181 protein-coding genes, 3 tRNA genes and 1 riboswitch are annotated in these 227,142 nt (G+C 68.6%); of the genes, 124 read left to right on the forward strand and 60 right to left on the reverse strand.

The window, feature by feature from the left end:
• Positions 1 to 217: hypothetical protein (locus ACX80I_RS13640; protein ID WP_459345662.1), on the reverse strand; the 217-nt coding region annotated here is incomplete at its 3' end.
• Between ACX80I_RS13640 and ACX80I_RS13645 the strand changes: the two genes are divergently transcribed.
• Entirely contained in the window at positions 216 to 770 is a 555-nt protein-coding gene (locus ACX80I_RS13645; RefSeq protein ID WP_459345663.1) for a hypothetical protein, read from the forward strand. The genes ACX80I_RS13640 and ACX80I_RS13645 overlap by 2 nt on opposite strands.
• Here the strand turns inward: ACX80I_RS13645 and ACX80I_RS13650 are convergent.
• Genes ACX80I_RS13650 through ACX80I_RS13660 form a run of 3 tightly spaced genes read right to left on the reverse strand, consistent with a single transcriptional unit; the run spans position 767 to position 5,800 of the window.
• Positions 767 to 3,193 carry a transglutaminase TgpA family protein gene (locus ACX80I_RS13650; RefSeq protein ID WP_459345664.1) on the reverse strand — a complete coding sequence of 809 codons (2,427 nt, stop codon included), beginning with the start codon at positions 3,191 to 3,193 and terminating at the stop codon, positions 767 to 769. The genes ACX80I_RS13645 and ACX80I_RS13650 overlap by 4 nt on opposite strands.
• Positions 3,190 to 4,734 carry a DUF58 domain-containing protein gene (locus tag ACX80I_RS13655; protein ID WP_459345665.1) on the reverse strand — a complete coding sequence of 515 codons (1,545 nt, stop codon included), beginning with the start codon at positions 4,732 to 4,734 and terminating at the stop codon, positions 3,190 to 3,192. Before ACX80I_RS13655 ends, ACX80I_RS13650 begins: the two co-directional genes overlap by 4 nt.
• Before the next feature lie 40 nt (positions 4,735 to 4,774).
• Entirely contained in the window at positions 4,775 to 5,800 is a 1,026-nt protein-coding gene (locus tag ACX80I_RS13660) for an AAA family ATPase (protein ID WP_459345666.1), read from the reverse strand.
• 184 nt (positions 5,801 to 5,984) lie between these two features.
• Here ACX80I_RS13660 and ACX80I_RS13665 point away from each other — a divergent pair, with 184 nt between their 5' ends.
• From ACX80I_RS13665 to ACX80I_RS13705, 9 genes are all read left to right on the forward strand, one after another.
• The gene (locus ACX80I_RS13665; RefSeq protein WP_459345667.1) at positions 5,985 to 6,944 is read left to right on the forward strand and encodes a TatD family hydrolase; all 960 of its coding nucleotides are present in this window, start codon (positions 5,985 to 5,987) and stop codon (positions 6,942 to 6,944) included.
• A 396-nt stretch (positions 6,945 to 7,340) separates the two neighbouring features.
• The gene (gene rsmA / locus ACX80I_RS13670) at positions 7,341 to 8,234 is read left to right on the forward strand and encodes a 16S rRNA (adenine(1518)-N(6)/adenine(1519)-N(6))-dimethyltransferase RsmA (protein ID WP_459345668.1); all 894 of its coding nucleotides are present in this window, start codon (positions 7,341 to 7,343) and stop codon (positions 8,232 to 8,234) included.
• A 23-nt stretch (positions 8,235 to 8,257) separates the two neighbouring features.
• Positions 8,258 to 9,229 carry a 4-(cytidine 5'-diphospho)-2-C-methyl-D-erythritol kinase gene (locus tag ACX80I_RS13675; protein WP_459345669.1) on the forward strand — a complete coding sequence of 324 codons (972 nt, stop codon included), beginning with the start codon at positions 8,258 to 8,260 and terminating at the stop codon, positions 9,227 to 9,229.
• Between the two features lie 29 nt (positions 9,230 to 9,258).
• Positions 9,259 to 11,073, forward strand: a complete 1,815-nt coding sequence (locus ACX80I_RS13680; protein WP_459345670.1) for an ABC-F family ATP-binding cassette domain-containing protein — start codon at positions 9,259 to 9,261, stop codon at positions 11,071 to 11,073.
• Positions 11,074 to 11,078: 5 nt separating this feature from the next.
• On the forward strand, positions 11,079 to 12,200 hold the full coding sequence (locus ACX80I_RS13685) for a glycoside hydrolase family 26 protein (protein WP_459345671.1): 1,122 nt from the start codon (positions 11,079 to 11,081) through the stop codon (positions 12,198 to 12,200).
• Between the two features lie 550 nt (positions 12,201 to 12,750).
• A complete protein-coding gene (locus ACX80I_RS13690; protein ID WP_459345672.1) occupies positions 12,751 to 14,118 on the forward strand; it encodes a glycosyltransferase in 1,368 nt (455 codons plus the stop codon).
• Positions 14,115 to 15,956, forward strand: coding sequence for a right-handed parallel beta-helix repeat-containing protein (locus ACX80I_RS13695; RefSeq protein WP_459345673.1), 1,842 nt, complete (start codon positions 14,115 to 14,117; stop codon positions 15,954 to 15,956). Before ACX80I_RS13690 ends, ACX80I_RS13695 begins: the two co-directional genes overlap by 4 nt.
• The gene (locus ACX80I_RS13700) at positions 15,953 to 17,026 is read left to right on the forward strand and encodes a right-handed parallel beta-helix repeat-containing protein (RefSeq protein ID WP_459345674.1); all 1,074 of its coding nucleotides are present in this window, start codon (positions 15,953 to 15,955) and stop codon (positions 17,024 to 17,026) included. The genes ACX80I_RS13695 and ACX80I_RS13700 overlap by 4 nt, the downstream gene beginning before the upstream one ends.
• A 77-nt stretch (positions 17,027 to 17,103) precedes the next feature.
• Positions 17,104 to 18,513: a UDP-glucose dehydrogenase family protein gene (locus ACX80I_RS13705; protein WP_459345675.1), complete on the forward strand. Its 1,410-nt coding sequence runs from the start codon at positions 17,104 to 17,106 to the stop codon at positions 18,511 to 18,513.
• Positions 18,514 to 18,581: 68 nt separating this feature from the next.
• Here ACX80I_RS13705 and ACX80I_RS13710 read toward each other — a convergent pair whose 3' ends face one another.
• Positions 18,582 to 19,862 carry a right-handed parallel beta-helix repeat-containing protein gene (locus ACX80I_RS13710; RefSeq protein WP_459345676.1) on the reverse strand — a complete coding sequence of 427 codons (1,281 nt, stop codon included), beginning with the start codon at positions 19,860 to 19,862 and terminating at the stop codon, positions 18,582 to 18,584.
• Positions 19,863 to 20,264: 402 nt separating this feature from the next.
• Here ACX80I_RS13710 and ACX80I_RS13715 point away from each other — a divergent pair.
• Positions 20,265 to 20,336 (forward strand) — tRNA-Gln (locus ACX80I_RS13715).
• Between the two features lie 30 nt (positions 20,337 to 20,366).
• On the opposite strand, the gene ACX80I_RS13720 is transcribed toward ACX80I_RS13715, so the two are convergent.
• From ACX80I_RS13720 to ACX80I_RS13735, 4 genes are all read right to left on the reverse strand, one after another.
• Positions 20,367 to 21,512 carry a glycoside hydrolase family 53 protein gene (locus ACX80I_RS13720; protein WP_459345677.1) on the reverse strand — a complete coding sequence of 382 codons (1,146 nt, stop codon included), beginning with the start codon at positions 21,510 to 21,512 and terminating at the stop codon, positions 20,367 to 20,369.
• Positions 21,509 to 23,350 carry a glycosyltransferase family 2 protein gene (locus ACX80I_RS13725; RefSeq protein ID WP_459345678.1) on the reverse strand — a complete coding sequence of 614 codons (1,842 nt, stop codon included), beginning with the start codon at positions 23,348 to 23,350 and terminating at the stop codon, positions 21,509 to 21,511. The genes ACX80I_RS13720 and ACX80I_RS13725 overlap by 4 nt, the downstream gene beginning before the upstream one ends.
• Complete coding sequence (galE, locus tag ACX80I_RS13730; protein WP_459345679.1) at positions 23,347 to 24,384, reverse strand: UDP-glucose 4-epimerase GalE; 1,038 nt, start codon at positions 24,382 to 24,384, stop codon at positions 23,347 to 23,349. Before galE ends, ACX80I_RS13725 begins: the two co-directional genes overlap by 4 nt.
• Positions 24,385 to 24,497: 113 nt before the next feature.
• On the reverse strand, positions 24,498 to 25,622 hold the full coding sequence (locus ACX80I_RS13735; protein WP_459345680.1) for a UDP-glucuronic acid decarboxylase family protein: 1,125 nt from the start codon (positions 25,620 to 25,622) through the stop codon (positions 24,498 to 24,500).
• Positions 25,623 to 25,898: 276 nt separating this feature from the next.
• Here ACX80I_RS13735 and glmU point away from each other — a divergent pair, with 276 nt between their 5' ends.
• The 4 genes from glmU (at position 25,899) to ACX80I_RS13755 (ending at position 33,940) form a co-directional block, all read left to right on the forward strand.
• Positions 25,899 to 27,335, forward strand: coding sequence for a bifunctional UDP-N-acetylglucosamine diphosphorylase/glucosamine-1-phosphate N-acetyltransferase GlmU (gene glmU, locus ACX80I_RS13740; protein WP_459345681.1), 1,437 nt, complete (start codon positions 25,899 to 25,901; stop codon positions 27,333 to 27,335).
• A complete protein-coding gene (locus ACX80I_RS13745) occupies positions 27,332 to 28,312 on the forward strand; it encodes a ribose-phosphate diphosphokinase (RefSeq protein WP_459345682.1) in 981 nt (326 codons plus the stop codon). The genes glmU and ACX80I_RS13745 overlap by 4 nt, the downstream gene beginning before the upstream one ends.
• Before the next feature lie 289 nt (positions 28,313 to 28,601).
• Complete coding sequence (locus ACX80I_RS13750) at positions 28,602 to 31,256, forward strand: LuxR C-terminal-related transcriptional regulator (protein WP_459345683.1); 2,655 nt, start codon at positions 28,602 to 28,604, stop codon at positions 31,254 to 31,256.
• A complete protein-coding gene (locus ACX80I_RS13755; RefSeq protein WP_459345684.1) occupies positions 31,253 to 33,940 on the forward strand; it encodes a helix-turn-helix transcriptional regulator in 2,688 nt (895 codons plus the stop codon). Before ACX80I_RS13750 ends, ACX80I_RS13755 begins: the two co-directional genes overlap by 4 nt.
• A gap of 396 nt (positions 33,941 to 34,336) precedes the next feature.
• On the opposite strand, the gene ACX80I_RS13760 is transcribed toward ACX80I_RS13755, so the two are convergent.
• The 5 genes from ACX80I_RS13760 to ACX80I_RS13780 all read right to left on the reverse strand — a co-directional run bounded on the left by ACX80I_RS13760 (position 34,337) and on the right by ACX80I_RS13780 (position 40,882).
• Positions 34,337 to 34,669 (reverse strand): LPXTG cell wall anchor domain-containing protein, encoded by a 333-nt coding sequence (locus tag ACX80I_RS13760; RefSeq protein WP_459345685.1) that lies wholly within the window; start codon positions 34,667 to 34,669, stop codon positions 34,337 to 34,339.
• Between the two features lie 412 nt (positions 34,670 to 35,081).
• Positions 35,082 to 35,726: an LPXTG cell wall anchor domain-containing protein gene (locus tag ACX80I_RS13765; protein WP_459345686.1), complete on the reverse strand. Its 645-nt coding sequence runs from the start codon at positions 35,724 to 35,726 to the stop codon at positions 35,082 to 35,084.
• 248 nt (positions 35,727 to 35,974) lie between these two features.
• Positions 35,975 to 37,867: a DUF4012 domain-containing protein gene (locus ACX80I_RS13770; RefSeq protein ID WP_459345687.1), complete on the reverse strand. Its 1,893-nt coding sequence runs from the start codon at positions 37,865 to 37,867 to the stop codon at positions 35,975 to 35,977.
• 52 nt (positions 37,868 to 37,919) lie between these two features.
• Positions 37,920 to 39,332 (reverse strand): sugar transferase, encoded by a 1,413-nt coding sequence (locus tag ACX80I_RS13775; RefSeq protein ID WP_459345824.1) that lies wholly within the window; start codon positions 39,330 to 39,332, stop codon positions 37,920 to 37,922.
• Positions 39,333 to 39,391: 59 nt separating this feature from the next.
• The gene (locus ACX80I_RS13780; RefSeq protein WP_459345688.1) at positions 39,392 to 40,882 is read right to left on the reverse strand and encodes a tyrosine-protein kinase domain-containing protein; all 1,491 of its coding nucleotides are present in this window, start codon (positions 40,880 to 40,882) and stop codon (positions 39,392 to 39,394) included.
• 250 nt (positions 40,883 to 41,132) lie between these two features.
• Here ACX80I_RS13780 and ACX80I_RS13785 point away from each other — a divergent pair, with 250 nt between their 5' ends.
• From ACX80I_RS13785 to ACX80I_RS13800, 4 genes are all read left to right on the forward strand, one after another.
• A complete protein-coding gene (locus ACX80I_RS13785) occupies positions 41,133 to 42,407 on the forward strand; it encodes an oligosaccharide flippase family protein (protein ID WP_459345689.1) in 1,275 nt (424 codons plus the stop codon).
• Between the two features lie 20 nt (positions 42,408 to 42,427).
• Positions 42,428 to 43,393, forward strand: coding sequence for a glycosyltransferase family 2 protein (locus ACX80I_RS13790; RefSeq protein WP_459345690.1), 966 nt, complete (start codon positions 42,428 to 42,430; stop codon positions 43,391 to 43,393).
• Positions 43,394 to 43,460: 67 nt separating this feature from the next.
• A complete protein-coding gene (locus tag ACX80I_RS13795; protein WP_459345825.1) occupies positions 43,461 to 44,552 on the forward strand; it encodes a glycosyltransferase in 1,092 nt (363 codons plus the stop codon).
• 6 nt (positions 44,553 to 44,558) lie between these two features.
• Entirely contained in the window at positions 44,559 to 45,905 is a 1,347-nt protein-coding gene (locus ACX80I_RS13800; protein WP_459345691.1) for an O-antigen ligase family protein, read from the forward strand.
• A gap of 669 nt (positions 45,906 to 46,574) precedes the next feature.
• Here the strand turns inward: ACX80I_RS13800 and ACX80I_RS13805 are convergent.
• From ACX80I_RS13805 to ACX80I_RS13815, 3 genes are all read right to left on the reverse strand, one after another.
• Positions 46,575 to 47,153, reverse strand: coding sequence for an arsenate reductase/protein-tyrosine-phosphatase family protein (locus ACX80I_RS13805; protein WP_459345692.1), 579 nt, complete (start codon positions 47,151 to 47,153; stop codon positions 46,575 to 46,577).
• A 3-nt stretch (positions 47,154 to 47,156) separates the two neighbouring features.
• Positions 47,157 to 48,470, reverse strand: a complete 1,314-nt coding sequence (locus ACX80I_RS13810) for a UDP-glucose dehydrogenase family protein (protein ID WP_459345693.1) — start codon at positions 48,468 to 48,470, stop codon at positions 47,157 to 47,159.
• Between the two features lie 103 nt (positions 48,471 to 48,573).
• Positions 48,574 to 48,984, reverse strand: coding sequence for a VanZ family protein (locus ACX80I_RS13815; RefSeq protein WP_459345694.1), 411 nt, complete (start codon positions 48,982 to 48,984; stop codon positions 48,574 to 48,576).
• Positions 48,985 to 49,306: 322 nt separating this feature from the next.
• Between ACX80I_RS13815 and ACX80I_RS13820 the strand changes: the two genes are divergently transcribed.
• Both ACX80I_RS13820 and pth read left to right on the forward strand, forming a co-directional pair.
• The gene (locus ACX80I_RS13820; protein ID WP_459345695.1) at positions 49,307 to 49,957 is read left to right on the forward strand and encodes a 50S ribosomal protein L25/general stress protein Ctc; all 651 of its coding nucleotides are present in this window, start codon (positions 49,307 to 49,309) and stop codon (positions 49,955 to 49,957) included.
• 14 nt (positions 49,958 to 49,971) lie between these two features.
• On the forward strand, positions 49,972 to 50,553 hold the full coding sequence (gene pth / locus ACX80I_RS13825; protein WP_459345696.1) for an aminoacyl-tRNA hydrolase: 582 nt from the start codon (positions 49,972 to 49,974) through the stop codon (positions 50,551 to 50,553).
• A 61-nt stretch (positions 50,554 to 50,614) separates the two neighbouring features.
• On the opposite strand, the gene ACX80I_RS13830 is transcribed toward pth, so the two are convergent.
• The 5 genes from ACX80I_RS13830 to ACX80I_RS13850 form a co-directional block, all read right to left on the reverse strand.
• The gene (locus ACX80I_RS13830; RefSeq protein ID WP_459345697.1) at positions 50,615 to 52,090 is read right to left on the reverse strand and encodes a hypothetical protein; all 1,476 of its coding nucleotides are present in this window, start codon (positions 52,088 to 52,090) and stop codon (positions 50,615 to 50,617) included.
• 329 nt (positions 52,091 to 52,419) lie between these two features.
• Positions 52,420 to 53,658, reverse strand: a complete 1,239-nt coding sequence (locus tag ACX80I_RS13835) for a carbohydrate-binding domain-containing protein (protein ID WP_459345698.1) — start codon at positions 53,656 to 53,658, stop codon at positions 52,420 to 52,422.
• A 163-nt stretch (positions 53,659 to 53,821) separates the two neighbouring features.
• Positions 53,822 to 55,135 (reverse strand): UDP-glucose dehydrogenase family protein, encoded by a 1,314-nt coding sequence (locus ACX80I_RS13840; protein ID WP_459345699.1) that lies wholly within the window; start codon positions 55,133 to 55,135, stop codon positions 53,822 to 53,824.
• A 40-nt stretch (positions 55,136 to 55,175) separates the two neighbouring features.
• Positions 55,176 to 56,717: a sugar transferase gene (locus ACX80I_RS13845; RefSeq protein WP_459345700.1), complete on the reverse strand. Its 1,542-nt coding sequence runs from the start codon at positions 56,715 to 56,717 to the stop codon at positions 55,176 to 55,178.
• 177 nt (positions 56,718 to 56,894) lie between these two features.
• On the reverse strand, positions 56,895 to 58,433 hold the full coding sequence (locus ACX80I_RS13850; protein WP_459345701.1) for a tyrosine-protein kinase domain-containing protein: 1,539 nt from the start codon (positions 58,431 to 58,433) through the stop codon (positions 56,895 to 56,897).
• A 792-nt stretch (positions 58,434 to 59,225) separates the two neighbouring features.
• Between ACX80I_RS13850 and ACX80I_RS13855 the strand changes: the two genes are divergently transcribed.
• Genes ACX80I_RS13855 through ACX80I_RS13875 form a run of 5 tightly spaced genes read left to right on the forward strand, consistent with a single transcriptional unit; the run spans position 59,226 to position 65,062 of the window.
• Complete coding sequence (locus ACX80I_RS13855; protein WP_459345702.1) at positions 59,226 to 60,920, forward strand: WecB/TagA/CpsF family glycosyltransferase; 1,695 nt, start codon at positions 59,226 to 59,228, stop codon at positions 60,918 to 60,920.
• Entirely contained in the window at positions 60,917 to 61,861 is a 945-nt protein-coding gene (locus ACX80I_RS13860; RefSeq protein WP_459345703.1) for an NAD-dependent epimerase/dehydratase family protein, read from the forward strand. The genes ACX80I_RS13855 and ACX80I_RS13860 overlap by 4 nt, the downstream gene beginning before the upstream one ends.
• Before the next feature lie 54 nt (positions 61,862 to 61,915).
• Positions 61,916 to 62,818 carry a glycosyltransferase family 2 protein gene (locus ACX80I_RS13865; protein ID WP_459345704.1) on the forward strand — a complete coding sequence of 301 codons (903 nt, stop codon included), beginning with the start codon at positions 61,916 to 61,918 and terminating at the stop codon, positions 62,816 to 62,818.
• Positions 62,808 to 64,199, forward strand: coding sequence for an O-antigen ligase family protein (locus ACX80I_RS13870; protein WP_459345705.1), 1,392 nt, complete (start codon positions 62,808 to 62,810; stop codon positions 64,197 to 64,199). The genes ACX80I_RS13865 and ACX80I_RS13870 overlap by 11 nt, the downstream gene beginning before the upstream one ends.
• Positions 64,196 to 65,062: a glycosyltransferase family 2 protein gene (locus tag ACX80I_RS13875; protein WP_459345706.1), complete on the forward strand. Its 867-nt coding sequence runs from the start codon at positions 64,196 to 64,198 to the stop codon at positions 65,060 to 65,062. The genes ACX80I_RS13870 and ACX80I_RS13875 overlap by 4 nt, the downstream gene beginning before the upstream one ends.
• A gap of 340 nt (positions 65,063 to 65,402) precedes the next feature.
• Here ACX80I_RS13875 and ACX80I_RS13880 read toward each other — a convergent pair whose 3' ends face one another.
• Positions 65,403 to 66,638 carry an oligosaccharide flippase family protein gene (locus ACX80I_RS13880; RefSeq protein WP_459345707.1) on the reverse strand — a complete coding sequence of 412 codons (1,236 nt, stop codon included), beginning with the start codon at positions 66,636 to 66,638 and terminating at the stop codon, positions 65,403 to 65,405.
• A gap of 455 nt (positions 66,639 to 67,093) precedes the next feature.
• On the opposite strand from ACX80I_RS13880, the gene ACX80I_RS13885 reads away from it, so the two are divergent.
• The 6 genes from ACX80I_RS13885 (at position 67,094) to sufU (ending at position 86,110) form a co-directional block, all read left to right on the forward strand.
• Entirely contained in the window at positions 67,094 to 76,549 is a 9,456-nt protein-coding gene (locus tag ACX80I_RS13885) for a malectin domain-containing carbohydrate-binding protein (protein WP_459345708.1), read from the forward strand.
• 47 nt (positions 76,550 to 76,596) lie between these two features.
• A complete protein-coding gene (locus tag ACX80I_RS13890; RefSeq protein ID WP_459345709.1) occupies positions 76,597 to 78,675 on the forward strand; it encodes a malectin domain-containing carbohydrate-binding protein in 2,079 nt (692 codons plus the stop codon).
• Positions 78,676 to 78,877: 202 nt separating this feature from the next.
• Positions 78,878 to 81,562 carry an AAA family ATPase gene (locus ACX80I_RS13895; RefSeq protein ID WP_459345710.1) on the forward strand — a complete coding sequence of 895 codons (2,685 nt, stop codon included), beginning with the start codon at positions 78,878 to 78,880 and terminating at the stop codon, positions 81,560 to 81,562.
• On the forward strand, positions 81,562 to 84,219 hold the full coding sequence (locus ACX80I_RS13900) for an AAA family ATPase (protein ID WP_459345711.1): 2,658 nt from the start codon (positions 81,562 to 81,564) through the stop codon (positions 84,217 to 84,219). Before ACX80I_RS13895 ends, ACX80I_RS13900 begins: the two co-directional genes overlap by 1 nt.
• Before the next feature lie 122 nt (positions 84,220 to 84,341).
• Entirely contained in the window at positions 84,342 to 85,661 is a 1,320-nt protein-coding gene (locus ACX80I_RS13905; protein ID WP_459345712.1) for a cysteine desulfurase, read from the forward strand.
• Complete coding sequence (gene sufU / locus ACX80I_RS13910) at positions 85,658 to 86,110, forward strand: Fe-S cluster assembly sulfur transfer protein SufU (RefSeq protein ID WP_459345713.1); 453 nt, start codon at positions 85,658 to 85,660, stop codon at positions 86,108 to 86,110. The genes ACX80I_RS13905 and sufU overlap by 4 nt, the downstream gene beginning before the upstream one ends.
• 50 nt (positions 86,111 to 86,160) lie before the next feature.
• Here sufU and ACX80I_RS13915 read toward each other — a convergent pair whose 3' ends face one another.
• The 4 genes from ACX80I_RS13915 to ACX80I_RS13930 are packed head-to-tail and all read right to left on the reverse strand — an operon-like array spanning position 86,161 to position 90,023.
• Positions 86,161 to 87,834 (reverse strand): sensor histidine kinase, encoded by a 1,674-nt coding sequence (locus ACX80I_RS13915; protein ID WP_459345714.1) that lies wholly within the window; start codon positions 87,832 to 87,834, stop codon positions 86,161 to 86,163.
• A gap of 10 nt (positions 87,835 to 87,844) precedes the next feature.
• The gene (gene nhaA, locus ACX80I_RS13920) at positions 87,845 to 89,206 is read right to left on the reverse strand and encodes a Na+/H+ antiporter NhaA (RefSeq protein WP_459345715.1); all 1,362 of its coding nucleotides are present in this window, start codon (positions 89,204 to 89,206) and stop codon (positions 87,845 to 87,847) included.
• Positions 89,207 to 89,254: 48 nt separating this feature from the next.
• Positions 89,255 to 89,476, reverse strand: coding sequence for an SCO4848 family membrane protein (locus tag ACX80I_RS13925; protein ID WP_459345716.1), 222 nt, complete (start codon positions 89,474 to 89,476; stop codon positions 89,255 to 89,257).
• Between the two features lie 49 nt (positions 89,477 to 89,525).
• Positions 89,526 to 90,023 carry a DUF2505 domain-containing protein gene (locus tag ACX80I_RS13930; protein WP_459345717.1) on the reverse strand — a complete coding sequence of 166 codons (498 nt, stop codon included), beginning with the start codon at positions 90,021 to 90,023 and terminating at the stop codon, positions 89,526 to 89,528.
• Positions 90,024 to 90,273: 250 nt separating this feature from the next.
• Here ACX80I_RS13930 and mfd point away from each other — a divergent pair, with 250 nt between their 5' ends.
• Positions 90,274 to 93,861: a transcription-repair coupling factor gene (gene mfd / locus ACX80I_RS13935; protein ID WP_459345718.1), complete on the forward strand. Its 3,588-nt coding sequence runs from the start codon at positions 90,274 to 90,276 to the stop codon at positions 93,859 to 93,861.
• A gap of 98 nt (positions 93,862 to 93,959) precedes the next feature.
• Here the strand turns inward: mfd and ACX80I_RS13940 are convergent, their stop codons facing one another.
• The 4 genes from ACX80I_RS13940 to ACX80I_RS13955 form a co-directional block, all read right to left on the reverse strand.
• A complete protein-coding gene (locus ACX80I_RS13940; protein WP_459345719.1) occupies positions 93,960 to 94,271 on the reverse strand; it encodes a hypothetical protein in 312 nt (103 codons plus the stop codon).
• Positions 94,272 to 94,308: 37 nt separating this feature from the next.
• On the reverse strand, positions 94,309 to 94,998 hold the full coding sequence (deoC, locus tag ACX80I_RS13945) for a deoxyribose-phosphate aldolase (protein ID WP_459345720.1): 690 nt from the start codon (positions 94,996 to 94,998) through the stop codon (positions 94,309 to 94,311).
• 55 nt (positions 94,999 to 95,053) lie between these two features.
• On the reverse strand, positions 95,054 to 96,805 hold the full coding sequence (locus ACX80I_RS13950) for a phospho-sugar mutase (RefSeq protein ID WP_459345721.1): 1,752 nt from the start codon (positions 96,803 to 96,805) through the stop codon (positions 95,054 to 95,056).
• An 85-nt stretch (positions 96,806 to 96,890) separates the two neighbouring features.
• Positions 96,891 to 97,691: a purine-nucleoside phosphorylase gene (locus tag ACX80I_RS13955; protein ID WP_459345722.1), complete on the reverse strand. Its 801-nt coding sequence runs from the start codon at positions 97,689 to 97,691 to the stop codon at positions 96,891 to 96,893.
• Positions 97,692 to 97,810: 119 nt separating this feature from the next.
• On the opposite strand from ACX80I_RS13955, the gene ACX80I_RS13960 reads away from it, so the two are divergent.
• The 4 genes from ACX80I_RS13960 to ACX80I_RS13975 all read left to right on the forward strand — a co-directional run bounded on the left by ACX80I_RS13960 (position 97,811) and on the right by ACX80I_RS13975 (position 103,070).
• Positions 97,811 to 99,211 carry an NAD(P)H-quinone dehydrogenase gene (locus tag ACX80I_RS13960; protein WP_459345723.1) on the forward strand — a complete coding sequence of 467 codons (1,401 nt, stop codon included), beginning with the start codon at positions 97,811 to 97,813 and terminating at the stop codon, positions 99,209 to 99,211.
• Positions 99,212 to 99,391: 180 nt separating this feature from the next.
• Entirely contained in the window at positions 99,392 to 100,804 is a 1,413-nt protein-coding gene (locus tag ACX80I_RS13965; protein WP_459345724.1) for an MFS transporter, read from the forward strand.
• Positions 100,805 to 100,995: 191 nt separating this feature from the next.
• A complete protein-coding gene (locus ACX80I_RS13970) occupies positions 100,996 to 102,378 on the forward strand; it encodes a serine/threonine-protein kinase (RefSeq protein WP_459345826.1) in 1,383 nt (460 codons plus the stop codon).
• Complete coding sequence (locus ACX80I_RS13975) at positions 102,375 to 103,070, forward strand: hypothetical protein (protein ID WP_459345725.1); 696 nt, start codon at positions 102,375 to 102,377, stop codon at positions 103,068 to 103,070. The genes ACX80I_RS13970 and ACX80I_RS13975 overlap by 4 nt, the downstream gene beginning before the upstream one ends.
• A gap of 33 nt (positions 103,071 to 103,103) precedes the next feature.
• On the opposite strand, the gene ACX80I_RS13980 is transcribed toward ACX80I_RS13975, so the two are convergent.
• From ACX80I_RS13980 to ACX80I_RS13995, 4 genes are all read right to left on the reverse strand, one after another.
• The gene (locus ACX80I_RS13980; RefSeq protein ID WP_459345726.1) at positions 103,104 to 104,930 is read right to left on the reverse strand and encodes an acetyl/propionyl/methylcrotonyl-CoA carboxylase subunit alpha; all 1,827 of its coding nucleotides are present in this window, start codon (positions 104,928 to 104,930) and stop codon (positions 103,104 to 103,106) included.
• Between the two features lie 108 nt (positions 104,931 to 105,038).
• The gene (locus ACX80I_RS13985; protein ID WP_459345727.1) at positions 105,039 to 105,671 is read right to left on the reverse strand and encodes a Maf family protein; all 633 of its coding nucleotides are present in this window, start codon (positions 105,669 to 105,671) and stop codon (positions 105,039 to 105,041) included.
• Positions 105,672 to 105,774: 103 nt separating this feature from the next.
• Positions 105,775 to 106,317: an AMIN-like domain-containing (lipo)protein gene (locus ACX80I_RS13990; RefSeq protein WP_459345827.1), complete on the reverse strand. Its 543-nt coding sequence runs from the start codon at positions 106,315 to 106,317 to the stop codon at positions 105,775 to 105,777.
• Between the two features lie 220 nt (positions 106,318 to 106,537).
• The gene (locus ACX80I_RS13995; RefSeq protein ID WP_459345728.1) at positions 106,538 to 108,253 is read right to left on the reverse strand and encodes a DUF885 domain-containing protein; all 1,716 of its coding nucleotides are present in this window, start codon (positions 108,251 to 108,253) and stop codon (positions 106,538 to 106,540) included.
• Between the two features lie 175 nt (positions 108,254 to 108,428).
• On the opposite strand from ACX80I_RS13995, the gene ACX80I_RS14000 reads away from it, so the two are divergent.
• Positions 108,429 to 109,703, forward strand: a complete 1,275-nt coding sequence (locus ACX80I_RS14000) for a serpin family protein (protein WP_459345729.1) — start codon at positions 108,429 to 108,431, stop codon at positions 109,701 to 109,703.
• Between the two features lie 26 nt (positions 109,704 to 109,729).
• Here the strand turns inward: ACX80I_RS14000 and ACX80I_RS14005 are convergent, their stop codons facing one another.
• From ACX80I_RS14005 to ACX80I_RS14015, 3 genes are all read right to left on the reverse strand, one after another.
• Positions 109,730 to 110,014 carry a YegP family protein gene (locus ACX80I_RS14005; RefSeq protein WP_459345828.1) on the reverse strand — a complete coding sequence of 95 codons (285 nt, stop codon included), beginning with the start codon at positions 110,012 to 110,014 and terminating at the stop codon, positions 109,730 to 109,732.
• Between the two features lie 152 nt (positions 110,015 to 110,166).
• Positions 110,167 to 110,406 (reverse strand): acyl-CoA carboxylase subunit epsilon, encoded by a 240-nt coding sequence (locus ACX80I_RS14010; RefSeq protein ID WP_459345730.1) that lies wholly within the window; start codon positions 110,404 to 110,406, stop codon positions 110,167 to 110,169.
• The gene (locus tag ACX80I_RS14015) at positions 110,403 to 111,986 is read right to left on the reverse strand and encodes an acyl-CoA carboxylase subunit beta (protein WP_459345829.1); all 1,584 of its coding nucleotides are present in this window, start codon (positions 111,984 to 111,986) and stop codon (positions 110,403 to 110,405) included. The genes ACX80I_RS14010 and ACX80I_RS14015 overlap by 4 nt, the downstream gene beginning before the upstream one ends.
• Before the next feature lie 259 nt (positions 111,987 to 112,245).
• Here ACX80I_RS14015 and ACX80I_RS14020 point away from each other — a divergent pair, with 259 nt between their 5' ends.
• From ACX80I_RS14020 to ACX80I_RS14110, 19 genes are all read left to right on the forward strand, one after another.
• A complete protein-coding gene (locus tag ACX80I_RS14020; RefSeq protein WP_459345731.1) occupies positions 112,246 to 113,124 on the forward strand; it encodes an SDR family oxidoreductase in 879 nt (292 codons plus the stop codon).
• Positions 113,125 to 113,193: 69 nt separating this feature from the next.
• Positions 113,194 to 114,072 carry a biotin--[acetyl-CoA-carboxylase] ligase gene (locus tag ACX80I_RS14025; protein WP_459345732.1) on the forward strand — a complete coding sequence of 293 codons (879 nt, stop codon included), beginning with the start codon at positions 113,194 to 113,196 and terminating at the stop codon, positions 114,070 to 114,072.
• A 3-nt stretch (positions 114,073 to 114,075) separates the two neighbouring features.
• Complete coding sequence (locus ACX80I_RS14030; RefSeq protein ID WP_459345733.1) at positions 114,076 to 114,672, forward strand: PH domain-containing protein; 597 nt, start codon at positions 114,076 to 114,078, stop codon at positions 114,670 to 114,672.
• Positions 114,669 to 116,006, forward strand: a complete 1,338-nt coding sequence (locus ACX80I_RS14035; RefSeq protein ID WP_459345734.1) for an adenylate/guanylate cyclase domain-containing protein — start codon at positions 114,669 to 114,671, stop codon at positions 116,004 to 116,006. Before ACX80I_RS14030 ends, ACX80I_RS14035 begins: the two co-directional genes overlap by 4 nt.
• Positions 116,007 to 116,069: 63 nt before the next feature.
• A complete protein-coding gene (locus tag ACX80I_RS14040) occupies positions 116,070 to 117,062 on the forward strand; it encodes a PP2C family protein-serine/threonine phosphatase (RefSeq protein WP_459345735.1) in 993 nt (330 codons plus the stop codon).
• Positions 117,063 to 117,177: 115 nt separating this feature from the next.
• A complete protein-coding gene (gene ligA, locus ACX80I_RS14045) occupies positions 117,178 to 119,514 on the forward strand; it encodes an NAD-dependent DNA ligase LigA (protein ID WP_459345736.1) in 2,337 nt (778 codons plus the stop codon).
• Positions 119,515 to 119,546: 32 nt separating this feature from the next.
• Positions 119,547 to 120,419 (forward strand): inositol monophosphatase family protein, encoded by an 873-nt coding sequence (locus ACX80I_RS14050; protein ID WP_459345830.1) that lies wholly within the window; start codon positions 119,547 to 119,549, stop codon positions 120,417 to 120,419.
• Positions 120,416 to 120,943 (forward strand): DUF2087 domain-containing protein, encoded by a 528-nt coding sequence (locus tag ACX80I_RS14055; RefSeq protein ID WP_459345737.1) that lies wholly within the window; start codon positions 120,416 to 120,418, stop codon positions 120,941 to 120,943. Before ACX80I_RS14050 ends, ACX80I_RS14055 begins: the two co-directional genes overlap by 4 nt.
• A gap of 40 nt (positions 120,944 to 120,983) precedes the next feature.
• On the forward strand, positions 120,984 to 121,517 hold the full coding sequence (locus ACX80I_RS14060; protein WP_459345738.1) for a GNAT family N-acetyltransferase: 534 nt from the start codon (positions 120,984 to 120,986) through the stop codon (positions 121,515 to 121,517).
• Positions 121,518 to 121,630: 113 nt separating this feature from the next.
• Positions 121,631 to 121,927 (forward strand): Asp-tRNA(Asn)/Glu-tRNA(Gln) amidotransferase subunit GatC, encoded by a 297-nt coding sequence (gatC, locus tag ACX80I_RS14065; protein WP_087072057.1) that lies wholly within the window; start codon positions 121,631 to 121,633, stop codon positions 121,925 to 121,927.
• A 3-nt stretch (positions 121,928 to 121,930) separates the two neighbouring features.
• A complete protein-coding gene (gene gatA / locus ACX80I_RS14070) occupies positions 121,931 to 123,436 on the forward strand; it encodes an Asp-tRNA(Asn)/Glu-tRNA(Gln) amidotransferase subunit GatA (protein ID WP_459345739.1) in 1,506 nt (501 codons plus the stop codon).
• The gene (gene gatB / locus ACX80I_RS14075; RefSeq protein WP_459345740.1) at positions 123,436 to 124,950 is read left to right on the forward strand and encodes an Asp-tRNA(Asn)/Glu-tRNA(Gln) amidotransferase subunit GatB; all 1,515 of its coding nucleotides are present in this window, start codon (positions 123,436 to 123,438) and stop codon (positions 124,948 to 124,950) included. Before gatA ends, gatB begins: the two co-directional genes overlap by 1 nt.
• Positions 124,951 to 124,975: 25 nt before the next feature.
• A complete protein-coding gene (locus ACX80I_RS14080) occupies positions 124,976 to 125,875 on the forward strand; it encodes an aminoglycoside phosphotransferase family protein (RefSeq protein WP_459345741.1) in 900 nt (299 codons plus the stop codon).
• 268 nt (positions 125,876 to 126,143) lie between these two features.
• Entirely contained in the window at positions 126,144 to 127,187 is a 1,044-nt protein-coding gene (tdh, locus tag ACX80I_RS14085) for an L-threonine 3-dehydrogenase, zinc-binding type (RefSeq protein WP_459345742.1), read from the forward strand.
• A gap of 15 nt (positions 127,188 to 127,202) precedes the next feature.
• Positions 127,203 to 128,498, forward strand: coding sequence for a glycine C-acetyltransferase (gene kbl / locus ACX80I_RS14090; protein WP_459345743.1), 1,296 nt, complete (start codon positions 127,203 to 127,205; stop codon positions 128,496 to 128,498).
• 9 nt (positions 128,499 to 128,507) lie between these two features.
• Positions 128,508 to 129,605 carry an NAD(P)/FAD-dependent oxidoreductase gene (locus tag ACX80I_RS14095; protein ID WP_459345744.1) on the forward strand — a complete coding sequence of 366 codons (1,098 nt, stop codon included), beginning with the start codon at positions 128,508 to 128,510 and terminating at the stop codon, positions 129,603 to 129,605.
• Positions 129,606 to 129,745: 140 nt separating this feature from the next.
• Entirely contained in the window at positions 129,746 to 130,720 is a 975-nt protein-coding gene (locus ACX80I_RS14100; protein WP_459345745.1) for a cation diffusion facilitator family transporter, read from the forward strand.
• 24 nt (positions 130,721 to 130,744) lie between these two features.
• On the forward strand, positions 130,745 to 131,227 hold the full coding sequence (locus ACX80I_RS14105) for a cation:proton antiporter regulatory subunit (RefSeq protein WP_087072065.1): 483 nt from the start codon (positions 130,745 to 130,747) through the stop codon (positions 131,225 to 131,227).
• Between the two features lie 7 nt (positions 131,228 to 131,234).
• Positions 131,235 to 132,434, forward strand: a complete 1,200-nt coding sequence (locus ACX80I_RS14110; protein ID WP_459345746.1) for a cation:proton antiporter — start codon at positions 131,235 to 131,237, stop codon at positions 132,432 to 132,434.
• Positions 132,435 to 132,479: 45 nt separating this feature from the next.
• On the opposite strand, the gene ACX80I_RS14115 is transcribed toward ACX80I_RS14110, so the two are convergent.
• From ACX80I_RS14115 to hutH, 3 genes are all read right to left on the reverse strand, one after another.
• A complete protein-coding gene (locus ACX80I_RS14115) occupies positions 132,480 to 133,232 on the reverse strand; it encodes a SpoIIAA family protein (RefSeq protein WP_459345747.1) in 753 nt (250 codons plus the stop codon).
• Positions 133,233 to 133,328: 96 nt separating this feature from the next.
• Positions 133,329 to 134,174 carry a siderophore-interacting protein gene (locus ACX80I_RS14120; protein WP_459345748.1) on the reverse strand — a complete coding sequence of 282 codons (846 nt, stop codon included), beginning with the start codon at positions 134,172 to 134,174 and terminating at the stop codon, positions 133,329 to 133,331.
• Between the two features lie 49 nt (positions 134,175 to 134,223).
• Positions 134,224 to 135,846: a histidine ammonia-lyase gene (hutH, locus tag ACX80I_RS14125; RefSeq protein WP_459345749.1), complete on the reverse strand. Its 1,623-nt coding sequence runs from the start codon at positions 135,844 to 135,846 to the stop codon at positions 134,224 to 134,226.
• 62 nt (positions 135,847 to 135,908) lie between these two features.
• On the opposite strand from hutH, the gene ACX80I_RS14130 reads away from it, so the two are divergent.
• The 7 genes from ACX80I_RS14130 (at position 135,909) to ACX80I_RS14160 (ending at position 143,511) form a co-directional block, all read left to right on the forward strand.
• Positions 135,909 to 136,589 (forward strand): IclR family transcriptional regulator, encoded by a 681-nt coding sequence (locus tag ACX80I_RS14130; RefSeq protein WP_459345750.1) that lies wholly within the window; start codon positions 135,909 to 135,911, stop codon positions 136,587 to 136,589.
• The gene (gene hutU / locus ACX80I_RS14135) at positions 136,586 to 138,265 is read left to right on the forward strand and encodes a urocanate hydratase (RefSeq protein WP_459345751.1); all 1,680 of its coding nucleotides are present in this window, start codon (positions 136,586 to 136,588) and stop codon (positions 138,263 to 138,265) included. The genes ACX80I_RS14130 and hutU overlap by 4 nt, the downstream gene beginning before the upstream one ends.
• A gap of 31 nt (positions 138,266 to 138,296) precedes the next feature.
• Positions 138,297 to 139,514, forward strand: coding sequence for an allantoate amidohydrolase (locus ACX80I_RS14140; protein WP_459345752.1), 1,218 nt, complete (start codon positions 138,297 to 138,299; stop codon positions 139,512 to 139,514).
• Entirely contained in the window at positions 139,511 to 140,989 is a 1,479-nt protein-coding gene (locus ACX80I_RS14145) for a formimidoylglutamate deiminase (protein WP_459345753.1), read from the forward strand. Before ACX80I_RS14140 ends, ACX80I_RS14145 begins: the two co-directional genes overlap by 4 nt.
• Entirely contained in the window at positions 140,977 to 142,191 is a 1,215-nt protein-coding gene (gene hutI / locus ACX80I_RS14150; protein ID WP_459345754.1) for an imidazolonepropionase, read from the forward strand. Before ACX80I_RS14145 ends, hutI begins: the two co-directional genes overlap by 13 nt.
• A 57-nt stretch (positions 142,192 to 142,248) precedes the next feature.
• Positions 142,249 to 143,046: a CPBP family intramembrane glutamic endopeptidase gene (locus ACX80I_RS14155; protein WP_459345755.1), complete on the forward strand. Its 798-nt coding sequence runs from the start codon at positions 142,249 to 142,251 to the stop codon at positions 143,044 to 143,046.
• A gap of 177 nt (positions 143,047 to 143,223) precedes the next feature.
• On the forward strand, positions 143,224 to 143,511 hold the full coding sequence (locus ACX80I_RS14160) for a DUF1540 domain-containing protein (protein ID WP_087072076.1): 288 nt from the start codon (positions 143,224 to 143,226) through the stop codon (positions 143,509 to 143,511).
• Between the two features lie 79 nt (positions 143,512 to 143,590).
• On the opposite strand, the gene ACX80I_RS14165 is transcribed toward ACX80I_RS14160, so the two are convergent.
• A complete protein-coding gene (locus tag ACX80I_RS14165) occupies positions 143,591 to 144,232 on the reverse strand; it encodes a VOC family protein (RefSeq protein WP_459345756.1) in 642 nt (213 codons plus the stop codon).
• Positions 144,233 to 144,386: 154 nt separating this feature from the next.
• Positions 144,387 to 144,503, forward strand: a riboswitch (SAM riboswitch).
• Between the two features lie 81 nt (positions 144,504 to 144,584).
• On the opposite strand from ACX80I_RS14165, the gene ACX80I_RS14170 reads away from it, so the two are divergent.
• The 3 genes from ACX80I_RS14170 to ACX80I_RS14180 all read left to right on the forward strand — a co-directional run bounded on the left by ACX80I_RS14170 (position 144,585) and on the right by ACX80I_RS14180 (position 147,422).
• Positions 144,585 to 145,904, forward strand: coding sequence for a bifunctional o-acetylhomoserine/o-acetylserine sulfhydrylase (locus ACX80I_RS14170; RefSeq protein ID WP_459345757.1), 1,320 nt, complete (start codon positions 144,585 to 144,587; stop codon positions 145,902 to 145,904).
• Between the two features lie 6 nt (positions 145,905 to 145,910).
• Positions 145,911 to 147,053, forward strand: coding sequence for a homoserine O-acetyltransferase MetX (gene metX, locus ACX80I_RS14175; RefSeq protein WP_459345758.1), 1,143 nt, complete (start codon positions 145,911 to 145,913; stop codon positions 147,051 to 147,053).
• A 126-nt stretch (positions 147,054 to 147,179) separates the two neighbouring features.
• Complete coding sequence (locus tag ACX80I_RS14180; protein WP_301229893.1) at positions 147,180 to 147,422, forward strand: hypothetical protein; 243 nt, start codon at positions 147,180 to 147,182, stop codon at positions 147,420 to 147,422.
• 186 nt (positions 147,423 to 147,608) lie between these two features.
• On the opposite strand, the gene ACX80I_RS14185 is transcribed toward ACX80I_RS14180, so the two are convergent.
• Positions 147,609 to 148,427 carry an SGNH/GDSL hydrolase family protein gene (locus ACX80I_RS14185; protein ID WP_459345831.1) on the reverse strand — a complete coding sequence of 273 codons (819 nt, stop codon included), beginning with the start codon at positions 148,425 to 148,427 and terminating at the stop codon, positions 147,609 to 147,611.
• Positions 148,428 to 148,568: 141 nt separating this feature from the next.
• Between ACX80I_RS14185 and ACX80I_RS14190 the strand changes: the two genes are divergently transcribed.
• Positions 148,569 to 149,249: an alpha/beta hydrolase gene (locus ACX80I_RS14190; RefSeq protein WP_459345759.1), complete on the forward strand. Its 681-nt coding sequence runs from the start codon at positions 148,569 to 148,571 to the stop codon at positions 149,247 to 149,249.
• Positions 149,250 to 149,340: 91 nt separating this feature from the next.
• Here the strand turns inward: ACX80I_RS14190 and ACX80I_RS14195 are convergent, their stop codons facing one another.
• Complete coding sequence (locus ACX80I_RS14195; RefSeq protein WP_459345760.1) at positions 149,341 to 149,568, reverse strand: RNA-binding S4 domain-containing protein; 228 nt, start codon at positions 149,566 to 149,568, stop codon at positions 149,341 to 149,343.
• Between the two features lie 66 nt (positions 149,569 to 149,634).
• Between ACX80I_RS14195 and ACX80I_RS14200 the strand changes: the two genes are divergently transcribed.
• The 3 genes from ACX80I_RS14200 to ACX80I_RS14210 all read left to right on the forward strand — a co-directional run bounded on the left by ACX80I_RS14200 (position 149,635) and on the right by ACX80I_RS14210 (position 153,077).
• Positions 149,635 to 150,597 (forward strand): DMT family transporter, encoded by a 963-nt coding sequence (locus ACX80I_RS14200; protein WP_459345761.1) that lies wholly within the window; start codon positions 149,635 to 149,637, stop codon positions 150,595 to 150,597.
• Positions 150,598 to 150,777: 180 nt separating this feature from the next.
• The gene (locus tag ACX80I_RS14205) at positions 150,778 to 152,166 is read left to right on the forward strand and encodes a glycine--tRNA ligase (RefSeq protein WP_459345762.1); all 1,389 of its coding nucleotides are present in this window, start codon (positions 150,778 to 150,780) and stop codon (positions 152,164 to 152,166) included.
• Positions 152,166 to 153,077 (forward strand): GNAT family N-acetyltransferase, encoded by a 912-nt coding sequence (locus ACX80I_RS14210; protein WP_459345763.1) that lies wholly within the window; start codon positions 152,166 to 152,168, stop codon positions 153,075 to 153,077. Before ACX80I_RS14205 ends, ACX80I_RS14210 begins: the two co-directional genes overlap by 1 nt.
• A 44-nt stretch (positions 153,078 to 153,121) precedes the next feature.
• Here the strand turns inward: ACX80I_RS14210 and ACX80I_RS14215 are convergent, their stop codons facing one another.
• Together ACX80I_RS14215 and ACX80I_RS14220 are read right to left on the reverse strand one after the other, a co-directional pair.
• Positions 153,122 to 153,937, reverse strand: coding sequence for a lysophospholipid acyltransferase family protein (locus ACX80I_RS14215; RefSeq protein WP_459345764.1), 816 nt, complete (start codon positions 153,935 to 153,937; stop codon positions 153,122 to 153,124).
• Between the two features lie 208 nt (positions 153,938 to 154,145).
• Positions 154,146 to 154,877, reverse strand: coding sequence for an alpha/beta fold hydrolase (locus ACX80I_RS14220; RefSeq protein WP_459345765.1), 732 nt, complete (start codon positions 154,875 to 154,877; stop codon positions 154,146 to 154,148).
• A gap of 312 nt (positions 154,878 to 155,189) precedes the next feature.
• Between ACX80I_RS14220 and ACX80I_RS14225 the strand changes: the two genes are divergently transcribed.
• The 6 genes from ACX80I_RS14225 to ACX80I_RS14250 all read left to right on the forward strand — a co-directional run bounded on the left by ACX80I_RS14225 (position 155,190) and on the right by ACX80I_RS14250 (position 163,105).
• Complete coding sequence (locus ACX80I_RS14225; RefSeq protein WP_459345766.1) at positions 155,190 to 156,545, forward strand: YibE/F family protein; 1,356 nt, start codon at positions 155,190 to 155,192, stop codon at positions 156,543 to 156,545.
• Positions 156,546 to 156,631: 86 nt separating this feature from the next.
• Positions 156,632 to 157,888 (forward strand): tRNA dihydrouridine synthase DusB, encoded by a 1,257-nt coding sequence (gene dusB, locus ACX80I_RS14230; protein WP_459345767.1) that lies wholly within the window; start codon positions 156,632 to 156,634, stop codon positions 157,886 to 157,888.
• Between the two features lie 95 nt (positions 157,889 to 157,983).
• A complete protein-coding gene (locus ACX80I_RS14235; protein WP_459345768.1) occupies positions 157,984 to 159,267 on the forward strand; it encodes a deoxyguanosinetriphosphate triphosphohydrolase in 1,284 nt (427 codons plus the stop codon).
• 64 nt (positions 159,268 to 159,331) lie between these two features.
• Entirely contained in the window at positions 159,332 to 161,275 is a 1,944-nt protein-coding gene (gene dnaG, locus ACX80I_RS14240; protein ID WP_459345769.1) for a DNA primase, read from the forward strand.
• A 54-nt stretch (positions 161,276 to 161,329) separates the two neighbouring features.
• Positions 161,330 to 161,402: transfer RNA gene (locus tag ACX80I_RS14245), tRNA-Asn, on the forward strand.
• A 203-nt stretch (positions 161,403 to 161,605) separates the two neighbouring features.
• Complete coding sequence (locus ACX80I_RS14250; protein ID WP_459345770.1) at positions 161,606 to 163,105, forward strand: SDR family oxidoreductase; 1,500 nt, start codon at positions 161,606 to 161,608, stop codon at positions 163,103 to 163,105.
• 21 nt (positions 163,106 to 163,126) lie between these two features.
• Here ACX80I_RS14250 and ACX80I_RS14255 read toward each other — a convergent pair whose 3' ends face one another.
• The gene (locus tag ACX80I_RS14255; protein ID WP_459345771.1) at positions 163,127 to 164,356 is read right to left on the reverse strand and encodes a multidrug effflux MFS transporter; all 1,230 of its coding nucleotides are present in this window, start codon (positions 164,354 to 164,356) and stop codon (positions 163,127 to 163,129) included.
• Positions 164,357 to 164,648: 292 nt separating this feature from the next.
• Here ACX80I_RS14255 and ACX80I_RS14260 point away from each other — a divergent pair, with 292 nt between their 5' ends.
• The 7 genes from ACX80I_RS14260 (at position 164,649) to ACX80I_RS14290 (ending at position 171,520) form a co-directional block, all read left to right on the forward strand.
• Complete coding sequence (locus ACX80I_RS14260; RefSeq protein ID WP_459345772.1) at positions 164,649 to 166,082, forward strand: sugar porter family MFS transporter; 1,434 nt, start codon at positions 164,649 to 164,651, stop codon at positions 166,080 to 166,082.
• Between the two features lie 149 nt (positions 166,083 to 166,231).
• Positions 166,232 to 167,038 (forward strand): phage holin family protein, encoded by an 807-nt coding sequence (locus ACX80I_RS14265; RefSeq protein WP_459345773.1) that lies wholly within the window; start codon positions 166,232 to 166,234, stop codon positions 167,036 to 167,038.
• A gap of 105 nt (positions 167,039 to 167,143) precedes the next feature.
• Positions 167,144 to 167,770, forward strand: coding sequence for a CDP-alcohol phosphatidyltransferase family protein (locus tag ACX80I_RS14270; protein WP_459345774.1), 627 nt, complete (start codon positions 167,144 to 167,146; stop codon positions 167,768 to 167,770).
• On the forward strand, positions 167,758 to 168,633 hold the full coding sequence (locus tag ACX80I_RS14275) for a DMT family transporter (RefSeq protein ID WP_459345775.1): 876 nt from the start codon (positions 167,758 to 167,760) through the stop codon (positions 168,631 to 168,633). The genes ACX80I_RS14270 and ACX80I_RS14275 overlap by 13 nt, the downstream gene beginning before the upstream one ends.
• A gap of 50 nt (positions 168,634 to 168,683) precedes the next feature.
• On the forward strand, positions 168,684 to 169,976 hold the full coding sequence (locus ACX80I_RS14280; protein WP_459345776.1) for a glycosyltransferase: 1,293 nt from the start codon (positions 168,684 to 168,686) through the stop codon (positions 169,974 to 169,976).
• 64 nt (positions 169,977 to 170,040) lie between these two features.
• Positions 170,041 to 170,114 (forward strand) — tRNA-Ile (locus tag ACX80I_RS14285).
• 215 nt (positions 170,115 to 170,329) lie between these two features.
• Positions 170,330 to 171,520: an acyl-CoA dehydrogenase family protein gene (locus ACX80I_RS14290; RefSeq protein ID WP_459345777.1), complete on the forward strand. Its 1,191-nt coding sequence runs from the start codon at positions 170,330 to 170,332 to the stop codon at positions 171,518 to 171,520.
• Here the strand turns inward: ACX80I_RS14290 and ACX80I_RS14295 are convergent.
• Complete coding sequence (locus ACX80I_RS14295) at positions 171,517 to 172,206, reverse strand: M23 family metallopeptidase (protein WP_459345778.1); 690 nt, start codon at positions 172,204 to 172,206, stop codon at positions 171,517 to 171,519. The two genes, ACX80I_RS14290 and ACX80I_RS14295, sit on opposite strands and share 4 nt — an antisense overlap.
• Positions 172,207 to 172,620: 414 nt before the next feature.
• Here ACX80I_RS14295 and rpsB point away from each other — a divergent pair, with 414 nt between their 5' ends.
• The 6 genes from rpsB (at position 172,621) to ACX80I_RS14325 (ending at position 177,906) form a co-directional block, all read left to right on the forward strand.
• Entirely contained in the window at positions 172,621 to 173,541 is a 921-nt protein-coding gene (rpsB, locus tag ACX80I_RS14300; RefSeq protein WP_459345779.1) for a 30S ribosomal protein S2, read from the forward strand.
• Positions 173,542 to 173,676: 135 nt separating this feature from the next.
• Complete coding sequence (tsf, locus tag ACX80I_RS14305; protein ID WP_459345780.1) at positions 173,677 to 174,513, forward strand: translation elongation factor Ts; 837 nt, start codon at positions 173,677 to 173,679, stop codon at positions 174,511 to 174,513.
• 175 nt (positions 174,514 to 174,688) lie between these two features.
• Complete coding sequence (gene pyrH, locus ACX80I_RS14310) at positions 174,689 to 175,429, forward strand: UMP kinase (RefSeq protein ID WP_459345781.1); 741 nt, start codon at positions 174,689 to 174,691, stop codon at positions 175,427 to 175,429.
• Between the two features lie 144 nt (positions 175,430 to 175,573).
• On the forward strand, positions 175,574 to 176,131 hold the full coding sequence (gene frr, locus ACX80I_RS14315) for a ribosome recycling factor (RefSeq protein WP_301229937.1): 558 nt from the start codon (positions 175,574 to 175,576) through the stop codon (positions 176,129 to 176,131).
• A complete protein-coding gene (locus tag ACX80I_RS14320) occupies positions 176,131 to 177,252 on the forward strand; it encodes a phosphatidate cytidylyltransferase (RefSeq protein ID WP_459345782.1) in 1,122 nt (373 codons plus the stop codon). The genes frr and ACX80I_RS14320 overlap by 1 nt, the downstream gene beginning before the upstream one ends.
• A 78-nt stretch (positions 177,253 to 177,330) precedes the next feature.
• The gene (locus tag ACX80I_RS14325) at positions 177,331 to 177,906 is read left to right on the forward strand and encodes a DivIVA domain-containing protein (protein ID WP_459345783.1); all 576 of its coding nucleotides are present in this window, start codon (positions 177,331 to 177,333) and stop codon (positions 177,904 to 177,906) included.
• 40 nt (positions 177,907 to 177,946) lie between these two features.
• On the opposite strand, the gene ACX80I_RS14330 is transcribed toward ACX80I_RS14325, so the two are convergent.
• The 4 genes from ACX80I_RS14330 to ACX80I_RS14345 are packed head-to-tail and all read right to left on the reverse strand — an operon-like array spanning position 177,947 to position 181,801.
• The gene (locus ACX80I_RS14330) at positions 177,947 to 179,413 is read right to left on the reverse strand and encodes a sodium/solute symporter (RefSeq protein ID WP_459345832.1); all 1,467 of its coding nucleotides are present in this window, start codon (positions 179,411 to 179,413) and stop codon (positions 177,947 to 177,949) included.
• A gap of 25 nt (positions 179,414 to 179,438) precedes the next feature.
• Positions 179,439 to 179,822: a DUF485 domain-containing protein gene (locus ACX80I_RS14335; RefSeq protein WP_459345784.1), complete on the reverse strand. Its 384-nt coding sequence runs from the start codon at positions 179,820 to 179,822 to the stop codon at positions 179,439 to 179,441.
• Between the two features lie 52 nt (positions 179,823 to 179,874).
• Positions 179,875 to 180,594: a LytR/AlgR family response regulator transcription factor gene (locus tag ACX80I_RS14340; protein ID WP_459345785.1), complete on the reverse strand. Its 720-nt coding sequence runs from the start codon at positions 180,592 to 180,594 to the stop codon at positions 179,875 to 179,877.
• Positions 180,595 to 180,613: 19 nt separating this feature from the next.
• Complete coding sequence (locus tag ACX80I_RS14345; RefSeq protein ID WP_459345786.1) at positions 180,614 to 181,801, reverse strand: sensor histidine kinase; 1,188 nt, start codon at positions 181,799 to 181,801, stop codon at positions 180,614 to 180,616.
• Between the two features lie 295 nt (positions 181,802 to 182,096).
• On the opposite strand from ACX80I_RS14345, the gene ACX80I_RS14350 reads away from it, so the two are divergent.
• Positions 182,097 to 182,480, forward strand: coding sequence for a DUF485 domain-containing protein (locus tag ACX80I_RS14350; RefSeq protein WP_459345787.1), 384 nt, complete (start codon positions 182,097 to 182,099; stop codon positions 182,478 to 182,480).
• Positions 182,477 to 184,114, forward strand: coding sequence for a monocarboxylic acid transporter (locus ACX80I_RS14355; protein WP_459345788.1), 1,638 nt, complete (start codon positions 182,477 to 182,479; stop codon positions 184,112 to 184,114). Before ACX80I_RS14350 ends, ACX80I_RS14355 begins: the two co-directional genes overlap by 4 nt.
• A gap of 75 nt (positions 184,115 to 184,189) precedes the next feature.
• Here the strand turns inward: ACX80I_RS14355 and ACX80I_RS14360 are convergent, their stop codons facing one another.
• Entirely contained in the window at positions 184,190 to 184,765 is a 576-nt protein-coding gene (locus ACX80I_RS14360; RefSeq protein WP_459345789.1) for a TetR family transcriptional regulator, read from the reverse strand.
• Between the two features lie 111 nt (positions 184,766 to 184,876).
• Here ACX80I_RS14360 and ACX80I_RS14365 point away from each other — a divergent pair, with 111 nt between their 5' ends.
• Positions 184,877 to 186,907 carry a glycoside hydrolase family 3 protein gene (locus tag ACX80I_RS14365; protein ID WP_459345790.1) on the forward strand — a complete coding sequence of 677 codons (2,031 nt, stop codon included), beginning with the start codon at positions 184,877 to 184,879 and terminating at the stop codon, positions 186,905 to 186,907.
• 25 nt (positions 186,908 to 186,932) lie between these two features.
• Here ACX80I_RS14365 and ACX80I_RS14370 read toward each other — a convergent pair whose 3' ends face one another.
• On the reverse strand, positions 186,933 to 187,409 hold the full coding sequence (locus ACX80I_RS14370) for an Lrp/AsnC family transcriptional regulator (RefSeq protein WP_459345791.1): 477 nt from the start codon (positions 187,407 to 187,409) through the stop codon (positions 186,933 to 186,935).
• A gap of 182 nt (positions 187,410 to 187,591) precedes the next feature.
• Between ACX80I_RS14370 and pdhA the strand changes: the two genes are divergently transcribed.
• From pdhA to ACX80I_RS14385, 3 genes are read left to right on the forward strand one after another with little or no spacing between them, the layout of a single operon-like run.
• Positions 187,592 to 188,782, forward strand: coding sequence for a pyruvate dehydrogenase (acetyl-transferring) E1 component subunit alpha (gene pdhA / locus ACX80I_RS14375; RefSeq protein ID WP_459345792.1), 1,191 nt, complete (start codon positions 187,592 to 187,594; stop codon positions 188,780 to 188,782).
• Positions 188,782 to 189,804: an alpha-ketoacid dehydrogenase subunit beta gene (locus ACX80I_RS14380; protein ID WP_459345793.1), complete on the forward strand. Its 1,023-nt coding sequence runs from the start codon at positions 188,782 to 188,784 to the stop codon at positions 189,802 to 189,804. The genes pdhA and ACX80I_RS14380 overlap by 1 nt, the downstream gene beginning before the upstream one ends.
• Complete coding sequence (locus ACX80I_RS14385; RefSeq protein ID WP_459345794.1) at positions 189,801 to 191,669, forward strand: dihydrolipoamide acetyltransferase family protein; 1,869 nt, start codon at positions 189,801 to 189,803, stop codon at positions 191,667 to 191,669. The genes ACX80I_RS14380 and ACX80I_RS14385 overlap by 4 nt, the downstream gene beginning before the upstream one ends.
• Before the next feature lie 101 nt (positions 191,670 to 191,770).
• On the opposite strand, the gene ACX80I_RS14390 is transcribed toward ACX80I_RS14385, so the two are convergent.
• On the reverse strand, positions 191,771 to 192,238 hold the full coding sequence (locus ACX80I_RS14390; protein WP_459345795.1) for a GNAT family N-acetyltransferase: 468 nt from the start codon (positions 192,236 to 192,238) through the stop codon (positions 191,771 to 191,773).
• 124 nt (positions 192,239 to 192,362) lie between these two features.
• Entirely contained in the window at positions 192,363 to 192,974 is a 612-nt protein-coding gene (locus ACX80I_RS14395; protein WP_459345796.1) for a TetR/AcrR family transcriptional regulator, read from the reverse strand.
• A gap of 120 nt (positions 192,975 to 193,094) precedes the next feature.
• On the opposite strand from ACX80I_RS14395, the gene ACX80I_RS14400 reads away from it, so the two are divergent.
• From ACX80I_RS14400 to ACX80I_RS14430, 7 genes are read left to right on the forward strand one after another with little or no spacing between them, the layout of a single operon-like run.
• Positions 193,095 to 194,717 carry a carboxyl transferase domain-containing protein gene (locus ACX80I_RS14400; RefSeq protein ID WP_459345797.1) on the forward strand — a complete coding sequence of 541 codons (1,623 nt, stop codon included), beginning with the start codon at positions 193,095 to 193,097 and terminating at the stop codon, positions 194,715 to 194,717.
• Between the two features lie 4 nt (positions 194,718 to 194,721).
• A complete protein-coding gene (locus ACX80I_RS14405; protein WP_459345798.1) occupies positions 194,722 to 196,809 on the forward strand; it encodes an acetyl/propionyl/methylcrotonyl-CoA carboxylase subunit alpha in 2,088 nt (695 codons plus the stop codon).
• Positions 196,806 to 198,002 carry an acyl-CoA dehydrogenase family protein gene (locus tag ACX80I_RS14410; protein WP_459345799.1) on the forward strand — a complete coding sequence of 399 codons (1,197 nt, stop codon included), beginning with the start codon at positions 196,806 to 196,808 and terminating at the stop codon, positions 198,000 to 198,002. The genes ACX80I_RS14405 and ACX80I_RS14410 overlap by 4 nt, the downstream gene beginning before the upstream one ends.
• A 26-nt stretch (positions 198,003 to 198,028) precedes the next feature.
• On the forward strand, positions 198,029 to 198,802 hold the full coding sequence (locus tag ACX80I_RS14415; protein ID WP_459345800.1) for a CoA transferase subunit A: 774 nt from the start codon (positions 198,029 to 198,031) through the stop codon (positions 198,800 to 198,802).
• A gap of 2 nt (positions 198,803 to 198,804) precedes the next feature.
• On the forward strand, positions 198,805 to 199,464 hold the full coding sequence (locus tag ACX80I_RS14420) for a CoA transferase subunit B (protein ID WP_459345801.1): 660 nt from the start codon (positions 198,805 to 198,807) through the stop codon (positions 199,462 to 199,464).
• A complete protein-coding gene (locus tag ACX80I_RS14425) occupies positions 199,461 to 199,970 on the forward strand; it encodes a MaoC family dehydratase (RefSeq protein WP_459345802.1) in 510 nt (169 codons plus the stop codon). Before ACX80I_RS14420 ends, ACX80I_RS14425 begins: the two co-directional genes overlap by 4 nt.
• Positions 199,967 to 200,791, forward strand: a complete 825-nt coding sequence (locus tag ACX80I_RS14430) for an HpcH/HpaI aldolase/citrate lyase family protein (protein ID WP_459345803.1) — start codon at positions 199,967 to 199,969, stop codon at positions 200,789 to 200,791. The genes ACX80I_RS14425 and ACX80I_RS14430 overlap by 4 nt, the downstream gene beginning before the upstream one ends.
• Positions 200,792 to 201,010: 219 nt before the next feature.
• Here ACX80I_RS14430 and ACX80I_RS14435 read toward each other — a convergent pair whose 3' ends face one another.
• On the reverse strand, positions 201,011 to 201,496 hold the full coding sequence (locus ACX80I_RS14435; protein WP_459345833.1) for an HNH endonuclease signature motif containing protein: 486 nt from the start codon (positions 201,494 to 201,496) through the stop codon (positions 201,011 to 201,013).
• 69 nt (positions 201,497 to 201,565) lie between these two features.
• Between ACX80I_RS14435 and dxr the strand changes: the two genes are divergently transcribed.
• From dxr to ACX80I_RS14480, 9 genes are all read left to right on the forward strand, one after another.
• Positions 201,566 to 202,852 (forward strand): 1-deoxy-D-xylulose-5-phosphate reductoisomerase, encoded by a 1,287-nt coding sequence (gene dxr / locus ACX80I_RS14440; protein ID WP_459345804.1) that lies wholly within the window; start codon positions 201,566 to 201,568, stop codon positions 202,850 to 202,852.
• Complete coding sequence (locus ACX80I_RS14445; protein ID WP_459345805.1) at positions 202,849 to 204,192, forward strand: M50 family metallopeptidase; 1,344 nt, start codon at positions 202,849 to 202,851, stop codon at positions 204,190 to 204,192. The genes dxr and ACX80I_RS14445 overlap by 4 nt, the downstream gene beginning before the upstream one ends.
• 39 nt (positions 204,193 to 204,231) lie before the next feature.
• On the forward strand, positions 204,232 to 204,852 hold the full coding sequence (locus tag ACX80I_RS14450) for a MarR family transcriptional regulator (protein ID WP_459345806.1): 621 nt from the start codon (positions 204,232 to 204,234) through the stop codon (positions 204,850 to 204,852).
• A 345-nt stretch (positions 204,853 to 205,197) separates the two neighbouring features.
• Positions 205,198 to 205,647 (forward strand): hypothetical protein, encoded by a 450-nt coding sequence (locus ACX80I_RS14455; protein ID WP_459345807.1) that lies wholly within the window; start codon positions 205,198 to 205,200, stop codon positions 205,645 to 205,647.
• A gap of 9 nt (positions 205,648 to 205,656) precedes the next feature.
• Entirely contained in the window at positions 205,657 to 205,947 is a 291-nt protein-coding gene (locus ACX80I_RS14460; protein WP_459345808.1) for a YciI family protein, read from the forward strand.
• A gap of 99 nt (positions 205,948 to 206,046) precedes the next feature.
• The gene (ispG, locus tag ACX80I_RS14465) at positions 206,047 to 207,213 is read left to right on the forward strand and encodes a flavodoxin-dependent (E)-4-hydroxy-3-methylbut-2-enyl-diphosphate synthase (RefSeq protein ID WP_087072205.1); all 1,167 of its coding nucleotides are present in this window, start codon (positions 206,047 to 206,049) and stop codon (positions 207,211 to 207,213) included.
• Positions 207,167 to 208,069: a GNAT family N-acetyltransferase gene (locus tag ACX80I_RS14470; protein WP_459345809.1), complete on the forward strand. Its 903-nt coding sequence runs from the start codon at positions 207,167 to 207,169 to the stop codon at positions 208,067 to 208,069. Before ispG ends, ACX80I_RS14470 begins: the two co-directional genes overlap by 47 nt.
• Before the next feature lie 125 nt (positions 208,070 to 208,194).
• Positions 208,195 to 209,994, forward strand: coding sequence for a proline--tRNA ligase (locus ACX80I_RS14475; RefSeq protein WP_459345810.1), 1,800 nt, complete (start codon positions 208,195 to 208,197; stop codon positions 209,992 to 209,994).
• Between the two features lie 6 nt (positions 209,995 to 210,000).
• Positions 210,001 to 210,816 carry a sulfite exporter TauE/SafE family protein gene (locus tag ACX80I_RS14480; protein WP_459345811.1) on the forward strand — a complete coding sequence of 272 codons (816 nt, stop codon included), beginning with the start codon at positions 210,001 to 210,003 and terminating at the stop codon, positions 210,814 to 210,816.
• An 18-nt stretch (positions 210,817 to 210,834) separates the two neighbouring features.
• Here the strand turns inward: ACX80I_RS14480 and ACX80I_RS14485 are convergent, their stop codons facing one another.
• Positions 210,835 to 211,857 carry an aminoglycoside phosphotransferase family protein gene (locus ACX80I_RS14485; protein WP_459345812.1) on the reverse strand — a complete coding sequence of 341 codons (1,023 nt, stop codon included), beginning with the start codon at positions 211,855 to 211,857 and terminating at the stop codon, positions 210,835 to 210,837.
• Positions 211,850 to 213,271 carry a DUF4439 domain-containing protein gene (locus ACX80I_RS14490; RefSeq protein ID WP_459345813.1) on the reverse strand — a complete coding sequence of 474 codons (1,422 nt, stop codon included), beginning with the start codon at positions 213,269 to 213,271 and terminating at the stop codon, positions 211,850 to 211,852. The genes ACX80I_RS14485 and ACX80I_RS14490 overlap by 8 nt, the downstream gene beginning before the upstream one ends.
• Positions 213,272 to 213,358: 87 nt before the next feature.
• Between ACX80I_RS14490 and rimP the strand changes: the two genes are divergently transcribed.
• The 5 genes from rimP to rbfA all read left to right on the forward strand — a co-directional run bounded on the left by rimP (position 213,359) and on the right by rbfA (position 219,102).
• Positions 213,359 to 213,988 (forward strand): ribosome maturation factor RimP, encoded by a 630-nt coding sequence (gene rimP / locus ACX80I_RS14495; protein ID WP_459345814.1) that lies wholly within the window; start codon positions 213,359 to 213,361, stop codon positions 213,986 to 213,988.
• Positions 213,989 to 213,998: 10 nt separating this feature from the next.
• Complete coding sequence (gene nusA, locus ACX80I_RS14500; protein ID WP_459345815.1) at positions 213,999 to 214,988, forward strand: transcription termination factor NusA; 990 nt, start codon at positions 213,999 to 214,001, stop codon at positions 214,986 to 214,988.
• Positions 214,989 to 215,024: 36 nt separating this feature from the next.
• Positions 215,025 to 215,462, forward strand: coding sequence for a YlxR family protein (locus ACX80I_RS14505; RefSeq protein WP_459345816.1), 438 nt, complete (start codon positions 215,025 to 215,027; stop codon positions 215,460 to 215,462).
• Between the two features lie 124 nt (positions 215,463 to 215,586).
• On the forward strand, positions 215,587 to 218,553 hold the full coding sequence (gene infB / locus ACX80I_RS14510) for a translation initiation factor IF-2 (RefSeq protein ID WP_459345817.1): 2,967 nt from the start codon (positions 215,587 to 215,589) through the stop codon (positions 218,551 to 218,553).
• A gap of 111 nt (positions 218,554 to 218,664) precedes the next feature.
• Entirely contained in the window at positions 218,665 to 219,102 is a 438-nt protein-coding gene (gene rbfA / locus ACX80I_RS14515; RefSeq protein ID WP_087072133.1) for a 30S ribosome-binding factor RbfA, read from the forward strand.
• Between the two features lie 84 nt (positions 219,103 to 219,186).
• Here the strand turns inward: rbfA and ACX80I_RS14520 are convergent, their stop codons facing one another.
• The gene (locus ACX80I_RS14520; RefSeq protein ID WP_459345818.1) at positions 219,187 to 220,362 is read right to left on the reverse strand and encodes a pyridoxal phosphate-dependent aminotransferase; all 1,176 of its coding nucleotides are present in this window, start codon (positions 220,360 to 220,362) and stop codon (positions 219,187 to 219,189) included.
• 68 nt (positions 220,363 to 220,430) lie between these two features.
• On the opposite strand from ACX80I_RS14520, the gene truB reads away from it, so the two are divergent.
• The 7 genes from truB (at position 220,431) to ACX80I_RS14555 (ending at position 227,043) form a co-directional block, all read left to right on the forward strand.
• Positions 220,431 to 221,333, forward strand: coding sequence for a tRNA pseudouridine(55) synthase TruB (truB, locus tag ACX80I_RS14525; RefSeq protein ID WP_459345819.1), 903 nt, complete (start codon positions 220,431 to 220,433; stop codon positions 221,331 to 221,333).
• Between the two features lie 2 nt (positions 221,334 to 221,335).
• Positions 221,336 to 221,704, forward strand: coding sequence for a hypothetical protein (locus tag ACX80I_RS14530; protein WP_459345820.1), 369 nt, complete (start codon positions 221,336 to 221,338; stop codon positions 221,702 to 221,704).
• Positions 221,701 to 222,180, forward strand: coding sequence for a hypothetical protein (locus ACX80I_RS14535; protein ID WP_459345821.1), 480 nt, complete (start codon positions 221,701 to 221,703; stop codon positions 222,178 to 222,180). Before ACX80I_RS14530 ends, ACX80I_RS14535 begins: the two co-directional genes overlap by 4 nt.
• Positions 222,181 to 222,250: 70 nt before the next feature.
• Complete coding sequence (locus tag ACX80I_RS14540) at positions 222,251 to 222,910, forward strand: DUF4345 domain-containing protein (RefSeq protein WP_459345822.1); 660 nt, start codon at positions 222,251 to 222,253, stop codon at positions 222,908 to 222,910.
• 146 nt (positions 222,911 to 223,056) lie between these two features.
• A complete protein-coding gene (locus tag ACX80I_RS14545; protein WP_459345823.1) occupies positions 223,057 to 224,052 on the forward strand; it encodes a bifunctional riboflavin kinase/FAD synthetase in 996 nt (331 codons plus the stop codon).
• A 103-nt stretch (positions 224,053 to 224,155) separates the two neighbouring features.
• Entirely contained in the window at positions 224,156 to 224,425 is a 270-nt protein-coding gene (gene rpsO, locus ACX80I_RS14550) for a 30S ribosomal protein S15 (RefSeq protein ID WP_301230023.1), read from the forward strand.
• Positions 224,426 to 224,778: 353 nt separating this feature from the next.
• Positions 224,779 to 227,043, forward strand: coding sequence for a polyribonucleotide nucleotidyltransferase (locus ACX80I_RS14555; RefSeq protein ID WP_459345834.1), 2,265 nt, complete (start codon positions 224,779 to 224,781; stop codon positions 227,041 to 227,043).
• Positions 227,044 to 227,142 lie beyond the last annotated feature (99 nt).

Consider the following 227,142-nt stretch of genomic DNA (forward strand, 5'->3'; position numbering starts at 1 on the left):
GGTTGGGGTGCTGTTTTCTCCTCGACAGGGAAAACCCCTCCCCCTTGTCCTCTTCCCCCATGCACACCCCCGCCGCGGGTTCTTCTTGTGCCGAATCAGGTGTTTTCCTCGACAGTTCCGCTGTCGCGACCCACACTTGATCCACTGGGGACGCCGGGCGTCGGGACTTCCTCTCGGCGGCCATTCTGCAGGCACCGACAACCAGGAAGCGTCCCATGAAAATTCCCTCAGCCCTTGCCGTCCTCGCCCTCGCTGCGGGCAGCGTAGCCGCCGCAGCCCCGGCCCAGGCCGCCCCCGTCTCCCGGGACCCGTATTCGGGGACGGACACCTTCACCGAGTGTGGCTTCTACGCCGGAAGAAGCGTGTTCGAGGGCACCGTCACCATCTCCGATGCCACTCCATCCACGGGCGGGCAGTTCTTTCGCCTGACCAACAAGTTCAGTTTCACCGACACCTTCACCAACCCGGACACCGGCGACTTCATCACCGTGACGGGCAACGGGCTGTTCAAGGAACTCCAGCCGCGCCCGCAGGCGGGCGGCATCGTGGACTACGTCACCCATGACGTCGGCCGGTTCGTGACCCGGGACTCCTCGGGGGAGGTGCTGGCCCGAGAGAACGGCATCATCGTCACCGCCTACACGTTCGACACCCTCAACGACTCGGCGCCGGGCGGGAACGGACTGTCCGATGAGCTGGTGAGAGTTTCCGGGCCGCATCCGCTGTTCGACGTCGACTTCTGCGATTTCCTCGACGAGCAGATCGGCTAGCGGCGGACGCTGCTCCGGAAGCGGTTGAGAAGTGACTGCGGGAACAGCCGCGCCCGGATCCTGGTGCGCAGGGAACTGCCGCCGCGGAGCGCGCGGGTGAGCGTGTCGACGTCGTCCCACCGCGGGAGCGCCGTCGGCCGTGCGGTCACCGACGGCCGGATGCCCCCGGACGAGATGTCGGTGGCCTGGTTTCCCCCGCCATGCCCGGCGTACTCCTCGTACTCGAAGGCCGACCTCAGCCGCGCGAGGGACGTGGCCGGTTCTGCTGCCAGGGTGGCGTCGCGGGCGAGCCGGCCGGCGAAGGTGCGCGGCGTGTCCGTGGGCTGGAGGGGGTACCCGTAGTCGCCGGCGATCTCCGTCGTCTCGGCCCACGCCGCAGTCGCGGCACCATCCGTGTCCGCGAAGGCGCCGGTTCCGGCCACGGCCCGCCGGCGCGACCGCGTCCTGGCCGTGCGGGCGAGGAACGGCAGGAGTGCGAGCAGCGCGATGCCCGTGACGGCGAGCAGGCCGTCGACGGGCCGTGCCTCGTCGGAGGCCCCGTTCGCCCCGGCACCGTCGGCGGCGTCCGACCCCTCCGCCGTCGATCCTGACTGCCCGGACACGTCGGGGAGGCCACCGGGGTTGAGCGCATCGGTGTCGTCGGCGCGGGGCCCCACCGGAGCGAACGCCTGCTGGGCATAGGTGGGAACGACCCCGCGCGACGGGGTCGGTTCGAACCGGACCCACCCCACACCCTCGAAGTACAGCTCCGGCCAGGCGTGCGCGTTACGGGAGTCCACGATGAATTCGCGCAGGTCCGTTCCCCCGGGACCTTCCTCCGTGTTGCCCGTGGGGCTACCCGGTGTGTAGCCGATGGCGACGCGGCTAGGGATCCCGGCCGCGCGGGCCATGACGGCCATGGTCCCCGCGTAGTGCACGCAGTACCCGGACTTCGACTCGAGGAACCGTGCCATCACGTCCATGCCACTGCCGTCGTACCCGCCGTCCACGGGTGCTTCCACCGAGTAGGTGAAGTCGGGCCCGCGCAGGAAGTTCTGGATCGCGAGCGCCTTGTCGTAGGGATTCACGAACCCGCCGGCGATCTCCTCGGTCGTGGTGCGCACGATGTCCGGGGTGTCATCGGGCAGCTGCGTGAAGATCTCCGGGACGGCGTCGGGGTCCGAGGGCCGGATGGCGCCGAGCCCGTCGCGCGTCAGCTCCGCCGAACGGCTCTCCACGAGATACCGCTGGCGCGCCGTCGAGCCTCCGTCCGTGGCGAGGATGGACAGATTGGCCGGGTCCCAGGCCCAGGACCCCAGAAGGTTCGAGATGCCCACCGGCGAATAGGGTGCCAGGAGCCAGGGGCTCGCGTAACTCTGCGTGGTGATGCGGGTGAAGACGGTCTGTGCCTCGGGTGCGTTTCCGGGCGCGCCCTGTTCCTCCCCGATCTCGGTGACGCCGCGTTCGCGGTCTCCGATCCTCTGGTCGGGTTCCCACCGTCTGCCGCTGAAGTCCTCGAGGGTGACCGCGCGGAGGTACAGGGGGGTGTCCGAGTTGGTGGAGTAGGCGATCCGTCCGAAGCCCGTGGGATTCCGGAGGTCGTTCCCGAGCGTTACGGCGGGATTCAGTCCGGTGGCGTTGCCCCACACGTTCAGGCGCGCTCCCTGGGGGAAGGCGCCGGAGTTGAAGCCGGGGACGAACAGCGGCAGGATCACGGTCACGGCGAGGGCCGCCACGCCGATGGTCATGCTCCGGCCGGCGAATCCCGAGGATGCCCGCGCGCCGCCTGATGCAAGGCGGTTCTCCCGCCACTGGGCTGCGGCGAGGAGCAGCAGGTAGGCCATCACAGTGGTGAGGAAGGCGAACATCCCGACGCCGTTCGGCTTCACGATGGCCGGCGCCACCATGACGGCGAGGAGTCCGAGGCCGCTCGCGGCCGGCATGCGCATTGTCACCGCGAAGAGATCCACGATGATGGCGATGAGCCCCAGGGCTGCGCACGTGATGAGGAAGATCCCGGCGCCGGGCAGCACCGGAGCCACCTGGGAGACCACCGTGTCCTCGGCCTGGGCGAGGAGGCGCTGGAGCTGGAGTGAGGTGCCCGGCCCCGGCACGACGCCGAGGATGCTCTGCCGCGGGAAGAACTGGGCCGTGAGGGTGCCGACGAGCGCGAGCACACCCGCGACGGGGGCCAGCAGGGCGCTCAGGCGGAGAGCCCTCGTCAGTGCCATCGCCAGCAGCACGGGGACGAGTGTACGGATCACGGGCAGGAGCCACGTCCACGGTTCCACGACGCCGTTGAGGCTCGTCGCCGCGGCGAGCACGGCGAGGAGGGAGGCGCCGGTGACGGACCAGTGCCAGGGATCGGCGGCGGGGGCCGGCGGGGTCGGCGTAGGGGGTACCGGCGCGGGGGCGGGGGTCGGCCGGGAGAGTGTCGAGGTCATGCCGGTCCTCTGTGGGAAGTGTCTCGGGACGTGGAGGCGCGGTGCGGCGGGCGGGCCGAGCCGGAGGAAGTGCTGGACGAGGTGGAGGACGTCGTGGAGGAGGCGGATGCCCGGCCCACCGCGTGTTCGAGCCCTGCCCAGACCGCGGGCAGGTCCGCTGCGGGGGACGCGGCCGCCGCATGCCAGCCGGCGTCCCGCAGGATGTCGAGCTGCCGCTGCGAATCGGCGGGCCGCTCGGACGAGATGATGGCGTAGGACGCCGACCCGTAGTCGGACGCCGACGCGAGTGCCCGTGCCTCGTCCAGGGTGATGAGGCCGAGGACGGCGATGAGGGGTCCGCGGTTCCGGGTCGAGACCAGCTTGTCGAGCAGGTCGTCCCCGAAGGCTGAGTGGGACGCCGTCTGGGACGTCTCGGCCGTCGTGCGGCGGATGCGGCGTGCGGCGGTCCGGGCCGCCTCGCCGGCGCGGATCACCGTGCTCCCGTGTTCCTCGGTCTGGCTGCGGCGTCCCGTCTCCGGAGCGAGTTCGAGGGCCGCGAGACCCTCCGCGATCCCGGCGACGGCACCGGGTCCGTGGTGCTCCTCATCGGCAGGGAACGGCGCGGACGGCGAGTGCAGCAGTGCGGGGGCGCCGTGGTGGTCGAGGAACCGCAGGGCATAGTTGCGCTCGAGCAGGTGGGCACTGATGGACATGACCGCGGTGACGGCCCATTCGAAGGTCGGGGAGCTGGAGAGGCCGTTGCCGCCGGTCCCGTCGCTGCCGAAGGCCATGCTGAAGCCCGTACTGAAGCTGTGGTGCCGCTGGTCCATCAGCAGGGTGGCCTGCGGCGTGGTCACGGATTCCTCCTGCCGCACCATGAGTTCACTGTGGCGTGCCGTCGCGGCCCAGTGGACGCGCCGCATCGAGTCTCCGTGCCGGTACTCACGTGTCATGACGTCGTCGTCGCTCGGGTTCGCCTGGCGGTGGGTGGTCGCCATGCCGTCGTTGCCGCGGGACCCCGAGAGCGCGGAGGCCAGCAGTTCGACGGGAGCCGGGGTGACCACGAGGGCATCCGTGCCGCCGAGCTCGTGCCGCGACTTCCCGAGCCCGAACGGGTCGGTGAACTCCGCGGTGACCGGGCCGATGTCGTAGACCCCGCGCGAGGTGGAGCGGATCCGGTACTCGTAGAGGGAGACACCGTTCCGGGGACTGCGCGAGGGGTAGGTGAACTGGGGTGCCTGGCCGAAGCGGGCGGGAAGCCGCTCCTCCATCGAGATGCTCGCACCTCCCGTGACCGCGGCGGTGAGGGAGAGCGTGACCGTCGTCGTCGAACCGATCTCCATGGACTGCGGCTGGAAGCGGCGGGCCACCGTGAACCGGGGCTTGACGAGCCTCAGCACGATGAGCGAGGCCAGCGGCAGCGCCAGGAGCAGCACGCCCACGTACAGGAGGTCGCGGCGGCCCAGGACCTGCGCGAACAGCAGTGCCACGACGGCGGTGAGGATGAAGCCCCAGCCGCGCACGGTCAGGATCCGCGTGGGGAGCTTGTCGAGGAGGGCCATCAGGAATCCGTGGGCTAGGAAAGACAGGGGGAGGCCGGCGTCATCGCCGGTGCGCCTCGCGGGCCACCGGGACCCGTGAGAGGACGTCGTGCACGATGCCCGACGCGGTGTCGCCGGCGCTGATGGCCTTGCGGTCCAGCAGGAGCCGGTGGGCGAGGACGGCGTCGGCGGTGGCCGCGATGTCATCGGGAAGGACGAAATCACGGCCCTCGAGCGCTGCTCCGGCCTTCGCGGCCCGCAGGAGCTGCAGCAGCGACCGGGGGCTCGCGCCCAGCCGCAGTCGCGGGTGCTCGCGGGTGGCGCGTCCGATCGCCACCGTGTAGTCCTTCACGGCCGGCGAGACGTACACCCCGCGTACCTGCCGCATCATGCCGGCGATGTCCGCCACACTCGCCACCGGACGGATGGCCTCGAGCGGGGAGACGGACTGGTGGGTCTCGAGCATCGCGGCTTCCGCGTCCGCATCGGGGTAGCCCATGGAGATCCGGGCCATGAAACGGTCGCGCTGCGCCTCGGGCAGGGGATAGGTCCCCTCCATCTCGATCGGATTCTGCGTGGCGACCACCATGAACGGTTCACCGAGCGGGTGGGTGTGCCCGTCCACGGTCACCTGGTGCTCCTCCATGCACTCGAGGAGCGAGGACTGGGTCTTGGCCGACGCCCGGTTGATCTCGTCGCCGATGACGATGTTCGCGAAGACGGGGCCGGGCCGGAATTCGAAGCGCCGGGAGTCCTGGTTGAAGATCGACACCCCGGTGACGTCGGAGGGCAGCAGGTCGGGCGTGAACTGGATGCGGTTGACCGTGCAGTCGATCGTGCGCGCGAGCGACTTCGCGAGCAGGGTCTTGCCGACGCCGGGTACGTCCTCGAGGAGCAGGTGGCCCTGGGCCAGCAGCACGGTGAGCGCGAGGCGCGCCGCTTCCGGCTTGCCGTCGATGACCGTCTCGATGGTGGAGAGGATGCGGGCGCTGATGTCGTGGAAGGTCGCGCCGGGAACGTCCGGCTCCGCCGGTGCCGCCAACCGGGAATCCGCAGGAGATTCGGCGATGTTGTGCTGGACGTCCATGGGCGCCTTCCATGTGCGGCTGCGGCGGCAGACGTCGGCCGGAGGACCGTGTTCATCGACACGCAGGTAACGGCCGCAGCCCGTCCGGCTCGGGGCAGGACGGGCAGGGCTGACTGATTCAACAGATTACTAGCTCAACCTGCTCCCCGCGAGATAAGTTCCGCGTGCTGGCTAGGCTTGAACCATGTGTAACAGCGCAACCCATGCCCCCCACCCCTACGCGGCGGGGGAGACCCCGCCGGCCTACCGGGAGCCGGACGGCACGGACACCGCAGACACGGCGGACGCCGCGCCGGACGAGCGGCGACGGCGGAAGGGCGGGTACCCGCCGCTGCCCGAACCGTTGCCCGTCCCCGTGATCGACAACCACACCCACTTCGACTTCCGGGAGGGGCCGGTCGAGGTGTCGATCCGGCAGGCTCTGGATGCCGCCGAGGCCGCCGGGGTTCGTGGAGCCGTCCAGGTGGGCACCGACCTGGCCTCCTCACGCTTCACCGCCGACGTCGTCGGACAGGACGCGAGGCTCCTCGGAGCCGTGGCCCTCCACCCCAACGACGCACCGCTCCTCGAGGAGGCGGGCACCCTCGACGACGCGCTCGCCGAGATCGAGCAGCTCGCCGCCGGTCCGCGCATTCGTGCGCTGGGGGAGACGGGCCTCGACTACTTCCGCACGGGTGAGGAGGGTCGGGGCGGCCAGCTCCGGTCCTTCCGCAGCCACATCGACATCGCGAAGCGACTGGGCAAGGCACTGCAGATCCATGACCGCGAGGCGCACGACGACGTCGTGGCCACGCTTCTTGCCGACGGAGCCCCGGAGCGCGTGGTGCTGCACTGCTTCTCGGGCGACGCGGACCTGGCACGCACCTGCAACGAGCACGGCTGGTACATGTCCTTCGCGGGAACCGTGACCTTCCGGAATGCCGGGAACCTGAGGGAGGCGCTGCAGGTCGCCGACCCGGCCCTCGTGCTCACGGAGACCGATGCGCCGTTCCTGACGCCGCACCCCCACCGGGGCCGCCCCAACGCCTCCTACCTGGTCCCCTACACGGTGCGGGCCATGGCCGGGATCCTCGGAGCGGACCTCGACTCCCTCTGCGCCCGGCTGACGGCGAACACGGAGGCCGTCTACGGCAGCTGGGACTGAACCCGGCGGCGGACGCGATTACCGGCATCGGACCTCATTCTCGAACGGACCCGGCGATCCAGGTAGATCGCCGGCCCGGACCAAGTAGTTCTCCCCGCACGACGGGTGTGCACCACTCGTGTGGAGCTCGTGGGCAAGGCTCTATCGTCGGTCGAGGAAGTGCTGCCCGCATCCCCCAGAGCTGTGGGCGGCCCGTGCTTCCTGTGTGACGCACGCCTTTCCTTGAGACCGGAAGGCTGAACGCGTCACCCGCCTTCCCTGAAGGCAACCCAGGGGTCGGCGGCGTCAGGCGCCCTCTTGAGACCAGGCCGCTTCCAGCGGCGCTGCCGGCTCCCTGGTTCCCCCAACCGTCCCGGTCGCGGCGGAGCGCACCAGCGGGACGGATACGATGATCGGGTGACCACGCCCCCTGACGCCGGACAGCCCGCCCCCCTCTTCGGAGCCGCAGACATCCGGCGCCTGGCGGCCGAGGTGGACATCCGGCCCACCAAGACCCTCGGGCAGAACTTCGTGATCGACGGCAACACCATCCGCAGGATCGTCGCCGCCGCGAATCTCGGGGCGGACGAGACCGTCCTGGAGGTGGGGCCCGGACTCGGGTCCCTGACCCTCGGCCTGCTCGACGCCGCCGAGCGCGTCGTCGCCGTCGAGATCGATCCCGTCCTGGCCGCCAAGCTGCCCGGCACCATCGCGCAGTGGCGGCCGGGGCGCGCGGCCGCGCTCGACGTCGTCCTCGAGGACGCCCTGCGCGTGACGGAACTGCCGCACCAGCCCACGTCGCTCGTGGCCAACCTGCCCTACAACGTCGCCGTCCCCGTGGTCCTCAACCTCCTCGAGCGGTTCCCGTCCCTCCGCCACGGCCTCGTCATGGTCCAGGACGAGGTGGCCGACCGGCTCGCGGCTCCGCCGGGGTCGAAGACTTACGGCGTCCCGTCCGTCAAGGCGGCGTGGTACTCGAGCATGGCCAAGGCCGGGGTGATCGGCATGAACGTGTTCTGGCCGGCGCCGAAGATCGCCTCGGGGCTGGTCCGTTTCACCCGCAGGGAACCCCCCGCCACCACGGCGACCCGCGAGCAGGTCTTCGCAGTCATCGACGCGGCCTTCGCCCAGCGGAGGAAGACCCTGCGTGCGGCGCTCGCCGGCTGGGCCGGCAGCCCCGTCCTGGCCGAGCAGGCACTGCGCGCCGCCGGGGTGGATCCCACGGCCCGCGGCGAAGTCCTCGACATCGCCGCCTTCGCGCGCATCGCGGAGGCCCGGGCGGAAGCGGAGGATCGGCCCGGCGTGATCTGAGCCGGTGGGCTAGGTTGGTAGGTATGGTCTCGGGCAGAACAGTCGACATCCGCTCCGGCGCGCGCTCGGTGCGCGTGAAGGCCCCCGGGAAGATCAACGTCGCACTCAAGGTCGGTCCGCCCCGCGAGGACGGCTACCACGGGATCGCCAGCGTGTTCCTCGCGGTGTCGCTCTACGAGGAGGTCACCGCCACCGAGGCCCCGGGCAGCGGCATCAGTGTGACGGTGAACGGGCAGGGCACACTCAACCTGCCCGCCGATTCCATCCCGCTCGACAGGACGAACCTCGCGGTGCGTGCCGCCGAGCTCCTCGCCGACGTCAGCCCGGGCCGGACCGGCGTGCACCTCGACATCACCAAGCGCGTGCCCATCTCCGGCGGTATGGGCGGCGGCTCGGCGGACGCCGCCGCGGCCCTGCTCGCCTGCGACGCCCTCTGGGGCAGCGGCTTCTCCCGGGACGAGCTGGCGAAGATCGCCGTCGACCTGGGGGCCGACGTGCCGTTCGCGCTCGTCGGGGGCACCGCCGTCGGACTGGGGGTGGGCGACCAGCTCACGCCGGCCATCTCGAAGACGCCCCTGCACTGGGTCCTGGTGACCTCGGAGTACGGGCTGTCCACGCCGGAGGTCTACCGCACCCTCGACGAGATCCGCCTGCGCGACGGCGTGGTCGCCGATCCCCAGCCCTCCATCGACCCCGCGATCCTCGGCGCCATGCGTGCCGGGGACGCGCTCGGCCTCGCTCCGCTGCTGCACAATGACCTCCAGCAGGCCTCGCTCGAACTCGCGCCGGCATTGGGCGATATCCTTGACAGGGGAAAGGCCGCCGGTGCACTGGCCGGCATCGTGTCCGGTTCCGGTCCCACCATCGCCTTCCTGACCCAGAGCTCCGGCCACGCCGCCGAGCTGGAGACCCTCCTCGAGTCCGAGGGACTGCAGGCGGCGTCCGTGCACGGACCGGCGCACGGGGCTCGGATCACTCCAGACTTCGCGGGCTGACGCCCGTTCCAACCGAAAGCAGCATCTCCTTGGCACACCTCCTCGGCGCGGAAAACCTCAGCGTCGCCTTCGTCACCCGCACCATCCTGGACAACGTGTCCCTCGGCCTCGAGGACGGCGACCGCATCGGCATGGTCGGCCGCAACGGCGACGGCAAGTCCACCCTCATGCGCCTGCTCGCCCAGCGGAGCACGCCCGATTCCGGCCGCGTCACCAAGCGGCGCGACGTCTCCGTGGGCTACCTCGACCAGTCGGACGTGCTCGACGGCGACCTCGAGGTGGGCCAGGCGATCGTCGGCGACCAGGCGGACCACGAGTGGGCCTCGAATCCCAAGATCCGCGACGTCATGGGCGGCCTCGTCTCCGAGGTCGACTGGCACGCCAGGGTGTCCTCCCTCTCCGGTGGGCAGAAGCGGCGCGTGGCCCTCGCCAAGCTCCTCATCGGCGACGACGACGTCATCATGCTCGACGAGCCCACCAACCACCTCGACGTCGAAGGCGTGGCCTGGCTGGCCACCCACCTCAAGCAGCGCTGGCGTGCCACCGAGGGCGGCCTGCTGGTCGTCACCCACGACCGCTGGTTCCTCGACGAGATCTGCAACCACACGTGGGAAGTCCACGACGCCATGGTGGACGACTTCGACGGCGGGTATGCCGCCTACGTCCTCGCCCGCGCCGAGCGGGACCGGATGGCCTCCGTCGTCGAGTCCAAGCGCGTGCAGCTCGTCAAGAAGGAGCTCGCATGGCTGCGCCGTGGTGCTCCGGCCCGGACCGCCAAGCCGAAGTTCCGCATCGAAGCGGCGAACGAGCTCATCGCGGACGTCCCCGAGCCGCGGGACTCCCTCGCCCTCAGCAAGATGGCCATGTCCCGGCTGGGCAAGGACGTCCTGGACCTCGAGGACGTCAGCCTGACGCTCGACGACGGCGAGGACCGGCAGCTGTTCAACAAGATCACGCTGAGGCTGGCACCGGGCCAGCGCCTCGGGCTCGTCGGGGTCAACGGATCCGGGAAGACCACCCTCCTGCGGCTCCTCAACGGCGAGGTGAAGCCCTCGGCTGGCAAGGTGAAGAAGGGCAAGACCGTCCAGACCGCCGTGCTGTCGCAGGAGGTGCGCGAGCTCGACGACGTGAGCAACAGCCGGGTCATCGAGGTCATCGAATCCGAGAAGCGCGTCTTCGCGGTCGGCGGCAAGGAAGTGTCCGCCAGCCAGCTGGTGGAGCAGCTCGGTTTCACGAACGAGAAGCAGTGGACCCGGGTCAGCGAGCTCTCCGGCGGTGAGCGGCGGCGCCTGCAGCTGCTGCGGCTGCTCGTCGGGGAGCCCAACGTGCTGATGCTCGACGAGCCGACCAACGACCTCGACACGGACACACTGTCCGCGATCGAGGACGTCCTGGACGGCTGGCCGGGAACCCTCGTGGTGGTCTCCCACGACCGCTACCTGCTGGAGCGCGTCACCGACAGCCAGATGGCGCTCCTCGGTGACGGCAGGCTGCGGGACCTGCCCGGCGGCGTCGACCAGTACCTCGAGCTGCGCAAGGCGGCAGGTCCGCTGACGGCGACCGGGAGCGCCGCCTCGCCCGCCATCAGTGGTGGATCCACGGGGAGCTCCTCCGAGGCGGAGCTGCGGCAGGCCCGCAAGGACCTTGCCCGCATCGAACGGCAGATCACCAAGGTCGACGCGCAGAAGGGCAAGCTGCAGGAGCAGATGAACGACGCCGGTGCGAAGCCGGATGCCGACTTCGAGCACATCGCCGGCCTCAACCTCCGCCTGCAGGAGCTGCAGGCGGAGATCGAGGACCTCGAGGCCCAGTGGATGGACGCCGCAGAGGTCCTGGGGGAGTAGGGCTCGTGCCGGCGACAGGAGGGACCACCGGAATACGGAGGACCGTCCTGGTCCTGGCTGCAGTGCTCATCGCCTGCCTGGCCGTCGTCCTGTTCCTGCCCGGGCAGCAGGGCGGACAGCAGGGCGGGCAGGAGAGCGGGTCGGAGGACGGCCGGACGGGCGGACAGCAGGGCGGGCAGGAGGGGGCGTGCGGGAAAGCGGATGGCGGGCCGTCGGCGGTCGGTGCCCTGCCTGCCTCGAGTGGTCCGGTGCCTGCCGGCCTTCCGGCCATCAGCGGAAAGCGTCCCGCCTTCGGGATCGCGACGGAGGGCGGGTTCGGTTCGCCGGAGCAGTGGGACGAGGTCGCCACCGCCCTCGGAGAGAGCCCGTCCCTGATCATGGCCTACTCGAACTTCACCGAGCCCGTGCCCTGGGCCGGCCTGGAGGCAGTCGCCGCCCGGGGCGCCACGCCCGTCGTGACGTGGGAACCCTGGGCTCCCGCGACGGGCTCGGACCAGACGCGTTTCGCGCTGAGCACCATCACGGCCGGTCACCACGACGCGTACCTCCAGCAGTGGGCCGGTGCCCTGCATGCCTACGGCAAGCCGGTGCTGCTCCGCTTCGCGCACGAGATGAACTACCCCTGGTATCCCTGGGGAGCCGATACCAACGGCAACGCACCTGCCGACTACATCGATGCGTGGCGCCACGTGCACGACCTGTTCGCCGCCGCCGGCGCGACCAACGTCTCGTGGGTCTGGAGCCCCCAGGCACCGACCTGCGACTCCCTGCCGCTGAAGGCCTTCTACCCCGGCGAGGGGTACGTCGACGTCGTCGCGCTGGACGCCTACAACTGGGGCACCACGCGGGAGAACGAGGCGTGGCGCAGCCCGCAAGAGCTCTTCGCGGAAGGACTGCGCCAGCTGCGCGAGGTGGCTCCGGGCATCCCCATCCTGATCGGCGAGACGGCCTCGACGGAATCGGGCGGATCGAAAGCGGAGTGGGCGGAAGGACTGGTGGCCTACCTCGCGGCGCAGCCCGACGTCCAGGCATTCATCTGGTTCGACTACCGGAAGGAGTCCGACTGGCGCATCGACAGCAGCGACGCCTCACGCGACGCCCTGAGGTCGGCCCTCTCCGCGCGATAGCGCCTGCGGCGACGGCCGTTACAGACGAGTAGCCGCGTCTTCCCGCAGTCCGCACGTTAACTGGGCGTTTCAGGAAGATTTTCTTCCATGATCGGCTCGTTAACACTCCGTGGAGGTCACCACCGCGGCATACCACCTCTCGTCTCAGGCGCGAGGTGCTGATGGGCACTACTCACCCGAGGGATCACAGGTCCGATCGGCCCGTTCGAGCTGATCTCCTCGGCATCAAAAGCCCACGTCAGGGGGGGAAAGGGCTGACCACGATGTCGCGCACCGGCTTTGAGGACCCCTGTCCTCCGCAGAGGAGCCGAGCCCGCAGCGCCGCCCTGGCTCCAAGTGATCTCGGCCCGGATTGCACGTGGAAGCGCTCAGTTTTCGAGTATCCATTGCCACCAGCAGCAGTCCTAGTGTCGGTTCAGAAGGTTACTGATGATCTTCCGGTGATCAAGCGCCTGCCCGCACCGCAGCTCGACTGCGGAAGCCACGGCCCGGCGCAAAATGCCCGCTGACGTGCAGTCCACCAGCCGCTCTCACTTGCCCGAGGACTTCCATGCACAGGATGCTGCCCGCCGCCACCACTGCCTCCGCCTTCGACGTCGGGCTCGATTCACTCGTCGCCCGATGGTCCGACTGGACCGCCAGCATCGACTGGACAGACGTCAGCACGTTCTGGGCCGAGATCACCCCCTACTTCCCGGTCGCAGTGGCCGGGGCCATCGTGTGGGGCCTTTGGCTCTACCGGTTCATCCTGTCCCACCGGGCCAGGCCCATCGTGACGGACCACCGTGCGACCACGTCCGTCATCGTCCCGTCCTTCCACGAGGACCCCGACATCCTCATGAGTGCCCTCGAGTCATGGCGGGTGCAGAAGCCTGATGAGATCATCATCGTCCTCGACGTGGAGGACCTCGATGCCTACGCGAGGATCGAGGCGCTGCAGGATCCTACGGTCAAGCCGATCCTCTTCCACCACGTGGGCAAACGGTCCGCACTCGGCGTCGGCATCCGCCTCGCTCAATACGACATCCTGGTCCTGACGGACTCGGACACCTGGTGGCAGCCGGAGCTGCTGAGGAACGTGCAGATGCCGTTCATCGATCCGCTCGTCGGTGCCGTCGGAACGCACCAGTCCGTCTACAAGCGGGACACGAGTGTCTGGCGCCGCATCGCCGACTGGCTCGTGAACCTGCGCTACTTGGACTACGTGCCGGCCATGGGCGCCGCGGGCGCTGTCCCCTGCATCTCCGGGCGCACCGGCGTCTACCGGCGCTCCGCCGTGCTGCCGGTCCTCGAGCACCTCGAGGACGAGTACTTCCTCGGGAAGCGGTGCATCTCGGGCGACGACGGCCGCCTCACCTGGCTGATTCTCGCCTCGGGTTACAAGACCGTGCACCAGTCGTCGGCCCGCGCCCTCTCGATGTTCCCGGCCAGCTTCCGGGCGTTCGTCAAGCAGCGTGTTCGGTGGAGCCGCAATTCCTACCGCTGCTACCTGACGGCCATCGGCACCGGGTGGCTGTGGCGCGTACCCTTCATCACCAAGGTCACGGTCCTGCAGATCCTCCTGACCCCGGTGACCATGGGGCTGACGATGTTCTACCTCATCTTCAACCGGCTGGACTTCACGGTGCTCGGGGTTGCCGCGGCGCTGTGCTGGTTGCTTCTGGGCCGCGGGATCCGGGGGATCTCCCACCTCCGCCGCCACCCGCGGGACATCATGATCCTGCCCGTCCTCGCCTTCGCAGTGATCCTCGTGGCACTGCCCATCAAGCTGTACGCGTTCGCCACGATGAACAAGCAGGGCTGGCTCACCCGGCACGCTGACCAGATCGGTGGCGACGGGCAGGACGCCGTGAGCCTGGAATCGAAGACCGACACTGCGCACGGTACCGGGCAGGACGAGCGGGAGGTCGTCGCATGACCGGCAGGAAACCAATCCTCCTCAGCATCCTCGCGCTCGTCTTCATCGCACTCGTGGGAGCGGGTTTCATCGCCGCGGGCGACCTCTGGAAGGAAGCCGAGGCCGACGCCGTCGGACGCAACGAGATCGCGGCCAACGGCAACGTGCAGGGTGAGCTGTACACCGGGGACCCCCGCAGCGAGGCCCGTATCGTCCAGGGCGAGGAAGAGCGCCTCGTGTACGTGAGGACCATCGCCTCCGCGGCCCGGTGGCGCGTCGACGGGCTCGAGGGCCCGTACCGCCTCCACACCGGAGCGACCAACACCCTCGTGCTCCCGGCCCGCACCGCGCCGTACACCACAGCGGACCTCCTGCAGCTCGCCCCGGACACCTTCAAGGAGCTGGCGTCCTCGACGTTCATGCTGACCGAGAACATCGTGGTGCTGCCCGGTGCCACCCTCTCCTTCAGTGGGGGAGAGGGAATCACCGTGCGCCTGCAGAGCAACAAGGACGCCTTCGTGTCGATCGTCGCCCTCGGTGGTTCGCTTGCCGTGAGCGGTACCGAGGAGTCCGACGTCGCCATCACGAGCTGGAACGGCGCCGGCGCCGACACCGACACGTCCGACGGGCGCGCCTATGTGCGCGTCATCGGCGGCCACGCTTCGTTCTCGCACGCCACCGTGTCCTCCCTCGGATTCTGGAGCGGCAACACGGGCGGCCTCGCCCTGACCGGCACCGACACGGCCGGCACCTTCCAGGATGCTCCCATGGCGGCCGAACCAGGAACTCCTGCCGGTGCCCGCCTGCTCCCCGAGGCGGACCTGAAGTCCCTCGCCGATCAGACGGACCTGGACTACAGCGTGGTGACAGCGGGGATCGACAACCTGACCGTCCGTGACAACGCGTTCGGCCTCTTCGTCACGAACGCACGCGACGTCGCCATCCGCGACACCACGATCAGCGGCAGCCTCGTGGACGGCCTCGTGCTGCACCGCTCCGTCACCGACGCGACCATCACCGGCACGACGTCGTCGGACAACGCGGTGGACGGCATCACCGTGGGCCGCTCGAGTACCCGGGTGCAACTCCAGGATGTGACGGCGAGCGGCAACGGCCGCAATGGCATCTCGCTCGACGGTCAGCCGCTCGCGGACGGACCGAATGCCGTCGGAACGGCAGTGGTCACCTACGGAGGAAACCGCCTCGTGAAGAGCATGGTTGCCGACAACGGGCGCTACGGCGTCGAAGTCAGTGGCGGCAGCAACCTGCGCCTCACCCGGAACACCATCCGGGGCAATGAGGTCGGCGTCGTCGTGAACTACGGAGCCGAAGGCGTGAGCATCATCGACAACGAGATCCGTGACCAGCACCAGCAAGGCATCGCCGTCCGAGAGCCGGGAGCGCACGCCGACATCCGCAGGAACACCATCTCCGGTGGGGACACCGGAGTGTACGTCCGCGACGCGACGGCGACGATCACGAGGAACACCATGACGTCGCTGTCCGGCCACGGAGTTTCCCTCGTCGGCAGCGTGCCTGATACCCGGGTCGCCGGGAACAACGTCGGCGGCTACGGGACCGTCGCCATCTGGGACGAGACCTCGACGGGTGCGGTGGTCGAGGAGAACGAGCTGCTGAACTGGCATCCCGCCCCCACCTTCCACAGTGTCATGAACTCCGTCTTCCAGCCGCTGACCTTCATCTGGCTGCTGCTCGGTGCGCTGCTCGTGGCCACCGCCTTCACCCGCAAGCGCCACCTACGCGTGCGGACAATCCGCAACCCCTACGAGGAGCGGGTACCGCTCACGGCCCTCAGCCGCGGCATCGTTCGCATCGACGACGTCCGGAAGGCCCAGTGACGCGCCGGGGAGGGATCACCGCCCTCGCCCTCGCAGTACTCGCGCTCGTCGTGGCCACCGTCATCGTGGTCGTGGGCCTGAACGGCACCGACGACAAGGGGTCCGCGGGCGGCGAGCGGGACCCCCAGTCGCAGCCGACCGAGGATTCCGGCGAAACGCCGGCGCCGGTGGCCACTCCGGTCGACTGCCCAGAGCCTACGGTGCGGGTGGCGACCTCGACCGAGCTCGAGAACGCCCTCGACGCCGCCCAGCCGGGAGACGTCATCGGGCTCGCGGCCGTCGTGTACTCGGGCAACTTCACGGCAACCGCGACCGGGACAGCCGAGGAGCCCATCACGCTCTGCGGCACCGCGGACAGCATCCTCGACGGCGGCACCACCGACGACGGGTACGTCTTGCACCTGGAGGACTCCTCCTACTGGGTGTTCCAGGGTTTCACCGTGCGAAACGGCCAGAAGGGCGTCATGGTGGACCAGAGCACCAACACCGTGATCGCCGGCCTGACTGTCACCACCACGGGCGACGAGGCGATTCACCTCCGGAAGTTCAGCACGGACAACAGGGTCACCGGGAACACGATCAGCAACACCGGCCTGCGGAAGCCCAAGTTCGGTGAAGGCATCTATGTCGGCACCGCCGAGAGCAACTGGTGCGACATCAGCAACTGTGAGCCCGACCGCAGCGACCGCAACGAGATCTCCGGGAACACGATCTCGGGCACCACCTCGGAGAACGTCGACATCAAGGAGGGCACCTCCGACGGGGTCCTGCGGGCCAACAGCTTCGACGGCACCGCGATTGTGGAGGCCGACTCCTGGGTGGATGTCAAGGGACGGGGCTGGGTGATTGCCGGGAACACGGGCGCCAATTCGCCCCAGGACGGGTTCCAGACCCACGAGATCGTGGACGGCTGGGGCACCGAGAACGTCTTTCGCGACAACGTCGCCCAGGTCAACGGACCCGGCGTCGGCTACTCGCTGAAGCCCGTGCGCGACAACGTCGTCGAATGCAGTAACACGGCCTTCGATGCCGGAGAAGGCCTGTCGAACGAACCCTGCACCTCCGGCTGACCAACCACCGCCCGAACGGCCCGAAACTTTCCCTTCCGACGATCCGCGATACCCCCTACCCAGAAAGAGGACCACCGATGAGCACTTCAAATGAGAGCGACCGGCCAGTACCCCGTGTAACCGTCATCGGCACCGGCTACCTCGGGGCCACCCACGCCGTGTGCATGGCGATTCTGGGCTTCGAGGTCCTCGGCGTCGACGTCGACCAGCGCAAGATCGACATGCTGTCCGCCGGCACGGTGCCCTTCTTCGAACCGGGGCTGCCGGAGAAGCTCGGCGAGGCGCTGGGATCCGGCCGCCTGCGTTTCACCACCGACTTCGACGAGGCCGCGTCCTTCGGTGACGTCCACTTCGTCTGCGTGGGGACGCCCCAGGCGCCCGACTCCTCGGCCGCCGACCTCCGATACGTCGATGCCGCGTTCACAGCGCTGGCCTCGCGTATCGACCGGAAGGCCCTGCTGGTCGGCAAGTCGACGGTACCCATCGGCACCGCCGCGCGGATCACCTCGCTGGTCCAGTCCATCTCCCCGCTCGGCACCGAGCTCGAGGTCGCCTGGAATCCCGAGTTCCTGCGCGAGGGTTTCGCCGTGCAGGACACGCTGTTCCCGGACCGCCTCGTCTTCGGCGTCGGCTCAGTATGGGCCGAGCAGCAGCTGCGCCAGGTGTTCAAGCCGATCCTCGACCTCGATACGCCCGTGATCGTCGCCGACCTCGCGACCTCCGAACTGGTCAAGGTCGCGGCCAACTCCTTCCTGGCCACCAAGATCTCCTTCATCAACGCGATGGCGGAGGTCTGTGAGGCCACGGGTGCCGATGTCAACCATCTGGCCAAAGCCCTCAGCATGGATGATCGGATCGGCGGACGCTTCCTGAAGCCGGGACTCGGATTCGGCGGTGGCTGCCTCCCCAAGGACATCCGCGCGTTCAAGCACCGTGCGGAGGAGCTCGGAGTCGGACAGGCCGTGACCTTCCTCGGCGAGGTCGACTCGATCAACAACCGCCGTCGTGTGCGCACGGTCGACCTGATCCGCGAACTCGCCGGCGGGGATCTCACCGGCGTCCGTGTGGCCGCGCTCGGCGCCGCCTTCAAGCCCAATTCCGACGATGTCCGTGACGCTCCCGCCCTCGACGTGGCGCGCCTGCTCTATCTCGAGGGAGCGATCGTCACGGTCTATGATCCTGAGGCGAACGCCAATGCGCACCGCGCCTACCCCGACCTCAACTACGTCGGCTCGATGGCCGAGGCCGTGGATAAGGCGGACGTCGTCGCACTGCTCACCGAATGGGCCGAATTCAGGAACGCCGACCCCGACACGCTCGGTGCCATGGTCAGCCACCGCCGGATCCTCGACGGCCGTCACGCCCTGAACGCCAACGACTACACGTCCAAGGGCTGGCAGTACCGTGCACTCGGCCGCCCCGCGCAGGCCGCGACGGTGGAGCTGTCCACCGACGTCCGGGATGAGACGCCGACGCCGGCGGTCTAGACGCTGGCGCGTACGGCAGGGGACGGGAGGGACGTCCCACCCGGCCCTGCCGTCGAACATCGCCTGCGCTAAAGGCAGGCGATGTTCGTCAGGCCCCGGGCGGCACCGCTCGGCTTGCACGCGACCGTGGTCCCGAGGGACGCCGACTGCACCCATACCTCGTAGCCGGGGACGCCGCCCTGCACGGTGTTGCCCCTGAAGACGTTGCCGGTGCCCCAGCCCGCGGAGACCGCGTGCACCTGGAAGGCGTCGAGCTTCGTGCCGAGGCCGGAGTTGCCCTCCACCCGGTATCCGTTGCCCTTCACATCGACCCAGGAGTCCGCGAAATTCGCGCCCGACGCGCCCGAATTGGTGAACACGTTGCCCGCGATCACCCCGCCGGTGGTTCCTTCCTTGACGTCGATGCCCTCCGCAGCGGTGTTGGTGATGCGGTTGCCGCGTACCGAGATGCGGTCCGAGCGGTCCGGCACTCCGCCGACCCAGTTGCTCGCGGCGCTGCCCAGGTAGATCCCCTCGCCGTACCCGGGCTGCCGGAGGCCGGTGTCGTGGATGAAGGAGTTGAGGATGGCGCCGTCGCTGCTACCGGACCGGAAGTGCACCGCTTCCGCGCCGATCGTCCCCACGTCCACGCCGTTGATCACCGTGTTCCGCGAGCCGTCGAGGACGATGCCCTTGGCCGAGGAGGCGACCGAGACGCCGGTGATCCGCCAGTTCGAGCCGGTGACGTGCAGGCCGTAGCCAGATGACGTCGAGCCCGTCGAGAGGACTGCATTACGGGACCCTCGCAGTGTGATCGGGGCCGATGCCGTGCCGGAGGCCGACGCCGTGAAGGTGCCGAGATAACGCCCGTCGCGCAGTTCGATGACCTGGCCGGGCCGCGCGGTGGCGAGCGCCGACTTCAGGGCGGTTGCAGTGGAGACCTGGATGACGCCGGCGGGTGCCGGGGCGGGTTGCGGGACCGCAGCGACCGTCGTGACGGGGGGCCGGGTGGCTACGGTGAAGGACACGGTGACTTCCTGACGCCCGGCGGGCGTTTCCCACCGGGCGTTGAGCTTATGCGGTCCGAAGCCGGTCGTCACGGGCCAGGAGTAGGGAGCGGTCGTGTCCTGCCCGAGGTACGTCCCGTCCAGCTTGAACTTGACGATAGAGCCCGCTGCGGCGTTGACGGTGGCCGTGAAGCTGCCGTCCGCCTGGACACTGTTGGCGAGGACCGCTCCGTCGGCGAGGACGGCGAGGACGGTGGGTGCCGCGAGGGCGGGCGTGGCGAGAGCAGAAGCGGCGATGGCGGCGATGGCTGCGCCTGCTGCAGTGCGGGTACCGACGGTGCGCAGCATGGAGGAGGGGAACATGCGTATCTTTCTGGCGAGACCTTCCCGCGCTCCGCGGGCCAGTGCAGCGAGGCTATCCGCAGCACCGGGCGGGCAATAGCCTCCCGTGGTCGTCCTTGCAAGAAACTCCGCAACCTTCGCAAAAGCTTGCATTCCGCTGCGCTGCTCATCGGCATCCCTCAGGGGTCGGCGTGGGTTGGGCTTCACACAGGCGCACGGCATGTATCGTGGGGTCACCGCTGGGGTCTCAGATAAGCGCAAGCGGTGATGGCCCGTCCGCTACTGGGGTTACGGACGGGCCGCTTCATGCCCGGCAGGAAATGCGAGGCGTTCCGCCGGCCACCGCCGGGTCGCTCCCTCGAACCAGACATGGCAAACTAGGTAACCGTGTGCGGCTCCCCCCACCGGGCGGCAGGCGCATGGTCCGCCCTGGTGTAACGGCAGCACCCCAGCCTTTGGAGCTGTGGAGTATAGGTTCGAATCCTATGGGCGGAACAAACCTACCGATGCGGCGCCGAGCGCCTGCTAGCCCGCCAGGCGCGACAGCGCCGGCAGGGACTTCCCGTACCAGTCGAACAGGGTCAGGCCCGCATACCGGTTGCACACGCCCGCGAGCCTGACATCGGGCAGCCAGGCGGGTTCCCAGACGAAGAATCCGAGCCCGTGGCCGTCGGGGACCTGCTCGAGCACGTCGCGGAGCCCCCCGAAGTAGGCGGCCTGTCCGTCCGGCGTCGCGGGGTAGTTCCAGCGCTCCGGCAGCTTTCCGTCGTCGTCGATCACGGTCGAACAGCCCGCGGGCGCATCCAGCGTCCAGGGGTAGCCTGTCTCCACGACGATGATGTCCCGGTCATAGCGGTTCGCCAGGAGGTTCAGGCCGCGTCCGAACTGCGGGAGGGCGCCTCCCCAGAACGGATAGTAGGTCAGACCGATCACGTCGAACGGCATGTCGTGCTCGACGACCCGGTCGAAGAAGTGGAGGGCCGCCTCGATATCCCCTCCGGCATGTGAGTGGATCATGATCCGGGGCGGAGTGTCCGGGGTGGCGGCGATTGCACCCTCTGCGCCGGCCTTGTACAGTTCGGCGAAGCCGTCCCAGTACTCGCCCCAGTCGAGTTCGGTCTTGCCCCATGACCACAGCATCCCGTTGGTCACCTCGTTGCCGACCTGCACCATCTCCACTGGTGTTCCCTGCTCCGCGAAAGCGCTCACCACGTCCTGCGTATAGGTCCGCACGGTATCCACTAGCTCCTGCTGATCGAGATCGGACCAGGCGGCGGGAAGGGTCTGACTCAACTGGTCCGCCCAGGTGTCTGAATAGTGGAGATCGAGGAGGACGGACATTCCGGCGGACTTGGACCTCCGGGCGATCGCCAGCGCCGATTCGAGATCACCGGATCCTGGTTCCGGATCCACCCAGAGCCGGATCCGCGAGTAGTTCACGCCGTTCGCGCTGAGGATGTCCTCCAACGGCGCGGCTTGTCCCTGGTCCTCGAACACCTGCGCGTTGGCTTCCTGCCCGAGGACGGAGGAGAAGTCAGCGCCGACGACGGCGATCTCACTCGTGACCGGTCCTTCCGGGGCGCCGGCCGGCAACGTCACGCCGCCCATCAGCCCCATGCTGATCAGCAGAGCCGCCGAATGCCACACCCTGAGCGTCGGATTCGCGTTCACAGCCACTCCATAACGTAGGCGGGGAAACCTGCGATGGCGACGACGGTCAGCGCCGACGTCAGGCCGGCCAGGACCAAGGCTCCTCCTGCCGTTTCCCGCACCGCCGTCAGGATGCCCATAGCGCCGGCCCGAGCTGCTTCGACCGCGTGCAGGGCGGGCACGGCGAGGGCGACCACCGAGTAGCTGATGGCACCGAGTAGGCAGAGGAACACGTATCCGAACGCGTTCGTCGTCGCCTGACCCACCAGCGCTCCTGTGGACAGAGTAGCGGCCACCGCGCAGTAGGGCGCGATGAGCCGGCGAGGAATCCCGGTGAGCCCCTGGCTCGTCTTCGGGGTCACGCGGAAGACAATCTGCCGGGGCTGGATCTTCTGCAGGATGGCCGCTCCAACGCCCCACGCGATGAAGGGCCAGCGGGCGAACGCGTAGATCCAGTTCTCCCAGCTGACGAGCGGCACGACGACGGGGCGCAGCATCCCGCGGCTGCGCAGGAAGTACACGAGGCCGAGCATGCAGAGGTTCATGGCCATCCAGCGGACGAGGAATTCGAGGTAGTCCACGTCGACCCAGGGCTCACCCGTGACGGCGGCGACGATGGGAAGGGCCAGCCCCGCGATCGTCGCGAGGGTCAGCAGCGGGTAGTAGGAGAGCGCGAACAGGAACCGCGCCCGTAGCGGCCACGGGAGCCGGCGCAGGTGACCCGGAACGGTGTCGATCAGGAGGGTCATCAGGCTCCTGGCCCACTGGAATTCCTGGGTCACCATGGCAGAGAAAGTGAGAGGGCCCTCCCCATGGGCTTCGGCCCCGTCTGCGAAGGCGGAGCGCCAGCCGGCAGATGTCAGAAGGAATGACGTGGAGAAGTCCTCGGCGAGTTCCGGTCCGATGCCCCCGATCTCCTGCAGTGCCCGGGTCCGCACGGCGTAGTGCGATCCGATGCATGACGGTGCCAGCCCGTCGGCATGCCCCAGCTGGACGGGCCCGTGGAACGTCGCCTCGCGGTGGAGGCGTCCGCGTGCCGACCACGACGTCGCGGCGTTCGAGTCGTTGACGCTGGGGGCAGCCACGTAGCCGACGGCTGGGTCGGCGAAGGGCCGGATCATCTCCGCGAGGTAGCCGGGAGCGGGAACGTGGTCACAGTCCAGCTGGACCACTGCGTCGTAATTTCGGTAGCCCCACATGTCGTAGAAGTAGGCGACGTTGCCTTCCTTGCACTTGGTGCGCCGCGGCCATTCGGCCCGGTGGTACTCCTCCACCCCGTCGCGCGTCGAGATCCTCACCCCATGACTAGCACACCAGGTACGGACCTCCGCGGTGGGCGCCTCGTCGCACAGCCAGACGTCGTACCGGTGGGGGAACTGTTGGTGAAGCATCGCCTCGAGTGTTTTCCGGGCGACCTCCCACGGTTCGGAGGGTGCTTTGGTGACGAGGAAGGCTGTCCGGAGCGGCGGGACGGCGACGGCTGGATCGATCCGCCGCAGCCGGTTCACGAGCACAAGGAAGTAGGTGGGCAGGTAGGAGAAGTAGAACAGCAGGATCGAATTGAGGACGAGGCCGAGCCAGCCCACACGGTGGTCCGGCTGCAGCCACCAGGACCAGAAGGACACGAAGGCGCCGGCCCAGAGTGCTGTGAAGGCCCGCACGATCCAGGAGTCCCGACGCGAGAGCGCGGGGACGAACGTGCCGGGCCGGGTGTTCCTCATGGCCACGCGGGCGGCCGGTAGGACAGGCCCCGAGGCCCGGATCGACACGGGTGGAACAACGGCCCGGTCCGCGTCGGTGGACGCTTCGATGCGTGGTCGTCTGGCCTTCGGCGCCCTGGCCCCCACCTGTTCCGTCATGGCGCCTCCACCGGGTGGGCGACGGGATACCCTCCCGGATGGGTGCTCTGGAACCGCCAGGTGTCGGCGCACATCTCGGCCAGGCTCCGTTGTGCCTTCCAGCCGAGGTCGGAACTCGCGCGGTCCGGTGACGCGACGAGGCAGGGCACGTCGCCCGGCCGCCGCCCGACGATGCGGTAGGGGATCTCGCGTCCTGAGGCATCCTCGAAAGCGCGGATGAGTTCGAGGACGGATGTTCCAAGGCCGGTGCCGAGGTTGTACCGGCGGAAGCCGCTTGAGGGCAGCTGCTCCAGTGCCAGGCGGTGCCCTTCGACGACGTCGAGCACATGGATGTAATCGCGGACTGCCGTGCCATCCGGTGTTTCATAGTCGTCCCCGAAGACGCTCAGCTCCTGATGCTGACCCATCGCGAGCTGTGCCATGAAGGGGAAGATGTTGGTGGGAGTGCCCAGGGGTGCCTCGCCGAGCAGGCCGCTCGGATGCGCTCCGGCAGGGTTGAAGTACCGCAGGGCGGTAACCGACCAGTCCGGGAAGCGGGCGCACAGGTCCTCGAGGACCAGTTCCGCCATCCACTTGCTCTTCGCATAGGGGTTCGTGGGGCGTGCAGCGGAGTCCTCCGTGATCGGTTGCTCCGCGGCGTCCCCGTATATGGAGCAGGACGAGGAGAAGATAAACCGGCGTACACCACCCGAGTGGGCTGCTTCGAGCAGTGCGATCAGGCCGGCGACGTTGTTTCCGTAATACTCGAGCGGGCGGTCGACGGAGTCACCCACGGCCTTGTGCGCCGCGAAGTGGACGACGACGTCGACACGGTGGTGCCGGATCAGGCGTTCGACCTCGGCCCGGTCCCTGATGTCCAGAGGATGGAAGAGGAGCTCCCCTCCGCCCATGCCCCGGATACGGTCCGCCACTGCGGGGGAACTGTTCACGAGACTGTCGACGAGGACCACGGTGTAGCCGTTGTCGAGCAGGTCCCGACAGCAGTGGCTTCCGATGAAGCCGGCCCCGCCGGTCACAAGTGCTGTGTTCGTCATGGTGATCATCTCCGGAGGTGGGAGGGACAGGAGCGGTCTGTCCTCGGACGGACGGACGGATGGACCGAAGGATAGCGGCACCTTCAGGGTCGCAACCAGGACAAGCCGAGCGGTCAGGCGAACAGGGACTCGTGGTCGGGCGCGGGGGGTTCCTCTGCCTCGCCCTCGAACTGCGCGCCGGCAAGGGCCACGGATGCCGCGGCTACCTCGCGTGGCTGGGTGCGGAAATATGCGACAGTGCGCCGCACTCCCTCTTCGGCAGGAACGGTCGGAGCCCACCCCAGCTTCTGGGCGGCGCGGGAAATATCCGGGCAGCGGCGCGTGGGATCGTCCTGTGGCAGGGGATGGAACTCGACGGGCGAGCTGGATCCTGTGGCGGCCTTGACCATTTCCGCGAGTTCCAGCATGGTCTTCTCGGCGGGGTTGCCGAGGTTGATCGGACCGCGCTCCGCAGAATCGAGCATGGCCATCAGTCCACGGACGAGGTCATCCACATAGCAGAAGGACCGGGTCTGGCTTCCGTCTCCGTAAATGGTGAGCGGATCGCCGTTGAGCGCTTGCGTGATGAAGCTCGAGACCACACGCCCGTCGTCGGCCCGCATCCGAGGCCCGAAGGTGTTGAAGATACGGGCGATTCCCACATTGACACCGGCGGTTCGAGCGTAGGCCATGGCGAGGGCCTCGCTGAACCGTTTCGCCTCGTCATAGACGCTCCGCGGCCCCACGGAGTTCACATTGCCGAAGTAGGTCTCGGTCTGGGGATGCTCGAGGGGGTCCCCGTACACCTCGCTCGTGGATGCCAGCAGGAATCGGGAATCCTTGCGCCTGGCCAATTGCAGGGCGTTTTCCGTACCCCTGCTGCCGACGGCCAGCGTCTGCAGCGGGAGGCGATGGTAATCCGGGGGAGATGCGGGGCTCGCGAGATGCGCAACGGCATCTACAGTGCCGGAGATGTCGAGGTTTACAGTGACGTCCGCTTTCACGAACGTGAAGTGCCTGTTCCTTACCAACCTGCTGATATTGGCCTTCCGCCCCGTCGAGAGGTTGTCCACGCAGACAACACTGTCTCCACGCTGCAGGAGCGCTGCGCACAGGTGAGACCCGAGGAACCCAGCCCCCCCGGTGATGACTACACGCATGTCGAACCTCAGTTCTAGATCGTCACTGCCCCCAAAAACCCTTGAGACCGGGATGAGGTTCTGTAGCTTCAAGCTACGGAAGACTGCATGGCTAGTCATGAGTAGCGGCTACGCGATCTCTTTCGGGCGCTACTCGGGAGGAGACTCGCGTAGGTGGAATATGTCGGCCGCGCGACGGCTTGCGCCGCGCCGCCGTGGCGGGCCGTCCCGCACCGCCGGGTAGTATTGCACGGTGGGTCGCCCGAGCGGCCGAATGCAACAGGGTAGGAGCGCCACTTAGTGAATCCGCAGAACGTAGATTCGAACGTCTCGTCCAGCAAAGGCTCCCCAGCCCTACCCGCAGTGATCGTGCTTGCTGCCGGTGCGGGCACCCGCATGAGGTCACGTACACCGAAGATTCTGCACCGTATCGGCGGGCTGTCCCTCGTCGAGCATGCTCTGCGGGCCGCGCGCGGCCTGGAGCCCGAGCTGCTCGCGGTCGTCGTCCGCCACGAACGCGATGTCGTGGCACCCCACGTCTCGGCGGCCGACCCGACGGCCCTCCTCGTCGACCAGGACGACGTTCCCGGAACGGGGCGCGCCGTCCAGGCCGCGCTCGCAGCGCTCGATGCGGAGGGCGCGCTGCATGGAACCGTCGTCGTCACCTACGGTGATGTCCCGCTCCTCGAGGCAGTGACGCTTCAGGACCTGGTGCGGGTCCATGAGCGCGACGCGAATGCCGTCACGGTCCTGACCGCCCTCCTCGATGACGCCACCGGTTACGGCCGGATCATCCGCGCCCAGGACGGGACCGTCGTCGGGATCGTGGAGCACCGTGACGCCGACGACGCCCAGCGGGAGATCCGCGAGATCAACTCCGGCATCTACGCCTTCGACGCCGGCTACCTCCGCGCCGGCCTCGACGCCGTGACGACCGACAACGCCCAGGGAGAGATGTACCTGACGGATGTCCTTTCCCTTGCCCGCCGGGCCGGTGGACGCGTCGCGGCAATGACCACCGAAGACCGGTGGCAGGTCGAAGGAGCGAATGACCGCGTACAGCTCGCCCAGCTCGGGGCCGAGCTGAACCGCCGGACGGTGGAGAGGTGGATGCGGGCGGGGGTCACCGTCGTCGACCCGGCGAGCACCTGGATAGACGGCACGGTGACCCTCGCCGAGGACGTGACACTGCACCCCGGGACGCAGCTGCATGGGGGAACCATGGTGCACCGCGATGCCGTCGTCGGACCGGACACGACCCTCACCGACGTCGTCGTCGGGGAGGGCGCCTCAGTGGTCAGGACGCACGGCTCAGGGGCACGCATCGGCGCTGGCGCGACCGTGGGCCCCTTCACTTTCCTACGTCCCGGTACGGTCCTCGGCGATGAGGGCAAGATCGGCGCTTTCTACGAGACGAAGAACGTGATCATCGGTCGCGGCACGAAGCTCTCGCACCTGGGCTATGCCGGTGATGCCGAGATCGGCGATTACACCAACATCGGCTGCGGCAACATCACGGCCAACTACGACGGCGAGAACAAGCACCGCACCGTGATCGGGTCGCATGTTCGCACCAGCTCGAATACTGTCTTCGTCGCGCCCGTAGCCGTTGGCGACGGCGCGTACACGGGCGCTGGAGCAGTTATCCGCAAAGACGTGCCCGCCGGGGCGCTAGGACTCAGCGTCGCTCCACAGCGCAACATCGAGGGCTGGACCGCTGACCGCCGGCCCGGCTCCCCCTCGGCTGAGGCCGCTCGTTCCGCCGGCGCCTCTGGACCCTCCCAGGTAGCAGACACAGATTCGACCCCCACGAAAGAGAGCGACCACGCATGAGCGAGATCACGGCACACGGCGAAAAGAAGCTCGTCCTCGCGTCTGGCCGCGCCCATCCGGAACTGGCCGAGGAGATCGCGTCCTGGCTCGGGACCGAGCTCCTGCCCGTCTCTGCCTACGACTTCGCCAACGGCGAAATCTACGTCCGCTCCGGTGAGAGTGTGCGCGGGACCGACGTCTTCGTGATCCAGGCGCACCCCGCGCCCTTGAACAACTGGCTCATGGAGCAGCTGATCATGGTTGATTCGCTGAAACGGGCCTCAGCCAAGCGCATCACCGTCGTCTCCCCGTTCTACCCCTATGCTCGTCAGGACAAGAAGGGTCGCGGCCGCGAACCCATCTCGGCGCGCCTGGTCGCGGACCTCTACAAGACCGCAGGGGCCAACCGCCTCATGTCGGTCGACCTCCACACGTCGCAGATCCAGGGATTCTTCGACGGTCCGGTAGACCACCTCATGGCCATCCCGCTGCTGGCGGACTACATCCGGACCCGAGTGGATGCAGACAACGTCACCGTGGTGTCGCCCGATACGGGCCGCGTGCGCGTTGCCGAGCAGTGGGCAGAGCGCCTCGGTGGTGCACCCCTCGCCTTCGTGCACAAGAGCCGGGACCTCACGGTGCCCAATCAGGCCGTGTCGAAGCAGGTGGTCGGCCAGATCGAGGGCCGGACGTGCGTCCTAATCGACGACATGATCGACACCGGTGGAACCATCTCCGGTGCTGTCCAGGTGCTCAAGAACGCCGGGGCGAAGGACGTCATCATCGCGGCGACTCACGCCGTGTTCTCGGAGCCTGCGCCCCGCCGGCTCGCGGAATCGGGTGCCCGTGAGGTTGTGGTGACGAATACCCTGCCGATACCATCGGAAAAGCGCTTCCCGCAACTGACAGTTCTGTCTATCGCTCCTCTCATTGCGCGTGCAATCCGCGAAGTATTCGACGACGGATCGGTGACGAGCCTCTTCGACGGGAACGCGTAGGGCGCTGACGTGCTACCCCGGCCCAGTAGGTACTGAGTGGGTAGGGCGGCCTTAATCAGGTAGTCATTTACTTTACTTAGAGTAGTGTCTCGCGGGGTGATGCCCTCGCAACTGAGTAAGCTTACGGATCAATCAGTAGTAAACACTCGTGTTATCCACGCAGCCCCTTCCTAGTCTTTGAGGAACATCTCATCAGGTGGGGAAGAGGTAAGGGTTTCATGAGGTCTCTCGAATTGGTTCGCCCGTGTCTGCTAGCAAGTTGTTCCACCAACCGTTCGGCGGTCTTCGCATGAGCGCCCCCCCGAGCTCCTTCTTCGTGGGACGGTCGACGGAGCTGCAGCAGATTGCCGACACGCTTATGACCCCGGTGTCGGCCGGTGTGGTCCTCGTCGGTCCGAGCGGGATCGGGAAGACTGCCCTGCTCCAGAAAGCGCTGACCGAGGCGCAGCCCGAGGCCCTCATCGTACGGCTCCGCGGTTCGGCCGCAATGGTGGACAGTCCCTACAGCGCCCTCAACGGCCTGCTGTCCGAACTCGATGACGAGCAGGTCTCGCACCCCGTCACGATCCTCCGGGCATTGTCGGACCTGCTGGGAATCCGTGCAGAAGGCCGGTTGGTCATCCTGGCCGTGGACAACGTTGAACTGCTCGACCTGCACTCCGCAATGATCGTGGCCCAGCTGGTCGCCGGCGGGGTAGCCAAGGCACTGCTCACCACGCGGCATTTCAATCTCGCGGACTCAGCCTTCATGGCTCTGTGGCGCAAGGGAAGCCTCCTGCGCCTGGATGTGGAACCGTTCTCGCTCAAAGAGTCCTCTCTTTTTACCGAGCGTGAGCTTGGAGCCCCCGTTTCCGGTGAGGTCGTCCGCACCGCGCACCGATTGAGCTGCGGCTACCCCAAGCTGCTCCGAGGTTGCCTGCGCGAGGTCCAGCGGCAAGGGCTGCTCGTCCAGGGCTCCACCTCCTGGGTGATGAAGGAGGGCATTGCCCGGCCATGCCGGGAAGCTGCCGCGGCAACGATGGCACACATCGACTCTCTCGGCGGGGCGTGCAGGACCGTATCGGTTCTCGTAGCACTCTCGGGCGGGCTTCCCTTGTCGGTCCTCCTCCGCCTGACGGACGGAACAGCTGTGGACTCGTTGCAGGCCGCAGGCCTGCTCACGGTCGGCAGGGACCAGAAAACCACCGTCCGGTCGGCCTCGGTGCTGGTAGCGGACGGAGTGCGGATGCAGGTCGGCATGGTCGAGGCGCAGGCTGCCTATGAGCTAGCGGCGTCGACGGCCACGGACTGGGACATCTCCGCCTTGCCCCCGCACCACCACGCCGCTTGGCGACAGAAGGCGGGTCTTACGCTGGACGCCGGCATCGTGGCACGCGCAGCCCGCCGGCTCAACGACAACGGGATGCACTCCGAAGCGATCGAGCTCTGCGATGGGGCCGACGGCACGGTGCGGGCCGATGCCGATGTTGAGGTGGAGATGCTGAGGGCCAGGCTGGCGCAAGGGGACTACGCCGGCGCTGCCAGGGTGGTATCTCTGATCGGTGACGACGTCATGAGGAGCCCCGAAGCCGCGGTCCGCTTGCTGCTGATGCAGGCTGAGCTCAGTCAGCGCTCAGGAACCGGGTCGAGGCCCGATATCCTGGACAAAGCGGAAGCGGTGGCGCTGGTCCTCTCGAACTCCGACACGCACGCCGGAGTTGCACTGCGTGACGAGGTCCTCGTCGCCCGCGCAGAAATGCTGTCCTTCGAGGGGTGCTACCGGCAGACGGCAGAACTGCTCACGCCCCGCAGGCAGTCCCCCGCGCCGATGACCAATGACACGCTGGTCCGGATCGACACACTCCTGTGCGAGGCATGGTCCATGGGCGTCCAGCAGCTGGATGCCCTGGAACTGGCCCGTACCATCGCGGGCTTCATTTTGGAAAACCGGGTTTCGGCCCGCACCAGGGAACTTGCCTACGCGCAGGTCTGGGAAGTCCACCGTACCGCGGGGGACGTGGACGGAGCACGGCACATCCGTGAGCTCACGCTGCTGCGGTCCGATGAGATGTGCTTTGCTCCCAGGTCCTATGAGCAGGTGGCCCGGGCCCTGGCCCACGCCTACCAGGGTCGCGATGCCGAGGCACTGGAAATCCTGCTGCCCACTTTCGACCAGCTCCGACTCAGCGACCCCTGGGGGGCCCTACCGGCAGCGGCCGCAGGAATCTCCTACTGCTATGCGAAGCAGCATGACATCCGGCCCATGATCGAGTACGTCCAGTTCAGCGAGCCCACGGCGAGTACTCCCTGGAAGATCCGTCAGACGGCCCGCTACTTTCAGCTCCTAGCGTCGTCCCACACCGAGAACCGTGTCGCAGCGGGCCAGGACTTCCAGCGGCTCGCCCTGCTCGACTCGGAGCGTCAGGGTACGCATTCGATGAGGATGCTCGCCCTGTTCAGGGCAGCACGCCTCGGCAACCAGGCCGCCCTCGAGCCGCTGAGCTCGATCGCGGCACAGATCCAGGGCCCGTTCGCTCGGCTCGGCGAGCTCTACGCCAAAGGTATTGGGAGCCAGGACTACGAGTTCCTGATTCGCAGCATGGAGATGGCCAGCGCTATGGGCGACCTCAAGCTCGCGCGCGAGGCCGCCCAGCACGCGCTGCAGGTCGCCCTTAAAACCGACGACAAGCGCGCCCTGCGGCACGTCCAGCGGCAGGTGCGGGAAGTGATGCCGGAATCCGAGAACTGGGGGACGGCGGGGGCGCGCCTCGCGGGCCTGACCCGTCGTGAACGGGAGATCGCCTTGGCTGCGGTGTCCGGAGCGAGTAACCGGGACATCGCCAACGACCTCTGCGTGTCCGTACGCACGGTGGAGGGGCACCTGTACCAGGTTTACTCAAAGCTCAATGTCTGCAGCCGCGCAGAGCTCATCGATCTTATCCCGGCAGCGCAGGCCCAGCCATGATCAATCTGCTGGAGCCGCGTCTCGTGGGACGCGACGCGCTGGTCACTGCCCTGGGCCTCATCATGGAGCGGCCGGACCTCAATGGTGCCGTCGTCTTCGGTGAGATGGGCATGGGTAAGAGCGCCCTTGCCACTCATCTGCTGAACCGAGGGAGCAGCACCGCGCGGTCCTTCCTCGTGCAGGGGGCGGAGGGGTTGTCCGATGTGCCGTACGGCGCACTGGCGCCGTTCCTGGACGATGTTGGAGCCGGCGGACTCGGCAGCCCGTTGGCGGTGCTGCGCTCCGTCATGACGCATTTCCGGCGGAAGTCGGATGGGCTTCAGTCTCTGGTCATCGTCGATGACGCTCACCTGCTGGACCGGGAGACGAGCCACCTGCTGGCCCAGCTCGTCATCTCCGGCACTATTCATTTCCTCGGTTTCGCACGGGCTGACGCAGGCTACTCGGAAGAACTTGCGTCCCTCATCGACGACGGCGTCCTGGCACGCTTCGACCTTGCACCGCTTACTCCAGATGACGTTGCCGAGAACTGCCGGCACGTGCTCGAGGCAGGAATCGTCCGCGGAGCGAGCGATTACTTCGCAGAGGAGTCCGGCGGTAACCCGCTGTTCCTGCGGTCGATCGTGCTGCATGCCCTGCGGAGCCAATGTCTCGTCAAGAGCGATGACATCTATGTCCTCCTCTACGAACCGGAGGAAGTCGATCCATCCCTGCGCGACCTCGTCTCGAGCAGCGTCCGTCACCTGCCCGGGCCGCAGCGTGACGTCCTCGACAGCGTGGCACTAGGCGGCGAGGTGCCATTCGTCATGCTGTCCGCGACGGCCGGGGATCTAGCCGTACGGAGCCTCCTCAGCAGTGGTTTCATCCGTGCCTCAGCCAAGGACCAGGCGATCGCGGTCTGCAACCCGCCGCTCTACGCCAAGATCCTCCGTTCCCTGGTTCCATCCGGTCGGAGTGCTGAGCTGCATGCCCGGCTCCTTCCGCCGGGTACGCCGCTGCCTCCCTTTGGACGGGCGAGGATCCGGCATCTGAACTGGGCACTGGACTGCGACGAGCACGTGGACGACGACGTCCTGCTGGAAGCTGCGCAGGTCGCGTGCGCTGTCTTCGATCCACTGGCGGCCCTGCGTCTTGCCGGCGCTGTCCGGTCGGAGGACAATGCTGTAGCCGCAGCAGTGGAAGCGGCTCGTGCCCAATTCATTATGCGGAGGACCCTCCCCGAGGCATCGTCGGCACGGGCGCTGGTGGACCTCGCTCCCGACGCCGATTCCCTCGCGGCGGCCGCAGTCCTCACGGCGAAGCTCGATTTCGCGGTGACGGGGCGGGCGGAATCGGTGGCCGATGTCGCGGAGAGCTGGGAACAGCGTCTTCGCCAACTCGACCCGGACGAGGAGGCTGAGCAGACGCAGCAGCAGGCCTTGGCGGTTGGAGTGCTGCGGGCGTTCGCCCTGAACCTGTCGGGAGGATTCAGCGAGTCCGAGCATCTTCTGCGGGGTGTGCTCGCTGCGTCGCTGCCGTTGAAGGAGACAGCCCTGGCCGAAGCCTTCCTGGGAGAGGTGCTCGGTGCTACCGGCCGGTGTGTCGAGGGGCTGGGCCATCTGGAGACTGCTCTGGACCTGGTGCGAAACGATCGCTTCAGCCTGGGCGAGATCCGCGACGCTGTCGTATCACGGCACATCTCGCTGCTGATCCACAACGGAGAGTTCGACGGGGCGCAGCGCGCCATCGACGCGTACAGCGACGAGTTGCGGAAGGATTATTTCTTCAGCGGCGGAACCCTTGGAGTACTGCAGGGACTGCTCAACCTGCGCCTGGGAAAGTTCCGGGAAGCCCACGACGACCTGCGCCACGCTATCGCGGCGCTGCGGCTTTCCGACCAGGATGCCATCTTCCCTTACGCACTCGGACTTTTCGCATGGACTGCGGCCGTACTGGACCTGAGCGAGCTCAATGAACGACTCCTGAAGGAGTTCGAGCTTCTGGCGCCTCGCGGTTCCGTTGTCTTCTATCTGTCGGCCAGGGCCTATGCGGCCGCAGCGAGGGACCGGCTGGACCCCGCGGGACATCACACGGCAGAGCTGTCGCAGCTTGCCGAGGAAGCCCGGGCCCACGAATTCAGCGTCTGCGAGAAGGACGTCCTTGAACTGCTCGTCCTGCTCGGGGAAGACCAGCACGCCACCCGGCTTGCGGAAGTCACGGCCGATTTCGAGGGCCCGGAGGCGAAAATCCTTCATGATTACGCCACCGCCCTGGTGACTGAGGATCCGCAGCTGTTCATAGAGGCAGGAGATCTTGCCGAGGAGCGAGGCAAGCACTTCATCGCGGTGGACGCGGTTGCGAGGGCACTGCGGCTCTTCACCGCTCGGGGTGACCAGAAGTCCCAGCGCAATGTCCTGCGAATTCTCCGGCACCGGCGTGGAATGCTCGAGTATCTTGTTGCACCTGGTGCGGGCACAGCCCATGAATTGAAGGACCTCACCGCCAGGGAATTGAAGATTGCTTCCCTCGCAGCATCTGGCGCTTCGAACCGTGACATCGCGAAGCAGTTGACCGTCTCGCCGCGCACCGTGGAGGGGCATCTATACCGCATCTACGTGAAATTGGGCATCACGAAACGGGATGAATTGGCAAGCGTGGTGGAGTCCCGCACCAATCCGCGTAGCTCGCTCGTCCGGGGCGGGTAGTGTGCTCGAGAGCCGATAAGTAGTGCGGGGCAGGAGTGGGGTTCCCACTACTCGTGCTGGGTCATGTCGCGGCAAATATCCTGATGAGGAAGGCGCCGCCCGAGAGTGCGGAGCCTGAACGGAGCGTAACTCCACAGCACAACGGTGTGCTTGGTGAGACGCTCCGGCCCGCCAGGGCCCTTGACCGGGGTCGGCGGCGTGAGTCTTCCTGAGACCAAGACTCGTCCCCAGCCGCCGCCGACCCCTCCTCGAAGCCATCCGCCGCCGGCAGGGATACACCGGTAGTAATCCACCAGAACGAAACGCATTCCAGCTCCACGCACCGGACACACAAAGAAGCCCCGGTTCCTTCCCGTCGAGGGAAGGAACCGGGGCTTCTGTCTTCCTGAGGGAAGCTTATCGCGCGTCGTTGGTGCGCTTCCTGGATACCACCATGCCAGCGGTTCCGAGCGCGATGGCTCCGAGTCCGCCGGCACCCCAGAGGAGGGTTGAGGAGTCTGTGCCGGTCCGTGCAAGGTTGTTCATACTGGCAGTTGTGACCGTGCGCGGAGCCTTGACTGCCACCCGCGCCGATCCCGAGCCACCGCCGGTGGAGGCGTTGATGGTGCAGGTTCCTTCCTCGGTGACGGAGCCCGTCCAGGTCATGGTGCCCTTCGAGGTGGTGGTGGTGGTCGTGGTCACCACGACGCGCGCGGACGCAGCAGCAGCTCCCTCGGCAACGCAGCTCACAGTGACGTTGACTGTGACGATCGGTTCAAAACCGGAACAATCGACATCGATTTCCTCACCGGGCTTCACTGTTCCTGATCCCACTTCACAGCCCGGACCGACGGACGGGTAGCCGGTCGTCTCGGCGGCGAATGCGGCACTGGATCCGGCGAAAACGAATGCGCCGGCTAGGGCGACGGCGGACAATTTTCTTCTCATAGTCTCTCCCAGGGGCGGGTCAAAGTATGTACAGCTATTGCTGACACTATGAGTTTGTCCGGCGTCCGACCGGGCGCACAGGCGTTTTGCGGAAGACGCGTACGGCAAGAACAAAGACGAGTAAGGGTACTTGCGGTTGCTTCGGTCACCAACCGCTTAATGAAAGTAGGGCCCGGAATTCAGAAGAATTCCAGGCCCTACCGAGAAGTACTCGTTACGCTTCAGCGCCCGCGCGGCGACGTGAGACGACGATGCTGCCGGCACCCAGGCCGAGTGCGCCGATGCCCGCTGCGCCCCAGAGGACCATTGCGGAGTCGATACCGGTGTTGGCCAGGCCGCTCGTGGCCGTGGAGGTTCCGCCGGTCGTGCCACCCGTGGTTCCGCCGGTCGTGCCGGTGGTGGTTCCGCCTGCCGTGTTGGCCGATTCGACGACGACGGTCTGGGTCAGCGACTTGCCTGCGGCGTTGGAAGCGGTCAGTGTGTAGACGCCCTCATCCTGAAGCTTGACGCTGTAAGCGAAGTTCCCCTTTGCGTCCGCCTTGACGGACTCGGTCAGGACGACAGCGTTGAGGACGATGAGGCCGCTGCGGGCTGTACCAGCGCCACGGGGACTGAACCCGGGGCCACCCGGCCTGCCGTTGGAGCGATCGACGCTGATGGTGATTGTTTCGAACGGACCGTAGAAGCCATCGACGCCGGTGAAGGTGACGGTTGCGCCTGGAGTAACGGTGCCGTCGCTGACAGCCCCGCCCTGTCCGGGTACGTACGCGGGAGTGGTCACGGGCGCTGCCTGAGCGGCGCCTGCTCCAAGGAAAGTAAGGGCCCCGGCAATGGCCAGGACGGAGGCGGTTTTGTTCATGATGGCTCCCCAGAAAGTTTTGAGACGAGAGAAAAACAGGTGAAGTGACCGGGCCTTCGTTCCCCAAACGCCCTGAATCTACTCCCCGTACCCTATAGCAGGGTCCACGATTACTCTAATCGCAGGACGGGACTACGTGGTCGGTAAGTATCTCCACTCACAAAGTAGCAGCGAGACCCAAGTATGAGAAGGCTGATCCAGGGCCTCGGCAAGATGTAACCCACTGTTAACCTGAGGTCTCGTCAGCCCTAGTTGCCGCAGAGTCCTGAGGACTCGACGGAGAGGACGACGTCGGCGGGATCCTGCACGGTAGGGGTGACGTCCAGGACAGGCTCGTTGTCCTGGACCACCTTCGTGAAGTCCATCTCGATCGTCGCTGTCTCACCGGGGCCCAGTTCGGTGGTCAGGACGCCTACCGGCCGGTTGCCATGACCGAAAGAGCCGAGCGGCACATCCTTGCCATCGAGGCGGGCGGTCTGCAGGAGTGACTGTGCGGGACCGTAGGTGATGGTATTGGTCTGTACGCGACCAGGAGATACGCCGAAGGCGCCGGCCCCGGTCACGTAGGCCGGCAGCGACGTGGCAGCATCAGGAGGCGCCGTGTTCGTCAGCGTCACCCGGACCGTGTACTGGGAGTACCCGTCATCCGAGCACTCCCGCAGCAGCTGCACCGTCCTGCGCACGTAGTAGTCCATCTTGGCGCCCGTGCCGTCGTTGAAGTAGGCGCCGAAGGAGGCGCCGCCCGCCATAGGGCCCGTTGCTGCGCCGGCTACTCCGGTTTGCGCAATGAGCTCTTGCTCGGCAGGAGCGGCGGACCAGAGGTAGAGCCGGCCCTGGTCCGAACTCGTGACGAGGGCATCCACCAGCTGCTCGCTGTCGCCCTGGCCGCCGGAAAGGGCACCGAAGACCTTGCCGGCCACCGCTGCGAAGTACTCATCCTGCAGGGCGGGTTCCTCGATCTGGGCATACACGTCCGACAGGAGCGTGGGAACCACGTTGCGGGAGTCGAGTGCCGTGGGCAATTCGGTTTTGGAGAGCAGAGCGTTCACGCCCGGGTCGTCGAACGTCCCCAGTTCCACTGGGCCTGTAGCCCGGAGAATGTTGGCGAGCACCACCGGGTCCAGCGCGACCACGCCGTCGATGCGGGAGCCGTCGTGCCGCTGTTCCCACATCGTTTTCGCCGTCTGCGCCGCAGTGGGGAAGTCGGGCGTCAGGTTGACGCTCTGCATGTATGTCCCCATGCGGAACGAATAGATCTGCTCCTGTTCCGCGTCCACCGCGATCGGCGGCTCGAACTTCCCCATCTCGGTCGCACTGCCCTGATCAGTGAGGGCGATGCGGCCGTCGTCCGCGGTCATGACGGCAAGGGCGCCGGAGATGCCACCGGTGGCACGGATCTCAGCGCTGTTCTGGATCAGCACCAGATAGTTCCGCGGCCCGTCGGCTCCCATCATGGAGGGCAGGAGCTGCGCGGCACGCGACGCGCTGTTCAGGGGTGCTCGGACGTCGTCGAGCTGGCCGACAGCCTGCTCGAGGGGACCGGCCACCTGTGGCAGAAGCCGCGTGCGGTCGACGCCCTCCAGCCGGTCGTAGGACAGCTGCACCGTGTTTGCCGCCGAGGCAAGGGCCGGCGCGATCTCGGCCAGCGGTCCGACATCTACCCGTCCGTCGGTGGGAGTGAGGGCGTCCCAGTCGAGGGTTTCCACCTTGTCGAGCATGGGAGCAACGGCGCGGGTGACGACGTCGTCCGCCGAGACAGTGACCTCGCTGATGGCAGAGAAATTCACCCCGACCACCGGGAGGATGGTGGCGGCCTTCCAGAGCGGGTCCGTCCCGGCGGAACGGGCGTCGGTGGTGTGGCGCTGGACGTCGTCGAGGGTGTCGCTCGCCGCAGGCAGGTCCCGGGCCGTCACCTGCTCCTGCAGCGTGGGAAGAAGTGCCATGGCGGATTCGAGGTTCTGCCTGACCTGCACCGCGCGGAACGCGAGCCAACCACCGCACAGCGCCAGGAGGAAAACGGCGATGCCGGCGGCGAGCAGCACCCTCCGCAGGATCCGGCGGCGGGGCTTCGGCGTTCGGCGGGTACGGCTGGACCGGCCCTCCGCTGCTGGTCCTGTAGGAAGCTCGCTACTCGGTGTCACTCACGGTCCTATCATGCGGCGCGCCGTTCGGGCGTACGGGTGAAAGAGGGGTCTAGACGGCGCCGTGGCTGGCGAAGACGGCCCTGAAGGTCTTGAGAAGGATGACGATGTCCTGCATCAGCGACCAGTTCTCCACGTAGTAGAGATCCAGCTTGATGGATTCCTCCCAGGTCAGGTTCGAGCGGCCGCTGACCTGCCAGAGGCCGCTCATGCCGGGGCTGACATAGAGGCGGCGATGGGCGGCGTCATCGTACAGCGCCACCTCGCCCGCGCGCTGCGGACGTGGGCCCACCAGGCTCATGCTGCCGCGCAGGACATTGATCAGCTGGGGGAGTTCGTCGAGGGAGTACTTCCGGAGAACCCGGCCCACCGGCGTGATGCGGGGATCGTCTTTCACCTTGAACAGGGGCTTGTCGGAACTTCCCTGGGACGCCAGGAGCGTCGCGAGCTGTGCGTCGGCATCCTGCTTCATCGAGCGGAACTTGACCATCTGGAAGGTCGAGCCACCGACGCCGATCCGCTCCTGTGTGTAGAAGACGGGCCCCGGACTGCTGAGCTTCACCAGGATGGCGAGGACGAGGAGCACGGGCGAGAGGAGCAGCAGCAGGGTGGCACTCCCGGCGATGTCGAACAAGCGCTTTGCCACCCTCGAACCCCCGGTGAGCTTCGGCGTGGAGACATGAACCAGCGGCAGGCCGGCCACCGGCTGCGTATGAATACGCGGGCCCGCGATGTCTGTCAGGGCAGGTGCCAGGATGAGGCGTGTCTCGCGCGCCGCGAGGGCCCAGCCGAGTCGGCGCAGCACTTCCGGGTGGAGGTTCGAGCCGGCGGACACCGCGACGGAATCCGCCTTGCTGGCGTCGATCCCTTCGATGATGGAGCCGACATCGGAACCGAAACCGACCACCGGAACATCCCGGTTGATGGGCAGGGGACCGCTGCTACCGCTCGTGACGTACGCCGCCACCGGACTGTAGCCGGCGAGCGGGTTCCTTCTTAGGGAAGTGACCAGGTGATCGACGGCGCTGGCCCCGCCCACGATGAGGATCTGGGAGGAGCTTTTTCCATGGCGGCGTTCCCCACTGAGGATCTGCCGAACCATCCAGCGTGCGACGAGGAGCCCGGCCACGCCGGCGGGGAGGGCCAGTCCAACGAAGCCGCGTGCGGTGTCGTAGCGGAATGCGTAGGAGAGGATCGCGATCAGCCCGAACAGCCAGAGGGAGGCGCCGAGGACCCGCTTGTATTCCTCGGCTCCTGACCCGAGGACACGGGGGCTGCGTGAATCCCAGGCTCCCAGCATGATCCACCAGACCAGGCTGAGCACCACGCTGAAGGCAGCATAGGTTTGGAGCGACTCCACACCGGCGTCATCGACCAGCCTGAATCGGATCAGGAATGCTCCGGCCACCGCCCAGAGCACCACCAGGGCGTCGACGATCGCGAGGCGCCGCGGGTAGCGCCTCATCCAGGTGAGAGGCTGTCCCACGCTGTGCTCCTTCCCCATAGCGGGAGCGTTGCGCAGCATCAGTCGTGAGCCGCTCGGCGGACTGATTGTGGCTGCAGGCCCAGCACTTCCTCAAAGGATTCCCTGGGTCCCGAGCGCGGAGGCACAGGAGCCGTCGGCTGATCCTCAGCCTCAAGGTGCGAGTCGGGGTGGGAATTATACGAGTAGTAGCTGTAGGAGTAGGCGTCCGGACCCTTCGTCGGCAGGAAGTTCATGACAACGCCGAGCAGGTCTGCATTCACCATCTCGAGGTTCCCGAGCGACTTCTGCAGATCCGGGAGCTTGACCTTCGAGGAGCCGATGACCAGCACCACGCCGCCCACCTGCTGCGCGAGGACAGCGGCGTCCGTGACCGGCAGCAGGGGAGGGGCGTCGATGATGACTGCGTCGAACTTCTGCTCCAGCCGGGTGATCAACTGCTTCATGGCGTCCGACCCGAGGAGCTCACTGGGGTTCGGCGGGATCTGACCGGCTGTGAGGATGTAGAGCTCATCCGTTCCCCAGGGCTGCAGGAGGTCCTCCACGTCGGCGCGGCCGATCAACGCCGTGGTCAGTCCGGCGTTCCGCTCGAGCCCTAGGTATTCGTCGACTCGCGGCCGGCGAAGATCAGCATCAACGAGGACAACGGACTGACCGGCCTGTGCCATGGCGATCGCCAGGTTGGTAGCGGTAGTGCTCTTGCCCTCCCCGGGCAGCGAGGACGTGACCAGCACCGCCTTGGACTTGTGGCTCACATGAGCAAATTGCAGGTTGGTGCGGATCTGGCGGAAGGACTCGGCGCGAGGGCTTTGCGCCGGCGCCTGGGTCAGCAGTGGTTTCTTCTGGGCATCCGTATCGAAGGAGATGCCGCCGAGAAGCGGAGCTTCGCTGACTCGACGCAGGTCGGATTCGCCGCGCACCCGGGTATCCAGGAGGGTCCGGAAGAGCCCATAGGCGAGCGCGGCCAAGAATCCAAGAGCAGAACCAATGGCGAGATTCAGAACCAGGTTTGGCGAGGACGGCTCAACCGGCGCGGTAGCGGGCATTAGAACCGAAAGACGGACTGGCGACACGCCGGTGTCCGTGGTTCGCTCCAGTGTTGCGACGGACTGAACGAGACTATCTGCCGTAGCTTGCGCAACTGCCGCCGCCTGAACTGGCGAGGCATCCTCGGCAGCGATTGTGATGATCACAGTGTTCAAGTCTGCGGTTGCCACAATGCTTTCTGACAACTCTTGGGGCGACTCGTCAATACCGAGAGCCTCAATCACTGGTTGCAGAACCAAAGGCGTGCGCACTGTCTCGACGTAGGACTGCACTCTGGCCTGTGAGAACGTGTTGCCCTGCTGCAGTTCTTGCACACTTCCGGAGCCTTGAATCGCGACGAACAGCTTTGTCTCGGAAACATAGGTCGGCGTTATGACCAGCGTGGTTGCGCCTGCAAGGAGCAACCCAACCAGCGCGCCAGTCAGCAGATGCAACCAGTATCGCCTCAGGGTTTTAACGACTTCCCCCAGCTCCAATGAGACCACTCCTCAACCCTTGAACGCACCTTGAGACCAGAGGCGCTGGAACCCGAAAACGGGCGATCACCGATGAGTCTATCTGTGAAGCAGGCGAGGCCAGAACAACAAGGGCGCCTCCCGTGCCGCTTCCGGACTCGGACCCGGACCGGGACAAGAGTCCGGACCCCCTCAGCTGGTCCCACAGGGACCTGGCTATCTTGCAGCCGTTGCGGCGTGAGTAAGACGTATCCCTAGCTGTCCTAGGATGATTCAGTCGATGCGAACGCTGCTCGACCGGGGACTAGGAGTGGCAGCAAACATGGATATGAGCCTTTTTAAACGGAAGGTCGGGGCCCTCCTAGGAGGGCAACTCTCCCGACTCGCTGTGCAAGCAGCGTACTTTGTGGTTCTAGCGCGCATGCTCGGACCGAGCGATTACGGGTCATTCGCTGCGCTCATAGCTATCGCGACGCTTGCGGCGCCTGCAGGGGCTCTGGGTATGAACACCATCATGGTTCGGGAGGTATCCCGCTCACCCGACTCGGCGAAGTCGCACTGGAGTCGGGCTCTTACCTTCACTGCGGCGGGAGGATCCCTTCTGGCAGTAGTCATATCGCTTGTCGCCGTAATCGTTTTTCCGGAAGGAATCACGTTTGAGACAATGTTGCTGCTCAGCGTTGCGGAACTTGTCGGATTCAAATTAATTGAGTTATCAGGTTCCGTGCAGCAGGCGCTGGGCAGTAACCGGCAACTGGTAGTGGCTCCTACTGTGGTAGCGCTCGCCCGATTGGTCGCTGCCGCTCTCTGTGCTTTCCTCGTAGGAGATGTCGGGCTCGATCAGTGGGCGCTAGTTTATCTTGCGGCAACGCTGCCGCTCGGAATCCTTGTCGGAGTCCGAACTACCCGAAAAATCGGTTATACCAAGGCTTGCTGTAAGACAAGCCGCCAGGAGATGCGGGACGGTATTTTCTTCGCCTTTTCTGTTTCATCGCAGTCGGCATTCAATGATCTCGATAAGGTGTTAGTAGCGAAAATGCAGCCTGCCTTAGCGGCGGGTGTTTACTCCTCAGCATACCGAGTCATAGATATGGGGTATGCCCCTATCCGAGCCGTTGCAGCTGCAGCCTACCCGCTGATGTTCAAGGCTGGTGGAAAAGGACTTCGTGCTGGTGCCGCTGTAACCAAGAAGATTAGCCCCCTGGTTGTAGGGTTAGGCACCTTAGGGTCAGTTGCAGCATTTGCTTTCGCACCCCTGGTGCCGACGATACTAGGAACAGAGTTTGCGAACGCCGTCCCCATCATACAACTGCTTTCCCCCCTCATACTTCTTCGCGGCGTGTCATTCATGGCGGCAGATCTGCTCAGTGGAAGTGACATGCACAGGTCGCGAGTGGCAGCACAAGCGGCCCTGATTGCGGTAAACATATTATTGAATCTCGCGCTGATCCCATTTCTGGGCATACAAGGTGCGGCGATCGCGACGCTAATTTCTGAAATACTATTCGCCTCTACGTTGTGGGTGCTTATAGGCCGGAAACTTAGGCAAGCGTAGACAGAGGAGAGATTGAGTATATGAACATCCCGAGCCAACCCCTCGAAGCTGGCGCGCATGAGACGGTCTCCGTCGTTATTCCGTCGATTGGTCGAGTTGCGCTTAAAGAAGCTATTCGGACATCCAAGCAACAATCTGGAAATGTCGTTACGGAAGTGATCGTGGTTTTCGACCTTCCCCAAGATGATCGCGAGAGTGACCTACGCAAGCTTGCTAGCAATGCCGATGTGGTCCTGTTTACAGGCGGCGGGAAGCGCGGAGGATCCGCTAGGAACGAAGGAGTTAGCGCCGCTAGCGGTGAGTGGGTCGCTTTTCTAGACGACGATGATACCTGGGCCCCCGATAAGTTGGAGAAACAGCTAGCTCTTGCTCATTCGCTGCGGTCCTCAGGACGAGAACCTGTGGTCGGTTCTCGAGTATCAATGGTACCTGGTGGCTCACGAGCTGGGATAATTTCGGGTGTCCCAGCTAAACTTGTGAGCGACGACGAATTGATCGAAGACTACCTTTTCCTTAGACGACGCCCTGGGTCGCGGCGGGCGTCGTTTTTCACCTCGACCGTCCTTGTATCAACCCGCTTGGCCCAAGCCAACCGCTGGGACGAGAGTTTGCGGCGACACCAAGACTGGGACTGGTTGGTGAGGGTTGGCAGGCGTGCGAACGTAAGCTTCGCGCAGGTCAGCGATGATTTAGTTTTCTACAGTCTCGGTAGTTCTGGGTCGGTTTCTGCATCGAACGATTGGGCAACCTCGCTGACGTGGGCGCAGAACCAACTGAAAGCCGCGGGTGGGTCCACATATTCGGACTTCCTCGCATCGCAAACTCTACGGTACGCAATCCAAGCCAGGAGTGCCCAGGGGATCATAGCGACCTGTCGTGCTTTGTTCTCCTCAAGGAGATTACCAGGCGTCGGTCCGCTCGCAATCGCTGCCGGCGGTTTACTTCCTCGAACGGTGCTTCAGAAATTGATGTCGGTGGTCAGGTGAATCTGAGATCAACAGCATTAATCCGCAACTCTCTCCTGCCTGAAAGTGGTGTGATTTGAAGGTCTATGTGCTTGCGTCCCACCTAGCTCCGACCTATGGCCTAGAGCGAACAATTGTCCAGGTTGCACACATGCTCGAGGAGCAGGTCGAGATATCTGTCGCAGTGATGCGAGGGGGTCCGGACGACGACGAGCTGATCGGCGGCCTGCGATTGCTTGGGCCGCAGAAGCGGAGCCTCCTGAGCCCGCGAGCATTGGCTACCCTTTTGAGGAGCCCATGGCGCGAGCACGACGTTCTGATTCTTGCTGGCACCTGGGTAGCCCTTCCTTGGCTATTAATCGGCAGACGCGCGGGTGTGCGGGTGCTGATCTGGGAGCACTCGCTTATAGAGGAGCGGATGCCATATTCCCGGAATTATCGGGTTCTGCGCCGGCTAGCGAGGACGCTTTACTGGCGGGCCGATACAGTTGTGGCGGTTTCTGACGCGCTTGCAGATGATTTGATGTCATACCCAGGAGTGAAGGAAGTGCATGTCATCCCGAACCCGCTAGAGGAGTCGGGGCGATTACAGGACCACGCTGCTTCGATTGCTCCCGATTTGGATTCCCAAATTCGACTGTTAGTGGTCGGGTCACTTAGCCCTATGAAGCGCCCACATCTCGCAATCGAGGCTCTCGCACTCTTAGACGACCGCTTCATACTTCATGTAGTGGGAGGTGGAGAACTGGCGCCACAACTTCAGGGGCTCGCAGAGCAGTTAGGCGTCGAGCACCGCGTACATTTTCTAGGGTATCGCCAACCGGCCGACGTCCGAAATCTAATGGAGGAGGCAGATCTGTTGGTTCATACCTCTATATCAGAAACCTTCGGTCTGGTGTACGTAGAAGCTGCGCGAGCGAAGCTGCCCGTACTCTCGACATCTAATCGGGTTGCGGATGCGCTTATACCCATCGCAGTTCCGGGCAGAACTGTTGCGGCGAATCCTAGTGCCCTAAGAGACGGCATCGTGCAGACTTGCTCTAGCAAATTCGAAGACTCAGTGTGGGAACGATCTCGACAAGAGCGTGAGATCCGTTTTGGTCGAGCTACAGTCGTAAAGCAGTGGATGAAAGTGTTCCACTCGATTCTTAATTCACGTTCTCTGTCAGCTGGCGAGTAGCCGAACATGCAGACAATTATCGATCTATCGGTCTCAGCGTTTGCCGTCGTCGCCCTACTGGCCCTTATTCCGAGCATGCGGGGGAGATCCGATGCCAACCGGGACGTGCTGGGCTTTATCGGGCTGTATGCCGTAGTTCTCGGCGGCTTGCTACTCGAGACCGTCTTTTTCAAGTCCGGCAACGCCCTCCAGCTAGTCCTCGTTCTATTGATCGCCGCAATCGCCAGCTTCATCGTGGTACGTGAATCAGCAGCAATGGCAGAACAGTCGTCAAAACTTGTTCTGCTTGCCTTCACTCCAGCCATGGTCGGATTCGTCTTCTTCGTGGTGAACGGCCTAGCAAATCCGTCTTTCGGAAATGTTCAATTGTTCGGACGCGCTGCGTCATTCATCGCGCTGGCAAGCATTGTCTTTTTGGGTGCCTTCGTGCGGCTACGTCTTCAAAATCTGGCCACGGTCATCATCAGCTCAGTACTGGTGTGCCTGGCCCTCACACCCGTCGCGGCAGCCAGTTGGAGACCGTGTGATCGTTTCAAGTGTGGACCGTTTGGGGCAATTTTTACTGGTATTTTCGAGTCGGAGAACGCGCTAGCGATGTTCGTATCCATTGCGATACTTTCGCTGATGCTTCTTGAAGTACGTAATCGCCGCTGGTTGATCTTGCTGCCGCTTGCCATCTCCCTATTCGCATCGGAGTCGCGAACAGCGCAGGTCTCCTTGGCTCTTTCCCTGCTACTTGCCTTCCTAGCCAGCCAGTCCGGCTCATTTAAATCCGGTGCACGCGGCACCCGGCCCCAAGGGCAGGTGCTTCACGACGTCAGCCGAGCGAGGCACGGCTTCGTGACGCTTTTCACGAGAGTTTCGGTGACCTTCCTGTTTTTTATTGGTTTCTATTTGGTGTTCAATTCCAATGCCAGCGACTTCAGTAATAGGGGCGTAATCTGGGAGCGCGGGGTCGACGCACTGGGCAGAAATTGGGGCACGGGGCTCGGCATGGACCGATGGCTGTACCTGCAAACGGTGGGTCTGCTGCCGCCTCTTTTTCCGCACAGCCAGTACCTGATCTTGCTATTCGGTGGGGGAATAGTCGCCGTTTTACTGACGTATGCTCTTATGCAATCTGCGCTTGTGCCTACGCTCGTCCGAGAACGGCCTTTTTCTCACTCGTACGTTTTATATCTGAGCATTATGGGCATCACCGAAGCGTACTGGAATCCGGCGAGTTTTGACGGCCACACTTTCCTCGTGCTTCCACTCATATTCCTCGTACTGAAGAAGGGCGTGGACGACCATCCCCGCAATGTACAAGGAAGCCCGCAGAGGGTTACCCATACATGGGGTCGGCAGAGATGATTACCTTCGTCATTGCTTGCTACTTCGGGCTTTAGTCACGATCTGTATCTGATGTGCTTAGCCGGACTGCCGACGCTGATCGAATTTTGCTCTATCAGCCCTCGGACTAGACTGTTTGCGCCTATGACGGCTCCGTCCGATACTATAGATCCCCGTAGGACGGCCGAGCCACGACCAATCCACACGTCACTTCCGACTGATGTATTTGAGGACACATTCTGCTCACGAATGAGCCTGCTGCTGGCAGTACCGTGGTCAGAGTCTCTGAGAGAGCAGTGCTCGGCTACCCAAGTGTCATCTCCGATACTTAGTAGTTGGGAGGCAGCAATGATGGTGTAGTGCATAATCTTCACTCGGTTTCCAATCACCAGACGCCCTCCATCGGGCACGTCTAGGACTACGCCTCGTCCGAACCGAACGCCGTCGCCAATTCTTATTCCCCGGTGGCCGCCCCAGCGGACCGTGGTGCCCTTTTCGGCTTCAAGCCGTGAGCCTACTGATCCTCCTCCCGCCCTGATGAGTGTCGTAATGAGAGCCCCCCGGGCTAGCCGTTCAATTTTTCTGAACCCCGCAAATCCTCTTGTTCTGCTGAGTGTCGCGCTCATCGTGGTCTCCTGGCTGAATCGAGTAGGTGGCGACCTGTAATGCAAGGTCAAAAATTTCTTCGGGCTACTTCTTTGCCATGACATGCAGGACTTCGTCGATAGTAGGTCCACACTGTTCAAACATTCGATTGTATATGTCGGCTGGCTGTCGATATGGGTCGACGATATCGTCGTCCGTAGCGTTTACTGAGTGTGGTCGCCGTGCCCGAACGGCACTGGGTACAGCAACTTGCCACCTGCTGCTTCCGACCAGGCTTTCGTCTAAATGAATTTCTTTGATCAGTCGGGCGAATTCGCGCAGAGTGAAGGTCCGTCGCAACATCGACGGCGCAATCTGAACGACGCTGCTTCTGTGCGCGCGGGTCAGAGCGAGCACTAAATCTTGCCCAGCCAATATTTCAGCCGTCAGCTGTCGGGCCTTGAAGTCATCAGCTCGGCCGCCTTTTTCACGGATGTGGCTAGCCACTTTCGGGTCTATTGACTGATCCACAAGGGCGCTGGTTCCAGCGCTCTGCACTTCAAACTCGCCTGGGAAGCACGCGTCCAACCCTGCCTGCAGAAGTCGCTCAGCCATCGGGGACCTACAAATGTTGCCGGTGCAAACAGTGAGGATGCGGAAAGGCTGTTTTCCAGCTTCACTCATTGGCTAGGGCCTGCCGATTCCCTTGTAGTTCCAGCCCGCAGCTCGCCAGATCGACGGGTCTAGAACGTTGCGTCCGTCGAGGACGTTCTTTGTGTGGACGAGTGCACCTGCTCGCTCGGGCAGGAGGTTCCGGTATTCCTGCCATTCGGTCAGCAGGAGGAGCGCGTCGGCCCTTTCCATGGCGCGGTGCATATCTGCTTCATAGGTGAGCTCCGGGAAGCGGTTGCGGGCGCCCTCGATGGCTTCCGGGTCGGTGACCGTGACGTCGGCGCCGTGTAGCTGCAGTTGAGCCGCAATGCTGAGTGCGGGCGAGTCGCGGACGTCGTCGCTGTTGGGCTTGAACGCCGCCCCGAGGACCGTGATGCGCTTGCCGAGGAGGGAACCCCCCACGAGGAGCCGGGTCAGCTCGACGACGCGGATGCGGCGCCGGACGTTGATGTCGTCCACCTCGCGCAGGAAGGTCAGCGCCTGGTCCGCACCGAGCTCGCCGGCGCGGGCCATGAAGGCGCGGATGTCCTTCGGCAGGCAGCCGCCGCCGAAGCCGATGCCTGCATTGAGGAATTTGCGCCCGATGCGCTCATCTAGGCCAATGGCATCGGCGAGTACCGTCACGTCTGCGCCGGTCACCTCGCAGACCTCTGCCATCGCGTTGATGAAGGAGATTTTTGTGGCTAGGAAGGAGTTCGCCGCGGCCTTGACGAGCTCGGCGGTGGCGTAGTCGGCCACCAACCGGCGGGTGCCCATGGAGAGGGGCGTGCTGTACACCTCATCGAGTGTTGCGGTTGCGCGAGCGCCGGCTTCCCCGTCCGGCACTCCGTAGACGAACCGGTCTGGCGACAGGGTGTCTTTCACCGCGAAGCCTTCGCGGAGGAATTCAGGATTCCAGGCCAGGACTGCGTCGGAGTGCTGCTCGGCGAGCTCATCGGCCAGACGGGCGGCGGTGCCCACGGGTACCGTCGACTTTCCGACCACGACATTGCCAGGCTCGAGTGAATCCAGCAGTGACCTGAAGGCGGCATCGACGTAGCGCATGTCCGCCGCGTACTCGCCCTTGCGCTGGGGCGTGCCGACGCAGAGGAAGTGGATTTCTGCCCCCTTGGCATCGGCCATGCTCGAGCTGAACTTCAGCCGGCCGGTGGCCAGCACTTCGTCGAGGAGTTCGGGCAGGCCCGGTTCGAAAAACGGTGCGCGGCCGGCCTGCAGTTCGCCGATCTTCCGCGGATCCACATCTATACCCACCACGTCATGGCCGAGTTTCGCCATGCATGCTGCGTGTACTGCACCCAGGTAGCCGCAGCCGATCACGGAAATACGCATGTTTGTTTGTCCCCCTTGAAAGTTCCCCAGTTCAACCGATTCTAATCGCGCAGTGCGGGCTAGATGCTCAGCCAGGACCAGTGCGGTGTAAACAGGTTGTGAATTACCGGAAGCGGCGTCGTCCCCGGGCCCATACAAGGGCCCATCCGACTACTGCGCCAACTAGCGCGCCGGTCGTGTTCGCAAGCACGTCGTACGGGGTCGCTACCCGCTGGGGGAGTAGGAACAATTGGGTCAGTTCGATCACGATGGACAGTCCCATTCCCGCGACGGCAGCAGCCCAGCGCCAGACCCGCGGGGCGAGGATGAACCAGAAGAGCCCGAAGGGAACGAACATCAGGACGTTCGACGCGAATTCAACGGTGCTATAGGTCACGGTCGTCGGCAAACCGCGGGCGTAGAAGTAGCGCAGGGCGCCCCGCAACCATTCCCCGCCAGCCCGGTCCACCGGAGTGGGCCACAGCACGATCAACACGACGGCAATCAGCCAGACGGCACACAGGCTCGCAGTCACGGTCTTGTAGCGGCGGGAGGGTAGCGGCGCAGTGGTCAGGGAAAGTCCTTCGAGGAACGGGCCGGACGGTTGGCGGGTTGTCCCCATTATCGCCGATCCCGCCGGGGGACAGCCGGTGACGCGGGATCCTGTACCATTGAACGCGATGCCTAGGCGAGGGAGCGGGCCGGATTGCAGGAATTCCGGCCGTACTCCGTGATCGACGGTGGCTAGCGACTCAACTGGTTTCTAGACGACTGCTCCCACGTGCGTGTTCCTTCCGCCCCGGCAACGTCCCAGTGCTCACGCAGACAGCGCCGAGCCGCAACGTCCAGGAGAAACCATGTCCGAGCAGAAGCTCGCAGCACACGTCCGCACCGAGTTCGGCAAGGGCTCGGCCCGCCAGGCCCGCCGCGCCAACATGATCCCCGCCGTCGTCTACGGCCACGGTGCAGACCCCATCCACGTCCTGCTGCCCGCCAAGGCCACCACGCTGGCAGTCCGCACCCCCAACGCCCTGCTCACGCTGGACATCGAGGGCGAGAACCACCTTGCCCTCGTCAAGGACATCCAGCGCAACCCCCTCAAGCAGATCGTCGAGCACCTCGACCTCCTGACCGTCCGCCGCGGCGAGAAGGTCCAGGTCGACGTCGCTATCCACGTCGAGGGCGAGCCTGCCGCGGACGTCGTCGCCAACCTCGAGGCCAACACGGTCCTCGTCGAGGCCGACGCCACCGCTCTTCCCGAGACCCTCACGGTCAGCATCGAAGGCCGCCAGGTCGGACAGCACGTCCACGCCGCCGACATCGTGCTTCCCGCGGGCGTCCTCCTCCTCGTGGATGCGGACACCCTGATCGTCAACCTTGCCGGCGAGACCGAGCAGGACCTCGGCGAGACTCCCGAGTCCGACGCCGACACCGAAGGCACCTCCGAAGGCGCGACGGCAGTCGACGCTGACGCCGACGCCGTCATCACCGACGCCGACGAGCAGTAAGCAGGCTCCGCACGGTGTCTGACACCTGGCTTGTAGCCGGGCTCGGGAATCCCGGGCCCGGCTACAGCGGCAACCGCCACAACGTGGGCCAGATGGTGCTGGACCTTCTCGCCGACCGCCTCCGCGGCCGGTTCACGTCGTCAAAGGCCCAGGCCTTGACGCTCGAGGGACGGCTCGGCATCGGAGGACCCCGGGTGGTCCTGGCCAAGCCGCTCACCTACATGAACACGACGGGTGGCCCCGTCTCGACGCTCGCCCGTTTTCACGACGTGGTGCCCGACCACGTCATCGCCGTCCACGACGAGATCGACATCCCCTTCAACACCCTCAAGCTCAAGCTCGGCGGGGGAGAAGGCGGCCATAATGGGCTGCGGGACATCAGCAAGGCCCTCGGCACCAAGGACTACTACCGCGTGCGGGTGGGTGTCGGACGTCCTCCCGGCCGCCAGGACCCCGCCGACTTCGTGCTGAAGGATTTCGGCACGGTCGAGAAGAAGGAACTTCCGTTCCTGCTCGACGACGCCGCCGACGCCGTCGAACTCCTCATCCGTGACGGGCTTCTGGCAGCCCAGCAGAAGTTCCACGCCCCGGCATAGGTCCGGCGCGAAGAAGCCCCGCTTCCCGGGTACGGGAAGCGGGGCTTTTTGGTGGTGCGCCTCAGCCCGCCTTGACATCGGGCAGCGGGGCGACCCGCCGCACGCCGCCACCGGCGACGGTATCTGCGTTGCTGTTGGTCACGTACCGCAGGTGCGGGCGGATCTTCGCCCAGTCGGACCTAATGTTCTGGACCTTCGCCGGATAGAGTGCCTCTGCTGTCGGTTCAGCCGTGAGGTTGGTCGTGCCCGAGCGGATCAGGACGTAGGAGCCGTAGTCCTGCAGTGCGCGCGCAACCACGAGACCATCGGGCGTGAGGCCCAGCTTTCTGATGTCGACCGATGCCGGGATCGCGAACATGGAGCCCATGGGAATGCTGCCGGTGTACGACGTCGTGCCGTCGCCGTCCTCACTCCTCGCCGGCCAGACGCCGTTGCGGGTCTGTCCGTTCTCGACGTGCGTAGCGTGCTTCAGCTGGTCATTGTCGATGCCGATGCTCAGGGCGTGGTTGATCCTGCCGTCGCGAACCTCCTCCGCGCGGATCTGCCCGTGGATCTGGCTGATGCCTGACGCACGGGCGCCGAAGGCCCTCCCGTCGGTGGTCAGGTCCGTCATGCCCGCGAAGCCGGCCGTCCAGTGGGTGTCATCCACTTTCTTCATGACCCACCCCTCCACCATGTAGCGGCCGTCGGGCTGGATCACCGAGAGGTGCTGGTCCGTGCCGGCACCCGGCATGGCGTCGCGGGGAATCCGGATGGGAGTCCCCAGGGGGTGCTTGACCAACCAGGTGCTGCCGCTGACGACCTTCACCTCGACGATGGGGTCGTTCAGTGTCGCCTTGACCACGCGCACGGACCACCGTGCCGAAGCCAGGCCCGTCGTCTCCTTCTGCAGGTCGAGGTTCCGTTGATCGTTCGCGGGAGCGAACTGGATGCCGCTACCCACCGAGGTGTTCGAGAATGAGGCCGAGCTGAACGGGTGCAGGGAGGTGACGCGCGTCGCCGAGGCGAGGGGGGCTGGGGCGAGGGGGGCCGGGGCGACCGTCGGGGTCGGCGCAGGTGTCGGGGCTGGAGCCGTCGTCGGGACCGGGGCCGGCGCCACAGGCACGGCCGCCGTGGTCGTCGAAGCAGTGGCTACATAATCCAGCACCGCGCTGTTGTTGCCGGCATCGTTGATGTACTCGACCTTGACGGAGTGGGCGCCTGCTTTCCAGGAGCCCGGCAGTGCGTATACCTTCTGGGCCCGATCGGCGAGGGTCAGCGTCCCTGTGACGACGTTGTCGACGCTCACCCTGATCTGGGGAACCGTCGTCCCGCTGTAGGAGCCGGCTGCACGAACTTCCAGTTTCGTGAACCCGGTCGACGCGGTCATTGAGCCGAGGGCCGACCCGTTGTTTAGCAGGGACCGGACCTTCGCGCCGTCCGGGCTGGTCCAGACGACATAGCCGCCGCCGCCGTTGCGCATGCTCTCGGCTTCGATACGGGTGACTGCAGCCTGAGCAGGAGTGGCCGCGGCGAGTGCCGATCCGAGTACGGACACGGCAAGTAGAGCGCTGGTGAATTTTTTGATGATGATGACTCTCTAATGGGCATGACTGAGACCGGCCATGCGAACTAGCTGACGCCTCCCCAGACGACACAGCACCATGAAGGGCCCCGGAGCGTTGTTCCACGAATGGATGAGACCGCTGCCCCGGGATTGCGGAACGAAGTGTTTGAGACGCCCCCAGTGTTACGCATGGGACTTCTGTTGTGAAATGGGGGCGAAGGGGAAAGAGTCAATACTGTGCGAATCCTGCGCTTGCGTTTGACAAACGAAAGGGCGGCCTACCTGTCGAGGGATGGCCGCCCGTGCACTCCAGCTGAGGCTTAGTGTGCGCCTGCGATGTTGTCTTCCGAGTTGTTGGTGACGACGCGCAGGAGGTCGCGCAGCTGCGGCCAGTCCGCCTCGAGGTTGGCCACCTGGCCCTCGTCAGCGGCCATCTCCGCGTAGAGGTTGGTGTTGTCGGCCTGGATGAGGACATGACCGCCGTACTGCTGGAGGGCGCGAGCGACCGCGCGGCCCTCCGGCGTGAGGTCCAGCTCGTCGACATCGACGGAGGGCGGAATCGCGAACATGGTGCCCATGGGGATGGTGCCCGTGTAGGCCCAGGAATTATTGGCGTCCTCCGCCCTCGCCGGCCAGACTCCGCGTCCGTCGTTGACGCTCTTCAGCATCGACCCGCTGATCCCGATGGCCAGCGAGTGCTCGATGTCGAGGTTCCGTAGCTCGTTCCTGCGGATGAGGCCATGAAGCTGGCTGATGCCCGATGCGCGCGCGCCGCCGTCCATGCCGTCCCCCTGAAGATCGGTGATGACGAGGTACCGCGCCTTCCATTCGTCGGCCGCGATCTTCTCCATACCCCACAGCTCGTACGCCGTTCGACCGTCCGGCTGGATGACGACCATATGGTCGTCCGTGCCGCCTGTCGTTGCCGCGTCGGCGGGGATCTTGATGAAGTGCTTGTCGCCGTTGGCCTGAAGGGTCGCAGTCGGGTCTCCTCCGTCAGTATGCTGGACAGAGATGGACCATCGCTTGCTCGCCACGTCTGTCGATCCTTCCCGGAAGGTGGCGTGGCGCGGATCGTCGTCCGGTGCGAACTCCACTGCGGGGCCTACTCGCGTATTCGAGAACGTCGTGGGACTGAACGGGTGATCGGTGTAGTCCTTCTCCTGGGAGCCGACCCGGTTGAGGAGGGGCTCCAGGTCGACGAGAGCCCCGGGTGCAGCACCTATCTCCGCAGAGCTGAAGACTGCGCTGTCCTGCCCTGAATCGTTCACGTATTCGACCGTGAGGGTGTGCTCTCCGGCAGGCCAGTCACCGGTGACCGTATAGGCCTCCAGATCATGGGAGTAGAGGCGGATGTCTCCCGCGGGCACATCATCGACGTGTACCCGGACCACGGGCACGGTATCTCCGTCATAGGAACCCGCCGCCTCGACGGTGATCGCGTGGAAGCGGACGTTGGAGGTGATCGTGCCGGCGGCGCTGCCGTTCGAGAGCATCGATCGCACGCTGCGTCCGTCCTCGTCGGTCCAGAGGACGTAGTCGCCGCCGAGGTTGAACATCTCATCAGCACTCAGGGTGGGCGCGGCACCAGGGAATCCACCGAGAAATGCAGCTGCTCCCACGACGGGTAGGGCCAGGAACCATGGACTCCGCTTCCGGGCACGCGGCGCGGCTGGCGCATCAGTGCCAACCGCGCCCCGTGTCCGTACTCTCTCGACGGATTCAGGGGCGGCCGACACCGCGGTAGGTCCATCCGGCGGCCCGCCACTTCGCCGGCTCGAGGACGTTCCGCCCGTCGAAGATGGCCTTGGTCGTAACCTTCTCACCGAGCGCGTACGGATCGAGGTCGCGGTATTCCCGCCATTCGGTCAGGAGCAGGATCGCGTGCGCATCCTGAACGGCCAGGTTGGTGTCGGCCTCATAGCTGAGCTCTGGGAACCGTTTGGCCGAATTGGCGATGGCTTCCGGGTCGGTCACCGTGACGTTGGCGCCCTGGAGCTGCAGTTGGGCAGCGATGCTGAGAGCGGGCGAATCCCGGACGTCGTCGCTGTCGGGTTTGAAGGCCGCGCCCAGGATTGTGACGCGGCGCCCGAGGAGCGATCCACCGACGAGTTCGCGCGTCATGTCGACGGCCCGGAAGCGCCGGCGCATGTTGATCGTGTCCACCTCACGGAGGAAGGTGAGCGCCTGGTCGGCCCCGAGCTCTCCTGCGCGGGCCATGAAAGCGCGGATATCCTTTGGCAGGCACCCACCGCCGAACCCGATCCCGGCGCTCAGGAACTTGGGACCGATGCGGTCGTCCATCCCCATGGCCTCGGAGAGCATCGACACGTCACCGCCGGAACTCTCACAGACCTCCGCCATGGCGTTGATGAAGGAGATCTTCGTGGCGAGGAAGGAATTGGCCGCCGTCTTGACGAGCTCGGCGGTGGCGTAGTCCATGACGAGCCGCTTCGTACCCTGGGACATCGGTACGGCGTACACACCGTCGAGGGCCGTGGTCACGTCCGCACCGTGCGCGCCCTCCGGCACTCCGTACACGAAGCGGTCCGGGTTGAGCGTGTCCTCGACGGCGTGGCCCTCCCGCAGGAATTCGGGGTTCCAGGCGAGCAGCGCTCCCGGGGCGAGCTTTTCCAGTTCACCTGCCAGACGTGCTGCCGTACCTACGGGGACGGTCGACTTGCCCACCACGACGCTGCCGGGAACCAGATACTCCGCCGCGGCCGTGAAGGCGGCATCGACGTAGCGCATGTCGGCGGCGAACTCGCCCTTGCGCTGGGGAGTGCCCACGCAGATGAAGGTGACGTCGCTTCCCTTCACCTCCGACATGTCGGTGCTGAAGCTGAGCCGCCCGGTCGCCTGGAGTTCCTCGAGCAACTCGGGGAGCCCGGGTTCGAAGAAGGGAGCACGGGCAGCCGCGAGATCGTCGATCTTCCGCTGATCCACGTCGATGCCGACGACGTCGTGGCCGAGCTTGGCCATACAAGCGGCATGGACCGCGCCGAGGTAACCGCAACCGATGACTGAGATACGCATGATTCTTCCTTTGGGCTTGGACGGGATTCTGGTGCGGCGCCTAGTAGGCGCCTACGGGCTTGAGGAGCATTTTGGCGGTGCGGAAGATGATCATCAGGTCCATCGTGATGGACCAGTTCTCGACGTAGTACAGGTCGAGGCGGATGCTGTCCTCCCAGCTGAGTTCGGAGCGGCCGTTGATCTGCCACATACCAGTAAGACCGGGCTTGATGTACAGACGGCGGTGCGCGTCTTTCTCGTAGCCGTCCACCTCACGACCCAGTGGTGGACGGGGCCCCACGAGGCTCATCTGCCCACGCAGGACGTTCCAGATCTGGGGAAGTTCATCCAGCGAATGCCGGCGGAGCCACGCTCCGGCCTTGGTGACGCGCGGGTCCTCCCGCATCTTGAACAGCAACCCGTTCCCCTCGTTCTGACTCAGGAGGGCCGCGAGGTCCTGCTCGGCCGTGACGACCATGGAGCGGAACTTGTACATGGTGAACGTCTTGCCGCCCTGGCCGATGCGTTCCTGGCGGAACAGCACCGGACCGGGACTGTCGTGCTTGATGATCAGGGCGATGATCCCGAAGACCGGTAGGAGGAGCAGCAGGGCCGCCGCCGAGGCCGAGACGTCGAGCATCCGTTTGACGAGATGCTTGGCGCCGCTGAACTGGGGGAGTTCGACGTGCATGAGGGGCAGGCCCTCCACAGGCCGGGCGTGGATCCGGGGTCCGGCGACGTTCGTGAGTCCTGTGGCGAGGACCAGTTCGGTCTCCGACTCCTCGAGGCTCCACCCCAGCTTCTGGATGAAACCGCTGCCACCCTGGACGGGACCGGCGACGATCACGGCGTCGACATTGAGTCCGGGCAATGCCTTCTCGACCGATGTGAGGTCCGCGACGACCGGTACCCAGTTCCCCTCGACGAGGATCTTCGAGTGTGAATTTGCCCCCGCGATGGCCGCCCCGACGACGTCGTAGCCGGCGCCGGCCGTGTGGCGGATCTGCTTGATGACGTACTTGACGTCCTTAGGCCGACCCAGCACCACCACCCTCGACAGGTAACGGCCCTTCGTCCGCTGGCGCGTGAGCCATGCCCGCAGCGACCAGCGGGTCAGCAGGAGTCCACCGAGTCCCAGGGGGAGAGCCAGCGCGAAGTAGCCCCTCGACGCCGGGACCTGGGTCACCAGCAGGATGATCGCAGCCAGGCCGAAGACGAGCATCGTCGCGTTGATGACCCGCTTGTACTCGTCGCTCCCGAGCCCCAGGACCCTGCGGTCCCGGCTCCTGAAGGCGCCGAGGGCTCCTAGCCACAGAGCAGCGATCGCCAGGCCGATGTAGTCGTATCCGATGGACGCCGAGGCTACCGGCACCTGCGGGTCGGTGGTCCCGAACCTCGTGAGCTGGGCTCCGACGAGCGCCACTGTGATCACGACGATGTCGCCGATGACCATGGCGGTGGTGTAGGGGCGGACCCATGCGCGGGCACCGCCAGTGGCGCTCCTGCTCCTCGATGCACGGTACCCGAGTGCCGGGTAGACCACGTCGAGCGGAGGCGATTGATGTGACGAGGGTCTGTCGGTAGCGATTCCTACGTTGCTCATCGTTCCCCTTTTCGAGAGGTTGGTACAAGGGGCCGACGACGACTGGGGACGAAGCTCCGGTCTCAGGAGAGCTCCTACGTCGCCGGCCCCGCTTAAGCGGAATCCACAGAAGCGGACCCGGGCCTGGTGCACCGGCGTCGTTGCCAGTGGGAAATATGTGAGGTTACGGCCGGTCGGTCAGGAACCGGCTGGAATCTTCACGGACGGCGCCGCGGGCCGGGAACCCGACGCGGGGCGTTTCTTGTTGAGGCTGACCGGCCCCAGGTCGTGGGAGGGCCGCACCGGTGCAGCAGTTGGCTGATCCTCGGGCAGTCCGGACTTCGGCTTCGCCATGGGTGCGTCCGGAAGGACGACGTCGGACGCCGCCGGCGCCGTGTAGTACGACCGCGCCTTGGCATCGGGCTCCGGCAGCCGCAGCTTGTTGAGGATGAGTCCGAGCACCCGTCCACCGGCCAGTTCGAGGGCCTTCAGCGACTCGTAGACGTCCGTGGTGTTCACCTCCTGGGCGCCGACGACGAGTACCGTGTTGACCCCCGCTGAGGACAGGACGGCCGCATCGGTGACGGGAAGCACGGGCGGTGCATCGATGATGACGGCGTCAAAGGTCTCCTCGAGCTCCCGGAGCAGTGCCACCATCTGGTCGGAACCCAGGAGTTCGCTCGGGTTCGGCGGGATGGGACCCGACGCAAGGACGTGGAGGTTGTCCTCGCCCCAGGGCTGCAGCATGTCCCCGAGTTGTGCCTGCCCGATCAGCACCGTCGTCAGGCCGGCACTACCCTCGATGCCGAGGTATCCGGCCACGGCAGGTCGTCGAAGATCGGCGTCGACGAGGAGGACGCGTTTGCCGCCCTTCGCCATGGCAAAGGCCAGGTTGATCGCTGTCGTCGTCTTCCCTTCACCAGGAAGCGATGACGTCACCTGCACCACTCGGGAGCCTCGGGTGAGTTGGGTGTACTTGAGGTTGGTCCGCAGCTGGCGGAAGGCTTCTGCACGAGATCCGTTGGGTTTGCTGCTGGCGATGAGCGGATTGCCGGCCGCCGCGGGGTCGTAGCGCACCATGCCCAGCACGGGAGCCTTGGTGACACCGTAAAGATCGGCCTCGCCACGAACGCGGTTGTCGAACTTCGCCCGCAGGAGTGCCACAGTCAGCCCGAGTGCAAGCCCCACCAGCAGGCCGATGATGAGGTTCAGGTCGACCTTGGGGGAGGAGGGCTCGGTGGGTACGCCCGCTTCCGTCAGAACCGAGAGCTGCACCGGTGACACCGACGATGCCCCGGTCGTTTCCAGTTCATCGATGACAGAAATCAGGCTGTCGGCGAGGGCGTTCGCTATGGCGGCAGCCTGCTCCGGTGATTCATCGGTCACCCACAGGCCCACCAGCACCGTGTTGGGTGTGCTGTACGCCGTGACGTTGGCCGGCAGGTCCGCGGCTGTGTCTGCGTCGAGCCCGAGACTTGTGATGATGGGCTGCAACACCCTGGGTGAGTCCACCATCTCGGTGTAGGTCTGCACGCGGTCCTGCATGAACGTGTTGCCTTGCTGTAGCTCGGCTACCGAGCCGGTCTCCTCCACCGCCACGAACAGCTCAGTCTGCGCGGTGTAGATGGGTTTCATCAGCATCGAAGCGATTCCTGCCACGATGACGCCGGCAAGGGTTGCGCCCGCGATAATGAGCCAATTCCGCTTGAGCACCCGCAGGTAATTGCGCAATTCCATATCTGAGACCTTTCAGGAGTTTTATCGATATTCGGTAGGACGCCTCGTCACAGGCAGGGCCAGGCAGGGCGTGGTTGATTCGGGTGGACCACAGCGATGATCTAGCGGATCACCAGCTTTCGCTTCATCGCGCATTTACGACAATGCTCCACAAAATGCGCTTCTACAATCGGGTCGGCCACCCCACCTGGCCCCCGGCCTACTGGAACCCCTGGCTCCGGGGCGCAAGGCCACCCGCGCCGGCACTAGGTTTTCTGGGGGTGGCTACCCTAATGACCCAAGGCCGTACTTGCTTTGATGGAAGCCGGTGGTCTTGTGGGTCCTTGCGTGTTTAGCTTTGGCCGTCGTCGCAAATATCTCGGCGCCGGCACGCTCGAATACCGCCGCAATTATGTTTTGTCTACCGCCGCAAACGAGGGCGGCGGCCCAACTGCCAACATCACGTCCTGCCCATCGAGGGGAGGATCTGTCTCAGTGTCGAGCAGCACCGCCAAATATCGATTTACATGTGGAACTGGGGAGCATATGCAGAACGTCAAGCCTTTTCGTGTGGACCGGCTGATAATTCATCAATTCGATCCGTCGCGCCCTTCGCCGGGCGGCATCGACACGTGCCTCCGAGGGATCTGCGCGTACGCCCCCGGCGATCAGGATCTCGCCTTCGTCGGAGTGGACGCCGGAGATGGGCCGGCAAGCCGGGTGCTCGGAGGGTGGGAGGCCCACGAGTTCGGAGGACGAACAGTCTGGTTCCTTCCTGTCGCCAGACTTGATCCCGCAGACCAGAAGCGGAAGGTGCCTCACTCTCTCCGGCTCCTGGCAGGGGTGGTCCGGTTCGCCGGCAAACTTCCGCAGACGGATGCGGTGCAGGCGCACCGGATGGATACCGCGCTGGCCCTGGGCGTCCTGCTGCGCCGGCCCCTCGTCTACTTCATCCATACCCAGGAGAACGGGCTAACCGGGACGACCTCGGATTCCATGTGGCGCCGCGCGGGAGGCGTGCACCAGGCGCTCGAGCGACTGGTGGTGCGTCGGGCAGCCGACGTCGTTGTCTTCAACCGCGACTACGCCGACACGGTCAAGGAATGGAACCCAAAAGCGCGGTTCTCGCCGACGTGGTTCGATCCCCGCCTGATCGGCGGGCAGGGTAAGGGGTCGGCGAAGGGTCACTCCATCTGCTGGGTCGGTCGCCTCGAAGTCCCGAAGGATCCGCTGCTGGCACTGGACACTATGGCGCAGCTGTCCGATGCATTCCCGGGGGAGGAATGGTCCCTGTCGCTCCTGGGCTCGGGAACACTTCTGGGGGAGGTCAGTCGAAGGGCCGCAGACCTGTCGCGGCGCCCGAACCTCAGAATCGAGACGCCGGGGCGGGTGGGCCCGGCGGACGTCGCCGCTGTCATGGCCCGCTCGGACCTGTTCCTCATGACCTCGCACGCAGGATACGAAGGCTACCCCCGTGTTCTGGTGGAAGCCATGGCGACAGGGCTGCCGGCGGTCGTCACCGAGGGCTCCGATACGGGAGGCCTCGTCGTGGACGGAGTCACCGGATTCACGACGAACCGTGACCCGCAGCAGATCGCAGTGTCGCTTGCAAAGGCGAGGGACATCGAGCGCGCCGATGTCGTAGAAGCAGTGTCGGAGCTGGGTGCACCTGCTGTCGTCCGCGAGATCTTCGCCGTACGCCCGGTGGCGGCCACCGGTGACGCCAACAGGAAGGTGGAGGACGTCCTGCTCGAGAATCACGACGGACAGCTGACACTCGGACCATGGCCGCTGTTCCAGGGCAGCTCCGAGGAGCTCCTCGCCCGCATCGGGGAGCTCATCGCGGCCGGGAAACCCGCGCTCGTCGTGACGCCGAATGTGGACCAGGTGCTCGACCTCCGTACCTCTCCGGCGCTCCGCTACGCCTATCACTCCGCCGACGTGCGGCTCGTGGACGGTGCCCCGCTGGTCGCCCTCGGCAGGGCGCTGGGAGTACGGGTGGAGCGACACACCGGCGCAGATCTCCTTCCGCTGACCGCACGGCACGGCGCACAGGCAGGGTGGCGGATCGCGATCCTCGGAGGCCGGGCGGACGCAGCCGCCGACGCGGTGAGGACCCTCGAGGAGAAGTACCCTGGCTGCACCGTCCAGGCCGTTCCATTCCCCTTCGTGAACAACGTGGACAACCCTGCCTGCCGCACGGCGGTCACGGAGCTCACTCGGGCCCGGCCCGACCTGGTTTTCCTCTGCCTCGGTTCCCCCAAGCAGGAATCCTTCTTCCGGCACTGGCGCGAATCTCTCCCGCCGGCTGTCTACATCGGAGCCGGCGCTGCCGTCGACTTCGCCGCCGGCACGAAGAGCCGCGCACCGCGGGTGGTCCAGCGACTCGGCCTTGAATGGACGTGGAGGCTCGGCCAGGAACCGCGTCGGCTCGCGCGGCGCTACCTGGTCAAAGGTCCCGGCTTCCTGAGGACCGCAACCCTTTCCATCGCCCGGAGGCACCCATGAAAGCACTAGTGACCGGCATCGCCGGATTCGTCGGATCGAACCTGGCCAAGGCGCTCCTGCGCGCCGGGCACGACGTCGTCGGCATCGACTCCATCACCGATTACTACGACGTCGGCATCAAGCGGGCCAATCTCGCCGCTCTCCCGAAGAGCCTGGACTTCCGCGAGGAGGACCTCAACACGACGGACCTCGATGCCCTACTCACCGGAGTGGACGTCGTCTTCCACCAGGCGGGCCAGCCCGGGGTCCGCAAGTCGTGGGGAAGTGACTTCGGTGTCTACATCGACGCGAACATTCTCGCCACGCAGAAGCTGCTGGAGGCTGCGGCCAACTCCGCGTCGCTCAGGCGCTTCGTCTACGCGTCGTCCTCCTCGGTCTACGGGAATGCAGAGTCCTTCCCCACGACGGAGGACATGCGACCCCAGCCCCTCAGCCCCTACGGCGTGACCAAGCTCGCGGCGGAGCACATGTGCTCGCTCTACGCCGCCAACTTCGGTGTGCCGACAGTCTCGCTCCGCTACTTCACGGTGTATGGGCCGGGGCAACGGCCCGACATGGCCTTCACCCGCTTCACGCGGGCCGCCGTGCTGGGTGAGAAGATCACCATCTTCGGGACGGGGGAACAGATCCGGGACTTCACTTTCGTCGACGACGTCGTCAAAGCGAATGTCCTGGCCGGCACCACTCCCGACGTCGCTCCGGGGAGTGTCTTTAACGTGGCAGGGGGAAGCAACACCACGGTCAATGAGGTCCTGGACCTGATCAGCCAGATGTCGGGACGCAAGCTCGACGTGGAATACGTGCCGGCCGTCGCCGGTGATGTCTGGCGAACCGGCGGAAGCACCGCGGCCATCGACCGCGAGCTCGCCTGGAAGGCCGAGATCTCGTTGACCGAGGGCCTGTCACGACACTTGGAGTGGGCACGTGGAACTTTCGGATAGATACCTCGCTGAAGGTCCGCGCGCAACTGCGATGCAGGGCCGGAGGATGCGGGCATGCCACGGCTGACGGTGATCATGCCGGCCTACAACGCAGCGACCACGATCGCCCAGGCGGTCAGGACAACGCTGTTCGACCTCCCGCGCGATGCTGACCTCCACGTCCTCGACGACGCGAGCGGCGACAACACCCTTCAGGTCCTCGAACAACTCGCCCATCTCGACCGGCGCCTTGTGGTCAGGTCGGCTGGACGGAACCGGGGGGTGGCGGCGACCTTGAACGACCTGCTCGAGGGAACGCAGAGCCAGTTCGTTGCAAGAATGGACGCCGACGATCTCGTGATTCCGGGTCGCTTCAGGCATGCGTTGTCCGTGCTGCAGACGGGCACAGCGGATGTGGTGTTTGCGGGATTGGTCCACCTCGGTCCGGGGCGGAAGGTCAGGCCGGCTGCTCAACTTCCCATCTCGTCCGCGGCATTCGCGTCATTCCTGCTGCTGCAGAATCCCGTGACACACTCCACCATGGTTGCAGTGACGTCGGTGCTGCGCGAGGCGCAAGGCTATCGGGAAGTGCCGTCCGAGGACTACGACCTATGGTTGAGATTGGTCGCCGGCGGGCTCCGGCTACGGCGGCTTGCGCAGCCCGGTGTGTTCTACCGACACCACCCGGCTCAGATCACCGCTACTGGAACCTGGAAGGCTGCCGCCGCGTACAACCCGCTGAGCGCGGAGGCCCATGCGACCCTGACCGAGCAGGTCCTCGGCGCCCGGCATGAGGTGTACTCCATTTTGAGGACGGCTGACCTGAACGAAGCTGAACAAGCCGCGTTCTCCCGGTTCGTCCACGCCCTGAAGAACAGCACCGACGCGCTGGGGCTCGTCGAGCGAGCCGATCTGATCAGGCTCTGCGCGAAGGTCACCGGCAACCGCCTGCAACGGAGGGAATCCTATGCAAAGTGATCTGTTGCTGGCCGCCGTTGCCGTCGTCGGCGTCGTGGCGATCGTCGCCCTTCCGATCGTCCCTGTCGGCAAGATCCTCCTCCTCATCGTCGTGGGCCGCTCGATAGCGGAGCTGGGCGCGGCCTCGGGCGGAACGGCGATCTCGAGCGGTCTCGCCGGCCTCCTCGGCGCGCTCGCGGTTGTTTCGGCCTTCCTTCCGCGGGTAACACGGTTGCACCCTCGGCTTCACGCCCCGATCATCCTGATCGTCACCGTCCTGATCTACGGGTCCATCGTCCGCTACAGCTCGGAAGGGTCGTTCTTCCCTTCAGCGAGGGAAGCAGTGACGCTCGGTTCCATCGTCGCGGTCTTCGTCCTCGCCTTCACCTTCGCCACCAGCGAGCTGGACCGGGCGCTCAAGTACCTGCTCTGGTGCTCTATGCCCGCAGCACTGATCTCCTTCGGCGGTTACCTCGCGTCATCGCCCCTGATGGTGTCCGAGTCCGGGCGAATGAACGGGACGTTCAACCACGCGAATACAGCCGGCGCTTTCTTCGGCGTCGCGACCGTGATCGCCGTGTGCCTGGCGTTGAATCTGAAGCGGCCACGGCTGCTGTGGGTGGCGGCGCTCGCGATGGCATGCCTCGTGGTGACGGAGAGCATCGGCGCGTGGATCGGCGTAATCGCCGCATTGCTGGTCTTCATCGTCGCGACCTCGGCGCTCAATCGTTGGCAGAAGACCGCTCTCATGCTGAGCAGCAGCGTCGCGGCACTGATCTCGATCAACAGTCTCGGCCTGCCGGACCGTTTCAGTGAGTTCGTCGGTGCAAACGCGGATGCAGCCATCCGCCAGGGTGTGACCACGAACAGCCTCGATTGGCGCCTCGTCAATTGGCACCTCCTCCTGGGCGCCTGGGAACAGCGGCCGTGGTTCGGCTACGGACTCGGGTCCACCTCCTCCACCCTCATGCCGCTCGGCGCGCCACCCCACAGCCTCCCAGTCCAGTTGCTGGTCGAACTCGGTGTCGTGGGTTGTGCCGTCGTGGCGGTCGTGCTCCTCGTCGTGCTCCGCGTAATCTTTGCTGCGTTGTCCCGCAACAGGTGGGAGGCGGCCCTGCTGCTCGCGATAGCCACCTTCGTCCTGGTCAACGGGTCGGAATCGAACCTGCTCAACTACACCCCCGCGATGTACCTCATTGCTCTCGCGTGCGGTGTCCTGGGCGCCAGCATCGTCGTCAGCAAGCCCCGTCATCTTTCAGCCACGCCGGAGCGGGTGTGGCGCAGGCCCTGGCGTGGCCAGGTTCCGCTGCCGGCGCATTCGGTCAGGCGGAGCGTACCCTCGATCCTCACAGCAGCGCCGCCGGCCGGCCATCGCGACTCGTACTCAGGAGGAGCCGGATGATTCCCGCATCAGTGACATGTGTCATTCCCACCCATGACCGGGATGACCAGCTGCCGGTCGCCATGGCGTCGATCGCCGCCCAGTCCCGGCTTCCCGAACGTGTTGTCGTCGTCGATGACACCGGGTCCGACCACACGCGGAAGCTGGTTTCCCTGAGGTCTTACGACTACCTGGACGGGTCGCTGTTTCCGGTGAAGGGCGCCTCGGCATCCCGGAATGCAGGTGCTGCGGCATCGGATTCCGAATACCTCGCATTCCTGGACGACGACGACCGGTGGGAGCCGGATTTCCTCCTCGACTGCCTCGACATGCTGGCTTCCACCGATGCCGACCTCGTCGCGGCTGGGGGATCACTCGAGGTCGGCGGACGGAATATCGGTAGCCCTTGGCAGCTCCGGGAGGGGGTGTCCGCGGACGAGGCAGTGGCACACAACCCCGGCATCACGGGAAGCAACTTCGTGATCCGTCGGGCGGTGTTCGAGTCCCTGGGGGGATTCGACGAGCAGCTACCCGTCTACAACGACCTCGACTTTTTCGTCCGTTTCCTCCGGGCAGGCCACACATATGCCGTCGTCGAGCGGCGCCTCGTGGTGCAGAGCGCGGATGGAGGCGATCACCTCAGCTCGCGGAGTGAGCGCCGCGCGGCAGGCATCCGCACGTACATCGACAAGCACTACCAGTTCGCTACTTCGGCACAGCTGCGGAGGCTCAGGAGGGATTACCACCTCGCCCTCCGGTACCGCGGGCAGAAGGCCTCGGCGTCCGCGGCGCATTTCGCCCTGATGTGGGCCAACTCGACCCCCTCCCAAGTGGTCCGCGTGGTTCGTGAGAAAGCGACGCGCGGGACCAAGCAGTACAGCTGAGCCCGTCGTGGTCCTGCACGCGACGAGGGTTGCGCTCTTCGTGCAGGTTAGCGAACCCTGCGTTGCTACGCGCGATTGACATGGCAGGCGCCGGTTCCTCTCCGTTCCCGCCGAGCACTCCCCGCGGTGCTCGGTGCTATCGGCGCGTGCGGCCCAGCTCCCTGGATTCCGGCTTTCCCCCAAGGCCGGTAGGTTTCGCCCTCTGAACATGCTGCACTGCAATGCTGAAGGTGATCCTTGGCTCACGCGCCGCGGGCCTCACCTCCCTGGAGACCCCAGCGAAGCGATCGTCCTCGTCCGGCCCGTATCCGCATCGCCGCCAGCACGGGGGCGTCGCCCCCTACTGTTGAACGGACTCCCTGAGCTCCGCTGCAGGACTCGACGGCACCAGTGCCTCGGGGCGCGCCCGCAGGAGCCGGATGAGTAGCGACGAGCACTTGAGGACGTAGGCCACGAGGATCCCGCCGGAAGCCCCGGTCACGCCGAACAGTGCAGCGCCCACCCAGACGAGGGCCAGGGTCACGACCGCGAAGACGACGCCATTGCGGGCGACGAAGTGCTGGTAACCCTGGCCCTGCAGCATCCCGCCGAGCGGGGGGGCCAGCGACAGGAACGGGATGGCGATCACGGCGAGGGCGAAGGCCGGTGCGGTACCCCGGTAGTCCTCGCCGAACAGCAGCAGCACGATCGGCTCGGAGAAGTAGGCCACGCCGATCAGGGGGAGCACACTCAGGAAGGCCGCCGCGCTCAGTCGCCGAGCAAGCCTCTTGACCACGGAGAGGGATTCCCGCGCCGCATGGGGGAGGATCACCGCCACCGCGGCGCTGCCGACCAGCATCAGCGGCCGGGTGATCCGGAACGCCGCCGAATACAGGCCGGCGGTGGCCACCGACGTGGTCATCGCGACCACCGAGGTGTCCAGGGACCGCGTGGAGGCGCTGAGGTTCGCGGTCATGTACGGAATCAGCTGGCGGTACAACGACCGGTAGGACGTCCGTTCCGCGATGCCCCTCATCCGTGCCCGCACCACCAGCTGAACGTGCACCTGCCCCAGGACGGCGCTGACGAGGAGGCCGACGGCGTAGGCACCCACGGCGTCGAAGCTCACGGCGTACAGCCCGGCGAACAGTGCGAGGGCTGCACACCGGCGCAGGAGGACCGAGACGACCACCGGCCGCTTCAGCTTGTCCGCGACGGCCACCGTGAGGCCCGCCTCGGTCACCTGATCCAGTGCGAGCGCGAGCGGGAGCAAGCTCAACCAGAGGGACTCGGACGTGGTGAATCCGATCACGAGCACCGCGACGGCGAACAGCAGTCCGGCGAGCCCGTTCCCGGCGAAGTTCATCCGGAGGCCTGCTGCGACGTCGCCGTTGTCCCCCTTGGCCCGGGCCCGCGGGATGTACGAGGACAGACCCCAATCGGACACCGTGAACAGCACACCTCCGATGCCGAGGAGGACCGAGATCAGGCCGAAATCCTCGATCCCCACCCACCGGGCCAGGAGGATCACCGATACCGCCTGGACCCCGCTCGCGAACACCCGCGTAACCAGCATGACGAGGAACTGTATTTTCATGACGCTCCCGGACTCGATCGGGCAGACGCCCGGACACGCACCAGCAATGAACCCCGGCTGCCGTCACGCGCCGGATGGTGCCTCGAAGTCTAGGTGAACCTACCGCCGACGGATCCTTTCACGCCCGATTCGGCGGCAAGACCCGTACCTGCTGCCGCTCCTTGGAGTAGAGGTCGCAGTGACGCCGGGTAGGCCGGAAGGTCCCTTGCGTACCCCGTGGCCTGCGTCGCGGCTGCCACCGCACTACGTGCCACTACTCCAGAGGATATACGCCCTACTTGGGTCCCCGCGTGCCTTCACCCCATCCCATTTCTCCCGTACCGGTCTTTGATCCGCGGCCTATGCAGAAGCCACGGGGAGGCATAAACCATTCATGGGGACAGCCCGTAAATCTCGCGTGGGCTGCTGCATGAACTGATGTTCTTCATCAGGTCGTTTCATGAGAGGGACATCGAATGGCTGGGAAACATCTTTCAACGCGCGCCGTCACTGCGGGCACGGGACGCAGGGACGCCACCAGGAGCGGGGGTGTGGTCCTGGTGGCGACAGCCAGCCTGCTGGCCTCCTCCCTGGCGACGCTGCCAGCAAGCGCGGCCCCTCTCCGACCTGACGAGAAGCCTATCGATCAGTGGTCCTCGCCCTACTCGCCGCTTCCACAGAACCAGATCGCGGCTCCGAAGAATGCGATCGCACTCGGGTTCGATTCCGCCCGACCCGGCGCCACTGCACCCGGCAGCCTCGCCGGCACCGGCTTCACGGTGGCTCTGCCCGCGGAGACGACTCCGGGCGAAAAGGCGACCCACTTCCGCCCGGAGCAGATCAGCATCGCCGAGGGACAACTGCGTGTTGCCGCAGGAGGCACTCTCGACGAGGACGCGAACTCCCTCACGAATGGCCTGGGTGTCGGTCTCGATCCGGTCGACGCCACACTGCGGATCAGCGCCGATCTGCCCCTGCCAGCGGTCGGTGCCACACTCGGAGACACGGGCCTATGGTTCGGGACGAGCCAGGACGACGTCGTCAAACTCGTTCTCGCGCCGACTTCCGACGGCGGGCGCGCTATCGAGCTCGTACGGGAACTCGCGGGAGAGGTCCCCGCGTCACCTGAAGGGACCGTGTCGCTTCTGGACGCCGCCCTCGTGCCGGCCGATCCTGCCGCGCCGGCGGAAACACTCCGCCTGACTCTCGACGTGGATCCCGTCGGCGATTCCCTCACCGCCGCCTATCAGGTGGGGGATGCTGACCCGGCTGTCGTGGGACGGATCGAACTCCCCGCAGCCCTCCTGAACGGGTCCACCCTCCTGAGTGATCCCCTGCCCGATGCCCCGGTCTTCGCGGGCATCCTCGCTGAAGCCAGCGAGGAGGACTCGGAAGCGCCTACCATCGCAGCCTTCGATGCCTTCACGGTCGAGCCGCTGCCCGTGAGTGACGAGCCGGCGCAGGAATCACCGGCTCCCGACCCGACGGAGTCACCCGCACCGTCACCTACTCCATCCGCTGAGCCGTCACCTACTCCATTCGCTGAGCCGTCGCCTACTCCATCCGCGGAGCCCTCGCCTGCCCCGTCGGCCGGGCACTCGCCTGCCCCGTCGGCGGGGCCCTCGCCTGCCCCGTCGGCCGGGCCCTCGCCTGCCCCGTCCGCGGAGCCGTCGCCGCCGACATCGCCGGAGTCTCCCGCAAGCCCTGCGCCGGAGCCATCCACAGCGAAGCCGGAACCTTCGGCGCCCACCACGCCCGCACCAGCACCCGCTCCGGAGCCCGAGGGGCCGGCACCCGCAGGCGACGTGCCGGCAGCTGTTGCTCCCGTCGACCCCGCCAGCCCTGCGCCACCCGCTTCGGGGGTCGGTGTGCTCGGAGCGACCGAGCTGCTCGCAGCCCCGGCCGAGCCGGGGGTCCTCCTGACCTGGAGCCCCAGTGCCGGCGCCTCCTCCTATGAGGTGCAGCGCAGCACTGATCCCGCCTTCCCGGTGGCCGTTACCACGAGTGTCAGCGGCGCATCAGGAGTGAAGGACCTGAAGTACTCGGATGTGTCCGCCGAACCTGGCCTCACCTACTACTACCGCGTCATCGCCACGGACGGCGAAGGCGCCGCACTCCCTCCGTCGAACGTCGCCGAGATAGTTCTCCTCAAGACGGCGGAGACCTGCACCGATGGCCTGTGGAACGTGCAGTACTTCGAGGGGACCGCCCTCGAGGGTTCCGCCATCGTCGCCGGGTGCGAGGCCGAGATCGACCAGGAATTCAAGGATGGTGAGGGCCCGGACGGCGTTGACAACTCCGATTACTCGGCGCGCTGGGAGAAGACCTTCGACGGTGAAGGTGCGTACACCTTCACCGTGAGGGCCGACGATGGAGTCCGTCTCCTCGTGGATGGCGAATCCGTCTTCGACAACTGGGACGGCACCACCAACAGCGAGACCTCCCGTACCGTGGACCTCGCGGCCGGTGAGCATACGGTGACCGTCGAGTACTTCCAGGCCAAGGGCGGTGCCTTCATCACTGCCTCCTATGCCACCGAGGGCGAGGACACGGAAAAGCCTGTTGCGCCTTCCGACCTCAGTGCACGGACCACCACCGACGGCGACGCCGCGGACAAGGCCGTCGAGCTGTCCTGGAAGGCCAGCCCCTCGAGCGATTCCGCTACCTACCGCGTGTACCGCAGCACGGCAGGAGGTGCTGCCGACACCGGAAGTGTGGTGTCCGAGTTGCCTGCCGACACCACCACCTACGAGGACACCACCGCCGTCATCGGCGAGGAGTACTCCTACGCACTCACCGCCGTCGACACGGCGGGAAATGAGTCCGCGCAGTCCAACGAAAGCATGATCACCCTCGCTGCGACGGACGACGCCGTGGCACCGGCCGTCGTGACCGGCCTGAAGGCAGTCGGCGGCGACACGAGCGTCGCACTGTCCTGGACCGCGTCGTCGGCCACCGACCTGACCGGGTACACCATCTACCGCTCGCTGCAGCCTGACGTGGCCGCGACGGGCTCTGCGCTCTCGGGTGCGGGGACGGTCCAGGGCGTCACGTACACCGATTCGACCGCGGTGAACGGAACCACCTACTTCTACACGATCACCGCTACCGATTCCTCTGGCAACGAATCAGCGATGTCGGCGGAAGTGTGGGCGGTGCCGAACGTACCGAACACCACGCGGCTGAAGGTGGACTTCACCGCGGCGGGAGCCCCCGCAGCCACCGGTTATCTGCTGGATTGGGGCGAGGCCTACGGCACACGCACCGGGGCTGGGCAGGGCTCGGGTCAGACGTATGGCTGGAAGACCGCCGACGGCAACCCGGTCAGTCTCGTCGGGAACGGCCGCGACAGGAATCGCGCGGGCATCGATCCCCGCCTCGACTCGATCATCCACCTGCAGTACGGTGACGACCCGGGTACCAACGGCATCAAGACCGAAGGCGTCTGGGAAGCGGCCGTGCCAAACGGCCTCTACAGCGTCACGGTAGCGGTCGGCGACATGAAGTTCGGCACCGTCTACGACTCGCTGCACGCCATCAACATCGAGACCGGAGTCGGCATCGAGTCGTTCCAGAGCACCACGGCGGCCGAGTACAAGACCCAGACCACTGTCGTCGGCGTGTGGGACGGTGCACTGACGCTGACAGCCGCGGGGGGCAAGAACACGAAGCTCGCATACGTCGACATCGTCGGTTTGGATCCGGCGCCACATGTGGACACCATGCGGCCCGACAACCGGAGCACGGGCCACGACCCCAACGACGGAGTGTCCGCTACGATCCGCGTGCCGTACGCCGGGGTCGGCGTCGATGCACGGTCCCTTCCGGGCAACGTGCACATCTACGACGTTGCCACCGGAGGGGAGGTCCCTTCCACTACCGGCACCTCCGGGGGCAACGACGTCATCTCGACGCAGCCGTCCGTCGCGCTGAAGCCGAACTCCAACTACCGCTTCGTCGTGACGTCGGGCGTCAAGGACAACTACGGTGTCAGCTTCGTGCCCTTCACCTCCGTGTTCACCACCGGCGCCGGAGTGGTCGAGGTATCCGGTGATTTCACCCCGCTGCGGGGCGTCAACTTCGAGCGCGTGGAGCAGCCCGAAGCCGCCGGCACCTACTGGTCGTCTATGACCTTCGGCCCGGACGGCAAGATGTATGCCTCCTCGATCGGCCAGGGGCTCTACCGCTTCACCGTCGGTCCGAACGGCGCACTGACGAACAAGGAAGCCCTTGGGTACGAGGGCCGGGCGATCATCGGCCTCGTCTTCGACAAGGCGGCGACCGCCTCGAACCTGCGTGTCTGGATCACGTCGACCAGTGCCAATACGGAGAATGAGACCGGCGAGTGGGTTTCCGGCGTCAGCCTCCTCACCGGAGCCCAACTGCAGGTGGAGAATCAGGTCTTTGTCGGACTGCCACGTTCGCAGGCCGACCACCTGACCAACTCGATGGCCTACGGACCGGACGGTCGGCTGTACTTCATGCAGGGCTCCAACCAGGCGGCGGGTGACCTCGACAACTCGTGGGGCCAGCGCGGCGAGAAGCTCCTCACCGCAGCGACCCTCGTGTTCGATCCGAAGCACCCCGCAGTGCAGCAGGCGGCGACGTCGAACGCGCCCATCAACGTGCAGACCTCGGGCGGGGGAACCTACAATCCGTACGCCGCGGGTGCACCGCTGCAGATCTATGCGACCGGCATCCGCAATGCCTACGACCTCGTCTGGCACTCGAACGGGCACCTGTACGTGCCCACGAACGGAACCGCCGGCAATGCCAACTCGCCGGGCGTGACCGCCAACGCCGACGGCACCTTCACACGCGTCGCGGCCTCTGGGATTCCCGGCTACAGCTCGGTGAATGGCAAGGACGTCACCGCGCAGTGCAAGCGGCGCAACTACACCGGGGGCAGCGTCCCCGCCGTCGCGAACCATCCGACGCAGCAGGACCTGCTGTTCGACGTCGTTCAGGGCGGTTACTACGGACATCCCAACCCCGAGCGCTGCGAATGGGTGCTCAACGAGGGGAATGACCCTGCCAACCCGCCGAAGTACCCGGGCCAGGGCGGCTCGAAGTATGCCTCCGGAGTGAAGGCCGACCCCAATTACCGAGGTATCGCCTACAACTTCGAGTTCAACAAGAGCCCCAACGGCGCGATCGAGTACAAGAGCGACTCCTTCGGCGGCCAGCTCAGGGGGCGTCTGATCGTCACGCGCTTTTCGAACAACAACGACCTGATCTTCCTGCAGCCTGATCCTACGTCTGGCAAGATTCTCGGCGCCCAGACGTCGGTCGGCATCACCGGCGTCTCGGAGTCCACGATCGGCAACGTGTCGGGCTTCAATGATCCCCTTGAGGTCGTGGAGGATCCGAACACGGGGAACCTCTACGTCAACCAGTACGACCGCAGTGGGACCAGCCAGAAGATGTTCCTACTCCGTGTACCGGCCACCCAGCAACCCGCCGCTGTCAGGGCTTCCGTGCCCGAGGTGGTCTTCTCTGCGGTGAAGAGCACCACGAGCGCAGCCAAGCCCGTGGTCGTCACCAACACGACGAACGCGACCCTCACCTTCAACGCCTCCTTGACCGGAGCCAACAGCGGCGAGTTCAGGGTCTCCGGCGGGGCCGGGGTCACTCTGGCCCCGGGTGCCAGCGCCACGGTCAACGTGACCTTCGCTCCCGGAACCACTGTGGGCCAGCGCAGTGCAATCCTGCACCTCGATACCGGAAGCAGTACCCTCGATGTCGGGCTGTACGGGCTCACCATGAACGGCATCGAGGGGACCAACGAGCCGACGTTGCTCAACGTCCTCGGCACGCTCGGCTACAACCTGAATCCGGGCTGGACGAACCTCGAAGGCGGCACCCAGGCCACCGCGAAGGGCGACGAGGTGCTGAAGCCCCTCTTTGTGAAGGCCGGGCAGTCTCCCGTCACCATGAAACCGCTCGCCCAGTACGCTCCGCGCGAGGACCTCCCCTTCGGCTGGTACACCGGCAACGCAGGAACGGACCAGCGGCACAAGCTGGGCTCCATCGCCATCGAGGGTTACCAGTCGCTCCTGCCCCCGGTGAGCACTGGGACGACCTCCACCTTCGATCCGGGTACGAGTACGTTCGGGTTCTACTACTATTCGAACGCGTTCCAGAGGTTCGGGTACACGGAAGACCGCCTGAACACCGGCATCGCCCACAGGGCACGGGTTTACCCGGCCAAGAACAGGCAGGGAGTCCCCATTTCGGACTCCTACATCGTGGCCTTCGAGGACGCGTCCAACGGCGACTACCAGGACTATATGTTCCTGGTGACTGGCGTGCGTCCCGCCGGGGAAGGACCAGTTCCTGTACCCGGTGGCATCAAAGTCAACTTCTCCAACCTTGCGGCCGCGCTCCCCGCCGGCTATCTGCGGGACTTCGGTGAGGCCTTCGGCCCGCGCACGAGGTCGGATCAGCCGGGCGGCCTGCAGTACGGCTGGAAGAGCCAAAGCACAGCGAATCCTATTGACCTCTCCACGGGAGGTTCAAGCGGGCTCGGCAACGGGCGCGAACGCACCGTGGCCGCCCAGACCGACCAACGGCTGCGGACGCTGATGCACATGCAGGCGGCGGATGTCACCAACTTCAACGGGGTGCCTGCCTACGCCTACTGGGAGATCGCGCTCGCCGCAGGGGAGTACGACGTCACCGTCGCCGTAGGCGACACGCTGTACCAATCGGCGCCCGAAGCGCACAGCATCAACCTCGAGGGCCAGTCCGTCATCAACAGGTTCGTCCCGACCGGCGGGTCCGGTGCACCCGGGATGAACAAGACGGTCACGGCGCGTGTCACAGTCAGCGACGGGCTCCTGACCGTCGATGCCAAGGGTGGAACGAATACGAAGATCGACTACATCGACATCGTTCCGGCCTCCGGCCCCATCACCGGGGACGATCCGACGGACGGCGCCCAGGTGAAGGTGAATTTCCAGACGACCACGGCACCAACGCCCGTCGGCTGGACCGCCGACACCGGAGCGGCGTATTCCACCACGCGGAAGTCGGGGTGGCTGGTCAACGGGACGCCTACAGACCGCAGCGGTGGCACGAGGTACCGGACGTCTCCCACGACGGGCATTGACTTCCCAGCTGGCAACGTCCTGCTGCAGACCCATATCCACATGGGTCCTGCGACGGGCTTCCCCAGCGCGGTGTGGGAATACGACGTACCGAACGGGACTTATTCCGTCGCCGCGTCCGTCGGCGATTCAGCTTTCCTAGACTCGACCCACGGTGTATCGGCGGAGGGCCAGCCCCTGGTGGCAGCCTTCGTCCCGACGGGGAGCACGCCGTTCCAGACCGGTGTCCGCGACGTCACCGTGACGGACGGGAAACTCACGCTTGCCTCTACCGGGACGAATACGAAACTGGACTGGGTGTCGATCAAGGGTGACGCGCTGAGCGCAGTCCCCGCGAGTGCGCCCGAGGTCAAGTACAACTTCCAACTGCCTTCCACGCCTGTCCCCGCTGGATGGACGGCGGACAATGGCGGGGCGTACGACCAGGACGGCTACGGCTGGTTCGTCAACGGCACACCGACCGATCGGTTCACCTCCATCCGCAACCGTCCGAAGCCGACCACGGGTATCACTTATCCCGCTGACCCCACTCTCCAGTCCCTGGCACAGATGCAGGAGACGAGCTCCACGGGCGTATGGCAGAAGGCGGTCGGCAACGGCTTCTACCAGGTGTCGATCGCGGTAGGAGACGCCGGCTACCTCGACTCCACCCACAGCGTGGCGATCGAGGGAAAGACACCGTTCGAACCCTTCGTGCCGACAGGAGCAGCCCCGTTCAAGCAGGGGACCGTGACGGTGGAGGTCAAGGACGGGCTGCTGACGTTGGTGCCCACGGGCACCAACACGAAGATCAACTGGGTCAGCATCAAGGGCGAAAATCTCTCCGTGCCGTCGATCCAGGTCGTCGCGAACGGGTCAGAAGTGGGCACGAGCTACTCCGGCGGCACGGCCCAGGTCGCCCTCAGTGCGACAGCCCCGACAGGTTCGACGATCGCGTCGCTCACCTATTCCCTCAACGGAGCGGCCCCGGTCGCCTACGCGGCCCCCTTCACCCTCGAGACGACGGGCAACTACACGCTCGGCGTGACGGCGGTGGATTCGGCGGGCCGTTCCTTCAAACGCACTACCACGTTCGAGATCCTCAACGTCGGCGGGACCCTGGTCGTGCGGAACGATCAGGCGACGCGCAGCGGCACAGTGCCCGCTCCCGGCTTCTCCGAGGACTGGCTGGTGATGCACCGCCTCAACGGGGGAGTGACCACCCATAAGGTCGTTGACGAGGCCACGGCAACGCTCTCGAACACCGGGACGAAGGACCTCCGCATCTCCGATGCGGTCCTGAAGGGCCTCGACGCGGGGCAGTTCACCCTGGTGGACCTTCCCGCACGTCCGTTCGTCATCCCAGCCGGCGGATCGGTGACCTTCCGGACGAAGTTCGTCGGGGCCACCGGATTGGGAAGCATCCGGACTGCGCAGCTGGACCTCACCAGCAGCGACGCAGCGAAGCCCGTGACCACGGTCCAGCTCCGCGGCCTCTACCAGGTCGGGCCGGAGGGAGACAACGAACTCCCGTTGGCAACCCTGGTTCAGAGCTTCGGCTGGACGACCAACGTCGGTGCCCCCAAGAACGGGGATGAGAACCCGACGTCGGCTCTGAATGGTGAGGAGGTGCGGTCCCAGTTGTGGAAGCGCGCGGATACCACCAAGCCGGTCACGGTCCGCCAGATCGCAGCATTCCACGGCTGCTGCACGGCGACGGAAACGATCAACATCGCGGGGACGACCGCGCAGCACGGACTCGATTACGGGCAGACAACCCTTCCTCCGAACCGCGCGCTCACCGGGCCGACGCAGCTCAGCGTGAGTCCGACCACGACATTCCCCATCGTCGTGGCCGGACAGTCCACCCGGACCACCACGCACCTAGCCATCAAGACCTGGCCTGTGCGTGACCGGGCGGGCGCGATCGTGCCCAATACCTGGATCGTCGGGCATGACTACATCACCGCTGCTAACCAGTGCGGCGTCGGCGTGACGAACTGCGACTACCAGGACAACGTCTACCTCATGACGAATGCGGCACCGGCAGGTACGGCGGACACCACCCCACCGGCGGCACCGGCCGGCCTGACCGCAGCCGTGAATGGCAGCGCCGTCGCCCTGGACTGGGCCGACAACATGGAGAGCGACCTCGCGGGGTACCACGTCGAGCGGTCCGCCGCGGCGGCAGGTCCATGGACGAGGCTCACGAGTACGGCACTCGTGTCCACGTCGGCGTTCTCGGACGTCTCAGCACCTGCCGGTTCGACGTCCTACTACCGGGTGCTCGCCCTCGATACCGCGGCCAACGCGTCCGCGACATCGGCGGTCGTGAATGCGACCGTCCCTGGATCGCCGCCGCCGCCTCCTGTGGCGGGGACGGTGCGGATCAACGCCGGTGGACCCGCGGTGACCGCGGATGGGCTCGCATGGGCTGCGGACACGAACTTCGTGGGCGGCAAGACGTTCACGAACACGAAAGTCACGCAGATCGCGGGCACAACAGCCGACCCGGTCTACCTCACCGAACGCAGCGGTGCATCATTCGGGTACGACGTGCCGCTTCCCTCGGGCAGCTACACGGTGAAGCTCCATTTCGCCGAGATCTGGCACGGGGCCACCGGCGGCGGTCCTGGCGGGACGGGCAAGCGGGTCTTCGACGTGAACTTCGAGGGCGGGCCGGTGGAGATCGCCGCGCTGGACTTGAACGCCAAGGTCGCGCCGATGACCGCCTATGTGGATACCAGGACGGTCAGCGTGACCGACGGGAACCTAGATATGGACTTCACCGCCACCGTCGACCAGGCCAAGATCTCCGGCATCGAAATCATCCCCGCAGGATAAGTCCCTCCAACCTGCGATCAGAGCACACAAGAGAAGGAGCTCTACCCATGCGGAAGACCACTAGCACCGAGCGAACGCGAGCCCGCTCGGTCAGGAGGAAGCGTTCCCTGCCCCTGCAGGCGGTTTTGGCTGCCTTCCTGCTCGCATTGTCCGGCACGGCGGCCGCGACCCCGGCGGGAGCAGTTGACCCACAAGTGGTGCGGGTGAACGCGGGGGGCCCGGCCGTCACGACCGGCGGTGTTGCCTGGGCCGCGGATTCGTACTTCAGCGGTGGGAAGACCTTCACCAATCCAAAGGTGACTTCGATCGCCGGCACGACCGATGACGCCCTGTACCTGACCGAGCGGAGTGCGTCCTCGGCGCTGGGTGGTTTCTCCTATTCCATCCCGGTGACGCAGTCGGGGTCTTTCACCGTCAAGCTGCATTTCGCTGAGATCTGGCACGGGGCCACCGGCGGGGGGCCGGGCGGTGCGGGCAAGCGCGTCTTCGACGTCAATGTCGAGGGCGGTGCGGTGGAGCTGGACAACTTCGATATCTACGCGCAGGTCGGCGCGATGACGGCCACGACCAGGACGTTCACCTCTACGGTGGCCGATGGCAGGGTCGATATCGCGTTCACCGCCGTCATCGACCAGCCCCAGGTCTCCGCCATCGAGATCACCTACCCGACAGGGACGACGCCACCACCGCCTCCGGGGGCCGTGCGGGTGAACGCGGGGGGCCCGGCCGTCACGACCGGCGGTGTTGCCTGGGCCACGGATTCGTACTTCAGCGGTGGGAAGACCTTCACCAATCCAAAGGTGACTTCGATCGCCGGCACGACCGATGACGCCCTGTACCTGACCGAGCGGAGTGCGTCCTCGGCGCTGGGTGGTTTCTCCTATTCCATCCCGGTGACGCAGTCGGGGTCTTTCACCGTCAAGCTGCATTTCGCTGAGATCTGGCACGGGGCCACCGGCGGGGGGCCGGGCGGTGCGGGCAAGCGCGTCTTCGACGTCAATGTCGAGGGCGGTGCGGTGGAGCTGGACAACTTCGATATCTACGCGCAGGTCGGCGCGATGACGGCCACGACCAGGACGTTCACCTCTACGGTGGCCGATGGCAGGGTCGATATCGCGTTCACCGCCGTCATCGACCAGCCCCAGGTCTCCGCCATCGAGATCACCTACCCGACCGATGGAACGCCGATCGAGCCTGCCCCGAGTATCTGGCCCTCCTCCTGGACTCCTGCCCCCACTGCTCCCGAGGCGATCTTCGAGACCGCAGCGACGACTGTCGGAGGCAAGATCTACCGGTTCGGCGGGTTCAACTCGAAGTTCGAAGTGTTCCGCACGTACTCCAGCTTCGATCCCGCCACGTCCACCTGGAAGGCGCTCGGCGCGATGCCGAGCGCCGCCGCCGAGAGCCATCAGGGCATCACCAATGACGGGCGGTACATCTATCTCGCCGGCGGCTTCGCCGGGAACCTCGACTCTAGCCACACGCCCACCCAGGCGGTCAACGACCGTGTGTGGCGCTACGATCCGCAGGCGAATACCTGGACCGCCATCACCAGGCTCCCGCAGCCGCGCGGTGCCGGTGTGCTGGGGTACGTCAACGGAGAGCTCCACTACATCAGCGGAAATCCGGCCGACCGCGTCACAAATGTCGGTGACCACTTCGTCTACAACCTCTCGACCGGAGCCTGGCGAACGGCTGCCCCTCTTCCGAACCCGAAGGACCATATGAGCAGCGCGGAGGTGGGTGGGAAGATCTACATCCTCGGCGGTGAGCACGGCCACGACAAGTACCACGAGCAGCAGGCGGACGCGCATGTCTACGACCCGGCCACCAACACGTGGAGCAGGCTCGCCGATCTTCCCCGGGCGAAGAGTCACCTCGAGGCGGCGACCTTCGTGTCGAGCGGCCAGATCGTCATGGCAGGGGGCCAGATCGACGACTTCCAGCCCATGTCGCAGGTATCGGCTTTCAACCCCGCGAGCAATACCTGGAGCATGCTGACCCCACTACCGCAGGCTCGTCAGGGTGCGATTGTGCAGAGGGTCGGAGATCGGCTGGTCATCGCCCTGGGTGGCGAGCAAACACATGAGCCGCAGGATGAGGTGTGGATCGGCACCCTTCCCTAGACCGACCGATCCCTGATGCCGGAGGGCGCCAGGCCCTCCGGCATCAGTGCCCCGAGCCGTACGTGGGCACACCGCTTCGGCTGCCATTCTCGACGGTAACAAGCTCCCGTCCTGCCGCACTGGACCGGTCCGTCCGGCCGTAATCGCGCGCCCCGAACCCGCCTGCCTTTATAGTGAGTTCACACGAGCGGGCGGGCAGGGTATGGCAGGTCTCACAGCAGGAGGGTCGAGTGGCGCTGTCCGGTGCCCGGATGCTGGTGCCTGGGTCGCCAGCCGGGACCCTGTCGTCCCGACCGACGACGTCTCCGCGGCCTGGCCCCTGTTGCACCGGGACAGGGAGGTAGCCGCAGTACTCGCCGCACTGGCTGATCCGTCGCTCACCGGCGCGCTGATCGTCGGAGAACCGGGCCAAGGCAAGACGGCCATCGCCCGCGAAGCGGCCGCCCAGGTTGATCGCAGTGCTCTCGTGGTCTTCATCCGGGGATCCGCGGCTATGTCCGCGATGCCGTACGGAGCGCTCAACGTACTGCTCATGGAACTGGACCCCCCACAGGAAGCGTCTCCGCTGTTCCTGCTGCAGTCACTGCAGGGTGCCTTGGTGGAACGGGCGGGCGGGCGCCCCGTCGTGCTGGTCGCGGACAACGTGCAGTATCTCGATGAATCGTCGGTGATGGTGGTGTCCTACCTCGCCGAGGTCGGTGCAGCCCACCTCGTGGTCGTCAGCGACGGCCCGGGAAAGGCTCCGGCGCGGTTCTACGACCTGTGGGCCAGAGGACGGCTGGCACGTGTCGACGTCCGTCCGCTCGACTTCGACACGATGCGACTCCTCGTGGAGGAGGTCCTGACGCAACCGATCTCCGGGACTGCGGCCGTCGACCTGTGGGGTGCGAGCCGCGGGAACTTGCGCTACCTCCAGGCAGTGGTGCGCGGGGACGTCGAATCAGGACGGCTGATTCTCCAGGACGGCACCTGGGTAGTGGCGCACGGCCAGGAGAACAACGTCCTCGCGGCCCGGAACGACGCGGTCGGCGCGCAGCTGGCCGCGCTGCCGGGCGAGCAGCGGGCCGCTCTGGAGCTGGTCTCCGTGGCAGGTGCCGTGCCGCTCGACACCCTCCTGCGGTTCGCTCCCGCCGGCATCCTGGACCAATTGCAGCAGGCGGGCCTCTGTCGGATCTCCGATGCCGGCTCCCACCTCGTGGTCGCCGGCAACAATGCGATCGGTGAGCGCATGCGGAGGCAGCTCGCTACCAATCCACCGCCCGCGCTGCTCTCCGCGCTGCAGGAGCTCGACGCCGCCGGGCTCCTGCCGCCCCCTTCGGGCCTGCGCGTCGCGGAGTGGTTCCTGGACACCAGAGCCGTCCTTTCGGACGACTACCTGCTGAGTGCGGCACGCCTTGCCAACGACCTGGGCGACCCTGAAGTCGCCCTTCGTGCCCTGCAGGGTTCGTCGAGGGCCGACGCCGACGTCGTCGTCGAATATGCGCGGGCCTGCCTGGGCGAGCACCGCATCCAGGACGGGTATGAAGCTGTGACGGACATGCTGCAGGCCGGTGGTACGGGTAACCGCGCTGGTCTTCTGGGCCAGCGGGTGAGGCTCGCCGTCCGCAGTCCGGACCACCACGACCAGACGCACCGTCTGGCCGCCCAGTTCCAGAGCGCTGTGGACATGACGGCGCCTGGTACGCGCTGTCCGGACCCTCGCCTGATCGCCGGCGACCTCGCCGTGCAGGAGGGCAGGTTCAGGGATGTCCTCTCGATCCACGCCGCGACCCCCCTCCTCGCCAGCGCGGACGAGCCGACAGGCCTTGCGGAGATGGCCGCTCACCTGATCCTGGCAAACAGCGTAACGGGCAATCACTCGGCGGCCAGGTCTGTAGCGGTGCGGATCGAGCGGTCGGGCGTCCTGTCAGGTCAGCCGTCCGGTCGCCAGATCGTGCAGGAGAACACTTTCCTCGCTCGCGTGCTGTCCGGACACCTGCCCGAAGCGCTCGCGCTGACCGAATCCTCGGAACTACTCAGCGGTGCGTGGGATGACGCCTCCGCGGCGGAGTGCCTGGAAGGGTGCGCGCTGGCCTCTGCGGGTCGGGGAAAGGCGGCTTTGGTGAAGCTGCTGCCGTCCATCAACCAGTTGAGGATCAGGGACAGGCGTGGATTGCTGCCCCTCGCCGATGCAGCGGCGGCCTACGCCCGCGCATTGGTCGGCAGGGCCGGCGGTTCCCATGAGCAAGGACCTAGTGTCGTATCCGAGGCGTATCCTCCGTGGTTGCACCGCGCGGCAGTAGCAATGTTCGGCACGCTGACTCGTTCTCTCCTGCGGGACGAAGACGGCGCAGCCCGTGCTTTCGGGATCCTGGCCGACGAGCAGCGCGTGGCGGGAAACCACGGCGTCGAGCTCCTCCTGAGGATCCACGCGGTCAGGCTGGGGTATGAGAATCAGGCACCCACGCTGCTAACCCTCGCGCGGGCCGTCGATGGACCGCTCGCAGCTGCCGGGGAGCTGCTGGCGGCCGGCGTGGTCGACCAGGACCCGGGGATGCTCCTTGCTGCGGCAGAGGCCGGTCTCGAGTTGGGTCACCTCGATCTGGCTGGATCGGCCGCGCTCCTGTCGATGCGACTCCACGACGTGGAGAATGAGCCGCTCGACTTCATCCGGGCCGAACAGATCTTCCGAGCCACGAGTGTCCCGCGGAGGGATACCCGAGCCCGCCGCGTCCTGACGGATCGGGAGCGGGCTTTTGCGCGGATGGCTGCGCGGGGGGCGACGAACAAAGAGATAGCCGGCGCGTACCACCTCTCGGTGCGCACCGTCGAGGGGCACGTACTGAAGGCGATGACGAAATTGGGGATATCGAACCGCAAGCAGCTGTCGACGGTGTTCAACCCGTGATGACGGAACGCACGGCAGAAGTACAGCTGGTAGGACGGGAGTGGCTCCTGTCGCGCCTCCTCGACGAGTTCCGTGGACCCTCCGGTTTCGGCGTGGTGCTCCTGGGGGAGGCGGGCGTGGGGAAGACGGCCGTGGCCGACGCGTTCGTGGCGGAGCTCGACCCCAGCACGACCGTCCTGCCTGTCACGGGAAGCGCTGTCCTGACTGACGTGCAGTTCGGTGCCCTGTCGGCGTATCTGTACGGCCTGCCACCGGAAGACCTGGTGCGCCCAGTGGCGGTCATGCGTCGTCTCGTCCAGCATCTCTCGGGTACCGCTCCATCCGGTGCGGAACTTCCCCTGCTTTTGGTCGACGACGCCCACGATCTCGACGCGGGCACCGTCGGGCTGCTCGCGCAACTCGTCGGGGGCCGGAAGGTGCGTGCGCTCATCCTGACCCGTTCGGTCCCAGGCCTGCCGCCGGGCTTCGAGGAGTTGGCCTCCGACGGACTTCTGGATTCCCTGGTGGTGAAGCCCCTCGCACTGGCCGAGGTCGAGCGGCTGTGCTCGGCCCTCCTCGGCGGGCCGATGGTGGCCGCGGCCGCCGAGATCGTCACCAATATCACCGGTGGCAATCCCATGTTCGTCCGGATGATCGTCCGGGATGGCATGGACCGCGGCTACCTGAGGGAGCGCAACGGCGTATGGCATCTCGCCCCGGACCCTCCGGCCATCGGACCGCAGGTAACGGATCTCGTCCATGCAGCACTGGGGCTGCTCCGCCCATCGGAGAAGGAAGCACTGGAATTCCTGGCCCTCGCGGAGCCCGCTCCGGCCACCCTGGTGCAGCACCAGGTCGGCGGCGCCGTGCTGGCAAATCTCCTCGAGGCGTCCTGGGTGCGAAAGACTGCGGAAGGCCTGCTCGTCCTCGGTCATCCGCTTTACGGTGAGGCGCTCCGCAGGACGGCGCCCGCGGCCCGGAGGATCACTCTGCAGCGCCAGATCCTCGCGGTGACCCCGGCTCCTCGGGACGCCGATGAACTTCTCCGCTACACCTCCCTCGCGCTTCACACGGGCGCGGAGATTGATGACGAGGAACTTCTGGCCGCCGCGAGGTTGGCGAACAGGCTGCACGACGGGGATTTCGCACTCCGGGCGATCCACGCCATTGCAACTCCTCGGCTGCGGAGCGAACGCCTCGTGGAGACAGCATGGGCGGAGGCGAACAACAACCGGCTCGAAGAGGCGCGGGAGCTCGTCGAGGAGGCTTTTGCGGCGGCTCCGGGCCCGCAGGTCGCCCGTGATGCCACTATTCTCTCGCTGATCTTGCGGGCGCGCAGCAGCTGCCCGGGGGACGCCATGCATGCGGACATCGACCGATGGGTGGACAGTTTTCGCACCGCCCGGGACGATTCGGCGGAATGGGCGGGCGAGGCCGCTACTCTGCTCGGCGTAACCGTGGCGCGCAACGTCGTCCCGCTGCTCAGCGACACCGGCGCATTCGATGTCGATGCCGTCCGTGCCGTCTCCGCCGATCGGACCGCGACTCCCCAGACCACGGTGGCCGCGCTTCTGGTGCTGGCCGTGCACCTGCTCGGGGCAGGCCGCCTGACGGAAGCCGCCACCATGGCGGCGAGAGCCACGGAGCTGGTTCCCACGGATCCCGGGACCATCACCTTTCGGGACCACGTCGCAGGACTGCAGATCATGGCGCTGCTCGCCGCCGGGGAATGGGAGAACGCGCGCTCGGCCTTCTTCGCGTTCTACCGGCGTGATACACGCAGCATCCTCCGTTTCTCCGGGTGGCTCGACCTCCTCGAGGGCGTGCGGGCCCTGCGGGAGGGGCGCTTCCGCCTCGCCCAGAACCGCCTCCTGCTCGCCACCGAGGGGCTGCGGAACGCCGACCACCTGCATATTCTTCCCTGGGTCTGCAGTCTGGCCGCCTACGCAGCGCTGCTGTCGGGCGATGTGAAGAAGGCCAGAGTACTTCTCGAACTGACCACGGCGCCTGCGACCACGGGCTCACGCCTGGCCCGCATGCTGGGAGAGGTGTACAACGTGACCGTCACCGCAGTGCTGGCGGCGGATCCGGAGGGGCCGGCGCAACTCAGGCGGCTCGCGGCGGAGGCGGAGGACGCCGGACTTCTCCTTGTCGCGGCCATCGCGCTGGATCAGGCACTGGTCCTCGGCGACCAATCCGTCTTCGGCTGGCTCACCACCCTCACGGCGACCTTCGAGGGGAAGGAACAGAAGCTTCTCCACGCCTTCGCCCAGGCAGGGGCGGCGTCCTCTGCCGAGGCCCTCGTCGAGGCAGGGGACGCTGCACTGTCGGCCGGGTATCGACCGCTCGCGGCTGGGTGCTACGAACGTGCGCGCGAGGTCTTCGACAAGAGACGCAATGCCGCTGCAGCACGGGCAGCACAGCGCAAACTCGCGATGGCGAGTGCGGGGATGGACGGTGCTGCCAACCCGAGGGCAATCCAGCTGCCTGCAGCGGTCCGGCTGACACCGAGCGAACTTACTATCGTGAACCTCGCCCTCGAGGGGCTGACCAACAAGGACATCGCCGAACGGCAGGGGACGTCCGTCCGGACCGTGGAGGGCCACCTGTATCGAATCTTCGGTAAGTTCGGGATCACCCGCCGCGAGGAGCTCCGCCTCTTCATGCAGGAGCTGTGAGGTCGGGGTCCTCCTATTTCTTAGGTAGCACTGGGATGCCGGACCCGGGCCGGAGTGGGACGATTAGATCAGAGAACCCTTGCGTAATTGCCGCAGGGGATACCCGATCCGAGGAGCTTGAAGTGCCCGTGGTTGAAACGCCCGTCACCCTCACCCCTGCTTCCGCGGGACTGACCGATGCCGAGGTGCACCGCATCCGCAACGACTTCCCGATCCTCGGTACCGAGGTCAACGGCAAGCCGCTCATCTACCTCGATTCCGGTGCCACGTCCCAGAACCCCCTGAGTGTGATGGAGGCGGAGCAGGAGTTCTACGAGCAGCGCAACGCCGCCGTCCACCGCGGAGCCCATTCACTCGCCGTCGACGCCACCGAGGCCTACGAGGACGCCCGCACCGCCGTCGCCCGCTTCATCGGCGCCCGCACCAATGAGCTGGTCTGGACGTCGAACGCGACCGAGGGGATCAACCTGGTGGCCTACGCCATGTCCAACGCGGCGCTGGGACGCGGGGGAGAGGCAGCCCGGCGCTTCGCCGTCGGACCCGGCGACAACATCGTGGTCACCGAGATGGAGCACCACGCCAACCTCATCCCGTGGCAGGAACTCGCGGCCCGCACCGGCGCCGAACTCCGCTTCCTCCCGGTCGGTGACGACGGCTCGCTGCGGCTGGAGGACGCCGACGCAGTCATCACGCCGTCGACACGGCTCGTGGCGTTCTCCCACGCCTCCAACGTGCTCGGCACCATCAACCCCGTCCACGAACTCGTGCAGCTCGCCTCTGCCGTCGGTGCCCTCACGCTGCTCGACGCGTGCCAGTCCGTGCCGCACCTCCCGGTCGACGTGAAGGACCTCGGCGTCGACTTCCTCGTCTTCTCCGGCCACAAGATGCTCGGCCCCACCGGCATTGGAGCGCTCTACGGCCGCGCCGAACTGCTCAACGCCATGCCGCCCTTCCTGACCGGCGGCTCGATGATCACCACCGTGACCATGGAGCGGGCAGAGTACCTCCCAGCACCGAACCGCTTCGAGGCCGGGACCCAGCGCATCTCGCAGGCCATCGCCCTCGGCGCCGCGGCGAACTACCTGTCCGAGACCGGCATGCAGCACATCGAGGCGTGGGAGTCGAAGCTCGGCGCGAGGCTCGTCGAGGGCCTCGGCGCCATCGAGGGCATCCGTGTCCTCGGCCCGGCAGCGGGCCTGCCCCGCATCGGACTCGCCGCGTTCGACGTCGACGGCGTCCATGCGCACGACGTGGGGCAGTTCCTCGACGACCAGGGCATCGCCGTGCGGGTGGGCCACCACTGCGCCCAGCCGCTCCACCGCCGCTTCGGCCTCACCGCCACCACCCGCGCCAGCACGTACCTCTACAACACGACGGACGAGGTGGACGCGTTCCTGGACGCCGTCGCACAGGTCCGTCCCTTCTTTGGAGCACAGAGATGAGCACCGGTCTCGAACAGCTGTACCAGCAGATCATCCTCGACCATGCGAAGGCGCGGCACGGCTCGCCCCTCAGGAAGTACGACAGCGCGGGCCGCAGCGGTGAATCGCACCAGCTGAACCCCGTGTGCGGTGACGAGATCACCCTCCGGGCCGGCGTCTCCGACGGGACCGTGGAGTCCGTCACGTGGGACGGTGCGGGCTGCGCGATCTCCATGGCATCGGCCTCCGTCCTCACCGACCTGGTGCAGGGGCTGCCCCGGGACGAGGTGATCACCCTTGTGGACGCGTTCCGCGAGGTGATGCGTTCCCGCGGCAGGATCGAGGCGGACGAGGACGTGCTCGGGGACGCCGCAGCGTTCTCCGGGGTCTCGCGGTTCCCGGCGCGGGTCAAGTGCGCCATGCTGGCGTGGGTCGCCCTCGAGGAATCGCTGCTGGCCGCCAACGGCTAGCCCTGACCGCCTCGCGGCGACGACGGAGGCGTCGGCGACGGAGGCTGCGGTCACTGCGGAGGCTGCGGGATGAGGATCGTGAAGCACGTCCCCTGACCGGGCTCACTCCGGACCGTGATGGATCCGCCGTGCTCGCCGACGATGCTCTTGGTGATCAGCAGCCCCAGTCCGACCCCCGGCACCGCCGTCGTACGGACCGACGGTGAACGGAAGAACCGGTCGAACACGTGGCGCAGTTCCTCCGCCTCGATCCCGATGCCGGTGTCCTCCACCGCGACCGTCAGCCCGTGGCCGTCCAGGGACGCATCCAGCGTGATGCTGCCGCCCCTCCTGTTGTACTTGACCGCGTTGGTGAGCAGGTTGTCGACGGCCTGTGCGAGCCGGACCGGATCCGCCACGGCGGGCAGGCTCGAGGGCGCGCGGTTCACGAGGCTGAGGCCGGACCGGGTAGCGCGCACGGAGGCCGACGACGCCGCCTCCGCCAGGATCCGGCCGACGTCGGTCGCGACCGGGTTCACCTCGAAGGTGCCGGCGTTGATGGCCAGCAGATCCTCCACGAGCTGCTCGAGCCGCTCGGCGTTGCGCCGGGCGACCTCCAGGTGGCGGACGACGTCGGCGGGCAGGCTGTCGTGGAGTTCGAGGGTCAGTTCGAGGTACCCGAGGATCGAGGTCAGCGGCGTCCGGAACTCGTGCGACACGTTGGAGAGGAAATCGTCCTTCGCCTGCAGCGCGAGCACCAGTTCCGTGACGTCGTTGAAGGACACCACCGTCCCCGCGTACGCCCCGTCGTCGTGCATGGAACGGGAGGAGATGCTGAAGGCCCGCTGGGAGCGCGGTGGGCCCAACCAGATCTGCACTCCCTCGAGGTCCTCGCCCCGGATCGCGCGGAGCACCGGGCGTTCCTCGGGAGGGATGGGGGTGACGCGGTCGGGGCCGAAGATCAGCAGCTCCGCCTCGTTCGGGTCGTCGTTGCCGACGGGGGCGGCCGCCAGGTGGTCCTTGCGCTGCCGGGCGTTCATGAGGATGTCGTTGCCGTCTGCGTCGACCGCGAGCAGCCCCACGCTGACCGTGTCGAGCACGGTGTTCAGCAGCCGCTCCCGGATCCGGCCGGCCTCGACACTCTCCCGGAGCGCCGCCTGGGAGACGCGCAGCGCCTCCTGCCGCCGCCGGTTGTCCTTCGACAGGGCGCTCACGAACCACGCCATGCCCGTGAGCATGATGGGCAGCAGGATCGGGTCGATCAGGGCGTCGGCGGTCAGGGGTTCGGGACGCAGCACGAGCGGCAGCCAGATGATCGCGAGCGACGCGGCGATGGTGACGGCGACCGCGGTGCCCGTCCGGACCCGGGACGCGGCGATCCAGACCACGGGGAACGCAGCCAGCAGCCCTACGCCGGCGAGGGCGTCGCCCGCCGCCGCACGGGCCAGGCCCACCGCCACGAAATCGACCAGCGGAACGAGGATCACCCAGCGGCTCGGGATGCGCGACCACGGGAGGACGCAGCACAGCGCCAGGACGAGCACGTTGAGCAGCCACCCGGAGAGGAAGACCGGCGTCGACGCGAGGTCCCCGCGTTCCGCGACGCCGAGCGCCATGGCAAGGGTGAACGTGATCGTCAGCGCCAGTTCGCTGAGGATGATGCGCCGGCGGTGCCGGGCCCGCCGCCCGCTGTGGCCCGCGTCTGCGGGAGTCCCCCCGCCCGGCGCCAGTCCTCGTTCCCCCATGGAAAGGATCCTAGTTCCCGCGGCCTTCGAAGACGTCGGGGATGCCGTCCGCGTCGGCATCGATTGTTTCTTCCTCCTCGATGCGGCGGTAGCGCCTGTTGCGCAGGCGCAGTATCACGCTGGAGAGCAGGGCCGCGGTGAGGGACGCGGTGAGGATGGCGACCTTCGCGTGGTCGTCGTGCTCGCTGCCGGTGCCGAAGCTGAGGTCGTTCACGAGGAGCGACACGGTGAAGCCGACGCCGGCGAGGATGCCGACGCCGAGCAGGTCCCACCAGCTCAGGCCCGGGTCCAGGTGCGCCCGCGTGGTCTTCGTGACGAGGAACGTGGTGGCCAGGATCCCGAGGGGCTTGCCGAGGACCAGGCCCAGGACGATGCCGATGAGGACCGGGTCCGTGAGGGCGGACACGAAGCCCTCGGCGCCGCCGATCGCGACGCCGGCGGCGAAGAACGCGAAGACGGGGACGGCGAACCCGGTGGACAGGGGGCGGAAGCGGTGCTCGAGGACCTCGGCGAGCCCGGGCTGGTCCGGTCGTGGCGCGACGGGCTTGCCGTCGGGGGCGTGCCGCAGCACGGGGACGCAGAACCCGAGCAGGACCCCGGCGACGGTCGCGTGGACGCCCGAGGCATGCATGAGCGCCCAGGTCGCGATGCCCAGCGGCAGCAGGATCAGCCAGGGCCCGTGCACGGTGGTGCCGAAGAACCGGGGCTTGGCCTGCGCGAGGAGGGCGAAGAGCCCCAGCGGCAGGAGCATCGCCAGCAAAAAGGCGGGGCGGACGTCCTCGGAGTAGAAGAACGCGATGATCGCGATGGCGATGAGGTCATCCACCACGGCGAGGGTCAGCAAGAAGATCCGCAGGGCACCGGGCAGGTGCGAGCTGATCACGGCGAGCACGGCCAGGGCGAACGCGATGTCCGTGGCGGTCGGGATCGCCCACCCCCTGAGGGTGTCGGGGGAGGACAGGTTCACGAGGACGTAGATCAGGGCGGGGACGACGACGCCGCCGAAGGCCGCCGCGACGGGCACGATGGCCCGGCTGATCCGCCGGAGGTCCCCGGCGACGAACTCGCGCTTGAGTTCGAGTCCGGTGAGGAAGAAGAACACCGCGAGCAGTCCGTCCGACGCCCACGTACCCACGGAGAGGTCCAGGTGCCAGGGCTCGTAGCCGAACTCGAAGTCCCGGACCGCGAAGTAGGAGTCGGCGAACGGGGAGTTGGCCCAGGCGATGGCGATCGCACTCGCGATCAGCAGCAGGATCCCGCCCACGGTCTCCTTGCGGAGGATCTCCGTGATCCGCAGGTACTCCGGGTAGCTGGACCGCTGCAGGACGACGGGGTGGGCCCCCACCGCCTTCGCGGACTCGTCGCCTGCCATGTGCTGTCCTCTCTCGATCGGCCGCTGCCGTGCGTACGGGTGCGGGCCTCAGCCGATGAGGGCCCGCACCCCGATCACGGCGGTGGCCGCGCCGAGGATCATCGACGTCGAGATGAGCATGAGGTGCACGGTCAGGAACCGCGTCGCTGCGCCCTTCTCGTCCCGCGCCCGCGGGTCCTTGAGGACACGGCGCAGGAAGGGCGGCCAGACGATCAGCGTCCAGATGCCGGCGAGGATCAGGATGAGGGCGAGGGGTGTGGGGAGCTGCACGGTGCGAGTCTTTCGGGTGGAGGTGACGAAGGTGCGGGGCGGAAGGGGATCAGCGGTTCTCGAGCCACTTCCGGGCCTCGACGGCCTGCACGTTGAGGGCCTTGCCGATCATGGGCTCGGCCGCACCGGCGATCTTCCCGCCGAGGAACGGGATGGACGAGGTCACATTGCCCTGGAGATCGACGACCGTGGAGGTGCCCTGGGAGACCAGGCGCTGCACCGCGGTGACGTTCAGGGGGACTCCGGCGACCGTCATGTCGAGCGAGGCCCGGCGCGAGCCGTCCGCCGCGGGGGCTTCCCAGTGCTCGGTCTGCGTGACGGAGAGCGTCTCGCCGACGAACTTGCGGGCCATGTCCGGCAGCCGGTTGGTCGGCATGGTGCGGACGGCAGTGAGGGTGAACGCGCCGGCGGGGTCGCCGTCGAGCGTGAGGGACTGTAGGGAGCCTCCGACGTACTCGCTCATGTGGCGCACGAAGCCTTCGTCGGTGAAGACGCCGAGGACGGTGGCGGTGTCGTAGGGGAGTGTGGTGGACGCGTTCAGTGCCATGGTTCCTCCGGGAAATCAGCGCGGTGCCGCACGGGCGGCAGGACAGGGGTCTCCGGTAATCCTACGGCCTGCCCCTGCAGGGAGGTCGGCCGGCGCCGGGCGGCCCCAGGTGTCAGGGCCGCTTGGTAGGCTGGAAACATCCCCGGGAACGCCTGATCTTTCCGGGCTTTTGTGCTGTCTCCGCCCTGTCACGCCCCTGCTGATCGCGGGAGGTACGGGGTGGAGGAACCCACGCCTGAGGAGTCCCATCATGAGCCTGAACGGATTGCGCGCAGCGCTTGCCGAGGACGCGTCGTACGCCCGCGTACGGACCAATGCCGCACGGCCTGTCGAGCAGCGCAGCGCGGACCTGCAGATCGGTGCACCGGCCGGCATGCGTGCGCCCCTGATCGCCGAGATGGTCGACGGCCTCGCCGCCTCCGCCGACGGCGGGGCCGCGCCGGTGGTCCTCGCCATCACCGCCACCGGTCGGGAAGCCGAGGACCTCGCCGCCGCGTTGCGGAGCTACCTGCCCGGCAGCGCCATCGAGGAGTTCCCGAGCTGGGAGACCCTGCCCCACGAGCGCCTGTCACCGCGCTCCGACACCGTGGGGCGGCGCTTGTCGGTCCTGCGCAGGCTCGCGCATCCCGAGGGTGTGCCGGTGCAGGTCATCACCGCCCCCATCCGCGCCGTCGTGCAGCCGCTCGTCGCGGGCCTCGGCGACCTCGAGCCCGTGTCGCTGAAGGTCGGCGACGAGGTGGCCTTCTCCGACGTCGTGAAGGCGCTCTCGGACGCCGCCTACGCGCGGGTCGACATGGTCACGCACCGCGGCGAGTTCGCCGTGCGCGGCGGCATCATCGACGTCTTCCCGCCCACCGAGGACCACCCCATCCGTGTCGACTTCTTCGGCGACGAGGTGGACCAGATGCGCTGGTTCGCCGTCGCCGACCAGCGCTCGCTCACGTCGGGCGAGCCACCGGTGGCCCTGTACGCCCCGCCCTGCCGGGAGATCCTCATCACCCCGTCGGTCATGTCGCGGGCCGCGAAGCTGCAGTCCGAACTGCCGGCCGCGGCGTCGATGCTGGAGAAGATCGCCGGGGGCATCGCCGTCGAGGGCATGGAATCGCTCGCGCCGGTGCTCGTGGACGCCATGGTGCCGTTCGTCGGCGAACTGCCGGCCGGGTCGATCGCCGTCGTCATCGAACCCGAGAAGGTCCGCTCCCGCGCCCATGACCTCGCCGCGACCAACGAGGAGTTCCTCGCGGCGGCATGGTCCACGGCGTCCGAAGGCGGGGCCGCTCCCCTCGACCTCAGCGGCGGCCTCGGCACGGACCTGCAGGAAGCCAGCTTCCGCTCGCTGGCCGACACCCGGGCGACCGCGCTCGCCCACTCGGTCGCCTGGTGGGGCATCACGTCGTTCGGCGCGGACGAGGAACTGAGCGACGTCGACAGCTTCACGCTGCACGCGCGCGAGCCGCGCGGCTACCAGGGCGACGTCGCCGAGATGATGGACTTCATCGGCGGCCGCGTCCGCGACCAGTGGCGCGTCGTCGTCGCCACCGAGGGCCCGGGGCCGGCCCAGCGCCTCGCCGAGCTCTTCTCCGACAACGATATCCCCACGAGCCGCGTCGACTCGCTCGAGGCTCCGCCGCAGCCCGGCATCATCGAGATCACGACGGCCTGCGCGGGCCGCGGCTTCGTGGTGGACAGCCTGAAGATGGGGCTGCTCACCGAGGCCGACCTGCTCGGGCGCACGAGCGCCTCGGGCACGCGGGACATGCGGAAGATGCCCTCGCGCCGCCGCAACGCGGTCGATCCGCTGCAGCTCAAGGAAGGCGACTTCGTGGTCCACGAGCAGCACGGCGTGGCGAAGTTCGTGGAACTGATGCAGCGCTCCACGGGCGCCGGACCCACTCGCACCACGCGCGAGTACCTCGTCCTCGAGTACGCGCCGTCCAAGCGCGGCGCGCCCGGCGACCGACTCTTCGTACCCACGGACCAGCTCGATCAGGTGACGCGCTACGTCGGCGGTGACGCACCGGCCCTGAGCAAGATGGGCGGTTCGGACTGGAGCAAGACCAAGAACCAGGCACGCAAGGCGGTCAAGGAGATCGCCGGCGAGCTCATCCGTCTGTACTCAGCACGCATGGCCTCCCGCGGACACGCCTTCGGGCCCGACACCCCCTGGCAGCGCGAGCTCGAGGAGGCCTTCCCGTACGTCGAGACGCCCGACCAGCTGACCACGATCAACGAGGTCAAGTCGGACATGGAGCGGGAGATCCCCATGGACCGCCTCGTCTCCGGCGACGTCGGGTACGGCAAGACGGAGATTGCCGTGCGGGCCGCCTTCAAGGCGGTGCAGGACGGCAAGCAGGTGGCGGTGCTCGTGCCCACCACGCTCCTGGTGCAGCAGCACTTCGAGACCTTCTCGGAGCGCTTCTCCGGGTTCCCGGTGCGGGTCCGCGCGCTGTCGCGCTTCCAGACCACCAAGGAGTCCCGGGAGACGGCGGAGGGCCTCACCTCGGGGGCCGTCGACGTCGTGATCGGCACGCACCGCCTGCTGTCGAAGGAGATCTCCTTCAAGGACCTCGGGCTCGTGATCGTCGACGAGGAGCAGCGGTTCGGCGTGGAGCACAAGGAAGCGCTGAAGAAGATGCGCACCAACGTGGACGTCCTCGCGATGAGCGCGACGCCGATCCCGAGGACGCTCGAGATGTCCCTGACCGGGATCCGGGAGACCTCGACCCTCGCGACGCCGCCGGAGGAGCGCCACCCCGTGCTCACCTACGTCGGTCCCTACACCGACAAGCAGGCCTCGGCGGCGCTCCGCCGTGAACTGATGCGCGAGGGCCAGGTGTTCTTCGTGCACAACCGCGTCTCGTCGATCGACCGCACGGCGGCGCACCTCAAGGAGCTCGTGCCCGAGGCGCGCGTCGCCGTGGCGCACGGCCAGATGACGGAGTCCCGGCTCGAGCAGATCATCGTCGATTTCTGGGAGAAGCGGTTCGACGTCCTGGTCTGCACCACGATCATCGAGACGGGCCTGGACATCTCCAATGCCAACACGCTGATCGTGGACCGGGCGGACTCCTACGGGCTGTCGCAGCTCCACCAGCTCCGCGGCCGCGTGGGCCGCGGACGCGAGCGGGCCTACTCGTACTTCCTGTACCCGTCGGAGAAGCCTCTCGGCGAAGTGGCGCTCGAGCGGCTCAAGGCCGTCGCGTCGCACAACGAGCTCGGTGCGGGCATGCAGCTGGCCCTGAAGGACCTCGAGATCCGTGGTGCGGGCAACCTGCTGGGCGGGGAGCAGTCGGGCCACATCCAGGGTGTCGGGTTCGACCTCTACATCCGCCTGGTCGGGGAGGCCGTCGCCAACTTCCGCGGCGAGGCCGAGGAGAAGGCAGCGGACATGAAGATCGAGCTGCCGGTCAACGCCCACCTGCCGCACGACTACGTGCCGGGGGAGAGGCTGCGCCTCGAGGCCTACCGGAAGCTCGCCGCCGCTGCCACCGACGAGGCGATCGACGCGGTCGTGGCCGAACTCCAGGATCGCTACGGCGAGCCTCCCGCCGCTGTCCAGAACCTGGTGGCCGTGGCGCGCTTCCGGGTCGCGGCCCGGCACCTCGGCCTCACGGACGTGGCGCTGCAGGGCAACTTCATCAAGTTCGCTCCCGCCGAGCTGCCCGAGTCCAAGCAGATGCGCCTCACCCGGATGTACCCGGGCGCCTCGGTGAAGCCGGCCCTCAACGCGGTGCTCGTCCCCAAACCGAAGACCGCGAGGATCGGCGGCCGCGACCTCGTCGACGCCGAGATCCTGGACTGGGCGAGGAACGTGCTCGACGCGGTGTTCACGCCCTAACCGCCCCGGCCCGTCGGCGGACAGCCGGAGACACGAAGAGGCCGTCCCTTCGGGGGCGGCCTCTTCGTGCAGGTGAGCGCGGCGCTGCGCCGCCGTGGTCAGGAACTGACGCCGGCCGACGTCTTCTTCTCGCGGGTGCGGTTGCCCTCGGCGAGGTCGTAGCCGGTGTCGGCGCGACCAAGGATGCCCTGGGGGATGAAGAACGCGAGGAATGCGAGGACGACGAGCGCGGCCATGGGCCAGACGTTGTCGAGCGAGAGCCAGGTCAGCAGGTACATGCCGACCAGGAACATGCCGAACATGATCACGAACACGAGGATGTTCTCGACGAGGTGCCCCTTGCCGGCGTGGGCAGGCGAACGCTCGGCGTCGCTCCCGGCGTCGCTCCTGGCGGAAGCTTCATGTGACATTGGATCTCCTTGCGTGCGTGGTGTACCTGCTGCGCCGTCAGTAGCCTGCGGCGCCCTGTTCACCCTTAACGATAGCGACTCCCGAGCTGGCGCCGATACGCGTTGCTCCGGCGGCGATCATCGCGCGGGCGTCCTCGAGCGAGCGGACACCGCCGGACGCCTTCACGCCGAGGTCCGGACCCACGGTCTTCCGCATCAGGGCCACGTCCTCGATGGTCGCGCCGCCGCCGTTGAAGCCGGTGGAGGTCTTCACGAAGTCAGCTCCTGCCTCGACGGCGGCCTCGCACGCAAGGACTTTCTGCTCGTCGGTGAGCAGCGACGTCTCGATGATGACCTTCAGGATGGAACCGTGCTCGTGGACGGCGTCGGCGACGGCGAGGATGTCCTGGACGAGTGCGTCCCGGTCTCCCGCCCGCGCCGCGGCGATGTTGATGACCATGTCGATCTCATCGGCGCCGTCGGCCACGGCGCCGCGGGCCTCGAAGACCTTGACCTCGGTGGTCGTGGCACCGAGCGGGAAGCCGATCACGGAGCAGGTGAGGACGCCGGTGTCCTTCACCGCCGTGCGCACGGTGCTGACCCAGATCGGATTCACGCAGACGGACTTGAACGAGTACTCGACGGCCTCGCGGCACACCGTGAGGATCTGCTCACGGCTGGCTTCGGGCTTGAGGAGCGTGTGGTCGATGAAGGAGGCGAGGGATACGTCGGTAGGCATGGTCCCCATCTTTCCATGACGGCGAGGGCCCACCGGGAGGCGACCCCCGCCACCGGACCGCCGCTCAGAGGCCGAGCGCCTCCCCGACGTCGCGCTTGACGGCGTCGAGGCGCGTACGCGCTGCGGTCTTGGCCTCCTCGAGCTCCGCGGTGGACCCGACGGGCTCCACGACCTCCAGGTAGCACTTGAGCTTCGGCTCGGTGCCGCTGGGCCGGATGATGACGCGCGTCTCGTCGTGCGTCAGGTAGAGCAGCCCGTCCGTGGGCGGCAGGTGCGCAGACCCCTGGGCGAGGTCCTCCGCGACGCTCACCGGCGAGCCGGCGAAGGACGTCGGCGGGTTCTCCCTGAGCCGGTTCATCATGGCGCCCAGCAGCCCGAGACTCGCCACGCGGACGGAGAGCTGGTCGGAGGCGTGCAGGCCGTGGACGAGGAAGGAGTCATCCAACAGGTCGAAGAGCGTGCGGCCGGCCGCCTTGGTCGCGGCGGCCAGTTCCGCCAGCAGCAGCCCTGCGGAGATGCCGTCCTTGTCCCGCACGAGGTCGGGTGCGACGCAGTAGCCCAGGGCCTCCTCGTAGCCGAAGGAGAGGTCGTGGACGCGGGCGATCCACTTGAAGCCCGTCAGGGTCTGGGCGTGGTCGATGCCGGACATCCCGGCGATCCGCCCGAGGAGGCGGGAGGACACGATCGAGTTCGCGAACACGCTGCGGCGGGCAGGGTGCCCTGCGGATCCGTCCCGGGCGTCCGCCGTGAGGCGCGCGGCCAGGTGCAGGCCGAGGAGCGTTCCCACCTCGTCGCCGCGCAGCATGCGCCACGTGCCGGTGGACGGCTCGCGTGCCGCGAGTGCCACACGGTCGGCGTCGGGGTCGTTGGCGATCACGAGGTCGGCGTCCACCTGGGCGGCGGTCTCGAGGGCGAGGTCCAGCGCCCCCGGTTCCTCCGGGTTGGGGAAGGCGACGGTGGGGAAGTCGGGATCGGGATCGGCCTGCCGTTCGACGACGGTGACGTCGGCGAATCCGGCGGCGGCCAGCACGGCCTGCGCCGTCCGCCCGCCGACGCCGTGCAGGGGAGTGAGGACGATCCGGAGGTCGCGGGCCGTGACGGCCGGGTCGGCGAGGGCCGAGACGGCGGCGATGTAGTCCGCCTCGATGCTCTCGGGCAGCACCGTCCAGCCGGCGGAGGCGAGCCCGACGCTCTCGACGGCGCCGACCTGGTCGATCCGGGCGGCGATGCCGGCGTCGTGCGGGGCGACGATCTGGACGCCGCGCGCATCCTCCTCCACGGCCCGTCCGCCCAGGTACACCTTGTATCCGTTGTCCTGCGGGGGGTTGTGGCTGGCCGTGACCATGATGCCCACCTCGCACTCCAGGGCGCGGATCGCGTAGGCCAGCACCGGGGTCGGGAGCTCACGCGGCATCAGGAAGGTCTCGATGCCGGCCGCGGTGAAGATCGCGGCGGTCTCCTCGGCGAAGATGCGGGAGTTGTGGCGGGCATCGAACCCGACGACGGCGCGGGGTGCGTAGGCGCCGGTGGCGAGGTCCAGCGCGTGGGCGGCGACCCCTGCAGCGGCGCGGCGCACCACCACGCGGTTCATCCGGTTGGGGCCGGCGCCCAGGGCTGCGCGCAGGCCGGCGGTGCCGAAGGCGAGCGGCCCGGAGAAGCGGTCCCGCAGGTCCTGCTCGGAGACGGCGGCCGAGGCGTCCCGGGTCCGGACCGATGCCACGAGCGCGCGGAGTTCTTCCGCCGTTTGCGGGTCCGGATCCGCGGCCGCCCACGCGTCGGCGGTGGGGAGGAGGGTGTCCAGTTCAGAGGTGGTCATGCGTGTCCCTTACGTGGATCGGCGATGGATGTCCGGCGGTCGCCGGGCATGCCTGCTGGAGGTCCGGCGGTGTGGAGGAGGCGGGTCAGATCGTGGCGACGATGTCGGCCAGCAGGCGCGAGATGCGCGGCCCTGCGGCATGTCCCGCCTCGAGGACCTCGGCGTGGCTGAGGGGCACCGGGCTGATGCCGGCCGCCAGGTTGGTCACCAGCGAGATGCCGAAGACCTCCATGCCCGCGTGCCGGGCGGCGATGGCCTCGAGGGCGGTGGACATGCCGACGAGGTCGGCGCCGATGCGCTTCGCATACTGCACCTCGGCCGGGGTCTCGTAGTGAGGGCCGGTGAACTGTGCGTAGACGCCCTCGTCGAGCGTCGGATCCACGCTCCGTGCGATGCTGCGCAGGCGTGAGGAGTAGAGGTCGGTCAGGTCGACGAAGGTCGCCCCTTCCAGCGGCGAGGACGCCGTGAGGTTGATGTGGTCGCGGATCAGGACCGGGGTGCCGGGCTGCCAGCGTTCCTGCAGGCCGCCGCACCCGTTGGTGAGGATCATGGTCGTCGCGCCGGCGGCCGCCGCGGTCCGCACGCCGTGCACCACGGCGCGCACTCCCTTGCCCTCGTAGAAGTGCGTTCGGGCACCGAGCACGAGGGCGCGCTTGCCGTTCGGCGTCAGGATCGAGCGGACGGTGCCGGTGTGGCCGACGACGGCGGGGGCCGAGAACCCGGGGATGTCCGCGGCGTCGAGGGTGTGCGTCGTCTCGCCGATCAGCTCGGCGGCCTCGCCCCAGCCGGAGCCGAGAACGAGGGCGGTGTCGTGCCGGTCGATGCCGGTAGCGCGGGCGATATGGCCGGCAGCGGCGCGGGCCAGGTCAAAAGGATCGGAAGTCACCGGTTCAACTTACCCTCTGCGTACCGGGCCCGACACCGGGCGCGGCGCCCTTCCCGCGCGGCTCAGGCGCGGGCCTCCCGTCGTTTCGGCGTGTCAGTGGCATGGGCGATAATCAAACCGTGACCAACCAACTCGATTTCAGTTCATTGCGCCTGGCCATCCTGGGCGGGGGCCCCGGCGGCTACGAAGCGGCACTGGTGGCGGCCTCGCTCGGCGCGAACGTGACCGTCGTCGAACGGCAGGGCCTGGGCGGATCAGCGGTCCTCACGGACGTCGTGCCGTCCAAGACCCTCATCGCCACGGCGGACACCATGACGCGCTTCACCGACGCGAGCGGGCTGGGTGTCCACTTCTCCGCGGACAGCAAGGTCTTCGCGGACCTGGACAAGGTCAACCAGCGGCTGCTGAAGCTCGCCGTGGAGCAGTCCTCGGACATCCGCGCCACCCTCGAACGCCTCGGCGTCCGCGTGATCATCGGCACGGGGAAGCTCCTCGACAACCACCGGCTCGAGGTCGAGTCGGGCGGCGAGACCACGATCGTCGAGGCCGACGCCGTCCTCCTCGCCGTCGGCTCGACGCCGCGCGAACTGCCCAGCGCGATGCCTGACGGTGAGCGCATCTTCAACTGGACGCAGCTCTACAACCTCCGCCGGATCCCCGAGCACCTGATCGTCGTCGGTTCCGGTGTCACCGGCGCCGAGTTCGCGAGTGCCTACAACGGGCTCGGGTCCAAGGTCACGCTGATCTCCAGCCGCGACCGCGTGCTGCCCGGCGAGGACGCCGACGCCGCCGAGGTGCTCGAGGGCGTGTTCAAGGACCGCGGCATGACGGTCCTCTCCCAGTCGCGTGCCCAGGCCGTAGACCGCACCGACGACGGCGTGATCGTCCACCTGGCGGACGGGCGGACCGTCGAGGGCACCCATTGCCTCGTCGCTGTCGGCGCCGTCCCGAACACCGCGGACATCGGCCTCGAGGAGGCCGGCGTCGCCGTCAACGAGTCCGGCCACATCCGGGTGGACGGCGTCTCCCGCACCACGGCGCCGAACGTCTACGCGGCGGGGGACTGCACGGGCGTCTTCGCCCTCGCCTCGGTCGCGGCGATGCAGGGCAGGATCGCCATCGCCCACCTCATGGGTGATTCCGTCAGTCCCATCAAGCTCAAGCAGGTCGCCTCGAACATCTTTACCTCCCCGGAGATCGCCACGGTCGGCGTCACGGAGGAGGACATCGAGTCCGGGCGGTACCAGGGCGACGTCGTCAAGCTCTCCCTGCACACCAACGCCCGCGCGAAGATGATGAACGTCAAGGACGGCTTCGTGAAGGTGATCTCACGCAAGGGTTCCGGCACCGTCATCGGCGGCGTCGTCGTCGGGCCGCGCGCGTCCGAGCTGATCTTCCCGCTCGCGCTCGCCGTGACCAAGAAGCTGCACGTGGACGACGTCGCCAACACGTTCACGGTGTATCCATCGCTGACCGGGTCCATCTCGGAGGCGGCGCGGCGCCTGCACGTGCACATCTAGCGCTCCGTCCGGCACCGGGACCGGTGCCGGACGGCGTTCCCGGCGTCCACATGGTGGACACGCTTATCCACCCAGTGGACGCCGGTGATCTGATATTGGGGTTCAAACCGAAGCACGGGCGCCGTGCTGCAGGGGCCCTCGAGCACCTGGCGGTCGCGCCTCGTCCGAGAAAGCCGACCCATGACCTCCTCCACCGCCGCTGGTGCCAGCGGAACCACCAAGCCACTGAACTCGCGGGGCAAGGTGATCTTCGCCAGCCTCATCGGCACGACGATCGAGTTCTACGACTTCTACATCTACGCCACGGCCGCCGTACTGGTGTTCCCCGCGTTGTTCTTCCCCAACCAGACCTCCGCGAACCAGCTGCTCAGCTCCTTCGCCGTCTTCGGCGTGGCCTTCGTCGCACGCCCGCTCGGATCCATCATCTTCGGCCACTTCGGCGACAAGATCGGCCGGAAGGCCACCCTCGTGGCTTCACTGCTGACCATGGGTATCGCCACGTTCCTCATCGGCCTGCTTCCCTCTGCCACCACCGAGGGATGGGTCCTCCTCGCACCCCTGCTGCTCGTCGTGCTGCGTTTCCTCCAGGGACTCGCGCTGGGTGGTGAGTGGAGCGGCGCCGCCCTGCTGGCCACGGAGAACGCCCCCGAGGGCAGGCGTGCCATCTACGGGACGTTCCCGCAGCTCGGAGCTCCGATCGGGTTCATCCTGGCCAACCTGCTGTTCGTGCTGCTGAGCTCCACGCTGAGCCCGGAGCAGTTCCTGGAGTGGGGCTGGCGCGTGCCGTTCCTGCTGAGTGCCGTAATGGTGGTCATCGGCCTGTACGTGCGGCTGAAGCTGATCGAGAGCGCCTCCTTCCAGAAGGTCCAGAACGAGGGCAAGGTCGTGAAGGTGCCGCTCGGCACCACGTTCCGTCGCCACTGGCGCGCACTGATCCTCGGCACGTTCATCATGTTCGCGACCTACGTGCTCTTCTACTTCATGACCGCCTTCACCCTGACCTACGGGACGGCGCCGTCGAGCATCGAGCAGGCCCAGGCCCGCGCGGCAGCTGCCGGTAAGGAGTTCACTGAGGCGCAGGCTGCAGCGTTCGTCCCCGGCCTTGGCATGGCGCGCACCGACTTCCTGTGGATGCTGATCATCGGCGTCGTCTTCTTCGGGATCTTCACCCTCGTGTCGGGACCGCTCGCCGAGCGTTTCGGCCGGCGCAAGATGCTCCTCGCCACCACCGTGGGCATCGCCGTCTTCGGTCTGCTGTGGGCTCCGCTGTTCGGGGCAGGGACTGTCGGCGCCATGATCCTGCTGATCGTCGGCTTCACCCTCATGGGCCTCACCTTCGGCCCCATGGCCGCGGTGCTGCCCGAACTGTTCCCGGCGAACGTGCGCTACACGGGGTCGGCTGTGGCCTACAACGTGTCGAGCATGATCGGCGCCGCGCCCGCCTCCTTCATCGCGGTCGCGCTCTGGCAGGCCGCGGGTGGAAGTACGGTGCTGGTCGGCGCCTACCTCAGCGCGGCGGCCGTCCTGACGTTCATCGCGCTCTTCGTCTCGCGCGAGACACGCGACCACGACTACGAGAACAACGTCGCCTGACCTCCGTACGCGTCCACGCGACGGCGTCGCACCCTACCCGGGTGCGGCGCCGCCGTCGTCTCCGGACTCCTGTTTGCGTCCGTTCGCAGTGTCACCCCTACACTTGAAGCACAGCAGGCTTATCACATCCGCGGTGGCGCGCGGAACACGTGTGCCCGGATTTGGGTGACAGGACAGCGGAAGTGGACGACATGGAGAAGCAGGCGCTGGCCGGGCGGTACGCACTGGAGGAGCGTGTCGGGACGGGCGGCATGGCCGAGGTCTTCCGGGCCCGCGACACGCGGTTGCAGCGGGACGTCGCCCTCAAGCTCTTCCGGCCCGGCACCGCCGACGGACTCGAGCGGGGGTCGGCCGAGGCGCGACTGCTCGCGGGACTCGATCACCCCGGTCTGGTGCGGGTCCTCGACATGGACACCGGCGAAGAGACCGGCGACAACGCCTACCTGGTCATGGAGCTCGTCGACGGCCCGGACCTCGGGGTCCTGCTGCGGACCGGGGGACCCCTCGGGTGCGAGGAGGTCCGGCTCATGGCGCTGGATCTCGCCCGTACGCTCCAGTACATCCACAGCCGCGGCATCGTGCACCGCGACATCAAGCCGTCGAACATCCTGACCCGGCAGACGGATCCCACCAGCGGCTACTTCGGCTACCTCCTCACCGACTTCGGCATCGCCCGGTTCTTCGACGGCGGACGCATGACGGCGACCGGACAGGTCATCGGCAGCGCCGCGTACTTCAGTCCGGAGCAGGCCCGCGGCGACGGCGTGGGGCAGCCGTCGGACATCTACTCGCTCGGGCTCGTGATGATCGAAGCCCTGACGGGGGAGCGTCCCTTCCCCGGCACGGGGGTGGAGAGTGCCCTCGCGCGCCTGCACCGTGGCCCCTCGATCCCGCACGCCGCAGGTCCCGCACTGTCCGCGCTGCTCGTGTCCATGACCCTGGACCATCCGGCGGACCGCCCGGACGCGGCGGACGTGGTGCACACCCTGGTGGCGATGGGCCCGCAGAAGCGCGCCGACCCTCGGACGACGGTGCTTCCGTCCGCCGCCCCGCCGACCGCGGCGATCTCCCTGCCCGCCGGTCCTGGGCCGCTGCACTCCCCGGAATCGGGAGACGGGGGGCCGGACACGTCGAGGCTCACGCAGGCCGTCGATGCGACGCGTCCGGTGGCGCATCCGGCAGGCACCTACGAGGCCGATACCTACGAGGCCGATACCTACGACGCCGGTACCGCAGTCTCCGCGGCTGGGGGCTATGACCGCAGTGCGGCGACGCCGGACCTCCAGCCTGTCGTGTCGCCCGCTACGGAGCCTGCCCGCCTCGACGGTTCAACGGCATCCGAGGCTTCGGTCCGGACGGTCCGGCCGCCTGTACTCGCGAAGCCTTCCCCGAGGCGCCGCCGGCATGTACTCCCGTGGCTCGTCTCGGTCCTCGTGGTGGCCCTGGTGGCTGCGGCGCTGTGGGCCTTCACGGCGTCGGCGCGCGATGCCTCACCCGACATCGAGCCGCTACCGGCCGTTTCCGGCGAGCCCGGCGAGAAGTTGCAGGAACTCTACGACAGCGTGCAGCGATGACGACGGCCCTCAGGGTGAGGCTTCCCCTCCTGATTGCAGCCGGTCTCCTGCTGACGGGATGTGGCGGGCCCATCGATGCCGCTACGGCCGGGGATTTCCAGGCCGAGGTGAGGGCGATCGCCTCCACCGCTGCCGCCGGGGACTCCGCCGGAGCCATCGTCCTCGCGCAGAGGCTGAAGGCGGAAGTCGGTAGCGCTCAGGAGGCGGGCACGGTCGACGAGGACCGGGCCACGCTCATCGGCATGCGTATCGACGCCGTGATCGCGTCGCTGGAAGCCGAGGCGTCCGTCGATGAAGTACCGTCCGGCGAGGTGCCTTCCACCGAGGTGACTCCGGAGGACATCGCTCCTGACGAGGTGCCGTCCGTGGAGGCACCCGCGCCGGCCGATCCACCGGCCGCTCCGGCGCCCGAGCCCGACGACACGTCCCCGGTGGAGCCCGCACCTGCTCCGGCGACCGATGGGGACGCCTCCGACGACAACGGTGATACCGGGACGGCGGAGGAGGACGTCGCGGCCCCGGAGAACAGCGGCGACGAGGTGGACGATCAGGCAGGGGAACAGCAGCGGGAGGCCGCTCAGAAGGCAGCGGACGAAGCGCGCGACAAGGCAAATGACCAGCGGGAGGCCGCTCAGAAGGCGGCGGAAGAAGCGCGCGACAAGGGCAAGGGCAGCGGCGGGAAGGACAAGTAGCGCCCTGCCCCCGCAGCCCCCTGCCGAAGCCCGCTAGTCCCGGATCGTGGCGATGACGGAGCCGGCCGAGACCGTGTCACCCGGAGCCGCTGTGAGGCCCTCCAGCGTCCCGGACTTGTGGGCCGTCAGGGGCTGCTCCATCTTCATGGCTTCGAGGACCACGATGAGGTCTCCCTCCGCCACGGCGTCGCCGTCGGATGCTGCGACCTTGACGATAGTGCCCTGCATCGGCGAGGTCAGCTCGTCGCCGCTCACGGTGGCCTTGCCGGCACGTGCCCGGGAGGACTTCTTCGACTTGGCCGGCGCGCTGGCCTTGCCGTTCGGCGCCGCACCCAGGCCCGCGGGCAGGACCACCTCGAGGCGGCGGCCGCCGACCTCGACGGTGACGCGGTGGCGGGACTCGTCGTCGGACGTCGGATCCGCTGCACCCTTCCAGGGCTCGATCGTGTTGGTGAACTCCGTCTCGATCCAGCGCGTGTGGACCGAGAACGGCCCCTCGACCGGAGCGAAGGCAGGGTCCGCGACGACGGCCGCGTGGAACGGGAGCACGGTGGGCATGCCGTCGATCACCATCTCGGCGAGGGCCCGGCGGGCCCGCTGCAGGGCCTGCTCCCGGGTGGCGCCGCTGACGATGAGCTTCGCGAGCATGGAGTCGAAGTTTCCGCCGATGACCTCGCCGGCCTCGACGCCGGAGTCCACCCGGATCCCCGGACCGGTGGGGAGCTTGAGGGTCCGCACGGTCCCCGGCGCCGGCATGAATCCGCGCCCGGCGTCCTCCCCGTTGATGCGGAACTCGAAGGAGTGTCCGCGCACTTCGGGGTCGCCGTAGCCCAGTTCCTCACCGCGGGCGATGCGGAACTGCTCGCGGACGAGGTCCAGGCCCGTGACTTCCTCGGAGACGGGGTGCTCCACCTGGAGGCGCGTGTTGACCTCCAGGAACGAGATGGTGCCGTCCTGGCCCACGAGGAACTCACAGGTGCCGGCCCCCTGGTAGCCCGCCTCGCGGAGGATCGCCTTGGAGGCCTCGTAGAGCCGCGTGTTCTGCTCGTCCGAGAGGAAGGGGGCGGGCGCTTCCTCGACGAGTTTCTGGTTGCGGCGCTGCAACGAGCAGTCGCGGGTGGAAACGACCACGACGGCGCCGTGCGCGTCGGCGAGGCACTGCGTCTCGACGTGGCGGGGAGCATCGAGGAACCGCTCCACGAAGCACTCTCCGCGACCGAAGGCCGCCGTCGCCTCGCGCACCGCCGAATCGAACAGTTCGGGGATCTCCTCGTGGCTGCGGACCACCTTGATGCCACGACCGCCGCCACCGAAGGCAGCCTTGATGGCGATGGGCAGCCCGAACTCCTCCGCGAAGTCGACGACCTCCTGGACGGACTCCACCGGATCCTTGGTCCCGGGCACGAGCGGCGCTCCGACGCGCTCGGCGATGTGGCGTGCCTGCACCTTGTCGCCCAGCTGCGAGATGGACTCCGGAGACGGGCCGATCCACGTGATGCCGGCGTCGATGACGCGCTGCGCGAACTCGGCGTTCTCTGAGAGGAAGCCGTATCCGGGGTGGATGGCGTCTGCCCCGCTGCGCCGTGCCGCCTCGAGGATGCGGTCCATGACCAGGTAGGACTCGGCGGCCGTCTCCCCACCCAGCGCGAAGGCCTCGTCGGCCATGCGCACGTGCAGCGCGTCGCGGTCCGGGTCCGCGTACACGGCGACGGACTCCATGCCCTCGTCGCGGGCGGCACGGATGACCCGGACGGCGATCTCCCCACGGTTCGCCACCAGGACCTTTGTCACCGGGCGGTGCCGCCGGGCGGTGCCGTTGCTACGGACGGATTCGGACGGGGCAAGGGGGGACTGGCTCATGGGGCGTTGGACTCCTTCTTCTCAGTTCGGAGCCTAACCCGCTTTTGGAGCTTCCGCGCATGAATCGTGCTGGTGGGGAGTGTTGGAGGGTAATCCTTTGTAGAGAACCTACAACGCCGCCGCCGGCGCCCAGAGGTCCGTGACGGAGACCCCGGCCGACTGCAGGAGGCCGCGCAGCAGGGAGATGCTGAGCCCGACGACGGCATGCGGATCGCCGTCCACACGGTCGATGAAGGCTCCGCCGAGCCCGTCGATGGTGAAGGACCCCGCGCAGTGCAGGGGTTCGCCGCTCGCGACGTAGGCCTCGACCTCGGCGTCGGACATCGCCCCGAAATACACGGTCGCGGAGGAGACTGCGCCGATGGTGGCGCCGGATCCGCCGTCGCGCGTGTCCACGAGCCAGTGGCCCGTGTGCAGGACGCCGGAGCGACCCCGCATGCGGCGGATCCGTTCGATCGCCACCGCGGGTTCGTAGGGCTTGCCGTGCGCCTCGCCGTCGAACTCGAAGACGGAGTCGCAGCCGATGACGAGGGCATCGTCGGCGTCCTCCAGGGCCCCGACGGCCTCGGCCTTGGCGCGGGCCAGCAGGAGGGACGTGTCGTGCGCGTCGAGTTCGCCGTAGGAGGCGACGACAGCCGGTTCGTCCACGTCGGACACCAGCACCGAGTGGCGGATGCCGGCTTCCGTCAGGAGCTTGGCGCGGGCGGGGGATTTCGAAGCGAGGATCAGGCGGAGGGTCATGCTCCAGCCTAGGCAGGCGCCGGCCCGCCGGCGCAATCCCGGCGGGCCGGGAGTTCCTGCCCGGTCCCGTCACGACGTCGGGACGGGACCGGGCAGGCATCTGTCACCAGCGGTGTGCGACGTCGACCACCACCCTCGAACCGGCACCGGGACCGGGTACCACGAAGACGCGGACTGGAAGCCGCGCCCGCACCCCGAGTGCGAGGGTGGTGTACCCCTCGAAGCTTCCGGCCCATGCGACCTGGCGGAAGGTGGAGTAGCCCGCGACGTTCACGAGTTCCCTGTCATTGCTGCGGGGATACGTAGACATGCCGTTGTAATACGCGGGGGCATTGACTGTCACGGAGAGGCGTGCGCCGCCCCGGACCGGGACGACCATCCCGGAACCGTCAGCCCTGACCTGGTTGACGTAGGCCACGCGGTAGCCGGAGACATGGCCGCGGGCGTCGATCACGAGGCGATCGAAGCAAGCGTGGCGGCCGGACCGGACGTTCGTGATAGGTGCTGTTGAGGTGGAAGTGGCGACTTTCGCCAACGACCCCCATGTAATGCCGCAATAGGCGGCGGATGCCGGTGGTCCCCCCGCGAGGCCGAGGCCTGCGGTGAGGGCGAGGGCGGCGAGTATGGCGGAGAGTTTCCCCGTCATGCGCGTTTTGTTCATAGCGCACCACCTTGTCGAGCTGGATAGGTGATCCTATGCTGCTCCGGCACCCGGGAAAAAGCGCCGTCGTCGGGCTGAACGGCGCCGAATCGTTAGAAGTACACCGATTCGTTAGGCGGTCGCCGACGGCAGATGCGTCCCCGGGGCCGCAGTCATCGGGCGCAGGCGGGCGGCATCCCCGGCCCGCCTGCATCCGACGGCTCCGTCAGGACACCAGTGCCCGACGCAGCGTGTCGAGGCCCACGGACCCGAGGTTGAGGGCCCGGGTGTGGAAGTCGCGGAGGTCGAAGGTCCCGCCCTCGCCGGCCCGGACCTCGTCGCGGATCTGCTCCCAGAGGCGCTGGCCGATCTTGTAGGACGGGGCCTGCCCCGGCCAGCCGAGGTAGCGGTTGTACTCGAAGTTGAGCTGGCCCTCGCTGATGGCGATGTTCCGCTTCAGGAAGCCGTAGCCCTTCTCCGGGGTCCAGGTGCCCTCGCCCCAGCGCTCGGGGATCTCGAGCTCGAGGTGGACCCCGATGTCGAAGACGACGCGGGCCGCGCGCATCCGCTGGGCGTCGAGCATGCCGAGGCGGTCGCCCGGATCGGCGAGGAAGCCGAGTTCCTGCATGAGGCGCTCTGCATACAGTGCCCAGCCCTCGCCCTGGCCGGAGACCCAGATGGCGTTGCGGCGCCACGGGTTGAGCAGTGCACGCTGGTAGGTCGCCGTCGCGATCTGCAGATGGTGGCCCGGAACGCCCTCGTGGTACACGGTGGTGGTCTCCTTCCAGGTGGTGAAGGAGTCCTCGCCCTCGGGCACGGACCACCACATCCGTCCCGGGCGGGAGAAATCGTCACTGGGGCCCGTGTAGTAGATGCCGCCCTCGTTGGTCGGGGCGATCCTGCATTCGAGGCGGCGCATCACGTCCGGGATGTCGAAGTGGACCCCGGCCATCGCGTCGACTGCCCTGTCGGAGAGTTCCTGCATCCATGCCTGGAGCGCATCGGTGCCCTGCAGCTGGCGGGCCGGGTCCTCGTCGAGGATGCGGATGGCCTCCTCGATGGAGGCCCCCTCCCGGATCTCGTTCGCGACAGCTTCCTGTTCGGCGATCACGCGGTCGAGTTCCTCGACGCCCCACGCGTACGTCTCCTCGAGGTCGACGGCGGACCCCAGGAAGAGACGCGACATCAGGGCGTAGCGCTCCCGCCCGACGGCGTCCTTCTCGGGTGCTGTAGGGAGGAGGTCGTCCTGCAGGAAGGACGCGAGCGAGCGGTAGGCGCCACGTGCAGCGTCAGCACCGGAACGGAGCTCCTGCTGCACCGAGTCGGGGAGGTCGCCGTCGTCCGAGCGTGCAGTGGCGCCGAGGGTGTCGAAGAAACCGCCGTCCTCGGCGTACTTCGTGGACTGCTCGATCACGATGCCCACCTGCCGGCGGGCGGCGACGAGACCGCGCTCGCGGCCGGCGCGGAGGGATGCGATGTATCCGTCGATGGCACCGGGGACATTGGCCATGCGCCCGGCGATATTGCCCCAGTCCTCCGCCGTGGCGGTGGGCATGAGGTCGAAGATGGCCCTGATGTTCTGGGCGGGGCAGGCGATGTTGTTGAGTTCGGCGTACCCGAGTCCAGCGTCATGGATCTCGAGGTCGAGTCCGAGCCTCTCGCGCATGGCGTCGAGCGTCACCGCATCCACGTCATCTGCGGGCTGGAGGCCGTCGAGCCGCCGGAGGGTATCGCGGGCGGCGTCGGCGAGGGCATCGATACCTGCCGGGGAGTAGTCCTGGTACTCGGTCTCGTGACCGGGGATGCCGAGTTCGGTGGCGAAATTCGGCATCAGTTCGAGCAGGGTCTCGTAGTACGACGTGGCCACGGCATCGACGGCCGTCGACTGCCGTGCCGGCTGCTGGCTGGAGGAGGGGAAGGAAGCTGGGGTGTCTTGGGTCACGTCCAGAGCCTAGCCCCAGCGGTTGCCGGAGGCTACTGACTGGCGGCCGCTCCGGCTCCGCAGGAAGGCGGAGCCCAGGGCGTCGTAGTCCACCGGACCGCACGTGATCCTCGGCCGCTCTGGATCCACGCGGTGAGGGGGCCTACCGTGGGAGCACGATGAAGGGGACGTGGGTATGGAGCACTCGGGACAGAGGACCACGCACGGACGCCTGGGCAGGACCGCCACCACGGCGACCGCGGCTCTGGCCTTGCTGACCGCGTGTGCGGGATCCGCGCCGGACCAGCAGACGGCGCCGATCGAGCGCGTCGTCGTCGCCCAGGGCGAGTTCGCGGAGGCCGAGGACGCACTGCTCCGATCCGCCTTCCGCCTCGGCGCGCTCATGACCTCCGATCCGGACGTCAACCAGGTCACCAGCCCGCTCAGTGCCCTCTATGCGCTGTCGATGCTGCGCGCCGGAGCCGGGTCGACGACCGCCACGGAGCTGGACGCGGTCCTGGGTCTGCCCGCCGAGCATCGGGACGAGGCGATGAACGCACTCCTCGCGAGCATCCAGCGCTTCGACGGCAACCCGGGTGACGTCGACGAGGACGATCCGCCCGAGACTCCCGTCCTGCATCTCGCCAACGCGGTCTTCGTCCCGGAGTCCGGCGGCATCGGCGAGGAGTACCTGGAGACCCTGGCTCGCCAGTACGGCAGCGGCGTCTACCCCGTCGATTTTCGGGACGGTTCGACGGCGGACCGCATCGATGACTGGGTGTCGAAGGAGACCGGCGGCCGGATCGAGAAGGCCCCGCTCGAGGTCGGTCCGGGCACCACGCTGTCCCTTCTCAACGCCGTCTACTTCGCAGCGGCCTGGGACGAGCCCTTCGATCCCTCCGGGACGTCGGACCAGGATTTCATGCTGGCCGATGGCAGCAGGGTGGACGTCCCGATGATGCACGGCACGCGCACGGTGCGGTACGCCGAGGAGGGCGGCTGGAGCGGGATCGACCTGCCCTACGGCGACGGCTTCATCATGCGGCTCATCCTGCCGGCGGAAGGATCACCGCCGCGGTGGACCGAACAGGAACTGCTCGACATGGCCTTCCTGCTCGATACGGCCGGCGACGTCCGGGTGGAGCTGAGCCTGCCGACGTGGGACCACGAGTTCGAGCAGGACCTCCGGAAACCGTTGGCTGCCGCGGGACTCGACGAGTCCTTCGGACCCGACGCCGACTTCCGTGCCATCCAGCCGGGCTCCTTCGTCGACGGAGCTGCCCAGGTCGCGAACATCACGGTCGCGGAGAAGGGCACCGTCGCGGCGGCCGTCACACAGCTGACGATGGCGGGGAGCGCTCCGATGCCGCCCGAGGCGAGCATCGCCTTCGATCGCCCCTTCGGCTACCAGATCGTCCACGAGGAGACGGGACTGCCCGTGTTCCTCGGCACCGTGGCGGATCCGCGCTGAATCTCCCGCGCTGAGTCTCCTGGGGCCTACGTGCCTGCGGGCCCTACGGGTCGTCGCGCGGCTCCTGCTGTCTGCGGCCTCGGGAGGCAGAGGTCCGTGATCAGGCCGGTCCCGGCGCACTCACGAAGGGTGCGGATGCCCGCTACGGCCGCCGCCTTGTCCGGGAACGGTCTGGACACGGCGATGACCGCCCCTTCCGGTGTCTTCAACCGGAATCTGAAGGCGTTGTCCCGATCATGGAAAAGCTCGATTATCGCGGCCATGGCTACCCCCTGTAACCGCCCGGCAGCAGCACCACCCGGGCTCGTCATCACTTCCGGGACACTGCGCTGCGTCCCGGGCGGCCCGGTGACGGGACAGGGCTTCCCCCATGTGACCCCAGCCACACCCGTTTCCCCATGGTAGGGAGCCCGGTGCGTACTGGCGAGTAGGCCCGGAAGGGGTTCCGGGAGGGGGTGTCGCGTCAGCGGACGCTGCGGCGCCAGGAGCCGGGTCCCGGCGTCGGACCCAGCCGCAGCATGGCCCGGCGGACCCAGGACCTGCCGTGGGCCGGAGCCTCGTCCGCTTCCCCGCGTCCCCGCAGGGCGACCACGACGGCGGTGAGGGCCGCCAGTTCTTCCTCCGTGGGATTGCCGGAGGCCACGGACAGGAGGGCCGGGCTCTCCCGGGCGACGTCGTCGGGCGTGCTGTCCTGCGCGGTCACAGCGGGATGTTCCCGTGCTTCTTGGCGGGGTTGGCAGCCCGCTTGTCGCGCAGGGCGCGGAGTCCCCGGACGATCTGCAGCCGGGTCTCCGACGGGGCGATGACGGCGTCGACGTAGCCCAGCTCGGCTGCCTGGTACGGGTTCAGCAGTTCTTCCTCGTACTGCTGCACGACGTCCGCGCGTGCGGCCTCGACGTCCCCGCCGGCCTCGGCGACGGCCTTGAGCTGCCCGCGGTACAGGATGTTGACGGCACCCTGGGCGCCCATGACGCCGATCTGCGCGGTGGGCCAGGCGAGGTTGAGGTCGGCGCCGAGCTTCTTGGACCCCATGACGATGTACGCGCCGCCATAGGCCTTGCGGGTGATGACCGTCAGTTTCGGCACGGTGGCTTCGGCGTAGGCGTAGAGCAGCTTGGCGCCGCGCCGGATGATGCCCTGGAACTCCTGGTCCTTGCCGGGCAGGAAGCCGGGGACGTCCACGAGGGTCAGGATGGGGATGTTGAAGGCGTCGCAGTGCCGCACGAAGCGGGCCGCCTTCTCCGAGGCGTTGATGTCGAGGGTGCCGGCGAACTGCAGGGGCTGGTTGGCCACGATGCCGATGGTGTGGCCCTCGACGCGGGCATAGCCGGTCACCACGTTCGGCGCGTAGAGCGCCTGCATCTCGAGGAAGTGGCTGTCGTCCACGATCGCGTCGATGACGGCGTGCATGTCGTACGGCTGGTTCGCTGCGTCCGGGATGAGTTCGTCGAGGGCGAGGTCCTCGTCCGTCACCTCGGGCTCCTCCACGAACTCCGTCAGCGGCGCCTCCGCGAGGTTGTTGGACGGGAGGAAGTCGAGCAGTTCGCGGACGAAGCCGATGGCGTCCGCCTCGTCGGTCGCGAGGTACGTGGAGGTGCCCGTCGTCGTATTGTGCTGCCGTGCGCCCCCGAGGGTCTCCATGTCCACGTCCTCACCGGTCACCGTCTTGATGACGTCGGGGCCCGTGATGAACATGTGCGACGTCTTGTCCACCATCACCACGAAGTCCGTCAGCGCGGGGGAGTAGGCCGCTCCTCCGGCGCAGGGACCCATGATGAGCGAGATCTGCGGGACCACCCCGGACGCGTGGACGTTGTTGCGGAAGATGTCCGCGAACATCGCGAGCGACGCCACGCCCTCCTGGATGCGGGCCCCGCCGCCGTCGTTGATGCCGATGACCGGGCACCCGTTGCGGAGCGCGAACTCCTGCACCTTGACGATCTTCTCGCCATTGACCTGGCTGAGGGAGCCGCCGTACACGGAGAAATCCTGGCTGTAGATCGCGATCAGGCGCCCGTCCACCGTCGCGTAGCCGGACACGACGCCGTCGCCGAGGGGCTTCTTCTTCTCCATGCCGAAGGCGGTGGAGCGGTGCACCGCGAAGGCGTCGAACTCGACGAAGGAGCCCTCGTCCACGAGGAGGTCGATCCGCTCGCGGGCGGTGTTCTTGCCGCGGGCGTGCTGCTTCTCGATCGCTTCGGGGCCGGAGGGCTGCTCCGAGAGCGCCTTGCGCCTCCGGAAGTCGGCGAGCTTCCCGGCCGTCGTTGTCAGGTCGAGCTGCAGGTCCTGGTGCATGGAGTCTCCGGTCGGCGGGTGGCGTGGGACCGCGCCTCACTGGGTTGCGCGGAGCCCCCAGCCGCGACTGGAGGATTCCGACAAAGTGCGGCGCGTTTTCCCCAGTCTAGTGAGGATCAAAGGGCTTGCCGTTGTAGGACGTCTACAGCTTCCATGGCCAACGCTTAGCCGGAGCCCCGATGTTACCCGCGAGTAACATCGGGGCGTCGCGAGCCGTCGGGTGACCCCCGGTGCTTATGGTGGGGCCATGACTGCACGCAATGACGCTCAGGAATCCTCCGCTCCGGACGCCCGACCCGGACGCCGATCGCTCGCCGGGCGCACTCTCCTCCTGTCGGGGGGAAGCCGCGGGATCGGCCTCGCCATCGCCCTGCGGGCTGCCCGCGACGGAGCCAATGTGGCCATCCTGGCGAAGACCGGCGAGCCGCACCCGAAGCTCGAAGGGACCGTCTACGCCGCGGCCGAACAGATCGAGGCCGCAGGTGGCCGCGCCCTGCCCCTGGTCGGCGACGTGCGGAACGACGACGACGTCCGGGCCGCCGTCGAGACGACCGCAGGCACCTTCGGCGGCATCGACGCCGTCATCAACAACGCCTCGGCGATCGACCTCTCCAGGACGCCCGACGTGGACATGAAGCGCTACGACCTCATGGCGGACATCAACGTCCGCGGCACCTTCCTGCTGAGCAAGTCCGCCCTCGAGGCGCTCAAGCGCTCGGACAACCCCCACATCCTCACACTGTCGCCGCCCCTGAACCTCACGCCGGAATGGGCGGGCAGGCATCTGGCCTACACCATGGCGAAGTACGGGATGAGCCTGACCACCCTCGGCCTCGCCGAGGAACTCAAGGACGACGGCGTCGCCGTGAACTCCCTGTGGCCGGCGACCCTCATCGACACGGCGGCCATCCGCGCCATGCCCGGCGGGGACCGCATGGTCCAGGCGGCCCGAAGCCCGCAGATCGTCGCCGACGCCGCGCACGCCGTCCTGGTCCGCCCGGCACGGGACTGCACCGGGAACTTCTACACGGACGAGGAGGTCCTCCGCGAGGAAGGCGTCACCGACTTCACGCCGTACAGCCTCGGCGCACCCGAGGACCGGCTTGTCCCCGACATCTTCCTCTGAGGTCCCGCTCCGGTTCCTCTGAGGTCCCGCTCCGGGGCAGGGAGCGCGGGGCCGGATAAGATCGATGCCATGTCCTCCCGCTACTCCAATCTCGAGCGCCCGGGCCTGAACCTCGGCGCACTGAGGACAGCCCTGTGCATGCCGTCGGGCCCGTTCTCCCGGCTCGACATCGTGGCCCGGACCGGATCCACCAACACAGACCTCGTGGAGCACGCCCAGCGGGAAGCGGCAGGGTGGCCGGACCTCAGCGTCCTCGGTGCGGAAGTGCAGACCGCAGGACGCGGACGGCTGGACCGCAGCTGGATAGCGCCCGAGCGGTCCTCGCTGTTCGTCAGCGTGCTCCTGCGCCCGTTCAACCGGCACGGGCGGCCCGTGCCCACCACGGCCTACTCCTGGTTCTCGCTCCTCGCCGCCCTGGCGCTCGCGGAGAGCGTCGAGGATCGCACGAAGATCGCCCCGCAGCTCAAGTGGCCCAACGACGTCACGGTGGACGGCCGGAAGCTCGCCGGTGTCCTGGCGCAGTTCGTGCCGGGCGCGGGCGCCGAGCCGCCCGCCGTCGTCGTGGGGATCGGCCTGAACGTCAGCCTCACCGACGACGAACTCCCGGTGCCCACGGCCACCAGCCTGCTGCTCGAATACGCCGGCACCACGGACCGCAACATCCTGCTGAAGTCCTTCCTGCGCACGTTCGCCGATTCCTACCGGGCCTTCTGCGACGTCGACGGTGACGCCGAGGCCTGGGACTCCGGGCCGTCCCTGCTGACCCGTGTGGGGGCGCGCATGGCGACGCTCGGCCAGGACGTCCGGGCCGAACTGCCCGGCGGCGCCCTGCTCAGCGGACGCGCGCTCGCCCTCGATGCCCAGGGCGCGCTGATCGTGCGCGACGACGACGGCGAACGCCACACGATCTCCGCGGGCGACGTCGTGCACCTGCGCCCGCAGGCGTAGGCCATGCGGATCCAGTTGCTGCCCGGCGAACGCGTCCTCGTGCGCACGCGGCCCAACCCGCTGCCGATCGTGGGGCCGGTGCTCGCGGCCTTCCCGCTCCTGGCCGCCGGGGGCTTCGGCCTGGGGTACCTGGGCCGACGGGACCTGCCGGGCGGGCTCCCCGACTGGCAGCCGGTGCTGCTGCTGGTGGCGCTCGCCGCCATCGTGGCGGTACTGCTCCGGGTGGTGGTGCGCCCCGTGCTCCGCTGGTCGAGCAACCGGTACGTGCTCACGAGCCTGCGACTCATCCACCGGCGCGGCGTCACCCGGCGCTCCGAACACCAGATCAGCCTGTCCGCCGTCTCGCAGCTGCAGACGGAGCAGGGACTGGTGCAGCGCATGGTCGGCAGCGGCACCCTGGTCGCGGATCTCGGCTTCGACCGCACGCACGCCTACCGGGACGTTCCGCAGATCGGCACGTTCAAGAAGTACGTGGTGCAGGCGATCAGCGACCTGCCCCTGACGCGCATGTTCGATGGAGTGGATATGGAAATCGATCCGCAGTACGCCCGCGGTGGGACGCCGCGGGTGCAGCAGGAATGGACGGGTGAGCAATCGTGACAGTCGAGGACCGCCACGAGTCCGGGCAGCCCGCCCGCTCCGACGACGGGGGAGCCGGCTCGCCGGGCGCGACGGGCACGGGCGAGATGGATGCGGGCGCGACAGACACTGGCACGACGAATGCGGCGGTGACGGCTGCGGCGGTGACGGCTGCGCCCGCGGTCGATGCGGCGCCGTCCGATGACGCCCCCGAGGCCGCGGCGTCGACGGCCTCGAAGGCCGTGTGGCAGCTGCAGCCGGACATGGCCGCCGCAGGCGGCGACGCGCCGACGTCGTCGCCTGCCGGCCCCATCGAGCTCGACCGGGAGAGCATTCGCCGCCTCGAGCGCGAACTCCTCGGCGCCGAACGCACGCTCAAGCGCCGTGACATCGCCGCCGGAGCCAAGGTCTCCCTCCTGTCCGCGCGCAAGCTGTGGCGCGCCATGGGCTTCCCCAACATCGGGGACGACGACGTCGCCTTCACCGAGAAGGACCTCCACGCGCTCACGACGATCATCGACATGGTGCGCCAGGAGCAGCTCACCGAGGACGCCGCGATCTCGATCACCCGTGCGGTGGGACAGATGACGGACCGCATGGTCGTGTGGCAGATCGAGGCGATCGTCGAGGAGATGGTGGCCCAGCGCGGGCTCACGGACGCCGACGCGCGCAAGACGCTGGTGTCCGAGCTCCCCGACCTCCTCGAACCGCTCGAGAAGACGCTCGTGTATGCGTGGCGCCGCCAGATGAACGCCGCCGTCCAGCGGCTGGCCCTCCGCGCGGAATCGGGTCTGATCTCCAGCGAGGCAGGGCGCGACGGAGACGAACAGGACGCACCGCTCCCGCTGGCGCGGGCGGTCGGGTTCGCCGACCTCGTCTCCTACACGAGCCTGTCGCGGCGGATGAACGAGCGCACCCTGGCGCAGCTGGTGCAGCGCTTCGAGAACAAGTGCGCGGAGATCATCTCGGTCGGCGGCGGCCGGCTCGTGAAGACGATCGGGGACGAGGTGCTCTACATCGCGGAGTCGCCCGAGGCCGGTGCCGAGATCTCGCTGGCCCTCGCGAAGGCCTTCACCGAGGACGAATTCCTTCCCTCGGCGCGGTGCTCCCTCGTCTGGGGGCGGGTGCTGTCCAGGCTCGGCGACATCTACGGACCGACCGTCAACCTCGCGGCCCGGCTCACCGCGCTCGCCGAGCCGGGGGAGGTGCTCGTCGATTCCGCCACCGCCGCGACCCTCGAGCACAACGAGAAGTTCGTCCTGACGCCGCACGAGCCCCGGCAGGTGCGCGGTTTCGGTGAGGTGCGCCCGGTGACGCTCGCCCGGGGAACCGGCACGGGGATCGTCCTCGACTAGGGGCGGGACCCGCCGAGGCCGCGGAAGCTATCGGGAGGCAAACGGGCAGGGCAGAATGGGGGAATGACCGACCAACCCCTCCGTACCCCCCAGGCCGGCCCCCCGCGGGACGTGCACCTCGCCTACGGCTTCGCGACGGATCGGGGATTGCGGAGGGAACTGAACGAGGATTCCCTGATCGCCGCCGAACCGGTGTTCGCCGTGGCGGACGGCATGGGCGGCCACGCGGCCGGAGAGGTCGCCAGCGGTATCTGCGTCCGGACCCTGGGCAGCAGCCCCATCCTGGGGCATCACCTGCCCGAGTTCTCCGCCGCTGACCTGGAGGAGCTCATCGACGACGCCGACCAGGAGATCCGCCGGCAGGCAGGCGGACTGGCCGGGACGACACTCAGCGGCGTGGTGCTGGTCCAGGAGGAGGGCGTGCCGTGCTGGCTGTTCTTCAACGTGGGCGACTCGCGCACCTACCGCCTGAGTCGGGACCGGTTCGGACAGATCTCCGTGGACCACTCGGAGGTCCAGGAACTCGTGGACACCGGCAGCATCTCGATGGAGGAGTCCCGCACCCACCCCCGCCGGCACGTGGTCACGCGGGCACTCGGCACGGGAGACGACTCGGAGGCGGACTTCTGGCTGATGCCCGTCGAGGACGGCGACCGCATCCTGGTCTGCTCGGACGGCCTGAGCGGCGAGGTGTCCGACGACGCCATCTACGACGTCCTCAGCACCGTCGCGGACCCGCAGCAGGCATGCGAGGAGCTCGTCGAGGCGACCCTCCGCTCCGGGGCGCGCGACAACGTCACACTGATCATCGTCGACGCACACGTCGACACACGCGTCGACGACGCGGCGGCCGCGGATGTCGAGGGCTCGGCTGTCCGTCGAGGGGGGATCCTCGCGGCCGACGTCGGTCACCTGATCCCCGCCGGCACCACCGCCGACACGCAACCCGACGACGTCGTGCGCATGAACGACACGCAGCCCGACGACGTCGTGCGCGTGAACGGCTCGCACGCCGTCCTGCGGTCGGACGCGGCGCCGGGCTCCCCGCACCAGTAGCCCGGGCGTTCCGACCGGCCGCCCCAACCGGGTGCCCGTCGAGGTGCCGCCCCGACCGGCCGCCGTCGTTGTGCCTGCAGTGGCCCGCCCTGTAGCCGTAGGGCAAGATGGGAAAGTGACCACAGGAACCGAAGACGCAGCCGATACCGCCGGAACCGTGGACCGGAACCCGCCGGGCGACGAGCTCCGCGAGGAGCACGCCCAGCTCGCCGAGGAGATCCGCGCCCACCGCATCGCGTACTACCAGGACGCCGCCCCCACCATCTCCGACGCGGAGTTCGACACCCTCTTCCGGCGGCTCGAGGAGATCGAGGCGCTGCACCCGGAACTCATCGCCAACGACTCCCCGACACAGGAGGTGGGCGGCGAGGTCTCGTCCGCCTTCGCCCCCGTGCAGCACCTCGCCCGCATGTACAGCCTCGAGGACGTCTTCTCCCTCGACGAGCTGAAGGCCTGGCTGGACCGGGCGTCCGCCGGCGTGGAGCAGCGCAACCCGGGAGCTACCATCGCGTGGCTGACGGAGCTCAAGATCGACGGCCTCGCGGTGAACCTGCTGTACCGCAACGGCGAGCTGGTCCGCGCAGCCACGAGGGGTGACGGCGTCACCGGTGAGGACATCACGCACAACGTCCTGACGATCGCTTCGATACCCCAGCACCTGGCCGGGACGGACCATCCGGAGGAGGTGGAGATCCGCGGCGAGGTGTTCTTCCCCACGAAGGAGTTCGCCCAGCTCAACGAGCGCATGGTCGCCGCGGGCAAGGCGCCGTTCGCCAACCCGCGGAACGCGGCGGCGGGGTCGCTGCGGCAGAAGGACCCGGCCATGACGGCCGAGCGCCCGCTCGACATGTACGTCCACGGCATCGGCGCCCGCACCGGGCTGACGGCCGGGACTCAGTCGGAGACGTACGACCTGCTCAAGGCCTGGGGGCTCCCGACATCCCCCTACTACAAGGTGCTCGCCACGCAGGACGAGATCATCGCCTTCATCGAGCACTTCGGGGAGCACCGCCACGACCTCTTGCACGAGATCGACGGCATCGTGGTGAAGGTGGACAGCTTCGCCCTGCAGCGAGCGCTCGGGCACACCTCCCGCGTGCCGCGCTGGTCGGTGGCCTACAAGTACCCGCCCGAGGAAGTGAACACCAAGCTGCTGGACATCCTCGTCAACGTGGGGCGGACGGGACGCGTCACCCCGTTCGGCCTGATGGAGCCCGTCAAGGTCGCCGGATCCACTGTGGGCATGGCGACGCTGCACAACCAGGAGGTCGTGAAGGCGAAGGGCGTGATGATCGGCGACATCGTGGTGCTGCGGAAGGCCGGTGACGTCATCCCCGAGATCGTGGGGCCGGTCATCGCCCTGCGGGACAAGCAGGACCCGCCGGTCCGCGAGTTCGTGATGCCCACCGAGTGCCCCTCCTGCGGGACGACGCTCCAGCCCGCCAAGGAGGGCGACGTCGACATCCGCTGCCCCAACGCGCGGTCCTGCCCTTCCCAGTTGCGGGAGCGCGTGTTCCACCTCGCGGGGCGCGGCGCCTTCGACATCGAGGCCCTCGGCTGGGAAGCGGCGATCGCGCTCACCCAGCCCGCCGAACCCGAGGTCCCGCCCATCACCACCGAGGCCGAGATCTTCGACCTCACGCCGGAGAAGCTCGCGGACGTCCGCATCGAGCGGGACAAGAAGGTCAAGGGCGTGGTGACGGGTCGCGAGCTCGTCCCCTACTTCTATTCGAAGGGCACCGCCAAGAAGCCCTCGGAGCCGAGCGCCACGACCCGCAAGCTCTTCACCGAACTGGAGAAGGCGAAGAAGCAGCCGCTGTGGCGCGTGCTGGTGGCGCTGTCCATCCGCCACGTGGGGCCGACGGCGTCGCGCGCCCTCGCCACCGCGTTCGGATCGATGGACCGGATCCGCACGGCGAGCGAGGAGGAGCTCGCGAACGTCGACGGCGTGGGACCCACCATCGCCGCCGCCCTCACGGAGTGGTTCGCGGAGGACTGGCACCGCGAGATCGTGGACCGCTGGGCGGCAGCGGGTGTACGCATGGAGGACGAGGTCGACGAGAGCGCCCCGCGGACGCTCGAGGGCCTGACCATCGTGGTGACGGGTTCCCTGCAGCAGTACAACCGCGACGAGGCGAAGGAAGCGATCATCACGCGCGGCGGCAAGGCAGCCGGCTCGGTGTCGAAGAACACGAGCTACGTCGTGGCGGGGGAGAACGCCGGCACCAAGCTGGAGAAGGCCGAGACGCTGGGCATCCCGGTCCTCGACGAGGACGGCTTCATCGCCCTCCTCGCCAATGGTCCGGTGGCCGACCCGGACGCCGACGGCGCCGGTGACGCCGGGACGGACGGCGCCGCGGCTGTGCCGGACATCGACGAGGACACCGAGGTGGCCGAGGAGCTGCAGGCGGGAGCGGGCGCAGGTCCCGCTCCGGGCGGGGACACCGCGTGAGCGACGGGGCAGCGGACCGGGTCCCGGACCGGGTGCCGGACCGGGACAGGGAGGGCCGGACGGTCGCTCCCGCAGCCCTCCTGCACCTCGCGCGGCAGGCCGCCGCTGCCGGCGCCGAGGTCCTCGCGCGGCGGGACCCCGGGGCGCTCGGCGCCACCAGCAAGAGCTCGGACAGCGACTGGGTGACGGCGTTCGACGTCGCGGCGGAGCAGGCGGTGCGCGCCGTCATCGCCGACTCGCGGCCGCACGATGCCATCACCGGCGAGGAGTTCGGCACCACCGTCCCCTCGGGCGCCGATCCCCGCGGCGCCCGGATCCGCTGGTCCATCGACCCCCTGGACGGCACCACCAACTTCATCCGCAACATCGTCTACTACGGCACCTCCGTGGCCGCTGCGGACGAGGACGGCAGCTGGCTCGCCGGCGTCGTGCACGCCCCGGCACTGTCCCGGATCTACTGGGCCTCCCGCGGCGGAGGGGCGTGGGTCAGCGACCACGGTGCGGTGCGGCGCCTCGCCGGGCCCACGGCGGACAGCGGCCGCATCCTCGCCACGGGATTCGCCTATGACCGATCCATACGCTCGGCCCAGGTCGCGGAGCTCGGTCCGCTCCTCGAGGAATTCGGTGACCTGCGGCGCCTCGGGTCGGCAGCACTCGACCTCTGCCTGGTGGCCGACGGGACCCTCGACGCCTTTTTGGAACGGGGCCTGAACGAGCACGACTTCGCCGCGGGCGCCCTGATCGCCGAGGAAGCCGGCGTCCCGGTCCACCGGCCGGCGCTGCGGCCGATGCTCGACGGCGGTCCCTCGGAGGCCGAACGGCTCTCCGCGGTCACGGCGGCCGACCCCGCCGACTTCCTGGCGGCGGCCCGTCGCGCGTCCCAACCCACCGAGAGGCAGCCATGACAACACCCGGTCCGAACCCCGGACCAGCACCCGAACCGACCCCCGAGCCGACGTCCGCTGCACCGCCGTCCTGGCAGAAGGTCCTCTCCACACTCGCCGGTGAGCGGGCCCGCATCCTCTACGCCCGCGCCGTGCTCGGTCAGCCCCTCGACGCCGCCCCGAAGGAGGTGCAGCGCCTGGTCGACGCCGGGCTCCTCACGGACGACCTCTCCGTCAACGGGCAGCTCTTCAAGGCGGTCCTCGCGGCCGCCGCACCCGGCACGCCCAGGGGCGTCGACCGCTTCTTCCGCGAGGGACGCATCGACGGACTGCCGCGCGCGGGCCAGGACCGCGAGGACCTCCTGTCCCACCTCGCCGAGCGGCTCATCCCGGCGGACGAGGAGATCAACGAGCCCGAGGTCAACCGCCTGCTCGCCACCGTCACGCACGACATCCCCACCCTCCGGCGGGCCCTGGTCGACTACGGGTATCTGGAGCGGTACCCCGACGGCACCGGATACCGGCGGGTGACCGAGGCGTCCTGACCTGCCTCGGGGCACCCCCGCTGCGTGGCAAAATGGGCCGGTGACCCCAACACCCTCCGGGAGCGCCCTGCGCCGTTCCCTCATCAGCATCCGGCCCGTCCGCCCCGAGGACTACGACGACGTCCGGCGCATCACGCGCGGCGCCTACCTCAAGGCCGGTTATTTCGGCGACGAGTCGCATCCCTACATGGCGGTGCTGGCCGACATCGAGCACCGGGCCCAGCACGCGGAGGTCTGGGTCGCCGAGCGCGACGGCGTGGTGGTGGGCTCGGTGGCGCTGACCTTCGCCGGACAGCGGTACACCGACATCGCGATCGAGGGTGAACTCGAGTTCCGGATGCTGGCCGTCGATCCTGCCGTCCAGCGCGCCGGTGTCGGTCGCGCCATGGTCGAGCGCATCATCGAGCACGCCCGCACTCTTCCCGGCATCGAGGCGGTGAGCCTGACGAGCGGCTCCGACATGGTGCGTGCCCACCGCCTCTACGAGTCGATGGGCTTCGTGCGCGTTCCCGAGCGCGACTGGGAGGTCCCCAACGAGGACATCCTGCTGTGGGTCTTCCGGCTGGCACTCTGACTCTGTGGCACCACCCGGACGCCGTCGTCGTCGCCCGTTCCTGATGCCGGCGGCCACCCGCGCCAGCACTAGACTGGAGGCAGATACCCACTTCCGACTTCCAGGGGAGATCCATGGCTGAGATCAACCGGGACGACGTCGCGCACCTTGCACGGCTCGCCCACATCGACATGAACGACGACGAGCTCGACCGCATGGCCGAAGAACTCGCCGTCATCGTCGATGCCATCAAGACCGTGAGCGAAGTGGCGGGCGACGACGTCCCCGCCACGAGCCACCCCATCCCGCTGAGCAACGTGTTCCGCGACGACGTCGTGGGGGAGACCCTCAGCAACGAGGAAGCGCTCCTCGGCGCACCCGACAACGCCGACGGCCGCTTCAAGGTCCCTGCAATCCTGGACGGGGAGTAACCCATGACAGACCTGATCCACCTCACCGCCGACGCCCTGGCCCAGAAGCTCGCGTCGAAGGAGGTCTCCGCCGTCGAGGCCACGCAGGCCTACCTCGACCGCATCGATGCCGTGGACGGCGCCATCAACGCCTTCCTGCACGTCAACACCGACGAGGCCCTGCTCGTCGCCGCCGAGGTCGACAAGGCCCGCGCGGACGGCGACACCCTGCACCCCCTGGCCGGCGTGCCGATCGCGGTGAAGGACCTCATCGTCACCAAGGGCCAGCCCACCACGGCCGGTTCCAAGATCCTCGAGGGCTGGCAGAGCCCCTATGACGCCACCGTGGTCCGCAAGCTCCGCGCGGCGAAGATGCCGATCCTCGGCAAGACCAACCTGGACGAGTTCGCCATGGGTTCCTCCACCGAGCACTCGGCGTACGGTCCCACCCGCAACCCCTGGGACCTCGACCGGATCCCCGGCGGTTCGGGCGGTGGATCTGCTGCGGCCGTCGCCGCCTTCGAGGCGCCGCTGGCCCTCGGCACCGACACCGGCGGCTCCATCCGCCAGCCCGGCGCCGTCACCGGAACCGTCGGCGTGAAGCCGACCTACGGCGGGGTGTCCCGCTACGGCGCCATCGCCATGGCGTCCTCGCTGGACCAGATCGGCCCGGTGTCCCGGACGGTCCTCGACAGCGCCCTGCTGCACGAGGTCATCGGCGGCCACGACCCCCACGACTCGACGTCGCTGACCGACCCCGTCGGCGCGCTCGTCGAGGCCGCCCGGCTCGGGCAGGTCGACGGCATGCGCATCGGCGTCATCAAGGAACTGCAGGGCGAGGGCTACCAGGCCGGCGTCCTCACCCGCTTCCACGAGTCGCTCGAGCTGCTGCGCTCGGCGGGCGCGGAGATCGTCGAGGTCTCCTGCCCCAACTTCCGGTACGCGCTCGGCGCCTACTACCTGATCATGCCGTCGGAGGCCTCCAGCAACCTCGCCAAGTACGACGGCGTGCGCTTCGGCCTGCGCGTGGTGCCCGACGGCGCCCCGACGATCGAACGCGTCATGGGCGCGACCCGCGCCGCCGGCTTCGGCCACGAGGTCAAGCGCCGCATCATCCTCGGCACCTACGCGCTGAGCGCCGGCTACTACGACGCCTACTACGGTTCGGCGCAGAAGGTCCGCACCCTCATCCAGCGCGACTTCGCCGCGGCGTTCGAGCAGGCCGACGTGCTGATCTCGCCGACCGCCCCGACCACGGCCTTCAAGCTGGGGGAGAAGCTCGACGATCCGCTGGCGATGTACCTGAACGACGTCGCCACCATCCCCGCGAACATGGCCGGCGTCCCCGGCCTGTCGCTGCCCGGCGGCCTCGCGGACGAGGACGGACTGCCCGTCGGCATCCAGCTCCTCGCCCCCGCCCGCCAGGACGCACGCCTGTACCGCGTGGGCGCCGTCCTCGAATCACTCCTCGAAGAGACGTGGGGCGGGCCCCTGCTGGCCCAGGCCCCCGAGATTGCAGGTGGGAAGTAATGACTGCTGTAACCGATGAGGTCCTGTCCTTCGACGAGGCCATGGAGAAGTACGACCCGGTGCTCGGGTTCGAGGTCCACGTGGAGCTCAACACCAAGACCAAGATGTTCTCCTCCGCGCCCAACGCGTTCGGTGACGTCCCCAACACGAACGTGACCCCCGTGGACCTCGGCCTGCCCGGCGTCCTGCCCGTGGTCAACGGCGTGGCCGTGGAATCCGCGATCAAGATCGGCCTCGCGCTGAACTGCAAGATCGCCGAGAAGTGCTACTTCGCGCGGAAGAACTACTTCTACCCGGACACCCCGAAGAACTTCCAGACCTCCCAGTTCGAGGACCCGATCGCGTACGACGGGCACATCGACATCGAGCTCGCCGACGGCACCGTGTTCCGCGTCGAGATCGAGCGCGCCCACATGGAGGAGGACGCCGGCAAGCTCACGCACATGGGCGGCTCCACGGGCCGCATCCAGGGCGCCGAGTTCTCCCTCGTGGACTACAACCGCGCCGGCGTCCCGCTGATCGAGATCGTGACCAAGCCCATCGAGGGCGCCGGCTCGCGGGCTCCCGAGCTGGCCAAGGCCTACGTCGCCGCGATCCGAGAGATCGTGAAGAACCTCGGTGTCTCCGATGCGCGCATGGAGCGCGGCAACGTGCGCTGCGACGCGAACGTGTCCCTGCGCCCGCACGGCCGCGAGAAGTTCGGTACCCGCACCGAGACCAAGAACGTGAACTCGCTGCGCTCCGTGGAACACGCGGTCCGCTACGAGATCCAGCGCCACGCGGCCGTCCTGGACTCCGGCACGCCGATCATCCAGGAGACGCGCCACTGGCACGAGGACACGCGCTCCACGACGTCGGGCCGCCCCAAGTCCGACGCCGACGACTACCGCTACTTCCCCGAGCCGGACCTCGTGCCGGTCGTGACGAACGATGCGTGGATCGAGAAGCTCCGCGCCGAACTGCCGGAGCCTCCCGCCGAGCGCCGCAAGCGCCTGCAGGCCGACTGGGGCTACTCCGACGCCGAGTTCCGCGACGTCGTCAACGCGGGCGTGATGTCCTCGATCGAGGACACGATCGCCGCCGGTGTGAGTGCCTCCGTCGCCCGCAAGTGGTGGATGGGTGAGATCTCCCGCCGCGCCAAGCTCGCCGACGTCGAGCCCGCCGAGCTGGGTGTGACGCCCGAACTGATCGTGGAGCTCAACGCGCTCATCGAGTCGGGCAAGATCAACGACAAGCTGTCCCGCGACGTGCTCGACGGCGTGCTCGCCGGCGAGGGCACGCCCGCGGAGGTCGTGGAGAAGCGCGGCCTCGCCGTCGTGTCCGACGACGGCCCGCTGCTCGAAGCGATCGACGGCGCCCTCGAGGCCCAGCCGGACGTCGCCGACAAGATCCGCGGCGGCAAGATCCAGGCCGTCGGGGCGATCGTCGGTGGCGTCATGAAGGCGACGCGCGGCCAGGCCGACGCAGGCCGCGTGCGCGAGCTCATCCTGCAGCGCCTCGGCGTCGAGGGATAGCACCAGCAGTACCGGGGAGGGCGCGATGGCGGTGCTGCCGAGGGCAGAGATCGACATCGGGCCCTCCCTTGTCATGTCCCTGCTGGCCGACCAGCATCCCGACCTCGCCGGCCTGCCCCTGGTGCGGGCCGGGAACGGCTGGGACAACGAGCTGTTCCGGCTGGGACCGGACCTCGTGGTGCGGTTGCCCCGGCGGCAGGTCGCGGAGCTCCTGATGGTCGCCGAACAGCGGTGGCTGCCGGGCCTGATCGACCACCTGGACGTGCCGACGTCGGCGCCGCTGCGCGCAGGAAGGCCCGGCCCGGGCTATCCGTGGCACTGGTCCGTCTGCCGGTGGATCGAGGGGGCTGCCGGAACCACCGTGTCGCGGGCCGACCGCGCTCCGGTGGCCCGTCCGCTCGCGCGGTTCCTCGTGCAGTTCCAGCAGGAGGCTCCGGCGGACGCCCCGGTGAGTCCGGTGGGACGGGGTGGGCGGTTGGCGGGGCGCGACGACGTCGTGCGGAGCCGACTGGTGTCCTTTCCGCCGTTGCCGGGCCTTCCGGCCGAGCGGTTGCTCGGCGTATGGGCCTCGGCCCTCGCCGCCCCGGAGTGGTCGCGCCCACCCCTGTGGCTGCACGGCGACCTGCATCCCGGGAACCTCGTGCTGGCGGCGGACGGCACGCTGGCCGGCGTCGTCGACTTCGGCGACCTGTGTTCCGGCGATCCCGCCACGGACCTCGCCGCCGCCTGGCTGGTGTTCGACGCCGCGGGCAGGGAGGCCTTCCGTTCGGAGCTCGACGCCCTGCGGCCGACCGACGCCGCGACCTGGGATCGGGCGCGGGGCTGGGCGCTGAGCATGGGCAGTGCCATGGTGGCCTCCTCCGACGACTCGCCGGACTTCCTCGCGCTGGGCCTCGAGATCCTGGCGGCGGTCCTCGAGGACTGAGCCGGCTGCTTCCGGTCGCTGCACCCGGCTCGGCCGCTGCACCCGCGTTGGTCGCTGCACCCGGCTCGGGTGCCCAGACCCGGGGCGGCGTTCCCGCGGGTCCGGGCACCCGGCGCGGCGGCACACCCCGAAGGGCCGGCGGGGGAGCACCCCACAGCACCGGCGCCCCGCTGATAGTGTGACTGCGGGCACATCCCGCCCGGCACTCGTACCGCCCAGGCCCAGCCCATCCCGCTGGACGCCGGGAGCGGCATGGAAGGAACGAACAGTGAAGGCGCTGTACAAATCCGGGGCGCATCCCGGCCTCGAGCTCGTGGACCGGCCCGAACCCGACGCAGGGTTCGGCGAGGTCAAGATCCGGGTCATGACCACCGGCATCTGCGGCACGGACCTCCATATCGAGAGCTGGGACCCCTGGGCGCAGGGCATGATCCCGGCGCCCCTCATCCCCGGCCACGAGTTCTACGGCGAGGTCGTCGCCCTCGGCGGAGGCATCCGTGGCGTGAGCCTCGGGGACCGCGTCTCCGGTGAAGGGCACGTCGTCTGCGGGGTCTGCCGCAACTGCCGCGCCGGCCGCCGCCAGATGTGCATCCACACCTCGAGCGTGGGGGTGCAGCGCGACGGCGCCTTCGCGGAGTTCGTCGTCGTCCCCGAGACCAACGTATGGGTCCACGACGCGAGCATCACGCCCGAACTCGGCGCCGTCTTCGACCCCTTCGGCAATGCCGTCCACACCGCGCTGAGCTTCCCGCTCGTCGGCGAGGACGTCCTGATCACCGGCGCCGGGCCGATTGGGCTCATGGCGGTCGCCGTCGCCCGCCACGCGGGTGCTCGCAAGATCGCGATCACCGACGTCTCGGCCCCGCGGCTCGACCTGGCGCGCGGCGTCGGCGCGGACATCGCCATCGACGTCAGCCGCAGGCGCATCGCCGACGCCCAGCGGGAGCTCGGCATGAGGGAGGGCTTCGACATCGGGATGGAGATGTCGGGCCATGCGACCGCCCTGCCGGAGATGATCGACAACATGACCCACGGCGGGCGCATCGCGCTGCTGGGCCTGCCCTCCGCCCCCATCGCCATCGACTGGGGCAAGGTCGTCACGCACATGCTCACCCTCAAGGGCATCTACGGGCGCGAGATGTTCGAGACCTGGTACGCGATGAGCGCCATGCTGCAGTCCAACCGGACACTGCGTGACGCCGTCTCGTCCGTGGTCACCGACTGCCTGCCCGCTGAGGAGTGGCAGCAGGGATTCGCGACAGCGCGCAACGGCGCGAGCGGCAAAGTGGTCCTCGACTGGACCACCTTCTAGGAGGCTTAGAACACCATGTATTCAGCAGTCCGCGACCAGTTCGCCGGTGAACTCGACGACATCCGCGCAGCGGGCCTCTTCAAGCGCGAGCGCCCTCTCTCCTCACCGCAGTCCAGCTCCATCACGGCCGGGGCGGACGGTGCGCGGGTGCTCAACTTCTGCGCCAACAACTACCTGGGCCTCGCCGACCACCCGGACATCATCGCGGCCGCCAAGGCAGCCCTCGACGAGCGCGGGTTCGGCATGGCGTCGGTCCGCTTCATCTGCGGCACCCAGGACCTGCACCTCGAGCTCGAACGCCGCGTGTCGGCGTTCCTCGGCACCGAGGACACCATCCTCTTCTCCTCGTGCTTCGACGCGAACGGGGGCGTCTTCGAATCGCTCCTCGGGGCGGAGGACGCCGTCATCTCCGACGCGCTGAACCACGCCTCGATCATCGACGGCATCCGCCTCTCCAAGGCGCAGCGCCTCCGCTACGCCAACCGCGACATGGCGGACCTCGAGGCGAAGCTGCAGGAGGCGTCCGGGGCACGTCGCCGCCTGGTCGTCACCGACGGCGTCTTCTCCATGGACGGCTACCTCGCCCCCCTCGAGGCCATCTGCGACCTCGCGGAGCGCTACGACGCGATGGTCATGGTGGACGATTCCCACGCTGTCGGCTTCATCGGCCCGACCGGTGCCGGGACACCGGAGCATGCCGGCGTCTCCGACCGCGTGGACATCTTCACGGGAACCTTCGGCAAGGCGCTTGGCGGCGCGTCCGGCGGGTACGTCGCCGCCCGGCGGGAGATCGTGGCACTGCTGCGGCAGCGAGCCCGCCCGTACCTGTTCTCGAACTCGCTCGCTCCGTCCATCGTCGCCGCGACCCTGACCGCGCTCGACCTGGTGCAGGACAGCGCCGACCTGCGCTCCACCCTGGCCGCCAATGCCGCGCTCTTCCGCCGCCGCATGACGGACGAGGGCTTCGAACTGCTCGAGGGCGAGCACGCCATCATCCCGGTCATGTTCGGCGACGCGGTGCTCGCCGCCCGCACCGCCGACGCGATGCTCGCGCACGGCGTCTTCGTCACGGCATTCAGCTACCCCGTGGTCCCGAAGGGTGCCGCCCGCATCCGCGTCCAGCTCTCCGCCGCACACACCGGCGAGGACATCGAGGCCTGCGTCCGGGCCTTCGTCTCCGCGCGTGCCGAGATCGCCGGGGACCAGCCAGACTCCGCCGGCGGGGCCCCCGGCGCACATCCCGGGGACGAGAATGGGGACGAGGCTGGGCCCGGGCTCCGGGTGGCATCTGGAGGGGGACAGCCGTCCTAGGATGAGCGGATGAGTTCCCTCGAGTGCGATGTCCTGATCATCGGTGGCGGAATCGCCGGCCTGTCGCTGGCCTCCGTGCTGGCACCGTTCGCCGGCGTGGTCCTCGTCGAGTCCGAGCCCACGCTCGGCTACCACACGTCGTCGCGCTCGGCGCGGCAGCTCATCCCGAGCTACGGTCCGGAACCCGTGGTGGACCTGACCCGCCGCACGCTGGACCTGCTGGCCGGCGTGCAGACCTCCACCGGACTTCCCCTGACGGTGCCCCGGTCCTTCCTGCTCATCGGTTCCGAGGCGGACGTCGCGGCGGAGGCCAACTCCTCGATGCGCAGGCTGTCGCATGCCGAAGCGCTCGAGCTGTGCCCGCAGCTGCGCCCGGAATCGTTCGAGGCCGCGGCCCTCGACGTCGACTGCGTCGGCACCGACACCGACCTCCTGCTGGAATACCACTGCAGGAGCGCGGGTGACGACGGCGTCATCATCCTTCCGAACTCTCCCGTCACGGCGGCCCGCTATGACGGCGCGGGCTGGAGCGTCCGCGCGGGCTACCGCACGATCGCCGCCGGCGTGGTCGTCAACGCCGCCGGGGCGTGGGCGGACGCCGTCGCCGAACTCTGCGGCGTCGGGCCCCAGGGCCTCGTCCCGCTCCGGCGCACCGCCGCGATCGTCACGGCGGAGAACGCCCCCCGGCTGGGGACGCCGATGGTCGCGGCTGCCGACGGCTCGTTCTACTACCGGCCCGACGCCGAGGGGGTGCTGATCTCCCCAAGCGAGGCGGAGCCCGCCGAGCCCGGGGACGCCCAGCCCCACCCGGGCGACGTGGAGGCGCTCATCGACCACCTCGGCACGGTCACCTCCCTCGGCATCACCTCGGTCCTGCGGTCCTGGACCGGGCTCCGGACGGAGCGGGCCGGCGGGCTCCCCGTGGTGGGCTTCGATGCCGGCCACCCCGGCTTCTTCTGGCTCGCCGGCCAGGGCGGCTACGGTTTCCAGACGTCCTCGGGCATCGCAGAACTCGCTGCCGTCCTGCTCACCGGCGCCGATCCGGTGGACCTCGGAGCCGACCCCGCCCGGATCGCAGCGGCAGCCACGGCCCTCCGGCCCGCCTGAGCCCGCCGACGTCGCCGCCCGCAACGGGCGTTCCGGCGGGCCGGACCATGTCCCGGCGGCGAGGAGTTTCCGTAGAGTAGGAACCCGAGGCCGTCCGGCACGCGCCGGCGGGCCGACACATCGAACGTAGGGAACGGATCATGTCAGCAAGTGGAGGCACCAAGGCGATCATCGCGGCCCTCGCCGCGAACCTCACCATCGCCGCGCTCAAGTTCGTGGCCTTCGCGCTCACGCGCTCTTCGTCCATGCTCGCCGAGGGCATCCACTCCGTGGCCGACTCCGGCAACCAGCTGCTCCTGCTCGTCGGCGGCAAGCGGTCCAAACGGCAGGCCAGCCCGGAGCACCCCTTCGGCTACGGCCGCGAGCGCTACATCTACGCCTTCATCGTGTCGATCGTCCTCTTCAGCGTCGGCGGGCTCTTCGCGCTCTACGAGGCCTACCACAAGTACCTCGACCCGCACCCCATCGAGGGATCGTTCTGGTGGGTGCCCCTCGCCGTGCTGATCGGCGCCATCATCGCCGAGGGGTTCTCGTTCCGCACTGCCATCAGGGAGTCCAACCACACGCGCGGCAGCATGAGCTGGGTGCGCTTCGTGCGGACGGCGAAGTCGCCCGAACTGCCGGTGATCCTGCTCGAGGACTTCGGCGCCCTCGTGGGCCTCGCCTTCGCCCTGTTCGGCGTCTCCATGACGCTGCTCACCGACAACGGCCTCTGGGACGCCGCCGGCACCGCGATGATCGGACTGCTCCTCGTGGCGATCGCCGCCGTCCTGGCCATCGAGACCAAGAGCCTGCTGCTCGGTGAATCGGCGGCCGCGCCGGCCGTCGCGAAGATCGAGGCAGCCATCAGTGACGGCGGGTCCACCCGGATCATCCACCTCAAGACCCTCCACCTCGGCCCGGACGAACTGCTCGTCGCCGCCAAGATCAGCGTGGAGAGCCAGGAGACCGGCGCGCAGATCGCCGCCGACATCAACCGGGCCGAGCAGCGGATCCGGGCCGCCGTCCCCATCGCCACGACCATCTACCTCGAGCCCGATCTGTACGACCCGAGGGCCGCCTCGACGCCCTCAGCGAACGGAAGCTCCACCCGGCCCCTGCCCGGCAGCGATTAGCCGGCGCAGGTCTAGGATGGGCGCATGAACGTCATCGAAACACCCCTCCCGGGTATCGGAGTGCGCCGCGAGATCCTCACGGGCTCCGGCCGGAGGGTGGGGATCGTCAGCCAGCGCGACGGCGACCTCGACCTGATCATCTCCAAGGCGGGGGACCCGGATGCCTGCGTGGCGTCCATCCCGCTCACCCCGGACGAGGCCGCCACCATCGGCAACCTCCTCGGCTCGCGGCAGCTCGTCGCGCAGCTGACGGAGGAGCACCGGGACCTGCCCGGCGTGACCACGCGCCAGTTCCTCATCGAGCGGGGCTCGCCCTTCGACGGCCGTCCGCTCGGGGACACGCGCATGCGCTCCCGGTCCGGGGCGTCGCTCGTCGCCGTCCTCCGCTCCGGCCAGGTGCAGGCATCGCCCACGCCCGACTTCACCCTCGCCGCCGGTGACCTGCTGGTGGTGGTGGGCACGTCCGAAGGCCTCGACGCCGCGGCGGACATCCTGCGAAACGGCTGAGCCGCCGGTGCACACGACCGCCCTGACCCTGATCGAACTCGGCGCCATCCTCCTGTTCCTCGGTATCCTCGGGCGGCTCGCCGGCCGGATCGGGCTCTCGCCGATCCCGCTCTACCTCATCGGGGGCCTGTTCTTCGGGCAGGGCGGCTTCATCGAGCTCCAGGGCGTCCTGGAGTTCAGCGCGGTCGCCAGCGAGATCGGCGTGGTCCTGCTGCTGCTGATGCTCGGCCTCGAGTACACGGCGAAGGAACTCGTGACCGGCCTGCGCCAGTCCTGGCTCGCCGGGATCGTGGACTTCGTCCTGAACTTCACCCCCGGAGCCCTCGTCGCCGTCATCCTCGGCTGGGGTCCCGTCGCGGGGCTCGTGATGGGCGGCGTCACGTACATCTCCTCCTCGGGCATCGCGGCGAAGGTCATCAGCGACCTCGGCAGGCTCGGCAACCGCGAGACGCCCACGGTCCTCGCGATCCTCGTGTTCGAGGACCTCGCCATGGCCATCTACCTGCCGGTGCTGACCGCGGTCCTCGCCGGGCTCAGCTTCGCCGGAGGGCTCGGGACGGTCGGGATCTCGCTGCTCGTCGTCACGCTCGTGCTGGTGGTCGCCCTGCGCTGGGGCAACGTCGTCTCGGCGGTCGTCGACAGTACCGACCGCGAGGTCTTCCTCCTGACCCTGATCGGTGCCGCGCTCCTCGTCGCGGGGCTCGCCTCGGCGCTGCAGGTCTCGGCGGCCGTCGGCGCGTTCCTCCTCGGTATCGCCATCTCGGGCGCGACGGCGGAGAACGCGGCGCGCATCCTCGAGCCGCTGCGCGACCTGTTCGCGGCGATCTTCTTCGTGGTGTTCGGGCTGAACACCGACCCGTCCTCGATCCCGCCGGTCCTCGGCGTCGCGCTGCTCCTGGCCGTCGCCACGTCGGCGACGAAGATCGCAACCGGCTGGTGGGCCGCCCGGCGGCAGGGCATCGGCCGGATGGGCCGGGCACGCGCGGGCACCGCGCTCGTGGCGCGCGGGGAGTTCTCGATCGTCATCGCCGGGCTCGCGGTGGCGTCGGGCGCCGTTCTTCCGGAGCTCGCCGCCCTGGCAACGACCTACGTCCTGCTCATGGCCGTCCTCGGACCGGTCCTGGCGCGCCTCGCCGAGCCGGCGATGCAGTTCGCCGAACGGATCCCGAAGCGGCGTCCGAGGGAGGCCACGGGCCTGGCCTCGTGACCAAACCGGTGACGGACGGTCCGACGGGGCAGGAAGAAACCCGTCCTACCCCGGCCCCTGCCGGAAGCAGTCGGCCAGCCAGGCCTGGGCAGGGCCGGCCGTGGTGAAGTGCCTGGTGGGGTAGGGCGGGTGGTGCTGCTGCTTGTAGTACGCGGTGATGATCGGATCCCCGGGTTCGGCCCCGACGATGGCCAGGGACGCGATGTCCAGTCCCGTCGCCAGGGAGTGCAGTGCGTCCTCGGTGAGTGAGACCAGATGGTTGAGGCGGATGAGCATCGGTGGGCAGACCGACGGGCTGAGCTCGTGGACCCGCGTGACCAGCGCTTCGGCGACGTCGTTCGTGACATCCGTGCTGGTCTCGCACTCGACCCACAACACGTCGCCCCGCATCTCCGCGCGGAACGCCTCCCCGGGAGCCATGGCGCCGTCCGGGCCCGGATCCTCCCGGAGCCAGGCGATCGCGTCGGCCTCCTCGGTGAAGTACCGGCTGGGGGTCGCGGACCTGTAGTTGAAGGCCGTGAGGACCCTGCTCACCTCGTCCACGCCGACGACGGCCGTCCGCGTGGAACACGTGTCCTCCACGAGCAGCTGCTTGGCTTCCGGCGTGATCCGCTCCACCCGGCCGATGTGCACCAGCAGTGGTCGCCTGCCCCGGGGGGACGCGGCGGTGACGGCCGCAATCGTCGACTCTATGTCCTCGGCCTGCAGGATGACGCCGGACGCCCAGCGCAGGCACAGGAAGTCACCTGCGTCACTCAACGTGTAGCGCGGCAGCGCCTGCTGTTCTGCAGCGGTCATCGTCCCCCCGGTCCCCTTCCTGCCATGGTGGCCCCGGGAGCCCCTATGTGCAACCACCACCGGCAGGATCGGCTCGCGACGCGCGCAGGGCCCGTCCTAGTCGTCGAGGATCTTGCCGATCGGCTCGCGCTTCTCCGCCTGGAAGGTGTCCTCCTCGCGGCCGTACGCCCAGTAGCCGGACAGGGAGACCTGCGAGCGCGCGAGGTTCTTCTCCTTGAACAGGACGTCCCGTAGCGCCTTCATCGCCCCGCGCTCCCCGTGCACGAAGGCGTCGACGTGGCCCTCGGGCCACGGTCCGGCGGCGACGGCGTCCGCGAGCAGCGTCGTCGTTCCTGCCGCCTCCCCGTCCCGGTACAGCCAGTGCAGTTCGAGGCCCGCGGGAGCGGCCAGGGGGAGCACGTCGGCGGCGCTGTCCACCTCGAGGTACGCGTGCCCGACGGCGTCCGCGTGCAGGGCCTCGATGCCGGCGGCGATCGCGGGGAGGGCGGAGTCGTCGCCGATGAACAGGTGCCAGTCGGCGTCCTGGTCCGGTGACCACTTGCCGGATGGTCCCATGAGCACCAGGGCGTCTCCCGGGGAGGCCTGCGCGGCCCAGGGGCCGGCGATGCCCTCGTCCCCGTGGACCACGAAATCGATGGCGAGGCGCCGCGCCTCGCGGTCGAGCCACCGGATGGTGTACGTCCGCTTCACGGGACGGTCGCCGGCCGGCAGCTCATCCTGCAGCGCTGCGAGATCGTAGGGCGGCACCAGCCCGAGCTCGGGCTTCGCGAACAGCAGCTTCGCGTACTTGTCCGTGGCGTCGCACTCCTGGAGGTCGGAGAAGCCGGGCCCGCCCGCGACGACCCGCACGAGGTGCGGGCTCAGCCACTGCGTCTCCTCCACGGTGAGGACGGCCTGGGGGCGCGGCGGCTTGCGGGTCGATGCGGACACGGGCGAGGACATGGAGCGGTGCTTCTTTCTCGGGGAAGTAGTTAGTCCACCCTAACAAGCTTCACTGGAGGGGTGCTGGGAGCGTCCCGAGCGCGGCCGCCAGCAGGGAACCGTCGTCGACCAGCAACCGCGCGGCCTCGATCTCCGGGGCGAGGTAGCGGTCCGTGCCCGGGCCCTCGACGTCCTCGCGCAGCCGCGCCCGGACGGCGGTGAGAGGGGCGGAGCTGCGCACACCGGCAGCGCCGGCAGTGCCGCCGTCGCGCATGTCCAGCGCCCGCGCCGCGGTCAGGATCTCGATGGCGAGCACCCGTGTGAGGCCGTCGATGGCCTTCCGCAGCTTGAGTCCGGCCGCCCAGCCCATCGAGACGTGGTCCTCCTGCATGGCGGAGGACGGGATGGAGTCCACGGATGCGGGGTTCGCGAGGCGCTTGAGCTCGGAGACGATGCCGGCCTGCGTGTACTGCGCGATCATGTGGCCGGAGTCGACGCCGGGGTCATGGGCCAGGAACGCGTTGAGCCCGTGGCTGCGCGACTTGTCGAGGAAGCGGTCCGTGCGGCGTTCGCTCATGGAGGCGACGTCGGCGACGGCGATCGCGAGGAAGTCGAGCACGTAGCCCACGGGGGCTCCGTGGAAGTTGCCGTTCGACTCGATCCTGCCGTCGGGGGTGATCACGGGGTTGTCGATGGCGGAGGCGAGTTCGATCGAGGCGACGGACTCGGCGTGCGCCAGGGTGGCACGCGCCGCGCCGTGGACCTGCGGTGCGCACCGGAGCGAATAGGCGTCCTGGACCCGGGTGAAGCGGTGGCGGCCGGTCTCCGAGGTGAGCTGCTCCGCGATGAGGGGGGAGTCGTGGAGCAGCGACCGGATGTTCGCCGCCGACGCCACCTGGCCCGGATGCGGACGCAGGGCATGGAGATCCTCCGCGAAGACGGCATCGGTGCCGAGCAGTCCCTCGACGCTCATCGCGGCCGCGAGGTCCGCCGTCGTGAAGAGCCGGTGCAGGTCGTCCGCGGCGAGGACCAGCATCCCGAGCATCCCGTCCGTCCCGTTGATCAGCGCGAGGCCCTCCTTCTCGCGCAGCTCCACGGGGGCGATGCCCGCCGCCGCGAGGGCATCGGCGGCGGGGACGAGGTCGCCGGAGGCGGTCCGGACGCTGCCCTCGCCCATCAGGGCCAGGGCCACGTGGGACAGCGGCGCCAGGTCTCCCGAGCAGCCGAGGGACCCGTACTCGCCCACCACCGGCGTGATGCCCGCGGTGAGCATCGCCGCATAGGTCTCGGCGACGACGGGCCGGACGCCCGTGCGCCCCGTCGCGAGGGTGGAGAGGCGCCCGAGCATGAGGCCGCGCACCACCTCGCGGTCCACCTCGGCACCGGACGAGGCCGCGTGGCTGCGGATGAGGCTGCGCTGCAGCTGGCTCCGCTGGTCCAGCGGGATGTGCTTGGTGGCCAGGGCGCCGAAGCCGGTCGAGACACCGTAGTGGGGCGTGCCGTCGTCGACGAGGGAGTCGATGACCGCACGGGACGCGGCCATGGCGGCCAGCGCCTCGGGAGCCAGTTCGACGGGCGCCCCGTGCCGCGCCACCGCGACGACATCGGCGGGGGACAGGGGGCCTGTGCCCACGATCACGGAGTGCTGGTTCACGGTGTTCCTCGGTTCCTGCGGCGATGCCGCTATTGCCATAGAGTGAAAATGACGTTTCAATAAGTGAAATGCATGGCAAGGCCGAAAGCAAGGAGGGGACCGTGGCGGAATCATCGACACGCACCGTCGAGCGCGCCCTCGTGCTCCTCGGGGCGGTCTGCGACGCCGGGTCCCTGACCCTCGCGGACGCGGCACGGGAGACTGAGCTCTCGGCGTCGACCGCCCTCCGGCTCCTGCGCACGCTCGAGGGCACGGGATTCGTGCGGCGGGACGGGCTCGGGACGTACCGGCCGGGACTGCGGGTCATGCAGCTCGGGGCGCAGGCACTCGGCCACGAGTCACTCGTCTCCCTCGCGGAACCCGCGCTGGAACGCCTCGTGGACCAGACCGGTGAATCGGCCTACCTCAGCGTCCCGTCCCATGACGGCGAGGGCGTATACCTGGCGATGCGCGAGGGGACGCACTCCGTCCGCCATGCCAGCTGGGTGGGACGCAGCATCCCGCTGGCGGGAACCGCCGTCGGCGCCGTCCTGACCGGGGACACACCCGAAGGCTTCGTCGTCGTCCGCGACGGCGTCGAGGCGGACGTGACCGCCATCGCCGCGCCCGTCTCACCGGGCGGCAGGGCCGTCGCGGCGCTCAGCGTCGTCGTCCCCAGCTATCGCATCACCGAGGCGGAGGCCCGCCGCATCGGATCGCTCGTCGCGCGGGAGGCCTCCGCCCTGCTCACACCATCCGCCCGCGTCGCCGCGACCGGGGACCTGACAGGAGAACCAGCATGACCAGCAGCCCCACGACCCCCACGCACGACCCCTCCCGCTCCATCCGGGCGGCCCGCGGCACGCAGCTGACCGCGAAGAGCTGGCAGACGGAAGCACCCCTGCGCATGCTGATGAACAACCTCGACCCCGAGGTGGCCGAACGCCCCGAGGACCTCGTGGTCTACGGCGGCACCGGCCGCGCAGCGCGGAGCTGGGCGGCCTACGACGCGATCGTCCGCACCCTCGAGACCCTCGACGACGACGAGACGCTGCTCGTGCAGTCGGGCAAGCCCGTCGGCGTCTTCCGCACCAACCCGTGGGCGCCCCGGGTGCTGCTGGCCAACTCCAACCTCGTGGGCGACTGGGCCACGTGGCCCGAGTTCCGGCGCCTCGAGGCCGAGGGCCTCATGATGTACGGGCAGATGACCGCGGGATCCTGGATCTACATCGGGACGCAGGGCATCCTGCAGGGGACCTTCGAGACGTTCGCGGCCATTGCGCACAAGCGGTTCGGCGGGAGCCTCGCCGGCACGCTGACGCTGACCGGCGGCTGCGGCGGCATGGGCGGCGCCCAGCCCCTCGCCGTGACCCTCAATGGCGGCGCGGTCCTGATCGTCGACGTGAGCGAGGCACGCCTCCGCCGCCGCGTGGCCAAGCGGTACCTGGACACCGTGGCCGACACGCTCGACGACGCCGTCGAGCAGGTCCTCGCCGCGAAGCGCGAGAAGCGCGCGCTGTCCGTCGGCGTCGTCGGCAACGCCGCCACCGTCTTCCCCGAACTGCTGCGGCGCGGGCTCGACGTCGACATCGTCACCGACCAGACGTCCGCCCACGACCCGCTGAGCTACCTGCCGGAAGGGATCGCGCCCGACGAATGGGAGCGCGAGGCCTCCGCCGACCCGGAGGGTTTCACCAAGAAGGCGCAGGCCTCCATGGCCCTGCACGTCGAGGCGATGGTCGGCTTTCTGGATGCCGGTGCGGAGGTGTTCGACTACGGCAACTCCATCCGCGACGAGGCGCGGAAGGGCGGATACGGACGCGCGTTCGACTTCCCCGGCTTCGTCCCCGCCTATATCCGCCCCCTGTTCTGCGAGGGACTCGGCCCGTTCCGCTGGGTGGCGCTCTCGGGCGATCCCGCGGACATCGCCGTCACCGATGCCGCCCTCAAGGACCTGTTCCCCGACAACGGCCACCTGCACCGCTGGCTCGACGCCGCCGCGGAGCACGTCGAATTCGAGGGACTGCCGGCGCGCATCTGCTGGCTCGGCTACGGCGACCGCGCGAAGGCCGGTCTGCTGTTCAACCGGCTGGTCGCCGAGGGCAAGGTCTCGGCCCCGATCGTCATCGGCCGCGACCACCTCGACTCCGGGTCCGTGGCCTCGCCCTACCGCGAGACCGAGGCCATGGCGGACGGCTCGGACGCCGTCGCCGACTGGCCCCTGCTGAACGCCCTGCTCACGACGTCGTCGGGGGCCACCTGGGTCTCCATCCACCACGGTGGCGGCGTGGGCATCGGACGCTCCATCCACGCGGGACAGGTCTCGGTGGCGGACGGGACGGACCTCGCCGCCCAGAAACTCGAGCGCCTCCTGACCAACGACCCCGGCATGGGCGTCATCCGCCACGTGGATGCCGGCTACGAACGGGCCCGCGAGGTCGCCGCCGAGCGCGGCGTGCGCATCCCCATGGAATCCTGAAGTCCCTCGACTCCGATCGGAAGGTGTTTCCGTGCAGACCGTCTCCGCAGTCCTCGATTCCATCAGCGACATCGGCCGCGACCCGTCCCGCGGCGGGTACTCCCGCGGCGTCTACACGGGCGCCGAACTGTCCCTCCGGGAGTGGTTCGACGCCGAGGCGACGGCCCGCGGGCTGTCGGTGGAGACGGACCGCAACGGGATCCTCTGGGCCTGGTGGGACGCCACGGACAGCCGCGACGGCGCCCTCGTGACCGGCAGCCACCTCGACTCCGTCCCCGGCGGCGGAGCGTTCGACGGGCCGCTGGGCGTCGCGTCGGCGCTGGTCGCGGTGGACCTGCTCCGGGACCGGGGGGTCGCGCCGCGCCGCTCGCTCGCCGTCGCCGTGTTCCCCGAGGAGGAGGGCTCCCGGTTCGGGCTGTCCTGCCTCGGGTCGCGCCTGCTCACGGGGTCGGTGGACCCCGACACCGTCCGGTCCCTCACCGACACCGACGGCACCACGTTCGCCGAGGCCTCGCGGGCCGCCGGCATCGATCCGGCGCACCTGGGCCGGGACGAGGAAGCCATCCGGCACATCGGGGACTTCGTCGAACTCCACGTCGAACAGGGGCGGGGCCTGATCGACCTGGACTCCGCCGTCGCCATCGGTTCCACCATGCTGGGCCACGGCCGGTGGCGCCTGTCCATCACCGGCCAGGGCAACCACGCCGGGACCACCCTCATGGCGGACCGCGCCGACCCCATGATCGCGGCGGCGCAGGTGGTCCTCGCGGCGCGGAAGATCGCCGCGGAGCAGGACGGTGCGCGCGCGACCGTCGGCCGCCTCCAGCCGGTGCCGGGCGGGACGAACGTCATCGCCTCGCGCGTCGACCTGTGGCTCGACGTACGCCACGAGGAGGACGCGGTGACGGCGTCGCTCATCGAGAAGATCCACGGCCAGGCCCAGAAGATCTGCGCGTTCGAGGGCTGCCGCGCCACCCTGACGGAGGAGTCGCGCAGCGGCACGGTCCACTTCGACGGTGCCCTCCGGCACACGCTGGCCTCGGCGCTCGGCCGGTCCTTCCCCGGCACGCCCACCCTTCCCACCGGGGCCGGGCACGACGCCGGCATCCTGGGAGCCATCGCCCCGACGGCCATGCTCTTCGTCCGCAACCCCACCGGTATCAGCCACTCGCCCGAGGAGTTCGTGGAGCGCGACGACGCCGATGCCGGGGCCGTTGCGCTCGCCGACGTCCTGGAGGACCTGCTGTGAGCGGACGGGGTGGGGTCGGCACGGGTCCCGCGCCGGGCGCGGACGGAACCCGGCGCGGCGCGGTCCGCGCCGTCTGGTGCGAGCACGCCTGGCTGGATGCGGACGGCGTGCGCGACGCCGTCCGCGTGGAGGTCGATCCCGAGGGGATGGTGGTCGGTGTCGCGCCGGGCGTCGCCGCGCAGGACGACGACGTCGTGCTCTCCGGCGTCGCCTTCCCCGCCGCCGCCAACGCGCACTCGCATGCGTTCCACCGTGCGCTGCGGGGCCGGACCCACGACCGCGGGGGGACGTTCTGGACGTGGCGGGAGACCATGTACCGCGCGGCCGGAGCCCTGACGCCCGCGCTCTACGAGGAGCTGGCCACCGCCGCGTACGCGGAGATGGTCGCAGCCGGCTGGACCAGCGTCGCCGAATTCCACTACGTCCACCACCAGCCCGACGGCACTCCCTACGGTGACGGCTACGGCCAGGGGCCGGGCGGCGACGGGCCCCACGCCATGGAGCTGGCCCTGGCGCGTGCCGCCGTCCGGGCGGGCATCCGCCTGACGCTGCTCGATACCTGCTACCTCGCCGGCGGCTTCGGCACGCCCCTCGAGGACGGGCAGCTCCGCTTCTCCGACGGCACGGCCGCCCGGTGGCTCGACCGGCTCGCGTCCCTCCGGACCGCGGTCTCCGCGCTGTACCCCGCGCACCAGGTGTCCGTCGGCGCAGCCATCCACTCGGTGCGGGCCGTGCCCGAGGACCAGCTGGCCGTGATCGCGCAGAACCTGCCGTCCGCGATGCCGCTGCACATCCACCTCTCCGAGCAGCCCGCGGAGAACGAGGACTGCCTCCGCGCCACCGGCACCACGCCCACCGGGCTGCTCGACCGGTACGGGCTTGTGAGCGAGCACCTGTCCGCCGTGCACGCGACGCACGTCAGCGACAGCGACGTGGCGGTCCTCGGGAACGCGGGGGCCGTCGTCGTGCTCTGTCCCACGACGGAGGCGGACCTCGCGGACGGCCTCGGACCGGCCGGCGGGTTCCGTGGGGCCGGGGCCACCCTGGCTCTCGGCACCGACCAGCATGCGGTCGTCGACCCGTGGCTCGAGATGCGCGCGCTCGAGCACGGCGAACGCCTGCGCACCGGACGCCGCGGGCACTTCGACCCGGCCGGGCTCCACGGCATCGCCGCGGTCGGCGGGGCCACCGCGCAGGGACGTCCCGGCGCCGGGTTCCGCCCGGGCTGCGCGGCGGACTTCATGGCCGTCGACCCGCACAGCGCGCGGACGGCAGGTTCCGCGGAGGAGCAGCTCGCCTACACGGCGACCGCGCAGGACGTCACCGCCGTCGTCGTCGGGGGAGAGCTGCTGGCCCGGAACGGCGTGCATACAGTTCTCGGCAGGCCGGCCGATCTCCTCGTGGCGGCCATCGCGCGCCTCGACGAGGCCGCGGACTCTCTCCAACCCAAGGAGCAGCACGCATGGCGCAGCTGATCACCAACATCGGTGAACTGATGACGCAGGACGGCGAGGCCGCGGTCCTGCGGAACGCCGCCGTGGTCCTCGAGGGCGAACGCATCAGCTGGATCGGTCCGGCCGCGCAGGCACCCGCCGCGGACGAGGCGTACGACGCCGGCGGGCGGGCCGGACTGCCGGGCTGGGTCGACAGCCACACCCACCTCGTGTTCGCCGGCGATCGTACGGCGGAGTTCGAGGCGCGGATGGCGGGGGAGTCGTACGCCGCGGGGGGCATCGCCGTCACGGTCGACGCGACCCGTGCGGCCGGCGACTACGACCTCACGCGCCTGCTCCTGGGCCGCGTCGCGGAGGCCGCCGCGGGGGGAACCACCTACCTGGAGACGAAGACGGGCTACGGGCTCGACGTCGGGCAGGAGGCGCGGAGTGCGCGCATCGCGGCCGGCACCGTCGACGAGGTGACCTTCCTCGGCGCGCACCTGGTCCCGGCCGGGTGGGATCCGGACGAGTACACGGACCTGGTGTGCGGCCCGATGCTCGACGCCGTCCGCCCCTACGTTCGCTGGGCCGACGTGTTCTGCGAGACCGGCGCCTTCACCGCCGAGCAGTCCCGCCGCGTCCTGTCGGCCTGCGCGGAGGCGGGGCTCGGCCTGCGCGTCCACGGCAACCAGCTCGGACCGGGCGGCGGCGTCGCCCTCGCCGTGGAGTTCGGCGCTGCCAGCGTGGACCATGCCAACTACCTGACCGACGACGACGTCGACGCCCTCGCCGGGACGTGGGCGGACTTCGGGGGAGGCTCCGGGGCGCAGGGCACGCCGGGCACCGTGGCGACCTGCCTGCCCGCCTGCGACCTCTCCACCCGCCAGCCGTTCCCGCCTGCGCGGAGGCTGCTCGACGCCGGAGTGCAGCTGGCGATCGCCAGCAACTGCAACCCCGGCACCTCCTACACGACCGCCATGGGGTTCTGCGTCGCGACCGCCGTCCTGCAGATGGGGCTCACCGTCGCCGAGGCGGTACGGGCTGCAACCGTCGGGGGAGCCCTCGCCCTGCGGCGGCACACGGGCGAGGACACCGACGGCCGACGGGCCGTCGGGTCGCTCGCCGTGGGGCACCGGGCGGACCTGCAGCTCCTCGACGCGCCGTCGGCCACCCACCTCGCGTACCGCCCCGGCATGCCCCTCGTGCACGCGGTCTGGCGCGCCGGCAAGCGCGTGCGGTAGGGCCCTCGCCGGGCCGCCGGACTGGGAATCCCCAGCGACCGCTGCGAGGATAGCGCCATGCCTGCCGAGTCCACCTCCGCACCCTCAGCCGTCGATACCCGGACGGATGCTCCGCCCCGGCGACGCATCACCGCGGAGCTGCTGATCGTGTTCGGCCTCTCCCTGGGGCAGTCGGCCGTGTACTCCATCGTGAGCCTGGCCGAGAAGCTGACGCGCGGACCCCTGGCGGCGCAGACCACCACCCTGAACCCAGTGCTGAACGACCGGCCGTACTTCGATCTGACCTACCAGGTGCTGGGGATCGTCTTCGCCCTGGTGCCCGTGGCCCTCGTCCTGTTCCTGCTCAGCGGGCACGGCGTTCCGGCGTTCCGGCGCCTCGGGCTCACGCTTGACAGGCCCCTGCGCACCATCGGTCTCGGGATCGGGCTGGCGGCCGTCATCGGCGTCGGGACCCTCGGGGTGTATGCCGGCGGGCGGGAGCTCGGCATCACGACGGCCCTCGTCCTGGCCGCCCTGGACGCCTACTGGTGGACCGTCCCGGTCCTCGTCCTGTCGGCCGTCCGCCACGGGGTGCTGGAGGAGGTCCTCGTGGTGGGCTACCTCTTCCTCCGCCTGCGCGAGCTCGGCTGGTCCACGCCCGCCATCGTCCTCACGAGTGCCGTGCTGCGGGGCAGCTACCACCTCTACCAGGGGTTCGGACCCTTCGTCGGCAACGTGCTGATGGGCCTGCTGTTCGCCTGGTTCTACACGCGCACGCGCCGCGTCCTGCCGCTCGTCCTGGCGCACGCGCTCATCGACACGGCGGGCTTCGTGGGATTCGCGCTCCTCGGACCCGCCATCGGGATCGGCGGATGAATCGGGGGTGAATCGGCCGACGCCTCGGCCCACGAACTGCCCAGGGAAGGCTCACCTACGCTGATTTGCGCGCGAAAACCGTGACTAAATTATCGGCCGACCGCGGTGTTACCGTGATGTCCACCAGCACAACGGCGGCTCCGCCCAGGGGCTCCACCGGACCAGCCAGGAGGAATCATGAGCGTCGTCACCAGTGTCTCTGAGTGCAGTGTCCACAACTGTTCGTTCAACCACGAGGGCTGCACCGCCGTCGCGATCACAGTGTCCGGGAGCGAGGAACACGCGTCCTGTGCCACCTTCATCGACACCTCCATCAGTGGCGGCTTGCCGAAGATGCTCGCACACGTGGGCGCGTGCCAGCGCTCGGAGTGCACCTTCAACCACGACCTGCTGTGCGGCGCCCCGGCCGTCAAGGTGGGCCCCGGCGCCGACGCCGCCGACTGCCTCACCTACACCCACGCCTGACGGCGCCTCCGCCCGAGGCGCGGCAACAGGAAAGGGCCGGACGATTGTCCGGCCCTTTCCTGTTCAATTCTCAGCGACGTCAGATCTCGATGCGGCCGTCGGCGGTCTCGAAGGTCACGGACATGATGCCCGGAGTGCCGTTCGGGGCGATCCACTGGACCTTCACGCCGTCGAGCGTCTCCTCGACATCGGTGCCGAGCCACTCGGTCACCCGTTCCGACGAGCCCGCGATGGTCAGGCAGGCCAGTTTCACCGATGCCGGGCGCGCCTGGGAGGGGTGCAGGGCCTCGGTGCCCTCGTCCCAGCGGAGCAGGTAGGGGACCTGGGGATCCGCGATGAGCCCCTTGATGCCGATCTGCTGCCACGTCAGTTCCTGGCCGTCGGGGAACTTGCGGTTGCCGGGAACCGCGCTGCGGCCGAGGCGCTCCTCGAACGGGGCGAGGTCGTCCACGGCGACGCACCAGCCCATCCAGCCTCCGCCGGCCTCGGAGCGCGCGCGCACGGCCTGACCGAAGGGAGCCTTGGTCGACGCGGGGTGGTCGAGGACCTCCACGACCTCCAGGTACTGGCCGTTCACCAGGGGGAAGATCATGTTCCGGGTGCCGAAGCGCGGGTGCACGCCACCCTTCACGGGGTCCATCCCGAGGTTGGCCGCGATCCGGTCGGCAGTCGCAGCAAGTCCATCGGGTTCGCAGGCATATGAGACATGGTCCAATCGCATGCGGTTATCTTGGCACTAAGTGATGCACGTCTCGACTAAGGCTCGCCTTACTCCTGCTGGTCCTCCGATCGCGTCCCCGTCGCCCCTCCGCAGGCTGCTTCACGAGAGGTCATCCGGCTTGCCGGATCCGCTCCGATGGGTTTTCATGGGTGCAGGTCATGAGTGCCAGCACGAAGCCCCGGCTTGCTGGCCGGCAACCCTCCAACCGCGGTGGGGTGCCCCGGGTGAAGACCAGGTTCGGCGCTATTCCGGCGCCGTGCAAGCGCGGGCTCCTGCGGGAGCCGGTCTCCTGGAGCGGCACGCACCGGCCGGAGCACCGGACCAGGCGGGGCCCCTTCCGACAGGGAGCACCATGTCCAACGATTGGTCTTTCGAGACACGCCAGATCCACGCCGGCCAGACACCGGACGCAGCCACGGGAGCGCGTGCGCTGCCTATTTACCAGACGTCGTCGTTCGTCTTCCCGAGCGCCGAGAGTGCCGCCAACCGGTTCGCGCTGACGGAACTCGCTCCTATCTACACGCGCATCGGGAATCCCACGCAGGAGGCAGTGGAGACGAGGATCGCGAGCCTCGAGGGCGGAGCCGGCGCCCTGCTGCTCGCCTCGGGCCAGGCTGCCGAGACCTTCGCGGTGCTGAACATCGCGGAGGCGGGGGACCACATCGTGGCCAGCCCCAGCCTCTACGGCGGCACGTACAACCTCTTCAAGCACACGCTGAGGAAGTTCGGCATCGAGACCACCTTCGTGGAGGACCCGGACGACCTCGAGCAGTGGCGGAACGCCGTCCGGCCGAACACCAAGCTCTTCTTCGGCGAGGTCGTGTCCAACCCCCGGCAGGACGTCCTGGACATCGAGGGCATCAGCGCCGTCGCGCACGAGAACGGGCTTCCCCTGATCGTGGACAACACGCTGTCCACGCCGTACCTGATCCGGCCCATCGAATGGGGCGCGGACATCGTGGTGCACTCCGCGACGAAGTACCTCGGAGGTCACGGCAATGCCATCGCCGGGGTCATCGTCGATTCGGGGAACTTCGACTTCGCCCGGTACCCCGAGCGGTTCCCCGGGTTCAACACGCCGGACGAGAGCTACCACGGACTCGTCTATGCGCGGGACCTCGGTGTCGGCAGCGCACTCGGCGCGAACCTCGCGTACATCCTCAAGGCCCGTGTCCAGCTCCTGCGCGACCTCGGCTCCTCCGTCTCGCCGTTCAACGCCTTCCTCATCGCGCAGGGACTGGAGACCCTCAGCCTGCGCGTCGAGCGCCACGTGCAGAATGCGCAGGCGGTCGCCGAATGGCTGGAGGGGCACGACGACGTCGAGCGCGTCTCCTACGCCGGCCTGGCCTCGAGCCCCTGGTACGAGCGCGGCAGGAAGTACGGGCGGAACAGGGGGACGGGCGCGATCGTCAGCTTCGACATCGTCGGGGGACTGGAGGCCGGCAAGCGCTTCGTCGACGGACTGGAACTCCACTCGCACGTGGCGAACGTCGGCGACGTCCGCTCGCTCGTCATCCACCCGGCGTCGACGACGCACAGCCAGCTCGGGGCGGAGGCGCAGCTCACCGCGGGCGTGCGTCCGGGTCTCGTCCGCTTGTCCGTGGGCCTCGAGAACATCACCGACATCCTCGCCGACCTCGACGCGGGGTTCCGTGCCGCCAAAGGAGTCTAGCCCTTCGTGACCACCTACCCTCCTGCTCCGCTGCACCCCGGGATCGACGACGCGCGCCCTTCGGGGGACGGGCTCCTACGCGTCGCCCCGATCGGACCGCTGGCCCTCGAGACCGGAGGTGAGCTGCCGGACGTGCAGCTCGCCTTCGAGACCTGGGGCCGGCTGAACCGGGATGCCTCGAACGCGGTGCTCGTGCAGCATGCCCTGACCGGCAGCTCGCACGTGGCACGCGGCGCATCGGAGGAGGAGGGCTGGTGGGATTCGCTCGTGGGCCCCGGCCGCCCGGTGGACACCGACCGGTACTTCGTCGTGTCCGTCAACATGCTGGGAGGGTGCTACGGCTCGACGGGGCCGGCCAGCCTCGCACCCGACGGCACTCCCTGGGGATCGCGCTTCCCCTTCGTCACCATCCGCGACTCCGTCCGGGCCGAAGCCCTGCTCGCCGACCGGCTCGGCATCGAGCGGTGGCACTCGGTCCTCGGGGGGTCGATGGGAGGGGCGCGAGCGCTCGAGTGGGCACTGATGTACCCGCAGCGGGTGGAGCGGTGCGCCGTCATCGCCTGCACTGCCGCCAGTTCGGCCGAACAGATAGCGTTCGCCCAGGCGCAGTTGCAGGCAATCCGGCTGGACCCCGCCTATCGCGGCGGCGACTACTACGACGGCCCGCATCCGGATGCGGGCCTCGGGATCGCCCGGCGCATCGCCCACATCACCTACCGCTCGGAGCAGGAACTGGAAGCACGCTTCGGGCGCGCGGAGCAGGACGCCGAACAGCCCTTCGGTGCCGTCCTGCCCGCCGAGCGGGGCCGCTACCAGGTGGAGAGCTACCTCGACCACCAGGCGGACAAGCTCGTGGGCCGCTTCGACGCGAACAGCTACGTCATCCTGACCGAGGCGCTGATGAGCCACGATGCCGCGCGGGACCGCGGCAGCCTCGACGCGGCACTGGGGGAGGCCACGGCGGAGTTCTTCATCGCCGCCGTGGACTCGGACCGACTCTACTTCCCGGAGCAGTCGGAGCGGCTGGCCCGGGGGCTGCCCGGCGAGGTGCCCGTCCACATGATCTCCTCGCCGGTGGGCCACGATGCGTTCCTGACCCAGATCCACCAGCTCGACGCGCAACTCCGCTCCGCCTTCTACGCGGGCTAGCGGTTATCGGTTGGGTTTCCCCGGACGGGCACCTAGTCTTGGAGCTAAGCCTGCTTAGCAATCGGCGGCAGGCAGGTCTGAGGTAGACGCCCGGACTCGTCGACGGAAGATGAAGGGGAGCTGTTCATGGAACTGAGCACCATTGGCTGGAACCAGGAAGCACGCGACAAGATCCTGCTGGACTCGGACCGGGCACTGCAGGGCGCGGTCCGCGAGGCGGTCGAGACGATGGGCGGCAAGTCCCGCGAGGAGGTCTACGAGTTCCTCTTCCAGAAGCTGCAGCCGCAGTTCGTCGACTTCAAGCCCGGGCCGGACCTGAGCGCGTGCGCGGACGCGGTCGCCAATGGCGAGGTCTCGCTCGACAGCTAGTCGGCGGCACCCAGCGGTACCCGTCGGCTCCTGACGCGTGGGATGACAGGGGCGACCGACCCGCGGGCCGGTCGTTCCTGTCGTCCCGGCGGGAACGACGGCGGATCCCCACCGCAGGTGGCGCAGCAGCGCCGGCCGATCATGGTGCGCACCGTGCCGGGCTGCCGGGAAGGGGCGACGACGTCGCTAGTCGGCAGCACCCGGCGGCATGCCCGGGCCGAAAATGGGCGCAGCCTCCGGACGCTTGGCGAACACGCCGTCGCCCGACGACTGGTGCCGGAGGCGCCGCAGGACCCACGGCACGAAGTACTCGCGTGCCCACACGAAGTCCTCGGCGCGTGCCTCACGCCACGTCCGTGCCGGGAGCTCCTTGGGTTGCAGCGGCTCGAGGGTATGCCGGACGGCGAGGGTGTCCAGGACCATCGCGGCGATGGTGTGGTGGCCGAGCGGCGAGAAGTGCAGCCGGTCGGAGGACCACATCTGGGGGTTGACCAGCTGCCGCAGGGCCCACATGTCGGCGATCACGGCCTCGTGGCGTGCGGCGACGGTGCGCAGGTTCTCGTTGTAGATCGCGGTCTTGGAGCGGATGCTGCCGAGGACCGTCTCGCGGACGTCCGGCCCCGTGAACAGGACGACGGTGGCGCCCGAGGCGGCGAGCGTCCCGACGACGGCGTCGAGCCGGGTGGCGAGCAGGTCGGGATCACCCCCGGGACGCAGCAGGTCGTTGCCGCCGGCGGAGATGGTGACCAGGTCCGGATGCAGCGCCAGCGCCGGTTCCACCTGCTGGTCGATGATCTGCTGCAGGAGCCGTCCGCGCACCGCGAGGTTCGCGTAGGCGAAGCCGGCCTGGCCCCGGGCCAGTTCCTCGGCGACCCGGTCCGCCCAGCCGCGATTGCCCCCGACGCTCTCCGGGTTGGGATCCCCGATACCTTCGGTGAAGGAGTCCCCGAGGGCGACATACCGGTGCCACGGGTGCGGTTCGGAGTTCAGGCTCGGATCGATCATCGGGCCGTTCAGGAGGGGATCGGGTCGGCCCGGCAGGGGCGTTCCGGCGTTTGCAGAGATCACCGGGACATTCTCCCAAGGAGTGCGCCGCTCGCGCCAACGCGGCTCCGGGCCCTCGGCGGGGCGTGCCAAGATTGAGCCATGACTGAATCCGCCCGTGGCACCTCCACGTCCTCCGCCGGCGCCTGGGACCCCGTGGTCCTCTGGTCGAAGCCCGAGTCCGAGCGGGAGGGCACGCCCCTGCTCGTCCTGTTCCACGGCTACATGGCCAACGAGGAGGACCTCATGGGCCTCACCGACCACCTGCCCGCCGAGTTCACCGTCGCGTCCCTCCGGGCGCCCCAGGCAGTGGGACCGGGCTTCTCGTGGTTCCCGCTGTCGCGGGAGGCGGACTATTCGGTGGAGCGCGTCGTGGAGAGCGTGACTGCTGTGTCCCGATGGCTCGACGAGGTCCGCGGACGCCACTCGAGCGTCAGCATCCTCGGCTTCTCGCAGGGCATGGCGGTGGCGACGTCGCTCCTGCGCCACCGCCCCACCGACTTCGCCTGCGTCGTCGGCCTCTCCGGGTTCGCCGTGCCGTCGGAGGGCCACGGGTTCTTCCGGGACGACGAGGCCGCGGCGGCGCCCGTGGAGTTCTTCTGGGGGCGCGACCAGGAGGACCAGGTCATCCTGCCCGAGATGATCGACTTCACCCACGCCTGGCTGGTCAAGCACACGAAGCTGACGAAGATCCTCTACTCGAACATGTTCCACAGCATCAATCTGCGGGAACTGGCCCATGTCCGGGAGTTCCTCACGATGACGGTCCTCGGCCGCCGCTGACCAGAGGGGGCCACGCCGGTCCGGTACCGGGTGTGGCCGGCACCGCGGTGAATGCGGCGGCAGGTGCCGGCCGGTGGGTCGGAGCAGGGTGCTAGGCGCGCGTGATGCGCACGGACTGCCCGTTGACGCTGACCGTGTCGCCGGGGTGCAGCTGGCGTCCGCGGCGCTCCTCGATCTCACCGTCGACCTGGACCAGTCCGTTGTCGATCAGGGCCTTCGCCTCGACACCGTCCTCCGCGAGCGAGGCCAGCTTCAGGAGCTGCCCGAGCCGGATCATGTCGTCCTGGATGGGGAGTTCGATGGGTGCGTCGTCGGTCATGCACTCCATTCTGCCCGACACCCACGCCGGACGGGCATGCCCGGCACCGGCTACTAGGCTGTACGGGTGTCCTCCGCACCCACGCTTCCGCCTGCAGTCGGCTTTCCGCTCGCACTTGCCGCGGGCCTCGCCATGCCCGTCCAGGGCAGGATCAACGGCGCGCTGGGTGCCGTGCTCGACGACGGCATCGCCGCAGCGCTGGTCAGCTTCGGCACCGGCCTCATCGTGATGGTCGCCCTCACGCTCGTGCTGCCGGGCGCACGCGCCGGAGCACGCCAGATCATCCCGTCCGTCCGTGAGCGCCGCTTCCCTCCCTACTATGTGGCCGCCGGCGCGATCGGGGCGTTCTTCGTCTTCTCCCAGTCACTGACCATCGGCATCCTCGGCGTCGCCCTGTTCACGGTGGCGACGGTCATGGGCCAGTCGCTCAGCAGCCTCCTCGTCGACCGGGCGGGTATCGGGCCGGGAGGGAAGCGCGCCGCGACACCCATGCGGGTGATCGGCGTCGTGCTGACGGTCCTGTCCGTCGTCTGGGCCGTGTCGCCCCGCTTCGGATCCGCGGGGGAGGTCTCCACCTGGCTGATTCCCGTCCTGCTGCCCGTCGCGGCGGGGGTGCTCATGAGCTTCCAGCAGGCGATGAACGGCACGGCCGCGGTGCACTACGGGACGCCGCTCGCCGCCACGCTCATGAACTTCATCGCCGGCACGGCCGTGCTGGTCACCGCCTGGCTCATCAAGCTTGCTCTCGCGGGTCCGGGGAACCCCCTGCCGTCGGAGTGGTGGTACTACCTCGGCGGGCCCATGGGCTGTGTCTTCATCGGGCTCGGTGCCCTGCTCGTGCGCAGCCTGGGCGTCCTGATCACGGGCCTGTGCATGATCGGCGGGCAGCTCATCGGCTCGCTCCTGCTGGACCTGGTGTTTCCCGCCCCCGGCACCATCGTGGTGTTCGCGACCGTCGCCGGGACCCTGCTGACGCTCGGTGCCATCATCCTCACCACCCTGCCCTGGCCCCGGCGCGCCCGGCGCTAGCAGGAGGCGTCCGGCCGCCGTCGCCCGCCGCAGTCGGACCAGGCCGGGGTGCCGCGGAAGGCGGACCCGGTAGGCTTGCGGGGTAGCTTTCCGCCCCTGCGACAGGGGTGGCGAAGCGCCGACGCGCCCCCCACCTGCGACCGCACCCAGCGGCCTGCACAGAACTGGAGAAGAAACACCATGGCAGCAGCCAAGTCAGCACTCGACCCCATCATCTCCCTCGCCAAGCGGCGCGGCTTCGTGTTCCAGTCGGGGGAGATCTACGGCGGTTCCCGCTCTGCCTGGGATTACGGGCCCCTCGGTGCCGAGTTCAAGGAGAACATCAAGCGCCAGTGGTGGCAGACCATGGTCCGCGGCCGCGAGGACGTCGTCGGGCTCGACTCCGCCGTGATCCTGCCGCGCCAGGTCTGGGAGGCCTCCGGGCACGTCGAGGTCTTCAGCGACCCGCTCGTCGAGTGCCTCTCCTGCCACAAGCGGTACCGCGCGGACCACCTCGAGGAGGAGTACGAGGAGAAGAAGGGCCGCGCTCCGGAGAACGGCCTCAAGGACGTCACCTGCGCCAACTGCGGCACCAAGGGCCAGTGGACCGAGCCCCAGGAATTCTCCGGCCTGCTCAAGACCTTCCTCGGCCCCGTCGCCTCGGAGGAAGGCATGCACTACCTGCGGCCGGAAACGGCCCAGGGCATCTTCGTGAACTTCAACAACGTGCTGACCACAGCGCGCAAGAAGCCGCCGTTCGGTATCGGCCAGATCGGCAAGAGCTTCCGCAACGAGATCACGCCGGGCAACTTCATCTTCCGCACCCGCGAGTTCGAGCAGATGGAGATGGAGTTCTTCGTCGAGCCCGGGACGGACGAGGAATGGCACAGGTACTGGATCGGCGAGCGGCTCTCCTGGTACACCGACCTCGGCATCAACCCGGACAACCTGCGCCTCTTCGAGCACCCGCTCGAGAAGCTCAGCCACTACTCCAAGGGCACCACCGACATCGAATACCGGTTCGGCTTCACCGGCTCGGAGTGGGGTGAGCTCGAGGGCGTCGCGAACCGCACGGACTTCGACCTCTCCACGCACTCGAAGCACTCGGGCACCGACCTCGGGTACTTCAACCAGGCCACCAACGAGCGGTACACGCCGTACGTGATCGAGCCGGCCGCCGGCCTGACCCGCTCCTTCATGGCGTTCCTCGTGGACTCGTACACCGAGGACGAGGCGCCGAACGCCAAGGGCGGCGTGGACAAGCGCACCGTCCTCAAGCTGGATCCCCGCCTGGCCCCCGTCAAGGCGGCGGTGCTGCCGCTCAGCCGCAACGAGGACCTCTCCCCGAAGGCGAAGGACCTCGCCGCGCAGCTGCGCAAAGCCTGGAACATCGACTTCGACGACGCCGGGGCAATCGGCCGCCGCTACCGCCGCCAGGACGAGATCGGCACGCCGTTCTGCATCACCGTGGACTTCGACACGCTCGAGGACCAGGCCGTGACCATCCGCGAACGCGACACCATGACCCAGGAGCGCGTGTCGCTCGACCAGGTGCAGGGATACCTCGCCGCCCGCCTGATCGGAGCCTGATGGTCCTCGAATACCGCGCCTGGCAGGAGGGCGACGACCTCGAGCTCATCCAGCTCTGGGGCGGCCCGGAATCGGCCGCCGCCGAGCAGTTCCGCGGGTCCTTCCGCACGCCGTCGGACAGTCCGTGGAACCGGTGCATCACCGTGGTGGACCAGGGCATCCCCGTCGCCGCCGGCTGCGTGTACGGTGCGGCACTCCACCCGGACCGCCTCTGGTGCTACATCGAGGTCGCCGCGGACCACCGCCGGGCGGGCATCGGGTCGACGCTCCTCACCATGCTCCAGCACGAGGCGGCCGCGTCGCCGTCGGGCATCACCGCCCTGCGGTCCAAGGTGACGCCGGGGACCACCGGCGCGGCGTTCGCCGAGGCCACGGGTTTCACCGCCCTGCAGCGCTCGCGGCTCGTCGTCATCGCGCCGGGTGCACTCGCCGCGCCTGCCTTCGACGACGCCGCGGGGCCCCAGCTGGAGGAAGCGGCGACCGGATCCGTGGAACTGACCCGGGCGCTGGCCTCCTTCTACGAGTCCGTCCACGGGTGGGACCGGGCGGACCTCAGCCTGGGCCGCGCCCAGCAGCTGTTCCTCGGAGACGCGAGCGGAGCAGGCGGAGCGATCGTCCTGCGGGACCGGCCCAAGGCCGACGGCGGAGCCATCGCGGCCTTCGCGGTCAGCTACACGCAGGCCCGGACCGACGACCCCGCGGACGTCCTGCTCGGCTACGACACCACCCTGGCGCCGCAGGAGCAACAGGCGGCCGTGGCCACCATGATCGCGATGCTCGTGCACCAGTACCCCATCCAGCTCGAGGTGGACGACTCCATGGAGGCCCTGGTCGCCGTCGTGGAACCCCTGCTGGCCACCGGTGCCGCGCAGCTCGCAGGACCCGAGACACTCGTCGTCGCGACCGCCTGAGACCGGCGCCCCGCAGGACCTCGCAGGCGTTCCGCGGGGCGGTGTCAGCCGCGGTCGTGCCGGCCGGCCTTCCTGTCGGCGACATCCGCGGCGTCGCGCTCCTCGTCGGTCATCGCCCCGCCGCCCAGCCGTGCGGGCATCCACCAGGCACCCGGTTCGGGTGTCAGGGGGAAGTCGGCGATGCAGGTGTCGATGCCGTCCTGCAGTTCCCGGCGCAGCTGCTCCGTCTCCTCGACGACATCGAGGCCGGGGGCGTGACGGATCGGGGGGCTGACGTGGACGCGGACGGGCGCCCTCCAGGCGCGCCTGAGGGAGAACCCGTGGCCGCGGCTCAGCAGCCGGTGGGACCCCCAGACGGAGATCGGGATGACGGGCACGCCGGCTTCGGCCGCGAGCCGCACGGCTCCGGTCTTCAGCGCACGGACGTTGTAGCTGCGGGACACGCCCGCCTCGGGCAGGATCGCCACGTACTCGCCGGCGCGCAGCTTCGCCAGAGCGTCGTCGTACGCCGGAGCGCCGGCCTTGCGGTCCGTGACCACGTGTCCGAGCCCGAACACGAAGGGGCTCACGAACCAGTGGTCGGCCGCGCGTTTCGAGATCATGTAGCGCGCCTGGGCGCGGGCGTGGTCCCACAGGACCAGTTCGGCGAACGCGAAGTCGAGGTAGCCGAAGTGCGTGATCGCGACGACGGCGCCCGACCCCGGGACCGCGCGGCGGGATCTCCCGGACAGCGGGTCCGGCGCCGGGAGGTTTTCCGTCCCGGTCACCGTGACGGGCAGTCGCAGTGCGGCGAAGAACGCCTTGCCCGCGTACACCACGAACCGGTACATGCGGTCGTTCTGCCGTGGCTTCCATCCCATGCCCGGATCCCTCTTCCTGCCCGTCGGTTCCTGCCCATCGGCGCGAGCGGGAGGACCCCGCCCGTGCTGCCTGCTTCCCGTGCCCGTTCTCTTTGTACCCGTTACGTACCCCGACCGGCCGGACCTACGCCGTGGCAATCCGGTGTTTTCCGCAGGCGCCCCCGAGGCAGGCGCTCCCGGAGCAGGCGCCCCATCGGACAGCCGGCCCTCAGGCGGTGATCCCGAGCGGATCAGGAGCGCGGTAGAGCGCGGCGGACCGCTCGAGGAGGCGGGCGTCGACCGCGGCGCCGGTGTCCTCCGCGAAACGGCGGAGCAGGAACGACGTGCTCAGTCCGTGCCACACCCGGACGGTGCGGAACATGAAGTGACCGGCCCGCACCATGCTGACGTAGTGAATATCCGCCACGACACCCTGGGCCCGGCGGGCGAAGGACAGGGACTCCGTCGGACTCGTCCACCGGTCGGCATCCCCGTGCATGATGAGGACGCTCCGGCCCCGCACCGGTTCCACCGGGCTCACGGGCGCCAGCCAGGGCGCGAGGGCCGCCACGGCCCGGACCTGCGGATGACCTGCGGCGTAGAGCGCCGAGAGTCCTCCCATCGAGTGCCCCAGCAGGTAGACCGGCACCGACGGGTGCTGCGCCGCGATGCGGTCGAGGGCCCACCGGGCGTCCGTCAGGGCCGACTGCTCCGCGCCGTTCCAGCCCCTCACACGATTACGCAGCGTCCAGACGGCCAGACCGTGCGCCGCGCCGCCCGCCGCGAGGCGTGCCGCGAAGGGACGCATGCGCAGGGGACTGAGGTGCTGGGGCTGCACGGGGTCGAAACTGTCCGCCCGGCCGCCGTGCAGGACCAGCGCCACGCCCCGTACGGTTCCCGTCGCACCGCTCACGGTGGCTACGGGATCCCGGCCCCCTGCCGACGATGCATCCTGTGCCATGGACCGTCCCTCTCCGCCCGGAGGCCTGTTCCTGCTCCGACGCCCTGTCGGCATCACCCGCGGGCATCACCGTCGGGCCTGCCCGCCCGATGGCTCCTAGCATGCCCTGTCCTCGGCCGGCCGGGTGCTCCCACGAACCGTGCGGCGCCTTCGCACGATCGCACGCATTCCTGCGTAGAATCCGAGAGGTGCGCCGCGGTCCTAATGCCGGTCCGGTTCGCTACCCGTCCCGCACGACGTCCGGCACGACGTCACGCACGGCAGGATGTCCGGCACACATCGTCCGACCGCCGTCCGACCCGAGGGAAGTCCGTGGGCACCAGCCACCTCCACCCGACCGAGAATCGGGGGTCGTCCGTGATCGCCACGCGGCGACGCGCCACCCTGCTGCTCTCGGCGATCCTCGTACCCGTCGGGGTCATCACCCTTATCGCCATGGTGCTCCTGTGGCCGGACGGGGACCGCAGTTCCCTCTCGGTCACCGATCCCTACGCGACGGCGGAGGGGGTCAGCTTCGACCGCGGCACCGTCCGCGAGGTCCGGGATGGTGACTGCCCGTCGTCGCAGGCGACGGTCGACGCCGGTGGCACCGCGCTGACCTGCACGATCGCGGACACACAGCCCGCGGACGGGGGAGACGTGATCGCCGTGGAGGTGACCCCCGAACTCGCGAAGACCGATGCGGTGGAGGCGGGCGACGAGATCCGCTACCTCGATCTCTCCACCGTGATGCAGGGCGGAGCGGCACCGTACGTGTTCGTCGACTTCGTGCGCTCGGTCCCGATCGTCGCGCTCGCGGTCGGATACGCCGTCGTCGTCATCGCGGTGGCCCGGTGGCGGGGACTCCGCGCCATCATCGGGCTCGTGGGCGCCCTCGTCGTCCTGGCCCAGTTCATCCTCCCCGGCCTCGTGGAGGGCCGGCCGCCCCTGCTGCTCGGGCTCGTGGGATCCGTGGTGATCATGTACGGCGTCCTCTACTTCGCGCACGGCTTCTCCGCCCGGACGTCCACCGCCCTGCTGGGAACCGTCGTCGGCCTCGGGATCACGGCGGTCCTCGCGGCCTGGGCCACGGATGCCGCCCACCTCACCGGCGTGGGCGACGAGAACGCCTACACCCTCGTCAACGCCTCGGACGGGCTCTCGATCTCCTCGATCATCCTCTGCGGCCTCATCATCTCGGGCCTCGGCGTCCTCAACGACGTGACCATCACGCAGTCCTCGTCCGTCTGGGAGCTGTACGAGCTCGCACCCGAGACCCCGGGCCGCAGGCTCTTCTCCTCCGCGATGAGGATCGGCCGCGACCACATCGCCTCCACGGTGTACACGATCGCCTTCGCGTACGCAGGGGCGGCGCTTCCCGTCCTGATCCTCGTCTCCCTCTACGACCGCGCCCTGATCGACACCCTGACCAGCGGCGAACTCGCCGAAGAAGTGGTGAGGACGCTCGTCGGCTCGATCGGTCTCGTCCTGGCCATCCCGCTCACCACCGCAGTCGCCGTGCTCGTGGTCAAGGCGGTGGGCCCGAAGGGCACGGGCGGGCGCGACGACGGCGGCAGCGGTGCGACGACGGCGGAACCCTCCGGTACCCCGGGCACCCTCGCCCCGGGTGCGCGGCTCGTGGCACTCGGCGGGCCCAGCGCCCGGCTCAGGACGGAGCCGGACGCATGACCAGCGCCTGGCGCAAAGCCGGCCGGGAGCGTCGGCGCGCAGCGAACAGCGACGCCGGATTTGCGGCGCCTTGCGACAATGGGAGGGTGACTGCAGTATCGACACTCTCCGCTCCGCCCACCGGTGATCCCCGGGCCGACGCGCCCGCAGGCCCGCCCGCCGGTCCGGCCGACACCCCGGCCGACGCCGCGCTCCGGCTCGACCTCCCGCCGCTCACCCTCGGCAACATCACGGTGGACACGCCGGTGATCCTCGCGCCGATGGCGGGCATCACCAACAAGGCGTTCCGCCGGCTGTGCCGTGAATACGGCGGCGGGCTCTACGTCTCCGAGATGGTCACCTCCCGCGCGCTCGTCGAGCGCAGCCCGGAGTCGATGCGCATCATCTCGCACGACGACGACGAGAAGGTGCGCTCCGTCCAGCTGTACGGTGTGGACCCGAAGACCGTGGGCGCAGCAGTCCGCCTGCTCGTCGAGGAGGACCGTGCCGACCACATCGACCTGAACTTCGGCTGCCCCGTCCCCAAGGTCACCCGCAAGGGCGGGGGAGCGGCCCTGCCGTGGAAGCTCGACCTCTTCACCGGCATCGTCCAGACCGCCGTGCGCGAGGCATCGAAGGGGGACGTCCCGCTGACCATCAAGATGCGCAAGGGCATCGACGAGGACCACCTGACCTTCCGCGAGGCCGGCAGGATCGCCCGCGACAGCGGCGTGGCCGCCGTCGCCCTGCACGGCCGTACGGCCTCGCAGTTCTACTCGGGCAAGGCCGACTGGAATGCCATCGCCGAACTGCGCGAGGCGTTGCCGGACATCCCCGTGCTCGGCAACGGCGACATCTGGAGCGCGGAGGACGCCGTCCGGATGGTGCGGGAGACCGGTGTCGACGGCGTCGTCATCGGCCGGGGCTGCCAGGGGCGCCCCTGGCTCTTCGGGGATCTCATGAGTGCCTTCGAGGGCAGCTCCTCCCGCCACCAGCCGGGGCTCGGGCAGGTCGCCGACACCGTCTACCGGCATGCGGAACTGCTGGTCGAGACCTTCGGCAGCGAGATGATGGGGCTCCGTGACATCCGCAAGCACATGGCCTGGTACTTCAAGGGCTACGTGGTGGGTGGGGAACTGCGGGCCAAACTGGCCACCGTGCCCACCCTGGAGGTGCTGCGCGGGCTCCTCGACGAACTCGACAAGGACTCGCCGTACCCCGGCTCCGACGCGGAGGGCCCGCGCGGCCGCGCGGGTTCCCCGAAGAGGACCGCACTGCCCGAGCACTGGCTCGACGGCCGCGTCCTCAACGCCGCCCAGCAGGCGGACATCGCCGCCGCAGAGGTGGACGTGTCCGGCGGCTGACGCCGGTGCCGTGCCCGTCCGCGCCGTGCAGGCGCCTGGTCCACAGGAGCCGGTGCCGCGGGTCCCTTCCGTCATCGTTGCGCTAGAAAGGCATCATGAGCTTCCCCGAACTGTCCGCCACCACCGGTTACAGTGCCGCGGACACCGAGCGGTGGGTGGAGGAGCCGCCCAAGAGCTCGCACCGCACCGACTTCGAGCGTGACCGGGCGCGGGTGCTGCATTCCTCGGCGCTGCGCCGACTGGGCGCGAAGACCCAGGTCGTCGCGCCGGACACCGACGACTTCGTCCGCACGCGTCTCACGCACTCGCTGGAGGTCGCGCAGGTCGGCCGGGAGCTGGGCAGGACGCTGGGATGCGACCCCGACATCGTCGACACCGCGTGCCTGGCCCACGATCTCGGGCACCCGCCCTTCGGTCACAACGGCGAGTCCGCGCTCAACGACATCGCCCACGGCATCGGCGGGTTCGAAGGCAATGCCCAGACCCTGCGGCTCCTCACCCGGCTCGAGCCGAAGGTCCTGCAGGAGGACGGCAAGCCCGCCGGCCTGAACCTGACCCGGGCGAGCCTCGACGCCGCGTGCAAGTACCCGTGGACGGCCGCGTCGGCACCGGTGATCGGCGGCCAGCGCACCACGAAGTTCGGTGCGTACGACGACGACCTGCCGGTCTTCGAGTGGCTGCGTGACGGCGCCCCGGACGGCCGCTCGTGCCTCGAGGCGCAGGTGATGGACCTCGCGGACGACATCTCCTACTCCGTGCACGACGTCGAGGACGCGATCGTCGCCGGCCACCTGCAGCTCAAATGGATGGACAGCGCCGACGCCCGCGCGCGGGTGGTCGGCTACACGCAGCAGTGGTACCTCCCGGGTACCGATCCGACCGCCGTCGACGCGGCACTGGCCCGCCTCGAGAGGACGCCGGTCTGGGTGCGCGAGGCGGACGGCACGCGCAGGTCCATGGCGGCCCTCAAGAACATGACGAGCCAGCTCATCGGCCGCTTCTGCCTGAGCGCCATGCAGTCGACGCGCTCCATCTACGGACCGGACCCGCTGACCCGCTACAACGCGGAGATGGTGGTGCCCGAGGAGACCATCATGGAGATCGCCGTCATGAAGGGCCTCGCCACCACGTACGTGATGACCACGGACCACCGCCAGCCGCTCTACGAGCGCCAGCGCGAGATCCTCGCGTCCCTCGTCGCGCAGATCCACGCCGACGGCGACCGCTACCTCGAGCCCATGTACGCGGCGGACTGGCGGGAGGCGCCGGACGGGAACGCCCGCCTGCGCGTGGTCATCGACCAGGTGGCGTCGCTGACGGACGCCTCCGCGCTCAGCCTCCACGAGCGGATCGTCGGACCCGTCCCCGCCCTCTGGTAGGCGCTGCGCACATCCCGTCCGGGGGCGGTCGGGCGGCGCCGGCAACGGGCATAAACTGGGTCCCATGGCCGGACTCATCAAGCGCGAAGACATCGATGAGGTACGCCAGCGGACCGACATCAAGGAGGTCGTCGAGGCCTACGTCACGCTGAAGTCGGCGGGCATCGGGTCCTGGAAGGGACTGTGCCCGTTCCACGACGAGCGGTCGCCGTCCTTCCACGTCCGCCCCCAGATGGGCTCGTACCACTGCTTCGGCTGCGGCGAGGGCGGAGACGTCATCTCCTTCGTGCAGAAACTCGACCACACCTCCTTCAGCGAGACGGTCGAGAAGCTGGCGGCCCGCATCGGCTTCGAGCTGCACTACGAGGACGGCGGCACGGGGCCGCGGCGGGAGGACGTCGGCCGGCGGCAGCGCCTGCTCGACGCGCACAAGATCGCCGGGGAGTTCTACCGTGACCAGCTCCTCACCCAGGGCGCCGCCACTGCACGCCAGTTCCTGCAGGAACGCGGCTTCGACCGCGGTGCCGCGGAGCAGTTCGGTGTCGGCTACGCCCCCCAGGGCTGGGACACGCTGCTGAACCACCTCACCGGCCGCGGCTTCACCCTGGGCGAACTGAAACTGACCGGCATGTTCAGCGCGTCCTCGAGCAACGCCGGGAGGTACTACGACCGCTTCCGGGGGCGCCTCATCTGGCCCATCCGGGACATCACCGGGGACACCGTGGGCTTCGGCGCGCGCAAGCTCTACGAGGACGACCAGGGGCCGAAGTACCTCAACACCCCGGAGACCTCGCTCTACAAGAAGTCCCAGGTGCTGTACGGCATCGACCTCGCCAAGCGGGAGATCGCGAAGAACCGGCAGCTCGTCGTCGTCGAGGGCTACACGGACGTCATGGCATGCCACCTCGCGGGCGTGGGCACCGCCGTCGCCACCTGCGGTACGGCGTTCGGTACGGACCACATCAAGATCGCGCGCCGGCTCCTGTCCGACGACGGCACGGGCGGCGAGGTGATCTTCACGTTCGACGGTGACGCCGCGGGCCAGAAGGCGGCCCTGCGCGCCTTCGAGGAGGACCAGCGCTTCAACTCGCAGACCTACGTCGCCGTCGAGGCATCCGGAGCGGACCCGTGCGACCTGCGGCAGACTCGGGGTGACGACGCCGTCCGCGCGCTCATCGCCGACCGCCGCCCCCTCTTCGAGTTCGCGATCAAGGCGTCCTTCGCCAACTTCGACCTCTCCTCGGGGGAGGGACAGGTGAAGGCCCTGCGGCACGCGGCCCCGATCGTCGCCTCGATCCGCGACGTCTCCCTCCGGTCCACCTACACGCGCGAGCTCTCGCGCTGGCTCGGCATGCAGTACGTCGGCGAGGACCAGGTGGCCCGCGCCGTCGCCGCGGCGGCACGCCGCGACAACGGCCCGGCGTCCTCAACCGGCGCCCGGCAGGGCCAGCAGGGGAGCCCCGCCCAGCAGGGCAGTGCTCCGTCCGGCTCGCCGGCCGCCGGTGCCTCCTCGGCCGCCCCGGACGAGCCGTACTTCGAACGCCCCGATCCACGGGATCCCATCGCCCGGATGGAGCGGGAGGTGCTCGAAGTGGCCCTCCAGCAGCCCACCCTCCTGACCGCCACGCAGTGGGAGAGCTTCTCCACCTTCCGGTTCACCGTCCCCGTCTACGAGGCCCTGCACACCGCGGTGCTCGCAGCGGGTGCGGCGGGGACCGAGCTGCCCCGGTGGGTGGAATCGGTGCGCGAGGGCGTCCCCGACGTCCTGCGCCCCCTGGTCAGCGAACTGGCCGTCCGGCCGTTGCCCGCGAAGGATGCGGACGCGATGGTGGCGTACTGCCGCGACATCCTGAACCGGCTGACCGAGCTCCGGATCACGCAGCAGAAGGCGGACAAGCTGGGGCAGCTGCAGCGCATGGACCCCGCCTCCGATCCGGCACTCTACAACCAGCTGCAGCGCGACCTGATGGAGCTCGAGATGCAGCGGAGACAGCTCCGCGAGGAGTGATCGGGTGCCGATTTCACATCCCCCCGGAAGGTATGTAAAGTAGAACTCGCGCTTTCCTCCGTAGCTCAATTGGCAGAGCATTCGACTGTTAATCGAAGGGTTACTGGTTCAAGTCCAGTCGGAGGAGCAAATATGCCCCTGACCTGTGGAAACACGGGTCAGGGGCATTCTTTTTGCCATCCGGCCGGCAGGTGCTCCCGCGGGCCCGTCGGCTTCGGGATCCGGGCCGGACGGAGGCCCGCGGACCTCTGGAAGCTCCGCCGCGGACCCCGCCGCGGACCCCGCCGGGGTGTCGGACGGAGTGTCGGACGGCGGGCGTAGGCTGTGCGCATGGACAACGACGGCACGCGCGGCAAGCTCATCCTGGTCACCGGAGCCACGGGATACATCGGCGGTCGCCTCGTCACGAAACTGGTCGCGGATGGACACCACGTCCGGGTGGTCGTCCGCTCCCCGCAGAAGCTCAAGGACGTCCCCTGGGCCGGCTCCGTCGACATCGTGCAGGGGGACCTGCAGGACGCCGACACCATGCGCGAGGTCAGCCAGGGCGTCGACACGCTCTACTACCTCGTCCATTCCATGGGGTCCGGCAGGAACTTCGACGAGCGCGAGGCGGACATCGCGTCCACCGTGGCGGCGGCGGCCACTGCGGCCGGGGTGCGTCGGATCGTCTACCTCGGAGGCCTCCATCCCGAGGGCGTCGAGCTGTCCACCCACATGCGCTCGCGCACCGCGGTCGGCAGGATCCTCCTCGAATCCGGGACGCCGACCATCGCCTTCCAGGCCGGCGTCGTCATCGGCTCGGGATCCGCCTCCTTCGAGATGATCCGCCACCTGTCGGACGTCCTCCCGGTGATGCCGGCGCCCAAGTGGGTGCTGAACCACATCGAGCCCATCGCCGTCCGCGACGTCATCCACTACCTGGTCGGGGCACTGGATCTTCCCGCCGGACTGAACAGGACCTTCGACCTGGGCTCCCGGGAGGTGCTCACCTACGCCGACATGATGAACCAGTACGCCGCGGCCGCAGGGCTTCCTCACCGCCGGATCCTCGCACTGCCGGTCCTCACGCCGCGCCTCGCCGGGCACTGGGTGAACCTCGTGACGCCCATCCCGCGGGCCATGGCTATGCCGCTCATCGAATCGCTGCAGCACGACGCCGTGACCTCCGAGCACGACATCGACCAGTACGTCCCTGCGCCGGCGGGCGGGCTGACCGGCTACCGCCGGGCCGTGGACCTGGCGCTGGGTAGGATGCGCGCGGGAGAGGTGGAGACGAGCTGGGCCGGGGCGTCGCAGGTCGACACCGAGGCCGATCCGTTGCCCTCGGACCCCCAGTGGGCGGGCCACACGGTCTTCACCGACGTCCAGACGTACAGCTCGACGGCGTCGACCCAGAGGCTCTGGAGCGTCGTCGAGGGTATCGGCGGCGAGAACGGCTGGTACTCCTGGCCCGTCGGCTGGGCGGCCCGCGGCTGGATGGACAAGCTCGCGGGAGGCGTGGGCCTGCGCCGCGGACGGCGGGATGCGAAGGAGCTCCTCACGGGGGAGGCGCTCGACTTCTGGCGCGTGGAGGAACTGGTCCGGGGGGAGCGCCTGCGGCTCCGTGCCGAGATGAAGGTGCCGGGCAGGGCGTGGCTCGAGTTCCGGGTCGAGCCTGACGGCTCCGGGAGCTCCTACTACCAGCGCGCGGTGTTCTTCCCGCAGGGGCTCTCGGGCCGCCTCTACTGGTTCGCGGTGCTGCCGTTCCACGGCTTCATCTTCGCGGCGATGGCACGCAACATCGCCAGGGCGGCGGAGGCCCTGCCGGCGGAGCCGACCGCGGTCTGAACGGCATCCTGCAGGAGCGCGCTACTGCAGCGCGGGCACCGTCCGAGGCCGGACGATGGTCCACAGGAACACCACGCCGAGGGCGATGCAGGCCGCCATGACCAGGGCCATCGGCGTGGCCGACTCGATCCCCTCGCCCAGCAGTCCGACCAGGGGCGAGATCACGCCGGCCGTGCCGAAGGTCACCGCGCCGAGCAGCGAAGCGGCCGTGCCGGCCTGCGCGCCGTTGTTGATGAGTGCGAGGACCTGCACGCAGGGGAAGATGAAACCCGTCGCCATGATGTAGAACCACAGCGGGAGTGCGGTGCCCCAGAAACCGAGGCCCAGCTGGTCGAAGGCGATGATGAGCAGGGCCATGATGACCTGCACGACGGTGGCCATAGCGATGACCCACTGCGGGCCGACGCGCCTCAGCACGCGGGAGCTGATTTGGACGCCGGCGACGATGCCCAGGGAATTGATGGCGAAGAGCAGGCCGTACTGCTGCTCGTTGAGGCCGTACGGTCCCTGGAAGAGGAAGGGCGACGCCGACAGGTAGGAGAAGAGCCCCGAGAAGTTCATGCCGCCGACCAACAGGATGCCGACGAAGATGCGGTCGCTCAGGACCGCCCGGTACCGCTGCGCAACAGTGAGGCCGGACCGGCGGCGGTTCTCCCGGGGCAGGGTCTCGATGATGAACAGCGACACGGCGACGATCACCAGCACGCCGTAGCACGCGAGGAACCAGAAGATGCCGGGCCAGGGGAACAGCAGGAGCAGTTGCGATCCGATCACCGGGGCGAAGATGGGCGCCATGCCGTTGACGAGCGCCATGTAGGACAGCATGCGCACCAGCGTGTAGCCGCCGAACAGGTCCCTCACCATGGCCATCGCCACGACACCACCGCCTGCCGCACCGATGCCCTGGAGGATCCGGAACAGCATCAGCATGTTGATGTCCTCCGACGACGCCGCGCCGATGGAGGAGCACACGTGCAGGGTGGTCGCCAGGATGAGCGGCAGGCGCCGGCCGATCTTGTCGCTGAGCGGGCCCACGAGCAGCTGCCCGCTCGCGAAGCCGATGATCGTCCCTGTGAGGGTCAGCTGGACCGCGGCCTCGGAGACGCCCAGGTCCGACTGCAGGGCGGGGAAGGCCGGCAGGTAGAGATCGATGGTGAACGGGCCGAGTGCCGTCAGTGTGCCGAGGATGAAGACGTAGATGATCTTCTCGCGGCGGGAGAGGGTGTCGCCTGGGTGGGTGATGGTGCTCACGATGCTGCCTAACGAACGGGAGGTGCTGCCGGTGGATACGGAGAGAGGGGGTGGAACGGCATCGATCGCGGCGGCGGCCCGGCGACGACGGCGGAGCGGCTCGCGGCACGCAACCCCTCGTCCGATATCGGACGAATTGGTTGCTGTGGCGAATCAACGACCCTTTCATCCTACGGCCCGCGTCAACCCTTCCAGCATGGTGGGTGGAGGCAAAGGGCGCCCGGGGCCGCTGCTAAGCACGCTTTGGATTGACGTAGGGTGAGAAACACGGATCGAGCAGGGAGAACGGACCATGAACGAGCACGACGCCGGATCGGACACGGCGCAGTCACCACAGCACCTCGTGAGGGTGATCGCGATCACGGTCGCCGCCGCCGTCGGAGGGCTCCTGTTCGGTTTCGACACCGCCGTCATCAACGGCGCCGTGGATTCGATCCAGGCCGACTTCCAGTTGAGCCCCACGGTCCTGGGCTTCACCGTCGCCATTACGCTCCTCGGCTGCGCAGCAGGTGCCTGGTTCGCCGGCGGACTGGCCGACCGCTGGGGCCGGAAGAAGGTCATGGTGGCGGCCGCCCTCCTGTTCGCCGTCAACTCCGCCGGGTCGGCCTACGCCGCCTCCGAGTGGGACCTCATGGCCTGGCGCCTCGTCGGCGGTCTCGCCATCGGCATCGCCTCCGTGATCGTCCCCGGATACATCGCCGAGATCGCCCCGTCGAAGTGGCGCGGCGGCCTGGCCTCCGTCCAGCAGCTGGCCATCACCGTCGGCATCTTCGCCGCACTGCTCTCCGACGCCTCGCTGGCAGGCGCCGCCGGGGGAGCCGGCAACGAGCTGTGGTGGGGGCTGTCCGCGTGGCGCTGGATGCTCCTGATCGGCGTGATCCCCGCCGTCATCTACGGGGTCCTGGCGCTGATCATCCCCGAATCGCCCCAGTTCCTCATTCGCGCCGGCCGCGACGAGGAAGCGGCGCGCGTCCTGTCCCGTGTCTCCGGCATCGGCGACACCCGGGGCAAGATCCGCCAGATCCGGGAGAGCTTCGAGCGTGAGGACCGCGCGAGCTACCGCGACCTCCGGGGCCCGGCCTTCGGCCTGCAGCCCATCCTGTGGGTCGGCATGGCCATCGCCGCACTGCAGCAGCTGGTGGGCATCAACGCGATCTTCTACTACTCGACCACGCTCTGGAAGTCGGTCGGCTTCAGCGAGAGCGATTCGTTCACGACGTCGGTCATCACCTCGGTCATCAACGTCGCGATGACCTTCGTCGCCATCTTCTTCGTCGACCGGGTGGGCCGCCGCAAGCTGCTCCTCGTCGGCTCCATCGGGATGGCCGTCGGCCTCCTGGCCGCGACCCTCGCCTTCCTGCAGGCCGAGGGATCGGGCGAGGACATCACGCTGCCCGGGGTGTGGGGCCCGGTCGCCCTCGTCGGTGCGAACCTCTTCGTCATCTTCTTCGCCGCCACGTGGGGCCCCGTCATGTGGGTCACCCTCGGCGAGATGTTCCCCAACCGCATCCGCTCCATCGCCCTCGGCGTCGCCACGATGGTCAACTGGGTGTTCAACTTCATCGTGACGCTGACCTTTCCCTGGGTCAGCGAGAACCTCGGTCTCTGGATCATGTACGCGGCCTTCACGGTGTTCGCCGTCCTGTCCTTCCTCTTCGTCCGTACGAGGCTTCCCGAGTTCGCCGGGAAGGACCTCGAGGACAACAGGGAACTCACGCCTGCCTGACGGTCCCGACGGCGGCGCACTAGCGCACCGGCGGCCCTCCGGTCCCACATCGGCAGGGGTCGACAGGAGGCGGAACCCGGGGTGGCGGCCGGTGGTAATTTTGGTTCAGCGAATTTCCAGCTAGACACACACGAATGGAGGCAGGGCCTATGAACAGCTCGGCTAGTACGCGCGGCAAGCGGTCCACAGGCTCGCTCTCGCTGTTTGGACTCATCAAACTCCTGGCGCGCCTGACGCCGCGGCAGGTCAGCGACGAGTTCTCGATCGCCGTCGCACAGATGAAGCAGAAGGGCATCAAGGCCGGAATCGCGGCCGCCTTCCTCGTCGTCGCGCTGGTCTTCGTGCTGTTCTTCGCCGTCGCCCTCGTGGTCGCGGCCATCATGGGCCTCGCCGAGATCATGCCGGCCTGGCTCGCAGCCCTGCTGGTGGCACTCCTCTTCCTCGTGATCGGCGGCATCCTCGCGCTGATCGGCGTCTCGCGGCTCAAGAAGCAACTCCCGCTGGTACCCCAGGATGCCATCCGCGGCATCCGCTACGACCTGGGCGTGCTGAAGGAAGGCCGCAGCTTCGACCCCGCCACCCTCGACGTGAAGAAGCCGAAGGAGGACAAGGACTCCAGGGACGACGCCCGGGACACCAAGCCCAAGGAGCCCACGCCGTCCTACGAGGAACTGCGCGGCCGCTCGGGCGAGCGCCGCACCCACATCGCCGACGCCCGCGATTCGCTCGGCGCCCGTGCGGATGTCAAGGCGCGGCTGGACAAGGCCCGGCACCGCTCGTCGGGGGCCGGCCCGAAGGCCGACGCGTCGAAGGGCAACGGCAGGGTCGCGGCCGTCGCGGTCCGGCGCGAGGTCCCGCACAACACGAGCCTCGCCGACCGGTGGAAGCCCCTGAGCGTCGTCGCCGCCTCCGTGGCCGCGATGCTCGTGATGCTGCGCCGACTCCTCAGCAAGTAGCAGGCAGTACGTTCCAGGACGGCCGCTCGCCCGTGACCAGCACCGCACCGCGGGAGGCCGCGGGGGAGCGGCCGTTCCACTGCATAATGGGGTGGGGAGGCACAGGTGACGAAATCGATCGGGGCCGGAGCGCGGTCCGGCAGCGAGGGCACTGAACTCGCGACGGCATGGACCCTGCCCAACCTCATCACCGTCGTCCGCTTCCTCGGTGCCCCCCTGTTCGTCTGGTTCATCATCCAGCAGCGGTACGGGGCGGCCGTCCTGACCCTCTGCATCGTCGGGTCCACGGACTGGGTCGACGGCTACATCGCCCGTCGCCTCCACCAGGTGTCCGTCGTCGGGAAGTGGCTGGACCCCCTGGCCGACCGGACCGCCCTGATCGTCGTCGCTGTCACGTTCGTCGTGGACGGCATCGCCCCGGCGTGGCTCGTCTGGGCCATCGTCATCCCGGATGTCCTGCTCATCATCAACGCGCTCGTCCTGTTCCGCGGGCCCCTGCATCTCCCCGTCGCCACGATCGGCAAGATCCGGACCGCGCTGCTGCTCGTCGGAGCACCACTGCTCCTGCTGCACCGCGTCGAGGGCTTCGGACACGAATGGATCCTGATCGTCGCCCAGGGGCTGCTCGCCGCCGGGTGCGCGCTGCACCTCGCCGCGTTCTACGCCTACTTCACCGCAGCCCACCGCAAGTACCGGCTGGAGCGGGCCGAGCAGCAGTCGTGCAGCTCCTAGCCATCGTTCTCGCGCTGCTGGGCGCCGTCTTCCTCGCGTTCGGAGCGCAGCGGCAGGGCAGTGCCGTGCGGGCGAACACGGGCGGGCTGTCCCTCAGCTCGTCCGGGTTCGCGCGCCTCCTCGCCAATCCGCGCTGGCTGTTCGGCCTCTTCCTCCTGGGAGCGGGGACAGCCCTGAACGTCGTCGCGCTGAGCCTCGCGAGCCTCACGGTCGTCCAGCCCATCGGCGCGATCGCGCTGGTCATCACCACCGTGGTCAACTCCAGGGACCAGGGCATCCGCATCAACCGCCCCACCGTCGCCGCGATCACCGGGTGCGTCAGCGGCAGCGCCCTCTTCGTGCTGCTCGCCGTGAACGTCACGCGTCAGAACCACTCCATCGATCCGGCCCAGGAACTGTCCGTCGTGCTCCTGCTCGGTGCCGCCGTCGTGGTCTTCGGCTCCCTGGCGGTGCTCGGCCGGCACCGGCTCAACGCCTTCGCCTACATCCTCGGTGCCGGCGTCCTCTTCGGGTTCGTCGCGGTCCTGACGAAGGTCGTCGCCGGTCACCTGCTCGATCCGAACGGCCGGTTCCTGCTCAACGTCCCGTTCCTGACCCTGGTCGCGCTCGCCGGGGCCGCGGCCCTCGGATCCTGGTTCGTGCAGAGCGCCTACGCGACAGGCCCGCCCGATCTCGTCATCGCGGGGCTCACCGTCATCGACCCCATCGTGGGCATCGCCGTGGGGATCACCATCCTCGGCGAACTCCAGCCGGATGTGCGGACGGTCACCGCGCTCGGCATGGGCTCGGCCGCCCTCGTTGCTATTGTGGGGGTCGTTGCCCTGTCCCGACATCATCCCGACGTCGTGAGGAGGCAGCGCTGACACGACCTGCACCAGTTCCGTCCAGCACACCGACGTAGGGGAATCCACGCGTGAGTTACCCGGTTGACTACAAACCCCTGACCATCCTGATCGCCGCGGATACGTATCCGCCCAACGTGAACGGTGCGGCGCAGTTCGGGTACCGGCTCGCGAAGGGCATGAGCGGGCGCGGGCACACGGTGCACGTCCTCGCGCCCCGGGCGTCCAACGGCAGGAGCTTCACCGAGCCGGGTGGGGACTGGACGGTCCACCGCCTCCGCTCGCACAGTGTGCCGACACACGACTACTGGCGCATCTGCTACCCCTGGGAGATTCGACGGGACATCAGTCTGCTCTTCGACCAGGTGCAGCCCGACGTCGTCCACATCCAGTGCCACTACATGGTGGGGGAGTACACGCTGTACGAGGCGGTGCGACGGGGCATCCGCGTGGTGGCCACCAACCACTTCATGCCCGAGAACCTCAATCCCTTCCTGCCGTTCCCCGAGTGGCTGAAGCGGATCGTCGCGAAGAACTCGTGGAAGGACATGGGCAAGGTGATGGCCAAGGCTGCCGCCGTGACCACGCCGACCCCCCTCGCCGCGAAGGCCATGCGGGACCACGCCTTCCTCACCGAGGTGCTGCCCGTCTCGAACGGGATCGACTCCGCCGCCTACGAACGGCAGCCCGGCGAGACGATCGAGCCCCACCAGCACCCCACCGTCCTCTTCGTGGGACGGCTCGCCGAGGAGAAGCACGTCGATGTGCTCATCGACGCCGTGGCCAAGACCCCCGAGCACCTCCGCGTCCACCTGGAGATCGTCGGCGGTGGCGAGGTGAAGGCCGCCCTGCAGGCGCAGGCCGCCCGCCTCGGCATCGGCGACCGCGTCATCTTCCGGGGCCTGATCGACGACGAGGAGCTGCGCAGGAGCTACATCCGCGCCTCCGTGTTCTGCCAGCCCGGGACGGCGGAACTGCAGTCACTCGTCACGCTGGAGGCGATGTCGGCCTCGACGCCCGTGCTGCTCGCCGATGCCATGGCGCTGCCGCACCTGGTGTCCGACGGGAAGAACGGCTTCCTGTTTGAACCCGGGAACTCCGACGAACTGGCCCGCCGCATCACCGAGATCCTCGAGCTGTCCCCCGAGGACCAGCAGACGATGGGTGCGGCGAGCCGGGAGATGGTGAACAAGCACGACATCCACGCGACGCTCGCGACCTTCGAAGGGCTCTACTACGGGACCCTCTCCACGCACGGGACCCTCTCCGCGCACGGAGTGCGGAGTGGCTCCGACGACGAATCGGTCGACGGGCCCGCCGACGAGTCCGCCGACAGCGAGGCGGACGCCCTCCGCTTACAATGAAACCTGCGTTCGGTGCCCCGGGGAACAGTCCGGGACCGACGCATCGGGGGCGGTACGCCCCTGGGGGGCTGTAGCTCAGCTGGTTAGAGCAGCGGACTCATAATCCGTTTGTCCTGGGTTCAAGCCCCAGCAGCCCTACCGACCGGGTCGAGCACGACCCTCGCCAATGCGCCGTCCACGCCCGTGGGCGGCGCATCCGTGCATTCCGGGTCCACCGCTGGCCGGCGCTCCGCCGGTGGACCGCTGGCGCCCTAAGTTACTGGCGAGTAACATAGGGCCATGAGCGCGTCGCGCCCGTCAGGCTGTCCGCCTGGAGTGTGCTGGTCGCCGCTGACCAGAGGAAGGGAATTCCGATGAGCAAGACGTCGATCGATGTCAACGACCTCCCCTACCCGGGCGGCGACTTCTATGCATTCGAGGAGCTGCTGTCCGACAAGGAGCGCTCCCGGCTCGAGGAGATCCGGTCCTGGCTCGCCCTCGAAGTCCGGCCGAATGCCGTCGCCTGGTGGAACCAGGGTTCCTTCCCGAAGGAGCTCATCCCGAAGATCGCCGAACTCGATCCGGTGAGCCCCGTGCACCGTCAGGGCTACTCCAACCTCTTCGCGGGCATCTCCCACGCCGAGTTCACCAGGGCGGACACCTCCTTCGCCACCTTCCTCGGCGTCCACGACGGCCTGTTCACCGGCTCGATCGAACTGCTCGCCTCGAAGGAGCAGCAGGAGGAGTGGCTGCCGGACATCTACGCCCTCCGGAAGATCGGGGCCTTCGGCCTGACGGAACCGCTCGGCGGCTCGGACGTCGCGGGAGGAACGCGGACCACGGCGCGCCGGAACGGCGACTCGTGGACCCTGAACGGCGCCAAGCGCTGGATCGGCAACGCCACCTTCTCCGACTGGGTGGTCATCTACGCCAGGGACCTCGAGGACAACCAGGTCAAGGGCTTCCTGGTGGACACGACGACCCCCGGCTTCACCTCGACGAAGATCGAGAACAAGATCGCCCTCCGCTCCGTCGAGAACGCGGACATCGTGCTGGACAACGTCGTCGTCCCCGATGAATTCCACCTGAAGGGCGCGAACAGCTTCCGGGATACGAACAAGGTCCTGAAGGTGACCAGGCTGGCCGTCGGGTGGCAGGCCGTGGGCCAGCAGCTGGCAGCCTTCGACGTCGCACGCCGCTACGCGGTGGAGCGCGAGCAGTTCGGCAGGCCCATCGCCAGCTTCCAGCTCGTTCAGCAGCAGCTCGTCCAGATCCTCGGCAACGCCATGAGCTCCATGGGCATGATGGTGCGCCTCTCCCAGCTCGAGGACGCAGGCAAGGCGAAGGACGAGCAGTCGGCCCTCGCGAAGGCCTTCACCACGGCCCGCATGCGCGAGAGTGTCGCCGCAGGACGCAACATCCTGGGCGGCAACGGCATCGTCACCGACTTCGAGATGGCGAAGATCTTCTCCGACGCGGAGGCGGTGTACTCGTACGAGGGCACTCAGGAGATCAACACGCTCGTCGCGGGCAGGTCGATCACCGGCATCGCCGCCTTCGTCTAGGGGGAGGCGCGGCGGGGAAGGGGTCGGACGGGCACCGTCCGGCCCCTTCCTGCGTCCTGCCGCGACCGTCCGCCGCCCAGCGGAAGGAGTACCGAGGGACGCCGGTCCAGCACGAAGGACAGCGGGTCCACGTACTCGCCGTCCACGCGGACCCCCCAATGCAAGCACGGTTGCCTGCAGTGCCTCGGAGGGCCGCCGGCCGCCGGCCCGGCGAGCATCGCCACGACGTCACCCCGGCCGACCCGCCGGCCTTTCGCGAGGTCCGTCGTGACGGGCTCGAAGCTGCTGATCCGTCCGCCGCCATGATCGATCGACAGCACTCCGCGGTCCACGACGGTTCCTGCGAAGGAGACGACTCCGTCGGCAGGACTGACGACGACCGGCCCGCCGGCACCTGCGGAGAGGTCCACCCCGCGGTGGCCTCGTTTCCATGGCTGCGGCGGCTTCTCGAAGGGCCGCAGGACCTCCGGAACCGGGGTCAGCGGCCAGGACCATTCGGGGACGACGTCTGCTGCGGCCCCGGCAGGACCTGCGGGGCTGCCGACCAGGGTGCCGGCCAGGGCCAGCACCAGGACCGCGCTGACCGCGACCGTGGGGAATCGAAAGAGAACCGCGGCCGAGGGGAGACCCGGGCGAGCAGGGCAGACGGGGGTGCGGGCGGGGCGGGGCGCCGGGGAACCAGTCATGGGGAAACCCTGCCGGATGCACATCCGGGCGGGGACGGCGGCCCAAGCCATGTGGACAACCACCGCCCCTGGAATCGCGACGCCGGGGGAGCGGGGGCAGCCGGCGCCGGGCCCGGCCCGGCGCCGGCGCTGTAGTACACTGGGACGAGCAGTCTGCTGCTCCCACCTCCTCGTGCCTACGGCTTCGTCGCGGGATGGGATCCCCAGGCTGACTACGCGTGCCTGCGATTCAGTGCCCACCAAGGGTGCCGAAGTGCCCGCCCTGCGGTCCGGCGAAGTCCGGAAGGGGAGGGGACGTCTGCGACGACGACCAGGCACCAGGACGTACCAGCCACCCCGGCCGGTACCGAGATAACCGTCAACAAGCTTCCGGCGGCGCATCGCGCCCGAGCCGAAGCTGAAGAAAGGCAGAAAATGCCAGTCGTAACCATGCGCCAGCTGCTCGACAGCGGCGTCCACTTCGGTCACCAGACCCGCCGTTGGAACCCGAAGATGAAGCGCTTCATCTTCACCGAGCGCAACGGCATCTACATCATCGATCTCCAGCAGTCGCTGGGCTACATCGACCGCGCGCACGAATTCGTGAAGGCCACCGTCGCCCACGGCGGAACCGTCCTCTTCGTCGGTACGAAGAAGCAGGCCCAGGAAGCGATCGCCGACCAGGCGACCCGCGTCGGCCAGCCCTACGTGAACCAGCGCTGGCTCGGTGGAATGCTCACCAACTTCCAGACGGTCTCCAAGCGCATCCAGCGCATGAAGGAACTCGAAGAGATCGACTTCGACGACGTCGCCGGCTCGGGCCACACCAAGAAGGAGCTCCTGCTCCTCAAGCGTGAGCTCACCAAGCTGCAGAGCAACCTCGGCGGTATCCGCAACCTGACCAAGGCCCCCTCGGTCGTCTGGGTTGTCGACACCAAGAAGGAGCACCTCGCCATCGACGAGGCGAAGAAGCTCAACATCCCCGTCGTCGCGATCCTCGACACCAACTGCGATCCGGACGAGGTCGACTTCCCGATCCCGGGCAACGACGACGCCATCCGCGCCGTGAACCTCCTCACCCGCGTCATCGCGGACGCCGTGGCCGAAGGCCTCATCGCCCGCAACAACCGCGCGAACGGTAACGACGCCGCAGCGGCCGAAGAGCCCATGGCCGAGTGGGAGCGCGAACTGCTCGAGGGCGGCGCCGATGCTCCTGCAGCCGAGGCAGCAGCCCCGGCCACCTCCGAGTCGCCCGCCGCCGATCAGGCTCCCGCCGAAGCCGAGGCGCTCGCCGCCGAGGCTCCCGCAGCTGCAGGCCTGCCTGCCGAGGAAGTCTCCTCCAGCGACACCAAGTAGTCCTTATTGCGTAAGGGGTGTGGGTGAAACCACGCCCCTTACGCATGTTCCGCAGGCGATCACCGCGTGACGCCTGCTCCGTGGGTCCAGGCCCCCGGTAGCTCTTCGTAGATCCACATCAACTTAGGAGTTCGTATGGCAAATTTCACTGCCGCTGACATCAAGGCCCTGCGCGAGCGCACGGGCGCCGGCATGATGGACGTCAAGAAGGCCCTCGACGAAGCCAACGGCGACGCCGACAAGGCCCTGGAACTGATCCGCATCAAGGGCCTCAAGGGTGCCACGAAGCGTGAGGGCCGCTCGACCGCCGAGGGCCTCGTCGCCGCCCGCGTCGACGGCAACGTCGGCGTCATGGTCGAGGTCAACTGCGAGACCGACTTCGTCGCGAAGGCCGGCCCGTTCATCGACTTCTCCAACAAGGTGCTCGCCGCCGCCATCGAGTCCGGTGCCGCCGACGTCGAGAGCCTCCTGTCCTTCGAGCTCGACGGCAAGCCCGTCTCCGAGCACGTCATCGAAGCCGGGGCACTGCTGGGCGAGAAGGTCGACGTCCGCCGTATCGCGCGGGTCGAGGGCCAGATCGTCGACGCCTACCTGCACAAGACGTCCAAGGACCTCCCCGCCCAGGTCGGCGTGCTCTTCGCCGTCGAGGGTTCGGGGGACTCCGCTGTCGAGGCCGCGCACGACGTCGCGGTCCACATCGCCGCCTACGCGCCCACGTACCTGACCCGCGAGCACGTCCCCGCCGAGCTGGTCGAGTCGGAGCGCCGCATCGCCGACGAGACCGCACGCGCCGAGGGCAAGCCCGAGCAGGCACTCGCGAAGATCGTCGAGGGACGCCTCACCGGCTTCTTCAAGGAGGGTGTCCTGGTGGACCAGGCATTCGCCAAGGACGCGAAGAAGTCCGTCGCGACGGTCCTTTCCGACGCCAACGCCAAGGCCACGGCCTTCGCACGCTTCCGCGTCGGCGCCTAGGCTCCAGGCCGAGGCCCAGCACGAAACGAAGGGCGGCCGCCATCGGGGTGGCCGCCCTTTCCTGCGCTCGGGAGGCGCCCCGTATCCTGTAACGGGTCCGGCAACATCCCGCACCTCGCACCACCCGCCGTCCGACCCAGGACGGCCGACAACCCAACGCCACGGGAGGCACTTCATGGACACCACTTCCACCGCTCGAACGGGTGGTACCGGAGGCCGGCGCCGGGTCCTCCTCAAGCTTTCCGGTGAGGTCTTCGGCGGCGGCAAGCTCGGCGTCGACCCGGAGACCGTCCGGTCCGTGGCCAAGCAGATCGCGGCCACCGTGGGCGACGTGGAGGTCGCGATCGTGGTCGGCGGAGGCAACTTCTTCCGCGGCGCCGAACTCTCGCAGAGCGGCATGGACCGCTCTCGCGCCGACTACATGGGCATGCTCGGAACCGTCATGAACTGCCTCGCCCTGCAGGACTTCCTCGAGCAGGACGGCGTCGAGACGCGCGTGCAGAGCGCCATCACGATGGGCCAGGTCGCCGAGGCATACATCCCGCGGCGCGCCATCCGCCACCTCGAGAAGGGACGCGTGGTCATCTTCGGTGCCGGCGCGGGCCTTCCCTACTTCTCCACCGACACCGTGGCAGCGCAGCGCGCCCTGGAAGTCCACGCGGACGAGGTCCTGATGGCGAAGAGCGGCGTCGACGGCGTGTACACGGCCGATCCCCACAAGGACCCGACGGCGGAGAAGCTCGACACGCTGTCCTATGACGAGGCCCTGCGCCGTGACATCCGCGTCATGGACCAGACCGCCATGACGATGTGCAAGGACAACAAGCTCGCGATGGTCGTCTTCGGCATGGAGGGCGAAGGCAACGTGACGCGCGCCATCCGCGGCGAGAAGCTCGGGACGCTCGTCACCGTCTAGCCGGGCGGCGTACCCTCGCGGAGCGAGCGGGGCAACGGCGCCCTTCCGGCGCCTGGACGTCACGCGTCCCCGCCTGGGGGCTTGAACTAGGATTGAACACTGGAACGGTTGCCGGGCAGCCGACTGCGGACCGAAGGAGACATTGTGATCGAAGAGACCTTGCTGGAAGCCACCGACAAGATGGACAAGGCCGTGGAGGTTGCAAAGGACGATTTCGCCACGGTCCGCACCGGGCGCGCCAACGCCTCGCTGTTCTCCAAGGTGGTGGTGATGTACTACGGCGCTCCCACCCCGCTGCAGCAGCTGGCGTCGTTCCAGAACCCCGAAGCCCGCACACTGCTCATCACGCCGTTCGATCGGGCGTCACTCAACGACATCGAGAAGGCGCTGCGTGATTCCGATCTCGGCGCCAACCCGTCCAACGACGGCAACGTGATCCGGGTGGTCCTGCCCGAGCTGACGCAGGAGCGCCGTAAGGAATACGTGAAGCTGGTGAAGACGAAGGCGGAGGACGCCAAGATCTCGATCCGCAACATCCGCCGCAAGGCGAAGGACGGCATCGACAAGGCGGTCAAGGACGGCGACTCGGGCGAGGACGAGGGCTCGCGCGCGGAGAAGGAACTCGACGCGCTGACCAAGTCCCGCGTCGACCTCATCGACGACCTGCTGAAGCGCAAGGAAGCCGAGCTGCTCGAGGTCTGATGGCAGACCTCGATCCTCCCGGCGCGGGCCTCGGTCGACCAACAGGTCCCGACGCCGGGACAGACACCACCCGCGCAGCCGTCGTCTCGGCCGACGTTCCGCCATCGGGCGCCGTGCATGGTGGTGCCTCGTCCGCCGCGTCACCGGAAGCGTCACCGGGTGAAGTGCCGGGTGCAGTGCCGGGTGCGGGAGACCCCACGTCCGGTGCCGCACCCACCCCCGGACCGCGCAGGGCGAGCCGTGCCGGGCGCGCATCCGGCCACGGGCTGTTCCGGCGTCGCCGTCCCATCCGCGAGCCGGGTAAGCCCTCGCGTGCCGGCCGCAACCTGCCGGCCGCGATCGGCGTCGGCGCGGGGCTCCTGATCCCGGTCCTCGTGGGCCTGTTGTTCTTCCCGATCGTCTTCGTGGGGATCGTCACCCTGTTCGGCGCCGTCGGCGTCTGGGAGATCTGCCGGGCGCTCGAGATCCGGCGCATCCACGTGCCCCTCGTGCCCACCCTCGCCGGCTCCCTGGTCCTTCCGTCCTCCGCCTATTTCGGCGGAGCCGAGGGCCTCGCCGTCGCCGCGGTGTTCTCCGTGGTCGGCCTCTTCCTCTGGCGTTCGCTCGATCCCGCGCCCGATGCCGGGAAGAGCCTCATGGCCGGTGCCTTCACGGTGCTGTGGGTGCCGTTCATGCTGAGCTTCGCGATGCTGCTGATGCGCGGGGAGGGCGGCTTCCTCGTGATTGCGACGCTGCTGCTGCTCGTCGTCGCGAACGACACCTTCGGCTACCTGATCGGGGCGTTCTTCGGGAAGCACGCCATGGCGCCGAAGATCAGCCCCAAGAAGTCCTGGGAGGGTTTCGGCGGGTCGATCGGCGGGGCGTTCGTGGTCGGCGGCCTGTGCGCCGTGTTCCTGCTGGGGCAGCCGCTGTGGATCGGACTGGTGCTCGCCGTCGCCATCGTGGCCTCCGCCACCGCCGGCGACCTCGCGGAATCGATGATCAAGCGCGAGCTCGGCGTCAAGGACATGAGCACCATCCTGCCCGGCCACGGCGGGGTCATGGACCGCCTCGACTCGATCGTCTTCGCGTCCCCGATGGCGTACCTGCTGTCCGTTACATTTGTACCGGGGATGATGTAGCCGCAGGTCAGCGGCGGGAACCCCGGAGCCGGACGGCTCCCGCACGGTCTCACGAAACACTCGCCAGAAGGACTGACCATGGATGTCGCCCGCCCGGGCAGTTCCCCGTTCGCACGCGTCGGACGCCGGGAGTTCGGCTACAACACGCGCCAGGTGGACCGTTTCCTGACGAAGGCCCGCGCGCACTACGACGCGGAACATCCCAACGGTGCCATCACGAGCAAGGATGTGCGCGGCATGTCCTTCGACCCGGCCCGGGGCGGCTACGAGCCCTCCGCCGTCGACGCCGCGCTGGACCGGCTCGAGGACGTCTTCGCGCAGCGGGAACGCGACCACGTGATCGCCACGGAGGGCGAGGAGGCGTGGCTGCGGACGATCGGACGCACCGCCGCAGTGCTCCGGAGGCGCCTGCACCGGCCCGCGGGGGAGCGCTTCCGCCGTCCGACGAGGACGAAGAGCCCGAGCTACAACGTCGAGGACGTGGACCGCCTGTGCGACGAGCTCCTGCAGTACCTCGAGAACAGCGCTCCGATGAGCGTCGACGTCGTCCGCCGGGCCGTGTTCCGGGAGGCCAGGGGCGCGGACGGCTACGAGGAGAACCAGGTGGACTCCTTCCTGGAGCGCGTGGTGGAACTCATGGCGGGCATCGACTGAACTCCGCCTGACGCCCCCGACGTCCGGGCGGCCGGCAGGGTCAGTGCGGCTCCGGCGTATGCAGGCGGGCGAGCACGCGGGAGGCGGATGCCGGCCGCCGCCCCTCCGTCGCCCGCGAGACGAGCACCATGGTGAGGAACGCCGTCGGCACGGTCCACAGCGCGGGCTGGTCCAGCACCACCCACCGCTCTCCGGCACCCGGCCCCAGCAGTGCCGATCCCGCGATCGCGCCCCCGCACAGCACCGCTCCGGCGAGCATCCCCGCGACGGCTCCCGCATCCGTCAGCCCGCGCCACCAGATCCCGAGGAGCAGCAGCGGGCAGATGGTGGAGGCCGTGAAGGCGAACACGGAGCCGACGCTGCCGGCCAGCGCCAGGCTGTCCGTCAGCAGGGCGAGAACGAGCGGGATGAGCGCCGAGAGGAGTGCCGCCCGCCGGAAGCCGGCGACGCTGCCCTGGAAGAACTCCTGGCTCACCACGCCGGCGAGCGACACCACGAGGCCGCTCGTCGTCGAGAGGAACGCCGCGAAGGCACCGGCGGTCACCAGGGCGGACAGCAGGTCGCCGGCGGCGCCGTCGAAGATGCGGCCCGGCAGCAGGAGGACTGTGGCGTCCGCCGCCCCCTCCGCCGCGAGCTCCGGCATGTGGATCCTCCCCAGGATCCCGTACACGGTGGGGAACAGGTAGAACACGGAGAGCAGGCCGAGGACGATCAGCGTCGTTCGTCGCGCCGACGCGCCGTCGGGGTTCGTGTAGAAACGGACGAGGACGTGGGGCAGCCCGAGGGTCCCGAACAGGAGCGCGATGACCAGCGAGATGGTGCCGTAGAGGGACGCGCCCGCCGTCGCATCGAGGTCGGCGCTGAAGGCGCTCCCGCCTGCCGTGACGGGCTGGCCCTCCGCGCCGAGGCGGACGAGGATGAACGCCGCCGGAACCGCGAGGGCCGTGAGCTTGAGCCAGTACTGGAAGGCCTGCACGAAGGTGATCGAGCGCATCCCACCGGTCACCACGCTGAGGCACACCACGACGACGACGGCGAGCGGGCCCACCCAGGCGGGGAGGCCCGTGGTGATACGGACGGTCAGTGCCGCGCCGTGCAGTTGCGGGACGATGTAGAGCCAGCCGACGACGACGACGAGCATGCTCGTCACGCGGCGCACCAGCAGCGAGTCGAGCCGCGCCTGCGCGAAGTCCGGGATGGTGTAGGCCCCGGAACGGCGCAGGGGAGCGGCGACGAACAGCAGGAGCATGAGGTATCCGGCGGTGTAGCCGATCGGGAACCAGAGGGCGTCCGCGCCGGAGATCATGATGAGGCCCGCGATGCCGAGGAAGCTGGCCGCGGACAGGTACTCGCCGCCGATGGCGGAGGCGTTCCACCAGGGGCGGACGGTGCGTGACGCGACGTAGAAGTCGCCGGTGGTCCGCGAGATGCGCAGGCCGTAGATGCCGATCAGCACGGTGCAGAGCGCGACGAGGACGAGGGCCGTGTAGCCGACGGCGGGGCTCAGCTGCAGGGCCTCGTTGTCCAGGGCGTCAGTCATCGTCCACGAGGTCCTGGAAGCGGCGCTCGTTGCGCGACGCGCTGCGGACGTAGAGGACGGCGCAGCCGATGACCAGGGGATAGACCCCGAGGCCGAGCAGCAGCCAGGGGATGGGTACGGTCAGGATCGTCACGCCGTTGATCGCGGGGAACAGTGCGAGCAGCACCGGGATGCCGATGAGGATGACCAGGAACCCGCCGGCCACCACGAGGGCCAGGCGCAGCTGCGACCGGATCAGCGACGCGACGAACAGCTGGCCCACCTCGGACTGCTCGGCCATCTCGCGTGCCACGGGGAAGGAAGCCCCGGTGGCGCGGGCAGCCGTCCTGGGAGCGGTGACCCGGACGCGGCGGGGGACCTCCGGACTGTCGTGCATCAGAGGGACTCCTCCCCGGGGAGGGCCGCGGCCGGCAGCGGATGCACGGCCGTCAGTGGCTCGGACGGAGCCGGGTCGCCTCGAGCTTCTCCCGGACGTCGGGAAGGTGCCGGCGGCTGACCGGCAGCTCGGCGTCGCCGACGAAGAGGCTGGCGCGGCCGGCACCGATGCGGACCTTCCGTACCTGGTCCATCGCCACGAGGTAGGAGCGGTGCGTCCGGAGGAACCCGGCTTCGGCCCACTGGCGCTCGAGGTCGTTGAGGGGGATGCGGATCAGGTAGCTCGCCTCGGAGGTGTGGAGGCGGGCGTAGTCGCCCTGTGCCTGGACGTAGCGGACGTCGTCGCGCCGGATCATCCGGCTCACGCCGCCCTGGTCGACGGTGATCACTTCGGGTGCCGCCGTCGAGCCTTCCATGAGCTCGCAGATCCGCCGGACGGACTCCGTGAGCCGCTCGGTCCGGACGGGCTTCAGGAGGTAGTCGACGGCGCGCAGCTCGAACGCCTCGAGCGCCCGGTCCTCGTCGGCGGTGACGAAGACGACGGCGGGAGGACGGGGAAAGCGCGAGACCGCACGGGCGATGTCGAGTCCGGACAGGGACGGCATGTGGATGTCGAGGAACAGGGCGTCCACATCGTGCTGCTCGAGGGTCCTCAGCGCCTCCGCGCCGCTCGACGCGCGGTGGATCGTGCCGATCCGCGCGTCCTTGCCGAGCAGGAATGCCAGTTCCTCGACGGCGGGGAGTTCATCGTCGGCGATGAGAACATTGACCATGTGTCCTAGGTTACGCGGCTCACGCCTGGTGGTCGGGCTGCGACTTGGGCACCCGCATGGTGATCAGCGTGCCCGCGCCGGGCGCCGTGTCGATGATCAGGCCGTGGTCGTCGCCGTACACCTGGCGCAGGCGCGAGTCGACGTTGCGCAGCCCCACGTGGACCCCCTCGGTGTGGCCCGCGAGGACGGACCGGAGGTGTTCCGGATCGATGCCGACGCCGTCGTCCTCGATGGTCACCTCGGCGAAGGGCCCGACGTCGTGGGCCGTGATGGTGATGTTCCCGACGCCGTCCTTCGAGTCGAGGCCGTGGCGCACCGCGTTCTCCACCAGCGGCTGGAGGCTGAGGAAGGGGATCACGGTGCTGAGGACCTCCGGGCCGATCTCGAGGCGGACCTTCAGCCGATCCCCGAAGCGCGCGCGCTCGAGCAGGAGGTAACGGTCGATGCTCCGCAGCTCCTCGGCCACGGTGGTGAAGTCGCCGTGGCGGCGGAAGGAGTAGCGCGTGAAGTCGGCGAACTCGACCACGAGCTCACGGGCCCGCTGTGGGTCCGTATTGATGAAGGACGCGATGGCGTTGAGCGAGTTGTAGATGAAGTGCGGGCTGATCTGCGCACGGAGGGCACGTACTTCCGCCTCCGCCAGCAGCCGCCGGGACGAGTCCAGTTCCGCGAGCTCCACCTGCGTGGACACCCAGCCCGCGAGCTCGTTGGTGGCGCGGACGAGTCCGGCGTTGACGTCTCCCGCGAAGGCGCCGACAGTGCCCACCACGCGCTTGTCCCCGCGGACCGGGGACAGCACGAGTTCGCCGAGGCCGGTCAGGCCCGCGGCGTCGAGGCGCTGGCGGCGGAAGATCTGGGTGCGGCCGCTCTCGAGGACCTGCCGGACCAGCGGCATCACGTCGGGTGCGGCCGTGCGCTCGCCGTCCCAGGCCAGCACGCCCGCGTCGTCGCTGATGAGGAGGATGTCGCAGCGCAGGAGTCCGCGCAGGTGGCGTGCCGCCTTCGGAGCCCCGGCCGGTGTGAGGCCCTCGCGCAGGTGCTCGGAGGCGAGGGCGGCCGTGTGGAGCGTGTCGTAGGTGGCGCGGTCGGCGTCGGAGCCGAGATCCCGGTAGGAGCGTGAGAGGCGGAACCCGAGCGAGGCCACGACGGCGAGGGTGATGATGGCGACGGCGCACACCAGCGCGGTGTCGACGGCGGCGCTGAACATGGTTCCAGCCTAGCCTCCGGGCTTTCCGTCCGACGGGAGCCCGCGACACCGCTGGGATCAGGACGGGAGCGGGACGGGAGCATGCAGCGGTCCCGGCACGAACCCCGGGGGCGGCGCTCGCCGCGTCCGCCGACCGTTCGGCGCATCGTGCTGTGCACTCACCGACGGGGTGCCGTGCGCTGCTGGTGACGGTCGTCGTCGTGCCGCACAGTGATGGGAGTCACACCGACGTGCTCTTGTGCGCGGCGACGAGGCCGCGCGGCGGCCGGCGTGACGTCCGATAGAAGGAGGAACAATGGGTTCGCACCCAGTCGAGCCGGTTTCCGGCTCCGGTGCTGCCGTCGACTTCACCGAAGTCCAGCAGACCGAGCAGTTCAAGGACCTGCGCAAGCGCCATCGCAGCTTCGTCTTCCCCATGGCAGTGTTCTTCCTGCTCTGGTACTTCGCCTACGTGCTGCTGGCCGACTACGCGCACGACTTCATGGCGACGCCGGTCTTCGGCAACATCAACATCGGCATCATCCTCGGGCTGCTGCAGTTCGTCAGCACCTTCGCCATCACCATGTGGTACGTCAGCTACGCCAACAGGCGTCTCGACCCCATCGCCGCCAGCATCCGGCATGAGCTCGAGGAAGCGGCACCCGAAGTGTTCATCGACCCAGCAGGCGGAAACAAATGATCCCCACGACCGGGGCGGGCCTCCGCCTGCCACTCCAGACCGCCGAGGCAACGACCGTCGGTTCCCCGATCCTCAACATCTCGATCTTCGGCCTGTTCGTCGCGATCACCCTCGTGATCGTGCTGAGGGCCAGCCGCAACAACAAGACGGCGGCGGACTACTACGCGGCCGGGCGCTCGTTCACCGGTCCGCAGAACGGTACCGCCATCGCGGGCGACTACCTCTCGGCCGCCTCCTTCCTGGGCATCGTCGGTGCCATCGCCATCAACGGCTATGACGGATTCCTGTACTCGATCGGTTTCCTCGTGGCCTGGCTCGTGGCGCTGCTCCTCGTCGCGGAACTCCTCCGCAACACGGGCAAGTTCACCATGGCGGACGTCCTGTCCTTCCGGCTCAAGCAGCGGCCCGTCCGCATCGCAGCTGCCATCACCACCCTGGCGGTCTGCTTCTTCTACCTGCTCGCCCAGATGGCCGGTGCGGGCGGACTCGTCTCGCTCCTGCTCGGCATCAACGACAAACTCGGACAGTCCATCGTCATCACGGTCGTCGGCGTCCTCATGATCATGTACGTGCTGATCGGTGGCATGAAGGGCACCACCTGGGTGCAGATCATCAAGGCCTGCCTGCTGATCGCCGGCGCATTCGTCATGACGGTCTGGGTCCTGGCGATCCACGGCTTCAACCTCTCCACCCTGCTCGGTGCCGCCGTCGAGACCTCCGGCAACGCGGCCATCACGAGCCCGGGCCTGCAGTACGGCATCAGCGCCATCACCAGGCTCGACTTCCTGTCCCTGGCGCTCGCGCTCGTGCTCGGGACGGCTGCCCTGCCGCACGTGCTCATGCGCTTCTACACCGTGCCCACCGCCAAGGAGGCCCGACGCTCGGTGGTCTGGGCCATCTGGCTCATCGGCGCCTTCTACCTCTTCACCCTCGTGCTGGGCTACGGCGCCAGCGCGCTGATCGGCGCGGACCGTATCAAGGCGGCACCCGGCGGCGTGAACTCCGCAGCGCCGCTGCTGGCCTACGAGCTCGGCGGGTCCATCCTGCTCGGACTCATCTCCGCCGTCGCGTTCGCCACGATCCTGGCGGTCGTCGCGGGCCTGACCATCACGGCGGCCGCCTCGTTCGCCCATGACATCTACGCCAGCGTCATCCGCCGCGGCAAGGTGGACCCCGACGGCGAGGTCAAGGTGGCCCGCCGCACGGTGATCGTGATCGGCCTGGTGTCCATCGCCGGCGGTATCGGCGCCCAGGGGCAGAACGTGGCATTCCTGGTGGCGCTCGCATTCGCCGTCGCGGCCAGCGCCAACCTGCCCACCATCCTCTACTCGCTGTTCTGGCGGAAGTTCAACACCCAGGGAGCGGTCTGGAGCATGTACGGCGGCCTCGGCTCCGCGATCCTCCTCATCGCCCTCTCGCCCGTCGTCTCCGGCGGCGAGAAGTCGATGATCCAGGGGGCGGACTTCTCGCTGTTCCCCCTGAGCAACCCGGGCATCGTCTCCATCCCGCTCGCGTTCTTCCTCGGCTGGCTGGGCACCACGCTCTCCAGGACGAAGGAGGACCCGATGAAGCAGGCCGAGATGGAAGTACGGTCGCTCACCGGCGTCGGCGCCGAGAAGGCCACCGACCACTGACGCACACCCGCAGGACGAACGAGGCCGCCCCACCCGGGGCGGCCTCTTTCGTCTTAACTGGTTCGTCGTGGGGGACTATGGTTCCAGGAGCCGGAGGACACCCGCCAGCGCGGCCGGCATGCTCACGTCCGGGTCGTACAGCCACTGGAGCTGGATGCCGTCGAACACGCCGATGATGATACGCGCAGCGTCCTCGGGGGAGATGTCCGCGCGGATCTCACCGCGCGCCTGCGCATCGGCGATGTTCCCGGCGGTCCTCTCGACGAGCCACGCGTAGCGGTTCCGGAAGTAGTCCCTGGCGGCGTGTCCCGGCCGGGTCGCGGTGGCAGATGCCACGGCGAACAGCGCGGTCAGGCCGGGATGCTGCTCATTGCGCTCGGCGATGCCCGGAAGGTCGGCGAGGGCTATCGCCGCCCCGCCGGTCCACGCGGTGTTCTGCTCGTCGCGGTCGGCGAGCACCGCGGTCAGCAGGTCCTGCTTGCCGCTGAAGTAGTGGAACAGTGTTGCTTCCTTGATGCCTGCCCGCTCCGCGACGAGCTTGAGGGTGGTGCCCTCAAATCCCTCGGCGGCGAAGACGTCCGCGGCGATCCTCAGCAGGTCGCGACGCCGTTCGATGCCCTTGGCATAGGTGCCCGGCGCCTTTCCGCTCATGGGTCGAGTGTAAAGGGTGACCTGCAGCCGCGGCACAAAACCTAGTGTTGCTCGGTTTTGTGTAACCTGGCACACACCAGGACAACCTGTACCCATTACGAAGGAGTAATCATGGGCAAGAATTCGGACGCGGGAACGAGCCGCGCCACGGCACCGCGCACGAGTGCAGCAGGCAGGCGACGAGGTCGGGGACCCGTCGCCGCCGTCACCGCCGGCGCATTGCTGGCGACGATCCTCGCATCAGGGTCGGCGGCGAGCGCAGCTCCCCAGCAGAAGGTCCGCCAGCCGGCACTGGACAGCCGGTCCGCGGAGATCATCAGGGTGGATGGGCGGTCCTTCCGCGACCTCGACGGGAACGGCACGCTGACCCCTTACGAGGACTGGCGCCTCAGCCCGGAGGAACGCGCGACGGACCTCGTCGCGCGGCTCTCCCTCGAGGAGAAGGCCGGGCAGCTCATGCACGCCTCCCTGACGGGCAGGGGCACCTACGACCGCGCCGTGTTCTCCCGGCTCCTCGAGGAACGCCACATCACCACGTTCATCTCCCGGCTCGGGGTCGGGGCGGGAACCCTCGCGAGCGAGCACAACGACCTCCAGGCGCTCGCCGAGCAGCAGCCGTTCGGCATCCCCCTGAAGATCAGCACCGATTCACGCAACGGCTTCACCGTGACGGAGGGGCAGACCGTCTCGAACGGTGACTTCACCCCGTTCCCCGACCCGATCGGCATGGGAGCGGTGGACGATCCGGAAACGACCAAAGCGATGGCCGACATCATCCGCAGGGAGTACCGCGCGGTCGGCATCCACGAGGCGCTGTCCCCGCAGGCAGACCTTGCCACCGAGCCCCGGTGGACCCGTATCAACGGCACGTTCGGCGCCACGGGCGAGGAGGTGCGCGAACACGTCCAGGCCTACGTCGAGGGGATGCAGGGCGGATCGGACGGACTCACCCCGGACAGCGTCGCCACGGTCGTCAAGCACTGGGTGGGCTACGGCGCCCAGGTCAACGGCTACGACAGCCACTACTACTACGGCCGGTACGCGGCGTTCCCCGGCAACAACTTCGAGGAGCACCTGACCCCCTACGAGGGCGCCTTCGCCGCCGGGGCCTCGGGCATCATGCCGACCTACTCGATCCTGCAGGACCTGGAGCGCAACGGGACGGCCGTGGAGCAGGTGGGCGCGAACCACAACGAGTACCTCCTGCAGGACGTGCTGCGCGGGGAGTACGGGTTCGACGGCGTCATCACGTCGGACTGGGGCATCGCCAACGACTGCCCGGCGTCGTGCCTGGCACTCCGTCCGCCGCTGTCCTTCGTCGGAGCACACGGAGCGGGCATGCCGTGGGGCGTCGAGGACCTGACGCTGGCCGAGCGCTACGCGAGCGCGGTGAACGCGGGCGTCGACATCATCGGCGGCAGCGACAAGCCGCAGTACATCCTCGAGGCGGTAGGCCAGGGGCTGCTCGGCGAGGAGCGCGTGGACGAGGCGGCACGGCGCGTCCTGCAGCAGAAGTTCGAACTGGGACTCTTCGAGAACCCCTACGTCGACGTCAGCGCTGCGGAGCGGATCGTCGGCAGCACCAAGTCGGCGAAGGCGGGCGACGCTGCGCAGGCCGCGTCGCTGACGCTGCTGAGCAACGACGGCGTCCTGCCGGTGTCCCGCAGGGACGTCCGGAAGGTCTTCCTCTCCGGGATCGACGCCGACGCCGCGCGCGACGCGGGCTTCACTCCCGTGGCCACGCCTGCGGAGGCGGACCTCGCCGTCGTCCGGCTCGCCGACCCGCGCGGCGGAGCCGACCTGACGGACCTCGACTTCAGCGGTGACGAGCCGGGCTACCAGGCGCTGCTCGCGGCGTCGGATGCAGGCATCCCGACAGTCGCCGTCCCGAACCTCGCACGGCCCCTGATCCTCGGCAACGTCGTCGAGCACGCGGACGCGGTCCTCGCGGACTACGGCGTGTCGGACAGCGTGCTGCTGGACGTGCTGCGGGGCAAGGGGGAGCCGGGCGGGCGCCTGCCGTTCGAACTGCCGTCCTCCATGGCCGAGGTCGAAGCCCAGCTGCCGGACGTACCGAACGACACCGCCAACCCGCTGTTCCCGGCCGGGTTCGGCCTGTCCTACACGCGCAGCGGCCGCTGACCGGTGCGGCGTCCTGGCCGGGAGGTCAGGACGCCGTGCGCGGGCCGCGTGCGAGCAGCGGCTCGACGCGGAAGGGAATGAGCTCGCCCATGGCGAGTGAGGTGTCGCAGCGCTCCACCCCGTCGCACGCAAGGATCTTGCCGTTGATCCGGAAGAGGTCCTCGGCGTCGACGGCGACCACACGGACCAGGATGTCGGCCTGCCCCGTCAGTCCGAACGCCTCGATGACCTCGGGGACGGCGGCGATGCTGCGCGTGATGGATGCCAGCTTCTGCTGCTGCACGTGGACGTGGATGAAGGCGGTCAGCGGGTAACCGAGCGACACGGTATTGATGCGCCGCTCGAAGGAGAGGAAGACCGCCTTTTTCTCGAGCTGGGCCATCCTCGCCTGCACCGTGTTCCGTGACAGCCCCAGCTTCTGCGCAAGGGCGACCACGGTGCGTCGGGGGTCCTTGGCCAGGGCCTGCAGCAGCCGCGTGTCGGTGAGGTCGAGGGGTTGCATAGTGCGCAACGCTAACACGGCCTGAAGGGGCCGAATAGTGCATAGTGCTCAGCCGAGGACAGAACGGTTGTGCCACCTGTTCGGCGTGAGTAGGGTCACAATCACTCCGGGCAACGGCGCCCGGAGCCCCTCCCTACGGGTAGCCCGCGGAGGGGTGCCTGCGAGTGTGAAGGTTGCGTGCGATGACCCAGGACGGCGCCCGGCCAGGATCGGGATCCACCGGCGGAGACGACGACGCAGGACCGGCGAGGGGGCTGGTCCTCCCCGGCCCCGTCCGCCCCGCCGCGGACGAGCCCGTCCAGCTCATCGATCCTTCCGGGGTCCGCCACCCGCACGCACACTACGACCGTCTCGTGGCCGACGTCGACGGCGCCGCCCTCCAGAAGCTCTACGAGGACATGGTGGTGGTGCGGCGCATCGATGCCGAAGCCACCGCGCTGCAGCGCCAGGGCGAGCTGGCACTCTGGCCGCCGCTCCTCGGGCAGGAAGCCGCCCAGATCGGCTCCGGCCGCGCCCTGCGCTCGGACGACTTCGTCTTCTCCAGCTACCGCGAGAACGGCGTCGCCTACTGCCGGGGAGTGGACCTCGCAGACATCCTGCGTGTCTGGCGCGGCAACGCCTCCTCGGGGTGGGACCCCTACACGATCAACATGGCGACGCCCCAGGTGATCATCGGCGCGCAGACCCTCCACGCCACGGGCTACGCGATGGGCATCATCAACGACGGTGCGGACTCCGTCGCGGTGACCTACTTCGGGGACGGAGCCACGAGCCAGGGCGACGTCAACGAGGCTATGGTCTTCGCCGCGAGCTACCAGGCGCCTGTCGTCTTCTTCTGCCAGAACAACCACTGGGCCATCTCCGAGCCGGTGGGCCTGCAGGCGCACGTGCCGATCGCGCGCCGGGCGCCGGGCTTCGGCATCCCGTCCGTGCGGGTCGACGGGAACGACGTCCTCGCGTGCCTCGCCGTCACGCGCGAGGCCCTCGCCCGGGCACGCTCCGGCGGCGGCCCCACTTTCATCGAAGCCGTGACCTACCGCATGGGCCCGCACACGACGGCGGACGACCCCACGCGCTACCGCGACCCGAACGAACTCGAGGACTGGGTGGCCCGCGATCCGCTGGCACGGCTCGCCACCCTGCTCGACTCCTTCGGCCTCCTCGGGGCCGACTACACGGATGCGGTGAAGGCCAGGGCCGACGCCGTCGCCGCGGAACTGCGTGAGGGCTGCGTCTCGATGCCCGAGCCGGCGCCGTCGGACGTCTTCCGCCACGTCTACAGCACGCCCCACCCCGAGCTCGACCGCCAGCAGGACCACTACGAGCGCTACCTCGCCTCCTTCGACCAGCCAGCACAGGAAGGACACCGCTGATGTCCACCATGACCTTCGGCCGCGCGATCAACGCGGGCCTGCGACGCGCCATGGACGACGATCCCAAGGTGGTCCTCCTGGGCGAGGACATCGGCAGGCTCGGCGGCGTCTTCCGCATCACCGACGGACTGCAGAAGGACTTCGGGGCGCACCGCGTGATGGACACTCCGCTCGCCGAGGCGGGCATTATGGGCACCGCCGTCGGCATGGCGTACCGGGGCTACCGCCCGGTCGTCGAGATCCAGTTCGACGGTTTCATCTATCCGGCGTTCGACCAGATCGTGAGCCAGGTGGCCAAGCTGCACTACCGGACGCGGGGCGCGGTGAGGATGCCGATCACCATCCGCGTGCCCTTCGGCGGCGGCATCGGTTCACCGGAGCACCACTCGGAGTCGCCCGAGGCCTACTTCACGCACACGTCGGGCCTGCGCGTGGTGAGTCCGTCCAACCCGCAGGACGCCTATTCGATGATCCAGCAGGCCATCGCCAGTGACGACCCGGTGCTGTACTTCGAGCCCAAGCGCCGCTACCACGTCAAGGGCGAGGTCGACGAGGCCGAAGACCTGTCGGCGTCGGACATGGGTGCCGCCCGTGTGGTCACCGAGGGACGGGACGTCACGCTGGTCACCTACGGGCCCCTCGTGCCGACGGCACGCGATGCCGCCATCGCGGCGTCCGACGACGGCATCTCGATCGAGGTGATCGACCTGCGCTCGCTCGCACCGATCGATTTCCCCACGGTGGAGGCCTCGGTACGGAAGACAGGCCGGCTGGTCGTCACGCACGAGGCCGCCCGGTCGGGCGGTCTCGGCGCGGAGATCGCCGCCAGCATCACGGAGCGGTGCTTCGACTACCTCGAGCACGCTCCCGTCCGGATCACGGGCTTCGACATCCCCTATCCCTATTCCAAGCTCGAGTTCCACCACCTGCCCGACCTGGACCGCATCCTCGACGGCGTGGACCGCGTGCTGCGCCGGCCGAACTCCCTGAGCGGACTGGACATGGAAGGACCGGCACTGTGACGGCGGCACCAGAAATGGCACCGGGGATGGCGCCAGGGACGGCGCCTGGCTCGGCGGCACCAGGGACGGCGCCTGGCTCGGCGGCACCAGGAACGGCGGCACCGGGAACGGCACCGGGCCCGGCGGCTCCGGGAACGGGGAGTCGGATCAGGGAGTTCCGGCTCCCGGATCTGGGTGAGGGCCTGACCGAGTCGGAGATCCTCCAGTGGCACGTCGCGGAGGGCGACACCGTCGAGCTGAACCAGATCATCGCCGACGTCGAGACGGCCAAGGCCGTCGTCGAACTGCCGTCACCGTACGCCGGCGTCGTGGTGCGCCTGCACGAGGCCGCGGGGACCGTCGTCGACGTCGGAGCGCCGATCGTCTCCTTCGAGGTGACGGGTGACGATGACGCCCCGATGCCTCAGGCCCACCCGTCGGGTTCCTCCTCTCCGTACCCGCCGGCTTCCGCGACCGGTTCAGCGACCGGTTCCGCGATGGGTTCCGCGATGGGTTCCGCGACCGCGTACCCGCCGGAGAGCGGCGAAGTGCCCGCGAAGCGTGAGCCCAACCTCGTGGGGTACGGTGCCGCCGTCGAGAAGGGAGGGCGTCCGCAGCGCCGGAGCCGTACGTTCCAGTCCGCGGGGTCCGCGGCCCCCGTGCCTGCCGACCCCGTACCTTCGGTCCTCGTACCTGCGAAGCCGCCTGCGAGTGCGGCAATGCTGGCCGCAGACCCGGTGACTCTGCCTCCATCGCCTGCACCGGCTGCGGCCACTGCATCGGCTGGGCGGCCTGCACCGCCCACACCGCCTGCGGCGACTACGTCACTTGAACCGTCTGCGTTGCCCACGGCACCTGCGGTTCCGGGAATCGCACGACGCGGGGAGCGGCCGCGGTCCACGCCACCCGTACGGAAGCTCGCCCGGGACCTCGGAATCACCCTCGACGCCCTGACCGGCACCGGCCCCGGGGCCCTGATCACGCGGGACGACGTCCTCGCCGCGCTCGCGGGCACCGCGGGAAGCCCCGTACCACCGACAGTGCCGGTAGTGTCGGCATCACCAGGCGCCGCACAGACAGCGCCCGTACCACCGAGCGCCGCGCCGGCAGCACCAGCAGCACCGAGCGCCGCACCGCCAATGCCAAGGGCCGCGCCGGCCGGCGCTACGTCCCCGCATGCCTCGGCGGGGGAGACCCGGACGCCGATCCGCGGGATGCGGAAGCACACCGCGGACGCCATGGTGGCGAGCGCGTTCACAGCGCCGCACGTGACGGAGTTCCTCACCATCGACGTCACCCCCACCATGGACCTGCTGGCGGAGCTGAAGGCCGCCCGGGCCTTCGAGGGCACGAAGGTGACGCCGCTGACCATCGTGGCGAAAGCGGTGTGCATCGCGATCGCCCGCAACCCTACCCTCAACTCGTCGTGGGACGGGGCTGCCCAGGAGATCGTGCAGTACGGGGATGTGAACCTCGGGATCGCCGCCGCCACACCGCGGGGCCTGCTCGTGCCGAACATCAAGGCCGCTCAGGCTCTGACGCTGGTGGACCTCGCCCGGGCGATCGGGACGCTGACGGAGACGGCCCGTGCGGGCAGGACTCCGCCGGCCGACCTCGCGGGCGGAACTATGTCGATCACCAACATCGGAGTGTTCGGCATCGACGCCGGTACACCGATCCTGAACCCGGGCGAAGCGGCCATCCTGGCCGTGGGTGCGGTCCGCAGCATGCCGTGGGAGTACCAGGGCACCGTCGCGCTGCGGTCGGTCCTGACACTGAGCCTGTCCTTCGACCACCGGCTCGTCGACGGCGAGCAGGGATCCCGGTTCCTGGCCGACGTCGGCGCGATCCTCCGGAATCCGGCAATGGTCCTGACAATGGTCTAGCCCTACGGATGGTCCAGCGATGCGGACGGTCCAGCTGGGCAGGTGGTCCCGCCGGGCGTCCGCGCCGCCGGGGGAACCGCCACGGAGCCCTCGGCGGGAGGTTACGGCAGTTCGAGGATGAGTTCCCGCACCACGGCGCCGCGGGCAGGGGCGAAGCCCTGGGTCTCGCCCACGTGCTGGAAGCCCCATCGCTCGAGGATCCGAATGGAACTAGCGTTGTCGGCTACGGCCCGGGCGCGGATGGGCCGCTGGGTCACCTCGTTGAGGAATTGGCCGACGGCGGCGGTGGTGATGCCCTGTCCCCAGCGGGAGCGGTCGATCCAGTAGCTGATCTCCGGGGTCGCGTCGTGGTGGTAGGCGAGGATGCTGCCCACCACCTCGCCGTCCGAGAGGATGGTGCGCACCGTGATCTTGCTGTCGTTCAGGATGTCCTGCCAGTGGTGGTCGAAGACGCCCCTGTCCGAGGGGTTCTTGGCGCCGAAGGCCGCCATGTGATTGGCGCTGGGATCCAGCTGGTGCGAGAAGAAGGCGTCGATGTCGGAGGCTTCAACGGGACGTAGCGTGATCACAGCGGTACTTTCAGTCGGTGGAGTGGCCGGGCGGGCAGCGCGGCCGATACTTCTCGTGGTTTCAGCGTACTAGGCGACTGCGCATGGGTGGCGGGGGCGCGATTCCGGCGTCATGATTCCGGCGTCATACGGTCAGGGCGGCCCAGGCCATGTCCTGCAGCAGGTCCCGCAACGCCCCGAGCTCGCGCCCGGAACTCGTCCCGTGCGCGGTATGGGGGGTGGAATTGATCAGCCCGAACACGGCGTGGACCTTGCGCCGCAGCAGCGACCGGTCGGTGTCCGGGAGGTAGTCGGCGAGTTGGTCCACCCATACCTGCACGTAGCTCCGCTGCAGGGAGCGGACCGTGCGTTCGTCGTCGTGCGGCAGTGAGCCGAGGTCCCGGTCCTGCACGCGGATGACGTCGGCGTTGGTCAGGGCGAACGCCACCTGGAAACGGATCAGCCCCCGGAGCGCCTCCTCTGGGGAGGACGCGCCGTCGGCGACTGCCCGCCCACCCTCCAGCAGGTCCTCGCTGACGCCGGTGAGCAGGGCGGAGAGTACCGACGGCTTGCCGGGGAAGTGCCGGTAGACCGCCGGCCCGCTCACTCCCGCGGCGGCGCCGAGATCCTCGATGGACACCCCGTTGTAGCCGCGGTCGGCGAACAGGTGCGCCGCGGCGTCGAGGAGCGCCGCACGCCGGGTGGCCTTCGCGATGCTCCGGCCCGTCACGCGGTCTTCGGTGGGCAGTGCCTCCATGCAGGTCCTTGTCGTCCGCGGGGGAGTTGTCCCATCATTCTGATGGACAGGCAGGTTAATGACCACTAACCTGAATCGGGTTAGCGCCTGCTAACTGAACAGCATGCGAGGAAGTAGTCGATGGAGACTCTGGCTTCGAAGGTCGATCCGCTCTCAGCGGCGTTCGCGGCGAATTCCGCGGCCCAGGCGGAACTCGTCGGGGACCTGCGGCGCCGGCTCGCCACTGCAGCGCTGGGCGGACCGGAACGCTCCCGGGAACGCCATGTCGCGCGCGGCAAGCTCCTGCCGCGCGAGCGCATCGACCAGCTCCTCGACGACGGCAGCCCCTTCCTGGAGATCGCACCGCTGGCGGCGAACGGCATGTACGACGACGAGTGCCCCGGCGCCGGCGTGATCGCCGGCATCGGCCTGGTCCACGGGCGCCACGTGCTCGTGATCTCCAATGACGCCACCGTCAAGGGCGGGACGTACTACCCGATGACGGTCAAGAAGCACCTCCGGGCCCAGGAGATCGCCCTCGAGAACAACCTGCCGTGCGTCTACCTCGTCGATTCCGGCGGCGCCTTCCTGCCGCGCCAGGACGAGGTTTTCCCGGACCGCAACCACTTCGGCCGGATCTTCTACAACCAGGCCACCATGTCGGCCCGCAAGATCCCGCAGATCGCTGCCGTCCTGGGCAGCTGCACCGCGGGCGGTGCCTACGTGCCGGCCATGAGCGACGAGACCGTGATCGTCCGCAACCAGGGCACCATCTTCCTCGGCGGGCCCCCGCTCGTGAAGGCCGCGATCGGCGAAGTGGTCACGGCCGAGGAACTCGGCGGCGGCGACGTGCACGCCCGCGTGTCCGGCGTCACCGACCACCTCGCCGAGAACGACCAGCACGCTCTGGAGATCGTGCGGGACATCATCGCGACGCTTCCGCCGCCCGTCCGGTCCGATCCGTACGGGACCTCGGTCCCCGAACTGCCGGTCCTCGAGCCGGTGGTTCCGCAGGACGAGCTGTACGGAGCGGTGCCGACGGACGTCAACGCCTCCTACGACGCGCGGGAGGTCATCGCCCGGATCGTCGACGGCTCGCTCTTCCACGAGTTCAAGCGGGAGTACGGCACCACGCTCGTCACGGGCTTCGCGACGATTTCCGGCCACCGCGTCGGGATCGTCGCCAACAACGGCGTCCTGTTCAGCGAGTCCGCCCTCAAGGGAGCCCACTTCATTGAGCTCTGCGACCAGCGGGGGGTTCCCCTGGTCTTCCTGCAGAACCTGTCCGGGTTCATGGTCGGGAAGGACTACGAGGCGGGCGGCATCGCGAAGAACGGGGCCAAGATGGTCACCGCCGTGGCCACGTGCCGGGTCCCGAAGCTGACCGTCGTCGTCGGCGGGTCCTTCGGTGCCGGCAACTACTCCATGTGCGGGCGTGCCTTCTCCCCGCGCTTCCTCTGGATGTGGCCCGCCGGCCGCATCTCGGTGATGGGCGGGAACCAGGCCTCGTCGGTCCTCGCGACCGTCCGGCGCGACCAGCTGGAGGCCCGCGGTGAGGACTGGTCGCCCGAGGAGGAGGAGGCGTTCCGGAACCCCATCCGCGACCAGTACGAGGCGCAGGGAAACCCCTACTACTCGACGGCGCGCCTGTGGGACGACGGCGTGATCGATCCGGCGGACACGCGCACCGTCCTCGGCCTCGCGCTCGACGTGTGTGCCAACGCGCCCCTGCCCGACACCTCCTTCGGCCTCTTCCGGATGTGACCCCATGACACCCACCACTTCCTCCCGAAGGGGCTCCTGGCCCTTCGACACCGTCCTCGTCGCGAACCGGGGCGAGATCGCGAGCCGCGTCCTCCGCACGGTCCGTGCGCTCGGCCTCCGCTCGGTCGCCGTTTACAGCGACGCCGACGCCGGGGCCCGGCACGTCCTCGAAGCGGACCTCGCCGTGCGCATCGGTGGGGCATCGCCGTCGGAGAGCTACCTGTCCATTCCTGCCGTGCTCGACGCGTGCCGCCGTACCGGAGCGGGGGCGGTCCACCCCGGCTACGGGTTCCTCAGCGAGAACGCCGCGTTCGCGGACGCACTGCGGGAGCAGGGCATCGTGTTCATCGGGCCCTCCGTCCACGCGCTGGACGTCATGGGGGACAAGATCCGGTCCAAGAACCACGTCGCCGGGTTCGGCGTCCCCGTGGTGCCCGGCGTCGCCGAACCCGGGCTGTCCGACGACGACCTCCTCCGCGCCGCCCGCGACGTCGGCTTCCCCCTGCTCATCAAGCCCTCGGCCGGCGGAGGGGGCAAGGGCATGCACGCCGTGCACCGGCCCGAGGACCTGCCGGAGGCGCTCGCCACGGCCCGGCGTGTCGCCGAGCGCGCCTTCGGCGACGACACGCTGTTCCTCGAGCGCCTCATCGAACGCCCCCGGCACATCGAGGTGCAGGTGCTCGCGGACTCGCACGGCACCGTCCTCCACCTCGGCGAGCGCGAGTGCTCCCTGCAGCGCCGGCACCAGAAGGTGATCGAGGAGGCTCCCTCGTCCCTGCTGGACGAGGCCACGCGCCGCAGGATCGGCGAGGCAGCCTGCAGTGCGGCGCGCAGCGTCGACTACACCGGAGCCGGGACGGTGGAATTCCTCGTGTCCGATGCCGCCCCCGACGAGTTCTTCTTCATGGAGATGAACACCCGCCTGCAGGTCGAGCACCCCGTGACGGAACTCGTGACCGGCGTCGACCTCGTCGAGTGGCAGATCCGCATCGCTGCCGGCGAGGAACTGCCGCTGGCGCAGGAGGACGTCGTCCTCACCGGTCACGCGGTCGAGGCGCGCGTGTACGCCGAGAACTCCGAGGCAGGATTCCTGCCGTCCACCGGCAGCATCCTGGCACTCACCGAGCCGGCGGGGGAGGGCATCCGCGTGGACAGCTCGCTCCTGGCCGGCGGGTCCGTCTCGTCGTCGTACGATCCGATGCTCGCCAAGGTCATCGCCTGGGGCGCGGACCGCGGGCAGGCACTCGACCGCCTGGACGCGGCGCTCGCCGGCACGGTGGTGCTGGGCGTGGACACCAACATCGAGTACCTCCGCCTGCTCGTGAACGACGACGACGTGCGGGCGGCACGCCTCGACACCACCCTGATCGAGCGCCGGCTCCCAGGCCTGCCCTTCCGGCACGTCACCGCGGAGGAGATCGCGCTCGCCGGCGTGCTGCTCGTCGAGGCCGAACTAGCAGGACTCCCAGGGCCCCGCGGGTCCGCTGGGTCGCCATGGCGTCGCGGCGACGGGTTCCGGCTCGGGGCGGCCCGTCCCCGCACGGTGACGCTCGAACTCGACGGCGGCGCGACGGCGACCGTCCGGCTCCTGCGTGCCGGCAGCGGATGGACCGTGTCCGGCGACGCCGGTCCGGATGCAGCCCTGGCGGTCCGGGTCGACGCCCACGGCGGAGCGACGGTGGACGGCCTGCGGTCGCGCCGGCAGCACGCCGTCCACGGGGACACCGTGTGGCTGGGCGAGGCCGGCTGGTCGGCACGCCTCCGCCGGCCCGGGCGCCGGGAACTGCTCGACGCAGCCCTGTCCCGGATCACCCGCGAGGAAGGATCGGCCGACCCGTTGGTGCGGAGCCCCATGCCGGGGACCGTGGTGTCCGTGGCCGTCGAGGACGGCGCCGCCGTGCAGGCGGGCGACGTCCTCGTCGCGGTCGAGGCCATGAAGATGGAGCACCAGCTCACCGCCGCACTGTCCGGCGTCGTCCGACTGTCCCTGAAGCCCGGGGATCTCGTCCGCGCGCAGCAGGTCGTCGCAACCATCGAGGCCGCCCCGGAGGGCGGTCCCGCACCGATCCCGGAGGAAGGGAATGCAGCATGAACTTCGAACTGAGCGATGAATACCAGGACCTCGTCGACACGGTCCGCGACTTCGCGGACGAGGTGGTGGCGCCGGTCTCCGCGAAGCACGACGCCGAGCACAGCTTCCCCTACGAGGTGGTCAAGCAGATGGGGGACATGGGCCTGTTCGGCCTGCCGTTCCCCGAGGAGTACGGGGGCATGGGCGGCGACTACTTCGCGCTGTGCCTGGCCCTCGAGCAGCTGGCGCGCGTGGACCAGTCCGTGGCCATCACCCTCGAAGCCGGGGTGTCGCTCGGGGCCATGCCGGTCTACCGGTTCGGCACGGAGGAGCAGAAGCAGCAGTGGCTGCCCTCCCTCGCGGCGGGGACGGCCCTCGGCGGGTTCGGCCTCACTGAATCGGAGGCGGGCTCCGACGCCTCCGGCACGAAGACGACGGCGAGGCTCGAGGACGGCGCCGACGGCCCCGAGTGGGTGATCAACGGCACCAAGGAGTTCATCACGAACTCGGGCACCGACATCACCTCGCTGGTCACGGTCACCGCCGTGACCGGGACTTCCAAGCGCCCGGACGGCTCCGTGAAGAAGGAGATCTCCACTCTCCTCGTCCCCTCGGACACGCCGGGCTTCACGGCCGAGAAGGCCTACAACAAGGTGGGCTGGAACGCCTCGGACACGCATCCGCTCACGCTCCGGGACGTCCGCGTGCCGGAGGCGAACCTGCTCGGCCTGCGCGGCCGGGGGTACGCCAACTTCCTGCAGATCCTCGACGAGGGGCGGATCGCCATCGCGGCGCTCGCGACCGGTGCGGCGCAGGGCTGCGTGGAGGAGTCGATCCGCTACGCCGGGGAGCGGATGGCCTTCGGCAGCACCATCGGCGCCTACCAGTCCATCCAGTTCAAGATCGCCCGCATGCAGGTCCGCGCGCACACCGCCCGCCTGGCGTACTACGACGCGGCATCGCGCATGCTCGCCGGCAAGCCGTTCAAGACGCAGGCCTCGATCGCGAAGCTCGTGGCCGGTGAGGCGGCCATGGACAACGCCCGCGATGCGACACAGATCTTCGGCGGCTACGGTTTCATCAACGAGTTCGTGGTGTCCAGGCATTACCGTGACTCCAAGATCCTCGAGATCGGCGAAGGAACCACGGAGGTCCAGCTCATGCTGATCGCGAGGGAACTCGGCCTCTCGGCCGGCACCCCCGGGGCGCAGTAGCGGCCCGCGACACGTAAGGAGAAGCAGTGATCAACAAGGTGGTTGGCAGCGCGGCAGAGGCCGTGGCGGACATCCCCGACGGTGCCTCACTGGCCGTCGGCGGATTCGGCCTGTGCGGCATCCCGGGAGCCCTGATCGAGGCCCTGCACGCGCAGGGGACGGCGGAGCTCGAGACCGTGAGCAACAATTGCGGCGTCGACGACTGGGGCCTCGGCATCCTGCTGTCCGAGCACCGGATCCGCAGGACCATCAGTTCCTACGTCGGGGAGAACAAGGAGTTCGCGCGCCAGTACCTCGCGGGCGAGCTCGAGGTCGAGCTCACCCCCCAGGGAACCCTCGCCGAGAAGCTCCGTGCGGGTGGTGCGGGCATCCCCGCGTTCTACACCACGGCGGGTGTGGGCACCCAGGTCAGCGAGGGCGGTCTGCCCCAGCGGTACGACGACGCCGGCAACGTGGCCGTCGCGTCCAAGCCCAAGGAGGTGCGGTCCTTCGACGGCGTCGACTACGTGCTCGAGGAGTCACTCCGCCCGGACTACGCACTAGTGCATGCCTGGAAGGGCGACCGCCACGGCAACCTCGTCTTCCATGCCACCGCGATGAACTTCAACCCGCTGTGCGCCTCCGCCGGCAGGATCACCATCGCGGAGGTCGAGGAGCTCGTCGAACCCGGCGAGCTCGATCCCGGCTCCATCCACACACCCGGGATCTTCGTCCAGCGCGTGGTCCTGGTGCCCGACGCCGAGAAGCGCGTCGAGAAGCGCACCGTGTCGCTCACCGCCCCCGCCCCCGAAGGAGCATGACCATGGCACGAACCCGCAACGAGCTCGCCGCCCGGGTTGCGCAGGAACTGGAGAACGGACAGTACGTCAACCTCGGCATCGGCATGCCCACCCTCATCCCCAACTACATCCCGGCGGGCGTCGAGGTGGTGCTGCACTCCGAGAACGGGATCCTCGGCGTAGGCCCCTATCCCGCGGAGGACGCGGTGGACCCGGACCTCATCAACGCGGGGAAGGAGACCGTCACCGCCAACCCCGGGGCCGCGTTCTTCGATTCCGCGGCATCCTTCGGGATGATCCGCGGCGGCCACGTCGATGTCGCCGTCCTCGGAGCCATGGAGGTCGCGCGGAACGGGGACCTCGCCAACTGGATGGTCCCCGGCAAGATGGTCAAGGGCATGGGCGGGGCCATGGACCTCGTCTTCGGTGCGAAACGCGTCATCGTGATGATGGAACACGTCGACCGCTCCGGCCGGCCGAAGATCGTCGATTCCTGCTCCCTGCCGCTCACGGGCAAGGGGTGCGTGGACCGGATCGTCACCGACCTCGCCGTGATCGACGTCGAACCCGACGACGGCGGCACCCTGGTGCTGCGCGAGACCGCACCCGGTGTCACCGTCGAGGACGTGATCGCCGCGACCGGAGCGCCCCTGCGGATCGAGCTCGGGGAAGCCGCCGCATGAGCGGTGACGCCGTGCCGACCGGGCGCGTCATCGAGCAGCGCGGCCTGTACTTCGACGAGCTCGACGTCGGCACGGTGTATGCCCACCGGCCCGGGCGCACCCTGACGGAGGCGGACAACGTCCTGTTCACCACGCTGACCATGAATACCCAGGCCCTGCACCTCGACGCCGCCTGGTCCGCCGGGCAGCCCTTCGGGCAGCGTCTCGTGAACTCGATGCTGACCCTGGCGACGCTCGTCGGCCAGTCCGTCACGCAGCTCACGCAGGGCACCATCGTGGCCCAGCTGGGGCTCGCCGACATCGCCTTCCCCCGGCCGCTCTTCCACGGCGACACCCTGTACACCGAGACCGAGATCACCGGCATCCGCCCGTCGTCCTCGCGCCCCGGGCAGGGCATCGTGTCGATGGCCCACACCGGGCGCAACCAGCACGGCGACGTCGTGGCGACGGCGACCCGCTCCGTGCTGATGTGGTCCTCGACTGCGGCCCGGGAGGGACGATCGTGAGTGCTGCCACCCTCGGCCCTGCGCTGCTCTTCTGCCCCGCGGACCGCCCGGAGCGCTACGGCAAGGCCGCCGACCGCGCCGACACCGTCATCCTCGACCTGGAAGACGCGGTCGCGCCCGGGGCCAAGGAGGCCGCGCGGGCGGCGCTCGCCGAGGTTCCGCTCGCCCCCGAGCGCACCATGGTGCGGCTCAACGCGGTGGGTACGGCGGACTTCACCCTCGACTGCGAAGCCGTCCGCCGCACCGGCTACCGCACCGTCATGCTCGCCAAGACGGAGTCGCCCGAGCATGTCGCCGCGGTTCGTAAGGTCCTCGGGGACGTCGAGGTCATCGCCCTCGTCGAGACGGCCCGCGGAGTCGTGGAGGCCTCGGCGATCGCCCGCGCCGACGGCGTCACCGCGCTGATGTGGGGCGCCGAGGACCTCGTCGCCTCGCTGGGCGGCACGTCCAGCAGGACGTCGGGCGGCACCTACCGGGCGGTCGCACTTCAGGCGCGCTCGCAGGTACTCCTAGCGGCCGGGGCGGCGGGCGTGGGCTGCATCGATGCCGTCTACGTCGACATCGCCGACACCGAAGGCCTTTCCGCCGAGGCCGAGGATGCTGCCGCCTCCGGGTTCACGGCGAAGGCCTGCATCCACCCCGGGCAGGTCGCTGCGATCCGTGCCGCTTTCGCCCCCGACGACGCCGAGGTGGAGCGCGCCCGCGCGCTGCTCGCCGCCGCGGAGGGGGAGCGGGGGGTGTTCGCCTACGAGGGGCGCATGGTGGACGAGCCGATCCTGCGACACGCCCGCAGCGTCCTGGGCAGGGCGACGGGCCGATAGGGTCCGGCCTCGCCGGAGGTAGGGGAGCCGGACGCATCGACGACAGCGTCGTTGGAAGCACGCGTTCACAGCCTGACCGGACGCCTGGAAGTTTCGCACGCCCGGACAGGGGCCCTGCACGCTAATCTGCGCGCTGTCCGACCGACCTGAGGGAGCCCGCCAGGATCGAGACTCGCTCGATCGACTCCCAGAGAGCGTGGTCCATTGAGGCTTCGCTCGTCAGAAGGGCGGCGGAGACTCGACGTGGAGCGTCCGTTCAGTGCGCATCGCCGTCCCGAGATGGTTCATGATCCGGGCGGTCGTCGATGAATGCGAGTCAGCAGGCGGTGGTTCGGGCGGCGTCGTATAGGTCCGACCTCCCGGCGACCGCCAGGTCAGTCCGCCATCGGGATCGGGACTCGGCGTCCAGTCGGTCCGGTGCTTGAGCATGTGGTGCCGCCTGCAGGCGGGATAGAGGTTGTCCGCACTGGTGGAGCCGTCATCGGCCCAGGGCATCAGATGATCGAGGTCGCAGCGGCTGGCCGGACGGGAGCAGCCGTAGAAGCTGCATGTCTTCTCCCGGAGCTGGATCCAGGTCCGTAGGTCCTCGCTCGGTCGGTACCGCGTGCGGTCGAGGCCCAGGATGGCACCCGTGTACGGGTGGGTGAGCAGACGGAGCCAGGACGTGGCGTTCCCGGCCAGTCGGCGGGCGGCCTCGGCCTCGATGTGCGCTCAGCGGACCCCGAGGACGGAGCCGGAAGGATGGACGCCGACAACCTGCGGGATACTGGGGCCATGGATTTCAGCAACCCCTCCCGGCAGCATCGGCGCGTCTCCATCCTCGGTTCCACGGGCTCCATCGGGACCCAGGCACTCGACGTGATCGCCGCGGCTCCCGACCGCTTCAGTGTTGCCGGCCTCAGCGCCGGCGGGCGGAACCTGGAGCTTCTCGCCCGCCAGGCCGTGGCGGTCCGGGCTCCCGCCGTCGGGGTCGCATCCGCATCCGAAACGGACCTGGACCGTGCGATCGGGCAGGCCGCCGATGCGGCCAGCGTCACCGGCTACGCACCGGAGCTCTTCGCCGGTGAGGGCGCCGCGACGAAGGTGGCGGCCTGGCCCGACGCCGACGTCGTCCTGAACGGCATCACTGGGTCCATCGGCCTGGAGCCGACCCTGGCCGCGCTCGCCGCCGGACACCTGCTCGCACTGGCCAACAAGGAGTCGCTGATCGCCGGGGGAGCGCTCGTGCGTGCGGCGGCCGCCCCCGGGCAACTCGTCCCCGTCGACTCGGAGCACTCCGCGATCGCCCAGGCGCTCCGCGGCGGCACGGCCGACGAGGTGGACCGCCTGGTCCTCACGGCGTCCGGTGGCCCGTTCCGTGGCCGGACGCGCGCGCAGCTGCAGGACGTCACGCCGGCGCAGGCCCTCGCCCATCCCACGTGGGACATGGGCCGGGTGATCAGCACGAACTCCGCCTCCATGGTCAACAAGGCCCTCGAGGTGATCGAGGCGCACCTCCTCTTCGACATCCCGCTGGAGCGGATCGACGTCGTCGTCCACCCGCAGTCCGTCATCCACTCGATGGTGCAGTTCATCGACGGTTCCACGCTGGCCCAGGCCTCCCCGCCCGACATGCGTCTCCCAATCGCCCTCGGGATCGGCTGGCCGTTCCGGGTTCCGGGGTCGGCGCGTGCCTGCGACTGGAGCCGGCCCGCCGAGTGGACCTTCGAGCCGCTGGACGAGGAGGCCTTCCCGGCGATCGCGCTCGCCAAGCGTGCGGCAGTCGAGGGCGGCACGCGCATGGCCGTCTACAACGCCGCGAACGAGGAGGCCGTGGATGCTTTTCACAGGGGAGCCATAGGTTTTCCTGACATCGTGGACACGGTGGCCGCCGTCGTCGACGACCAGCGTGCCGTTGACAGCGGGGGTGCCGGTGGGGCGCTGACCCTGGCTGCGGTGCTCGACGCGGAGCGCTGGGCACGGGCGAGGGCCCGGGTCCGTTGTGGCCTCGAGGAAACTCCGCTGGGGTCGCCGCTGCCGGACACGGCAGCCCGTTCGGAAGGCCAGAAGGAAAAGCTGTGACTGTTCTCTTGTTTCTCGCCGGCGTGCTCTTCGTCGTGATCGGGATCGCGGCGTCGATCGCCCTGCACGAGGTGGGTCACCTGGTGCCCGCGAAGCTCTGCCGGGTCCGTGTCACGCAGTACATGATCGGCTTCGGCCCAACGGTCTGGTCCCGGCGCCGGGGGGAGACCGAGTACGGGCTGAAGGCGATCCCGGCCGGCGGCTACGTCTCGATGGTGGGCATGTTCCCGCCCGCGACGTCCGAGGCCGGCGCGGTACGGCAGTCCAGCACCGGCGTCTTCCAGCAGCTGACCGACGATGCCCGCCAGGCCGCCGCCGAACAGCTGCAGCCCGGCGACGAGAACCGTGTCTTCTACAAGCTGCCCATCTGGAAGCGGATCGTCATCATGCTCGGCGGGCCACTGATGAACCTCCTGATCGGGACGGTCCTGTTCGCCGTGCTCATCATGGGGTTCGGCACCGCCCAGGCGACCACGACGGTGGCCGAGGTCTACCGGTGCGTGGTGCCGGCAAGCCAGCAGGCGGCCACAGGCCAGACCGACTGCGGCCCGGATGATCCCGCCGCCCCCGCCTTCGAGGCGGGCCTCGAGCCGGGGGACCGCGTCGTCGCCTTCGACGGCAGGGAGGTCACCGACTGGAACGAGTTCTCCGGGTGGATCCGTGAGGCAGCGGGACGCGAGGTCGGCATCACCGTTGTGCGCGACGGCGAGACCGTCGATTCCCGGATCACCCCCCTGCTGACGGAGCGGCCGGTCACGACGGCCGACGGCGCCGTCGAGGTCGACGACGAGGGCAACGCCGTGACCCAGGAGGTCGGTTTCATCGGCATCGGGTCGACGCAGGAACTGGTGCCGCAGCCGGCGAGTGCGGTCCTCCCGGCCGTCGGCGACTCTCTGGCCCGCGTCGCGGGAGTGGTCCTCAACCTCCCGCAACGCGTCGTCGAGGTGGGCCAGGCAGCGTTCTCGGACGCTCCCCGTGACCCGGAGGGTCCGATCAGCGTGGTGGGCGTCGGCAGGATCGCGGGGGAGATCTCCGCGATGGAGGAGATCCCCCTGGTCTCCCGCGTGGCGACGCTCGTCGGACTCGTCGCCGGCGTGAACCTCGCCCTGTTCGTGTTCAACCTGGTCCCGCTGCTCCCGCTCGACGGCGGGCACGTGGCGGGAGCGCTCTGGGAGGGCCTCCGTCGCGGGATCGCCCGCCTGCTGAAGCGGCCGGATCCGGGGCCCTTCGACATGGCCAGGCTCCTGCCGCTCACCTACGCCGTGGCTGTCCTGCTCATGGGGATGGGTGTCCTGCTGATCTACGCCGACATCGTGAAGCCGGTCGACCTCTTCGGCTGATCGGTTGTATTTCAGAATTCAACCCCATACGGTTGATGAGTGTTCGTCCTCACCATCGACCAGGCGGGCAGCCGCTCCTCAACGGACCGCGTCCCGGAACTACTCGGCCTCCTGCGCCCCATCCCCACGGTGCTGCCCTGGGAGCGGTCGGTCGGCGACGAGGCGCAGGGCGTGGTCGCCTTCGCGGCCGACGTCGTCGATGCCGCGATGCTCTGCCTACGTGCGGGTGGCTGGTACGTCGGGATCGGCATCGGAGACGTGGAGCAGCCCTTTCCGGCCTCCCCGCGGGAAGGTCGTGGGTCGGCCTTCGTCGCTGCCCGGAAGGCCGTCGACCGCGCCAAGAAGACGGGGGACCGCGCGCCCCTCGCCGTCGAGGGACCGGATGGTCGGAATGACGGCGCAGGGGAGGCTGAGGGAGTGCTCGCGCTGCTCGGCCGCCACGTCATGGGCCGCTCGGAGGCCGAGTGGCGCATCCTCGACCTCCTCAAGCCCGGCGAGCGCGGCACGCAGACGGCCGTCGCTCAGACCCTCGGCATCAGCCCGCAGGCCGTGAGCAAGGCCGCGGCCCGCGCCGCCTGGCACGAGGAGCATGCCGTCCGGCCCGCAGCCGCCCGCCTCCTGGCCTGGGTCGACGGCGCGACCGCCGAGCCGGTCGCCTAGCTGCGTCGCGCTGGCGGGAGGACACGCGGTCGTCACGCGCCGGTCGTGGTCCCGGCGTCCGTCGAGACGGCACAAAAAACCACCCGCGAGGCCTTTTCATGGTCGTTTCTGTCCGTTCGACGGCTCGCCTGCCGTTACGTCACCTGCTCCTGGAGCTTTCGTCCAGCCGTCGTCGTCCCGCGCTGATCCCCCAGTCGCTCGGCGCCGGTCGAGACGACCCACAAGAGCACCCGAGAGGCCTCCTCGTGGTCGCCGGACGCAGTGGCGGGGGAGCAGCACCGTTGGGGGTGCCGTGGGGTAGATATGAAGGTGGGGTAGACATGGAGGAAGGACGAAGGAGGCTCGGTGGACGCACTATGGATCGCTGTGGCGCTGCTCGTGGCGGGCGGCGTCGGTTCACCCGTGACCATGCTCGTGCTACGCCTGGCCCGGTCGGTGGACACCGCGGAACGGCGCCGCGAGGAACCGCCCGAGCCGGCGGACCAGCCCCAGTTCGACCTCCCCGCTCCACCCGCCGATCCGCCCCAGGCGCCGGTCGACGCCCTGCCGCCGGGCGTGCTCCGCGGAGGGCTGGTCATCGGCGTGCTCGAGCGGCTCGCGGTGACCGTCGCCATCCTCGGCGGGCAGCCGGTCGCCATCGCGTACGTCGTCGCCGTCAAGGCGTTGGGGCGCTACGCCGAACTCAAGGAGACCCCCGCGGCTTCCGAGCGGTTCATCATCGGCACGCTGGCCTCGATGCTCTGGGCGGCAGGCGTGGCGACGATCATCAAGGTCTACCTGCTACCGGTCCCGTAGGGTGAAGCCATGAGTATCTTCGCCGTCGAGTACGTATACAGCCCCGACCACAACGACCTCCGCGACGAGCACCGGCCGGCCCACAGGGCGTGGCTGCAGGGGCTCGTGGAGCAGGGCCGCGTCCTGGCCTCCGGCCCCTTCACGGATGGCACGGGTGCCCTCCTGGTCTTCTCCGCCGACACCGAGGCGGATCTCAACCAGCTCGTGAGCCAGGACCCGTTCGCCGTCGTCGGAGCCATCGCGGCTGTCAAGACCATCGGGTGGAATCCCGTCCTCGGAGCGTTCCGCGACCTCGTGTGACCTGGATCGCCACGGAGCCGTCGGTCGCCGGGGCGGGTGGATAATGAAATCAAGAATCTCGTCAGACGTGCGGTCAAGGCCGCCAGCATGGAGGATGTTTTGACCTCGGTCAACCTAGGAATGCCAGCAGCACCGCCGCCCGTCCTCGCCCCCCGGCGCAAGACCCGCCAGATCAAGGTCGGATCGGTGGGCGTCGGATCGGATTCCCCGATCAGCATCCAGTCGATGACCACCACCCCCACCACGGACATCAACGCCACGCTGCAGCAGATCGCGGAACTGACCGCCACCGGCTGCGACATCGTCCGTGTGGCCTGCCCGTCCGCGGACGACGCCGCCGCGCTCCCGATCATCGCGAAGAAGTCCCAGATCCCCGTGATCGCCGACATCCACTTCCAGCCGAAGTACGTCTTCGCCGCGATCGACGCCGGCTGCGCGGCCGTGCGCGTCAACCCCGGCAACATCCGGAAGTTCGACGACCAGGTCAAGGAGATCGCTGCAGCCGCCAAGGCCGCGGGGACCTCCATCCGCATCGGCGTCAATGCCGGCTCCCTGGACCCGCGCCTCATGGAGAAGTACGGGAAGGCCACGCCCGAGGCCCTCGTCGAGTCCGCCGTCTGGGAGGCGTCCCTCTTCGAGGAGCACGACTTCCACGACTTCAAGATCTCCGTGAAGCACAACGACCCCGTGATCATGGTCCGCGCCTACGAGCTGCTCGCCGAGCGCGGCGACTGGCCCCTGCACCTCGGCGTGACGGAGGCCGGACCGGCCTTCCAGGGCACGATCAAGTCCGCCACCGCCTTCGGGGCGCTCCTGTCCAAGGGCATCGGCGACACCATCCGCGTCTCGCTCTCGGCCCCGCCGGTCGAGGAGATCAAGGTGGGCAACCAGATCCTGCAGTCGCTCAACCTGCGCCCCCGCAAGCTCGAGATCGTGTCCTGCCCGTCCTGCGGCAGGGCCCAGGTGGACGTCTACACGCTCGCCGAGGAGGTCACCGCCGGCCTCGAGGGCATGGAGGTCCCGCTGCGCGTGGCCGTCATGGGCTGCGTCGTCAACGGGCCTGGCGAGGCCCGCGAAGCCGACCTGGGTGTCGCATCCGGCAACGGCAAGGGGCAGATCTTCGTCCGGGGCCAGGTCATCAAGACTGTCCCCGAGGACCAGATCGTTGAGACACTCATCGAGGAAGCGATGCGGCTCGCAGAGGAAATGGGTGAGGCTGATGGCGAAACTGCTGGCCAGGGTGGCCCCATGGTTACCGTTAGCTAGGCCCCAGCCCGACCCCGAAGGGCCCTGGTCCTTCCGGGTCCTCGGTAAGGAGGACACCAGGGATCTCTGGGCGATCGTCGCCGCGGACCCGGTGGCCAACGTGTTCGTAGCCTCCCACCTCGAATCCATGGGCACGGCTGCGCCGTCGTTCTCCGGTGGGGAGATCATCGGCATGTTCCGGCACAACGAGCTGCGCGCTGCCTGCTGGGCCGGCGTGAACCTCGTGCCGATCGGTGTGACGGACGAGACCGGAGCCATCTTCGGTGATCACCTCGGCCGGTCGGGCCGGACTTTTTCGTCGATCTTCGGGCTCTCCGAGGGCGTCCTGGACCTGTGGTCGACGCTCGAGGACTACAGCGCCGAGCCGTTCGACGTGCGCCCCACGCAGCCGCTCATGGCCATCGACACGGACCCGCTGCTCGCCCCCGCGCCCGACCTCCGGTTCACGCGACCCGATGAACTCGACCGCCTCCTGCCCGCCTGCGCTGCGATGTTCGAGGAGGAAGTGGGCTACTCGCCGTTCATCGGCGGGTCCGACCACTACCGGCGGCGCGTCGCGTCCCTGATCAGCCGGAAGCACTCGCTCGCCGCGTTCGACGACGACGGCGAGGTGGTCTTCAAGGCCGAACTGGGCACGGTGTCGTCGCAGGCCGTGCAGGTGCAAGGTGTCTGGATGAACCCCGACCACCGGGGCAGGGGCCTGAGCGCCGCCTACATGGCCGCCGTCGTCGTCGCCGCCCGCTCGCTGGCCCCGACCGTGAGCCTCTACGTGAACTCCTACAACACCCGGGCCCTCGCGGCCTATCGGCGCGTGGGCTTCGAGCAGGTGGACACGTTCGCGACCATCCTCTTCTGAGGAGGGGGTTGCGGGCGCGGCGGCCCGCGGCGGTCCAGCGGACGGGACCCGCTAGATTGGTACCTGTTGTTTCCCGCCGGACGGCGGGAAGGTGAATGGCAGTACCGATATGAACGGACACCCGCGTGGTCTTACGACTCTCGACCCTTTTCCTGCGCACCCTGCGTGAAGATCCAGCCGACGCCGAAGTCGCGAGCCACCGTCTCCTGGTGCGCGCGGGCTACATCCGGCGCGCGGCGCCCGGTATCTACAGCTGGCTGCCGTTGGGGCTCAAGGTCCTCGCGCGGGTCGAGGCCATCGTCCGCGAGGAGATGGAAGCCATCGGCGCGCAGGAGGTCCATTTCCCGGCGCTGCTGCCCAAGGAGCCCTACGAGGCGACCAACCGCTGGACCGAGTACGGCGACGGCATCTTCCGCCTGAAGGACCGCAAGGGCGCGGACTACCTCCTTGCGCCGACGCACGAGGAGATGTTCACCCTGCTCGTGAAGGACCTGTACACCTCGTACAAGGACCTTCCCGTGAGCCTGTTCCAGATCCAGACGAAGTACCGGGACGAGGCGCGCCCCCGGGCGGGCCTGCTCCGCGGACGCGAGTTCATCATGAAGGACTCCTACTCGTTCGACATCGACGACGAGGGCCTGGAGGCGAGCTACCAGCTGCACCGCGCCGCCTACCTCCGCATCTTCGAGCGCCTCGGCCTCGAGGTGGTGCCTGTGACGGCGACCGCCGGGGCCATGGGCGGGTCGAAGAGCGAGGAGTTCCTGCACCCGACGCCCATCGGCGAGGACACCTTCGTCCGGTCCGCCGGCGGCTACACCGCCAACGTCGAAGCCGTTACCACGGTGGTCCCCGACCCGATCGACTTCGCCGACGCACCCGCCGCGGAGGTACGCGACACCCCCGATACCCCCACCATCGGCACCCTCGTGGACCACGCCAATGCCGCGGTGCCCCGCGACGACCGTGCCTGGACCGCCGCCGACACCCTCAAGAACGTGGTGCTGGCCGCCGTGCTGCCGACCGGCGAGCGCGAGATCGTCGTCGTCGGCGTGCCGGGTGACCGCTCCGTGGACCTCAAGCGGATCGAGGCGAACATCGCCGGCCACCTCGCGACGGGCGGCGAGGTCGCCGTCGAGGCCGCCAACGAGGAGGACCTGAAGAAGCACCCGGGCCTCGTCAAGGGGTACATCGGCCCGGGCCTCGCCCTGGACTCCGCCGTCATCGGCGCCGAGGCGTCCACCGGCCTGAAGTATCTCGTGGACCCCCGCGTGGTTCCCGGCACGTCGTGGATCACGGGCGCCAACGAGCACGGCAAGCACGTCTTCGGGCTCATCGCGGGCCGCGACTTCGCCTGGGACGGCGTCGTCGAGGCCGTCGAGGTGCGCGAGGGCGACGAGGCACCCGACGGGTCGGGACCGCTGATCGCTGCCCGTGGCATCGAGATGGGCCACATCTTCCAGCTCGGCCGCAAGTACGCGGACGCGCTCGGCCTGAAGGTCCTCGACCGGAACGGCAAGCTCGCCACGGTCACCATGGGCTCGTACGGCGTGGGCGTCACGCGCGCCATCGCGGCCCTCGCCGAGTCCAACCACGACGAGCGCGGTATCGTCTGGCCCCGCAACGTCGCTCCCGCCGACGTCCACATCGTCGCGACCGGCAAGGGTGCCGAGGTGTTCGAGGCCGCGGAGAAGCTCGCCGCAGAGCTCGAGGCGGCAGGCCTCGCCGTCCTGTACGACGACCGGCCCAAGGTGTCCCCGGGCGTGAAGTTCGGCGACGCGGAGCTCATCGGGGTGCCCACCATCGTCGTCGTCGGGCGTGGGCTGGCGGACGGAGTGCTTGAGGTCAAGGACCGCAGGACGGGCGAGGCGCAGAACGTCCCGGTCGCCGAGGCCGCCGCGCTGCTGCGCGGACTCGCCGACTCCTAACCCGCGGTGGGCTGGGGACTCGAGGAACTGCACCTCGCGACGATCCTGCTGGTGCTCGTCGCGGGGTTCGCCGCCGGGTGGGTGGATGCCGTCGTCGGCGGAGGCGGGCTGCTGCAGCTGCCGGCGCTGCTGTTGGTCCCCGGCATCGCGCCCGTCGAGGCCCTGGCCACCAACAAGCTCGGGTCCATCTTCGGGACGACGACGAGCGCCGTCACCTACTACCGGCGGGCCCACCCGGACCTGAAGACGGCGCTGCCGATGGCGGGGATCGCTCTCGTCGGCAGCTTCGGCGGGGCGGTTCTCGCGGCGTCCCTGCCGTCGTCGGTCTTCAAGCCGGTCATCGTGGTGGCGCTGATCGCCGTCGCTGTGTTCACCGCGCTGAAGCCGTCGGTCGGCACTCTCACGAAGCTGCGCCACCAGGGAGCGCGGCACTACGGGACGGCCGGTGCGATCGGGCTCGTCATCGGGTTCTACGACGGGCTGATCGGGCCGGGGACGGGCTCCTTCCTCATCATCGCGATGGTCACCCTGCTCGGCTACAACTTCCTCGGTGCCAGCGCGAAGGCGAAGATCGTGAACATGGCGACCAACTTCGGTGCCCTGATGTTCTTCCTCCCGAACGGCTCCATCCTGTGGGGGCTGGGGCTCCTGCTCGGTGTCGCCAACATGGCCGGTGGCTACACCGGGTCCCGCATGGCGATCAGCCAGGGCAGCAGGTTCATCCGGATCGTGTTCCTCGCCGTGGTGGGGGCCCTGATCCTCAAACTCGGTTACGACGTCTGGGTGGAGAACCTGCGGCCGTTCCTCGCCGGGGCCGGGTAGCAGCCGGCGCCGGCTGCGCTAGAGGACCGGCAGGTCGCCGACCGGCGGCAGCCCGTCCAGTGTCCGCCCGAGCACCGAACTCGCCACCCACAGGGACCGCTGCGCGTCGCCCGTCCGGCCATGGGCGAGGTAGGACAGCGCGTTGCGCACCTCGCGGACCACGGTCCAGCCCCGGCCGAGGCCGGCATCGAGGCCGGCGGCCGCCGCAAGGGCCGTGCAGTGGGCGCGAAGGTGACCCGCCGGGTCCGCGGCGTCGAGCTCGGACAGGCGGTTCCACAGCATCGGCGCCACGGCGTACTCGGCGTCGCCGAGCACCGGCTTCGGGTCGATCGCGGTGAACTCCCGCAGCTGGCCCCGCGCGGACGGCAGGAGGTTCCCGTAGTGCAGGTCCGAATGCACGAGGACGTCGCGCTGCGACCGTCGCCCCACGATGCCGCGCGACTGGCACACCTCCAGCGCGGACTCCATGAGCCACCGCGGGAAGGGTTCGCCGAGTTCGTGCCACCGTGCGGGAAGGGTGTCCGTCCACTGCTCGGCGTCGGACGCGAGGTGCGGGAAGGCGGCCCAGGGGGCGCTGTCCCCGGCCGGTATCGACAGCCGGCGCAGCACACGGCCCCACGGTTCGGGCGTCTCGTCGAGCGGGACGTCCAGCAGGGAGTGGTCGCCGTCGAGCCGGTCGAGCAGCAGTGCGAAGTCGGGGCGTGACGCCGCGAGCAGGCGCACCGCACCCGTCCCGTCCCAGAGCTCCAGCGCATCGGGCTCCGCCACGGCCTCGTCGTGCGGGATCGTGAGCTTGAGGACGGCCTCCGCGGCATCGTCGTCCCGCCGGACGACAGGTACGACGACGGCGCACCGGCCCGCCCAGACGGGCTGTCCGTGCCGCAGATCGAGGACCAGGTTCCAGGCGTCGAGCCTCGCGGCCAGCAACTCCCGCCACTCACGGGTCCATCGGGCACCGCCGTCGATGCTCCGCGCGCTCTGCAGGAGCCGGGGTGGCAGGTCCGGAAGACCGCCCGGGGTGCGGTCCTGGATCCTAGCCACCGCTCGGCCCTGCCGGTGCCGGGGAGTCCTCGGGAGCCGGTTCCGCCCCCGGCGTCGATGCGTCGGCGGAATTCCCCGCGGATCCCGCCGGGGACTCCGCCGTCAGACCGGGGAAGGCGTCGAGCGGCGTTCCCGCCTCGAGGCTGCGCTGGACGGCCGCGTTGTAGGAGGCGACGGCCCACGCGCGGACGTCCGGTCCGACAGCGGACACGAGGCCGGCATACAGCTCGGCGTGGTCCTGTTCGAGCTCCCGGAGGGCTGCCGCCGGATCGGCGCGGAAGGCCGGGGTGATCGCGAAGCCCGCAGGAGCAGGGGCCACGGGGACGCAGAGCTCCGCGAGGCGCCGGGCGGCGTCGTCGGCTGCCGCCTGGTGGACAGCCGACCGCGCGAGCGCTGCTGCGGGGTCGGGCACCAGCGCAGCGGCGACCTCGTAGCCGTAGCGGGCCTCGTCCTCGGCCCTTTTCGCGTTCAGCAGGGCCTGCCGGTCGGCCTCGGTGCCGAGGGGGGTCCCGGCGCAGTCGTCCGGCCCGGCGGGGTCGGCGGACGAGGCGGGCGTGGGTGCGTCGGCGGGTGTCGGTTCGCCGGCGGGGTCGCGAGCGCCGGCCGACGGGGCGGGTCCGGCGGATGAGGTGGGGTCGGCGGGCGAGGTGGGGTCTGCGGGAACGATCGGCTCTGCTTCGTCGGCTGTGAGGTCCGCGGCGGACAGGGCGTCGGCAGTAGGGAGTCCGGGCTCGGTCCCGAGCGTCTGCCCGATGAGCACCGCCTGCCGCCACTGGTTGGCTCCCGCGGAGGCGAGCACGCGTGCGGGGCCGGGTTCGGCGTCGACGGCGTCCCGCAGGCTCCGCAGGGCGCTGTCCCGGAGCATCGACAGGAGGCCCGGTCCGTCCATCGGTGCCTCGGCGCTCGAGGAGGCTCCCGGCGCCGGGACCGGGCCGGCAGGCGTGGAACCGGCTGACGCGGTGCCGGCCGGCGTGGAACCGGCCGACGCAGTGCCGGCGGGCGTGGAACCGGCCGGCGCGGTGCCGGCGGCACCCGTCCCCTCGGGTGCGGGGGAGCGTGGCAGGGAGACGGCGTCCGCCTGCGCCTCCAGGTCGGCGGCGACCGCTGTCAGCCTCTCCCCGAGGGCGGGCTCGAGGCCCGGCTGGAGGGCCGCCGTGGCCCGCGCGGAGGCGGCCAGTGCGCGGTACCGTCCCTCGGCGTCGAGCTGGGCCTGTTCGCCGGCCGAGTAGACGGGGGCGGACGGTTCGGCGGACCGCAGCCCGATCCCGACGACGATTCCTGCCGCGAGCAGGACGACGGCGAACAGGCCGACGAGCCCCGCGGACCAGCGCACGGCGCGTCCGGCGACGTGGCTTCCGCGCACCCGCTGTCCGCCCGTTCCCGCCCGCATCATCACAGTTCCCGATGATGCCACGGAGGGCTGCGTTTCACCCGGTCCTACACCCGGCACCCCGGAATGTCGGTACTCTAGGAGGACAACATCATCGAGTGGGAGGCAGCCATGGCGGTCCGGTCCGGGAACGAAAAACATGCTCCGACCCGCAAGTCGGCCTTGGAGGCCGAGCTGCAGGCCGAAGCCCAGCGCCTGCGGACCAGGCTGCAGCCCGTAGTGGAACAGCACAACCTCTACCTCGAGGACGTCGACATCAAGGTCGCCGGCTCCCACCGCACGGTCCACGTCGTCGTGGACCTCCCGGAGGACGCATCGGGAAGCGTGGGGCTCGATGTGATCTCCGCGATCTCGACGGACCTCTCGGCGGCGATGGACAGTGACCCCGAGGATGACGACCGCCCGTACAACCTCGAGATCTCCTCACCCGGGGTGTCCCGTCCCCTCACCGAACCGCGGCACTGGCGCCGCAGCGTGGGGCGTCTGGTCGAGGTCAAGCCTGTGACCGGCGACGTCGTCGTCGGCCGCCTGCAGGACGTCACCGCCACGGGAATCCGGCTGATCCCGAACCTGCCCGTCAAGAAGGGCATGAAGCCGAAGCAGGGCGATCCGCTCGCCCTCGAGTTTTCCAAGATCCGCAAGGGGACCGTCCAGGTCGAATTCGCGCATCTTGAGGACGAACACCACGAGAACAGCGATGGGGCCGATCCGGACATCTCCGGCGCCGTGCACCCCGCGTAAGGAGACCTACATGGACATTGATATGAGCGCGCTGAGGCTCCTCGAGCACGAGCGCGAGATCCCGCTGGACAAGCTGGTGCCCACGATCGAGCAGGCACTGCTCATCGCGTACCACCGCACCCCCGGCGCCCACGAGACCGCCCGCGCCGAGCTCGACCGGCGCAACGGCCACGTCACCATCTGGGCGACGGAGAAGGACGACGACGGCGAGACCGTCGGCGAATTCGACGACACGCCCAGCGGATTCGGCCGCATCGCCGCGAGCACCGCGCGCCAGGTCATCCTCCAGCGGCTGCGCGACGCCGAGGACGACAACATCCTCGGTGAATTCCGGGGCAAGGAAGGCGAACTCGTCGCCGGCATGATCCAGCAGGGCACCAACCCGCACATGATCCAGGTCAACCTGGGATCGGTGGAGGCCGTGCTGCCGCCGCCGGAGCAGGTGCCGGGGGAGAAGTACCTGCACGGCACCCGGCTGCGGGCGTTCGTCGTCGACGTGCACCGCGGCATGAAGGGCCCCTCCATCACCCTGTCCCGCTCGCACCCGGGCCTCGTCCGGAAGCTCTTCGAACTCGAGGTCCCGGAGATCGCGGACAAGACGGTCGAGATCGTGGCCCTGGCCCGCGAGGCGGGGCACCGCACCAAGATCGCCGTGAAGGCCAACGTCCCGGGCGTGAACGCCAAGGGCGCCTGCATCGGGGAGATGGGCACGCGTGTCCGTGCCGTCATGAACGAGCTGAACGACGAGAAGATCGACATCGTCGACTACAACGACGACGCTGCGGCGTTCATCGCGAGCTCGCTGTCGCCGTCGCGCGTCACCTCGGTGACGATCACGGACGAGGCCACGAGGTCCGCGCGCGTCGTCGTGCCGGACTACCAGCTGTCCCTCGCGATCGGCAAGGAAGGCCAGAACGCCCGCCTCGCCGCGAAGCTCACGGGCTGGCGGATCGACATCGTGTCCGACGCGGCGAAGCCGGCCTCGGCCGCGAAGGCCTAGGCCGGCCGGTCTTCCGGCGGGGCCGGAAGGGGTAGAATGGACAGAACTGATGTCGGGTCGCGCCCGGAAGACTCTGCTCACCGAGAAAACACCGCTCACCGAGAAGAGTCCGGGCACCAGCCGGTGGACACTCATCCGATACGCACCTGCGTGGGATGCCGCCGGCGGGACCGCCAGTCACACGTGATGCGGGTTGTTGCACGACCGATCGACGGGCAGGATGTCGCCGTCATCGATGAGCGGCGCCGGCTATCCGGACGGGGTGCTTGGCTGCACCCCGACCCGGCATGCATGGAAACGGCCGTCAAGCGGAGAGCCTTTCACAGGGCCTTCCGCCGGCCGGTGGACACTGCGCAGTTGGCAGCGGACTTCCAGGCACACCTGGAGCGTCGAGATGAACGCTCCGATTCACCACCGTCCTCCCGGAAAGCGGGTCAGTACCCTCATGGAAACCCGATGAGAACCCAGCGATGAGTGCGCAACGATGATCAATCCGTTGCGCTCTGCATTCGATCTACCAGGCGCCCTAGCGGCTGGGATCAGCAGTAGGAAATAGACGGTTCGTGCCTGACTCGGTGCGGACCGAGACAGGAGAAATGTGGCCAAGGTCCGCGTACATGAGCTTGCGAAAGAGCTCGGTATAACCTCGAAAGACGCAGTTGCGAAACTGCAGGAACTGGGCGAGTTCGTCCGGTCAGCCTCATCCACCATCGAGGCCCCCGTCGTGAAGAAACTTCGCGGCGCATTCCCCGCCGGCGGCACCAAGCCCGCCGCGGCCCCCGCCCCCTCACGCCCCGCGGCCCCCGCGCCGTCGGGCCCGAAGCCGGGCGCTGCCCAGGCCGCGCCGGAGGCACCCGCCCCCGCCGCTCCCGCAGCACCCTCCACCCCTGCCGCCCCGGCCGCTCCGGCTGCCCCCCAGGCATCACCGTTCTCCAACGGTTCCGCTCCCGCGGAAACCCCCGCTCCGGCGGAGGCACCCGCTCCCGCAGCGCAGGACACTCCTGCCCCGGCTGCACAGAGCACCCCCGCACCTGAGCAGCAGGGCACGCAGGGCTCGACGCCGGGCGCCCGTCCGGCTCCGCGTCCCGCCACGCCGCCCGCTGCTCCTGCCGCGGGCACCACCCGTCCCTCGGGTGCCCGTCCCGGTGGAGCGCCGCGTCCGGGCAACAACCCGTTCGCGCCCTCGCAGGGCATGGGTTCCCGCCGTGGCGAGACCGACCGTGGTGCGGACCGCACGTCGGAGCGTCCGCCGCGTCCGGGCAACAACCCGTTCGCACCCTCGCAGGGCATGCCCCGGCCCGGTCGCCGTGACGACGCCCAGCAGCGTCCCGCCGCGGGTCCGGGTGGGCCCCGTCCCGCAGCCGGTGCGGGTGGACCCCGTCCCGCAGCAGGCGCCGGCGGACCCCGCCCGGGCGCACCGCGTCCCGGTGCTCCGCGTCCGGCCGGAGCCCCCGGCTCACGTCCCACCCCGGGCATGATGCCCAACCGCACCGAACGTCCCGCTGCCCCCGGCCGCGGTGCCCCCGGTGCAGGAGCCGGTCCGCGCCGCGGTCCCGGGGGAGCACCTGCCAGCCCCAGCGGTGCACCCGCCGGCGGCGGCTTCGGCAAGGGCGGTCGCGGACGCGGCGGCACTGCCGGTGCCTTCGGCAAGGGTGGAGCCGGCCGTGGCAAGCAGCGCAAGTCGAAGCGGGCGAAGCGGCAGGAACTGGAGCAGATGTCGGCTCCTTCGCTGGGTGGCGTGAGCGTACCCCGCGGAGACGGCAACACCATCGTGCGCCTGCGCCGCGGCTCGTCCATCACGGACTTCGCCGACAAGATCGAGGCGAACCCCGCCGCACTGGTCACCGTGCTGTTCCACCTCGGTGAGATGGCCACGGCGACGCAGTCGCTGGACGAGGACACCTTCGAGGTGCTCGGCACGGAACTCGGCTACAAGATCCAGGTCGTCTCACCCGAGGACGAGGAGCGCGAGCTCCTCAGCAGCTTCGACATCGACTTCGACGCCGAGCTGGCAGCCGAGGGCGACGAGGAGCTCGAGGTGCGTCCGCCGGTCGTCACGGTCATGGGCCACGTCGACCACGGTAAGACGCGACTGCTCGATGCGATCCGCAACACCAAGGTCGTCGAGGGCGAGCACGGCGGTATCACCCAGCACATCGGTGCGTACCAGATCCAGCACGTCCACGAGGACAGCACGCGTGCCATCACCTTCATCGACACCCCGGGCCACGAGGCGTTCACCGCCATGCGTGCCCGTGGTGCGAAGGTCACGGACATCGCGGTGCTGGTCGTCGCGGCCGACGACGGCGTCATGCCCCAGACCGTGGAGGCGCTGAACCACGCCCAGGCGGCCAACGTGCCGATCGTCGTGGCGGTCAACAAGATGGATAAGGAAGGCGCGAACCCGGACAAGGTCAAGGGCCAGCTCACCGAGTACGGCCTGGTGCCCGAGGAGTACGGCGGCGACACGATGTTCGTGCACGTCTCCGCCCTCCAGGGCGTCGGCATCGACGACCTCCTCGAGGCCGTCCTGCTCACCGCGGACGCGGCCCTCGACATGCGGGCCAACCCGAACAAGGATGCCCGCGGTATCGCGATCGAAGCCAACCTCGACCGCGGACGCGGTGCCGTCGCGACGGTGCTCGTCCAGTCCGGAACGCTGAACGTGGGTGACACGATCGTCGCCGGTACGGCGCACGGCCGTGTGCGTGCCATGTTCGACGAGAACGGCGACATCGTCACGAAGGCGGAGCCGTCGCGACCGGTCCAGGTCCTGGGTCTGTCCAACGTGCCCCGTGCAGGTGACACGTTCTTCGTCACCGACGACGAGCGCACCGCCCGCCAGATCGCCGAGAAGCGCGAAGCCGCGGACCGCAACGCGGCCCTCGCCAAGCGCCGCAAGCGCATCAGCCTCGAGGACTTCGACCAGGCCGTCGCCGAGGGCAAGGTCGACACCCTCAACCTCATCCTCAAGGGTGACGTGTCGGGTGCCGTCGAGGCCCTGGAGGACTCGCTGCTCAAGATCGACGTCGGAGAGGGCGTACAGCTGCGCGTCATCCACCGCGGCGTCGGTGCGATCACCCAGAACGACGTCAACCTGGCGACCGTCGACAACGCGATCATCATCGGCTTCAACGTCAAGCCGGCGGAACGCGTCGCGGACCTTGCCGAGCGTGAAGGCGTGGACATGCGCTTCTACTCGGTCATCTACGCCGCCATCGACGACATCGAGCTCGCCCTCAAGGGCATGCTCAAGCCGGAGTACGAGGAGGTGCAACTCGGAACCGCAGAGGTCCGCGAGGTGTTCCGCTCCTCGAAGTTCGGCAACATCGCCGGTTCGATCGTCCGCTCGGGCATCATCCGACGCAACACGAGGGCGCGCGTCCTCCGTGACGGCAAGGTCATCGGGGACAACCTCTCCGTGGACTCGCTCAAGCGGTTCAAGGACGACGCCACCGAAGTCCGCACGGACTTCGAGTGTGGTATCGGCCTGGGCTCGTTCAACGACGTCAAGGAAGGCGACACCATCGAGACCTTCGAGATGCGGGAGAAGCCCCGCGTCTAGGAGGTAGGTCAGCACAGGCGCCCTGGTTCTCCCGGGCGCCTGTGCTGTCATACAGCCGGAGCCCGCACGGCGGGTTCCCCACCCTCATCCGCTTCCCTAGGAGTATCAGCAATGGCAGATCCGGCCCGCGCCGCGCGGCTCGCGCAGCGCATCAAAGTCATCGTCGCGGAGGCGCTGCGGCGCCGTGTGAAGGACCCCCGGCTGGAAGCCGTGACCATCACCGACGCCCGCGTCACCAACGACCTGCAGCACGCGACGCTGTACTACACGGTGTTGGGGGATCCGGAGGAGCAGCAGGCCACGCGGATGGCACTCGAGTCCGCCCGCGGCGTCCTGCGCGCCGAGGTGGGCAGGAACATCACGGCCCGCCTGACGCCGACGCTCGAATTCGTCCCCGACGAGGTGCCGGTCAACGCCAGCCACCTCGAGGAGCTGCTGCAGAAGGCCCGCGAGCGCGACGCCGAGGTGGCAGCGATCGCCCAGGGCGCGGACTTCGCGGGGGACGCCGATCCCTACCGCACCTCCGACGAGGACGAGGCCGGGCGCTAGCCCTCCCGGCTCCCGTTCCGGGCCATACACCAGAAGGCAGCCGACCTGCGGGTCGGCTGCCTTCTGTCGTTTCCGGGGGACCGCTCAGGCGCGGGGAGCGGGGAGCCGGGACAGCCCCTCGACGAGCTCGTCCCTCCTGCCGCAGAGGGCGATCCGCACCCAGCCCTCGCCCATCGACCCGAAGGCCGTGCCCGGCGCGAGCGCGACGCCCCGCTCCGCGAGGAACGCCCTGGTCCACGCCCGGACGTCCCCGTCCGTGGCGTGGGAGAGGTCGGCCCATAGGTAGAAGGCGCCGCGGGCGTCGAGGTAGCTGATCCCGCGCTCGTCCAGCACGGCGGTGGCCGCATCCCGGTTGGAGCGGTAGTGGTCGAGGGCGGTCCGGACGTAGTCCTGCGGACCGGTCAGGGCGGCGACGCCGGCGTACTGCGAGGGACCCGAGACGCAGGACACGGTGGCCTCCATGACGTTGCTGAGGAGCGGTTCCATCCCGGGCGGCGTGACGAGCGCGCCGATGCGGAGACCCGTCAGTCCGTACGTCTTGGACAGCGTGAGGGAGGTGAGGACGCGGGCCTCGACGGCCTCCGGAACGGCCTCGGGCCCACCGGCGTCGAAGCGTGCGGGGCTGACATGGGGCACGTCGTAGGTGAAGGCCTCGTAGCACTCGTCGGAGATGATCCACAGGTCGTTCTCATGGGCGAACCGGACGAGCTCCCGCGTGAGGTCGGAGTCGAAGACCGAGCCGAGGGGATTCGACGGCGAGTTGAGCATGAGCACCTTCGTGCGGGGGGTCACGAGCCGCCGCAGGTCCTCGATGAGGGGCTGGAAGCCGTGGTGCGGCACCAGGGGGTAGGGCACGGGGACGCCGCCGAGCAGCCCCACGGTCATGGTGAACGTCGGATACCCCGGGTCGGGGATGAGCACCTCGTCCCCGGCCGCGATGAGCGTGCTGAGCGCCAGGTGCAGTCCCTGCTGGGCGCCCGCGACGACGAAGACGCGGGAGGGGTCGTCGTCGACCCCGGACATGGACGCGAACCGCTCGGCGAACGCGGCCCTGAGCGGGGCGATGCCCGCATTGGGCGTGTAGTTCGTGTCGTCCCGGTCGAGGGCCGCCATGGCCGCCTCGAGCACGTGCCGTGCGACGGGGAACGCGGGCTCGCCGATGCTGAGGACGATGGAATCGGGAGTGGCCCATGCCGCCTGCGTGATCTCGCGGATCTGGTTGACCGGGACATTCACCACGTGGGCTGGAGCGGAAGGCATACGCAGGATCGTATCGCGAGGCGGGCGGGCGCCAGGGAGCGCGCAGCCGCGACCCTATACTGGGAGGCGTGAATTCCGGGCAGGTCCACTCAGGGCTGATTATCGTGGACAAGCCTCAGGGCTGGACCAGTCATGACGTCGTGGGGCGCATGCGCCGCCTCGCGGGAACCCGCAAGGTGGGCCACGCCGGAACCCTGGACCCCATGGCCACCGGCGTCCTGGTGATCGGCGTCAACCGCGCCACGCGCCTGCTGACCTTCATCGTGGGCACGTCGAAGACCTACACCGCCACCATCCGGCTCGGACAGTCGACCCTCACGGACGACGCCGAAGGCGAGGTCACGGGCGGGAGCATCGCCGCGGCCGTGACCGAGGAGGACATCCGGACGGCGGTCGCCCGGCTGACGGGTGAGATCCAGCAGGTGCCGAGCAGCGTCAGCGCCATCAAGGTCAAGGGCGAGAGGTCCTACGCCCGGGTCCGCGCCGGCGGGGAGGTGGACCTCCCCGCACGTCCCGTCACCGTGCACCGGTTCGACGTCCACGGGATCCGCCGGGTCAGCAACGGGCGGCTGCAGGACGTGGATGTGACGGTCGAATGCAGTTCGGGCACCTACATCCGGGCCCTCGCCCGCGACCTCGGGGAAGCCCTCGGCGTGGGAGGCCATCTGACCGCGCTCCGCCGGACCCAGGTGGGGCCCTACTCCATCGAGCAGGCCCGCACCCTCGAGCAGCTCGCCGCGGAGCTGGACGTACTCCCGCTGGACGATGCCGGACGGTCGCTGTTCCCCGTGCGGGAACTGTCCGAGGCGGAGGCAGCGGACGTCTCCCACGGCCGGAAAATCGGGCCCAACGACGAGCCCGACGTCCCGGTCGCCGCCTTCGCCCCGGACGGGACCCTCGTGGCGCTGCTCGAGAACCGCGGGGGAGCCGCCCGCACCGTGCTGGTGTTCGCGCCCGGCGGGAAGGAGTAGCGGTGGATCCCTTCTTCCTCGTCGGGGCGCTCGTCTGCGCGGTCTCCGCCGTGCTCTGCATCGGCGCGGCCCTCGTGCGCCAGCCGCCGAACGACATCACCATCCTCTCCGTCGCGGCCGTCGAGCTCTTCCTCCTGGCGTACACGGTGGCTGCCGGAATCCGCCAGCTCACGGGGGAGCCCGTGCTGGGGGAGGCCTGGGAGTTCTGGGGGTACCTCCTGACAGCGCTCCTGGTGCCCGTCGGCACCTTCTGGTGGTCCATCCTCGAGAGGACGCGCTGGAGCAATTTCGTACTGGCCGCGGCCGGGCTGACGGTCTTCGTCATGCTCTTCCGCATGGAGCAGATCTGGGATGGGGTGGCCGGCCTGTGAACGGTCGACGGAACGAGGGATCGCCCGCGGGGCGCGTCGGTGCAGCGGACGCGGATGCCGCGGGTGCGGGGGGCACGAGCCGCGCGCGGGGCCCCGGCCGCCTGCTGATCGCCGTCTACGGAGTCTTCGCGCTGGCCGCGACCGCGCGCGCCGGCTTCCAGATCGCGACGAAGTTCTCCGAGGCCCCGCTCGCGTACCTCCTCTCGGCAGTGGCCGCGGTGGTCTACATCGTGGCGACGGTCTCCCTCGCACGGGGCGGGACGCGCGCGTACGCCGTCTCCGTCGTCGCCGTCACCACCGAGCTCGTCGGTGTGGTCTCGGTGGGCCTCCTCAGCGTCCTGGATCCGCAGGCCTTCCCGAGCGAGACCGTATGGTCCGCCTTCGGTCGTGGCTACGGGTTCGTCCCCCTGGTCCTGCCGATCCTGGGGCTGGTCTGGCTGCGCAGGAACAGGCCGGGACAGCGTCGCCGGAAATAGGTCCCTGGTGCCTGCAGCCCGTGAGAGTATGGCGCTACAGCACCGATCCAGCCTGCCTCCAGGGAGCGACATGACCAGCAACAGCCCCGAGCACGACGAATCCACCGGATCGGGAGCCGGGCGGTCCTCGTCGTCCGATGCCCGCAACTCGTCCGACGCCCGCAGCGCCGGCGGCGCAGGGTCGATCCCGGGTATTCCCTCGGGTACCCCTTCCGGAGACCGCGACCGGGTTGCGCCGGGAGAACCGATCCAGCGCGGCAAGGCCGCTCCCGCGGGCGGCAAGGGCAGGAAGCCCGGCAAGTCCTCCTCCGGCGGGGACTGGAACGTGTTCCGCACCGTCGTCGTCCTGGTGGGGGTCGTCATCGCCGGGTTCGGTGCCTACTACCTGATCCTCGGCACGGCGGGACTGCCCGAGACGGAAGCCAGCCCCGCCAACCCCACGCTGGAGAGCCAGTTCCGGTTCTTCTCGGCCATGATGGTCGGTGTCGGCGCGGCTTTCATCACGATCGCGGTCAAGTTCCAGTGGGCGAACATGCTCTGGCTCGTCTGCCTCATGGTGTTCGCGGGCGGCATCGGGCGGGTCCTGTCCTGGGCGTTCTCCGGAACCCCCAACTACGTCATGATCGTCCTCATGGTCGTCGAGCTGGCCTTCCCGCCGGCCCTGCTCGTCTGGCACAAGTACATCGCCAAGACGAGCGACCTGCGCCGGGAATTCGCACAGCGCGGCTAGAGGACCCCCTCGCGCAGCGGGCCTCCGCTCCAAGGCGGGCACGGAGGCCCGATGCCGTCCGCGGTGATCGCGTCGGCCATAATGGGGAGCGGCGTCCCGCCGGACACCCGAGGCCGCGGGAATCGGTCGAATCGCGAAGGAGATGCGTGTTCTACTGGAGAGATCTGGACAGTGTGCCCAAGGATTTCGGGCCCTCCGTCCTGACGCTCGGCAACTTCGACGGCGTGCACCGCGGCCACCAGCGCGTCCTGCAGCAGGTCGTCGAAGCGGCGCGGGAGCGTGCCGCGGCCGCCGTCGTCGTGTCCTTCGACCCGCACCCGGCGCAGGTCCACCGGCCGGAGTCGGCGCCGGAGCTGATCATGGGGCTCGACGACCGCGTGGAGACCATCGCCGAGACGGGCATCGACGCCCTGCTCATGATGCGGTACACCCTCGACCTCGCCGCGCACTCGCCGGAGGAGTTCGTCGAACGCGTCTTCGTGAAGGCCCTGAAGGCCCGGGCCGTGGTGATCGGCCATGACGTCCGGTTCGGCAGGGGCAACAGCGGTGACCTCGACACCATGCGCGACCTCGGCCGGGCGCTCGGCTTCGAGGTCATCGCCATCGAGGACTTCGGTGCGAGCTACCCCGTGGACGCCACGGACGACGACGGCGACAGGCGGTGCTCCTCGACCTGGGTGCGGGAAGCACTCGAAGCCGGAGAGGTCGGAACCGCGGCGAGGATCCTGGGCCGCCCCCACCGCATGCGCGGAGAGGTGGTCCACGGGGCAGCCCGCGGGCGGGAACTCGGGTACCCCACGGCGAACCTGGCGGCCTCCTCCCAGGGCTTCATCCCGGCCGACGGCATCTACGCCGGCTGGCTCGTCGACGAGGCGGGCACCCGGTGGCCGGCGGCCATCTCCGTCGGGTCCAATCCCACCTTCGACGGTGTGGACCGGCAGGTCGAGGCCCACGTGATCAACCGTCCGCCCGAGCGCGTCCAGGACTTCGACCTCTACGGGCAGGCGATCATCGTCGAATTCGTCGAGCGGCTGCGGGGCCAGGTCGCCTACACCGGGCCCGAGGCCCTGATCGAGCAGATGAAACTCGACGTCGACAGGGCCCGTGGGCTGCTTTCGACAGAACAACGGCCCAGACGCTAAACTGGGCACAGGTCCGGCTGCAGTCCGTGGTGGCTGGATTTTTCTGTGACGTCGTGCAAACGATGCTCAGCACTTGTTCACGGTACAACTCTAGGAGTTACTCGTGGCCCTTGACGCCGCCATCAAGCAGGAAATCATCAAGGAATACGCCCTGGCCGAAGGTGACACCGGTTCACCCGAGGTCCAGATCGCGATGCTTTCCCGTCGTATCCTCGACCTGACCGAGCACCTGAAGATGCACAAGCACGACCACCACACGCGTCGTGGCCTGCTTCTTCTCGTCGGTCGCCGCCGTCGCCTGCTGGACTACCTGCGGGACACCGACATCGCGCGTTACCGTTCGCTCATCGAGCGCCTGGGTCTGCGTCGATAAGTAGCATCAAGTAGCATCGGAAGGCGGCATCTTCTCCCCTGGAGAGGGAGCCGCCTTCTCTGCTAGGTAGAAGTACGGGCCCCTCCGCCGCGGCCCGGTTCCGGACACCGGAGCACCAGGCGGGCGGACCCCGTGTCCGCAGCCAGCAGTATCAGCACGACCTGCACCAGCAGGACCACCGCACAACAGGAGTCAACCGGCACCGCGCATTCGCGGTCCTCGGTAGTGGTCTCCGGAGCGCACCTGCGTTCCGTGGATCTCGATCGAAGACCGGGTGCTGTGGCCCGCCCATGAGGGGCGGGGCCACGTCGGGTGCCGATTGCCTCCGATACCGAGAAACGGAGGTGACTCTCTTGGAGGGTCCCGAAATCCAGTTCGCCGAAGCAGTGATCGACAACGGTCGCTTCGGAACACGCACCGTCCGGTTCGAGACCGGACGCCTCGCCCAGCAGGCCGCCGGCTCCGCCATGGTCTACATCGACGAGGACACCGCACTGCTCTCGGCCACCACGGCCGGCAAGTCTCCCCGCGAAGGCTTCGACTTCTTCCCGCTGACGGTCGACGTCGAAGAGCGCATGTACGCCGCGGGCCGCATCCCGGGCTCGTTCTTCCGCCGCGAGGGCCGTCCCTCCACGGAGGCCATCCTGGCCTGCCGCCTGATGGACCGCCCCCTCCGCCCAGCGTTCGTCAAGGGCCTGCGCAACGAGGTCCAGGTCGTCGTGACCGTCCTCGCGATCAACCCCGACGTCCGCTACGACGTCGTGGCCATCAACGCCGCGTCCATGTCCACGCAGCTGTCCGGCCTGCCCTTCTCGGGACCGATCGGCGGCGTCCGCGTGGCCCTCGTCTCGAACGGCAGCGGCAACGACCAGTGGATCGCCTTCCCGAAGCACTCGGAGCTCGAGAACTCCGTCTTCGACATGGTGGTTGCCGGGCGCATCGCCGGTGACGACGTCGCGATCATGATGGTCGAGGCCGAGGCCACCGACAACTCGTGGAACCTGATCAAGGAGAACGGCGCGACCGCTCCCACGGAGGAGGTCGTGGCCGACGGCCTCGAGGCCGCCAAGCCGTTCATCCGTGCCCTGTGCGAGGCGCAGGCAGACCTCGCCGGGCGCGCCGCCAAGCCGACCGTCGAGTTCCCCGTCTTCCTCGACTACCAGGACGACGTCTACGCCGCCATCGAGTCGGCCGGCGCGGAGAAGCTGTCCCAGGTCTTCCAGATCGCGGACAAGCAGGAGCGCGGAAGTGCCACCGACGCCCTCAAGTCCGAGCTGATGGACGCTCTCGGCGGGCAGTTCGAGGGACGCGAGAACGAGCTGTCCGCAGCGTTCCGCTCGCTCACCAAGGCCGTCGTCCGCCAGCGCATCCTCAAGGACCAGGTCCGCATCGACGGCCGTGGCCTGAGCGACATCCGCAAGCTCACCGCCGAGGTCGAGGTCCTGCCGCGCGTGCATGGTTCGGCGATCTTCGAGCGCGGCGAGACCCAGATCATGGGTGTCACCACGCTCAACATGCTCAAGATGGAGCAGCAGATCGATTCGCTGTCGCCCGTCACGCGCAAGCGCTACATGCACAACTACAACTTCCCGCCGTACTCCACCGGTGAGACCGGCCGTGTCGGTTCGCCGAAGCGCCGCGAGATCGGCCACGGAGCACTGGCGGAGCGTGCACTCGTGCCCGTCCTGCCGAGCCGCGAGGAGTTCCCCTACGCGATCCGCCAGGTGTCCGAGGCCCTCAGCTCCAACGGTTCGACGTCGATGGGCTCGGTCTGCGCCTCCACGCTGTCCCTGCTCAACGCCGGTGTGCCCCTCCGCGCGCCCGTCGCCGGTATCGCCATGGGCCTCGTGTCCGACGTCGTCGACGGCCAGACGCGCTACGCGGCGCTGACCGACATCCTCGGCGCCGAGGACGCATTCGGTGACATGGACTTCAAGGTCGCCGGTACGTCGGAGTTCGTCACGGCGATCCAGCTCGACACCAAGCTCGACGGCATCCCCGCCTCGGTGCTCGCTGCCGCGCTGAAGCAGGCCCGCGAAGCACGCCTGCACATCCTCGGCGTCCTGCAGGCCGCGATCGACACCCCGGACGAGCTCTCCGAGTTCGCACCGCGGATCATCTCGGTCAAGATCCCCGTGGACAAGATCGGCGAGGTCATCGGCCCCAAGGGCAAGATGATCAACCAGATCCAGGAGGACACCGGAGCCGACATCTCGATCGAGGACGACGGCACCGTGCTGATCGGCGCCACGAACGGCGAGTCGGCCGAGGCTGCGCGCGCGGCGGTCAACGCCATCGCCAACCCGCAGGTCCCCGAGATCGGTGAGCGCTACCTGGGCACGGTCGTCAAGACCACCACCTTCGGCGCCTTCGTCTCGCTGACCCCGGGCAAGGACGGCCTGCTGCACATCTCCGAGCTGCGCAAGCTCGCCGGTGGCAAGCGTGTCGACAACGTCGACGAGATCGTCTCCGTGGGCCAGAAGGTACAGGTCGAGATCACGAAGATCGACGACCGCGGAAAGCTCTCGCTCTCGCCCGTCGTCGCCGAGGACGCCTCCGGGTCGTCCGAGGACGCCGGCATCGAGCTGCCCGAGGTCGCCGTGGGCGAGGACGCCTAGTCCGTCCCGCTCGTCCCGAGCGACCGCGGCCCCGGGGGGGGGGGGAGGGGGGGGGTGGGGGGGGGGGGGGGGGGGGTGTTGTTCTTGCAGAAAAAAAGA

It is taken from the genome of Arthrobacter rhamnosi (assembly GCF_054510855.1).

Coding starts and splice junctions, on each gene's coding strand:
- rimP (WP_459345814.1), top strand. CDS start 213,359: ATGGCGGTCCGGTCCGGGAACGAAAAACATGCTCCGACCCGCAAGTCG.
- ACX80I_RS14210 (WP_459345763.1), top strand. CDS start 152,166: ATGGTCCTCGAATACCGCGCCTGGCAGGAGGGCGACGACCTCGAGCTC.
- ACX80I_RS13870 (WP_459345705.1), top strand. CDS start 62,808: ATGCAAAGTGATCTGTTGCTGGCCGCCGTTGCCGTCGTCGGCGTCGTG.
- ACX80I_RS13900 (WP_459345711.1), top strand. CDS start 81,562: ATGACGGAACGCACGGCAGAAGTACAGCTGGTAGGACGGGAGTGGCTC.
- ACX80I_RS13725 (WP_459345678.1), bottom strand. CDS start 23,350: ATGACGGAACAGGTGGGGGCCAGGGCGCCGAAGGCCAGACGACCACGC.
- ACX80I_RS13695 (WP_459345673.1), top strand. CDS start 14,115: ATGACCGGCAGGAAACCAATCCTCCTCAGCATCCTCGCGCTCGTCTTC.
- dxr (WP_459345804.1), top strand. CDS start 201,566: ATGGATTTCAGCAACCCCTCCCGGCAGCATCGGCGCGTCTCCATCCTC.
- ACX80I_RS13840 (WP_459345699.1), bottom strand. CDS start 55,135: ATGCGTATCTCAGTCATCGGTTGCGGTTACCTCGGCGCGGTCCATGCC.
- ACX80I_RS13975 (WP_459345725.1), top strand. CDS start 102,375: ATGACGACGGCCCTCAGGGTGAGGCTTCCCCTCCTGATTGCAGCCGGT.
- hutH (WP_459345749.1), bottom strand. CDS start 135,846: ATGGCAATAGCGGCATCGCCGCAGGAACCGAGGAACACCGTGAACCAG.
- ACX80I_RS14235 (WP_459345768.1), top strand. CDS start 157,984: ATGAGCTTCCCCGAACTGTCCGCCACCACCGGTTACAGTGCCGCGGAC.
- hutI (WP_459345754.1), top strand. CDS start 140,977: ATGGCGCAGCTGATCACCAACATCGGTGAACTGATGACGCAGGACGGC.
- ACX80I_RS14420 (WP_459345801.1), top strand. CDS start 198,805: ATGGCACGAACCCGCAACGAGCTCGCCGCCCGGGTTGCGCAGGAACTG.
- ACX80I_RS13755 (WP_459345684.1), top strand. CDS start 31,253: ATGATCAATCTGCTGGAGCCGCGTCTCGTGGGACGCGACGCGCTGGTC.
- ACX80I_RS13660 (WP_459345666.1), bottom strand. CDS start 5,800: ATGGACGTCCAGCACAACATCGCCGAATCTCCTGCGGATTCCCGGTTG.
- gatB (WP_459345740.1), top strand. CDS start 123,436: ATGACTGCTGTAACCGATGAGGTCCTGTCCTTCGACGAGGCCATGGAG.
- gatA (WP_459345739.1), top strand. CDS start 121,931: ATGACAGACCTGATCCACCTCACCGCCGACGCCCTGGCCCAGAAGCTC.
- ACX80I_RS14190 (WP_459345759.1), top strand. CDS start 148,569: ATGACTGAATCCGCCCGTGGCACCTCCACGTCCTCCGCCGGCGCCTGG.
- galE (WP_459345679.1), bottom strand. CDS start 24,384: ATGACGAACACAGCACTTGTGACCGGCGGGGCCGGCTTCATCGGAAGC.
- ACX80I_RS14030 (WP_459345733.1), top strand. CDS start 114,076: ATGCGGATCCAGTTGCTGCCCGGCGAACGCGTCCTCGTGCGCACGCGG.
- ACX80I_RS14220 (WP_459345765.1), bottom strand. CDS start 154,877: ATGGCACAGGATGCATCGTCGGCAGGGGGCCGGGATCCCGTAGCCACC.
- ACX80I_RS13745 (WP_459345682.1), top strand. CDS start 27,332: ATGAGCGAGATCACGGCACACGGCGAAAAGAAGCTCGTCCTCGCGTCT.
- tsf (WP_459345780.1), top strand. CDS start 173,677: ATGGCAAATTTCACTGCCGCTGACATCAAGGCCCTGCGCGAGCGCACG.
- ACX80I_RS14410 (WP_459345799.1), top strand. CDS start 196,806: ATGAACTTCGAACTGAGCGATGAATACCAGGACCTCGTCGACACGGTC.
- ACX80I_RS14400 (WP_459345797.1), top strand. CDS start 193,095: ATGGAGACTCTGGCTTCGAAGGTCGATCCGCTCTCAGCGGCGTTCGCG.
- ACX80I_RS14195 (WP_459345760.1), bottom strand. CDS start 149,568: ATGACCGACGACGCACCCATCGAACTCCCCATCCAGGACGACATGATC.
- ACX80I_RS14040 (WP_459345735.1), top strand. CDS start 116,070: ATGACCGACCAACCCCTCCGTACCCCCCAGGCCGGCCCCCCGCGGGAC.
- mfd (WP_459345718.1), top strand. CDS start 90,274: ATGAGCCTGAACGGATTGCGCGCAGCGCTTGCCGAGGACGCGTCGTAC.
- ACX80I_RS13655 (WP_459345665.1), bottom strand. CDS start 4,734: ATGGCCCTCCTCGACAAGCTCCCCACGCGGATCCTGACCGTGCGCGGC.
- ACX80I_RS13645 (WP_459345663.1), top strand. CDS start 216: ATGAAAATTCCCTCAGCCCTTGCCGTCCTCGCCCTCGCTGCGGGCAGC.
- ACX80I_RS14470 (WP_459345809.1), top strand. CDS start 207,167: ATGGCGAAACTGCTGGCCAGGGTGGCCCCATGGTTACCGTTAGCTAGG.
- nhaA (WP_459345715.1), bottom strand. CDS start 89,206: ATGGCAGGCGACGAGTCCGCGAAGGCGGTGGGGGCCCACCCCGTCGTC.
- ACX80I_RS13675 (WP_459345669.1), top strand. CDS start 8,258: ATGGTCTCGGGCAGAACAGTCGACATCCGCTCCGGCGCGCGCTCGGTG.
- ACX80I_RS14265 (WP_459345773.1), top strand. CDS start 166,232: ATGAACAGCTCGGCTAGTACGCGCGGCAAGCGGTCCACAGGCTCGCTC.
- ACX80I_RS14355 (WP_459345788.1), top strand. CDS start 182,477: ATGATCCCCACGACCGGGGCGGGCCTCCGCCTGCCACTCCAGACCGCC.
- ACX80I_RS13890 (WP_459345709.1), top strand. CDS start 76,597: ATGCGGAAGACCACTAGCACCGAGCGAACGCGAGCCCGCTCGGTCAGG.
- ACX80I_RS13750 (WP_459345683.1), top strand. CDS start 28,602: ATGAGCGCCCCCCCGAGCTCCTTCTTCGTGGGACGGTCGACGGAGCTG.
- ACX80I_RS13965 (WP_459345724.1), top strand. CDS start 99,392: ATGACCTCCTCCACCGCCGCTGGTGCCAGCGGAACCACCAAGCCACTG.
- ACX80I_RS13970 (WP_459345826.1), top strand. CDS start 100,996: ATGGAGAAGCAGGCGCTGGCCGGGCGGTACGCACTGGAGGAGCGTGTC.
- ACX80I_RS14405 (WP_459345798.1), top strand. CDS start 194,722: ATGACACCCACCACTTCCTCCCGAAGGGGCTCCTGGCCCTTCGACACC.
- ACX80I_RS13800 (WP_459345691.1), top strand. CDS start 44,559: ATGCAGACAATTATCGATCTATCGGTCTCAGCGTTTGCCGTCGTCGCC.
- ACX80I_RS14460 (WP_459345808.1), top strand. CDS start 205,657: ATGAGTATCTTCGCCGTCGAGTACGTATACAGCCCCGACCACAACGAC.
- ACX80I_RS13915 (WP_459345714.1), bottom strand. CDS start 87,834: ATGGGGGAACGAGGACTGGCGCCGGGCGGGGGGACTCCCGCAGACGCG.
- ACX80I_RS14100 (WP_459345745.1), top strand. CDS start 129,746: ATGTCAGCAAGTGGAGGCACCAAGGCGATCATCGCGGCCCTCGCCGCG.
- dnaG (WP_459345769.1), top strand. CDS start 159,332: ATGGCCGGACTCATCAAGCGCGAAGACATCGATGAGGTACGCCAGCGG.
- ACX80I_RS13805 (WP_459345692.1), bottom strand. CDS start 47,153: ATGAGTGAAGCTGGAAAACAGCCTTTCCGCATCCTCACTGTTTGCACC.
- ACX80I_RS14025 (WP_459345732.1), top strand. CDS start 113,194: ATGTCCTCCCGCTACTCCAATCTCGAGCGCCCGGGCCTGAACCTCGGC.
- ACX80I_RS14365 (WP_459345790.1), top strand. CDS start 184,877: ATGGGCAAGAATTCGGACGCGGGAACGAGCCGCGCCACGGCACCGCGC.
- ACX80I_RS14335 (WP_459345784.1), bottom strand. CDS start 179,822: ATGCACGACAGTCCGGAGGTCCCCCGCCGCGTCCGGGTCACCGCTCCC.
- ACX80I_RS14290 (WP_459345777.1), top strand. CDS start 170,330: ATGAGCAAGACGTCGATCGATGTCAACGACCTCCCCTACCCGGGCGGC.
- ACX80I_RS13880 (WP_459345707.1), bottom strand. CDS start 66,638: ATGAAAATACAGTTCCTCGTCATGCTGGTTACGCGGGTGTTCGCGAGC.
- ACX80I_RS14105 (WP_087072065.1), top strand. CDS start 130,745: ATGAACGTCATCGAAACACCCCTCCCGGGTATCGGAGTGCGCCGCGAG.
- ACX80I_RS13980 (WP_459345726.1), bottom strand. CDS start 104,930: ATGAGCCAGTCCCCCCTTGCCCCGTCCGAATCCGTCCGTAGCAACGGC.
- ACX80I_RS13665 (WP_459345667.1), top strand. CDS start 5,985: ATGTGTAACAGCGCAACCCATGCCCCCCACCCCTACGCGGCGGGGGAG.
- ACX80I_RS14295 (WP_459345778.1), bottom strand. CDS start 172,206: ATGACTGGTTCCCCGGCGCCCCGCCCCGCCCGCACCCCCGTCTGCCCT.
- ACX80I_RS14155 (WP_459345755.1), top strand. CDS start 142,249: ATGCCTGCCGAGTCCACCTCCGCACCCTCAGCCGTCGATACCCGGACG.
- ACX80I_RS14320 (WP_459345782.1), top strand. CDS start 176,131: ATGGCAGACCTCGATCCTCCCGGCGCGGGCCTCGGTCGACCAACAGGT.
- nusA (WP_459345815.1), top strand. CDS start 213,999: ATGGACATTGATATGAGCGCGCTGAGGCTCCTCGAGCACGAGCGCGAG.
- ACX80I_RS14345 (WP_459345786.1), bottom strand. CDS start 181,801: ATGTTCAGCGCCGCCGTCGACACCGCGCTGGTGTGCGCCGTCGCCATC.
- ACX80I_RS13705 (WP_459345675.1), top strand. CDS start 17,104: ATGAGCACTTCAAATGAGAGCGACCGGCCAGTACCCCGTGTAACCGTC.
- ACX80I_RS14170 (WP_459345757.1), top strand. CDS start 144,585: ATGTCCAACGATTGGTCTTTCGAGACACGCCAGATCCACGCCGGCCAG.
- ACX80I_RS14020 (WP_459345731.1), top strand. CDS start 112,246: ATGACTGCACGCAATGACGCTCAGGAATCCTCCGCTCCGGACGCCCGA.
- ACX80I_RS14215 (WP_459345764.1), bottom strand. CDS start 153,937: ATGGGATGGAAGCCACGGCAGAACGACCGCATGTACCGGTTCGTGGTG.
- ACX80I_RS14005 (WP_459345828.1), bottom strand. CDS start 110,014: ATGACGAGCCCGGGTGGTGCTGCTGCCGGGCGGTTACAGGGGGTAGCC.
- deoC (WP_459345720.1), bottom strand. CDS start 94,998: ATGGGGACCATGCCTACCGACGTATCCCTCGCCTCCTTCATCGACCAC.
- ACX80I_RS14185 (WP_459345831.1), bottom strand. CDS start 148,427: ATGATCGATCCGAGCCTGAACTCCGAACCGCACCCGTGGCACCGGTAT.
- ACX80I_RS14095 (WP_459345744.1), top strand. CDS start 128,508: ATGAGTTCCCTCGAGTGCGATGTCCTGATCATCGGTGGCGGAATCGCC.
- ACX80I_RS14325 (WP_459345783.1), top strand. CDS start 177,331: ATGGATGTCGCCCGCCCGGGCAGTTCCCCGTTCGCACGCGTCGGACGC.
- rbfA (WP_087072133.1), top strand. CDS start 218,665: ATGGCAGATCCGGCCCGCGCCGCGCGGCTCGCGCAGCGCATCAAAGTC.
- glmU (WP_459345681.1), top strand. CDS start 25,899: ATGAGGTCACGTACACCGAAGATTCTGCACCGTATCGGCGGGCTGTCC.
- ACX80I_RS13820 (WP_459345695.1), top strand. CDS start 49,307: ATGTCCGAGCAGAAGCTCGCAGCACACGTCCGCACCGAGTTCGGCAAG.
- ACX80I_RS13650 (WP_459345664.1), bottom strand. CDS start 3,193: ATGACCTCGACACTCTCCCGGCCGACCCCCGCCCCCGCGCCGGTACCC.
- ACX80I_RS13810 (WP_459345693.1), bottom strand. CDS start 48,470: ATGCGTATTTCCGTGATCGGCTGCGGCTACCTGGGTGCAGTACACGCA.
- ACX80I_RS14505 (WP_459345816.1), top strand. CDS start 215,025: ATGGACAGAACTGATGTCGGGTCGCGCCCGGAAGACTCTGCTCACCGA.
- ACX80I_RS13835 (WP_459345698.1), bottom strand. CDS start 53,658: ATGTTCAACCTCGGCGGCGACTACGTCCTCTGGACCGACGAGGACGGA.
- ACX80I_RS14080 (WP_459345741.1), top strand. CDS start 124,976: ATGGCGGTGCTGCCGAGGGCAGAGATCGACATCGGGCCCTCCCTTGTC.
- ACX80I_RS14000 (WP_459345729.1), top strand. CDS start 108,429: ATGGAGCACTCGGGACAGAGGACCACGCACGGACGCCTGGGCAGGACC.
- ACX80I_RS13735 (WP_459345680.1), bottom strand. CDS start 25,622: ATGACTAGCCATGCAGTCTTCCGTAGCTTGAAGCTACAGAACCTCATC.
- ACX80I_RS13765 (WP_459345686.1), bottom strand. CDS start 35,726: ATGAACAAAACCGCCTCCGTCCTGGCCATTGCCGGGGCCCTTACTTTC.
- ACX80I_RS13990 (WP_459345827.1), bottom strand. CDS start 106,317: ATGACGGGGAAACTCTCCGCCATACTCGCCGCCCTCGCCCTCACCGCA.
- ACX80I_RS13940 (WP_459345719.1), bottom strand. CDS start 94,271: ATGTCACATGAAGCTTCCGCCAGGAGCGACGCCGGGAGCGACGCCGAG.
- ACX80I_RS14205 (WP_459345762.1), top strand. CDS start 150,778: ATGGCAGCAGCCAAGTCAGCACTCGACCCCATCATCTCCCTCGCCAAG.
- ACX80I_RS14340 (WP_459345785.1), bottom strand. CDS start 180,594: ATGGTCAATGTTCTCATCGCCGACGATGAACTCCCCGCCGTCGAGGAA.
- ACX80I_RS14250 (WP_459345770.1), top strand. CDS start 161,606: ATGGACAACGACGGCACGCGCGGCAAGCTCATCCTGGTCACCGGAGCC.
- ACX80I_RS14370 (WP_459345791.1), bottom strand. CDS start 187,409: ATGCAACCCCTCGACCTCACCGACACGCGGCTGCTGCAGGCCCTGGCC.
- ACX80I_RS13850 (WP_459345701.1), bottom strand. CDS start 58,433: ATGGAATTGCGCAATTACCTGCGGGTGCTCAAGCGGAATTGGCTCATT.
- ACX80I_RS14425 (WP_459345802.1), top strand. CDS start 199,461: ATGAGCGGTGACGCCGTGCCGACCGGGCGCGTCATCGAGCAGCGCGGC.
- ACX80I_RS14260 (WP_459345772.1), top strand. CDS start 164,649: ATGAACGAGCACGACGCCGGATCGGACACGGCGCAGTCACCACAGCAC.
- ACX80I_RS14165 (WP_459345756.1), bottom strand. CDS start 144,232: ATGCGATTGGACCATGTCTCATATGCCTGCGAACCCGATGGACTTGCT.
- ACX80I_RS14115 (WP_459345747.1), bottom strand. CDS start 133,232: ATGACCGCTGCAGAACAGCAGGCGCTGCCGCGCTACACGTTGAGTGAC.
- ACX80I_RS13845 (WP_459345700.1), bottom strand. CDS start 56,717: ATGAGCAACGTAGGAATCGCTACCGACAGACCCTCGTCACATCAATCG.
- ACX80I_RS14160 (WP_087072076.1), top strand. CDS start 143,224: ATGAGCGTCGTCACCAGTGTCTCTGAGTGCAGTGTCCACAACTGTTCG.
- gatC (WP_087072057.1), top strand. CDS start 121,631: ATGGCTGAGATCAACCGGGACGACGTCGCGCACCTTGCACGGCTCGCC.
- ACX80I_RS13895 (WP_459345710.1), top strand. CDS start 78,878: ATGGCAGGTCTCACAGCAGGAGGGTCGAGTGGCGCTGTCCGGTGCCCG.
- ACX80I_RS13790 (WP_459345690.1), top strand. CDS start 42,428: ATGAACATCCCGAGCCAACCCCTCGAAGCTGGCGCGCATGAGACGGTC.
- ACX80I_RS13875 (WP_459345706.1), top strand. CDS start 64,196: ATGATTCCCGCATCAGTGACATGTGTCATTCCCACCCATGACCGGGAT.
- ACX80I_RS14395 (WP_459345796.1), bottom strand. CDS start 192,974: ATGGAGGCACTGCCCACCGAAGACCGCGTGACGGGCCGGAGCATCGCG.
- rpsB (WP_459345779.1), top strand. CDS start 172,621: ATGCCAGTCGTAACCATGCGCCAGCTGCTCGACAGCGGCGTCCACTTC.
- ACX80I_RS13690 (WP_459345672.1), top strand. CDS start 12,751: ATGCACAGGATGCTGCCCGCCGCCACCACTGCCTCCGCCTTCGACGTC.
- pyrH (WP_459345781.1), top strand. CDS start 174,689: ATGGACACCACTTCCACCGCTCGAACGGGTGGTACCGGAGGCCGGCGC.
- ACX80I_RS14520 (WP_459345818.1), bottom strand. CDS start 220,362: ATGCCTTCCGCTCCAGCCCACGTGGTGAATGTCCCGGTCAACCAGATC.
- ACX80I_RS14350 (WP_459345787.1), top strand. CDS start 182,097: ATGGGTTCGCACCCAGTCGAGCCGGTTTCCGGCTCCGGTGCTGCCGTC.
- ACX80I_RS13865 (WP_459345704.1), top strand. CDS start 61,916: ATGCCACGGCTGACGGTGATCATGCCGGCCTACAACGCAGCGACCACG.
- ACX80I_RS13950 (WP_459345721.1), bottom strand. CDS start 96,805: ATGACCACCTCTGAACTGGACACCCTCCTCCCCACCGCCGACGCGTGG.
- ACX80I_RS14120 (WP_459345748.1), bottom strand. CDS start 134,174: ATGTCCTCGCCCGTGTCCGCATCGACCCGCAAGCCGCCGCGCCCCCAG.
- ACX80I_RS13885 (WP_459345708.1), top strand. CDS start 67,094: ATGGCTGGGAAACATCTTTCAACGCGCGCCGTCACTGCGGGCACGGGA.
- ACX80I_RS13985 (WP_459345727.1), bottom strand. CDS start 105,671: ATGACCCTCCGCCTGATCCTCGCTTCGAAATCCCCCGCCCGCGCCAAG.
- ACX80I_RS14055 (WP_459345737.1), top strand. CDS start 120,416: ATGACAACACCCGGTCCGAACCCCGGACCAGCACCCGAACCGACCCCC.
- ACX80I_RS13930 (WP_459345717.1), bottom strand. CDS start 90,023: ATGGCACTGAACGCGTCCACCACACTCCCCTACGACACCGCCACCGTC.
- sufU (WP_459345713.1), top strand. CDS start 85,658: ATGAGCACCGGTCTCGAACAGCTGTACCAGCAGATCATCCTCGACCAT.
- ACX80I_RS13785 (WP_459345689.1), top strand. CDS start 41,133: ATGCGAACGCTGCTCGACCGGGGACTAGGAGTGGCAGCAAACATGGAT.
- ACX80I_RS13710 (WP_459345676.1), bottom strand. CDS start 19,862: ATGTTCCCCTCCTCCATGCTGCGCACCGTCGGTACCCGCACTGCAGCA.
- ACX80I_RS14360 (WP_459345789.1), bottom strand. CDS start 184,765: ATGAGCGGAAAGGCGCCGGGCACCTATGCCAAGGGCATCGAACGGCGT.
- ACX80I_RS14180 (WP_301229893.1), top strand. CDS start 147,180: ATGGAACTGAGCACCATTGGCTGGAACCAGGAAGCACGCGACAAGATC.
- pdhA (WP_459345792.1), top strand. CDS start 187,592: ATGACCCAGGACGGCGCCCGGCCAGGATCGGGATCCACCGGCGGAGAC.
- ACX80I_RS13860 (WP_459345703.1), top strand. CDS start 60,917: ATGAAAGCACTAGTGACCGGCATCGCCGGATTCGTCGGATCGAACCTG.
- hutU (WP_459345751.1), top strand. CDS start 136,586: ATGACCAGCAGCCCCACGACCCCCACGCACGACCCCTCCCGCTCCATC.
- ACX80I_RS13775 (WP_459345824.1), bottom strand. CDS start 39,332: ATGAGGCGCTACCCGCGGCGCCTCGCGATCGTCGACGCCCTGGTGGTG.
- ACX80I_RS14540 (WP_459345822.1), top strand. CDS start 222,251: ATGACCAGCAACAGCCCCGAGCACGACGAATCCACCGGATCGGGAGCC.
- kbl (WP_459345743.1), top strand. CDS start 127,203: ATGTATTCAGCAGTCCGCGACCAGTTCGCCGGTGAACTCGACGACATC.
- ACX80I_RS14380 (WP_459345793.1), top strand. CDS start 188,782: ATGTCCACCATGACCTTCGGCCGCGCGATCAACGCGGGCCTGCGACGC.